210 protein-coding genes, 3 tRNA genes, 1 other RNA gene and 4 pseudogenes are annotated in these 211,641 nt (G+C 62.1%); 86 read left to right on the plus strand and 132 right to left on the minus strand.

Translation table 11 applies throughout. The annotated features are described in order from the left end of the window. Positions 1 to 49 precede the first annotated feature (49 nt). From AB7C87_RS16075 to AB7C87_RS16085, 3 genes are all read left to right on the plus strand, one after another. The gene (locus AB7C87_RS16075; RefSeq protein ID WP_369730505.1) at positions 50 to 460 is read left to right on the plus strand and encodes a cobalamin B12-binding domain-containing protein; all 411 of its coding nucleotides are present in this window, start codon (positions 50 to 52) and stop codon (positions 458 to 460) included. After that, positions 457 to 1,557 (plus strand): methylmalonyl Co-A mutase-associated GTPase MeaB, encoded by a 1,101-nt coding sequence (meaB, locus tag AB7C87_RS16080; RefSeq protein WP_369730506.1) that lies wholly within the window; start codon positions 457 to 459, stop codon positions 1,555 to 1,557. Before AB7C87_RS16075 ends, meaB begins: the two co-directional genes overlap by 4 nt. 174 nt (positions 1,558 to 1,731) lie before the next feature. Next, positions 1,732 to 2,676 (plus strand): alpha/beta fold hydrolase, encoded by a 945-nt coding sequence (locus AB7C87_RS16085; protein WP_369730507.1) that lies wholly within the window; start codon positions 1,732 to 1,734, stop codon positions 2,674 to 2,676. A gap of 107 nt (positions 2,677 to 2,783) precedes the next feature. Here the strand turns inward: AB7C87_RS16085 and AB7C87_RS16090 are convergent, their stop codons facing one another. Both AB7C87_RS16090 and AB7C87_RS16095 read right to left on the minus strand, forming a co-directional pair. After that, positions 2,784 to 3,176: a Zn-ribbon domain-containing OB-fold protein gene (locus AB7C87_RS16090; RefSeq protein WP_369730508.1), complete on the minus strand. Its 393-nt coding sequence runs from the start codon at positions 3,174 to 3,176 to the stop codon at positions 2,784 to 2,786. A gap of 55 nt (positions 3,177 to 3,231) precedes the next feature. After that, a complete protein-coding gene (locus AB7C87_RS16095) occupies positions 3,232 to 4,398 on the minus strand; it encodes a thiolase C-terminal domain-containing protein (RefSeq protein WP_369730509.1) in 1,167 nt (388 codons plus the stop codon). A gap of 156 nt (positions 4,399 to 4,554) precedes the next feature. On the opposite strand from AB7C87_RS16095, the gene AB7C87_RS16100 reads away from it, so the two are divergent. Beyond that, positions 4,555 to 5,622, plus strand: a complete 1,068-nt coding sequence (locus AB7C87_RS16100) for a M42 family metallopeptidase (RefSeq protein ID WP_369730510.1) — start codon at positions 4,555 to 4,557, stop codon at positions 5,620 to 5,622. Between the two features lie 48 nt (positions 5,623 to 5,670). Here AB7C87_RS16100 and AB7C87_RS16105 read toward each other — a convergent pair whose 3' ends face one another. The 7 genes from AB7C87_RS16105 to AB7C87_RS16135 all read right to left on the minus strand — a co-directional run bounded on the left by AB7C87_RS16105 (position 5,671) and on the right by AB7C87_RS16135 (position 10,528). Next, positions 5,671 to 6,285 carry a HemK2/MTQ2 family protein methyltransferase gene (locus AB7C87_RS16105; RefSeq protein ID WP_369730511.1) on the minus strand — a complete coding sequence of 205 codons (615 nt, stop codon included), beginning with the start codon at positions 6,283 to 6,285 and terminating at the stop codon, positions 5,671 to 5,673. After that, a complete protein-coding gene (locus AB7C87_RS16110; protein WP_369730512.1) occupies positions 6,278 to 7,501 on the minus strand; it encodes a mechanosensitive ion channel family protein in 1,224 nt (407 codons plus the stop codon). Before AB7C87_RS16110 ends, AB7C87_RS16105 begins: the two co-directional genes overlap by 8 nt. 89 nt (positions 7,502 to 7,590) lie before the next feature. Then, on the minus strand, positions 7,591 to 8,439 hold the full coding sequence (locus AB7C87_RS16115) for a 16S ribosomal RNA methyltransferase A (RefSeq protein WP_369730513.1): 849 nt from the start codon (positions 8,437 to 8,439) through the stop codon (positions 7,591 to 7,593). 87 nt (positions 8,440 to 8,526) lie between these two features. Beyond that, positions 8,527 to 9,003: a universal stress protein gene (locus AB7C87_RS16120; protein WP_369730514.1), complete on the minus strand. Its 477-nt coding sequence runs from the start codon at positions 9,001 to 9,003 to the stop codon at positions 8,527 to 8,529. Between the two features lie 108 nt (positions 9,004 to 9,111). Further along, entirely contained in the window at positions 9,112 to 9,693 is a 582-nt protein-coding gene (locus tag AB7C87_RS16125; RefSeq protein ID WP_369730515.1) for a DUF655 domain-containing protein, read from the minus strand. 163 nt (positions 9,694 to 9,856) lie between these two features. After that, positions 9,857 to 10,213 (minus strand): RNA polymerase Rpb4 family protein, encoded by a 357-nt coding sequence (locus AB7C87_RS16130; RefSeq protein ID WP_369730516.1) that lies wholly within the window; start codon positions 10,211 to 10,213, stop codon positions 9,857 to 9,859. 6 nt (positions 10,214 to 10,219) lie between these two features. After that, complete coding sequence (locus AB7C87_RS16135) at positions 10,220 to 10,528, minus strand: 50S ribosomal protein L21e (RefSeq protein ID WP_369730517.1); 309 nt, start codon at positions 10,526 to 10,528, stop codon at positions 10,220 to 10,222. Between the two features lie 88 nt (positions 10,529 to 10,616). Here AB7C87_RS16135 and AB7C87_RS16140 point away from each other — a divergent pair, with 88 nt between their 5' ends. Continuing rightward, the gene (locus AB7C87_RS16140) at positions 10,617 to 10,892 is read left to right on the plus strand and encodes a hypothetical protein (protein WP_369730518.1); all 276 of its coding nucleotides are present in this window, start codon (positions 10,617 to 10,619) and stop codon (positions 10,890 to 10,892) included. A gap of 178 nt (positions 10,893 to 11,070) precedes the next feature. On the opposite strand, the gene AB7C87_RS16145 is transcribed toward AB7C87_RS16140, so the two are convergent. Beyond that, positions 11,071 to 11,436, minus strand: coding sequence for a hypothetical protein (locus AB7C87_RS16145; protein WP_369730519.1), 366 nt, complete (start codon positions 11,434 to 11,436; stop codon positions 11,071 to 11,073). Between the two features lie 279 nt (positions 11,437 to 11,715). Further along, complete coding sequence (locus AB7C87_RS16150; protein ID WP_369730520.1) at positions 11,716 to 13,107, minus strand: selenium-binding protein SBP56-related protein; 1,392 nt, start codon at positions 13,105 to 13,107, stop codon at positions 11,716 to 11,718. A 253-nt stretch (positions 13,108 to 13,360) separates the two neighbouring features. Here AB7C87_RS16150 and AB7C87_RS16155 point away from each other — a divergent pair, with 253 nt between their 5' ends. After that, the gene (locus AB7C87_RS16155; RefSeq protein ID WP_369730521.1) at positions 13,361 to 14,524 is read left to right on the plus strand and encodes a cystathionine gamma-synthase; all 1,164 of its coding nucleotides are present in this window, start codon (positions 13,361 to 13,363) and stop codon (positions 14,522 to 14,524) included. Positions 14,525 to 14,545: 21 nt separating this feature from the next. Here the strand turns inward: AB7C87_RS16155 and AB7C87_RS16160 are convergent, their stop codons facing one another. Next, positions 14,546 to 15,538, minus strand: a complete 993-nt coding sequence (locus tag AB7C87_RS16160; RefSeq protein WP_369730522.1) for a hypothetical protein — start codon at positions 15,536 to 15,538, stop codon at positions 14,546 to 14,548. A 209-nt stretch (positions 15,539 to 15,747) separates the two neighbouring features. On the opposite strand from AB7C87_RS16160, the gene AB7C87_RS16165 reads away from it, so the two are divergent. Beyond that, entirely contained in the window at positions 15,748 to 16,437 is a 690-nt protein-coding gene (locus tag AB7C87_RS16165; protein ID WP_369730523.1) for an MBL fold metallo-hydrolase, read from the plus strand. A gap of 105 nt (positions 16,438 to 16,542) precedes the next feature. Here the strand turns inward: AB7C87_RS16165 and AB7C87_RS16170 are convergent, their stop codons facing one another. Continuing rightward, positions 16,543 to 17,673, minus strand: coding sequence for an RNA ligase (locus AB7C87_RS16170; RefSeq protein WP_369730524.1), 1,131 nt, complete (start codon positions 17,671 to 17,673; stop codon positions 16,543 to 16,545). A gap of 140 nt (positions 17,674 to 17,813) precedes the next feature. Here AB7C87_RS16170 and AB7C87_RS16175 point away from each other — a divergent pair, with 140 nt between their 5' ends. Together AB7C87_RS16175 and AB7C87_RS16180 are read left to right on the plus strand one after the other, a co-directional pair. Further along, on the plus strand, positions 17,814 to 18,248 hold the full coding sequence (locus tag AB7C87_RS16175) for a hypothetical protein (protein ID WP_369730525.1): 435 nt from the start codon (positions 17,814 to 17,816) through the stop codon (positions 18,246 to 18,248). A 368-nt stretch (positions 18,249 to 18,616) separates the two neighbouring features. Beyond that, complete coding sequence (locus tag AB7C87_RS16180; RefSeq protein WP_369730526.1) at positions 18,617 to 19,288, plus strand: RNA ligase partner protein; 672 nt, start codon at positions 18,617 to 18,619, stop codon at positions 19,286 to 19,288. A gap of 17 nt (positions 19,289 to 19,305) precedes the next feature. On the opposite strand, the gene AB7C87_RS16185 is transcribed toward AB7C87_RS16180, so the two are convergent. The 3 genes from AB7C87_RS16185 to AB7C87_RS16195 form a co-directional block, all read right to left on the minus strand. After that, a complete protein-coding gene (locus tag AB7C87_RS16185; RefSeq protein WP_369730528.1) occupies positions 19,306 to 20,586 on the minus strand; it encodes an MFS transporter in 1,281 nt (426 codons plus the stop codon). Between the two features lie 135 nt (positions 20,587 to 20,721). Then, the gene (locus AB7C87_RS16190) at positions 20,722 to 20,988 is read right to left on the minus strand and encodes an elongation factor 1-beta (RefSeq protein ID WP_369730529.1); all 267 of its coding nucleotides are present in this window, start codon (positions 20,986 to 20,988) and stop codon (positions 20,722 to 20,724) included. A 10-nt stretch (positions 20,989 to 20,998) separates the two neighbouring features. Next, entirely contained in the window at positions 20,999 to 21,178 is a 180-nt protein-coding gene (locus AB7C87_RS16195; RefSeq protein ID WP_369730530.1) for an HVO_2753 family zinc finger protein, read from the minus strand. A 505-nt stretch (positions 21,179 to 21,683) separates the two neighbouring features. On the opposite strand from AB7C87_RS16195, the gene nreA reads away from it, so the two are divergent. Together nreA and AB7C87_RS16205 are read left to right on the plus strand one after the other, a co-directional pair. Continuing rightward, on the plus strand, positions 21,684 to 22,991 hold the full coding sequence (nreA, locus tag AB7C87_RS16200) for a DNA repair protein NreA (RefSeq protein WP_369730531.1): 1,308 nt from the start codon (positions 21,684 to 21,686) through the stop codon (positions 22,989 to 22,991). A 102-nt stretch (positions 22,992 to 23,093) separates the two neighbouring features. Next, positions 23,094 to 23,291, plus strand: a complete 198-nt coding sequence (locus tag AB7C87_RS16205) for a hypothetical protein (protein ID WP_369730532.1) — start codon at positions 23,094 to 23,096, stop codon at positions 23,289 to 23,291. 191 nt (positions 23,292 to 23,482) lie between these two features. Here AB7C87_RS16205 and AB7C87_RS16210 read toward each other — a convergent pair whose 3' ends face one another. Together AB7C87_RS16210 and AB7C87_RS16215 are read right to left on the minus strand one after the other, a co-directional pair. Beyond that, positions 23,483 to 24,577 (minus strand): AI-2E family transporter, encoded by a 1,095-nt coding sequence (locus tag AB7C87_RS16210; RefSeq protein WP_369730533.1) that lies wholly within the window; start codon positions 24,575 to 24,577, stop codon positions 23,483 to 23,485. A gap of 341 nt (positions 24,578 to 24,918) precedes the next feature. Continuing rightward, positions 24,919 to 25,383, minus strand: a complete 465-nt coding sequence (locus tag AB7C87_RS16215) for a DUF302 domain-containing protein (RefSeq protein WP_369730534.1) — start codon at positions 25,381 to 25,383, stop codon at positions 24,919 to 24,921. Positions 25,384 to 25,536: 153 nt separating this feature from the next. On the opposite strand from AB7C87_RS16215, the gene AB7C87_RS16220 reads away from it, so the two are divergent. Then, complete coding sequence (locus tag AB7C87_RS16220) at positions 25,537 to 26,715, plus strand: sensor histidine kinase (protein WP_369730535.1); 1,179 nt, start codon at positions 25,537 to 25,539, stop codon at positions 26,713 to 26,715. Positions 26,716 to 26,875: 160 nt separating this feature from the next. Here AB7C87_RS16220 and AB7C87_RS16225 read toward each other — a convergent pair whose 3' ends face one another. The 5 genes from AB7C87_RS16225 to AB7C87_RS16245 all read right to left on the minus strand — a co-directional run bounded on the left by AB7C87_RS16225 (position 26,876) and on the right by AB7C87_RS16245 (position 31,455). Beyond that, entirely contained in the window at positions 26,876 to 27,574 is a 699-nt protein-coding gene (locus AB7C87_RS16225; protein WP_369730536.1) for a CPBP family glutamic-type intramembrane protease, read from the minus strand. Positions 27,575 to 27,580: 6 nt separating this feature from the next. After that, positions 27,581 to 27,865: a DUF5789 family protein gene (locus AB7C87_RS16230; protein ID WP_369730537.1), complete on the minus strand. Its 285-nt coding sequence runs from the start codon at positions 27,863 to 27,865 to the stop codon at positions 27,581 to 27,583. Between the two features lie 79 nt (positions 27,866 to 27,944). Beyond that, the gene (locus AB7C87_RS16235) at positions 27,945 to 29,123 is read right to left on the minus strand and encodes a pyridoxal phosphate-dependent aminotransferase (RefSeq protein ID WP_369730538.1); all 1,179 of its coding nucleotides are present in this window, start codon (positions 29,121 to 29,123) and stop codon (positions 27,945 to 27,947) included. 9 nt (positions 29,124 to 29,132) lie between these two features. Next, entirely contained in the window at positions 29,133 to 30,137 is a 1,005-nt protein-coding gene (speB, locus tag AB7C87_RS16240) for an agmatinase (RefSeq protein ID WP_369730539.1), read from the minus strand. After that, positions 30,130 to 31,455: an aspartate aminotransferase family protein gene (locus AB7C87_RS16245; protein ID WP_369730540.1), complete on the minus strand. Its 1,326-nt coding sequence runs from the start codon at positions 31,453 to 31,455 to the stop codon at positions 30,130 to 30,132. The genes speB and AB7C87_RS16245 overlap by 8 nt, the downstream gene beginning before the upstream one ends. A gap of 223 nt (positions 31,456 to 31,678) precedes the next feature. Here AB7C87_RS16245 and AB7C87_RS16250 point away from each other — a divergent pair, with 223 nt between their 5' ends. Then, positions 31,679 to 32,710, plus strand: a complete 1,032-nt coding sequence (locus AB7C87_RS16250) for an NrpR regulatory domain-containing protein (protein ID WP_369730541.1) — start codon at positions 31,679 to 31,681, stop codon at positions 32,708 to 32,710. On the opposite strand, the gene AB7C87_RS16255 is transcribed toward AB7C87_RS16250, so the two are convergent. The 6 genes from AB7C87_RS16255 to AB7C87_RS16280 all read right to left on the minus strand — a co-directional run bounded on the left by AB7C87_RS16255 (position 32,707) and on the right by AB7C87_RS16280 (position 40,167). Further along, the gene (locus tag AB7C87_RS16255) at positions 32,707 to 33,534 is read right to left on the minus strand and encodes a nitrilase-related carbon-nitrogen hydrolase (protein ID WP_369730542.1); all 828 of its coding nucleotides are present in this window, start codon (positions 33,532 to 33,534) and stop codon (positions 32,707 to 32,709) included. The genes AB7C87_RS16250 and AB7C87_RS16255 overlap by 4 nt on opposite strands. Then, positions 33,534 to 35,408 (minus strand): ABC transporter permease subunit, encoded by a 1,875-nt coding sequence (locus AB7C87_RS16260; protein ID WP_369730543.1) that lies wholly within the window; start codon positions 35,406 to 35,408, stop codon positions 33,534 to 33,536. The genes AB7C87_RS16255 and AB7C87_RS16260 overlap by 1 nt, the downstream gene beginning before the upstream one ends. Continuing rightward, positions 35,409 to 36,497, minus strand: a complete 1,089-nt coding sequence (locus AB7C87_RS16265; protein ID WP_369730544.1) for an ABC transporter ATP-binding protein — start codon at positions 36,495 to 36,497, stop codon at positions 35,409 to 35,411. 6 nt (positions 36,498 to 36,503) lie between these two features. After that, positions 36,504 to 37,598, minus strand: coding sequence for an ABC transporter substrate-binding protein (locus AB7C87_RS16270; protein ID WP_369730545.1), 1,095 nt, complete (start codon positions 37,596 to 37,598; stop codon positions 36,504 to 36,506). 147 nt (positions 37,599 to 37,745) lie between these two features. After that, positions 37,746 to 38,756: an NrpR regulatory domain-containing protein gene (locus AB7C87_RS16275; protein ID WP_369730546.1), complete on the minus strand. Its 1,011-nt coding sequence runs from the start codon at positions 38,754 to 38,756 to the stop codon at positions 37,746 to 37,748. Positions 38,757 to 38,763: 7 nt separating this feature from the next. Then, a complete protein-coding gene (locus AB7C87_RS16280) occupies positions 38,764 to 40,167 on the minus strand; it encodes an aspartate aminotransferase family protein (RefSeq protein WP_369730547.1) in 1,404 nt (467 codons plus the stop codon). Positions 40,168 to 40,401: 234 nt separating this feature from the next. On the opposite strand from AB7C87_RS16280, the gene AB7C87_RS16285 reads away from it, so the two are divergent. Both AB7C87_RS16285 and AB7C87_RS16290 read left to right on the plus strand, forming a co-directional pair. Further along, the gene (locus tag AB7C87_RS16285; protein WP_369730548.1) at positions 40,402 to 41,511 is read left to right on the plus strand and encodes an arginase family protein; all 1,110 of its coding nucleotides are present in this window, start codon (positions 40,402 to 40,404) and stop codon (positions 41,509 to 41,511) included. A gap of 132 nt (positions 41,512 to 41,643) precedes the next feature. Next, complete coding sequence (locus tag AB7C87_RS16290) at positions 41,644 to 42,660, plus strand: cell division protein CdpA domain-containing protein (protein WP_369730549.1); 1,017 nt, start codon at positions 41,644 to 41,646, stop codon at positions 42,658 to 42,660. A gap of 18 nt (positions 42,661 to 42,678) precedes the next feature. On the opposite strand, the gene AB7C87_RS16295 is transcribed toward AB7C87_RS16290, so the two are convergent. Further along, complete coding sequence (locus AB7C87_RS16295) at positions 42,679 to 43,176, minus strand: metal-dependent hydrolase (protein WP_369730550.1); 498 nt, start codon at positions 43,174 to 43,176, stop codon at positions 42,679 to 42,681. A gap of 76 nt (positions 43,177 to 43,252) precedes the next feature. Further along, positions 43,253 to 43,774, minus strand: coding sequence for a CinA family protein (locus tag AB7C87_RS16300; RefSeq protein WP_369730551.1), 522 nt, complete (start codon positions 43,772 to 43,774; stop codon positions 43,253 to 43,255). Positions 43,775 to 43,887: 113 nt separating this feature from the next. Between AB7C87_RS16300 and AB7C87_RS16305 the strand changes: the two genes are divergently transcribed. From AB7C87_RS16305 to AB7C87_RS16320, 4 genes are all read left to right on the plus strand, one after another. Further along, positions 43,888 to 45,237 (plus strand): outer membrane protein assembly factor BamB family protein, encoded by a 1,350-nt coding sequence (locus tag AB7C87_RS16305; RefSeq protein WP_369730552.1) that lies wholly within the window; start codon positions 43,888 to 43,890, stop codon positions 45,235 to 45,237. 91 nt (positions 45,238 to 45,328) lie between these two features. Next, positions 45,329 to 46,429 carry a pyridoxal phosphate-dependent aminotransferase gene (locus AB7C87_RS16310; RefSeq protein WP_369730553.1) on the plus strand — a complete coding sequence of 367 codons (1,101 nt, stop codon included), beginning with the start codon at positions 45,329 to 45,331 and terminating at the stop codon, positions 46,427 to 46,429. Positions 46,430 to 47,113: 684 nt separating this feature from the next. Continuing rightward, positions 47,114 to 48,277 (plus strand): ArsA family ATPase, encoded by a 1,164-nt coding sequence (locus AB7C87_RS16315; RefSeq protein ID WP_369730554.1) that lies wholly within the window; start codon positions 47,114 to 47,116, stop codon positions 48,275 to 48,277. A 181-nt stretch (positions 48,278 to 48,458) separates the two neighbouring features. Next, on the plus strand, positions 48,459 to 50,048 hold the full coding sequence (locus AB7C87_RS16320) for an MATE family efflux transporter (RefSeq protein ID WP_369730555.1): 1,590 nt from the start codon (positions 48,459 to 48,461) through the stop codon (positions 50,046 to 50,048). Between the two features lie 113 nt (positions 50,049 to 50,161). Here AB7C87_RS16320 and AB7C87_RS16325 read toward each other — a convergent pair whose 3' ends face one another. The 6 genes from AB7C87_RS16325 to AB7C87_RS16350 form a co-directional block, all read right to left on the minus strand. Continuing rightward, positions 50,162 to 50,734: a DUF8108 domain-containing protein gene (locus tag AB7C87_RS16325; RefSeq protein WP_369730556.1), complete on the minus strand. Its 573-nt coding sequence runs from the start codon at positions 50,732 to 50,734 to the stop codon at positions 50,162 to 50,164. Positions 50,735 to 50,890: 156 nt separating this feature from the next. Beyond that, entirely contained in the window at positions 50,891 to 51,811 is a 921-nt protein-coding gene (locus AB7C87_RS16330) for an SDR family oxidoreductase (protein WP_369730719.1), read from the minus strand. Between the two features lie 645 nt (positions 51,812 to 52,456). Continuing rightward, positions 52,457 to 53,728 carry a Fe-S cluster assembly protein SufD gene (gene sufD, locus AB7C87_RS16335; RefSeq protein ID WP_369730557.1) on the minus strand — a complete coding sequence of 424 codons (1,272 nt, stop codon included), beginning with the start codon at positions 53,726 to 53,728 and terminating at the stop codon, positions 52,457 to 52,459. A 1-nt stretch (position 53,729) separates the two neighbouring features. Next, positions 53,730 to 55,160, minus strand: a complete 1,431-nt coding sequence (gene sufB / locus AB7C87_RS16340) for a Fe-S cluster assembly protein SufB (protein WP_369730558.1) — start codon at positions 55,158 to 55,160, stop codon at positions 53,730 to 53,732. Between the two features lie 61 nt (positions 55,161 to 55,221). Next, positions 55,222 to 56,127, minus strand: a complete 906-nt coding sequence (locus tag AB7C87_RS16345) for an ABC transporter ATP-binding protein (RefSeq protein WP_369730559.1) — start codon at positions 56,125 to 56,127, stop codon at positions 55,222 to 55,224. A gap of 565 nt (positions 56,128 to 56,692) precedes the next feature. Further along, entirely contained in the window at positions 56,693 to 57,976 is a 1,284-nt protein-coding gene (locus AB7C87_RS16350; RefSeq protein WP_369730560.1) for a right-handed parallel beta-helix repeat-containing protein, read from the minus strand. 213 nt (positions 57,977 to 58,189) lie between these two features. On the opposite strand from AB7C87_RS16350, the gene AB7C87_RS16355 reads away from it, so the two are divergent. The 6 genes from AB7C87_RS16355 (at position 58,190) to AB7C87_RS16380 (ending at position 63,872) form a co-directional block, all read left to right on the plus strand. Beyond that, a complete protein-coding gene (locus tag AB7C87_RS16355) occupies positions 58,190 to 58,354 on the plus strand; it encodes an HVO_A0556 family zinc finger protein (protein WP_369730561.1) in 165 nt (54 codons plus the stop codon). Continuing rightward, positions 58,351 to 59,238, plus strand: a complete 888-nt coding sequence (locus AB7C87_RS16360; RefSeq protein ID WP_369730562.1) for a Rossmann-fold NAD(P)-binding domain-containing protein — start codon at positions 58,351 to 58,353, stop codon at positions 59,236 to 59,238. Before AB7C87_RS16355 ends, AB7C87_RS16360 begins: the two co-directional genes overlap by 4 nt. After that, complete coding sequence (locus AB7C87_RS16365) at positions 59,239 to 60,510, plus strand: glycosyltransferase (RefSeq protein ID WP_369730563.1); 1,272 nt, start codon at positions 59,239 to 59,241, stop codon at positions 60,508 to 60,510. A gap of 98 nt (positions 60,511 to 60,608) precedes the next feature. Beyond that, positions 60,609 to 61,541 (plus strand): NAD-dependent epimerase/dehydratase family protein, encoded by a 933-nt coding sequence (locus AB7C87_RS16370; protein ID WP_369730564.1) that lies wholly within the window; start codon positions 60,609 to 60,611, stop codon positions 61,539 to 61,541. 33 nt (positions 61,542 to 61,574) lie between these two features. Beyond that, positions 61,575 to 62,537: a nucleotidyltransferase family protein gene (locus AB7C87_RS16375; protein ID WP_369730565.1), complete on the plus strand. Its 963-nt coding sequence runs from the start codon at positions 61,575 to 61,577 to the stop codon at positions 62,535 to 62,537. 63 nt (positions 62,538 to 62,600) lie between these two features. Then, positions 62,601 to 63,872: a glycosyltransferase gene (locus AB7C87_RS16380; protein ID WP_369730566.1), complete on the plus strand. Its 1,272-nt coding sequence runs from the start codon at positions 62,601 to 62,603 to the stop codon at positions 63,870 to 63,872. A gap of 165 nt (positions 63,873 to 64,037) precedes the next feature. Here the strand turns inward: AB7C87_RS16380 and AB7C87_RS16385 are convergent, their stop codons facing one another. Then, positions 64,038 to 67,994 carry a DNA polymerase domain-containing protein gene (locus AB7C87_RS16385; protein ID WP_369730567.1) on the minus strand — a complete coding sequence of 1,319 codons (3,957 nt, stop codon included), beginning with the start codon at positions 67,992 to 67,994 and terminating at the stop codon, positions 64,038 to 64,040. 143 nt (positions 67,995 to 68,137) lie between these two features. On the opposite strand from AB7C87_RS16385, the gene AB7C87_RS16390 reads away from it, so the two are divergent. From AB7C87_RS16390 to AB7C87_RS16400, 3 genes are all read left to right on the plus strand, one after another. Then, entirely contained in the window at positions 68,138 to 68,323 is a 186-nt protein-coding gene (locus tag AB7C87_RS16390) for a DUF7331 family protein (protein ID WP_369730568.1), read from the plus strand. A 94-nt stretch (positions 68,324 to 68,417) separates the two neighbouring features. After that, the gene (locus tag AB7C87_RS16395) at positions 68,418 to 68,939 is read left to right on the plus strand and encodes a DUF7322 domain-containing protein (protein ID WP_369730569.1); all 522 of its coding nucleotides are present in this window, start codon (positions 68,418 to 68,420) and stop codon (positions 68,937 to 68,939) included. Then, entirely contained in the window at positions 68,936 to 69,406 is a 471-nt protein-coding gene (locus tag AB7C87_RS16400) for a DUF7346 family protein (protein ID WP_369730570.1), read from the plus strand. Before AB7C87_RS16395 ends, AB7C87_RS16400 begins: the two co-directional genes overlap by 4 nt. Before the next feature lie 23 nt (positions 69,407 to 69,429). Here AB7C87_RS16400 and rad50 read toward each other — a convergent pair whose 3' ends face one another. From rad50 to AB7C87_RS16420, 4 genes are all read right to left on the minus strand, one after another. Beyond that, positions 69,430 to 72,132, minus strand: a complete 2,703-nt coding sequence (gene rad50 / locus AB7C87_RS16405) for a DNA double-strand break repair ATPase Rad50 (RefSeq protein WP_369730571.1) — start codon at positions 72,130 to 72,132, stop codon at positions 69,430 to 69,432. Continuing rightward, complete coding sequence (gene mre11, locus AB7C87_RS16410) at positions 72,129 to 73,616, minus strand: DNA double-strand break repair protein Mre11 (RefSeq protein ID WP_369730572.1); 1,488 nt, start codon at positions 73,614 to 73,616, stop codon at positions 72,129 to 72,131. Before mre11 ends, rad50 begins: the two co-directional genes overlap by 4 nt. A gap of 67 nt (positions 73,617 to 73,683) precedes the next feature. After that, the gene (locus AB7C87_RS16415; protein ID WP_369730573.1) at positions 73,684 to 73,857 is read right to left on the minus strand and encodes a hypothetical protein; all 174 of its coding nucleotides are present in this window, start codon (positions 73,855 to 73,857) and stop codon (positions 73,684 to 73,686) included. Positions 73,858 to 73,928: 71 nt separating this feature from the next. After that, a complete protein-coding gene (locus AB7C87_RS16420; protein ID WP_369730574.1) occupies positions 73,929 to 74,942 on the minus strand; it encodes a hypothetical protein in 1,014 nt (337 codons plus the stop codon). Positions 74,943 to 75,153: 211 nt separating this feature from the next. On the opposite strand from AB7C87_RS16420, the gene AB7C87_RS16425 reads away from it, so the two are divergent. Further along, positions 75,154 to 75,888, plus strand: a complete 735-nt coding sequence (locus tag AB7C87_RS16425) for an aspartate/glutamate racemase family protein (protein ID WP_369730575.1) — start codon at positions 75,154 to 75,156, stop codon at positions 75,886 to 75,888. Positions 75,889 to 75,896: 8 nt separating this feature from the next. On the opposite strand, the gene AB7C87_RS16430 is transcribed toward AB7C87_RS16425, so the two are convergent. After that, the gene (locus AB7C87_RS16430; protein ID WP_369730576.1) at positions 75,897 to 76,163 is read right to left on the minus strand and encodes a MarR family transcriptional regulator; all 267 of its coding nucleotides are present in this window, start codon (positions 76,161 to 76,163) and stop codon (positions 75,897 to 75,899) included. Positions 76,164 to 76,288: 125 nt separating this feature from the next. Here AB7C87_RS16430 and pan1 point away from each other — a divergent pair, with 125 nt between their 5' ends. Then, on the plus strand, positions 76,289 to 77,506 hold the full coding sequence (gene pan1 / locus AB7C87_RS16435; RefSeq protein ID WP_369730577.1) for a proteasome-activating nucleotidase Pan1: 1,218 nt from the start codon (positions 76,289 to 76,291) through the stop codon (positions 77,504 to 77,506). Between the two features lie 93 nt (positions 77,507 to 77,599). Here the strand turns inward: pan1 and AB7C87_RS16440 are convergent, their stop codons facing one another. Then, positions 77,600 to 77,737, minus strand: coding sequence for a hypothetical protein (locus AB7C87_RS16440; protein WP_369730578.1), 138 nt, complete (start codon positions 77,735 to 77,737; stop codon positions 77,600 to 77,602). Positions 77,738 to 77,975: 238 nt separating this feature from the next. Here AB7C87_RS16440 and AB7C87_RS16445 point away from each other — a divergent pair, with 238 nt between their 5' ends. After that, positions 77,976 to 78,530 carry a GMP synthase subunit A gene (locus tag AB7C87_RS16445; protein WP_369730579.1) on the plus strand — a complete coding sequence of 185 codons (555 nt, stop codon included), beginning with the start codon at positions 77,976 to 77,978 and terminating at the stop codon, positions 78,528 to 78,530. Positions 78,531 to 78,608: 78 nt separating this feature from the next. Here the strand turns inward: AB7C87_RS16445 and AB7C87_RS16450 are convergent, their stop codons facing one another. Beyond that, on the minus strand, positions 78,609 to 79,154 hold the full coding sequence (locus AB7C87_RS16450; protein WP_369730580.1) for a hypothetical protein: 546 nt from the start codon (positions 79,152 to 79,154) through the stop codon (positions 78,609 to 78,611). Between the two features lie 143 nt (positions 79,155 to 79,297). Beyond that, complete coding sequence (locus tag AB7C87_RS16455) at positions 79,298 to 79,870, minus strand: SprT family zinc-dependent metalloprotease (protein ID WP_369730581.1); 573 nt, start codon at positions 79,868 to 79,870, stop codon at positions 79,298 to 79,300. A gap of 60 nt (positions 79,871 to 79,930) precedes the next feature. Between AB7C87_RS16455 and AB7C87_RS16460 the strand changes: the two genes are divergently transcribed. Next, complete coding sequence (locus tag AB7C87_RS16460) at positions 79,931 to 80,914, plus strand: phosphorylase family protein (protein WP_369730582.1); 984 nt, start codon at positions 79,931 to 79,933, stop codon at positions 80,912 to 80,914. Positions 80,915 to 81,030: 116 nt separating this feature from the next. Here AB7C87_RS16460 and AB7C87_RS16465 read toward each other — a convergent pair whose 3' ends face one another. Genes AB7C87_RS16465 through trpC form a run of 4 tightly spaced genes read right to left on the minus strand, consistent with a single transcriptional unit; the run spans position 81,031 to position 84,925 of the window. Continuing rightward, positions 81,031 to 81,828, minus strand: a complete 798-nt coding sequence (locus AB7C87_RS16465) for a 2-amino-3,7-dideoxy-D-threo-hept-6-ulosonate synthase (protein ID WP_369730583.1) — start codon at positions 81,826 to 81,828, stop codon at positions 81,031 to 81,033. 24 nt (positions 81,829 to 81,852) lie between these two features. Further along, a complete protein-coding gene (gene trpA / locus AB7C87_RS16470) occupies positions 81,853 to 82,815 on the minus strand; it encodes a tryptophan synthase subunit alpha (protein WP_369730584.1) in 963 nt (320 codons plus the stop codon). Then, positions 82,812 to 84,119, minus strand: a complete 1,308-nt coding sequence (trpB, locus tag AB7C87_RS16475; protein ID WP_369730585.1) for a tryptophan synthase subunit beta — start codon at positions 84,117 to 84,119, stop codon at positions 82,812 to 82,814. The genes trpA and trpB overlap by 4 nt, the downstream gene beginning before the upstream one ends. Beyond that, complete coding sequence (gene trpC / locus AB7C87_RS16480; protein WP_369730586.1) at positions 84,116 to 84,925, minus strand: indole-3-glycerol phosphate synthase; 810 nt, start codon at positions 84,923 to 84,925, stop codon at positions 84,116 to 84,118. The genes trpB and trpC overlap by 4 nt, the downstream gene beginning before the upstream one ends. Before the next feature lie 92 nt (positions 84,926 to 85,017). Here trpC and AB7C87_RS16485 point away from each other — a divergent pair, with 92 nt between their 5' ends. Next, positions 85,018 to 85,488 carry an MGMT family protein gene (locus AB7C87_RS16485; RefSeq protein ID WP_369730587.1) on the plus strand — a complete coding sequence of 157 codons (471 nt, stop codon included), beginning with the start codon at positions 85,018 to 85,020 and terminating at the stop codon, positions 85,486 to 85,488. Positions 85,489 to 85,633: 145 nt separating this feature from the next. Here AB7C87_RS16485 and AB7C87_RS16490 read toward each other — a convergent pair whose 3' ends face one another. Both AB7C87_RS16490 and AB7C87_RS16495 read right to left on the minus strand, forming a co-directional pair. After that, positions 85,634 to 86,542, minus strand: coding sequence for a phosphatase PAP2 family protein (locus tag AB7C87_RS16490; protein ID WP_369730588.1), 909 nt, complete (start codon positions 86,540 to 86,542; stop codon positions 85,634 to 85,636). Further along, on the minus strand, positions 86,542 to 88,326 hold the full coding sequence (locus tag AB7C87_RS16495) for an ABC transporter substrate-binding protein (RefSeq protein ID WP_369730589.1): 1,785 nt from the start codon (positions 88,324 to 88,326) through the stop codon (positions 86,542 to 86,544). Before AB7C87_RS16495 ends, AB7C87_RS16490 begins: the two co-directional genes overlap by 1 nt. Positions 88,327 to 88,654: 328 nt before the next feature. Between AB7C87_RS16495 and AB7C87_RS16500 the strand changes: the two genes are divergently transcribed. From AB7C87_RS16500 to yqeC, 5 genes are all read left to right on the plus strand, one after another. Continuing rightward, positions 88,655 to 88,933: a ribonuclease P protein component 4 gene (locus AB7C87_RS16500; RefSeq protein ID WP_369730590.1), complete on the plus strand. Its 279-nt coding sequence runs from the start codon at positions 88,655 to 88,657 to the stop codon at positions 88,931 to 88,933. 139 nt (positions 88,934 to 89,072) lie between these two features. Further along, complete coding sequence (locus AB7C87_RS16505) at positions 89,073 to 89,321, plus strand: YhbY family RNA-binding protein (RefSeq protein WP_369730591.1); 249 nt, start codon at positions 89,073 to 89,075, stop codon at positions 89,319 to 89,321. 140 nt (positions 89,322 to 89,461) lie between these two features. After that, entirely contained in the window at positions 89,462 to 89,692 is a 231-nt protein-coding gene (locus AB7C87_RS16510; RefSeq protein ID WP_369730592.1) for a hypothetical protein, read from the plus strand. Further along, on the plus strand, positions 89,689 to 90,531 hold the full coding sequence (locus tag AB7C87_RS16515) for a beta-keto acid cleavage family enzyme (protein ID WP_369730593.1): 843 nt from the start codon (positions 89,689 to 89,691) through the stop codon (positions 90,529 to 90,531). The genes AB7C87_RS16510 and AB7C87_RS16515 overlap by 4 nt, the downstream gene beginning before the upstream one ends. 121 nt (positions 90,532 to 90,652) lie before the next feature. Next, positions 90,653 to 91,423, plus strand: coding sequence for a selenium cofactor biosynthesis protein YqeC (gene yqeC, locus AB7C87_RS16520; RefSeq protein WP_369730594.1), 771 nt, complete (start codon positions 90,653 to 90,655; stop codon positions 91,421 to 91,423). A gap of 31 nt (positions 91,424 to 91,454) precedes the next feature. On the opposite strand, the gene mobA is transcribed toward yqeC, so the two are convergent. Beyond that, entirely contained in the window at positions 91,455 to 92,129 is a 675-nt protein-coding gene (gene mobA, locus AB7C87_RS16525) for a molybdenum cofactor guanylyltransferase (protein ID WP_369730595.1), read from the minus strand. 92 nt (positions 92,130 to 92,221) lie between these two features. Further along, complete coding sequence (locus tag AB7C87_RS16530; RefSeq protein ID WP_369730596.1) at positions 92,222 to 92,797, minus strand: hypothetical protein; 576 nt, start codon at positions 92,795 to 92,797, stop codon at positions 92,222 to 92,224. A 206-nt stretch (positions 92,798 to 93,003) separates the two neighbouring features. Between AB7C87_RS16530 and fdhF the strand changes: the two genes are divergently transcribed. From fdhF to AB7C87_RS16545, 3 genes are all read left to right on the plus strand, one after another. Further along, positions 93,004 to 95,148: a formate dehydrogenase subunit alpha gene (fdhF, locus tag AB7C87_RS16535; RefSeq protein WP_369730597.1), complete on the plus strand. Its 2,145-nt coding sequence runs from the start codon at positions 93,004 to 93,006 to the stop codon at positions 95,146 to 95,148. 58 nt (positions 95,149 to 95,206) lie between these two features. Next, positions 95,207 to 95,950, plus strand: a complete 744-nt coding sequence (gene udk, locus AB7C87_RS16540; protein WP_369730598.1) for a uridine kinase — start codon at positions 95,207 to 95,209, stop codon at positions 95,948 to 95,950. Positions 95,951 to 96,023: 73 nt separating this feature from the next. After that, a complete protein-coding gene (locus AB7C87_RS16545; protein ID WP_369730599.1) occupies positions 96,024 to 96,845 on the plus strand; it encodes a hypothetical protein in 822 nt (273 codons plus the stop codon). Positions 96,846 to 96,902: 57 nt separating this feature from the next. On the opposite strand, the gene AB7C87_RS16550 is transcribed toward AB7C87_RS16545, so the two are convergent. After that, entirely contained in the window at positions 96,903 to 97,067 is a 165-nt protein-coding gene (locus AB7C87_RS16550) for a hypothetical protein (RefSeq protein WP_369730600.1), read from the minus strand. A gap of 126 nt (positions 97,068 to 97,193) precedes the next feature. On the opposite strand from AB7C87_RS16550, the gene AB7C87_RS16555 reads away from it, so the two are divergent. The 4 genes from AB7C87_RS16555 (at position 97,194) to AB7C87_RS16570 (ending at position 102,152) form a co-directional block, all read left to right on the plus strand. Continuing rightward, positions 97,194 to 97,955 (plus strand): helix-turn-helix domain-containing protein, encoded by a 762-nt coding sequence (locus tag AB7C87_RS16555; protein ID WP_369730601.1) that lies wholly within the window; start codon positions 97,194 to 97,196, stop codon positions 97,953 to 97,955. 171 nt (positions 97,956 to 98,126) lie between these two features. Then, positions 98,127 to 100,616 carry a dihydropteroate synthase gene (gene folP, locus AB7C87_RS16560; RefSeq protein ID WP_369730602.1) on the plus strand — a complete coding sequence of 830 codons (2,490 nt, stop codon included), beginning with the start codon at positions 98,127 to 98,129 and terminating at the stop codon, positions 100,614 to 100,616. Between the two features lie 191 nt (positions 100,617 to 100,807). Beyond that, the gene (locus tag AB7C87_RS16565) at positions 100,808 to 101,410 is read left to right on the plus strand and encodes a TetR/AcrR family transcriptional regulator (protein ID WP_369730603.1); all 603 of its coding nucleotides are present in this window, start codon (positions 100,808 to 100,810) and stop codon (positions 101,408 to 101,410) included. Further along, entirely contained in the window at positions 101,400 to 102,152 is a 753-nt protein-coding gene (locus AB7C87_RS16570) for a CPBP family glutamic-type intramembrane protease (RefSeq protein ID WP_369730604.1), read from the plus strand. Before AB7C87_RS16565 ends, AB7C87_RS16570 begins: the two co-directional genes overlap by 11 nt. A 219-nt stretch (positions 102,153 to 102,371) precedes the next feature. Here AB7C87_RS16570 and ffs read toward each other — a convergent pair. The 3 genes from ffs to AB7C87_RS16585 all read right to left on the minus strand — a co-directional run bounded on the left by ffs (position 102,372) and on the right by AB7C87_RS16585 (position 105,277). Then, positions 102,372 to 102,683: signal recognition particle sRNA (gene ffs / locus AB7C87_RS16575), an RNA gene on the minus strand. Between the two features lie 131 nt (positions 102,684 to 102,814). Beyond that, positions 102,815 to 103,510, minus strand: a complete 696-nt coding sequence (locus AB7C87_RS16580; protein WP_369730605.1) for a DUF2270 domain-containing protein — start codon at positions 103,508 to 103,510, stop codon at positions 102,815 to 102,817. Positions 103,511 to 103,630: 120 nt separating this feature from the next. Continuing rightward, on the minus strand, positions 103,631 to 105,277 hold the full coding sequence (locus AB7C87_RS16585; protein WP_369730606.1) for a potassium channel family protein: 1,647 nt from the start codon (positions 105,275 to 105,277) through the stop codon (positions 103,631 to 103,633). A gap of 228 nt (positions 105,278 to 105,505) precedes the next feature. Between AB7C87_RS16585 and AB7C87_RS16590 the strand changes: the two genes are divergently transcribed. Then, complete coding sequence (locus tag AB7C87_RS16590) at positions 105,506 to 105,877, plus strand: DUF5798 family protein (RefSeq protein ID WP_369730607.1); 372 nt, start codon at positions 105,506 to 105,508, stop codon at positions 105,875 to 105,877. A 195-nt stretch (positions 105,878 to 106,072) separates the two neighbouring features. Further along, positions 106,073 to 107,053 carry a PLP-dependent cysteine synthase family protein gene (locus tag AB7C87_RS16595; RefSeq protein WP_369730608.1) on the plus strand — a complete coding sequence of 327 codons (981 nt, stop codon included), beginning with the start codon at positions 106,073 to 106,075 and terminating at the stop codon, positions 107,051 to 107,053. A gap of 110 nt (positions 107,054 to 107,163) precedes the next feature. On the opposite strand, the pseudogene AB7C87_RS16600 reads toward AB7C87_RS16595, so the two are convergent. The 5 genes and pseudogenes from AB7C87_RS16600 to AB7C87_RS16620 form a co-directional block, all read right to left on the minus strand. Continuing rightward, a pseudogene (locus AB7C87_RS16600) lies at positions 107,164 to 107,343 on the minus strand (hypothetical protein); the annotation flags it as partial. Between the two features lie 106 nt (positions 107,344 to 107,449). Next, on the minus strand, positions 107,450 to 107,860 hold the full coding sequence (locus tag AB7C87_RS16605) for a CoA-binding protein (protein ID WP_369730609.1): 411 nt from the start codon (positions 107,858 to 107,860) through the stop codon (positions 107,450 to 107,452). A gap of 47 nt (positions 107,861 to 107,907) precedes the next feature. Continuing rightward, positions 107,908 to 108,534 carry an RAD55 family ATPase gene (locus AB7C87_RS16610; protein ID WP_369730610.1) on the minus strand — a complete coding sequence of 209 codons (627 nt, stop codon included), beginning with the start codon at positions 108,532 to 108,534 and terminating at the stop codon, positions 107,908 to 107,910. Positions 108,535 to 108,855: 321 nt separating this feature from the next. Continuing rightward, a complete protein-coding gene (locus AB7C87_RS16615) occupies positions 108,856 to 109,704 on the minus strand; it encodes a geranylgeranylglycerol-phosphate geranylgeranyltransferase (RefSeq protein WP_369730611.1) in 849 nt (282 codons plus the stop codon). 105 nt (positions 109,705 to 109,809) lie between these two features. Next, a complete protein-coding gene (locus tag AB7C87_RS16620) occupies positions 109,810 to 109,992 on the minus strand; it encodes a DUF7511 domain-containing protein (RefSeq protein ID WP_369730612.1) in 183 nt (60 codons plus the stop codon). A 163-nt stretch (positions 109,993 to 110,155) separates the two neighbouring features. On the opposite strand from AB7C87_RS16620, the gene AB7C87_RS16625 reads away from it, so the two are divergent. From AB7C87_RS16625 to AB7C87_RS16640, 4 genes are all read left to right on the plus strand, one after another. Then, positions 110,156 to 110,230, plus strand: a tRNA-Arg gene (locus AB7C87_RS16625). 403 nt (positions 110,231 to 110,633) lie between these two features. Beyond that, entirely contained in the window at positions 110,634 to 111,113 is a 480-nt protein-coding gene (locus AB7C87_RS16630; RefSeq protein ID WP_369730614.1) for a histidine kinase, read from the plus strand. Positions 111,114 to 111,315: 202 nt separating this feature from the next. Further along, positions 111,316 to 112,122 carry a DUF8054 domain-containing protein gene (locus AB7C87_RS16635; protein WP_369730615.1) on the plus strand — a complete coding sequence of 269 codons (807 nt, stop codon included), beginning with the start codon at positions 111,316 to 111,318 and terminating at the stop codon, positions 112,120 to 112,122. Between the two features lie 186 nt (positions 112,123 to 112,308). After that, on the plus strand, positions 112,309 to 112,968 hold the full coding sequence (locus tag AB7C87_RS16640) for a hypothetical protein (RefSeq protein ID WP_369730616.1): 660 nt from the start codon (positions 112,309 to 112,311) through the stop codon (positions 112,966 to 112,968). 182 nt (positions 112,969 to 113,150) lie between these two features. Here AB7C87_RS16640 and AB7C87_RS16645 read toward each other — a convergent pair whose 3' ends face one another. From AB7C87_RS16645 to AB7C87_RS16680, 8 genes are all read right to left on the minus strand, one after another. Then, a complete protein-coding gene (locus AB7C87_RS16645) occupies positions 113,151 to 115,514 on the minus strand; it encodes a DUF6517 family protein (protein WP_369730617.1) in 2,364 nt (787 codons plus the stop codon). 262 nt (positions 115,515 to 115,776) lie between these two features. Further along, positions 115,777 to 116,412, minus strand: a complete 636-nt coding sequence (locus AB7C87_RS16650) for a MaoC family dehydratase (RefSeq protein WP_369730618.1) — start codon at positions 116,410 to 116,412, stop codon at positions 115,777 to 115,779. Between the two features lie 117 nt (positions 116,413 to 116,529). Next, a complete protein-coding gene (locus AB7C87_RS16655) occupies positions 116,530 to 117,381 on the minus strand; it encodes an alpha/beta fold hydrolase (protein ID WP_369730619.1) in 852 nt (283 codons plus the stop codon). Positions 117,382 to 117,413: 32 nt separating this feature from the next. After that, complete coding sequence (locus tag AB7C87_RS16660) at positions 117,414 to 118,571, minus strand: glycosyltransferase family 2 protein (protein WP_369730620.1); 1,158 nt, start codon at positions 118,569 to 118,571, stop codon at positions 117,414 to 117,416. Further along, positions 118,564 to 120,123, minus strand: a complete 1,560-nt coding sequence (locus tag AB7C87_RS16665) for a nucleotide sugar dehydrogenase (protein WP_369730621.1) — start codon at positions 120,121 to 120,123, stop codon at positions 118,564 to 118,566. The genes AB7C87_RS16660 and AB7C87_RS16665 overlap by 8 nt, the downstream gene beginning before the upstream one ends. Beyond that, positions 120,123 to 121,136 (minus strand): Gfo/Idh/MocA family oxidoreductase, encoded by a 1,014-nt coding sequence (locus AB7C87_RS16670; protein ID WP_369730623.1) that lies wholly within the window; start codon positions 121,134 to 121,136, stop codon positions 120,123 to 120,125. Before AB7C87_RS16670 ends, AB7C87_RS16665 begins: the two co-directional genes overlap by 1 nt. Further along, a complete protein-coding gene (locus tag AB7C87_RS16675; protein ID WP_369730624.1) occupies positions 121,133 to 122,269 on the minus strand; it encodes a DegT/DnrJ/EryC1/StrS family aminotransferase in 1,137 nt (378 codons plus the stop codon). The genes AB7C87_RS16670 and AB7C87_RS16675 overlap by 4 nt, the downstream gene beginning before the upstream one ends. Continuing rightward, on the minus strand, positions 122,266 to 122,847 hold the full coding sequence (locus AB7C87_RS16680) for an acyltransferase (protein ID WP_369730625.1): 582 nt from the start codon (positions 122,845 to 122,847) through the stop codon (positions 122,266 to 122,268). The genes AB7C87_RS16675 and AB7C87_RS16680 overlap by 4 nt, the downstream gene beginning before the upstream one ends. 625 nt (positions 122,848 to 123,472) lie before the next feature. On the opposite strand from AB7C87_RS16680, the gene AB7C87_RS16685 reads away from it, so the two are divergent. Then, a complete protein-coding gene (locus AB7C87_RS16685) occupies positions 123,473 to 124,003 on the plus strand; it encodes a DUF7344 domain-containing protein (protein WP_369730626.1) in 531 nt (176 codons plus the stop codon). A 320-nt stretch (positions 124,004 to 124,323) separates the two neighbouring features. Here the strand turns inward: AB7C87_RS16685 and AB7C87_RS16690 are convergent, their stop codons facing one another. From AB7C87_RS16690 to AB7C87_RS16700, 3 genes are all read right to left on the minus strand, one after another. Further along, positions 124,324 to 125,325, minus strand: a complete 1,002-nt coding sequence (locus AB7C87_RS16690; RefSeq protein ID WP_369730628.1) for a DUF1616 domain-containing protein — start codon at positions 125,323 to 125,325, stop codon at positions 124,324 to 124,326. A 269-nt stretch (positions 125,326 to 125,594) separates the two neighbouring features. Then, on the minus strand, positions 125,595 to 125,870 hold the full coding sequence (locus AB7C87_RS16695; RefSeq protein ID WP_369730630.1) for a PadR family transcriptional regulator: 276 nt from the start codon (positions 125,868 to 125,870) through the stop codon (positions 125,595 to 125,597). Between the two features lie 285 nt (positions 125,871 to 126,155). Then, on the minus strand, positions 126,156 to 126,488 hold the full coding sequence (locus tag AB7C87_RS16700) for a helix-turn-helix domain-containing protein (RefSeq protein WP_369730631.1): 333 nt from the start codon (positions 126,486 to 126,488) through the stop codon (positions 126,156 to 126,158). Positions 126,489 to 127,034: 546 nt separating this feature from the next. Here AB7C87_RS16700 and AB7C87_RS16705 point away from each other — a divergent pair. After that, positions 127,035 to 127,205 (plus strand): DUF7563 family protein, encoded by a 171-nt coding sequence (locus tag AB7C87_RS16705; protein ID WP_369730632.1) that lies wholly within the window; start codon positions 127,035 to 127,037, stop codon positions 127,203 to 127,205. Between the two features lie 185 nt (positions 127,206 to 127,390). Next, positions 127,391 to 127,894 (plus strand): DUF7344 domain-containing protein, encoded by a 504-nt coding sequence (locus tag AB7C87_RS16710; protein ID WP_369730634.1) that lies wholly within the window; start codon positions 127,391 to 127,393, stop codon positions 127,892 to 127,894. 435 nt (positions 127,895 to 128,329) lie between these two features. Here AB7C87_RS16710 and AB7C87_RS16715 read toward each other — a convergent pair whose 3' ends face one another. The 4 genes from AB7C87_RS16715 to AB7C87_RS16730 form a co-directional block, all read right to left on the minus strand. Further along, positions 128,330 to 130,879, minus strand: a complete 2,550-nt coding sequence (locus tag AB7C87_RS16715) for a DUF7282 domain-containing protein (RefSeq protein WP_369730635.1) — start codon at positions 130,877 to 130,879, stop codon at positions 128,330 to 128,332. 133 nt (positions 130,880 to 131,012) lie between these two features. Beyond that, complete coding sequence (locus tag AB7C87_RS16720; protein WP_369730636.1) at positions 131,013 to 131,507, minus strand: helix-turn-helix transcriptional regulator; 495 nt, start codon at positions 131,505 to 131,507, stop codon at positions 131,013 to 131,015. Between the two features lie 679 nt (positions 131,508 to 132,186). Then, positions 132,187 to 132,540 carry a hypothetical protein gene (locus AB7C87_RS16725; RefSeq protein WP_369730637.1) on the minus strand — a complete coding sequence of 118 codons (354 nt, stop codon included), beginning with the start codon at positions 132,538 to 132,540 and terminating at the stop codon, positions 132,187 to 132,189. Between the two features lie 195 nt (positions 132,541 to 132,735). Beyond that, a complete protein-coding gene (locus AB7C87_RS16730; protein ID WP_369730638.1) occupies positions 132,736 to 133,716 on the minus strand; it encodes an NAD-dependent epimerase/dehydratase family protein in 981 nt (326 codons plus the stop codon). Positions 133,717 to 133,973: 257 nt separating this feature from the next. Between AB7C87_RS16730 and AB7C87_RS16735 the strand changes: the two genes are divergently transcribed. The 3 genes from AB7C87_RS16735 to AB7C87_RS16745 all read left to right on the plus strand — a co-directional run bounded on the left by AB7C87_RS16735 (position 133,974) and on the right by AB7C87_RS16745 (position 137,866). Next, positions 133,974 to 135,341 (plus strand): dihydroorotase, encoded by a 1,368-nt coding sequence (locus AB7C87_RS16735; RefSeq protein ID WP_369730639.1) that lies wholly within the window; start codon positions 133,974 to 133,976, stop codon positions 135,339 to 135,341. 135 nt (positions 135,342 to 135,476) lie between these two features. Continuing rightward, positions 135,477 to 136,247 carry an ABC transporter ATP-binding protein gene (locus tag AB7C87_RS16740; RefSeq protein ID WP_369730640.1) on the plus strand — a complete coding sequence of 257 codons (771 nt, stop codon included), beginning with the start codon at positions 135,477 to 135,479 and terminating at the stop codon, positions 136,245 to 136,247. A 2-nt stretch (positions 136,248 to 136,249) separates the two neighbouring features. Beyond that, positions 136,250 to 137,866: a hypothetical protein gene (locus AB7C87_RS16745; RefSeq protein WP_369730641.1), complete on the plus strand. Its 1,617-nt coding sequence runs from the start codon at positions 136,250 to 136,252 to the stop codon at positions 137,864 to 137,866. Between the two features lie 57 nt (positions 137,867 to 137,923). Here AB7C87_RS16745 and AB7C87_RS16750 read toward each other — a convergent pair whose 3' ends face one another. The 4 genes from AB7C87_RS16750 to AB7C87_RS16765 all read right to left on the minus strand — a co-directional run bounded on the left by AB7C87_RS16750 (position 137,924) and on the right by AB7C87_RS16765 (position 143,492). After that, positions 137,924 to 138,994, minus strand: coding sequence for a quinone-dependent dihydroorotate dehydrogenase (locus tag AB7C87_RS16750; RefSeq protein ID WP_369730642.1), 1,071 nt, complete (start codon positions 138,992 to 138,994; stop codon positions 137,924 to 137,926). Between the two features lie 122 nt (positions 138,995 to 139,116). Beyond that, the gene (locus tag AB7C87_RS16755) at positions 139,117 to 140,331 is read right to left on the minus strand and encodes a hypothetical protein (RefSeq protein WP_369730643.1); all 1,215 of its coding nucleotides are present in this window, start codon (positions 140,329 to 140,331) and stop codon (positions 139,117 to 139,119) included. Positions 140,332 to 140,508: 177 nt separating this feature from the next. Then, the gene (glmS, locus tag AB7C87_RS16760) at positions 140,509 to 142,311 is read right to left on the minus strand and encodes a glutamine--fructose-6-phosphate transaminase (isomerizing) (protein ID WP_369730644.1); all 1,803 of its coding nucleotides are present in this window, start codon (positions 142,309 to 142,311) and stop codon (positions 140,509 to 140,511) included. After that, positions 142,311 to 143,492 (minus strand): sugar phosphate nucleotidyltransferase, encoded by a 1,182-nt coding sequence (locus AB7C87_RS16765; protein ID WP_369730645.1) that lies wholly within the window; start codon positions 143,490 to 143,492, stop codon positions 142,311 to 142,313. Before AB7C87_RS16765 ends, glmS begins: the two co-directional genes overlap by 1 nt. 354 nt (positions 143,493 to 143,846) lie before the next feature. Between AB7C87_RS16765 and AB7C87_RS16770 the strand changes: the two genes are divergently transcribed. From AB7C87_RS16770 to AB7C87_RS16785, 4 genes and pseudogenes are all read left to right on the plus strand, one after another. Continuing rightward, the gene (locus tag AB7C87_RS16770) at positions 143,847 to 144,287 is read left to right on the plus strand and encodes a DUF5788 family protein (protein ID WP_369730646.1); all 441 of its coding nucleotides are present in this window, start codon (positions 143,847 to 143,849) and stop codon (positions 144,285 to 144,287) included. Continuing rightward, on the plus strand, positions 144,287 to 146,038 hold the full coding sequence (gene polX, locus AB7C87_RS16775; protein WP_369730648.1) for a DNA polymerase/3'-5' exonuclease PolX: 1,752 nt from the start codon (positions 144,287 to 144,289) through the stop codon (positions 146,036 to 146,038). The genes AB7C87_RS16770 and polX overlap by 1 nt, the downstream gene beginning before the upstream one ends. Positions 146,039 to 146,069: 31 nt before the next feature. Beyond that, a pseudogene (locus AB7C87_RS16780) lies at positions 146,070 to 146,510 on the plus strand (Mut7-C RNAse domain-containing protein); the annotation flags it as partial. An 80-nt stretch (positions 146,511 to 146,590) separates the two neighbouring features. Then, on the plus strand, positions 146,591 to 146,746 hold the full coding sequence (locus AB7C87_RS16785) for a hypothetical protein (RefSeq protein WP_369730649.1): 156 nt from the start codon (positions 146,591 to 146,593) through the stop codon (positions 146,744 to 146,746). Here AB7C87_RS16785 and AB7C87_RS16790 read toward each other — a convergent pair. After that, a complete protein-coding gene (locus AB7C87_RS16790) occupies positions 146,740 to 147,504 on the minus strand; it encodes a PHP-associated domain-containing protein (protein ID WP_369730650.1) in 765 nt (254 codons plus the stop codon). The genes AB7C87_RS16785 and AB7C87_RS16790 overlap by 7 nt on opposite strands. 122 nt (positions 147,505 to 147,626) lie before the next feature. Here AB7C87_RS16790 and AB7C87_RS16795 point away from each other — a divergent pair, with 122 nt between their 5' ends. Beyond that, positions 147,627 to 147,914, plus strand: a complete 288-nt coding sequence (locus tag AB7C87_RS16795) for a DUF7565 family protein (RefSeq protein ID WP_369730651.1) — start codon at positions 147,627 to 147,629, stop codon at positions 147,912 to 147,914. A 105-nt stretch (positions 147,915 to 148,019) separates the two neighbouring features. Here the strand turns inward: AB7C87_RS16795 and AB7C87_RS16800 are convergent, their stop codons facing one another. Further along, positions 148,020 to 148,457 carry a transcription elongation factor Spt5 gene (locus tag AB7C87_RS16800; RefSeq protein ID WP_369730652.1) on the minus strand — a complete coding sequence of 146 codons (438 nt, stop codon included), beginning with the start codon at positions 148,455 to 148,457 and terminating at the stop codon, positions 148,020 to 148,022. Further along, complete coding sequence (locus AB7C87_RS16805) at positions 148,457 to 148,630, minus strand: protein translocase SEC61 complex subunit gamma (RefSeq protein WP_124196986.1); 174 nt, start codon at positions 148,628 to 148,630, stop codon at positions 148,457 to 148,459. The genes AB7C87_RS16800 and AB7C87_RS16805 overlap by 1 nt, the downstream gene beginning before the upstream one ends. Before the next feature lie 138 nt (positions 148,631 to 148,768). Between AB7C87_RS16805 and AB7C87_RS16810 the strand changes: the two genes are divergently transcribed. Then, complete coding sequence (locus tag AB7C87_RS16810; RefSeq protein WP_369730653.1) at positions 148,769 to 148,999, plus strand: hypothetical protein; 231 nt, start codon at positions 148,769 to 148,771, stop codon at positions 148,997 to 148,999. 5 nt (positions 149,000 to 149,004) lie between these two features. Here AB7C87_RS16810 and AB7C87_RS16815 read toward each other — a convergent pair. From AB7C87_RS16815 to AB7C87_RS16830, 4 genes and pseudogenes are all read right to left on the minus strand, one after another. Beyond that, positions 149,005 to 149,157, minus strand: a pseudogene (locus AB7C87_RS16815) (TIGR03557 family F420-dependent LLM class oxidoreductase); the annotation flags it as partial. A 2-nt stretch (positions 149,158 to 149,159) separates the two neighbouring features. After that, positions 149,160 to 150,293, minus strand: a complete 1,134-nt coding sequence (locus AB7C87_RS16820) for a S1C family serine protease (RefSeq protein WP_369730654.1) — start codon at positions 150,291 to 150,293, stop codon at positions 149,160 to 149,162. Between the two features lie 336 nt (positions 150,294 to 150,629). Beyond that, on the minus strand, positions 150,630 to 151,895 hold the full coding sequence (locus AB7C87_RS16825) for an alanyl-tRNA editing protein (RefSeq protein ID WP_369730655.1): 1,266 nt from the start codon (positions 151,893 to 151,895) through the stop codon (positions 150,630 to 150,632). Positions 151,896 to 152,066: 171 nt separating this feature from the next. Beyond that, the gene (locus tag AB7C87_RS16830) at positions 152,067 to 152,597 is read right to left on the minus strand and encodes a helix-turn-helix domain-containing protein (RefSeq protein ID WP_369730656.1); all 531 of its coding nucleotides are present in this window, start codon (positions 152,595 to 152,597) and stop codon (positions 152,067 to 152,069) included. A gap of 134 nt (positions 152,598 to 152,731) precedes the next feature. Here AB7C87_RS16830 and AB7C87_RS16835 point away from each other — a divergent pair. The 3 genes from AB7C87_RS16835 to AB7C87_RS16845 all read left to right on the plus strand — a co-directional run bounded on the left by AB7C87_RS16835 (position 152,732) and on the right by AB7C87_RS16845 (position 154,989). Then, a tRNA-Leu gene (locus tag AB7C87_RS16835) sits at positions 152,732 to 152,816 on the plus strand. 645 nt (positions 152,817 to 153,461) lie between these two features. Beyond that, positions 153,462 to 154,025, plus strand: a complete 564-nt coding sequence (locus tag AB7C87_RS16840) for a DUF420 domain-containing protein (RefSeq protein ID WP_369730657.1) — start codon at positions 153,462 to 153,464, stop codon at positions 154,023 to 154,025. A gap of 112 nt (positions 154,026 to 154,137) precedes the next feature. Next, the gene (locus tag AB7C87_RS16845) at positions 154,138 to 154,989 is read left to right on the plus strand and encodes a prolipoprotein diacylglyceryl transferase (protein WP_369730658.1); all 852 of its coding nucleotides are present in this window, start codon (positions 154,138 to 154,140) and stop codon (positions 154,987 to 154,989) included. Between the two features lie 99 nt (positions 154,990 to 155,088). Here the strand turns inward: AB7C87_RS16845 and AB7C87_RS16850 are convergent, their stop codons facing one another. Continuing rightward, positions 155,089 to 156,282, minus strand: coding sequence for a LolA family protein (locus AB7C87_RS16850; protein ID WP_369730659.1), 1,194 nt, complete (start codon positions 156,280 to 156,282; stop codon positions 155,089 to 155,091). 101 nt (positions 156,283 to 156,383) lie between these two features. After that, entirely contained in the window at positions 156,384 to 156,698 is a 315-nt protein-coding gene (locus AB7C87_RS16855; RefSeq protein ID WP_369730660.1) for a hypothetical protein, read from the minus strand. 120 nt (positions 156,699 to 156,818) lie between these two features. On the opposite strand from AB7C87_RS16855, the gene lrpA1 reads away from it, so the two are divergent. The 4 genes from lrpA1 to AB7C87_RS16875 all read left to right on the plus strand — a co-directional run bounded on the left by lrpA1 (position 156,819) and on the right by AB7C87_RS16875 (position 159,616). Then, positions 156,819 to 157,247, plus strand: a complete 429-nt coding sequence (gene lrpA1, locus AB7C87_RS16860; protein ID WP_369730661.1) for an HTH-type transcriptional regulator LrpA1 — start codon at positions 156,819 to 156,821, stop codon at positions 157,245 to 157,247. Positions 157,248 to 157,372: 125 nt separating this feature from the next. Further along, the gene (locus AB7C87_RS16865; protein ID WP_369730662.1) at positions 157,373 to 157,900 is read left to right on the plus strand and encodes an SRPBCC family protein; all 528 of its coding nucleotides are present in this window, start codon (positions 157,373 to 157,375) and stop codon (positions 157,898 to 157,900) included. A gap of 61 nt (positions 157,901 to 157,961) precedes the next feature. After that, positions 157,962 to 158,591: a nitrous oxide reductase accessory protein NosL gene (locus AB7C87_RS16870; RefSeq protein ID WP_369730663.1), complete on the plus strand. Its 630-nt coding sequence runs from the start codon at positions 157,962 to 157,964 to the stop codon at positions 158,589 to 158,591. A 116-nt stretch (positions 158,592 to 158,707) separates the two neighbouring features. Beyond that, a complete protein-coding gene (locus AB7C87_RS16875; RefSeq protein ID WP_369730664.1) occupies positions 158,708 to 159,616 on the plus strand; it encodes a DMT family transporter in 909 nt (302 codons plus the stop codon). 21 nt (positions 159,617 to 159,637) lie between these two features. On the opposite strand, the gene AB7C87_RS16880 is transcribed toward AB7C87_RS16875, so the two are convergent. After that, positions 159,638 to 160,477, minus strand: a complete 840-nt coding sequence (locus tag AB7C87_RS16880; RefSeq protein ID WP_369730665.1) for a helix-turn-helix domain-containing protein — start codon at positions 160,475 to 160,477, stop codon at positions 159,638 to 159,640. A gap of 116 nt (positions 160,478 to 160,593) precedes the next feature. On the opposite strand from AB7C87_RS16880, the pseudogene AB7C87_RS16885 reads away from it, so the two are divergent. Next, a pseudogene (locus tag AB7C87_RS16885) lies at positions 160,594 to 160,692 on the plus strand (cytochrome P450); the annotation flags it as partial. Between the two features lie 122 nt (positions 160,693 to 160,814). On the opposite strand, the gene AB7C87_RS16890 reads toward AB7C87_RS16885, so the two are convergent. Further along, positions 160,815 to 162,200, minus strand: a complete 1,386-nt coding sequence (locus AB7C87_RS16890) for a TiaS agmantine-binding domain-containing protein (protein ID WP_369730666.1) — start codon at positions 162,198 to 162,200, stop codon at positions 160,815 to 160,817. Positions 162,201 to 162,386: 186 nt separating this feature from the next. On the opposite strand from AB7C87_RS16890, the gene AB7C87_RS16895 reads away from it, so the two are divergent. Then, a complete protein-coding gene (locus AB7C87_RS16895; RefSeq protein ID WP_369730667.1) occupies positions 162,387 to 163,358 on the plus strand; it encodes a transcriptional regulator in 972 nt (323 codons plus the stop codon). Positions 163,359 to 163,416: 58 nt separating this feature from the next. Here the strand turns inward: AB7C87_RS16895 and AB7C87_RS16900 are convergent, their stop codons facing one another. Beyond that, on the minus strand, positions 163,417 to 163,662 hold the full coding sequence (locus AB7C87_RS16900; RefSeq protein WP_369730668.1) for a glutaredoxin family protein: 246 nt from the start codon (positions 163,660 to 163,662) through the stop codon (positions 163,417 to 163,419). Positions 163,663 to 163,815: 153 nt separating this feature from the next. Further along, positions 163,816 to 165,297: an NCS2 family permease gene (locus AB7C87_RS16905; protein ID WP_369730669.1), complete on the minus strand. Its 1,482-nt coding sequence runs from the start codon at positions 165,295 to 165,297 to the stop codon at positions 163,816 to 163,818. A gap of 246 nt (positions 165,298 to 165,543) precedes the next feature. On the opposite strand from AB7C87_RS16905, the gene AB7C87_RS16910 reads away from it, so the two are divergent. Further along, positions 165,544 to 165,954 carry an acyl-CoA thioesterase gene (locus AB7C87_RS16910; RefSeq protein WP_369730670.1) on the plus strand — a complete coding sequence of 137 codons (411 nt, stop codon included), beginning with the start codon at positions 165,544 to 165,546 and terminating at the stop codon, positions 165,952 to 165,954. 162 nt (positions 165,955 to 166,116) lie between these two features. Here AB7C87_RS16910 and AB7C87_RS16915 read toward each other — a convergent pair whose 3' ends face one another. From AB7C87_RS16915 to dcd, 3 genes are all read right to left on the minus strand, one after another. Beyond that, entirely contained in the window at positions 166,117 to 166,878 is a 762-nt protein-coding gene (locus tag AB7C87_RS16915; protein WP_369730671.1) for a class I SAM-dependent methyltransferase, read from the minus strand. A gap of 19 nt (positions 166,879 to 166,897) precedes the next feature. Next, a complete protein-coding gene (locus tag AB7C87_RS16920) occupies positions 166,898 to 167,797 on the minus strand; it encodes a thiamine-phosphate synthase family protein (RefSeq protein ID WP_369730672.1) in 900 nt (299 codons plus the stop codon). 113 nt (positions 167,798 to 167,910) lie between these two features. Beyond that, a complete protein-coding gene (gene dcd / locus AB7C87_RS16925; RefSeq protein ID WP_369730673.1) occupies positions 167,911 to 168,513 on the minus strand; it encodes a dCTP deaminase in 603 nt (200 codons plus the stop codon). Positions 168,514 to 168,638: 125 nt separating this feature from the next. On the opposite strand from dcd, the gene pth2 reads away from it, so the two are divergent. Next, a complete protein-coding gene (pth2, locus tag AB7C87_RS16930; RefSeq protein ID WP_369730674.1) occupies positions 168,639 to 168,977 on the plus strand; it encodes a peptidyl-tRNA hydrolase Pth2 in 339 nt (112 codons plus the stop codon). Positions 168,978 to 169,108: 131 nt separating this feature from the next. Here the strand turns inward: pth2 and AB7C87_RS16935 are convergent, their stop codons facing one another. Then, positions 169,109 to 169,465 (minus strand): DUF7344 domain-containing protein, encoded by a 357-nt coding sequence (locus AB7C87_RS16935; RefSeq protein WP_369730675.1) that lies wholly within the window; start codon positions 169,463 to 169,465, stop codon positions 169,109 to 169,111. A 164-nt stretch (positions 169,466 to 169,629) separates the two neighbouring features. After that, the gene (locus AB7C87_RS16940; RefSeq protein ID WP_369730676.1) at positions 169,630 to 169,830 is read right to left on the minus strand and encodes a hypothetical protein; all 201 of its coding nucleotides are present in this window, start codon (positions 169,828 to 169,830) and stop codon (positions 169,630 to 169,632) included. A 395-nt stretch (positions 169,831 to 170,225) separates the two neighbouring features. Between AB7C87_RS16940 and truD the strand changes: the two genes are divergently transcribed. After that, a complete protein-coding gene (truD, locus tag AB7C87_RS16945; protein ID WP_369730677.1) occupies positions 170,226 to 171,593 on the plus strand; it encodes a tRNA pseudouridine(13) synthase TruD in 1,368 nt (455 codons plus the stop codon). A 494-nt stretch (positions 171,594 to 172,087) separates the two neighbouring features. On the opposite strand, the gene AB7C87_RS16950 is transcribed toward truD, so the two are convergent. From AB7C87_RS16950 to AB7C87_RS16970, 5 genes are all read right to left on the minus strand, one after another. Continuing rightward, complete coding sequence (locus tag AB7C87_RS16950; RefSeq protein WP_369730678.1) at positions 172,088 to 174,466, minus strand: PAS domain-containing protein; 2,379 nt, start codon at positions 174,464 to 174,466, stop codon at positions 172,088 to 172,090. A 307-nt stretch (positions 174,467 to 174,773) separates the two neighbouring features. After that, positions 174,774 to 175,415, minus strand: coding sequence for a 30S ribosomal protein S3ae (locus tag AB7C87_RS16955; protein WP_369730679.1), 642 nt, complete (start codon positions 175,413 to 175,415; stop codon positions 174,774 to 174,776). Further along, entirely contained in the window at positions 175,412 to 175,741 is a 330-nt protein-coding gene (locus AB7C87_RS16960; RefSeq protein WP_369730680.1) for a KEOPS complex subunit Pcc1, read from the minus strand. Before AB7C87_RS16960 ends, AB7C87_RS16955 begins: the two co-directional genes overlap by 4 nt. After that, a complete protein-coding gene (locus AB7C87_RS16965; RefSeq protein WP_369730681.1) occupies positions 175,738 to 176,961 on the minus strand; it encodes an exonuclease in 1,224 nt (407 codons plus the stop codon). The genes AB7C87_RS16960 and AB7C87_RS16965 overlap by 4 nt, the downstream gene beginning before the upstream one ends. After that, the gene (locus AB7C87_RS16970; RefSeq protein ID WP_369730682.1) at positions 176,962 to 177,432 is read right to left on the minus strand and encodes a 30S ribosomal protein S15; all 471 of its coding nucleotides are present in this window, start codon (positions 177,430 to 177,432) and stop codon (positions 176,962 to 176,964) included. Between the two features lie 263 nt (positions 177,433 to 177,695). Between AB7C87_RS16970 and AB7C87_RS16975 the strand changes: the two genes are divergently transcribed. Further along, a tRNA-Ala gene (locus tag AB7C87_RS16975) sits at positions 177,696 to 177,767 on the plus strand. A 113-nt stretch (positions 177,768 to 177,880) separates the two neighbouring features. Here AB7C87_RS16975 and AB7C87_RS16980 read toward each other — a convergent pair. The 5 genes from AB7C87_RS16980 to AB7C87_RS17000 all read right to left on the minus strand — a co-directional run bounded on the left by AB7C87_RS16980 (position 177,881) and on the right by AB7C87_RS17000 (position 181,121). Next, on the minus strand, positions 177,881 to 178,888 hold the full coding sequence (locus AB7C87_RS16980; protein ID WP_369730683.1) for a tyrosine-type recombinase/integrase: 1,008 nt from the start codon (positions 178,886 to 178,888) through the stop codon (positions 177,881 to 177,883). Continuing rightward, positions 178,885 to 179,061, minus strand: coding sequence for a hypothetical protein (locus tag AB7C87_RS16985; protein ID WP_369730684.1), 177 nt, complete (start codon positions 179,059 to 179,061; stop codon positions 178,885 to 178,887). Before AB7C87_RS16985 ends, AB7C87_RS16980 begins: the two co-directional genes overlap by 4 nt. Before the next feature lie 158 nt (positions 179,062 to 179,219). Continuing rightward, entirely contained in the window at positions 179,220 to 179,540 is a 321-nt protein-coding gene (locus AB7C87_RS16990) for a hypothetical protein (protein ID WP_369730685.1), read from the minus strand. Between the two features lie 442 nt (positions 179,541 to 179,982). Beyond that, positions 179,983 to 180,699, minus strand: coding sequence for a hypothetical protein (locus tag AB7C87_RS16995; protein ID WP_369730686.1), 717 nt, complete (start codon positions 180,697 to 180,699; stop codon positions 179,983 to 179,985). Further along, positions 180,696 to 181,121, minus strand: a complete 426-nt coding sequence (locus tag AB7C87_RS17000; RefSeq protein WP_369730687.1) for a hypothetical protein — start codon at positions 181,119 to 181,121, stop codon at positions 180,696 to 180,698. The genes AB7C87_RS16995 and AB7C87_RS17000 overlap by 4 nt, the downstream gene beginning before the upstream one ends. A 211-nt stretch (positions 181,122 to 181,332) precedes the next feature. Between AB7C87_RS17000 and AB7C87_RS17005 the strand changes: the two genes are divergently transcribed. From AB7C87_RS17005 to AB7C87_RS24270, 3 genes are all read left to right on the plus strand, one after another. Continuing rightward, entirely contained in the window at positions 181,333 to 181,644 is a 312-nt protein-coding gene (locus tag AB7C87_RS17005; RefSeq protein WP_369730720.1) for a winged helix-turn-helix domain-containing protein, read from the plus strand. Positions 181,645 to 181,742: 98 nt separating this feature from the next. Further along, entirely contained in the window at positions 181,743 to 182,387 is a 645-nt protein-coding gene (locus AB7C87_RS17010; protein ID WP_369730688.1) for a hypothetical protein, read from the plus strand. A 30-nt stretch (positions 182,388 to 182,417) separates the two neighbouring features. Then, positions 182,418 to 182,684: a winged helix-turn-helix domain-containing protein gene (locus AB7C87_RS24270; RefSeq protein WP_502260629.1), complete on the plus strand. Its 267-nt coding sequence runs from the start codon at positions 182,418 to 182,420 to the stop codon at positions 182,682 to 182,684. Between the two features lie 221 nt (positions 182,685 to 182,905). On the opposite strand, the gene AB7C87_RS17015 is transcribed toward AB7C87_RS24270, so the two are convergent. The 5 genes from AB7C87_RS17015 to AB7C87_RS17035 all read right to left on the minus strand — a co-directional run bounded on the left by AB7C87_RS17015 (position 182,906) and on the right by AB7C87_RS17035 (position 187,116). After that, positions 182,906 to 183,418 carry a hypothetical protein gene (locus AB7C87_RS17015; RefSeq protein WP_369730689.1) on the minus strand — a complete coding sequence of 171 codons (513 nt, stop codon included), beginning with the start codon at positions 183,416 to 183,418 and terminating at the stop codon, positions 182,906 to 182,908. After that, positions 183,415 to 184,254, minus strand: coding sequence for a hypothetical protein (locus tag AB7C87_RS17020; RefSeq protein WP_369730690.1), 840 nt, complete (start codon positions 184,252 to 184,254; stop codon positions 183,415 to 183,417). The genes AB7C87_RS17015 and AB7C87_RS17020 overlap by 4 nt, the downstream gene beginning before the upstream one ends. A gap of 261 nt (positions 184,255 to 184,515) precedes the next feature. Further along, a complete protein-coding gene (locus AB7C87_RS17025; RefSeq protein WP_369730691.1) occupies positions 184,516 to 185,133 on the minus strand; it encodes an AN1-type zinc finger domain-containing protein in 618 nt (205 codons plus the stop codon). Between the two features lie 487 nt (positions 185,134 to 185,620). After that, positions 185,621 to 186,835: a hypothetical protein gene (locus AB7C87_RS17030; protein WP_369730692.1), complete on the minus strand. Its 1,215-nt coding sequence runs from the start codon at positions 186,833 to 186,835 to the stop codon at positions 185,621 to 185,623. 83 nt (positions 186,836 to 186,918) lie between these two features. Beyond that, a complete protein-coding gene (locus tag AB7C87_RS17035; RefSeq protein ID WP_369730693.1) occupies positions 186,919 to 187,116 on the minus strand; it encodes a DUF8053 family protein in 198 nt (65 codons plus the stop codon). A gap of 119 nt (positions 187,117 to 187,235) precedes the next feature. Between AB7C87_RS17035 and AB7C87_RS24225 the strand changes: the two genes are divergently transcribed. Together AB7C87_RS24225 and AB7C87_RS17040 are read left to right on the plus strand one after the other, a co-directional pair. After that, entirely contained in the window at positions 187,236 to 187,385 is a 150-nt protein-coding gene (locus AB7C87_RS24225; protein ID WP_440590512.1) for a DUF7563 family protein, read from the plus strand. Next, positions 187,382 to 187,747 (plus strand): hypothetical protein, encoded by a 366-nt coding sequence (locus AB7C87_RS17040; RefSeq protein ID WP_369730694.1) that lies wholly within the window; start codon positions 187,382 to 187,384, stop codon positions 187,745 to 187,747. The genes AB7C87_RS24225 and AB7C87_RS17040 overlap by 4 nt, the downstream gene beginning before the upstream one ends. Positions 187,748 to 187,757: 10 nt before the next feature. On the opposite strand, the gene AB7C87_RS17045 is transcribed toward AB7C87_RS17040, so the two are convergent. From AB7C87_RS17045 to AB7C87_RS17100, 12 genes are all read right to left on the minus strand, one after another. Next, positions 187,758 to 188,108 carry a hypothetical protein gene (locus tag AB7C87_RS17045; RefSeq protein WP_369730695.1) on the minus strand — a complete coding sequence of 117 codons (351 nt, stop codon included), beginning with the start codon at positions 188,106 to 188,108 and terminating at the stop codon, positions 187,758 to 187,760. After that, positions 188,105 to 188,473 (minus strand): hypothetical protein, encoded by a 369-nt coding sequence (locus AB7C87_RS17050; protein ID WP_369730696.1) that lies wholly within the window; start codon positions 188,471 to 188,473, stop codon positions 188,105 to 188,107. Before AB7C87_RS17050 ends, AB7C87_RS17045 begins: the two co-directional genes overlap by 4 nt. After that, entirely contained in the window at positions 188,473 to 191,484 is a 3,012-nt protein-coding gene (locus tag AB7C87_RS17055) for an outer membrane protein assembly factor BamB family protein (protein ID WP_369730697.1), read from the minus strand. The genes AB7C87_RS17050 and AB7C87_RS17055 overlap by 1 nt, the downstream gene beginning before the upstream one ends. Positions 191,485 to 191,567: 83 nt before the next feature. Further along, positions 191,568 to 191,813 (minus strand): hypothetical protein, encoded by a 246-nt coding sequence (locus AB7C87_RS17060; RefSeq protein ID WP_369730698.1) that lies wholly within the window; start codon positions 191,811 to 191,813, stop codon positions 191,568 to 191,570. Next, complete coding sequence (locus AB7C87_RS17065) at positions 191,810 to 192,082, minus strand: hypothetical protein (protein ID WP_369730699.1); 273 nt, start codon at positions 192,080 to 192,082, stop codon at positions 191,810 to 191,812. Before AB7C87_RS17065 ends, AB7C87_RS17060 begins: the two co-directional genes overlap by 4 nt. Continuing rightward, positions 192,079 to 193,272 carry a hypothetical protein gene (locus AB7C87_RS17070; RefSeq protein ID WP_369730700.1) on the minus strand — a complete coding sequence of 398 codons (1,194 nt, stop codon included), beginning with the start codon at positions 193,270 to 193,272 and terminating at the stop codon, positions 192,079 to 192,081. The genes AB7C87_RS17065 and AB7C87_RS17070 overlap by 4 nt, the downstream gene beginning before the upstream one ends. Positions 193,273 to 194,174: 902 nt before the next feature. Continuing rightward, positions 194,175 to 194,750, minus strand: a complete 576-nt coding sequence (locus AB7C87_RS17075) for a hypothetical protein (protein WP_369730701.1) — start codon at positions 194,748 to 194,750, stop codon at positions 194,175 to 194,177. A gap of 35 nt (positions 194,751 to 194,785) precedes the next feature. Next, positions 194,786 to 195,310: a hypothetical protein gene (locus AB7C87_RS17080; protein ID WP_369730702.1), complete on the minus strand. Its 525-nt coding sequence runs from the start codon at positions 195,308 to 195,310 to the stop codon at positions 194,786 to 194,788. Next, entirely contained in the window at positions 195,294 to 195,617 is a 324-nt protein-coding gene (locus AB7C87_RS17085) for a hypothetical protein (RefSeq protein ID WP_369730703.1), read from the minus strand. The genes AB7C87_RS17080 and AB7C87_RS17085 overlap by 17 nt, the downstream gene beginning before the upstream one ends. Next, a complete protein-coding gene (locus AB7C87_RS17090; protein ID WP_369730704.1) occupies positions 195,614 to 195,811 on the minus strand; it encodes a hypothetical protein in 198 nt (65 codons plus the stop codon). Before AB7C87_RS17090 ends, AB7C87_RS17085 begins: the two co-directional genes overlap by 4 nt. 71 nt (positions 195,812 to 195,882) lie before the next feature. After that, complete coding sequence (locus AB7C87_RS17095; protein ID WP_369730705.1) at positions 195,883 to 196,329, minus strand: hypothetical protein; 447 nt, start codon at positions 196,327 to 196,329, stop codon at positions 195,883 to 195,885. A 102-nt stretch (positions 196,330 to 196,431) separates the two neighbouring features. Beyond that, a complete protein-coding gene (locus AB7C87_RS17100; protein WP_369730706.1) occupies positions 196,432 to 196,881 on the minus strand; it encodes a hypothetical protein in 450 nt (149 codons plus the stop codon). Between the two features lie 155 nt (positions 196,882 to 197,036). Here AB7C87_RS17100 and AB7C87_RS17105 point away from each other — a divergent pair, with 155 nt between their 5' ends. From AB7C87_RS17105 to AB7C87_RS17125, 5 genes are all read left to right on the plus strand, one after another. Further along, complete coding sequence (locus AB7C87_RS17105; RefSeq protein ID WP_369730707.1) at positions 197,037 to 197,549, plus strand: hypothetical protein; 513 nt, start codon at positions 197,037 to 197,039, stop codon at positions 197,547 to 197,549. Next, positions 197,542 to 198,447, plus strand: coding sequence for a hypothetical protein (locus tag AB7C87_RS17110; RefSeq protein ID WP_369730708.1), 906 nt, complete (start codon positions 197,542 to 197,544; stop codon positions 198,445 to 198,447). The genes AB7C87_RS17105 and AB7C87_RS17110 overlap by 8 nt, the downstream gene beginning before the upstream one ends. A 294-nt stretch (positions 198,448 to 198,741) precedes the next feature. Then, on the plus strand, positions 198,742 to 200,016 hold the full coding sequence (locus tag AB7C87_RS17115) for a hypothetical protein (RefSeq protein ID WP_369730709.1): 1,275 nt from the start codon (positions 198,742 to 198,744) through the stop codon (positions 200,014 to 200,016). Between the two features lie 266 nt (positions 200,017 to 200,282). Beyond that, positions 200,283 to 203,246 carry an AAA family ATPase gene (locus tag AB7C87_RS17120; protein WP_369730710.1) on the plus strand — a complete coding sequence of 988 codons (2,964 nt, stop codon included), beginning with the start codon at positions 200,283 to 200,285 and terminating at the stop codon, positions 203,244 to 203,246. After that, complete coding sequence (locus AB7C87_RS17125; RefSeq protein WP_369730711.1) at positions 203,227 to 204,558, plus strand: hypothetical protein; 1,332 nt, start codon at positions 203,227 to 203,229, stop codon at positions 204,556 to 204,558. Before AB7C87_RS17120 ends, AB7C87_RS17125 begins: the two co-directional genes overlap by 20 nt. A 179-nt stretch (positions 204,559 to 204,737) precedes the next feature. Here the strand turns inward: AB7C87_RS17125 and AB7C87_RS17130 are convergent, their stop codons facing one another. The 5 genes from AB7C87_RS17130 to AB7C87_RS17150 all read right to left on the minus strand — a co-directional run bounded on the left by AB7C87_RS17130 (position 204,738) and on the right by AB7C87_RS17150 (position 211,302). Then, complete coding sequence (locus AB7C87_RS17130; RefSeq protein ID WP_369730712.1) at positions 204,738 to 204,992, minus strand: DUF7692 domain-containing protein; 255 nt, start codon at positions 204,990 to 204,992, stop codon at positions 204,738 to 204,740. Positions 204,993 to 205,700: 708 nt separating this feature from the next. Further along, complete coding sequence (locus tag AB7C87_RS17135) at positions 205,701 to 206,915, minus strand: dCTP deaminase domain-containing protein (RefSeq protein WP_369730713.1); 1,215 nt, start codon at positions 206,913 to 206,915, stop codon at positions 205,701 to 205,703. After that, positions 206,905 to 208,176 (minus strand): DNA methyltransferase, encoded by a 1,272-nt coding sequence (locus tag AB7C87_RS17140; RefSeq protein WP_369730714.1) that lies wholly within the window; start codon positions 208,174 to 208,176, stop codon positions 206,905 to 206,907. Before AB7C87_RS17140 ends, AB7C87_RS17135 begins: the two co-directional genes overlap by 11 nt. Next, a complete protein-coding gene (locus AB7C87_RS17145; RefSeq protein WP_369730715.1) occupies positions 208,169 to 209,821 on the minus strand; it encodes a hypothetical protein in 1,653 nt (550 codons plus the stop codon). Before AB7C87_RS17145 ends, AB7C87_RS17140 begins: the two co-directional genes overlap by 8 nt. Continuing rightward, a complete protein-coding gene (locus AB7C87_RS17150) occupies positions 209,818 to 211,302 on the minus strand; it encodes a hypothetical protein (RefSeq protein ID WP_369730716.1) in 1,485 nt (494 codons plus the stop codon). The genes AB7C87_RS17145 and AB7C87_RS17150 overlap by 4 nt, the downstream gene beginning before the upstream one ends. Between the last annotated feature and the right edge of the window lie 339 nt (positions 211,303 to 211,641).

Here is a 211,641-nt window from a genome sequence, read left to right on the forward strand (position 1 = left end):
GAACCCCGCATTCCGTTAGAGTCAAAGAGACGGCCACTGAACGGTACGTATGAGCAACGATCAGGGAGCGATTAGGTGCCTCGTCGCGAAGGTGGGACTCGACGGCCACGATCGGGGTGCACACGTCGTCGCACGCGCCTTTCGCGACGCCGGTTTCGAAGTGATCTACTCGGGTCTGCACAAGGCCCCCGACGAGATCGTCCAAGCCGCCGTTCAGGAGGACGTCGACGTCCTCGGTATCTCCATTCTCTCGGGCGCACACGACACGCTCGTCCCGAAAATCATGAACGGCTTAGAAGCGTACGGCGCCAAATCAGACACCCTGGTTCTGGTTGGTGGCGTCATTCCCGACGAAGATCGAGACGAACTCTACGACGAGGGCGTTGCGGCTATCTTCGGGCCGGGAACGTCGATCGAGGAAACCGTCGAGTTCGTCCGCGAGAACGCACCCGAACGATGAGTCCGGACGACGACGCGTTGCTCGAGGACCTCCTCGCAGGGAAGCACCGAGCACTGGCTCGCGTCATCTCGAAGATCGAGGACCGATCGCCCGGCTATCGGGACCTCGTCTCCGAACTGTACGCCCACACGGGAGGTGCCGACGTGGTTGGGATCACCGGAAGCCCCGGCGCCGGGAAATCGACGCTCGTCGACAAACTCGCCGAGACCTACCGCGAACGGGGTGAGACGGTTGGAATCGTCGCTATCGACCCCTCCTCGCCGTTTACCGGCGGAGCCGTCCTCGGCGATCGAATCCGGATGGCGTCGACGGTCGGCGACATGGACGTCTTCGTCCGCTCGATGAGTGCCCGCGGGACTCTCGGCGGGCTCTCGACTGCGACCGCCGACGCCGTCAAGGCGATGGACGCGTTCGGCAAGGACAAAATCGTCATCGAAACCGTCGGCGCGGGCCAAAACGAGATCGACGTCGTCCGCACTGCGGATACGGTCGCCGTCCTCGTCCCGCCCGGATCCGGCGACGAGATCCAGACGCTGAAAGCCGGCATCCTCGAGATCGCGGACGTCTTCGTCGTCAACAAAGCCGACCGCGACGGCGCCGACCGAACCGTCCAAGAACTGCGCGAGATGATCCAACTCGACGACGGCGGCCAGGGTCACGATGCCACCTCGTCGGGCCACCACGGTCCGGGAACTGGCGTCAGCCACGGAACAGACGCCGGCCACGGAACCGACGACGACTCGAGCGCCGGATCGAACGGAGCCCAAACGTGGACGCCACCGATCGTCGAGACCGTCGCAACGAGAGGAACGGGCGTCGACACGTTCGTCGACGAACTCGCCGCCCACCGAACACACCTCGTCGAATCGGGCGAACGCGCCACGAAACGCCGGAATCGATACGCCGAGGAGATCAGAACCCTGCTCAGAGAGGACGTCCACACGGTTCTCGAGGCCGAACTCGAGCGCGCTGGCGGCGTCGACGAACTCGCGGAGGCCGTCCGCCGCGGCGAGACGGATCCGTACAGGATCGCAGACGAACTTCTCGATCCGGTCGAGCGCTGTCTGGCGAAACTCGGGGAAGCGGATCGGAGCTAATACGGATTGTCGTTGCGTTTTACCGGTGGTCGCTCGGACGGGTTCGGCAATCACCGAGACGCAACGACACCAATCCGTACGAGTCGCCGCCCGTCCGAGAATGGGTAATGCCGTGAACGATCCGTTCGGCGTTCGACCGTACATCTAAGGGTGTTGCGGGAGAACAGCCGTCGTATGAGAGCCCGAACGATTCTTGGCGCGGCCGCGGGCGCCGTCGGCGCCGCCGTGGTCGGAAACCGCCTCCTCGCGAATCGCGCAGGCGACCTCGAGAACCCGCTTCCCGGGGTCGAGCGGACGTTTCGGTGGCGCGGGATCGAAGTGAGATACACCGTCGCGGGCGACCCCGACGACCAGGACATGCTCTTGCTCCACGGAATCCACGCCGGTGCGAGCAGCAACGAGTTCGAACCGATCTTCGAGCGCCTCGCCGAACACTACCACGTCGTCGCGGTCGATCTCCCTGGATTTGCCCGATCCGAGCGGCCGCCGCTGGTCTACTCGCCGACGCTGTACGCCGAGTTCGTCCGGGATTTCGCGGGAGACGTCACCGACGAGCCCGTCGTCGTCGCCTCCTCGCTGACCGGATCGTTCGCCGCCGATGCCGCGAGCGAAACCGACGTGACCGCGCTCGTGTTGATCTGTCCGACCGACGAGACCGCTCCGGAACGACCGTGGCTTCGCACGCTCGTTCGGACGCCGATCGTCGGCACGACGATCTACAACGTGCTCGCGAGCAAGCCGTCGATCCGCTACTTCTACGATCGGGATGGCTACTACGATTCCGGGTCGATCGACGAGGCGGAAGTCGCCTACGCCTGGAAAGGCGCCCACCAGCCCGGTTCCCGGTACGCACCCGCCTCGTTCGCCGCCGGAACGCTCGACCCCGACGCCGACCTCGCCACCGAACTGGCGGAACTCGAGGTTCCGACGACGCTCGTCTGGGGACGGGACGCCGAACTCGTTCCCCTGCGTGAGGGCCGGGAGCTCGCCGAGGCCGCAGACCTCGAGTTAGTCGTCATCGACTACGCGACGCAACTCCCCCACGCCGAACACCCCGACCAGTTCGTCGAGTATCTGAGCGCGGAGTTGACGAGCGCCGAGGCCGACGTCGACGACTAGTGACGTTTCCGGTCCGACTGACGGACAAAGCCGTGTGCGATCGATGTCGATTTCACTCACCGGTCGGCACTCGAGAGGATACTCGCCGCCGGAATCGCCGTTTCGGGTTACACCGCCTCGAGGCCGAGAACCCGTTCGTCGGTCGTCTCGGAGACCGTGACGACGAGTTCGACCTCGAGGCCGTTCTCGACGGCATCGGGATCGAGACCGATGATTTGGCCCGTGATCCGAACCGGACCGAAGTTTGCGATCGCCGTCGCGTACGGTGCATCATCCTCGAAGGCGGGCGTCGGCACGTGCGTGACGGTGAACGTTTCGACCTCGCCGGTCGCCGGGAGTTCGACGCGCGCTAACTCCGTCGAACCGCAGTCGGGACAGACCCGCCGAGGTGGCAACGATCCGTGGCCGTTTGGACACTCGAGGTAGAACGCGTCGTCCTCTTCGGCCGCGTCGAGCCACTCGTCGTAACCGGCGTCTTGCACACCGTTCTCGCCGCTCATGCGATCACCTCCAGAGCACGCACTGGCGTCATCGCACTCGTCTCTCTGCGTTCGCTCATGCGATCACCTCCAGTACGTGAACGGTTGCACTTGCGACCGTACCGCCCGCGTTGTGGGCGAGGCCGGTCGTCGCGTCCTCGACGTACTCGCTGTTTGGATGCTCGCCCGAGAGCAAGGTCGTGATCTCCGCGACCTGTGACGCGCCGGTCGCACCGACCGGGTGTCCCTTCGCCTTCAGACCACCCGAGAGGTTGATCGGCGTCTCGCCGTCCGCTGTCGTCCGGCCGTCTCGAGCGGCCGAGATCCCTTCACCGATCGCTTCGATGTCGAGGGCTTCGATCGCGAGCACCTCTGCGATGGTAAAGCAGTCGTGGACCTCCGCGAAGTCGACGTCGCTCGCGGCGACGCCGGCGTCGGCGTACGCTTCCTCGCCCGCCTTACGGGCCGCCGGCGAGCGCGCGAGGTGTTCGCGGTCGTGAAGCGCCAGTCGGTCGCCGCCCTGTCCGGTTCCGGTGATCGCGACCGGGGCGTCGAGGTCGTGTTCCTCCGCGTACGCCTCACTCGTAAGGACGAGCGCGGCGGCGCCGTCCGAGATCGGACAGGAGTCGTACAGGCCAAGTGGCGTCGACACCCACGGCGCCTCGAGGGCATCCTCGACGGTAATCGCGCTCCGGTACTGGGCCTTCTCGTTCGGCAGGGCGTTCTCGTGGTTTTTGACTGCGACGTGAGCTAAATCCTCTCGGCCGCCGCCAAACTCGGTGAAGTACGCCTTCGCCATCAACGCGTACGCACCGGGGAACGTCATTCCGGCGCGGACCTCCCAGAGGTCGTCGGCGGCGATCGCCAACGCCTCCGTCGCGCCCGCGGTCCCGAGGTTAGTCATCCGCTCGGCGCCGCCGACGAGGACGACGTCTGCTTCGCCGTTTCGGATCCGGTAGACGGCGTCCCTGATTGCGACGCCGCTCGAGGCACACGCCGACTCGTATCTGGTCGCCGGCGCGGTGACGCCCGCGGCTTCGGCCATCAGGGGGCCCTGATGGCCCTGGTGTTCCGCGAGTTCGCCCATGAAGTTTCCGTAGAGGACGGCTTCGACGTCGGACCTTGGGACGTCGCTATCTTCGAATGCCGCGATGCTCGCCTCGGCAAAGAGGTCACGTCCGGTCCGTTCGGGAACGTTGCCGAACGGGGTGATCCCCGTTCCCGCAACACGTACGTCACTCATGAACAGAGGTAACGTCCCGATCGGTTAATACTCCGTGGTTAATCTCTCCGCGGTTTTCGTGTACGAATGCGTCACCCGCTGAGACGCTTTGTTGCGGTGACTGTCGAGCGCTATCGGACCCGCGTGCTTATCATCGAACGACGGTCACGTCCAGGTATGGACTCACCGACATTCGATTTCGACGGTCTCGCGGAACTGACCGAAACGAGCGGCGTCCCGGGCTACGAGGATCGCATTCGTGAACTCGTCGTCGACCGCCTCGAGGAGAGCGTCGACCGCGTCCGGACCGACGCGATGGGTAACGTCGTCGGCACGCTCGAGGGAGTCACCGATTACTCCGTCGCCGTCGCCACCCACATGGACGAGATCGGCTTTATGGTTCGTCACGTCCGGGGAAAAGACGACGGCTTCGGTTTTCTCGAACTGGACGCACTCGGCGGCTGGGACGCCCGTGTGCTCAAAGCCCAACGGGTGACGATACACACCGAAGACGGCGATCTGCCGGGCGTCATTGGCTCGCCGCCCCCACACACGTTAGACGAGGAAGACCGAGAGAAGATACCCGACGTCGAGGACGTCTTCGTCGACGTCGGTCTCCCGACCGAGAAACTCGAGGAGCGCGTCTCGCCGGGCGACCTCGTCACGATGGATCAGACGACCGAGCGCGTCGGCGAGACGATCACCGGCAAGGCACTCGACGATCGGGTCTGCCTGTTCGCGATGCTCGAAGCCGCCGACCGACTCGAGACGCCCGATGCGACGATCCACTTCTGTGCGACCGTCCAGGAGGAAGTCGGCCTCCGCGGTGCTCGAGCGCTCGGCGTCGACGTCGATCCCGACCTCGCGATCGCACTCGACGTCACCGTCGCCAACGACGTCCCCGGCTTCGACGCGGGAGAACACGTCACGAAACTCGGAGAGGGAGCCGCGATCAAACTGAAAGATTCGAGCGTCATCACCAATCCGAAGGTCCACCGGCGGATGAAAGCCGTCGCCGAGGAAGAGGAGATCGACTACCAACTCGAGATCCTGCCCGCCGGCGGCACCGACACGGCGGGGTTCCAGCACACGGCGGGTGCGAAACCGGTCGGCGCGATCTCCGTTCCGACGCGGTATCTCCACACCGTCACCGAAGCCGCTCACGTCGACGACGTCGCCGCGACGATCGACCTCCTCGAGGCGTTCCTCGAGACCGAAGACGGCGAACACGACTACACACTGTAGGTCGTCGCCGGGGACATCTGGATCGTATCGGGATCGCCAGGCTCGCTCTCAGCGGAACAGCTCGAGTACGGTAAGCGTCTCGAACGGGAACGACTCGTCGGCGACGGCGGCCGCGCTAAAGCCCTCTTCGCCTGCGCGTTCGACGACCGCATCGACGCCGGTGAGACTGCTCACGAGCAGGTAGACCGCCCCCTCCGGCGCGAGCACGCGTCCGATGTCGGCGAGGAAGGGATCGATCACCGCGCGGCCGTCCTCACCCCCCGAGAGCGCACGCTCCATCCAGTCGTCCCACTCGTTTTCCGGCTCCGTCGGAAGGTACGGCGGGTTGAACAGGACGGCGTCGAACGCTCGGTCCGCAAACGGTGAGACGAGGTCCGCTCGGACCGCCTCGACGCCACCACCAGCCGCCTGGCGAACGGCGTGTGGGTTGATGTCAGCCGCGATCACCCGAGCCTCCGTCTCGTCGGCGACGCGCGCGGCGACGTAACCCGAGCCGGTCCCGACCTCGAGGACGAGCGGCCGCTCGCCGGTGTCGTCGTGGTCGTCGTCCCTGTTTCGTTCCTCCACAAGGCGCGAACAGGCCGCCTCCGCGAGCAGTTCCGAATCCTCCGCCGGCTGGTAGACGTCCGTCTCGAGGCCTCGTCTCGAGGCGAGATCAGTCATCGTTCCTCCCTTCGGTCATCCGATACTCCTCGCCTCGAGTCGCCTGCTCGGAAGCGGCCGCTCCGTCCGCCTCGTCCGTTCCCCCACCGGGCGTCGTCTCGCCGGTCCCGCCGGCGTTCCTGGGTGGGGCGCCGTCATCGACGCGAACGTCGGCCCCGGCCCGGCTCGAGAGCTCGCGCTGGGGGAACGGAATCCCGATTCCCTCACTGGCGAACTCGCGTTTGATTGCGTTGATCGCGGCGGTTCGTGCGCGCCATCGTCGCTTCGAACTCGGTCGATCGATCCAGAAGCGAACGCCCAGGACGACCGCCGAGTCGCCGAACTCCTTCGTGACGACTTGGGTACCCGGCGCGGAGAGTGTGTGTTCGAGGTCGCCCACGACCGTCTCGGCGATTTCGGCGGCTCGCTCGACGTCGTCCTCGTAGTCGACGCCGACGTCGATCTCGATCCGCAGTCGCCCACGTTTCGAGCGGTTCGTCACCATACTCGAGGAGATGACGTCGTTGGGGACCATGACGTATTCGCCGTCGAACGAGCGGATGCGGGTGTTGACGATCGAGATGTCGGTGACGATCCCCTCTCTGTCCTCGACTTCGATCCAGTCGCCGATCTCGAACGGTCGATCGAACATCAGGACGAAGCCGGCGAGGACGGTTCCGAGCGTCTGTCTGGCGGCCATACCGACGACGATTCCCAGAAACCCGGCCCCGACCAACAGCCCGCTCAGGTCGTCGATCCAGACGCCGAGAACGACGACGAGCGAGACCGACCAGATGATCACCTGTGCGATCCGGTGGCTGATCTCTCGTTGATGGGCAGTTACCGCCGAGGCCGATCCGAGCAGTTCGTCGATCACCCGCTTGACGAACCGCCTGAAGATGAGCGTCCCGACGATCAGGATGAACGAGACGATCGCTTTTGCGAGTATCTCGCCGCCGAGGTCGAGTTGTGCGTACCCCTCGCGGATCGTATCCGCCTGGTCCCAGACGCCGACGACCACGGTCAGCGTGAGCAGGAATGTCGTGGTGAGCACGGCCGTGGAGATAACGTCGCCGTACAACGGTTTGGAGCGCTCGCTGACCACCGACTGGAGTCGACTGTACGAGACCAAAACGATACACAGGACACCGACCGCCGCGACAGTCACCGCGAGTTTTAGCTCCACCGACTCGACGGCTTCTGCCAACCAATCGAGTACCGCCAGTACCTCGGACATGGTGAACGTTGCCTCTCGGCCTGTCGTCCGTCCAGCTTTGAGTATCCGTCGGTCGGGGCCGCCGGTCGGATCGTTGCGGTAGCCGACCGTTAGCCGTCGGTCGCGGGCTGACCGACCTCGAGTGCGATCCCGGCCAGTTCGGCGAACGCCGCCGGCGACATCGCGCCGGCGCGCTTTCGAAGGACGGCCTCGTCTGCCGCCTCGACGACCGCCTCGGGCTCCTCGAGGCCGGAGATGTGGGCCGTGTTCCGTATCGCGTTTCGGATCGTCTTCCGGCGCTGGGTGAACAGTGCCTTGACGAACCGCAGGAAGAACTCCTCGTCGTCGACCTCGTAGTCCGGCTCGCGGGGCTGTGCCCGGACGACCGCGCTTTGGACGGCCGGCGGCGGCGAGAACGCCTCTTTGGGTATCGACTCGACGATTTCGACGTCCGCGTAGTGTTGGGTCGACACCGACAGCCGCCCGTACGCCGAGGTACCGGGCTCGGCGACCATCCGCTCGGCGAACTCCTGTTGGTACATCAACACCATCGGCCGCTTTTCGGGGAGGAGCCGAAAGGATATCTCGCTCGAGACGCCATAGGGGAGATTCGAGACCGAGGCGGTGAATTCGGGCAACTCAACCGAGAGCGCGTCACCTTCGATCACCGTCAGCCGACCGTCGTCGATCTCCTCGGCGAACTCCTCGCGTAAAAATGCCACGAGGTCGCGATCACGTTCGACGACCGTTACCGCACCGTCGTCGCCCGTCTTCGCCAGCAATCGGTCGGTCAACGCACCGGTTCCACCGCCGATCTCGAGGAGGTGACCGACGTCCGCGTCGTCGGGTAGATAGGTCGGTAGCCGATCCAGTACCCGGTCGTCGACGAGAAAGTGCTGGTCGTGATCCGGATCGCCGCGAACACCCGCCCTTGCGAGCAATCGATCGGGGTCTCTCATTACCCGCGATTGAGCGCCAATCCGGGTAAACGCACCGTCTCCATCCGATTGGGAGCGAGAACAAAAAAAGCGATACCGAAGACCGTCTTAGACGGTTCCTTGTCGAACGTACGTCACCGGACAGGGTGCGTTGAGCATCACCTGCTGGGCGGTGCTCCCGAACACCGCCTTTCCGGTCGGCGACCGGCGACGACCGCCGACGACGACGTTGTCCGCGTCGACGTCCTCCGCGAGGGTGACGATTTCGTCGGCTCGGTCGCCGACGATACCGCGGATTTCGACGTCGACGTCCGCGGCCTCGAGTTCCTCGGCAATTTCGCCGACCGGTTCGGTCTCTCGTGCCAGTGACTCCGGCGGGACACCACCCTGCTCGAGATCGAGTCCCATCCGGTCGATGGCGTCGTGGTAGCTCTGGACTTCGTCCTCGTACTCGTCGGCCGAGATGACGTGTGCGAGGACGACCGTCGCGCCCGTCGGTTTGGCGATGTCGATCGTCTGTCTTGTCAGCTCTTCGAATCGCTCGCTGTCGCCGGAGCCGACCGCGAGTAGAACGGTTTCGATCATCACTCTCCGTTCAGTTGCAACGGGCTTAAATGTAATGTGGGATGAGATTCCGTCTCCCGTATCGTCCGGATATCACTCCGCTCGTACTGTCAGCTCCGTCTAGCAGTATCAGTCGTCCTGGCCGACGAACGTCTGGTATTTGAGGTCGTCGTCGCGAAGCTCCTCTAAGATGCGTTCGACGAGAATTTCGTCGGGGTCGTGGAGACCCGAGACGCGCTCGGAGAGCTCGTCGAAGCTCTCGAACGGTTTGCGCTTTCGTTCGTCGAGGATGCCGTTTCGGAGTTTCTTCCCGATCCCCGGCAAGAGGTTCAACTGGTGGAGCCGCAGGGTGATCGGCTGTGCCTCGTTGTAGAAGTCGACGAACCGCTCTTCGTTCTCCTCGACGACGTCCTGGACGACGTACTCGAGTTCCGAGCGGGATCCCGAAGAGAGATCCTCGTACTCGACGCGTTGACACTCGGTGACGACCTCACGTTCGTCGGCCGGCTCGATGACCACCTCGCTACCGATCGTCAACCGTTCGTCCTCGTCGAACGCCACTTGATAGAGTTCGAAGCTCTCGACGTCGATCGCGTACCCCGCCGGTGACTTCTCGTACTGGGGCCGTCCGTCGTCCGACAGACCGTGTGCGAGGTAATCCAACACGACCGCGCGCCGAACGTCCGTCCCGTCGCTGTCGGCTTCGCTCATTGTCAGGCGATACGGCGACGGCATACTTAAAGAGTCGGCTCGCTCTCATCTCCACACCCCGTGCAATCGATACCCAGTTGCGACGATCCGTGCCGACGGACCATCCCAGTCTCGGCGACCTGCGGCCGGCCTGTGGCTTACTGAATCGTGAGTGCCTTCCGTCTCAGGCGTACCTGGCAACGACGTTGAGAATTTCGTCGAGTTCGTCGCCGGACAGCGAGTACCGCTGTTGGGCGTAGACGGACCGCAGTTCGTCCCGATTGCGTGGCAGGAGGTTCGCGATCTTGTACGCCGTCGGCTCGTCGACCTTCTCGAGAGCCTGTAAGTCGTCGACCAGCTGTTGGGCCTCCGCCGGCTCGAGGACGGTAAAGCGATTCGCGTGTTCGATCGCTCGCGCGAGCTCGTAGGGGAGTTCGCGCTGTTCGTCCAGTGCGCGTTCGGCTTCGATGTCGGCGAGGAGCTCCTTGGTCTCCGAAACCGTAAGGAACTCCTCGTCGACGATCTCCTTGAAGATCGTCATCCGTTCTCAGACGCGGTCTTCGGAGCGCTCTTGGGCGCGCAGGTGTGCCGCAGTGACGATCAGGGTCTTCTCCTTGCCGCCGTCGTTGATCTGGACTTTGAACGCGTTCCCCTGCTTGCCGACGACCTCGCCGGTTCGACCGTCGAAGCGTGGGTGGAATCGGCCCTTGTGTACGCTCGGGTCGATCTTGAGGTGGACGTTCTCACCTTCTTCGTAGTCCTGAATCGCGCGCTGTGGGGGGGACGATCCTCGATCACGAGGGGCGTTCGAGAGCTTGTTCCGGGTTCCCTGCCGAGGTCCACTAGAGTTGGGCATAGTCGTACGCCTCTCTTACTTGGTGATGGTTATAAAACGCACGTTCCGTCCCCGCGGAGGTATCGGTCGGGATCGCTTCGATAGTCCGATGGTGTGGGCACGAGGACCGCTACTCGAGTGTGGGAACTGGCTCTCCGGATGCTCGTCTTCGCCGTCCGATCGACAGTTGCGGTTCGGTTACACTCGTAACGACGAGAGCGCCACCAACGCCCGCGAGAAGTGCTTTATCCGCCGGTTCTGGCAGAACGACGGCGACGTACTGCCCGGCGATCGCACCGAGGAGAAAGCCGAGGTTGATACCGACGACGCCCGCGATTCCCCGGCCTCGACTGATACGGTTTGCTGTAACGATTTACCGGTGTGACCGCAGGACAAGTCGCGGTCGCACCGGAAATGACTTACAGGAGATCGTATGAGGGGTGCGTACAGTCCAGCGACCGCGGCGGTTCGCCGACCGCGTGGAGCGCCAGGAGAACCAGTCCGACGACGCCGAGTGTGGCGTTTGAGACGTGCAGGCCCGCGACGAGAACTCCCTCGACGGTTCAGTGGAACAACAGGGTACCGAACGCGGCGTCCGCACAGCCAGCATGCGGTGAGAGTCCTCGGTTCCGACCGAACAACGCGATTACTCCGCCGACTATCAACCCGCCGGTTGCCATGGGCGGCTGGCGGCTTGTAACCGATAAGAGTGCCACGACGCCCAGAACGAACAGGAGGACGGCCATCCGTCTCTGCATCGACTCGTGTTCGGGATCGGCGGCGAGTTTCGATCGATACCGTCGAACGACGACGACGCCGACCGTGAGGCTCAGGATCGTCGAGGGCGTGACCGCCGCGACGAACAGAACTGATGTGTGGTGATTGTACGTACCTCCTTCCGTCCCGTGGCGCTGGCGACTGCCGGCCAAACAGCGAGGGTGGGAATCGCAACTGCGATCGAGATGCGGTCCGCTCTCATCGATTTCATCCCCCTCACACGTCCGATTTTTGGGTCATTCTCGAGGGAATTGGTTCGTTACTTCGCCCATCCGGTCCGCTCGGATTCCGGTCTTGACAGCGACGAACCGCACTCGGTTACCGGAGCAGTGCCGAGTCCGAGGCGAGCGCGGTGGCCACCGACCCCGTCGAATTCGAGCGGCGATACCCGGTACTCGGGCGCGCTCGTGCTACACTCGGGCGCGTGGTCGTTACATCCAGACGTCACTAGTGCAGTCGCCGTCGGGCCAGCGGATCTCGTGGGCGCGAGCGGGTCCCTCGGGTAACTCGCCGAAGTCGACGAGGAACTCATCGTCGAGAACCATCCTCCCTTTACGAGGGTCAACGTCGACTTTCAACATCACCGATCCCTCGATCCCTTCCTTGGGGAAGAACTGGTCGTCCCAGCTCGAGTACAGCGACGTCGTAAAGTAGAGTCGTTCGCCGTCCAGCGAGAGCTGGAGCATCTGCGGACCGGCGTTGATTGGGCGTCCTTTGACCGTCTGGCGGTCGCTGAAGAGGCCGCCGACGGAAACCGTATCGACAAGTCGCGGATTCGACGGATCCGAGACGTCGTACATGCGGACCTCGCCGTGGAGCCAGTTTGCGAAGAACAGGTACCGGTCGTCCATCGAGACCACGAGGTCCGTAATCAGGCCGGGAACCGGCATGTCCCAGTCGTCGTGTTCGCGCGATTCGACGTCGATGACCTTGTCGGCCTGCCACTCGTCGTCCTTGCGGTGGAGGTGGAACATGTTCGAGGAGAGTGCGGCACCGACGTAGGCGTGTTCGGACTCCGGGCTGTGGAGAAAGCGCACCTCGAGGGGGACCATGCCTTCCTCGCCGAGATCGATCGTCTGTTCGACCGTCCGGTCCTCCCAGTTCCAGACGTGGAGTCGCTGACCGTAGTTGCCGGCTTCGACGTCCTCGAGGTCGAATCCCGGCTGATACGTCTCCGGAGCGGCCCATTCCGAGGACACCATCACGTTGCGACGCGGTTGGTACCAGAAGTCGTAGTTCATTTCGATGTCGCCCGGTTCGTCCCACCGACCGACGACGTCGAAGTTCTCGTCGAGTAGAAGGAACCCGCCCGGAAGGTTCCCTTCCGCGTCGCCGAGCATGCTAATCATAACCTGCTCTCCTGGGATGCAGTGAACGGTGTGGGGTGCCGAAAGGTCGTGTTCGAAGACCTCCTCGGGTTCGATGACCGCCACGAGTTCCGGATTCTCGCGGTCGGCGGCGTCGATGACGTGAATCCGGGACGAGCGGTTTCCGGGAACGATGAGGTACCGTCGCTGTGCTTCCTCGATGTGACAGGACGACGAACACGCGTTCCAGCCGAAGTGGTGTAACTCGTCACCGATTTCCGGCATCTCGACTCGGTCGATAATTTCACAGTACGTCGGGGAGTCGGGGTCGACGTCGACGACGGTCAACAGATCGGGTGCGCTCACGTCAGTCCCGACGTAGAGCGCCGGAACGTACGCGATCGTCTCCGGGTTACTCTCTTCGATGGCGGCTTGTGGCGTCGCGTAACCGACGCCGCGTTCGTGAGTGTGATGGTCGTGGTCGGCGTGGTGGTCGTGATCTGGTTTCGAACTCATAGGGTAAGTTACGCGAAGAGAAACGATAAACAAATATTGTGGATGTCTATGTACATTATTTCGATCCTGTATTTTGACACCACCGTCGGTCCGTGCAACGAGTGGGGTTGATACCGACGGCGTCGCTCGAACCGGTGGGAACGCAGTCTCGCCCATAACGTGGCTTTCCGACCGGTGCGGTCACCGATTTCACGTATGAGGATTCGCGGGGGCGGTCGTCAGTGTAACCTGCCTCCAGCACGTCGGGACAGGTATGGACGATGACCAGTTCCGGATCGAAACGCGCTCGATCCACGCCGGCCAGGTGCCCGACGAACGGACGGGCGCGTTAATGACGCCCATTCACGCCAACTCGACGTACGAACAGGACGCCCCCGGCGACCACCGTGGCTACGAGTACTCCCGGACCGGCAACCCCACGCGGACCGACCTCGAGGAGAACCTCGCGGCCCTCGAGTCGGCCGACTACGGCCGCGCTTTCGCCAGCGGGATGGCCTCGATAAACACGGTCCTCAACTTGCTTTCAGCCGGCGACCACGTCGTGACCGGCAACGACGTCTACGGCGGCACCCACCGCATCTTCACCCAGGTCTACGAGGAGTACGACCTCGAGTTTTCGTTCGTGGATATGACCGACCTCGAGGCGATCGAGGACGCGTTCCGTTCCGAGACCGAACTGCTGTGGCTCGAGACGCCGACGAACCCGCTCATGTCGATCGTGGACGTCGAAGGTGCGGCCGAAATCGCACACGCGAACGACGCGCTCTGTGCGATCGACAACACGTTCGCGACGCCGTACCTCCAGCGCCCGCTCGAGTTAGGCGCCGATATCGTCTCGCACTCGCTGACGAAGTACCTGGGCGGTCACTCCGACGTCGTCGGCGGTGCGCTCCTGACGAACGACGCCGACCTCGACGAGCGTTTTGGCTTCTACCAGAACGCCGTCGGCGCGACGCCGGGTCCCTTCGAGTGCTTTCTCGTCCTGCGGGGAACGAAGACTCTCCCGGTGCGGATGGATCGCCACTGCGAGAACGCCCGCGCGCTCGCCGAGTCACTCGAGGGCCACCCCGACGTCGATCGGGTCTACTATCCGGGCCTCGAGAGCCACCCTGGCTACGAGATTGCCCGCGAGCAGATGGACGACTTCGGCGGCATGTTGAGCTTCGAACTCGACGCGAGCCTCGAGGAGGCGAGCGAGGTCGTCTCGAACACCGAGGTGTTCACCCTCGCCGAGAGCCTTGGCGGGGTCGAGAGTCTGATCGAACAGCCGGCGCCGATGACCCACGCCGCAATTCCGCGAGAGGAGCGACTCGAGGCCGGCCTCACCGACGGGCTGATTCGAGTCTCCGTGGGGATCGAACACGTCGACGATCTGATCGACGACCTCGAGTCGGCGATCGACGCCGCGCTCTCGTAACGGTCCGTCGGGGAAGACCGATCAGTTACCGCGGCGGGCAACGTGTGAGCGGAGTATCGTCTCGAATCCGTCGAGATAGGCGTCGACGTCGAGACTCGAGAGGTCGTCGTCGAATCGCTTTGCCTCCCGGTACTCGGAGCGCCAGCGCTCGAGAAGTGAGGCTTCGACCCCCGACTCCTCGATCGCACGAACGACCGGTTCGACGGTCGCCGCCGTCGGTTCCCGCTCGATTCGTGCGATGTCCTCGGACGAGACGATCCCGGTCTCGAGTGCGCGAGTCACGACGCCGGAACTGTAGTCCCGCTCGCCGAGTTCGCGCTTCCACGAGGAGATCCAGTTGCTGATCCGCGCCATCCGCTGTGTTCGCCAGCAGAGTCGGCGAAGCGGTGCGAGTTCACACTCGTCGAACGAGGGCGCGGCGGCGAGGTCGAGGTCCGCGTAGACGAACACCAGCATGTTGTGGACGTCGTACGCCCAGAGTTCGCGTTCCGTGCCGAGGGTCGGATATCGGTTGAGTAGGTAAGAGTACTCGATGGCCGAAAGCGACTGCTCGAGGTCGAACTGGAGCAGATCCGCGAACTCGTCGGCTCGAGGGAGCCCCTCGTAGACCGTACGAAATCCGTCCCAGAGGTCGATCGCGAACCGAACCCGATCACCGTCGACGTTCGGGTGGTCCGGGTTCGGACGCCTCCGTTCGAACGGGACCTTCGCCAACTCCTCGAACGTCGCCCGATCGCCGTAGCGTTCGGCGACGTCGTCGACCACCGTGATGTAGATCGACGCGAGGAGTTTCGCGTTCCGGACGCGTCGAACTCCCTCGGAATCGACGGCGGAGAGCGTTATTCCGGGAAACACCCGGTATAGCCACTGCCAGAGCTCCCTGTCCCTGTCGCCGACGATCCGTTCGTAGCGTTCGACGTGTGTTTCGACGCCCGCGGGAAACGTCTGCTCTCGGACGTTCGAGATCGGGTCTGGATCCGACTCGAGGGCCGAGAGCGAGTTTGTAGCGACCATTTCTCGTCCGAACAATTTGGCAACGTTCTTGTATTTAAACCTATGGGATGAGTGACACGATTGGGAGTGGCCCATCACCGCGATCCCCTGGCGGTAAACCGTATCCCATCACTGTCGGATCGATCGACACGCCGACGCCGCCTGTTCGGGTGCTCGAGTGCGTCTCGGTTCGGTGGATACTATACGAACTCGGCGCTGAACTATCGCGTATGCAGGACCGAGAGGATCCGGGTGTTCACGTCCTTTCGCTCTCCGTCGAACACGGGGGGCGTGAGTTTACCGTATCGCCGACGGCGGTCGAAACGGAACGCGGACTGGTGTTGATCGATGCCGGGCCACAGGGAGCGGTCGGTTCCCTCCACGTCCACCTCGAGAGCCTCGGCTACGAACTCGAGGACGTCTGGCTGGTCGTCCTCACTCACCACGACGCAGATCACGCGGGCGCGCTCGCGACCCTGCTCGAGCGGACTGACGCGGTCGTCGCGGCTCATCGGGCGGAAACGCCTTTCGTGACCGGCGAGCGCGATCCGTTGAAAGGGAGCGAGGACGACGACCGGTATCCGCCGGTGTCCGTCGACTTCGAACTCGCCGGTGGCGTTCGGATCCCGACGCTCGCCGGACCGATGGAAGTCCTCGAGACGCCCGGCCACACGCCCGGGCACGTCTCAATTTACTTTCCGGAGGGGGAACTCCTGGTCGCCGGCGATGCGCTCGTCGCGGACGGCGACGAGTCGCTTTCCGGTCCGAAACCCGAGTACACGCCCGAGATGGATCGCGCGCTCGAGTCGGTCGCCGACCTCGCGGAACTCGAGATCGAGCACACGATCTGTCACCACGGCGGCTACGCCGCGGCGGGGACGGACCGAATTCGGGAGATTCTCGATCGCGATCGGGAGTGACGAGAAGACGGGTCACGGGAGCTGAAGCGCATTAGAGACGGGAGCGAAGCCGGCTAAGAGAGGCGGTGAAGACGGGGGCGAAGCCGACGAAGCGACCCGGCCTCGTCACTCCTCGACGACGTGGCCCTCGAGGTAGTTCCGGATCTTGTCGTTGCTCGATGGGGTTCGTTTGCGAAATTCGACGATCCGGTCGCCGTTCTCGTGGCGATCCGACTCGATCTCGAGTTGGAGCCCGTCGGCCCGCAGGTGTTCGAAGAGCGCGTCGATCGCGTCGTCGCACGCGCGGACGGTGTGTCCCTCGCCGACCGTCCCGCCGTCGTCGACGCACTGGATGGCCTCGCGCATCGACAGCACGATCGCCTCGCCGAGGTCGTGAGCGCGTTCGCGAGCGACCTCGTCCGATTCGTCCCACTCGACGGACTGGAACGCTTCCCGGAGCAGGCGCCGGAACATGAACGGCTGTCCGTAATCGAACGGAAGCGAGAACGCGTACGCGAGGTCTCCCCGGTTCGCGGCCGACGTCGTATACTTCAGCTGTCGCGTCCCGCTCAGGGACTTCATCACGATTCCCTCGCGACCCTCGCGGTCCAGTCGATCGATGATTCGTCGGATCTCGGCCGTTTCGTCGACCTCGTAGGTGCCGAACGACCGAACCTGCGGGACGTCGAAGCGCTCGTATCGCTCGCGGCGTTCGCCCACCGGGAGCGGGGCACCCGTCTCGCGGTCGCGCCAGTCGAACGCCCGGAACGCGAGCGAGTCCACACCAGGATAGTCACAGGCCGTGTAGGGGTTCTCCGGACCGATAATCTCGCCACAGATCATCGCCCCGGGGTGTGTAGCGAACAGCGCCTCGAGGTCGGCGAGGTCGATCAGTCGCTCGAGCATCCGCGTGGTAAACGGACAGATCCGACCGCTCCGCGAGAACGCCAGGATCTCGCCGTCGATACAGGCCACGCGAACGTTGTAGCCGTTCAATTTCTCCTCGACGACGATCTTCTCCCCGTCGCCGAACGCCGTCGGGATGCCGGCCGAGAGCACCAGCGTTCGCGGGACTTTCGGAAACCCGCGGACGACGGTGCCCTCGAGTAAGACGGTCCCGCGCTCGACGCCGCGGCGGTAGTCCGGCACGTGGCGGTACTCCCGGCCTTCGTAGGTGCGGGACTCGAGGTGATCCTCGAGGCCGTCGAAGGCGGATTCGCCGATCCCGAGCAGTCTGTGATACTCGGTCGCACACATACGGGTCGCTACGCCGCCGGGATGGAAGAACCACACCCCAACCGCACGGTGATCCGACGGATTTCGACGGGTGGGTCCGTCGACGTTTCGGGGGCCGCCGAAACGGAATTCTCATCGGACTCGAGCGATAAGATTCGTCGATGCGAATCGAACTCCGCGTCTGCCAGCACTGTCTCGACGGCGACCACGCCGGCCACTACAAGACGTCGGTGCTCCAGGACATGGTCAACTGCGCCGAGCGGATCGAGGAGTACAAGGAGGTGCTCGATCTGGACGAGGTGCACATCCGGAAGGTTCGGGACGACGAACCCGGGAAGCCGGAAGCGTTGCCGGTCGTCGCCGCGACGATCCAGAACGACCAGATCGTCTTGAACGACACGCAACTCGTCGCCCAGGGACAAGACGGGACCATGCTCCTGTACGCCCACCCCGACGACATCCTGACCGTCCTCGCGGGCAACGTCGACGAGATCAGCAAGGCCGTCCACGAGGACGTCACCGTCGACCTCTCCGAACCGGGTGCGAAGATCGTTTCCGAGGCGAATCTCGGTGCAAATCGGAACCGCGGCGAGTGAGCGTGAAGCCGACAGCGGACATCGGTACCGCTGAGACGGATTTTGATGCAGATCGTCCAATATTATGCGGGTTGAATAGCCCGCTGGTAGAGGATAATGATGACAGCCAATCCGACGAGACTCGTCACTATTCCGGCCAGCAAGTAGAACACCCACACGTTCGTCGAAAAATAAAACCAGAGTGCGAAGAGGACAATTACTGCGCTGACTCCTTTCGCAATAAATCCGAGCGCATCATCGATAATTTCTACCAACCCATCCATGGTTCTTATCTACGGTATTAGCGGAATCTTTCCAGAGGCCGATAGTCGTTTCGTCTCACGAGGGATGGGCCGCAGTTATTTCTCGCTTCGAGTCCAAACTCGTCCATGAGCGAGGCGTTCAAACAGCGGTTCGTCCTCGACACGTCGCTGTTTCTCACCGAGGAGATCCGCCGCGACGGTGAATCGCTCGAGGAGACGCTTCACAGACTGCTCGAGTCGATCGCGAACGCCCGACTCAACCTGGGGATCTCCTGTTACGTGCCGCCGACGATCCACGACGAGTTGACGACGATGCTCGAGGCTCGTGGCGTCGACGAGGAGGTGTACGCGAAGCTCAACACGTGGGTAATCCGCAAACATCCCGACCGCTACGGCGTGTCGATCCCGGCGAACGTCGTCTACAGCTTCGTCGACGAGATGAGCGGTCGGGTCGACCGTGGCCTGCGGGTCTCCGAGCGGGCTGTCCGGCGAGCGGAGGGGGCCTCCGACGAGCCACTCGAGGGCCACGACCACATGACCGAGGTCGATGCCGTGGTCTCGGACCTACGCGAGAAGTACCGCGACGCGATGCGTACCGGCGTACTCGACTCGAGAGAGGACTTCGACCTCCTGATTCTGGCACGCGAACTCGAGGCCGGCGTCGTCACCGAAGACCGGGGGATCATCGACTGGACGGAGGACTTCGGCCTCCGGTACATCCGCGGTCGGGAGTTTCCGGACCTCTTGGAGCAGTACCTACAGGCGGTCGACCCGGAGTCCAAACGGACCCTCGAGTAGTCGACTCGGGGAGGCGGTTACCCTCCGGCCGCGGTCCGTCGATGCAAGACGAGCGAACAGCAAAACGCGACGACGACGGAACCGGCGAGCAATCCGAACGCGAGCCGGTAGCCGAACTCGGTGTAGGCGACGGTTCCCCCCACGGTATCGCCGGTCCGGTAGGCGTCGAGTACGACGCCGATCAGGGTCGGAAGCACGGTCGCGCCGACGAAGCCCGCGCCGTTGACCGTCGCCGTCGCGACCCCGCTTGCCCCTGCGGGATACCGTTCTTTGACGATCGACAGCGAGAGCATGACGGTCCCGAGTAAGAACCCACAGACGAAGTACGCGACGGCGACGACGGGAAGCGGCGGCCGACCGACCGCGGGAACGATCGAGAGCACGAGGACGAACAGCCCCAACCCGGCGACGAGCGGGAGCGTTCGCTGTCCGAGCCGATCCGAGATCCAGCCGACCGCCGGCGCGCCAACGAGCATTCCGATCGAGCCGAGTAGCGTAAAGTAGGATGCCGTCGTCACCTCGAGTTCGTAGACGACGACGAGGTAGGGCACGCCCCACAGTCCGATCAGCGTCAGGATCGTTCCGTTGCCCGCAAAGAAGATCATCGACAACAGCCACTGGTCGGGGTCGCGAGCGAGCCGCCGGAGGTATCGCCCCGTCTCGGCGAGCGTGATCGACGGCTGTTCGGGCACGCCCTCGATCGGCTCGAGGCCGGCGTCGGCCGGGGAGTTACGCGCCAGGACGTAGACGCCCGCGGAGCCGAGAAAGCCGACGATCGCGAGTCCGAAGACGGTCGGGCGCCAGCCGAACGAATCGACGGTGATCGCAAGCGGCGTGGTCGCGAGGATAGCACCGAGGCCGGCCACGCCGGCGGTCAGTCCCGTCATCGTCGCGAACTCGTCTGCCTGGTACCAGTTCGCACAAAACCGGAGGATGGAGACGAAGATGACGCCGCTTCCGAGACCGATCAGCGCTCGGGAGACGAGTGCGAGGGCGTAGCCGTCGCTCGCGGCGAAGCCGATCGCGCCGACGCTCAACACGACGCCGCCGATCGATCCGACGTGGCGCGGCCCGATTCGGTCTGCGAGCACGCCGGTCGGGATCTGGATCGCCGCGTAGATCAGGAAAAACGACGCGTGGAGCGTCCCGAGCTGAGCCGCCGTTGTTTCGAAATCCGCGGTCAGCCGCTCGGAGAGGACAGCCGTCGAGAGCCGGTGTAGGTTGACGAGCAAGAAGACGACCGCGAGCGCTCCCCACGCGAGCCACCGACGCTTTCGCGGGTCCGACAACGGGTTCACGCTCGAGTCGTTTCGCGGTCGTAAAAGTAAGGATTGTGTTCACTCCGGTCGACAGTCTGATCGATTGCTCGCGATCGGCTTCGAACTCGCGGCGCTCGAGGGTTTGAAAATCGGTTCGGGAAAAACGGATCCCGATCAGATACGGCCGACGTTTTCGACACCGACGCTCTCGACGCCCTCGACACCCGTAAAGTTCTCCTCGACGGTCTCGGTCCCGCCGGAGCCGTCGGGGACGATCACGGTGGGATAGAGCGCGACGAGGCCGAACGCGACCTCCTCTCGTTCGACACCGTTGATCTTCGCTCCCTCGGGAAGGGAACTCTCGAGGCGCTCCTGGAGCGCGTCGAGGTCGATCTCTGGGCTGCTCGGCATGACCTTGATTTTGGCGGCTACTTTTCCCATAGTAATCGTCTTACGGACCCGTGAACCCGCAGTCGGGACACTCGTAGAGATTGCTCTGCTTGCGACACTTTGCACAGCGATAGATCTGGGCTCCGCAGTCGGGGCACTTGAACGCGGCGGCGTTCGTGCCGGCGATGTTGATCCCACAGGAGACGCAGGATCGCGTTCCGCGGTCGTCGGTCGTACTCATACCCCTCCCTTTCCGCCCGTCGTTTTTAACCGTTGTCTTTTGCGAACTCGCGACGCCGGCAACGCGGACGGACTGGCGGGACCTCGAGAGGGCGGTTTCGGTCGACGTTGAGTGTTTTCTGAGTCAGAAAATACCCTTATGGATATTTTATGTCCCAGTCGAAAGTAGACGTGCGGCCCACCACGTCGGTGAACCGCCCGGTCGCCGATCGGGCCGTGCCTCTGACACTTCTGTTGGACGACGAGACAGTGTTTCGAACGTGATAGTAGCCACTGCACGTCATTGCACACCAGATCGCCAGACGGTTCGGCGATCAGTGTGTACATCGTTTCAGTTGTTACTATACTATATCGCCGAGAGAATCGGGCAGTGTGCGATCACCCGAACGATCGTTACGGCGATCCGGACGAACAGCCGCGTGTATCGACGCCCAGACGGGAGAACCGGACCGCTATTCGAAGCTGGAACTCAACATTCAAACGGACCCCCGCCTTAGATCGACCGAATGCGTCTCGGCGACTATATCGAGGAACTCGAGCCCGACGAGGAAGCCGAGCGACGGCGCCTCGCGAAGGAGAAATCCTACGCGATTACGGACCACTTGGAGGATTTCGAGCGCCGATTCGACGACGCGCTCTCGGGTGATACCCTCGTCGGCTCGACGTCGCCGTCGATCTTCGTCGGGCGGTCGAACTACCCCGACATTCCGATTGGGTTGCTCTCACCGGTCGGCGACGAGGACGACGCCGAGGAGTACGTCACGGACGGAACCTGGTACCGACAGGGGTACGCGATCGACGACGTGCTCCAGCGTCGAACCGGACTCCTGAACTCGAGCAAACGCGCGAACGTCGACTCGCCGGGGATCGCGAGCCGGTTGGCACCCTCCGTACACGACACCTGGGACGGCTTCGTCGGCGTCCAGCGGGAGGTTGCCATTGCGGACCGCCCGGTCGACCTCGAGATCGGCCTGGACGACACGCCCGACCTCGGACTCGAGACGGGGACGGACGTCGCGACGCCGCGGGGTCCGCGGGCGAACGCCCGGAACGCCGAACTCCGGGAGAACCCTTACGTGCCGCGGCCGGTGAAGAAGACCCTCGAGGACGACGACTGGCAGGCCCAGGGCGCGATGACCTACCTCTATCGGCGCGGATTCGACGTCTACGAGATCAACTCGATCCTCTCGGCGGGCGCGCTGGGCGAGGCGAAACAGCGTCGACTCGTCCCGACGCGCTGGTCGATCACGGCCGTCGACGACACCGTCGGTCAGTTCCTTCGGGGTCGCATCCGGAACGAGCCGAGCATCGACGAGGTACAGGTGTGGGCGAACGAGTACATGGGAAATCGGTACTGGGTGATCCTCGCGCCCGGGCGCTGGGAGTTCGAACTCGTCGAGATGAAAGCCCCGGGGAGCATCTGGAACCCTGACCCCCACGACGACGTCTGGATGGCGAGTGCGAGCGAGGGCTACGAGGGCCGGACGAGCTACGTCGAGGAGACCGCCGGCGCGTACTACGCCGCCCGGCTGGGCGTCCTCGAGCACCTCGAGTCGATCGGTCGGCAGGCGAAGTGTCTCGTCTTGCGTGAGGTGAGCGACGACTACTGGGCGCCGGTCGGCGTCTGGCAGGTCCGCGAGAGCGTTCGCAACGCGTTCGACGGAACGTACGGCGAGGCCGAAACCTTCCACGACGCCGTCTCGGAGGTCACGACCCGACTCCCGGTCTCACACGCCCGTCTGCGTCGAAAGTCGGAACTCGCCGCCGGATTACAGTCGAGTCTCGATGCTTTTACGGGCTCGAGAGAGCCGTGAACTGGACGACTTGCCGTTTCCAATCCGATCGGCGATTGCCCTCGGTCGGCCATCGGCACACTCGAGGAAAACGCCTTTAGCCGGTCGGCACCGAGCGAGCGTATGGCGCTCCCTCCCGATCTCCTCACGCTCTTGGCGGCGCTGTTTATGCTGTTTGGCGTTCCGTTGATCCTGTTCTCGATCGTCCTACTCTACACCGGCTACATCCGATACGACGCAGAACAGTATCTCGAGGAACTCGAGGCCGAAGCGGAGGAAGGTGAAGAGTCCGAGCGCGCCCGGGAGCCAAACGAGCAGTGAACCTCCCCCGGGTCAAGCCCCGAGGCACTCGGCCTGCTCCGGCTGTCGATCCGAGGGGTAACGGGCGTCAGTTCCTGAATGGCCGTGTTCTCCGCCAGCGGAGACGCCCCTCCGGGGGATGGGGCTGGTCGGTCCCTCGGTACAGCAAACCATCTCACAGGGATCGTTGTAACGACTTACAACGGTCCCCCTCAGTCGGTCGGGCTCGAGGCGGTCTCGCCGTCGAGTTTGTCCGGCGTCTCGGTCGGGTGGGTGGATTCGGCGGCGGCCGTGGTGAAGTCGTGGCGGCTGAAGACGTTCAGCCCCGCTTTGAACACCGCGAGCAGGACGGGGCCGAGGAAGAGTCCCATGATACCGAGCAGGTAGATCCCGCCGATGACGCCGACGATGACGACGGCCGGGTGGAGCCCCGAGTCCCGGTCGACGAAGATCGCCCGCAGGTAGTTGTCGACGATCGAGAGGACGGTGACGCCGTAGAGAAACAACGCGACGGCTGGAACGGGGCCACTGGTCATCGCGAGGTAGCCCACGGCGGGCGCCCAGACGAGCCAGACGCCGACGGCCGGCAGAAACGCGACGACGACCATGATGATCGTCCAGAATGCGACGTTCGGGACGCCCAGCAGGTACAGTCCGAGTCCACCCAGAACCCCTTCGACGATCGCGACGAGGACGTGACTCTTGATCACCGCCCAGGTGACGACGTTGATCTCCGCGAACAGCTCCTCGCGCACTTCTGTCTCGAGTGGGGCCACCTCACGGAGCCAGGCGACGAACGTCTCGCCGTCGGCAAGCAGGTAATACAGGAGGAAGACGAAAACGATCAATCCGAGCCCCATCTCGATGCTGGTGTTGACGAGACTCAGCAGTTCGAGCAACGCGATTTCGGCGGCGTTCGACAGCGACGAGTCGATCTCCGCGAGGACCGCCGACTCGAGCGCCTGAATCTGTTCGGCCTCGAGACCGAATTCGTCTCGGGCGATTTCGCGACTCCGTTCGACGAGGCTCGCCCCGTCGATATCGCCGAGAAAGGAGGCGACCGTCTGGAGGACGATCAGCGAGACGAGCAATAGTGGGACGACCGCTCCGACGACGGCGAGGAGCGTCAGTGCGAGTGCAGCCATCTTCGATCCCAGACGAGGTTCGAGGCGTTCGTACGCGGGGTAGAGCACGAACGCCAGAAGCGCCGCGGCCATCACGTACTGCAACAGCGGTGCGATCATCAGCGTCGCGATCGCTCCGAGGACGACGAGCAGGAGGGCGAAGAAGGCGGTCCGAACGTCCATGTCCCGTTATCTGACGGATGCTACGTAAACGTTGACATTTTCCCGAGCGAAGTCGACCGACGGTTGCGGGCGGACGCGACAAGACGAGGCGGTTTCGATCGTCTCGAGTTCGGTTCCAGACCGCGAGAGCCGGAAAACTGCCGTCGCGATCGTACTGGCGGAGAGAAGTTGGCGGGAAGTCGATCACGAAGTCGTGGTCGTCACCATCGAGGACAGCCGCAGTGGTGCGTGCAGACCCCGAATACCGTAACAACTGAAACGATGTACACACCGATCGCCGAACCGTCTGGCGATCGGGTGTGCATTGACGTTCAGTGGCTACTCTAGTTTGTCCGGCAGTGTTAGTCCGTCGTCTCGCCTTCGACCGAGTCGAGTCGGTCGAACGCGTCCTCGGTGAGATCGCCCGTGGTGTCGACGATCTCCTCCCAGGCCTCGTTGTCGGGTGCGATGCCGAGCAGACGGGCGATTTTCATGATCGAGACGTGGTAGACGCGCTGTCGACCCGGCTCCTCCTCCCAGACGATGACGTTACAGGGAAAGAGGCCGCCGATGCGCATGGTCTCGTCGAGGGCCCGGTTGGCGATCTCGGGGTTGCAGGCGCCGAGAACGTAGTAGGGGTCGCGGTCGGCGTCGACTTTCTCGTTCAGCAGTTCCGAGGGGGAGAACTCGACGGGGATACCGAAGCCGACGTCTTGACAGACCTCACGGACGTGTTCGACCGCCGCCTCGTGGCTCATCTCGAGAACCGCCTGTTTCTCGCCGAACTCGTCGGGATCGATCGTCTCGGGGTCGATCGGGAGCGTCATACGCGACCGTTAGTCGCCCTCGCGTTTATACTGTCGGACAGCGGGTAATGGGGAGAGCGGACGCGAATTCGCGACTCCGTCGTTCCCATCGCCCACACCGGTGTGGGCGACCAGGGCAAAACCGTTATGGATTGTGCGCCCGGAACTGATCCAATGAAATCAGGGCCCCGTTTTTCGTCCGCAGTCGATGCCAGGGCGTTGATTATGTCACTCGGGGCGCTGTACCTGTTGATCGCGATCGGAACCGCGGTCATCCGAACGTCTCACGACGAATCGATCGTCGCCGTATTCGTGGTCTTCTGTTTCGTCGGGACGCCGGGACTCGTCCTCCTCGCCGGTGGGTATCGACTGCCCCGGACCGACATCTCAGAGGAGTTTTTCGTCGTTATTTTCGGGCGAACCGTGGCCGGGATCGGGATCATGATCGGTATCCTCGCGCTCTATCACGTCCAACCCGATACGGGCCTCTCCGAGCCCGGACGGTCGATCCCGATACTGACGGGATTCAGCGCCGTCGCCGGATTCGTCGCCGGCGTCTCCGACGCCAGAGCGAAAACTCGAGCGGCCACACTCGAGCGCCAGAACAGACTGCTCGAACGAACGCAACGACACCTCGAAGAGTCAAACGAACGCCTCGAGCAGTTCGCGTACGCGGCATCACACGACCTCCAGGAACCGCTCCGGATGGTGTCGAGTTATCTCCACCTCCTCGACCGACGGTACGGCGACGACCTCGACGAGGATGGGGAGGAGTTCCTCGAGTACGCACTGGACGGATCGGAACGAATGACGGCGATGGTCGATGGATTGCTCGAGTTTTCACGCATCGAAACCGAGAGCGAACCGTTACGGCCGGTCGATCTCGGCGACGTGCTCGCCGGCGTTCGTGAAAATCTCGAGCTCCGTCTCGAGGAAACCGACGCAACCGTCGAGATCGCCGATCTTCCGCGCGTCGAAGGCGATCCGCGTCAGTTGCAACGACTCTTTCAGAACCTCCTGTCGAACGCGATCGAGTACAGTGGCGAGAGCCCGCCGCGAATCGCCGTCACCGCCGAACCCGACGGCGAGGGCTGGCTCGTCTCGGTCCGCGACGAAGGAATCGGGATCGACCCCGACGAGCAGGATCGTGTCTTCGAGGTGTTCGAGCGACTTCACGCCCGGGACGAACACGCGGGAACGGGGATCGGCCTCGCGATGTGTAAACGAATCGTCGAACGCCACGGCGGGGAGATTTGGGTGAAATCCGCACCCGGCGAGGGCGCCACGTTCTCCGTTACGTTGCCGGGGACGACCGATCGTCTCGAGTCCGAGGCGGACGGACCGGTCCGGTAACGAGAACTCCGTTACAGTACTCCGTATGAAACGATTTACACGCCGCTCACAGACAGCGTCCGGTCTCCGGGTCGATTATCGTCAGTGGGTATGCAGTGGCTTCGGTGGGTAGTATAGCCGGTTCGATCCGCGACGACCGAGAGTCGCGACGCCGCTCCGTTCACAGCGGAATCGGGAGCCACTCGAGGTATCGTAGCGCGGTCGTGGGATCGAACAGCGGATCGTGCAGGACGAGCCAGTCGAGCAAAACGAGCCCCGCACCGTGGGCGATCACCGACGGGAGGATGGAGTCGGATTTGTAGTCGACCGCGCCGAAGAGGACGTCGGTCGGACCCGACAGCAGGAACTCGATCGGCGGCTTCGAGGAGTGGTGGATCATGTAGACGACGGGGCTGATAAACACCGCCTTGAACCCAAGTTCCTTGACGCCGACACAGAGCAACCCGCGGTAGTACGTTTCGGTCGCGAGCGCGAGAACGAACAGCTGGATCGCGTGGGGGACGAACTCGCCGGGAGCGGCGGAGGTCTCCCAGATCGGGTAAAACGATCGAATCGTCGGAAGCGTCGAACCCACGAGGTAGAACGGAAGGACGAACATCGAGAGCAAGACGGCGTTCCTGATGGCGACGCGATTGATATTCCAGCCGATGTGTCGCCCGTGTGTGAGCCCCAACGCGAGCGGTCCACCGATCATCAGCACGGACTCGAAGACCACTCGTCGATCGAGTTCGCCGGGGACCGAGTGCATCCAGACGACCGTTAGAATCGCACCCGTTAGAAGCGATTTCTGGACCCAGGAGAGCCGATCGAACTGGTCGCGAACGACCTCGAGAACGCGTCGGTCGCTCTCGGTCGCCACGGCTGATTATTCGTCCGCGGTCGGAATCGGTCCGGTGGCGACGACCTCGCGGACGTGTGCTTCGAACTCCTGGTGGCGCTCGAAGTACGTCTCCTCGACCGCCTCGAGAATCGTCGATAGCTCCTGGGGACCGTCGGGCGTTCGGAGGACGCTGTCGCCCTCGAGGCGGTCGATTTCGCTTTTCTCCTTGGGCCAGGTCAGTCTCGAGGTGACCCGCGCGAGAGGCGCACCCTCGACGGGCGTGTGTTCTCCGAGTGAAACGGCGGGTTCCTCGTCCTCGTCGTCGCTCATGATCGGCGGTTCGCGAGCGCGTCGATTCAAGGTTTCGCTTCCGCCGAGTCGGTCGGAACCGTTCGAAGATCGTCCGGGGTTACCACCAGCGATTCTCGAGTAATCGATCGATCGCCTCGTCGATCGTCGACTCGTTGCGCGAGAACGTAAATCGGACCCAGTCGGTTTCGGCGTCGGGGTCGGTGTAGAAGCTACTGCCGGGGACGGGTGCGACGCCTGCTTCCCGGATCAGCCGATAACAGAACTCGAGGTCGGTCTCGTCGGTCGGGTAGCGGGTCATCACGTAGTAGGCGCCGTCGGGTTCGACGGGTTCGAGGCCGGCCTCGCGGAGGCCGGCACAGAGCTGGTCGCGGCGACGCTCGTAGGAGTCGGAGAGTTCCTCGTAGTACGACTCCGGCAGGGAGAGCGCCTCGACGCCGGCGCGCTGGAAGGGTGTCGGCGCGCAGATGCTCGTGTAGTCGTGGACCTTCCGGAGTTCCCTGGAGAGGTATTCGGGAGCGAGACAGAAGCCGACGCGCCAGCCGGTGACGCTGAACGTCTTCGACATGCCCGTACAGACGACGGTTCGCTCGGCGAGGTCACCGACCTCGACCGGGCTGACGTAGTCGTCGGTGTAGACGATGTGCTCGTAGATCTCGTCCGTGAGGACGATCAAGTCGTGCTCGAAAACGATCTCTTCGATCCGCTCGAGTTCCTCGCGAGTGAAGACCTTCCCGGTCGGGTTCATCGGCGTGTTGAGCACGAGGATGCGGGCGCGTTCGGCCGCCGCGGCCAGCGCGTCGTAATCGGGCTCGAGGCCGTCGGTCATGTCGAGCGGGACGGCGCTTGCGCCGGCAAACTGGCTCGCAGGGATGTAGCTCTCGTAGACGGGTTCGAAGTAGATCACCTCGTCGCCGGGGCCGGCGAGTGCGAGCATCGTCGACATGATCGCCTCGCTGGTCCCACTGGTGATCGTCACCTCCGTCTCGGGATCGTACTCCACTCCTTTCCACTCGGCGTAGCGCTCGGAGACGGCCTCCCGGAGTTCGGGTAAGCCCCAGGTGATGGTGTACTGACTGTCGGTGTCGATCGCTTCCTTCGCGGCCGCCTTGATCGACGGGGGCGTCTCGTCCTCGTCGGGAATGCCCTGTGAGAGGTTGATCGCGCCTCGATCGATCGCCTCACGAGTCATCTCCCGGATGACCGATTCGGCGACGCCGGTCGTCCGACCGGTGCCGACGACGCCGTCGGGAAGTCCGCCGTTGTGTGGTGTGTCCATGATCTGTGCTCACTCCGCGAACGCGCGCTCGAGCAACGTGACGAGGAGGTACGCCGCGAGGCGCTGTGTCCCTTCGGTCGAGTCGTACCGCGGCGCGACCTCCATCAGGTCGGCGCCGGAAACGGCGTCGTGTGCCCCCAGTATCTCCATCGTCTCGAGAGCCTGCTGGGCGGAGAGGCCGCCGGGGATCGGCGTACCGGTTCCCGGCGCGACGCTCGGGTCGACGGCGTCGATGTCGAAACTGACGTAGACGGCGTCGGTTCCGTCGGCCGCGGCTTCGACGGCGTCGGAGACGACGTCGCCAATCCCTCGCTTTTCGACCTCCCGCATCGTGTAGAGGTTGAGGCCGGTTTCGTCGGCGAACTCGAAGAAGTCCGGCGACTCGTAGCCGCGAATCGCGACCTGGCTGACGTTCTCGTAGTCGACGGACGGCGAGTCGGCGATCAACGCCGTACTCGAGCCGTGGAACTCGGTGCCGAAGACGGGGCTCTCGGAGACGGTGTCGGTGTGTGCGTCGATCTGGACGAAGCCGACGCTGTCGTAGCCGCCGCCTTCGGCGAAGCCACGAACCGAGGGGAACGTACAGTAGTGGTCGCCCCCGAGCAGGACGGGGAACGTCTGTGCGGCGAGTGCGGCGACGTGGGCCGTGATGCTCTCGGCGGTCGTCTCGTGGTCCATCGGGAAGACGGGGACGTCGCCGCAGTCGGCCACCGAGAGGTTACCGAAGTCGACGTTGTTTCCGGTCTGCATGTTCGTCAGCCCGCCCTTGTAATCCGAGATGTAGGCCCACCAGCCGCTGGCCTCCCGGATCGCCGCCGGCCCGTACCGCGCGCCGGGACGGTTGGAGACGGCCCCGTCGTAGGGGACGCCGACGACCGCCGCGTCGACGTCGTCGACGTCGTCGAACGCGCGTTCCTCGCCCTTGAGGAAGCGGTCGAATCCGGCGTAGGCGAGTTCGACGTCCGCGCCGGTCACCGACTCGCGAAACACCTCGGCTCGATCGCGCTCACGCATCCGTCTCGACCTCCGCCTCGAGCGCCGCTTCGAGCGACTCCACCGCTCGCTCGAGTTGTTCGCGAGAGATCGTCAGTGGCGGCTGGAACCGCAGGACGTTGCCGTAGTAGCCGCCGACGCCGATGACGATGCCGTCCGCTCGCAGCCGTTTGGAGACGGTCTTCGCGAGGTCGTCGGCCGGGGCGGCCGCGACGCCGAGGGGCCCCTCCCCGTCGGGGTCGACGAGTTCGATCCCTTGCATCAGGCCGAGGCCGCGGGTCTCGCCGACGACGTCGAACGACGCCTCGAGGGCCTCGAGTTCCTCGGCGAGCCACGCCCCCTGATCGCGCGCGTTCTCGACGATCCCGCCCTCGAGTTCGTCGATCGTCGCGAGTGCGGCGGCGCAGGCGACGGGGTTGCCGCCGAACGTCGAGAGGTGGTCGCCGGAGTCGAAGCTGTCGGCGATTTCGGCGGGCGCGGTGAACGCACCCAGCGGGAGCCCGTTCGCGATCCCCTTGGCCTGGGTCACGATATCGGGTTCGACGTCGAAGTGCTCGACGGCGAACAGTTCCCCGGTGCGACCGTACCCCGACTGGACCTCGTCTGCGATCAGGAGGCCGCCGTGGTCGTGGGCGATCTCCTGGACGCGCTCGAGCCACCCCGCCGGCGGAACGACGATTCCCCCTTCCCCCATCACCGGTTCGACGACGACCGCCGCGAGGTCGCCCGAGCTGTGGGTGCCGATAACGTGCTCGAGTCGGTCGGCGCACGCGGCCGTACACTCGCCGTCACAGGACGGACACCGATAGGCGTACGGCGCCGGTGCGTGGACCACGTCGTTGATCGTCGGCGCCATCTCCGCTTTGTACGCCTTGTTCCCTGTCAGCGCGAGACTGCCGAGCGTCCGGCCGTGAAACGCCATCTCGAGGGCGACGACCTCCGTGTTACCCGTGTGCTTGCGGGCGAGTTTGACCGCGCCCTCGACCGCTTCGGTTCCCGAGTTACAGAAGAAACTCTTCTCGAGGTCGCCGGGGGTGATCTCGGCGATCCGTTCGCCGAGGGCCGCGACCGGGCCGTTCGGATGAACGTACGAACAGCCGTGGACGAACTCCTCGAGTTGGTCCCGTGCGGCATCGACGACCGCGGGATTGTTGTGGCCAACGTTCGCCACCGAAATGCCCGAAAAAAGGTCGAGATACTCGTTTCCATCGAAGTCCTCGAGCGTACAACCCTCGGCTCGTTCGACGGGGACGTCGAGTTCTTTCCACACTGACATCACGTACTCGTCGTACCGTGACTCGACTTCCCGATTATCCGTGAACGTCGTATTGGGTGCCATTGTCACACAGTATGGCAATTTGTTGCCACCCTATGCGACGGTCTACAGGAAATAAAAGCTTACCCACGGGACGTCCCTCGCGGAGGCGAAACCGCGACGAGGTCTGCTGGTCCCACGGGCGGCTCGACGGGGAAGCGTTTCGGTGCCAGTTGCGCCGCGGGACGTTCGTCTCTCGCAACCGAACGCAAACATTAGTGTATCCCGTCGTCCATTGTTCGCCTGAATGCCCCCGGATCTCGATCGACGAACGTACGACATCCTCAGGCTGGTCGACCGTCACGGCCCGATCGGCAGCATTCAGCTCGTCGAACTGATGCAGGTACACGGCTACGATATCAAAGGCCGGACGATCAGGCTCACGCTGTCGGAACTCGACGACCTGGGATTAACCACGAAGGTTCCGGGGCGCGGTCGTCGACTCACCAAACAGGGTCGTCGCGAACTCGAGCAGGGCCACGTCAGCGGCCGCCTCGAGCAGATCCGTGCGCGAATCGCCCAGCTTACCAGTCGGGTGACGTACGATCCGACCGAAGACGCCGGCGTACTCATCGTCTCGGGAGCGTTCCTCGCGGAGGACGACGTCGACGACGCCCTCTCGGTGCTCGCCCGCCTCGACGCGCGTTCGTTCGGTCCGATCCCGGTGTCGTTCGCCGAAAGCGACGAGAACGAGCCCGGCGACTACCGACTGCTCGTCCCCTCGAGCATCTCCCTCGACGGCGTCTTGCTCACCCACGGAATCAACGCGACGCTTACGAACGCCGCCGTTCTCGAGTACGAACCCGCGGACGCTCGGGTGGACGACGGCGACGACGAAAGGGGCCGGATTGTCCGCCACGTCGACGTGATAAACGGGAAAGGATCGTCGATCGACGTCATCACGCTCCTGATCGAGGCCGACCGCAGCGACGTCACGAGCATTCTCGAGTCGTCGGAGACCGGATTTCTCCTCGGCGACGACCGGGAGTTCCCGATCAACCGGTTCGAGGAGGCCCGCGACCTCGCGGAGTCGACGAGGGATTCCCTCGGCGGCGTCCTCGACTTTCAGCGACCGCGCGAACGGACGCAACTTCAGGAAGGGAACACCGGGTGGTCGTTCGGATCGATCACGTACGCCGGAACCGGGGAACTGCTATTAACGGCGCTGTACGAGTACGACCTCACAACCTCGTGGGAGACGCTGTACGGAATGGTCTCTCGACACAAACTCGAGTCGGTGCAATCGATTGCTCGTTTGCCGGAGCCGACCGACAGTTAACAGTCGTAGACGTCCGGTCGGCGGTCTGCGAGTACGTCGTCGCGATCGGTCAGCGACTTATCGCGGGCCCGCGAGAGGTCGCAGTCGGCCTCGAGAACGTGCTCGCCCTCCTCAGGTGCCGGCCCGGCGAGCGGTCGGCCGTTCGGATCGAGGAGGACGCTCTGGCCTTCGAACGGAACGTTCCGTTCGACGCCGGCGCGGTCCGCACAGGCGACGAACACCCGGTTGGCGTTGGCGTGGGCGACCGCCTGGTGGACGCCCATCGTCCAGCCGGCGGGGCGGCTCTCCCTCGCCACACCGGGATCTGGAACCCAGTTCGTCGGCACGGCGATCAGATCGGCGCCGCGTCGCGCCTGCGTGATCGTCGCCTCGGGGAACCACAGATCGTTGCAGATCTGGACGCCCAGGCGGCCGAACGGCGCGTCGAACACCGGCAGTCGGTCGCCGGGCTCGAACCACCGTTTCTCCTCGTTCCAGAGATGTAGCTTCCGGAAGACCCCTTCCAGGCCCTCAGGCGAGACGACGAACGCGCTGTTGTAACACCGCCCGCTCGCACGCTCGGGAACGCCGCCGACGATCCAACTATCGGTTTCGGCGGCGACTGCCGCCCAGGCACGGGCGGTCTCGCCGTCCCGGGGTTCGGCCATCGATGCCACTTCCTCGGCGGACTCGAACACGTAGCCAGAGGTCGCGAGTTCCGGGAGGACGACGAGGTCGGCTTCCGGGTGCGAGCGAACGATCTCGAGCGTTCGGTCGCGGTTGTCGGAGACGGCACCGAACTCGGGAACCGTCTGGGCGACGACGACGCGGGTGTCCGATACCATCAGTCCCAGATCCCCCCGGAGAGCCGATCGATCGCCGTCATCACGACGACGGTGAGGCCGATGAAGACCACGCTTGCGGCCGCGATGGTCGGCGGATACGAGTACCGAAGCTGGTTGAAGATCTCGATCGGGATCGTCTCGACGAGGAACAACGAGAGGAGCCACGCGATGATGTACTCGTTGAGCGAGAGGATGAAGGCGAACAGCGCGCCGGAGATCACATTCGCGCGCAACAGCGGGTAGGTGATCGTCCGGATCGTCCGAACCGGAGACGCACCGAGGTTCATCGCGGCCTCCTCGTACGTTCGGTCGATCTCGCGAAGCCCCTGTGAGATCAGGATGAACGGGAACGGCGCATAGAAGATCCCGTGGGCGACGACGATGGCCGTGCGTGTCCCGGCGAAGCCAACCTCGAGAAAGAACACGAGGAAGGCGACGCCGATGATCACGGGTGGAACGAGGATCGGCAGGACGCCGAGTCCCCCGAGAACTGACTGCCAGCGGTAGTCGAACCGATCGAGGGCGAACGCGAGGCCGCCACCGATCGTCGTGCTGAGAATCGCCGCGCCGAGGGCGATCCCGAGGCTGTTCGCGAGCGCACCCATCCAGCTCAGATCGGTGAAGAACTCGACGTACCAGCGCACGGAGAAGCCTCCCGGCGGGAACGTCAGAAACTCCTCGGGCGTAACCGAGACCGCGACGATGATCGCGAGCGGAACGGCGATAAAGGCCATCGCCGCCGCGACGTACGCTCTGAACGTCACCCAGATGATCGACTCCCGGGTCGACGAGTCGATCGTCGTCACGAGCGAGTCGACGCTCCCTGCAATCCCGGCGCCAACCCGCGTGAGGCCGACGCTTGCGGCCGCGCCGACGACTGCGGACCGAATTCGCGCTCCGACGCCGGTTCCGGGGGAGGCGACCGGCTTTGGGCCCGCTGATCCGCCGTCGGTGGTGATCTCGTCGCTCCCGCTCAGACTCGCGGCGGTGACGTTCGTAAAGCGAACCATCACCCAGAGGAACGCGAGCACGACGACGATCAGCCCGATGCTCATCGCGGCGCCGAACGGGTAGTTGCTCTCGCTCATGATCTGTTGTTCGATCAACACCGGCAGGGTTCGTTCGGAGGAACTCCCCAGCAGTCGCGGCAAGACGTACGAACCGAGCGCGAGGATGAACACGAGCGCGGTTCCGCTCGCGATGCCGTTTTTCGACAGCGGATACGTCACCTTCCTGAACGTCCTCGCCGGCCCCGCGCCGAGGTTCTTCGAAGCCTCGAGCAGTTCGTCGTCGATGTTGCGGATGCTACTGTACAGCGTGAGGATCATGAACGGCAAGAAGACGTACACCATGCCGACCACCAGCCCCCAGTAGCCCGGGTAGAACGACCGAGGTTCAGAGAGGATTCCGACGGCGACGCCGAAGGAACTCAGAAAGCCGCCCGAAGCGAGGATGACCTGCCAGGCGTACGCCCGGATGACGTACGTCACCCACAGCGAGGAGATGATCGTAAGCAACAGCAGATCTCGGAGCCACGGCCGATTCATCCGCGCGAGGTAGTACGCGATCGGATAGCCGAGTGCCAGCGAGAGGACGGCGGTGACGAGCGAGAGTTCGATCGTCAGCCACGTCTGGCCGAGATAGAGACTGCTCGTGAGAAACCTGGCGTAGTTCTCGAGCGTAAAGCCCATCTCGTATTGCCCGCCGGGGATGTTTACCCAGAAGCTGAACACGACCAGCATGGACAGCGGGACGAGGAAGACGGCGACGAGCCAGAACAGCGGGTACGAGAGGACGTACCACTTCGCGTTCGCCTTCAGGCCCGCTCGGCCCGACTCGCCGGCACCGTCGTCCGTGGACGTCTCCGTCGCCATCTACGCCTCCACGAGCCGGCAGTCCTCGGCGGCGATAGCGACCGTCGTCCGGTCGCCGGGCTCGAGTTCGTCGAGCCCGCTCCGGCGGACGACGACGATCTCGCGACCGCCGTCGGTCTCGAGGCGGAACTCGACGCTGCTGCCGAGGTGTCGTTTGAACGTGACCGTTCCCTCGAAGACGTTGGTGTCGTCGACGCCGACGCCGCCGTCGGTGCTCGCACCCTCGAGGCGGAACCGCTCCGGCCGGACGACGACCGAGACGTCCGTTCCGGATCCGACGTCTCCCGGGTTCCTCGATCGGAGCGTCGCGTCGGGACAGTCGACGGTCGCGTAGCCGTCTTCGACGGACGCGACGGTGCCGTCGAAGATGTTGGCGGTGCCGAGGAAGTCGGCGACGAACCGCGAGTCCGGATCGTCGTAGACCTCCTCCGGCGGCCCGATCTGTTCGAAGCGACCGTCGTTCATCACGGCGAGACGGTCGGACATCGTCAGCGCCTCCTCCTGGTTGTGCGTGACGAACACCGTCGTGATGCCGATCTCCTGTTGGATCCGGCGCAACTCGACTTGCATCTGCTCGCGAAGCTTCTTGTCGAGGCTGGCGAGCGGTTCGTCGAGCAACAGCGCCTTCGGCTTCGGAGCGAGCGCTCGAGCCAGCGCGATCCGCTGTTGTTGGCCGCCCGAAAGCTGGTCGGGCGTCCGATCGCCGACGTCGGGGAGTTCGACCAACTCGAGCATCTCGGCGACGCGTGCGTCGATCTCCTCGTCGGTGTACTCGCCCGCCGCCTCCATCCCGTATGCGACGTTCTCGTCGATGGTCATGTGGGGGAACAACGCGAAGTCCTGAAAGACCATCCCGGTGTCGCGCTCGTAGGGCGGCGCGTCGGTAACGTTCTCGCCGTCGATTCCAACCGTCCCGTCGGTCGGCGTTTCGAAGCCGGCGATCATCCGTAACGTCGTCGTCTTTCCACAGCCCGACGGGCCGACGAGCGTGACGAACTCGCCGCTTTCGATGTCGATGTCGACGCCCTTGACGGCGAGGACACCGCCCGGATACCGCTTCGTCACGCCTTCGAGTGAGATTCCGCTCATTCTGGCTTAGCCGATGATGAACTCCTCCCAGCGTTCACTCACCCAGTCTTCGTCCTCGACGTAGAGTTCGTACTTGGGTGAGATTGCGGCGTCCGGTCCGGGGCCGGCGATCTGTTCGTACAACTCGCCGTCGATCTCGGAGTACTGTTCTTCGACCGTCGGACTCGTATACAGACTTTCCGCGAGGAGGTCCTGTACCTCGGGCTGGCTCGCATAATCGATGAACTGCCGTGCCTCCTCTTTGACCTCCGAGGTCTCGAGTGTAACCCAGAGTCCGGAGTCGAGGATCGACCCCTCTTCGACGAAGTTCGACTGGACAGGCGCGCCGTCGTCTTGCATGACGAGCGTGATGTCACTGTAGAGCATCCCCGCCGGCACTTCGCCGTCCCGAAGTCGCTGTTGGAACTCCGCTTCGTTCTCGTACCAGAAGTTCGCCTGGTCGGTTACGCCCTCGAGTTCCTCGAAGACCTCCATCACGCCGTCGCGGTCGTCGAGGATCTCCTGGCCGCCGAAGTGTAACTCTGCAGTGACCTCGAGTAAAAACGAGTTCGAGGCGTAGCCCAGCAATCCGAGCGTATCCTCGTACTCCTCGTCCCACAAGGCCTCCCACGTGTCGACTGGCTCTTCGATGACGTCCGTGTTCTGGACGAGATTGATGTACCACGACAGCGCGCCGACGCTCGAGATTCCGCCGTCGGCCTCGCCGACGAGGTCGTCGCTGATGTACTCGACGTTGTCGAAGTCGTCGTCGTCCCAGATGTGCCACAGATCGGAGTTCAGACCCTGCATGACGCCGGTCTGAGCCATGATGGCGACGTCGACGGGCGCTTCCCCCGCCCCAACGGCGTTTTCGTACTGGGTAAGCGCCTCCTCGGAGGTCGGCTGTGCTTCCGATTCGACCTCGAAATCGACCTCCTCTTCGAACGGTGCGAACAGCTCTTCGTCCATTACGTCCTGAAACACGCCGCCGTAGACGGCAACCGTTAGCGTGTCGTCTTCGAGGACGCCCGTACACCCTGCGAGCCCGGCGAGCGTGACCGCGCTTGCACCCGTTGCCGCTCGCTCGAGAAATTTCCGTCGTCCGTGTGTTGGTCCCGGCATACTATTGCCACCGTATCACACTATCTACGTTTCCAATACATAAACCTTCTCACCGAATTTCAGAACTTGTTTATATATTAATCGTAGTGTCCGATTCGAGGATAGATTGGACTACAATTGGAAAGAAAATCTGAAATATTTCCACTCCTAATTACTTTCGGTGGATAGACTGGAACGAGACCGGAGTCCTCGAAGCGTTTCCCACTCGAGCGCCAGATCAGCCTCTACACATGCCGAGATGACGCATTCGGCGCCCCCGGCGTAGGTGAGCGAGCCAAACGCCCAGCCCGGGTCGCCCCACGGAAACGGCCCTGATTCGCGCGGCCGACGAACGTCCAGCGTCCCGCCCAGCCCGTCGCGAGTCCCGACCGCGAGCTCGCGTGCCGTCTCGTAGTGGGCGAGCGGGAATTCCCTATTGTCGGCGACCAGCAATCCGGTCTTCCCGTCGAGCGCGCTCGTGACGTCGGTCCGGCGGGCCTCGATCAACAGGGAGACCAGATCGAGCGTCGCTCGCTCGTCACCGATTACGTCCGTGTATCGTCGGATCGCGCCACCGTGGGCCGCGGGGTCCGGGTCCTCGTAGGGAACGTCGTCGGGGTCGGGATGGTACTCGACGACCCCGATCGTATCGGGGTAGCTCTCGATGCCGTGAGAGAGGAAGACGCCGTCGATCGTCACGCTCGAGGCGGCGGCCACCTCCAGGCAGTCGGCGCCGTCACGTTCGATGGGTTCGATTCCGACGGCGACCGGGCCGAACGGCGAGTCGTCGATCCGCTCGAGCACCGCCTCGAGTTCGTCCCGCTTCGCTCGGGGAACGGTGACGGTACCCGCGATAACGTCGCCGGTATCGGTCGCAGGATCGTAAGTGACGCGGCTCGTCAGGTCGGCGAGCGTCTCGCGAACCTGCTCGACGCGACCGCGGACGCCACCGCGGTCGAGTTCCGCACGCCCGTCGGACGTCAGTCGTCGCCCCTTTCCGCCAACCTTCTCGGTCAGCCCGGCCTCGTCCAGGTCGGCGAGCGTGAGTCGAACCGCTCGCTCGGTGATCGAGTAGCCCCGCTCCCGGAGATGTTCCGTGAGGTGGACGCTACCGATCGGTTCGTGTTCGGCCAAGAGCCGAAGCACGTCGTACGTCCGCCGGTCGGGATCGTTCGTCATCGCCCGACTAGTGTTGGGCGTCGGATAAATGCGTGGCGAGATCCGCGAACGCATCGACGTGGGCGTCGACGTCTTCGGCGGTGTGCTGGACGCTCACCGTCCACTGCTGAGACGCGTCGTGTGGGTGGGGGAGAACGCCCCTGTTTACCATTCCGATCCAGTAGGCTTCGTGGAACTCCTCGTCGACGTGCGTCCAGTCGCGGAAGGTGCGGATCGGCTCCTCGGTGAAGTGAACCATCCCCTGGGAGCCGACGGCTTTCACCTGGGCCTCGAGACCCGTCTCCTCGATGACCTCACGGTAGCCCGCCGCGAGCCGATCGTTGTGGTCGGCGAGGCGGTCGTAGACCTCGTCGGTCAGAATCTCGCGGAGGGTGACGCCGACGGCGCGGAGAGCAAGCGGATTGCCGTTGTACGTTCCGTAGTGTGCCGCGCCGGTCGCGACGCCCTCGTTCAGGTCGTCGGCGATCAGCGACATGATCTCGCGTCGGCCGCCGAACGCGCCGACCGGGTAGCCGCCGCCGATCGCCTTCGCGAGTGCGACGATGTCGGGCTGGACGCCGTAGTACTCCGCGCCGCCGCCGGGCGCAAGTTTGACGCCGGTTTTCACCTCGTCGAAGATCAACACGACGTTGTACTCGTCGGCGAGTTCGCGCAACCGCTCGAGGAAGCCGTTTTCCGGTTCGACGAGTCCGAGGTTGAGACAGGCCGGTTCGACCAGGATGGCGGCGACTTCCGATGCGCGTTCGCCTAACAGCCGTTCGACGCTTTCCGCGTCGTTGTACTGGGCGAGCAGGACGTCGTCGGGAACCGACGATGGCACGCCCTGGGATTCGCGAACCGGGCGCGGATCGTGTGCCGGACCGGCCTGCTCGAGCGGTGGCATCTTGCTCACGAGCGCCGGATCGTGGGCGCCGTGATAGGCGCCTTCCATCCGGATCACTTTTTCGCGACCGGTGTACGCACGCGCGAGGCGGGTCGCGTGCATCACGGCCTCCGTTCCGCTGTTCGTAAAGCGGACCTGTTCGATCGCCTCCCACCGATCGATCAACGGGGTGGCCGCGAACTCGAGCAGTTGACTCGGGCGCGTATAGAGCGTTCCTCGTTCGATCTGGTCGGTCGCGGCTTCCGTCAGTTTCGGGTGGGTGTGGCCGACGAGCTGGGTTCCGTTGTTGAGCGCGAAATCGAGGTACTCGTTGCCGTCGACGTCGTGGATCGTCGTTCCCGCCACACGCTCAGCGTGAAACGGATACGGCTCGTACGCCCGGTACGTACTGCAGACGCCGGCCGGAACGACCTCCCGCAGATCGTCAGCCATCTCTTTCGAGTTCGGCGTCCGCTCACGGTAACGTTCGTACTCGCGGGCGAGTAGTTCGTCGGGCGACGCGTCGGGGCTCGAGTTCCTCTCGGTCATCACGGAACCCGGAAGTGTACTTCCGGTTATTTCCTCCATCGAGGCGGATCCGTAAATAGTTAACCCAGGCTACCGAAGCCCGACACAGCCGAACGGCAGTTGTTCCTTCGAGTGTCCGATGCCGCTCACTTCGACGTTAATCGAGCGGTCCCCGGCGAAAAACAGGGCGGAACTGCGGAATAGTACTTCCGCAATCGGTACTGCTAACTCGTCGGTCGTTCCTGTTCACGGACGATGGAAGTGACCGCACTCTGGAACGAGCGGTTCCTCGAGCACGAACCGCCCGCGGGGGAAGGTGAGGCGCCGTGGACGGGACGGCTCGCCGTCGAACAGCCCCATCCGGATCGGCCCGACCGCCTCCGAAACGTCCGTCACATCCTCAGACACGAACTCGAAGAACGCGTCCGATGGCGCGACGCGCCGGAAGCGACGGACGAACAGCTTCACCGCGTTCACGACCCGTCTCACGTGGAGCAATTGCGGACGGTCTGTGCGACGGGTGGCGGCCGGATCACCGGCGGAACCGGCGCCAACGAGGCGACGTACGCGGCCGCCAGATACGCCGCTGGAGGCGCCGCCGCGGCCGCCGACCACGCGATAGAGCGCGGACTCGAGGACGTCCCGTACGCGGCCATCAGACCGAGCGGACACCACGCCCAGCCGGCACAGTTCGACGGCTTCTGTTTTTTCAACAACGTCGCGGTGGCGGCCGAACAGGCGCTTACCCACGCAGGTGTCGATCGGGTCGCGATCCTCGATTGGGACGTCCACCACGGCAACGGCACCCAGGAGATCTTCTTCGAGCGTGCGGACGTCTTGACGATCAGCCTTCACAACGACCACGTCTCGTGGAATCCAGAGGCCCATCCACAAACGGGCGACGCGGACGAACACGGCGAGGGTGACGGCGTCGGCTACAACGTGAACGTTCCGCTCCCGCCGGGAACCGGCAACGGCGGCTACGAGGTGGCGTTCGACCGCCTCGTCGAACCGATCGTCACGCAGTACGATCCCGACCTCCTGCTGGTCAGCGCCGGTGGCGATCCCGGAACGGTCGACCCGCTGGGACGAAACGTCGTGACGAAAGCCGGCTTCGAGATGCTCGGTCGACGAGCGCGCCGAATCGCCGAAGCGTCCGCGAACGGGCGACTCGCCCTGATCCAGGAGGGCGGCTACCACCCCAGCCACCTCGCGTACGCGACGCTCGGAACGATCGAGGGCGTCCTCGGTATCGATTCCGCCATCGACGATCCGTTCGTCTGGCTCGAGGGCGACACCGATTCCGCCGTCGCCACGATCGACGACGTCGTCGATCACTACGACGCGTGGTGGGGCCTCGAGTAGCCCAGGGTGAGGTCTCGAGTAGCCCGGAGTGACGGAGCGCAGAGACGCGCCAGAGGACCGCTCCTCATTCCTCTCTGTGAGTTGACCTGTGTCTGACGTACCGTTTTGTGGAGGGAGGTCGAATGACCCCGCATGACAAGCCTGACGGACGTCTACGAGGGGAACGCACGGGGGGTAACCACCCCCCGGCGGTTGTACGCGGGAACGGCGCTCGTCCTGGTCGGTGCGCTCCTGGCCGTCACCGCCGTACTCCTGGCGGCGACCGACCTCTTCGGAGGGTTCGTCGGCTCGCTCGGGTGGGAGATGGGCGAAACGTACGCGTCGGTTCGCATCGCCGGATTGCTCGCCGGGCTCGGGGTTCCCGTCGCGCTCGTCGGTGTGTTCGTCGTCCTCCCCGCGAGTCGGCGAGTTCGAGCGGCGACCGCGATCAGCGCGAGCCTCTGTCTGTTCGGCGTCGCGCTGTTCTGGCACGCTTACCCCTACCACTGGCGCGGTGTCGGCGACGACCTCACCCTGCAGGTCTCGGCCGTCTACCTGCTCGGGCTGTTCACCGCCCTCTGGTGTCTGTTCACCGCCGTCGTCAACTTCAAGACCCGAAACGACCCCGGCGGCATGCTCGAGATGAACGTCACCCGCCGGAACCAGACGATCGTCGAAATGACAGAGGAAGAGCAATCCTCCGGCGGGCTCGGCGGTATCGGATTCTTGGGCGGAACGCCCGACGGCGAGGTCGAGACGCAGACGAACGCCGACCCGTCCGGTTCGAACCGCACGGCCGACTCGAGTTCGGGAACCGGTGACGGCGGGTCCGTGCTCTCGTTCGACGAGGGATCGTCACAGTCGGCTCGCTCGAGTTCGTCTTCGTCGGGACGATCCGCTGGTAGCGGCGTCGCTACCCCGACCCCGACCAGCGACGGCGGATCGACGACCGCCGACCTCTCTTCTCCGATGGACGCCGGAGGCGACGACGCCGAAATCGTCGACGCCCCCGCCGAACCCGACCCCGATCCGACCGACCGCTACTGTGGGAACTGCCGACACTTCGAGTACGTTCGGTCCTCCTCGGGGATGGTCCCCTACTGCGGGCGCCACGAGCGTGCGATGGACGACATGGACGCCTGCGAGGAGTGGGTTCCGAACAAGCGATAGCCCGATTCGGATTCGTTTTTAGACTCCGAGCGCCTGGCGACCGGCCTCGAATCCCCACCGAGGCACGTCGAAGACGATCGCCGCGGCGACCACCAGTTCCGCACCGGTCACGAGCACCGTCACGATCGTCGCGTACCGGCTACTGACCGGAACGCCGGTCGGCAGATCGTACTCCGTGGACAGAAGCGGGTAAAACAGCGCGATACCGCGCCTGCTCCCGGCCATGTCGAGGACGTAGTGGGTCAAAACGCCGATCCAGACGTACTCGAGGTTGCCGAAGTAAAACGGAAAGGCGAAGAACCCGATCAGCAACGGCAGGTTGTGAAGCGTCTTCCGGTGTTTGCCAAAGGCCGTGTCGATGTCCGGTACCATCGCGCCGAGCGTGACCGGCACGGCGATCGCCACCATCGTCTCGAGCGTCGCCGGCACCGCCGACAGGTCCGTCGCCGGCTCGAGGATGTACCCCAACCCGATGCTCAACAACACGGCGTTGAGCACGTGTCCCTTCTTGTTCATCCACCCCCTACTCGTGAACCGACCGACGAATACCTTTCTCTCGAGAGTGTTCGTCGAGCGGGACGTTCGGGCCGGGCTATGCTCGCTCGCGCTCGTCTACCGCCGCGAGCAGATCCTCGAGCGCCTGATCGACCGTCCGTGCACGAACCTCCGCGCGGTCGCCGTCGAACTCGTAGCGGGTGGCGGTCGCGAACGAGGACTCGCTTCCCCAGGGGCCGGCGTAGGCGACGCCGATATAGACGATGCCGACGGGGTTTTCCTCGGTCCCGCCGGTTGGACCCGCGATTCCGGTCGTGGAGACGCCCCAGGTGACGTCGGCGACGTCGCGGACGCCGCGGGCCATCTCGCGGGCGACCGACGCGGAGACGGCGCCATGTTCGTCGAGCGACTCGCGGCTGACTCCGAGGAATCGTCGCTTCGCGCCGTAGGCGTAGGCCGTCACGCCCGAATCGAAGTAGTCGCTCGCGCCGGGGACGGCGGTGATCGCGGCGCCGACCAACCCGCCGGTACAGGACTCCGCGACTGCGAGGGTGGCGTCCGTCTCCCGCAACGCGTCGGCGACCGCCATCGGGCGCTCGCGATCGATCTGGTCGTTCATCGCCAAAGCGAACGGGCGCCACCGTTGTCAATGGTCGGAATCGGTGCTCTGTTCGAATTTCTATCGAGAAGACTCCGATTGGATTTTATACCATTCCGAGTGACGTCTACGTGATGAGACGACGGGGCTTCCTCGAGTCGATGACCGCCGCCGGCGTCGGGCTCACCGCTGGCTGTCTGGACGCGGATTCGATCGATGAGGATCTCGACGTCGGATTCTTCTTCGCGGACGGTCCGACGATCGCCTGGGAGCACGCCGGTTCCGAAGACGTGGTTGCACTCGAGACGACCCCCGATCGGACGGTCGTCGCGACCGAACGCCAACTGCTCGCGCTCTCGCGGGCAGACGGCGACCCCGCCTGGGGCCACGACCTCCGAGGGATTTCGGCGCTCGTCTCCGATGACTCACGGTGGTACGTCTACGGAAACGGCGGCGTCCTCGCCGTCGATCGCTCGAGTGGGGACGAACTGTGGCGCGTCGGGGGGAGCTACCAGCGGCTGTTTCGGGCCGACTCCGCGGTCGTCTGTTATCGATCGAACGGTCGCGAGACGATCGGATTCGACCCCGAAACGGGGGACAAGCGGTGGACGTGGGAGGGAACGATGGTCCACACGTACACGCCGGAGTTCGGGCTCGTTCCGGGGGACGGCTACCGCGGTTTCGACCTGAACCAGGGAACCGTCGAGTGGTCGTATCGAGACGGCGACCGACACGTGCCGGTCGACGTGACCGACGGCACCGTCGTTCTATCGGTGAGGCCTCTCGGAGCGGCGTCACGGTCGCTCGTCGCCCTCGACCGGGAGACCGGAACCGAGACGTGGCGGTTCGGCGACGTGGACGCGCGGAGCTGGGCCGGGGGCGTAATCGACGGGACGCTGTACGCGGCGGCGGCGCCCGAAAACGGATCGAAGCGACTGTCCGCGATCGACCTCGAGTCCGGCCGGGATCGGTGGACGGTCACGCTCGACGAGGCGTTCGATATCGGGACGACGAGCCCGGAAACCGTCGTCGGCGACACCGTCATCGTGAGCACGCCCTGGGGCCAGGGACTGCCCACCACCTGTGCGGTCGATCGGTCGACGGGCACGCTCGAGTGGACCAGGGAGGACCACGGCCTCGTGAGTGTGAGCGGCGACGAACTCGTCTTCACGAACGACGACGGAGAATTTCTCGGGATTCGGCCGGACGGGAGCCTCGCCTGGGAGGGAAACATGCGGGTCGTCCCGAGAGTCAGTAGCCCGGCCACCGGGGAACTCGTCTACACGCCGCCGGAGATCGTCACGTTCGAGGATGCCTTCGCCGCGGCGTTCGTCGGGACGAACGGCCTCGAGTTGTGGGGCGAAACGCGGGGACGGCGGCGCTGGCGACACCAGTTCGAGGGGACGATCGACGGACTGTTCGCCGGCGGCGACGACCTCTATACACTCGTCGACGGGACGCTGGTCTCGATCCCGGTCGATTGATCTCTCGTCGTCGCGACGGACGGTCGATCAGCGGAGCGCATCCTGATCTACAGACGGAAAGAACGACGTATCACCGGAGACAGTACTACACATGGAGTACGAGACGCCGCTTTTCTTCCGGGTGATGAAGTACGCCTCGAGTGCCGAGGGAGACGTGATCGATATGGTGAGTGGCAACCCCGACTGGGAGCCGCCCCAGGCGCTCCGTGACGGCCTTTCCGAGTACGCCGACCTCGATCCCGAGGCGTTTCAGTACCCGCCGAGCGACGGCTTACTCGAACTTCGCGAGGAGATCGCCGCCCGTCGCGGCGTCGAGACGGAGCAGGTCGTCGTGACCAACGGCGCCGGCGAGGCGAACTACCTCGCGATGGCGCGAGCGCTCGAGCGCGACCAGGGTGAGGAAGTGATCCTGACCGATCCGGTCTACCCCTACTATCCGGGGAAGACGACGATGCTCGGCGGAACCCAGCGATTCGTCGCGACCGACGAGCGAGGCCAACTCGATCCGTCGGACGTCCGCGCGGCGGCGAGCGAGGAGACGGCCGCGATCGTCGTGAACTCGCCGAACAACCCGACGGGCGCGGTCTACTCCGCAGAAACGATCCGCGAACTCGTCGCGATCGCCGAGGAGTACGACGCCCTGCTAATAAGCGACGAGGTGTACGACCACTTCGATCTCTCGGGGACATTCGAGAGCGCGCTCGCGGTCGATTCGGATCACCGGATCGTCACGAACGCCTTTTCGAAGTCGCTGGCGATCACCGGCTTCCGCGTCGGCTACGCGATTTTTCCGCCCGAACTGGTCGGAAACGCCAGGAGCCGACACATGCTGGTCAACGTCGCCGGCAGTCGTCCCTCCCAGTACGCCGTCCTGTACGCGCTCCGAGAGACCGATCCCGATTACTACGAACGAAACCGCAAACTGCTCCGCGAGCGGGTCGACGCGTTCACCGACGCCCTCGAGACCGCCGGCGCCGAATACACGACGCCGGAGGGATCGTTCTACGTGATGGCGCGCTTTGAGGACTACCCCGGGACGCTCGAGAACGTCTTCGAGTTGATCGACGATGCCGGCGTCGCCGGCATGCCGGGCGAGGCGTTCGGCGACTCGCGCGCGGAGTGGCTCCGGTTCGCACTCGTCACGCCGCGTGTCGAGGAGGCCGCCGAGCGGCTTTCGACGCGGTTCGCTTGATACGGATTGCTGTACGGTTTACCGGAAACCCCCTGTGGATCGTGGTTTCGCCGGCACTGATCGACAGCAGTCCGTATGACAGAAATCGATCGGCGGCGGCCAGGCGATTCGCGGCGTGTGCCCAGTCGACTCTCGAGCGAGCGTCTCGAGCTATCTGAGCGATCCGGTCCAGCAACAGTCAGTACAAGCGAACAGTCCCGCGCCGTTTACCGTGGGTTCGCCACAGACTGGACACTCCATCGTCCCTGTCGTCCCCGCGGGGTAGTTCTCGTCGTCCGACCGGAGGACTCGCCGAGCGGTCGGTGTGGGGAGCGAAACGCCGGTAGTGGACGTTTCGTACGGGAACGGTTCGGTGGCACCTCGGTCGGCCAGTGTGGTCTTCTCGAGCGTCGATTCCGGGGCCGTTTTTCGAGTAGTCTGTAGTGACATTGTGGTGGGGTGTGATGTGGTAATCCGACGTTCAACGACGACTAGATCGGATCTCTCTACCGACCGAACGTCGATCTCGTATTTAATGATGTGGCTTAAACGATAATATGGCGATCGAATATATAATGGTGTTAAATGATGTCTGGAGTGACGGTGATTCGAACGCCCTCGAGTGGCTAGAGGGGTATACCGGGGGTGACCCTCGAGCCCGACCCGGACCGACGAATACACGTGTTGGGACGAGGTATCACGACCATGAGCGGAATCGACGTCGAACCGGTCGAGGAACGAGCGGACGAGGACGGCGGTGCACACACCATCGAGGTCACCCCGACTGACGACGTCGGCTCCGTCGACGACCGCGAGACGATCGAGGTCGAACCGTCCGACGACCCCCTCGAGGGACCGGAGTATATCCTCTACGGCGGGAAAGGCGGAGTCGGGAAGACGACGATGGCCGCGGCGACGGCCCTCGACAGCGCTCGTGGCGGCACTTCGACGCTCGTCGTCTCGACGGACCCGGCTCACTCGCTTTCCGATACGTTCGAGACCGACGTTCCTCCAGAGCCTGGTCGCATTCGGGAGGACGTCCCCCTCTACGGCGTCGAGATCGATCCCGAGGCGGCGATCGAAAGCGGGAAGGCGGCGTTCGGCGGGGCCGGGGGCGGTGAGGTCGGGGGCGGCGGGGGTCCCGAGATGCCCGGCGACATCGGCGGTCTGGGCGAGATGTTCGGCGAAGGAAACCCGATGGACGCCCTCTTCGGCGGTGCGATGCCCGGCGCCGACGAGGCGGCGGCGATGCAACTGCTTCTCGAGTACCTCGACGATCCCCGGTTCGAGCGGGTCGTCGTCGACACGGCACCGACGGGCCACACGCTCCGACTGCTTCAGTTGCCCGAACTCATGGACACGATGACGGGTCGTCTCCTCCAGTTTCGCCAACGGATCGGGGGAATGTTCGAGAACGTCAAGGGAATGTTCGGCGGCGAGGAGGTTCCCGACGAGGGTGGCCTCGAGGACCTGGAGGTGCTTCGCGAGCGAATCGAACGACTTCGAGCCGCACTCCAGGATCCGTCGCGGACGGATTTCCGGATCGTGATGGTCCCCGAGGAGATGAGCGTCCTCGAGTCCAAGCGACTCCGCACGCGCCTCGACGAGTTCGACATCCCGGTCGGTACCCTCGTCGTCAACCGCGTCATGGAACCGCTCTCGGACGTCACTGACGACGTCGAGGGAGAGTTCCTCCAGCCGAATCTCGACGACTGTGCGTTCTGTCAGCGACGGTGGGACGTCCAGCAATCGGCGCTCTCCGAAGCACAGGAGCTGTTCCGAGGAACTGTGGTCAAGCGCGTCCCGCTGTTCGCAGACGAGGTTCGTGGCAAAGGGATGCTCGAAGTCGTCGCCGCCTGTCTCCGGTAGCAGACGGAGCTATCGTTTCGAAAGGATTTTCTCGAGCGTGACTGACTATTCAGTCAGTGATTGCGGTTCCCGTCTTCGACCGGCCCACGACCGCCGAGCGAATTTCGTGTAGACTCTGTGCACTCGACGACTGCGAGCAACCGCGGTCGAACAGTGACGGATTCCTCGGCGACGCATACGCATGAGTTCCGACGATCCCACCTCCAACCCCGACGACGACTCCGACTCGAGCGACGGGTCCGAACGCACTGCGACGGGGGAGGGGGCGGACGGAGACGCGGACTCCGAGTTCGACGATTCGACCGAGTCGATCACCGAGGGGAGTCTCGTTCGGCCGCTGTTTCACCTCGCATGGCCGATCGTCGTAATTCAGCTGTTACAGGTCACCTACAACGTCGTCGACACGCTCTATCTCGGACGGCTCTCCGCGGACGCCGTCGGCGCGATCAGCCTCGCGTTCCCGCTCGTCTTCCTGTTGATCGCGATCGCCGGCGGCTTTACGACCGCGGGGGCGATCCTCGTCGCACAGTACATGGGCGCCGAGGGGGATCGATCAGCCGGACTAGTCGCCGGACAGACGGTCTCGTTCGTCGGATTGCTGTCGGTCGTGATCGCGATCGGCGGCTACTTTTATACCCGTCCTGCCCTCGAGATCCTGCCCAGCGACCCCGAGACGTCCGCGGCGGTCATTCCGCTGGCGGCCGACTACATGGAGATTTTCTTCCTCGGAATTCCGCTTATGTTCGGCTTCTTCGTCTTCTCCGCGTTGATGCGAGGCTACGGCGATACGCGGACGCCGATGCTGGTGATGGTCGTCTCCGTGATCGTCAACGTCGTCCTCGATCCGTTCTTGATCTTCGGCTTCCAGGACAACCCACTGTTCGGCTGGCTCGGCCTCCGAGCGCTCGAGGAGGCGCTGTTCTCGGCGACCGGCTTTACCGGCTGGGGGATCGAGGGGGCGGCGGTCGCAACGATCGTCTCGCGCGGCGTCGGGACCGGGATCGGGCTGTGGCTGCTGTTCGGGACGGCCGTCGGACCGACCACCCAGCTCGCCCACCTCAAGCCCGACTTCGAGTTCATCGAGGACATCGTTCGGCTGGGAACGCCGAGCATGATCGAACAGAGCACGAGCGCACTAGCGATGATCGCCTTGACCGCGATGGTCGTGACGTTCTCGCCGCCGGTCGTTGCGGCCTACGGTCTCGGCAACCGGCTCATCTCGCTCGTCTTCCTCCCGGCGATGGGGTTAGGCCGGGCGATCGACACGATGGTCGGACAGAACCTCGGTGCGGGCCGGGCCGATCGGGCGGCCAAATCGGCCTGGCTCGCCGCCTCGACCGGCGCTGGCGTCATGTTCGTCGTCGCAGTCGTCGCCGTGACGTTCACCGAACCGATCGTCGGCGTGTTTCTGGGGGACGTCCCCGACGCCCCGGCGACGATCGCCTACGGCGTCGAGTACGTTCGGATTCGCTCGGTCGAGTTCGCCTTCATCGGCGTCTCACAGGTGATGCTCGGGGCTTTCCGCGGCGCCGGTAACACGAAGATCGCGATGACGATCTCCGTGGTCACCCTGTGGGTTGGCCGCGTCGGAACCGTCTTCGTCCTCGTGTTCGGCCTCGGCTGGGGCGAGACCGGTATCTGGACCGGCATGGCCGTCGGGAACGTCCTTGGTGCGATCGTCGGCGTCGCCTGGTTCACTCGAGGAACGTGGAAGAGCACCTATATCGACGAATCGGACGCCGAACCAGTTGCGGAGGAACCGGCAGACTGAACTCGAAACCGAGGTTGTGACGCCACACTCGAGACACAAACGGTTCGGTGTACCGAGCTGGCGCGGGACCTGCGACCAGTTGGTTGGATGGGTGGAGGTGGGGAAAAAGGGGCTCACTCGCGCTCGAGGGATCGCTCTCGAGCGGGTGTGGGTTCGTCGCGTTCGCCGGCTTCGGCCGTTCCGAGGCGTTCGCCGGTTTTGGGTCGTTCCCCGAGAAACTCCTCGGTCGCACACTCGAGACAGTAGTGGTTGTAGCCGACGTCGGTCGTGTAGACGGGGACGCCAGCGATCGCGTACTCCTCACGGTACCGTCTGAGGAGGCCTTCCTCGATCCGACAGCCACAGGACACACAGCGTTCGGCACACTCCTCGTCCGCGCGGATGACGCGCTGATCGACGCTGTGGACTCGTCCGAACTTCGTTGGCGCGTGACGACGGTTCAGGCGACGGCGCATCCGCGGGTTGACGAACGCGCCGAGGGCGACGAAGACGAAGGCGACGATTAGCATCATCGTCGCGGCCACGGCCGTCGCACCTGAAAGGGCGAGTCCGCCGAAAATCAGGTTCAAGACGGCACTACCGGCGAGCAGGACGCCGAACCCGATCGAGGCCCACCCCGCAATACCGTAGAGCAGTGCCGAAACGTCGTCGGCGAGTTCGACGACGCCCGGTGTCGACTCTGACATGGACGGAGGTACCGCCGTCGAGAACAAATATTTTCCCACACTGACGTGATCGTCGACTCGAGCCGTTCCGGATTCGGACCAGTTTGGCGTCGACCGCGCCAGTTCGACCACCCAGCGCACTCGTAACGACGATTCCGCGGGACTCTCCCGAGCGAATTAGCTCAGCTTCCGGAGCAACGCGTATCCCGCATCGCGCAAGCTGTCCGGGAGATACCGGGCGTAGACGCCGAACTGACCCAGGGGGCCGACGGGATAGCGCGCCGGCGGTTCGGGGTGGGTCCCCGCCTCGAGGATCGCTCGCGCGACGTCTTCGGGCTGGGAGGCGAACGGTCCCCCGCTTCCGCCGCCGATCAGTTGCATGTCGTCGTACAGTTCGTACAGCGACTCGTAGGCCGGCGTCCGACCGGTCTCGGGGAGTTCGTCGTCGACCCGGTCCGAAAAGTTCGTCTCGACCGGACCTGGCTCGATCACGACGACGTCGATGCCGAACTCCTCGACTTCCGCCCGGAGCGAGTCGCTCATCGCCTCGAGTGCGTGTTTCGACCCCGAGTAGGCGCCCGATCCCGGGAACGAAACCCGCCCGGTGACGCTCGAGACGTTGACGATCCGTCCGTCACCCTGTGCGCGCATGTGCGCAAGCGCGGCGCGAGTGAGCCGGTGGGGGCCGTAGACGTTGACGTCGAACTGTCGGTGGAGGTCGGCCATCGTCACGTCCTCGATCGGCCCCATCTGCGCGTAGCCGGCGTTGTTGACGAGACAATCGATCGCGCCGCCGATCTCGACGGCTTGCTCGACGACGTCTATGACCTGATCGTGGTCGGTAACGTCGAGTTCGAGCGTCGTACACCCCTCCTCCTCGAGGTCCTCGATGTCCGCGACGTTCCGCGCTGTCGCGATTACCTGCCACTCCTCCTCGAGGAAGGTACGCGCAGTCGCGCGGCCGATGCCAGACGAACAGCCGGTGATCAACACGCAGTCCTTTCGAACGTACCGGTCGTCCGAGGGGGGCGTACGCGCCGTAGAGTAGCCGTCGCGCGAGTCGGATTCTGCGTCGTCCTCGCCGGGGCTGTCCCCGATTTCGTCGGATTCGGCGGCGCTCCCGTCGAGGCTGTCCTCGCTCCCGACCGATTCGTTCTCGCGTTCGTCAGCTTCGGCGTCTCGCCCAGCGGATTCGGTGTTGGGCGCGTCCGATTCGGCGTCGCTCGAGCCAGATTCGGGTGCGTCCCCCGCGGACTCGTCCGCAGAGGCGGACTCCGACTCGGTATCCGCTTTCGATTCCGACTCCTCGGTTCGATCGCTCTCGCCGGATTCCGACCGTTCGGCCCCATCGGACTCGCTTTCGGGTGCGCGTTCCGGCTCGTCACCGACCGAATCATCGGCCCCGTCGTCGGCCCGACCGTCGGCACCGTCGGCGTCGTCAGCGCTGGTCATACCTGATGCGTTCGTGAGACGATACCTAAGTATCGACGGTTTGTCGCGCTGAACGGACAGTCAGGAACGGTCACTCACACGGCCCTCGAGTCTCTCCCCCGTTCGGTCGATGAGCGGTTTCGTAAATTCGATTGCCTGATCGCTACGTTACTGAACCTGATCCTCCCGCTGATCGCGACGGCGAAGGCTATCTTCGGTGGAACGTGGGTGTATCCGCTCACACCAGATTTCCTCGTGTGGATCGAATCGTACGTAGAACGATAACAGAAGATAACCGGACCGGGAAGGCCGCTACTCTCGGTGTCGGAGTCGCGCGGCGACCAGCTCCTCGAGATCCTCCCGGAGTTCGTCGACGTCGACCTCTTCTAAGACGGGGACGAAAAAGCCCTCGACGAGCATGTTGCGCGCGTCTTGCGGCGAGACGCCTCGAGAGGTCATGTAGAACAGGTCTTCGTCGTCGATCTGACCGACCGTCGCCGAGTGGCTTGCCTCGGTGTCGTGGTTGTTGATGATCAGCTTCGGCGAGGCGTCAGCCTCGCTCTCGTCGGAGAGCATCAGCGTGTTCTCGCGCTGGTAGGAGCTGGTGTCCCAGGCGTCGCGGCCGACGTCCTGGACGCCCTCGTAGACCGAGCGAGCGACGTCGTCGGTGACGCCTCGGGTGACGAGATCGGCCGTCGTGTGCTCGGCGCGGTGCCAGACCTTCACGTCGAGGTCGAAGTGCTGGTCTTCGTGGCCGTAGAAGGCGCCGACGATCTGACTCTCGGAGCTGTCGCCGGTAAGTTCGGTCGACACTTCGGTCTTCGTCAGTTGCGTGCCGAAGTTCCCCTCGATCCAGTCGATCGTCGCGTAGGTATCCGTGACGCCGCGTTTGACGGTGAAGTTGTAGGCGTCCTCCGAGAGGTTCTGGAGACTGCCGTACTGGACGTAGCTGTTTTCGCCCGCGGCGATCTCGACGATCCCGCTGTAGTACGGCTCGTCCCCTGCTCGCGGCTCATCGCCACTGGCACTGTTCGAGGCGCTCCCCGCCTCGGGGCTCTCACCAGTGGACTGGCGCTCTAAGATCGTCACCGAACTCGACTCCTCGGTGACGACGAGCGTGTAGTTGAACAGCGACCGGGAGTTCTGTTCGGTTCGGATCGTCACGTCTTCGGCATCGACGCCCTCGGGGACGTAGACGACGGTCCCGGTGCTAAACAGCGCCGTCGAGAGCGCGGTCAGATAGTTCTCCTGTGGGTCGACGATGGAGCCGAAGTGTTCTCGGACGAGGTCCTCGTGTTCGTCCAGCGCCTCGTCCCACGGGAGCACGTCGACTTCGTCGGGGCCGACCTGATCCTTGTTTTCGGCGGCGTTCAGCGGATCCACGAGCGACTCGAAGTCGAGTTCGTGGAGATTCGTCCAGTCCCGACCCGGCGTCCGGATAACGTCGGGCATCCCGAGGTCGGATAGCGCCTCGAGTGCCTCGAGACGCGTCTCGACGAGCCACTCGGGCTCGTCGAGGTTTCCACTGATCTCGCGTACCTGTTCTTCCGTCAGATTGGCGTGTACCTGTGTACCTGCGCTCATATTATCCGAGACTCCCCTCCATCTCGAGTTCGATGAGGCGATTGAGTTCGACCGCGTACTCGATTGGCAGTTCCTCCGTGATCGGCTCGATGAAGCCGGCGACGATCATCTTCTTGGCGTCGTCGTCGTCCAGGCCGCGGCTCTGGAGGTAGAAGATGTCCTCGTCGCCGATCTTGCCGACGGTAGCCTCGTGGGCGACGTCGACTTTCGACTCTTCGATCTCCATGTACGGCATGGTGTCGGAGGTGGACTCGTTGTCGAACATCAGTGCGTCACACTCGACGGCGGTCGAAGAGTTCTCGGCGCCGTCGGCGATGTGGACGAGACCGCGGTAGTTGGTGCGGCCGCCGTCTTTGGAGATCGACTTGGATTCGATGGTCGAACTCGTCTCGGGCGCGTTGTGGTAGACCTTCGCGCCGGTGTCGATGTTCTGGCCCTCGCCCGCGAAGGCGATGGTGATGTGGGTGTCCGTCGCGCCGCGGCCCTTGAGGATCGTACACGGGTAGAGCATGGTCGCCTTCGAGCCCATCGAGCCCGAGACCCACTCCATGGTACCGTTGGCTTCGACGATGGCGCGCTTGGTGTTCAGGTTGAACGTGTTCTTCGACCAGTTCTGTACGGTCGAGTACTGAACGTGTGCGTCGTCGTCGACGAAGACCTCGACACAGCCCGAGTGAAGGTTATGCGAACCGTACTTCGGTGCGGAACAGCCCTCGATGTAGTGGACTTCCGAGCCCTCCTCGGCGACGATGAGCGTGTGCTCGAACTGGCCCATCCCTTCGGAGTTCATTCGGAAGTACGCCTGGACTGGCATCTCGACGGTGACGTCTTCGGGAACGTAGACGAACGATCCACCGGACCAGACGGCACCGTGGAGTGCGGCGAACTTGTTGTCGCTCGGTGGCACGCAGGTCGTCATGAAGTACTCCTTGACGAGCTCTGGGTGCTCTTTGACCGCGCGGTCCATGTTCATGAAGACTACGCCCTTTTCCTCCCACTGCTCTTGCATGTTCTGGTAGACGACCTCGGACTCGTACTGGGCACCGACGCCCGAGAGGGCGTTCTTCTCGGCTTCCGGAATGCCCAGTTTGTCGAAGGTGTCTTTGATCTCGTCGGGGAGTTCCGTCCAGTCGTCGACGCCTTCACGCTTGTCGACGTCCGGGCGGATGTAGGGGACGATCTCTTCGATATCGAGTTCGGTGAGATCCGGCTGGCCGGGCCAGTCCGTTGGCATCGGCATGTTGTGGTACTGCTTGAGCGCGCGGAGGCGTCGCTCGAGCATCCAGTCGGGTTCGTCCTTGTCCTCGGAGATCATGCGGATGACCTCCTCGGTCAGGCCCTTCTCGGATTTCACCGCGGCGTTCTGTTCTTTCTTGAACTCGAACCGGGCTTCGGTGTCGGTCTCTTTGAGGTGATCTTGTTCGGAACTCATAATGTGATTGTGTATGTGGTTACGGCTGTAGGGTTATTACCGTTGTTCTAGCTGAATTTGGTTACGCCGTGCCGTAGACCTCTTCGCGGACCCAGTCGTAGCCCTTGTCCTCGAGTTCCTCGGCGAGCTCGGCGCCGCCGCTTTTGGCGATCTGACCGTCGAGCATCACGTGGACGTGATCGGGTTCGACGTAGTCGAGGATGCGCTGGTAGTGGGTGATCTGGAGGATGCCGGTGCCTTGCTCGTCGCGAAGGGCGTTGATGCCGTTCGAGACGTCCTGGAGTCGGTCGATGTCGAGTCCCGAGTCGATCTCGTCGAGTACGGCCACGGAAGGCTCGAGGATGGCGGCCTGGAGCACTTCGTTCTGTTTTTTCTCCCCGCCGGAGAAGCCCGCATTGAGGTAGCGCCGGGCGAACTTCTCGTCCATGTCCAGTTGCTCCATCTTCTCCTGGAGGATCTCCTGGAACTCGGCGACACCGACTTCGCCGTCGTCCGCGGGACCTTCCATCGGCGAGGTCTCGAAGCCAGCGTCTTCCTCTTCTTCCTCTTCACCCTCGTCCTCGAAGAGTTCCTCGCGCTCTTCGATCTTGGCGTTGAGCGCCGTCCGAAGGAAGTTCGTCATCGTCACGCCCTCGATCTCGGCGGGATACTGGAACCCGAGGAAAACGCCGAGTGCGGCACGCTCGTTTGGCTCGAGATCCAGCAGGTTCCAGGTCCGTTGATCCTCGTCGATCTCGATCTCGTCACCGAACTCGTCGTCCTCGAGGTGAACCAGAACCGCCCCGTCGGTGACCTCGTAGGCGGGGTGTCCGGCGATGACCTTCGCGGTCGTCGACTTGCCGGAGCCGTTCGGCCCCATCAGGGCGTGGATCTCGCCCGATTCGACCTCGAGGTCGACGCCCTCGAGAATCTTCTCGTCGCCCTCCGCTACTTCCGCGTGCAGGTTGCGTAGTTCGAGACGTGCCATAGTACTCTGTCGTATGAACGGTGGGTCGTCCGACTCATAACGGTTTCGTATCCAATTGGATACGGTTTTGAATGAGGAATGTTGGTTCGATGCCAAGGATTTAAAATTGTTTAATTAGAAATAATATTTTCCATATGGAGAAAGATTTGGGGGTCGATCGCCACCATACCCCTCACAGTTACGCCGGCGCCTCGAACGAATCGAGTCCCTACAGTAGCCACTGCAGGTCTTGTACACCTGCTTGCCAGACGAAAAGCGCGGTTCGAGCGCGGTTCGGAGCGTGCGCGGTTCGGAGCGAGTGAAACGAGCGAGAACCGCGGAACGGCGAGCGGGGAACGAACGTGACCCGTGAGCGAGTGAAACGAGCGAGAACCGCGGAACGGCGAACGGGGAACGAATGTGACCCGTGAGCGAACGAAGTCGTTCGAACGACCGCTGGTCGTTCGTGATGACGAAAATCTTCGATTTTCGAACCATGAGCGAGAACCGCGGAATAGCGAGCGGGGAACCCAGTGACCCGTGAGCTCGGCGACCAGTGTGTAACCGTTTCAATTGTTACTAGAGCTCAGTCGTTTCGGGACGTCGTGTTTGTTACGGTCGACTCCGAATTCGTCGTCTCGATCGCCTCGCGGGCGGCACCGACGACGGTGTTGTCGACGATCGTCGTCGGTCCACTGCCATCACGTTCGTGGACTCCGTACGCCGTTTCGGATCGACAATGGATTCGGTTCCCGGTGATCCTCACGTCCCGGCTGAACCAGTCCCCGTCACCGCGAACGATGATTTCGGCCGTCGTGTCCTCGTCGGCGTTGTTGTGAATCAGCCGGTTCGACTCGAGGTCGACGTCGCGTGCCCGCCGGACGTTCACTCCTGCCCGGCCGTTGTCCCGAATCTCGTTGTCGACGACGCCGATCGATTCGCTCGTCGTTCCGCCCGCACCGAGTCTGATACCGTACCGATCGTTGGCAGAAACCTGGTTCCGTTCGACCGTTACGTCGTCGAACTCGTTTTGGACGACGATTCCGGTCCCGCCGTTTCGCGAGGCGTCGTTTCCGGTGACCGTCACCGTCGACCCGGGTTCGTTCGTCAGGTTGATCCCGTGTCGGTCGTTCTCGAGAGAGGTGTTGTTCTCGACGAGTCCGTCGACGACGCCAGCGACGGTGATTCCGTCGAGCCCGTTGTACATCGTCACGCACTCGGTAATGTGAATCCCCCGTGGCGGGATCGCCCCTGTCGGGTGGGGATCGATTCCGTAGCCGGGAAAGTGATGGCAGTAAAGCCGAGCGATCCGGACGTTCCGTGCGCCGTCGACGTAGACGCCGTACTCCTGGCCCCTGTTCGTTTCGCCGAGCGTCACGTGTTCTCGATTCCCGTCGAGTTCGAGATCGGTGACCGCGACGTTGTTCCCTTCGATGCGGACGAGCCCCGACGTATCCATCGACACTTCGTCCGCGAAACGAAGCGTCGTCTCAGTGGAGTGACAGCCACAGAGCCACGTGTTGGCCGGAACAGCGACGTTGTCGTCGATACCGTCCATCGTCCCCTCCTCGATTCGAACGACACCGGGCCGGTCACCGAGTTCCGACAGTGCCTCGACGAGCCCATCGTAGCCATCCGACGGGTCGACGACCTCGAGATCGTACTCGCTCACCTCACCGCACCCGCCGGTCTCGAGGGAATCGACGTCGAGATCCGAGTCGGACGCGTCCATTTCCGACACGTCAGATCGACCGCCCGCCGCCCGAAGCCAGTCGCCGACGCGCCCCCCGTATCGAACGCCCCCGAGACCGACCGCGGCCAGCCCAATACTCCACGCGAGCACTCGTCGGCGACTAGCATCGCTTCCCATGGTCGGCCGGTCTCCCGTCTGTATAATGAAGATACCGCTAGCAATCGCTATCGGCCGTTCCGAGGTGATCGCTTCCCCCTGGAGATATTTCGACCATCCACCAATATTAATCATACGTTATATTTCTAGAAGAAAATTTTAAATGTAATCCATTAGTTGTCGTATATTACACGAGTATTAGGCCTCGAGATGGCTAATTCGTGAGTGATACAGATGACACAAACACAGCAACTGATCGACGCTGACGTGACGGGGTCGCTCGAGGGACAGGACTGTCAGTTCTGTGCCGAGGGATCGGTTCGGAAGGGGACGTACAAGGAAAACGACGCGGCTGTCTGTGACAGCTGTGGGCTCCCGGTCGCACAGGTGTGGTCATGATCCTTGCGAGTTCACTCCGAATCGAGGTCGTCGGTGCTGGAACCGTCGGCGGAGCAACGGGCCGTGCACTCGACGACTGGGGCCACGACGTCGTCTTCAAGGACATTGACGAGGAGATCCTTGAAGAACTCGAAGACGAAGGCCGGAAGACGGCGCGTCCGGACGAAGAGATCGACACCGACCTAACACTCATCGCGGTGCCGACGCCGTACGACGAGGAGGACGACGAGATGAAGACGGCGGTCGTCGAGACCGCGTTCGAGACGGTCTCCGAACAGGATCCGTCCGTCGTCGCGGTTCGGAGTACGGTGCCGCCGGGAACGACCGAACGGCTCGCTTCCGAACACGACATCTCCGACTACGCGATGGTACCGGAGTTTCTGTTCGCCGACAGTGCACGACAGGACCTAGAGGAGATGGAATCGATCGTGATCGGAACGCGAAGTGACCTCGCTCGCGAGACGATCAAGTGTGCGTTCGGTCCACAGGTCTCGACGTTCATCGAACTCACACCGACGGGCGCCGAGTTTCTCAAGTTCGGAAGCAACATCTTCGGTGCGACGAAGATCTCGTTTGCGAACGAGATGTGGCGGCTCGTCCACGAACTTCGTGACGAACGCGTCGTCTCTTCGGACGTCGATCCGGACCAGATTCTTAGCGGTCTCCGCCAGATCACCCCCTGGACCGGAGCCGACATGGCCTTCGAGGGCGGGTGGCCATACGGCGGACACTGCCTCCCGAAGGACACTCGGGGCCTGCGCGCCTGGGCGGAAAACAACCACGGAGTCGCGGTCCCACAGCTGAGCGGAACGATCGAGGAAAACGAACTCCTCGAGACGTACGAGAAGAGTACCGAGGAGCCGGAACCGGTTCTAGCCGAGTAGATGGCGCTCAGTCCGCTCGCGTATCTACCGCTCGCGCTCGTTGGCATCTGGCGCTGGAGTGTGTGGGTCGCCAAAGTGATCGTCGCGCGTCAGTACGAGCCGTTCGACGACGAGATACCGGACGTCTCGGTCTCCGTCGTCGTCCCGGTGTACCGGGCGGACCCGGACGATTTCATGGAGACGGTCAGAACGTGGCTCGAGAGCGATCCTCACGAGATCATCGCGGTGATCGACGAAGGCGACGAGGAGATCATCCGACGATACTACGCGCTCGCGGAAGACCACGGTACCCTGACGTGCATCGTCACGCCGAAAAACGGAAAACGGCCCGCACTTCGTGATGGCGTCAAACGAGCGAGCGGCGATCTGATCGCGCTGGTCGACGACGACGTGAAGTGGCGCGAGGACACGATGGCTGAGTTTTGTAAGCCGTTTGCAGACCCCGACGTGGGGGCGGTCAGCCCGAAGCAGGTCGTCCAGGATCAGTCGACGCTTCCCCAGAAGCTCTACGAGGTCCAGATGCGGCTGCAGTTCGCGATCGACTACCCCGCGCTGTCGTGGGCGTCGCGCTCGCTGTCGTGCGTCTCCGGGCGCACCGCTGTCTATCGCCAGGAGGCGCTCGAGCCGGTCATCGACGGTCTCGTGTGTGAGACGTTCTTCGGGAAGGAGGTCATCTCCGGGGACGACAAGTTCCTGACGCGTGCCGTCCAGGCCGACGGCTGGGATGCGGTCTACCAGTCGACGAGCGTCATCGATATCGGCGCGGCGCCTGGGTTACGGACGTTTCTCAGCCAGACGGTCCGGTGGACGCGAAACACGATTCGCTCGGACCTCATGGCGATGTACGAGGGATGGGTGTTTCGCCGGAAGGGACTGGCCTACTACAATTTCGATCGGTTCGTCGCGACGTTCGCGATCATCATCGCACCGCTTTACTTTTCGGTTTCCGTCGCCGCAGGCGTCTACGCCGCGGCCCTCGTGATCTTTTGCTGGTGGATGCTCTCGCGGACTGTGAAGATGTATCCCTACATCACGATGTACTGGCGCGGATTCAGTCTCGTCCCGCTGTACACGTTTGGCTCGTTCGCGATGGCGCCGGTGTACCTGTACGCGCTGTTCAGCGCGAACACGCAGGGCTGGCTCACGCGCGGCGACGACAGTCGGTTCGGGTTCGACCAGCTTCGACGACGTCTCGTCACGTCACTGTCCGTGGGACTCGTCTTCGTGACGCTCGCGGCGTACGTGTTTCTGTTGCTCACGTTCAGGTACTAATGAGACACTATAATAATTTATAACGCCTATATCTAGTATAATTAGTATTTTTACTCTAGATTAAATTTAATACTCTAAAATTCAAATATAAGGCGGCTATGGAGAACAAGCGCGTACTCGTCACAGGCGGTGCCGGCTTCATCGGTTCGAACCTGGCAAATCACCTCGCTCGTCGGAACGACGTCGTCGTCGTCGACGACGAGTCCCTCGGAACGACGGACAACATCAGTGAATCCGTCGAGTTTCACTCCCGGTGTGTGACCGAAGACGGTCTCCCGACCGACGTCGACGTCGTCTTTCACCTGGCGGCGCTGTCCTCGTACGCGATGCACGAGGACGAACCCGTCAGGGGTACGAAAGTGAATGTCGAAGGATTCGTCAACACGGTCGAACAGGCCAGAAACGACGGCTGTGAAACGGTCGTCTACGCTTCGACGTCGTCGATCTACGGCAGTCAGACGGAGCCATCACCGGAGAGTATGCCCGTCTCCGTCAACACCGGCTACGAGGCATCGAAACTCGCCCGCGAACGGTACGGAGAGTACTTCGCCAACCACTACGACATGAACGTCGCCGGGATGCGGTTTTTCTCCGTTTACCAGGGGTACAACGGCGCCGAAGAACACAAAGGCGAGTACGCGAACGTCGTCGCCCAGTTCGCAGACGACATCGCCAACGGCGACTCGCCCGTCCTCTACGGTGACGGAACGCAGACCCGTGATTTCACTCACGTCGACGACATCGTTCGCGGTCTCGAGGCGGCCGCAGACCACCAACTGACCGGTGTATACAACCTCGGAACCGGTGAGGCGTACAGTTTCAACGAACTCGTCGAGATGATCAACGATCGTCTCGGCACCGATGCGACGCCCGAGTACGTCGAGAATCCGATTCCGACCGACGTCTACGTTCACGACACCTGTGCGGACGCAGAGCGAATTTTCGAGGAGACCGGCTGGGAACCCCAGATCGAGTTCGAAGACGGCCTCGACCGCGTCTGCGAGTCGTATCCGTCGGCGATTGCCCGGTAACTGCGCGGCGTAATTTACAACTGAGGAAAACCAATGGACGCAATCGTACTCGCGGGCGGATACGCCACGCGACTCTGGCCCGTCACGTACCACCGCCCGAAGATGTTCCTCCCCGTCGGCGAATCGACCGTCATCGACGACGTCCTGGCCCAGCTCGAGGCAGACGAGCGGATCGACGACGTTTACGTCTCGACGAACGAACGGTTCGCCGAGTCGTTCACCTCTCACCTCGAGTCCCAGGAGTACCGGAAGGCGACGGTGTCGATCGAACGGACGACCGAAGAGGACGAGAAGTTCGGCGTCGTCGGCGCGCTCGCCCAACTCGTCGATCGCGAGTCGCTGTCGAAGGATACGCTGATCATCGCCGGTGACAACCTCATCAGCTTCGAGGTGAGCGAGTTTGTCGACTTCTTTACCGATCGACGGGTGCCGACGATCGCCGCTTACGACGTCGGGACGAGAGACCGTGCGACCGCTTACGGCGTCGTCGAACTCGACGACGATCGTCGGGTTCGTTCCTTCGAGGAGAAACCCGACGATCCACCGAGTTCGCTGGTTTCGGTCGCCTGTTACGGCTTTCGAGCGGACGATCTCGAGCTCCTCGAGACGTACCTCTCCGGCCAGAACAACCCCGACGAACCCGGATGGTTCGTCCAGTGGCTCGTCGACCGCGGCCGCGTCGACGCGTTCACCTTCGACGGAGTCTGGTTCGACATCGGCACGCCGGAGAGCTATCTCGACGCGATTGCCTGGAAACTCGACGGAAACCAGCAGGTCCACCCCGATGCGGTCGTCGAAAACACTTCCATCGGACCGAACGTCCACATCATGGCGGACGCACGCGTCGAAGACTCGTTCGTTCGAGACTGTATCATCTTCCCGGAGACGTCGATCACCGACTGCGAACTCGAGCGAACGATCGTCGATACGAACGCACAGGTCGACGGCAAGTCACTGTCGAGTACGATGATCGGTCCACGGACGGTCCTCGACTAACCGAACAGCGTCGTTCGAGAACGGTCACGTGGTCCGTAAACCGCTCACATCTCTGCACAATCGATGGAACTGAATCCGATAACGTTTCTCCCGCTCGCGCTCGTTGGCATCTGGCGGTGGAGTGTCTGGGCCGGCAAGGCCCTCGTGGCACAGCGATACAACCCGTACGACGGCGAGGTCCCGGACCTGACAGTTTCCGTCGTCGTCCCGGTGTACCGGGCGGACCCGGACGATTTCATGGAGACGGTCAGAACGTGGCTCGAGAGCGATCCTCACGAGATCATCGCGGTGATCGACGAAGGCGACGAGGAGATTATCGAACGATACGGTGCGCTCGAGGCGGAGTACGACAACGTACTGGGATTCGTGACGTCAAAACCCGGAAAGCGACCGGCGCTTCAGGATGGCGTCCACTGGGCGAGTGGCGATCTGATCGCGCTGGTCGACGACGACGTGAAGTGGCGCGAGGACACGATGGCTGAGTTTTGTAAGCCGTTTGCAGACCCCGACGTCGGGGCGGTCAGCCCGAAGCAGGTCGTCCAGGATCAGTCGACGCTTCCACAGAAGCTCTACGAGGTCCAGATGCGACTGCAGTTCGCGATCGATTACCCCGCGCTGTCGAAGGTCTCACGGTCGCTGTCGTGCGTCTCCGGGCGCACCGCTGTCTATCGTCGAGAAGCGCTGGCACCGGCTATCGAGGAACTGACCGAGGAGACGTTCTTCGGGAAGGAGGTCATCTCCGGAGATGACAAGTTCTTGACACGTGCCGTCCAGGCCAACGGCTGGGATGCGGTCTACCAGTCGACGAGCGTCATCGATATCGGCGCGGCGCCCGGATTACGCACGTTTCTGAGTCAGACGGTCCGGTGGACGCGAAACACGATTCGCTCGGATCTCAAAGCGATGTACGAGGGATGGGTGTTCCGCCGGAAGGGACTGGCCTACTACAATTTCGATCGGTTCGTCGCGACGTTCGCGATCATCATCGCACCGCTTTACTTTTCGGTATCGCTCGCGGCCGGACTGTACGTGGCGGCCCTCGTGATCTTTTGCTGGTGGATGCTCTCGCGGACCGTGAAGATGTATCCCTACATCACGATGTACTGGCGCGGATTCAGTCTCGTCCCGCTGTACACGTTCGGTTCGTTCGCGATGGCGCCGGTGTACCTGTACGCGCTGTTCAGCGCGAACACGCAGGGCTGGCTCACGCGCGGCGACGACAGTCGGTTCGGGTTCGACGGGCTTCGCCGTCGGCTCATCACGTCGCTGTCACTGGCACTCGTCTTCGCGACCCTCGCCGGGTACGTTCTCTTGCTTCTTACGGTCCGGTACTGATACGGACTGCTGTCAGTCATTGACGGTGCAACCGCGGGTCGTCCTGTAGGCACACCGGTAAATCGTTACAACAGACCGTATGAGCGTCCAGTTTCGCTTTCTCCGGTCCGCGAACGGAGCAGGTTCGCCCTCGGAACACAATCGGAGTTCGGCCGTTCGATTGGACTACATGAAGCTGTCGAGGCCGGTCTGTTCCTGGCCCGATTTGACCTCCTCCCAGGAGACGCCGAGTGCCTCGAGAATGCGCTCGATCGGACCCTTGAGCGTCTTCTCGAGCATCGTCTCGTAATCCACCTCGAATTCCTCGGGGATCTGATCGTCGTACTCGAAACAGATCACGTCGGGATCGCGTTTGAACGCGCCATAGAGGAGGTCGCGCTGTGGGTCGAATCCCTCTTCGGCCTCCATCCGGCGGAAGAACGCGGGATCGATCCGGTCGAGGTAGAGGCGCTTCGGTTTGCTCCCTCGCTGGAAGTTGGTTCCCAACAGGAGGTTCGCGTACTTCGCGCCACGAACCTGGGCCGTGTCGGTGTCGTAGTTGTCGAGACGTTTGCCGATCCCGCCCGGGATGGCGATTTCCTCGAGGCTCACGTCGCCGGCGAGGACGTCCTGGATAACGCCGTTGACGTACTCCTTTGCCCCTTCGACGTCGCCGTCCTTGACGACCATCTCGATGACCTTGTGCTGGACTTCCTTGGTGATCGGAGCGATGTCCGAACGCTGGTACTCGAAGCCGACGATATCGATCGTGTCGACGTTCTTTCCCTCCTTCCAGGTGATGTGGCCGGCGTAGCGCTTTTTCTTGCCCGCTTGGAAGAACCGCCGGTAGAGCTTCTCGAACTCGATCTGGAAGCGATGGAACTCGGCGTTGAGTTCCTCGGTCGCGAAGTCGTCGTAGCGTCCGTTGATGTACTCCTCGATTTCGAACGATTGCTCGAGGGCATCGTCTTTGGAAACGCCGGATCCCAGCTCGAGCATGACGCTGTCGGTATCGCCGTAGGCGACGGTGTAGTCCAGTTCGTTCGCGGCCGTTTCGGTGAACTCGATTACGTCGCGACCAGTTGCGGTGATCGCGGAGGCCGCCTCCTTGTCGTAGAGGCGGAACTGTTCCCATCCAGAGACGCCGTACAGCGATTGACCGACGAATTGGAACTTTCCGTTCCGGCCTGCAAGCAGCGTGTGATTGTCCTCGACAGTAACGCAGTACACGCCGTTTTCAGCCGTACTTTGAGACGAACTTCGGTGCATCCGAAGCGTATTCTTCGAATCTTCAGTCACGTAGATTCGCCATGAACCGCTATCTCGGTTGTAGTTGGCCGTCAGACCGAGATGTGCACAGAGTCGGAGAACGTCGTCTCGAAGCCGCTCGCTCGAGGTCGTGTATCGCCAGGAGTTCGTCTGTCGATCACCGTCACCGTCGATAAGCACCTCGAGAAAACGACGCTTCTGCCGGCGACTACACTCGAAGACGAACTCGGGGATTCGTTTCTCGAAGCTGTCCTCGCCACAGTACGACGTAAGGAGATTCCCGAGTAGTTTCGACGTGACCGTATAGGAACGATTGTCAACGTAGTAGTCGAATCCCAATTCATCGAGCAGTTCACCGATCGTGGCGTGATGGTCGACGCCACCGTCAGCGATTGGCAGTTTATCTTGCGCCAGTTTCACCGTCGTTGCAGAGCCGCGGAACTTCTCGCCGAACTGCTTATCTTCGGAGGTGTAGACGTTCCCCTCGGTCACGAACCACGCGAGCAGGTCGAGGAAATCGTCTCCGTCGTACGTTCGAGGGATCCATTTCCGGCCGGATTCGCGGTGAATGAAGCTCGTTTCACAGACATCCTCGATATACGCCCGGTGTTCCTCGAACTCTTCGGCGGTGAAGACGTATCCTACCGTTCCGACATCGGCCTTGGGCACGCGACGCGGCGTCCAACCTAACTCTGCGGTGAACGTATGTCCGTGAACGGACGGTCGAACCCAGACCTCGAACTCACCGTCGATCAGTTTTGTGAGGTCAATTTCCTTGACTTGCTCACCATCCGGTCCCTCCCAGTCGTGAGGGAGCTCATAGTTCGTCGCTCGGTCGAGGTTTCCGGCCTCGACGAAACTGTACTCGTCTTCCGTGATCCCGTTCGTCTCGTTCTTGCGGACGAGCATCCGGTGGTTCGGCGTCACACGGAAGTCGATCTTGCTCGTCTCGATGTCGATCAAATCTCCCTCGTAGTCGGGATAGTCGTGCGTTTCGACGACAGGTTTGACCTCCAGTTCCTCCGTTTCGGGATCGAGCGAGTACACCTCGTCGCCGACCTCGAGAGCAGTGATTTCACGAACGCCGTCAGGAGTCATCACCTCCGTATCCGGCGTGAAGCAGTTCATGATAACCTTTACCGCGCCCTGCTGGCGGTCGTACTGCTCGTACTCGAGTGAGCCGGGTTCGTGCTCGTTTCGTAGTGCCTTTTTCTCCTCGCGTTCGGCGAGCAGTTCCTCGATCATCTGGCGGTTCACGCCGTCGGGTTCTTTCTGGAAGTGGGTTCCCGTCGGCGCTTCGTAGGTCTCGCCGTCGTACGCCTCGGGATCGACTTTCGTCTCCGGCGAGGCGTTGATCGTCACCATACACATCGGGTACAGCGACTTCAAGTCCAACACGGTGACGTTCTCCTTGACGCCCGTAATCGGTTCGAAGACTGCCCCACCCTCGTACTCCTCGCCTGCCTCTTGCTGGCCTTTCGAGGGCAGCGCGAACTGGCCGTAGGCCTGGTGGAGGACGTACATGTCGACCGCGTCGCCCGGCGTCGGCGCGTCCTCGAGTTTACAGCCGACGAACGAACGCACCTCGTCCCAAAACGGGATGATCGACTGCTGACGGTCGAGTTCGACGCAGAGTTCGACGTCTCGCAGGTTGTACTCGAGCAGTTGCGTCGGGTCGTCCTCCCAGAGATCGCCGATGTCGCCGGTGTAGCGCTCCTTTCCGACGCCGAGTTCGCTCTCGCCGACGGCGTCGAGGCGGTAGGAATCGAGTTCGGAGAACACCATTCGCTGGTAGCCATACAGCAGGTCGAAGACGACTCGACCTTTGATGTCGGGGCCGCCCCAGTTGCTCCGCCAGACCTCGTCGACCCGGGAGAGGCGATCGATCTCCAGATTGTAGTCGTGATGCGGACCTTGCAGTTCCTCGAGTCGGTCGAGGAAGTACGGCGCGTCGAAATCCTCAAAATTCCAGCCCGTTAGGACGTCTCCGTCGGTTTCTCGGACATAGTCGACGAACGCCTCGAGCATGGCTTCTTCCGCGTCGAAGGCCCGAACCTCGTGGTCGATGTCGCCCTCGATCGGATCGTAGTCGGTGATCTCGTCGGGAATGTCGCCGTTGCCCTCGTCGGCCGCACAGACCCACATAACGTACTCGTCTCGGTAGGAGTCGTGGCTCGTGAGACAGACGATCGGTTCCTCGCCGTCCTCGGGGAATCCGTGGCGATCCTCGACCTCGATGTCGAACGTCAGGACGCGCGGGTCGGCGGCGACGTCCGCGGGTTCGACTTCCTCGTGAGGGACGACGATCGAATCGTCGTCCGCACGGCGCTCGGGTACGCGAATGCCGCTACGGACGTCTTTGTCGATTAAGAATCGGTTTGGAAAGAGGATGTCCGCCTCGTAGTGTTCGAAGTCGTCGCGGATCTGGCCGACGTCTCGGGGCGTCTGACCGAAGATCTTCGTGAGTTTCTCCCCACGGATACTCTCGTAGGCCTCGCCGTTCTCGTCTTCCTCTTCGCTTCCCGTAATCCGGTCGTACTCCTCTTCCGGCGGGCGCTCGAGCGTACTCGTCGGCGCGTAAAAGTACGGCTCGAAGCCGACGACCTGTACGTGCTCGAGTTCCCCGTCGGGAGTTCGGCCGAAGACGTGCATGATCGGCCGCTCCTCGTCACCGTAGCCGGCGATCGTGTAGTCGACCTGCATCACGGCAATCTCGAGCGTTCCCTCGGATTTCGGGAGGGTTTCGGCGACGACGTCGATCACGTCGGCGGCGTTCGATCCACCGTTTCCCGCGACGGCGACTGCCTCCTCGTCCGGCCGATCGTCGGACTCCGCGGCAAACTCCGTGAGTCCGGTCTGGCCCGCCTCAGTCATGATATTCGACTTTGCAACCCCCGGATAAAAACCCCTGCAATCCGACCGGAGTCGGTCGCGTTTCGCGTCTCCGACTGTCGTCCGAACGTGATATTGCGGAGGCAAAAAGACATATAATATGGTAACACATAGCATAGAGTCAGGTGTCAGATGTGTCTTCCCTGAACGACGACGACGTGATGGATCGGAGCGAGCGACGAACCGTCCCCGAAGGGACCGCGACGATCGAGTCCTACGAGACCGAGAAGGGCGTCGTCTTCTACGACGCCGAGAACCCGCTGGCCTGGGTCGAGACCTCCCAGACGCTCACACTCGAGGAACTCGCCTGACGTGGTCTGAAATTCGCCGACTATCCGAACGGTATCGACAACCACATCAGGTGAAACGCGAATCCTTTTCCTCTTGGTTGCCCTCCGTTCGAACGTGATCGACGAGCGGTCCAAGAACGAACCCGACGAGTACGACCCGGAGGCCGAGTTTCGAGACCCGAACAGTGACTCGCTTACGATCCCACGCGTCGAGACCGAAGACGCCGGATCGACGCTCACCGAGGATCTGAAGGCGGATTTCGGCATCGGATCGGGGAACCCACACGAGCCGACGGTCGATACCTCCGACGTGCCGGCGGAACTCAAGCGGACGTTCTGGGCGATCGTTCTCGTCGTCAACGCGGCGGTCTTCGCCGTCTCACTCGGCATCATCTTTCTGATCTTTCACGGAATTTCGAACCACGCGATCGCGTTGTTGGTCGGTGGCGTTCTCCTGTTCGGGATGGCCCACCGTCGCTACAAGAACTATCGTGCCTCACAGGACGACTCAGATTCCGCCGTCGACCGGGACGAACCGAAGGCCGACGACGAAGATGAATCGGATCTGTCACGCTCCGAAACGACTTCAAGGGACGTCTCCGAAAGGGAGATACCGGACGAAACCGACCGATCATGAAAACCGTCCAGGACGATACCGGCAAACGGTACCTGTTGCTCAAACGATCCGAACACGCGAGTCTCGTCCGTGATCCACGAAACGGAAACGAGTGTTACGTCCAGAACGACCGCCTCGAGTCGGTCGACGAGGCTGGCGCGCTCGAAACCGCAGCACGAACCGTCTCCGAACCCGTCCGGACGTTTCTTTCGACCGTCCACGACGAGGAGACGCTTGGCTTGCTCCTCGAACTCGACGATCGCGGCCCGCTCCGAGTGAGAACGTTGCTCGACAGCTACGACCTCTGTGAGAGTGACCTCCACGGTCGACTCACGGTGTTGACGTCCGCCGATCTACTCGAAGAAGTCGAGGTCGGCGGCGAGCGCGGCTACCGTCTCACGGAACGGTGTGAGACCGCCCTCGAGTCGATTCTGACGTCGGAGAACGACCACGGCCAACGAGAGACGCGCGTCGAAGGCGAACTGTAACGCCCGCGGTTCACTTTCTCGGATTATTCCGGCGCGAGTAACGCCGCTTCCGGCGTCTCGCCACGCTCGAGTCGGGAGCGATTCGACGTGGCGTCTTTCTCGACGCGAACCAGCGAGTCGGCCGCGCCGACGAGTTCCTCGTCGTGACTGACGACGACGATCTGTTCGACCCCGAGCGTTCGCATCGATTCGACGAGCGCGATGAGTTGGGTAACGTGGCCCGAGTCGAGAAAGACGGTTGGCTCGTCGAGGATCAGCGGCGGCATCGGCGCGGCACCGTCGACCCCCTCGGCGAGCAGTCGATAGATCGCACACCGGAGACTCAGGTTGAACAGCGCCCGTTCGCCGCCCGATAGCTGTTCCGGATCGAGGCTCTCGCCGTCTTTCTGGTACACCGTTAGCCGGTAGTCGCCGTCGAGATCGATCGAGGCGTACGAGTCGTTCTGGTACACCAGTTCGAACGTCTCGTTGAGCAAGCGCTCGAGCGTCTCGACGTTTCGCTGGCGGAGTTCCGCCCGCAGATCGCCGTAGGTCGCCTGCAACGTCTCCGCTTCCTCGTAGAGCGACTCGAGTCGCCCGGCCCGGCGCTCGAGACGTTCGAGGCGATCGCGAAGTCGTTCGAGTTCCTCGAGTTCGTTCTCGACCGCCCCGATCGCGCTCTGAAGCTCGTCGCGTCGATTCCGTAACTCCGAGAGCTTCTCGTCTACCTTCTCGAGATACTGCTCGGCACTCTGCTTGTCCTCGCGGGCCGTCTCCACGCGACCCTCGTCGAACTCCGACTCGAGGTCACGTTTTCGGTCGCGCTTGCTCGAGAGCGTCTCGCGGCGTTCGTCGTTCAACGTTTGCCAGTCCTGGCGACGTTCCCGAAGGTTCTCGATCTCGGTTTCGAGATCGGCGCGCTCGTCGGCGATTTCCGAGATTCGACTGAGCGTCTCGAGGGACTCTTTGATCTCGCCGCGCTCGCCGTTGATCTCGCCGAGTTCGGCCCGTTTTTCCGCGACCTCCTCTTCGAGGGCGTCGGCCTCCTCGCGTTTCGCTTCGGCGTCGTCCTCGTAGTCGGCGACGTCGTCGAGCAGTTGCTCGCGCTGGTCGCGTCGATCCGCGAGCGTCCCGCGCTTCTCGGCGAGCAGCTGTTCGACGTTGTCCCGGTTCTCCTCGAGGCGGTCGATCCGGTTCTCGGCTTCGCGCAGTGTCTCGGCGCGGTCGATCCGCTCGTCGAGATCGTCGCGCTCGGCCTCGAGTTCCTCGAGACGCTCCTCGAGTGTCTCGCGTTCCTCACGCTTGTCGTCGAGCACGTCGACGTGGGGCGAGTCCTCGACTGGCTGGCCGCACTCGGGACACTTCCCCTCCTCGAGCAGTCGTTCACCCTCTTCGATGGCGTTCTCGACGGTCCGAATCTCGGCGGTGACGTCGCCGATCTCGTCGGCCAACTCCTCGCGCTCGCCCTCGAGTTCCTCGAGGTGGTCTGGGGCCTCGCCGAACTCGATCGGAGCGTCCACAAACTCCTGGCGGACGGCGTCGATCTCCTCTTCGAGTTCGTCGAGTTTTACCTCGCGGTCGTCGATCGCTTCCTCGTCGGCTTCGAGTTTCGCGGCGAATTCGGCGGCCTCCTCGTGGGCGTTCTCGACTCGTTCGTCGAGCGTCTCCGCTTCCTCGCGGAGGCGGTCGCGTTTTTCGGTGTTCGTCTGGATCGCGACCTTGACCTCCTCGAGAGCGTCCCGAAGCTCCTCGCCCCGGTTCTCGAGTTCGCCGATGCGGGCGTCGACCGTCTCGTCGCCGACGCCTTCGGGACCGCCTTGGGCTGTGAGATCGAGATCGGCGTCCGCGAGGAGGTCGGTACGTTCGTCCGCGAGCGCTTCGCGTTCGGCCTCGAGTTCTCGAATCCGGTCTCTCGCCTCCTCGCGCTCTCGCTCGGTCTCGGAAACCTTCGAGCTGAGATCGTCGATCTCCGCCTCGAGTTGGGCGATCTCCTCTTGGGTTTCAGTGTGGCGCTCGAGGACGTCCTCGGCGGTCTCGAGCGTAGATTGGGCCTGTTCTCGTTGGGTTTCGAAGCGGTCGATCTCCTCGACGACCTCGGCACGGTTGGATTCGAGGCCGTTCAAGCGTTCGTGGAGGTCCTTCTTTTCTTTCCGTTCGACCTGCCCGCGAAGGTCCTCTAAGACTTCCCGCTGGCCGTCCAGCACGGTCTTGACGCCGAGTCGGGCGTCACTCGCCCGCTCGCGGTACTCCTCGAGCGCGCCGAGTTGGAGGAGTTCGTCGATCATGTCCTGGCGCTCACTCGGCGAGGCGTGAATGAGTTTGTTGACCTCGCCCTGGCGGACGTACGCGCAGTTGACGAACGCGTCTGCGTCCATCCGCAGGAGCTCCGTCACCCGCCGGCGAACGTCTCTGGCACCCTCGATCGGTCCCGCGGGCGTCTCGAGGACGCACTTCGTGGTCGTCGCCCGATCGCCCCGAAGCGAGAGGCGGCGTTCGACGTGGAACTCCCGACCGTCGTGGGTGAACCACACCTCGATTTCGGCGTCGTCCTCGCCGATCGTGATGACGTCGTCGAGCGTTCGATCGTCGAGGGCCTTCGAGCCGTACAGCGCGAAGAAGACCGCCTCGAGCAACGTCGACTTGCCGCTTCCGTTGACGCCGTGGACGACGGTGACGCCGTCCTCGAGTCGGAGGTCGGCCTCGCCGTAGCACTTGAAATTCTCCAGGCGGACCCGGTCGACTCTCACGCGAAATCACCCAGGGATGCGTCGGCCGGTTCGTCGACTGGCTTCGTCTCCTCGGAGTTCTCGGTCGGCGCCGTGTCGTCTGGATCGGCCGCCGGGTCGTCTGGGTCGGCCGCCGGGTCGTCTGGGTCGGCTGTGTCGGCGTCCTCGGTCCTCTCTAGATCGTGTGTTTCGGCGGTGGCAGTCGACTCGGCAGTATCGTTCCCCGACGAGGCATCGGCGTCCGTCTCAGCGCCGCCGTCCGCCTCGTCGGTGGTGGCCTCCCGGTCGGCATCGTCGCTCGTCTGAGCGGTGGTCACATCCTCGTCCTCAGCCTCCGAGAGGTGGTCGGCGACCGTCGTCACCGTCTCCGGATCGCGGTCGGGTGCGGGTTCGAACGCGGCGTCGTCGTCCTCGAGCAGGTCCCGGACCCGCCGTTCGACCGTCTCGCGGACGTTCGAGTCGGGCAGTTCGTCCTCGCGGACGGTCCGATCGATCTCGAGTGCGGCGTCGCTCAGTCCGAGGTCGCGGACCCGCTCGCGGACGGCGTCGTCCGGGTCGGCGAAGCTGACCGAGACCTCCTCGTCCTCGTCGGGGAGGTCCCGGCGGTCGTTGACGCGCGCGACGAGCGCCCCGCGGTCGCTCGCCAGTTCTTCGATCGCCGCGGGTGCGATCGGGTGGCCTTCGCCCTCGATCGTGACGACGACGACCGCGTCCGCGAGGTCGTGCTGGCGGACGCGCTCTTGGACGCGGTCGACACCCTCTCCCTCCTCGAGTTCAACGTCGACGAAGACGAACTCGCGGGTCGAGGTGAGTCCGCGGCGGCTGATCGCGACCGTCTCCTCGTATTCGACGATGTTGTACCCCCGATCCTCGCGCTCGCTGGCGCTCGCGCGCTCGGTCGATCCGCAGTAGGTGACCCAGGTGTCGAGCACCTCCGCGGTGTCGGGTGCGTGGTTGTCCCCGAGCAAGACGGCGTCGAAGTCGACGGTCGATTCCGAGAGCAGTCGTTCGGTATCCCAGTCGGCGTGTGCGAACGGCTCGAAGAGGCCGTGGCTCACGAGCGTCGCGTGATCAGCGTCCTCGGGGACGGGCGCGAACTCGTAGGAGAGGTCGTCCCGGCGCGACCGCGGGACGAAGTCGAGCCCGTAGAAGGCGGCGTCGCCGACCATCGTCGGCTCGGCGCCGAGTCTGGTCGCGAGCCCGAGGTCGGCAAAGAGGTCGAGCCACTGGGCGTCGCGTTTCCCTTCGTGATTGCCGACGACGGCCAGAAACGGAACGTCTGCGTCGGCGAGCGTCCGAAGCACGTCGACGGTTCCCTGGAGGTCGATCAGCCCCGGCCGGCGGTCGTGAAAGAGGTCGCCCGCGTGAACCACGGCGTCGACGTCGTCTTCGACCGCGTCCTCGACGACGGCCCGGAAGGCCTCGAGGAAGTCCCGTCGTCGCTCGGGTGCGTTGTACTGTTGGTACCCGATGTGGGTGTCGCCCGTATGTATCACCCGTGTCATCTATCCCGTCATTGGAGGGTCGCCCCTATAGGGATTCCGCGACCGGAGCGAAAGTGGAGCGCAATCATCACGACCTCGGCGATTCGTCGTGATCGTCCCACCGAAAATACACGAGATAGAAGCCGACAGCGAGACTGACGACGATGCTCGCGACCTGTACGGGAAACAGCCGTGGATCCGGCGGCGTCACGGCGGCGACGACCATTCCGAACGGCGCGAACACCAGCGTTGAGACGGCCATCCACTTCAGAAAGAGCTTTGCAGACATATGTGATCTATTTGAATCTGTGCTAATTCTGCTTACACATAGTGCTATCTAACTTCGCAATTTAAGCCATTTATTTCCAGGCCGTCTTTTCCATGATCCCATCCTGCATTACACACCGTCCAAGAAGTGCCAGCAGAGAATGCCGCCGTATCTATTCGAAATCCTAAGCGGTATTCTGATCCACTACCTGCTGTTGTAAGCAGTTCCTCATCCCCAGATCGGGTTTGATTATCTGAATAACCAACACCTGCTGCATTAGGCTCTAATTCAACCAGATTTTTCGATACTGCCACTTCATCATTTGATAAATCATACAGTACTGCACTAATGATTACCCCTCCAGAACCTGCGGCGATGGCAAAACCGGAATACGATGACCAATCAAATGTAACCTCAATAATATCATCGCCTGATGCATCTAGCTCAATATCTGACCAAAGATCAACACCAGCCCTAGTCCAACCAGCAGCAACTGTTTCAGTCCAAGCATCGCCTGATGGGTCTGACGTCCGTTTCCTTGATCCTGCTTTTGATCCTGGTGCTCCAGCACCACCTTGCCACGTATTTCCTTCGTCAAGTGATCCAAAGTTCTCTGAATCTCCGACGTATGTTGGATCAGAATCGTAGCCACCGAAATCAGGACTAGTCCATGGAGTTGACCAATGAAGACTGATTTCACCACCATCGTTCGATTTACTGACACTAGTCCGTGTGAAATCTTCTTGGAATTGTTCCCGGTTATCGACTATTGTTTTAACGGTTTTACCACTATACGTGATATAATATTCTTCATTGGATATTATTTCATAATGCAGTTCTTTGACTGTCTTATCTTCAAATTCAACAGAGACAAGATATTCTGAATTATTTTCCTTAGATATTGTTATATCCTGAACATTTCCATGTTTTTCCATCCATGATGATTTAAGATCCCTGATAAACTGTTCGCCGGACTGATTTTCAGTACCGCTTGATACAGATGCGCTACTAGATCCAACGAGTAGTGTTGATCCGCCAATACCTCCGGCAAGTGCCTGGATCAGATTTCTTCGACCCATATCTTCTGGTAATGGGTGGTGGTTTTTATATTTGTCTAACCATTACTTATAAAATATAGTCTATATAATATTTAATAATTATTACCAATGGTGTCTTAACTTGATGTGAGGAACTCGTCCCTGTCTGTTTTGCCTACTTCGAAAATAAGGTAATCGGTCGACGGACGGTATCGAACCGACCTTTATTACGAATCGTATTCAACGGGTATCAATGAGCGACGAGCAGGGCTCCGTAACGGAGCCGCGGACGGTCGGCGTCCTGGGCGGGATGAGCAGTCAGTCGACGATCGAGTACTACCGTCTACTCGACGAGGGGGTAAACGACGCACTGGGCGGTCACAACGCCGCGAACGTCCTCATCAGGAGCGTCAACTTCGCGGAGATCGTTCGGTGCATCCGCGACGAGCGTTGGGATGATGCGGGCGAACGCCTCGCGGCGGCGGCGCGGGAACTCGAGGCGGGTGGCGCCGCGTTCGTCGTCCTCGCGACGAACACGATGCACAGGGTTGCACCCCACATCGTTCGGGAGCTTTCGATCCCGTTCGTCCACATCGTCGACGTCACGGCGGACGCGATCCACGATGCTGGCGTCGGGACGGTCGGCGTCCTCGGAACGCAGGCGACGATGGAGGGAGCGTTCTACCGTGACCGGTTCGCTGACCACGGTATCGACGTCGTCGTTCCGGAGCGGAGATCCAGGGAGGACGTGGACGAGATCATCTTCGAGGAACTCACGCACGGGCACATCCGAGCGCAATCTCGCCAACGGTATCTCGAGGTGATCGACGATCTCGTCGGGGCGGGCGCGGAGGGAATCGTCCTGGGATGTACGGAGATCACCGAACTGCTCGAGCAAGCGGATCGACCAGGGATGCCGTTTTTCGATACGACGCGATTGCACGTCGAACGCGCCGTCGAGCGGAGCCTCGAAACCGACAACCGGTAGACGAGCGGTTACTCAATATCGAGCGTGTAGAGGCGCTTTCGCGCGTCGGAGAAGGAAAATCGGGAGTCGATTACGTTCTCCTCGTCGAGACGGTTCAGTGCGTATCGAACCGTCCGCGAGGGGAGGAGGGTCTCGTCGGCGATCTGCTGTTGGGTCATCGTCTCGTTGTATTCTAAGACCTTCGCGACGAGTTTGGCGCTGGGCGGGAGATCGCGGACGTCTTCCCACGTCCCGCGTTGTTCTGATTCCTGTCGAAACGTCTCTGAAGCACTCATCGTATACCCCATTCCGAATACGAGGTGATAATATTTTCTGTTTCGTTTAATGCTCGAGAGTTATCATTCACGACGAATCGTTTCTACCCGAAGCCTCTTATGAACCAACACCCAAAGCTTGGGTGATGACCGACACTGTGGACGACGTCGACCTCCCATACGACGAGGACGAGGCGTCCCAACAGGAGAAGATCCAGGCGCTCGAGGAACGGCTGGAGATCCTCGAGGCGCAAAACGAGGAGATGCGAGACAAACTCCTCGACGCGAACGCCGAGAACAACAAGTACCAGCAGAAACTCGAGCGACTCACACACGAGAACAAGAAACTGAAACAGTCCCCGCTGTTCGTCGCCACGATCCAGGAGATCACGGACGAAGGCGTCATCATCAAACAACACGGGAACAATCAGGAGGCGCTGACCGAAGTCACCGACGAGATGCGCGACGAACTCGAGCCCGACGCACGCGTCGCGGTCAACAACTCGCTCTCTATCGTCAAATCCCTCTCGAACGAGACCGACGTGCGCGCACGGGTGATGGAAGTCACCGAGAGTCCGGACGTCAGCTACGAGGACATCGGCGGCCTCGAAGACCAGATGCAAGAGGTCCGCGAAACCGTCGAGATGCCACTGGAGAACCCCGACATGTTCGACGACGTCGGGATCGATCCGCCGAGTGGTGTCCTCCTCTATGGTCCGCCGGGGACGGGCAAGACGATGCTCGCGAAGGCCGTCGCGAACCAGACCGACGCCACCTTCATCAAGATGGCCGGCTCCGAACTCGTCCACAAGTTCATTGGCGAGGGGGCGAAGCTGGTTCGTGACCTGTTCAAGGTCGCCCGCGAACACGAACCCGCGGTGATCTTCATCGACGAAATCGACGCCATCGCCGCCAAGCGAACGGAGTCGAAGACCTCCGGCGACGCCGAGGTCCAGCGGACGATGATGCAACTGTTAAGCGAGATGGACGGTTTCGAGGAACGCGGCGAGATCCGCATTATCGCGGCTACGAACCGCTTCGACATGCTCGACCGCGCGATCTTGCGCCCCGGTCGATTCGATCGTCTCATCGAAGTGCCTAAACCGAACCAGGAAGGCCGCGAGATCATCTTCGAGATTCACACCCGCGGCATGAACGTCGCCGGCGACGTCGAGTTCGGCGAACTCGCGACCGAAGCGGAGGAGGCCTCCGGCGCCGACATCAAGGCGATCTGTACCGAAGCCGGGATGTTCGCCATCCGTGACGATCGGACCGAAATCCGGATGGACGACTTCCGCGACGCCTGGGAGAAGATCCAGGCCGACTCGGACGCATCCGACGAAGTCTCCAAGACGTTCGCATAAGAGTTCTCGTTTTCCGCTTCGAATCACGCGTTTTCGCGCTCGTTCGCACTCGAGTCGCGTTTTCACTGCCTTCGTATCAAGCAATATCCGTACTCAAAGCGCCGCGAACGCGAGCCACGGGAGGACGAACAGCGCGAGCGTCAGTACGGCGAGAATCAGGAGGTAGCCGACACCCGTTCCAGCGGCCGCGATCCACGACGGGTGATCGAATGCGTTGCGATCGATTGCCATACGAATCGGTGTGCACTCGAGAGAATAAACGTACCGGTGCCAGACATCGAGGGGGTGATCGATTCCCGGGATCGACGGTGGAACGGCCGAACCGTCACGACCGACTGCTCGAGTCGATCGATCACGCCAGTCCGTGTCACACCTCTTCGAATCGGTCAACCACTCGAGTGGTCCGCGAGCCGCGAGTTCGGATCGGTTTTCGGACCGTTTTTACCGGCTGACTGGCTAGGACCCGCCAATGACGAAGATCGTCGTGGTCGACAACCACGGACAGTTTACGCACCTGGAGCGTCGGGCGCTTCGCGATCTCGGCGTCGAGACGGCGTTGATCGACAACGAGACGCCACCTGCGGAGGTCGATGCCGACGGCGTCGTCCTCTCCGGTGGGCCCGACATGGATCGCATCGGCAGGTCGACGGAGTACCTCGAAGGGGACGTCCCCGTGTTGGGAATCTGTCTCGGAATGCAACTGATCGCCGAGGAACTCGGCGGCCGCGTCGGCGGCGGCGAGTACGGCGGGTACGCCGACGTCACCGTCGACGTCGTCGACGAGGACGACCCGCTTACGGGCTCGCTCCACCCCGAGACGCGCGTCTGGGCGAGTCACGCCGACGAGGTGAAAGCGCTTCCCGACGGGTTCGAGTTGACCGCGAAAAGCGACGTCTGCGACGTCGAAGCCATGAGCGACACCGACCGCGACCTCTACGGCGTCCAGTGGCACCCCGAAGTCGCCCACACCGAGGAGGGCGATGAGATCTTCCGGAACTTCCTCGAGATCTGCGAGTCGAACTGAGCGTCTGCGAACCTGTTTCCCTTTTCTGAACCCGATACGAACCCGATACGAACCCGATACGAACTCGTTACGAACTCGTTACCGTTCTCGGGCTGCCAGGAGATCCGTATGAACGACGGCCCGATACTGGCTATCGGTCGCCGCCTCGAGGCGCTCGAGCAACGCCGTCACGTGCGAAACCGACTCTGGAAGCTCGAAGGCGTCATCGAAGTCCTGGTCGCGGCGCCGACAGAGGCCGACGAACGAGACGAGCGCCGGACGCGTTCCGGGAAGCACGTAGACGACCCCGAGGTCCGCATCGTCCTCGAACTGGTCGAGCCAGTGGTCGATCACCGGTTCGGCCACGCGACGCGGCCGCCGTCGTTCGTCTGCGAGCTCCTCCGCGTCGATGTCGTGGTCCTCGAGTACCGAATCGAGGGCCGCCTGTACCTCGTCGACGTTCTCCTCGAACGACGGCGCGTCGGCTTCGGCCGCGAGCAACGCGTCGAAGGCCTCGAGTTCCTCGCGCCTGACGGCGACGGGGTAGACGAACTCGTGAGTCTCCTTCGGGAGCGTGTACGACTTCCCCTCGACTCCCTGCTCGCCGGGGCCCGAGTTCCCAAGCATCAGGTCGAGTATTCCCATGCCTACAACAGGCTCGCTGAGCCGAATAAGTGTTCCGCGGACGGCTCGAACGTCGAGAGGTGGTACCCGTCGGTCGTCAGTAGACGAGAGCCGGTGGCCCTCCGAGGTGGACTCGTGGTTATCGAGTCCGAGTCGCTCGTCGGCTACCACTCCTCGCCGAGTGCCGACTTCGCGCCCCCGTAGCCGCTCGAGGTCGTCCACGTCCGGCCGCTGTCGGCGTGTTCGACCTCGTACGATCCGCCGCAAGCGCCACACCGGTACCGATCGGGAGCGGTCACCGGCTTCGAGGCGCGGTGGCGCGTCGCCGTCCACTCGCAGTCGGCCTCGAGACACCGGAGGACGTACCGCGGTTCGGCGAACGATCGGCAGTGACGCGGCGCCTCGAGCGCCGCGGCCTTCTCGTGAAATCGCGGACCGTGACCCGACTCGCCGAAGCGCTGAAACTCCCAGGCGTGAACGAGTTCGTGTCTGACGACCGCCGCGAACTCCGTCCAGTCGTAGCGCTCGTAGGCGCGGCGCGTGAGGACGATCGTCGCCACCTCCCGTCGTGCGTTCCACCGACAGGCGCCGGCACGGCGTTTCGCACGCGCCGAGACCTCCCACTCGAGGGCCGACAGATCGATCTCGAGATCCTGCTCGTCGACGACCTCGCGGGCATGAATGCGCGCCCGAGCCAGGATTTCGTCGTCGATCGTGAGCGCGTCGCCGTCGGTCACGGGCCGACCGAGGGAGCGCCGTTCCGAAATCCTTTCCGTTTTCCCGACGAGGAGGCGTTCATGAGCGACGATCGGATCGCCTGCGGTGGCTCGACCGATGCCGACGTCGACTCCCACGGGAGCCGACCGAAACCACGATCACTCGAGGCCGACGAGACGGTGCGACCGACGGCGCTCGTCCTCCCCGCGGTCGCCGAGGACCCTCTCGACGAACGCGAGCCCTGGCTCGAGTCCCACGATCTCGAGGCCGCCTACGAGATCGCGGGGATCAGGACGCCCCTGTATCTCACTGCCGATGGGGTCGCGATCACGACGACCGGGATCGGCAAGACCGCCGCGGCCACGACCACGACCGCGTTGCTCTCGAACCCGGCCGTCGACCTCGAGTCGGCGTACGTCGTCTCCTGTGGAATCGCCGGCGCATCACCGGGGACGGCCGCACTCGGCTCCGTCGCGATCGCCGACGCCGTCGTCGACTGGGATCGAAAACACCGCTGGGATCGGGGAGAGGCGTCGGGAGACGACGCGTCCCGCTCGATCGACCTCCTCGCCTATCGACCGCGTGATTACGTCTCCCACCTCGACGACCGAGTCGTCGAGACGGGCCTCCGCGGCGCCCGATCAGTTCCGCTGATCGAGAACGACGAAGCGCTTACGTACCAGCAACGATACCCCGACGCGCCCGAGACCGGACCGATCGTCGGCGTGGGGACGACCGTCACGGGCGACGAGTTCTGGCACGGCGAACGCTACGCACGGGAGGTCGACCACCTCTGTGAGCGCTACGGCGTCGCCCCCTACGTCACGACGCAGATGGAAGACGCCGCGACGGCGACTGCCCTCGAGCGGTTCGGCCTGCTCGAGCGCTACCTGAGCGTGCGTGCGATCGCGAACTACGACCGCCCGTCGCCCGAGGAGTCGGTCGAGGAGAGCTTCGACGGGAACGAAGCGAGTCTGGCGCTCGCGATCGAAAACGCCGCCCGCGCCGGTGGCGGTGTCGTAGATGCCCTCGTCTCGAGCGATCCGCTCGGAGTCGGTCCCTGATACGGTTTACTGTACGCCATTTCCGGCGCACCCGAGTCCCGTGGGGCGGGTACGCCGGTACATCGGTACAGCAATCCGTATGACGTCTTTCGGCGACGAAACTCTGCCCTCGAGCGCTACGCCTCGAGTGCCAGTCCCGCTCGTTCGAGGGCCTCGTCGGCGGAGAGATCGTCGTGGATCACGCCGGCGACCGCGCGCGTGATCGCCTCGGGGTTTTCGTGCTGGAAGATCGACCGACCCATCGAGACGCCGGCGCCGCCGGCGTCCATCACGCCGCGGACCATCTCGACCGTCTCGCGGTCGGTACCTTTCGAGCCGCCGGCGATGACGACGGGAAGTCTGGTTGACTGGACGACGTGTTGGAAACTGTCGGCGTCGCCGCTGTAGCCGGTCTTGACGACGTCGGCACCGAGTTCCTCGGCGAGTCGGACCGCGTGGCCGAGCGATTCGGGGTCCGTGGAGTCGACGCCGGGACCGCGGGCGTAGGCCATCGCGAGTACCGGCAGACCGAATCGGCTGGCGTCGTCGGTTATCTCCGCGAGCTGGCTGATCTGGTTGGGTTCGTGATCAGAGCCGACGTTGATGTGGAAGGAGACGGCATCGGCGCCGGCGCGAATCGCTTCCTCGACGGTGCCGGTCAGGCGCTTGTCGTTTTCGTCCGGGCCGATCGTCGTCGAGGCGTTCAGGTGAACGATGTAGCCCTTCCCGTTTTTGTTCTCGTGGACGCGCGGGGCAATTCCCTTCTGGGTGAGCACGGCATCCGCCCCGCCGCGCGTGATCGCGTCGATCGTCGATTCGATTCTCTTGAGTCCCTGGACCGCGCCCATCGTGATGCCGTGGTCCATCGGGACGATAACGTACGATCCGTCTGTGCCGATTCGGTCGAGTCGTGCCTGGGTACCTGTCGTAGTCATTGCGGGTGTGTAACAAGCTTGCAGTTATGGCTGTTCTGGTTCCGGTACGTCTTCCGCGAGGTCGTCCCCGTCCGCGCCGCGGACCGCGCCCGCCTTGAGTTCGCGGGCTTTCGCCTCGAGGGCGGCGGCCGCCGGCGTGTCGCCGTCGGAACCGCCTTCGGCGACGATATCGACCAGTGCACTGCCGACGATAACGCCGTCGGCGCCGGCTTCGACGATCTCGGCAGCGTGATCGCCTTCGCTGACGCCGAAGCCGACCGCCTTCGGGACACCGTTGGACTCCACTCGAGGAGCTTCGGAATGCGGATCCGAGACGTCGTACTCGGCCAAACGCGCGAGGCTGTCGTGGGTCGCACCGGAGACGTCCGTGCGAGCGCCGGTGGTTCCGAGTCGGGCCTGGACGTACGCAAAGCCCGACACCTGGGACATAATTCGCTCGAGGCGTTCGCCCTCGGTCGTCGGCGCGACGATGAAGACGAGATCGAGGCCGTACTCGTCACAGGCGTCCCGAAGCGGGTCCGCCTCCTCGGCGGGGAGGTCCGGGACGATGATCCCCGACAGGTCCGCGTCCGCCGCGCGCTCGACGAACGGTCCGACGCTCGGTCCGGGCCGCGGAGAAGATCCGTCGGTTTCCGGCGTACCTGCCGTATCTGCCGTCTCGTACTGGAGAATCATGTTGTAGTACGTCATCACCAGAAGCGGCGCGTCGGTCTCGAGGCCGTCGACCAGTTCGAAAAAGCCCTCGGGCGTGGTTCCGGCCTCGAGCGCGCGGTTGATCGAGGCCTGGATCGTCGGCCCCTCCGCGATCGGCTCCGAGAACGGAAGGCCGAGTTCGATCAGGTCCGCGCCGCCGCGGTCGAGCGCCTCCACGTACTCCGCGGTCGCCTCGAGGGAGGGGTCGCCCGCACAGACGTAGGTGATGAGCGCGGGATGGTTGTCGCGGATGGCGGCTTCGACGTCGCTTTCGGTCGGGAGATCGTCGGTCATCGATCGAACACCTCCACGTCCGGTGCCGCCTCGAGATCGCGTTTCTCGGTCTCCTCGAGCACCGTCTCGAGGTCCTTGTCACCGCGCCCGGAGAGGTTGACGACGACGACGTCGCCCAGTTCCTCGTGGGCGTTTTCTACGTAGCCGAGTGCGTGACTCGACTCGAGTGCGGGGATGATTCCCTCGAGCCTGGAGAGTCGGTGGAACCCCTCGAGTGCGTCCTCGTCGCCGACGCTTCTCGGCGTCACGCGCCCGGTCTCGACGAGGTGTGAGAGTTCGGGGCCGACGCCAGCGTAGTCCAGTCCTGCGCTAACGCTGTGTGACTCCATGATCTGGCCGTCTCCGCTCTGAAGGAGCTTCGTCATCGCGCCGTGGAGGACGCCGTCGGTGCCCGTCGAGAGCGTCGCGGAGTTGGGCGCGAGTCCGTTCTCCTCGTCGATCTCGAGGCTCGAGCCGCCGGCCTCGACGGCGACGAGGTCGACGTGCTCCCCGCTCGAGTCGTCCACGGACCGTGGGTCCGCGCTGTCCGGCACGAACGCGTGGAACGCGCCCATCGTGTTCGAACCGCCGCCGGCGCAGGCGACGACGCTGTCGGGCAGTCGCCCCGCCTGCTCGCGGATCTGTTCGCGGGTCTCTTGTCCGATGACGGCCTGGAAATCCCGGACCATCTTGGGGAACGGGTGGGGACCGACGACGCTCCCGATGACGTAGTGGGTCGTCTCGACGGTGGTCGCCCAGTCGCGCATCGTCTCGTTGATCGCCTCCTTCAGCGTTCCGCTCCCGGCGTCGACCGGGTTTACCTCGGCGCCGTTCATCCGCATCCGGTAGACGTTCGGGCGCTGTCGGTTGACGTCGGTCCGGCCCATGTAGATCTCACAGGGCATCTCGAGGTGTGCGGCGGCCATCGCGGTCGCCGTCCCGTGCTGTCCGGCGCCGGTTTCGGCGATGATCCGCTCTTTGCCCATGTACTTCGCGAGTAACACCTGGCCGAGGGCGTTGTTGAGTTTGTGTGCGCCGCCGTGGACGAGATCCTCGCGTTTGAGGTAGATCTCTCGGCCGTAGCGTTCGCTCAGTCGATCCGCGCGCTGGAGCGGCGTCGGCCGACCGCCGAACTCCCGCATTCGCTCGCGAAACTCGTCCATGAAGCCGTCCTCGTTCTCGAGGACGTATCGCTCGTAGGCGTCCTCGAGTTCGAGGATTGCTGGCATCAGCGCCTCGGGGACGTATCGTCCGCCGTACTCGCCGAACGTGGCTGTGCTATCGCGTCTGTCGTCTTCGTCGTGGTCTCGGTCGCTCGTGCTCATGTCTGGGTGGCTGTCTCACTCGCGTCGTCCTCGGCTCGAGTCAGTCGTCGCGTGTTCTCGCGGATGTCGGTTTCGCCCGCGCCGTGGTCCATGATCGCGCTCCCGACGAGCAAGGCGTCGGCACCCGCCGCCCGCATCCGGCGAACGTCGGCCGGCGTCGAGACGCCGCTTTCGGCGATCAGCGTGACCTCGTCGGGTGCGCGGGGTGCGACCGACTCGAACGTCCCGAGGTCGACCTCGAGACGCCCCAAGTCGCGGTTGTTCACGCCGACGATTTCGGCGCCCGCCGCGAGCGCCGTCTCGAGTTCGTCGGCGTCGTGAACCTCGACGAGCGCCTGGAACCCGCGCTCCCGAGCGGCCGCGACGAGTCCCTCGAGATCGTCGACGAACCGCGCGATCAACAGGAAGAGGTCGGCCGCGACGACATCCATACCTGCCTCCGAGAGGACGAAATCCTTCCGGAGAACGGGAACGTCGACGGCGTCGCGGATGTGGGTCAGGGCCTCGGGCGAACCGCCGAAGTGCGTCGGCTCGGTCAGTACCGAAATCGCCGCCGCCCCGCCGTCGACCATCGCCTCGGCCAGTTCGACCGGATCGTCGGTCCGCGTCCCGTCGGCGGTCGGACTGGTCGGCTTTACCTCCGCGATCACCGGAACCCGACCGTCGGCCTCCGCCTGCGCGATCGCGTCCGAGAACGATCGTGCGTCGACGGAAATCCTGTCGCGATCACGGGCGTCGTCGGCCCGCTCCCGGGCGGCCTCGAGAATCGACTCCACCGCGGGGGCGAGCGCCGTGTCGGAGTTCATTGTTGTACATCGACGTACGCATATGTACAAAAGACTTGCGCCATCGATCTCGACCGGCGAATATTCAAGTCCCATCCGGCTAGGTACTATCTATGGACGACGCCGACGCCGGAATCTACACGCGGGAGTCGTCGTACTTAGACCGGTACGTGCAGGTCGGTGCGGCGAGCGGGCGAGTCATCAGCGTCTCGTTTCCCGAGGTGCCGGACGAGGAGGCCACCGACGACGACCACCCGGTTCTCGAGCACATCTTCGAGTACCTCGACGGACTCGAGCCGATCTCGTTCGAGAACGTACAGGTCGGGCTCACGGTCCCGACCGACCAGCGCGCTGTCTTAGAACAGGTACAGGGGATACCGTACGGCGATCAAGTCACCGTCGAGAGCCTCGTCCGGATGACGCCGGATCTCGACCCCGACGACGAGAACGACGTTATTCTCGCGAGGACGGCGCTGGCCGAGAATCCGGCGCCACTTTTGATCCCCGACCACCGCATTCGCGACGGTCCGAGTGCCGCACCGCCACAGGTCGAACAGAAGTTCCGATCGCTCGAGGAGCTGTAGTCGTCGCCTCGTCGACGCTGTAGTCGCCGCCCCACCGAAGCTGTGAACTGACGCGCCGAGTCTGATCGGTGCCCAGAGTCGATTTCGGTTGCGAGCGCCGCGACACCGGGGGTCACTCCGGTCGTACCTGCGACACTTCTCGGAATCATTCCCGGTTGCGAGCGCCGTGACTCCCGGAGCGTTCGTTCGTTCGGTCCTCTGTTGGCCCGGGTCGCTCTTCGGCGTCGGAGACGATCGGGACGCGTCCGTTCAGTCGCTCCGAAAGCGACCACCGACCGACGAACTGGCCTGCGAGCGCGACGCTCGCGTAAGCCAGCGCGATGCCGGCGAGGACGTCGATCAGCCAGTGTATTCCGAGATACATCGTCGAGACGGCGACGGAGACGGCGAGGACCGCCGCGACGACGAACCACTTCGGGTAAACCGTTCGCGTTCGGTAGGCCAGAAACGCGACGGTCGCCGCGAGCGAGGTGTGCAACGACGGGAAGACGTTCGTGTTCCGGTTGACCTGCCGGGTCAGATGTTGGTACTGCGGATACGTATCGTACAGAAGCGCCTCGACGAGTTCGGGCATCAGATTTCGCGGCCCGTAGGCGATCACGAAGACGTAAAGCACCAGTCCGAGGGTGTAGTTCAACGTGTAAGCAGTCAACAACTCGCGAAGCGGCCTCGTATTCGAGAGCGCGAAGTACGCCACCACCGGGAAGACGAGCAAGAAGACGTAGCCGTAGATGTAGACGAACGAAAAGTACGCCGTCAGCGTCGGCGTCGCCTGGGACTGGAGCCAGATGATGAACTGCCCCTCAAGGTCGTAGATCGGCCACGTCAGGTTCCAGCCGATCATCCACGACAGCTCCGGGACGAGGTGTCTCGCGACGCTGTTTCCGAGCAAGACGACCGCGAGGACGATGGTGATCGGGGTGGCCGCCCGAATTCGGCTCCGCCACTCCTTGCGCGTATCGCGAAGGCGATACCGTCCGACGAAGACCGCGATAGAGACGAGCGTCAACAGGGCGACGACCGCGACCAGTTGCATGAGCACGCGCACCAACATCAGCGTCTCACCCGGAGGTGCTCGCCGTCGTGTTGAAACCCTGCCTCCTCGAATGCGGCCGCCGCGGCCGAGACGTCGACTTCGCCGTCGGTCCCCAGAAACGGCGTTTCGGGATCTTCGCCGTTCCACGCGAGCGATTCGGGAATCCACTCCGCCCTGACCGGGGCGGCGGTCGGTCGCGCGTATCCGTCGAAGACGTCCTCGACCAGCCACGCTTTGTCGATCAACCCCGCGACGACTCGTCGAAACCGCGGGTTACTGAACGGCGCTTTGCGCGCGTTGAACCCGAGGTGGTAGAAACGCCGCGACGGCGACTCGAGTACGCCGACGTCATCGGGAGTCGACTCGAGCACGCCGTCGACGACGTAGCTCTCGAGCGGCCGGTTCGTGACGTCCGCGTCGTTTGCGTTGACCACCTCGATGGCGGACGTGCTCCGCGGATCGATCGCGATCCGGAGACGTTCGATGGTCGGCTCGGGCAGGGAGACGTCTTCCCGGCGCGTAAAGTGGTCGGCGAAGCGCTCGAGCGTGACGTGTTCGCGTTCGACGACGTCGACGAACGCGAACGGGCCGCTTCCGATCGCCGGGACGTTCCCCGTCACGAGCGCCTCAGTCGTTCCCTCCGCAACTTGTACCCCGCTCGCGGTCGCCGGAGTTGCCCGGGGCCGCCAGACGTGTTCCGGGAGGATCGGAACGGTCAGCGCGGGTTCGGCCGCGGGTTCGCCAACCCCGAACGAGAACTCGAGGCGGTGGTCGTCGATCACGCGGATGCCGTCGACCGCCGCGACGCGTCCGCGAAACAGCGGGGCGGGAGCCGGAACGTTCGCCTCGCCCAGGGTCGTATCCTCGAGGAACCGATAGGTGAACGCCACGTCTTCGACGGTGAGCGCTTCGCCGTCGTGAAACGTCACGTCCTCACGCAGGTCGACGGTCATCGCGCCGTCTTCCCACGTCCAGTCGTCGGCCAGCCAGCCCGCGATTCCGTCCTCGTTCGGCAGCGCGACGGCGAGGGAATCGTAGAGAAGCTCGGTGATCGTTTCGGCGTCCCGGTACTCCACCGATAGCGGGTTGAGGTTCTCCGACAACCGGGCGTCGGTGTGGACGAGTCGGAGGGTTTCGATATCGTCGTCCGTCGGCTCGAGGCCGAGGTACGCAAGCGCCGTCGGCGCGAGGTCGTCGTCCCAGCCGTCGAATCGATCCGTCCGCGCGAGTCGATACTCCTGTGGGACACAGATCGGGACGAACGGCTGTTCGGCGGCGAACGCCTCGAGTGTCGTCGCCACAGCCGTTTCGCGGTCTTCTTCGTCAGCGGATCGCTGTACCTCGAGAATCTCGTCGAACGCGAGGTTCGCGAACCCGAACGGGTTCTGCCAGCCGGCTTCGTCGACGTACCGCGAGTGGAGGCTCTCGTAGAGATAGTCCGGATCGCCGCCGGGGTGGTTGGCGACGTAGACGTCGAAATCGTGGTTGATCAGGACCGTTCGCAGAAACTCCTCTTGGGCTTTCATCTCGATCGAGACGTCCATTCCGGCGGTCTCGAACGATTCGCGGAGGGTTCGAGCGAGCTGGATACTCTCTCTGTCGCTGTCGGCCGGGACGGTGGTGATCGAAAGCGAGAGTTGGTCGATACCGTCGCGGTTGACCGTGCTCCGAAACTGACGGATACAGCCGCTGGTCGCGACGGTCGCACCCGCCGTCGCCGCGAGCATCGCTCGACGGCCGAAAGCGGTATCCGACCCGTTGGGGGCAGAATCCGAACCGCTATACTGTGGAGTTCCGGTCATCCGGTGTCGGTGGATGTTGGCCAGTAGCTGTATAACAGTATTTCGCCGGCGAAGAGGCGACGTCCGCTGGAGGGTGGCCGATCATTGCTCGTATACAACTGACCTGCGTATAACAGTATTTCCGTATCACGCACGCTGTGACGTTCCGTACATCCCGACACCACGTGGGCGATCCTCGTTGAGATTCGGAGGCGGCGTCGTACGGATTGTTGTCGTTCGTTACCGATGATCGCTCGGACGGGGTCGGCAATCGTCGGTGCAATCCGCAAACAATCCGTATCAGATGTGCGAACGTAACACCAATACGTCGACCGACGAAAGGGATTGCATGGACGTCGCGGCCGAACGTATCGACCGACTCCACGACCTCGCTCGAGCGGCGGCCACGGACGGAGACGACGACCGAGCACGGTACTACGTTCGGCTCGCACGCCGCGTAGCCGAACGAAATCGGCTCGAGCTTCCTCGAACGTTTCGCCGGTTTAGCTGTGACTCGTGTGATGCGTACCTGCGGCCGGGAACGAACGCTCGCGTCAGACTTCGAAACGGCCACGTCGTCGTTACCTGTGACTGTGGTGCCCACGCGCGGTACCCGTACAATGACTGACGGAATTCTGTCAGGAATGGGTCGTTCCAACGACGACGATAGTTCCGACGGGACAGCGACCTGTTTTGCGGTCGTGCTGGTCGACCTCGCAATACCGATTCGAGAAGATTCAAATCACTCCATACCCTCAACCGGGGGTATGGACCGAGAAGAACGCAAACGACGCGCACACGATCTCGACGTGACCGTCTGGGTGGGGAAAAGCGGAATCGAATCGGTCGTCGACGAACTCGACGATCAGCTCTCGAATCGGGATCTCGTGAAGGTAAAACTCCTTCGAGCCGCCAGAGCCGGCGACTCCACCGACGAAAAAGCGGACGATCTGGCCGATCGGGTCGGCGCCGAGCTGGTCGAAACGAGAGGGCACACGGCAGTATTCTACCGGTGACGAGCGGCTTCGTTTCGCTCCCGTAGAGCGATTTCCCGAAACGTGGGGTGATTTCTCCGACCGCGCCAGATCACTCGTCGTCTCCGATACGGCCGCCTTTCCCAGCGAATCGTTAACACCCCACCCGACGTACTCGTCGTATGGTCTGTCCGTATCTTGCGTATCGAGACCGGGCCGACGACGCGCGCTTCGACGAGGCTCGCGCGTACTGTACGGCGGCTGATCGCTTCGTCCAGGCGATGCGCGCCGACGTCTGTAACGACCGCTACGGCCTCGCACACGACGAACACTGCGAGATATACCTCGAACATGCCGACGACGGCGAAAGCGAAGCGGACGGCGAAGTCGACCGGGCTGGAGGGAACTCGTGAGCTACGAGGCGTTTCTCGCGAACGAGCCGGTGATCGTTACCGCGGCGCTGACCGGCGGCGTCCACGGCAAGGAGGCGAACCCGAACATCCCCGAGACACCCGAGGAGATCGGTCGCGCGGCGGCCGAGGTCGAGGAGGCCGGCGCGTCGGTCGTCCACCTCCACGCCCGACGACCGAACGGCGAGCGGTCGTTCGAAACCGAACGCTTCCAGGAGGTAGACGACGCCGTACGACGTCACGCCGACGACGTGATCGTCCAGCACTCGACGGGCGGAACCGGAGCGCCGGCGGACGTTCGTCACCTCGCGTTGAGAACGGACCCGCCACCGGAGATGGCCTCGCTCGACATGGGGCCGCTCAACCGATACGATCACCTGACCGGCGAGAACACCCGCGCGCTGGTCGACTCGCTCCACGCCGAGATGGTCGAGCGGGGGATCAAACCCGAACTCGAGGTGTTCAACGACGGTCACTTGAACGAAGTGTACGGACTGCTCGAGCGGCGCGAACTGGCCGATCCCGTCTACGCGACGCTCATCTTCGGCCCCGGGACGCTCAGCAGACCGAGGCCGCGAAACCTCCTGAACGCGATCGACTCGCTCCCCGACGGGGCGACGTTCAACACGATCGGGTTCGGCCGCCACCAGCTCCCGTTCGCGACGCTCGGGATCCTCTTTGGCGGCCACGTTCGCGTCGGTCTCGAGGACAACGTCTACTACCGCCGCGGAGAACTCGCCGAGAGCAACGCTCAGCTCGTCGAACGGGTGGTTCGGGTCGCAGACGAACTCGGGCGGGAGATCGCATCGCCATCCCAGGCCCGAGACATCCTCGGACTCTGAGGGCCAAACCGGTTATCGTCGCTACTGAAACGAGTGACACATCGGTCAAAATGCCGTCCTGCGATCGGGTATGCAGTGACTGTCAGGAGCTACTATAGTCCTCCGCAGTAGTAGCGGTTGCATGGACGTTCTCGAGGCCCTCGAGGCCGAAACGGGGCTCGTCGCCGTCGTCGGCGCGGGCGGGAAGAAGACGACGCTGTACGCGCTCGCGACGCGTGCCTCGACCGAGGGGACGCGGGCGGTCGTCACCGCGACGGTGCGGATCCCAATCTTCGACCGCCAGGTCGAACGGGTCGTCGTGACCGACGATCCGATCGCGACCGTCGAGCGGTGGGGTGGGGACGGCGCGGAAGTCGACGGCTGGCCGATCGGCGTCGTTCCGGCAACCGAAGGCGAGGACCGATACGTCGGCTACGAGCCGGACGGTATCGACGACCTCGCACAGCGCGGGCTGGCGGATCTCGTCCTCGTCAAAGCCGACGGCGCGCGGACCCGAGAACTCAAAGCACCCGCCGACCACGAGCCCCGGATTCCCCGGACCGCCGACACCGTCGTCCCGATCGCGAGCGTCGACGCCGCGGGCTCACCGCTCTCGGCCGACGCAGTCCATCGCCCGGAGCGAGTTGCGGCGATCACCGACCGAGAAATCGGCGACCCGATCCGGCCGATCGACGTCGCTCGAGTCCTCGCGAGCGAGCGAGGCGGTCTCGCGAACGTCCCCGACGGGGCGACGGTCGTCCCGCTTCTCAACAAGGTCGACGACGCCGCGGCCACAACGGTCGCCCGTGAGATCGGGACGGCGGTGCTCGACCTTACACCGCGCGTTTCGCGTGTCGTCCTCGCTCGGATGATCGCCGACGATCCGGTGGTCGACGTCCTCGAGTTCGAGTAGCGGGGGTCGTAGCGTCGGCAAACACCGTTCGTTAGTTCGACCTGCCTCCAGCGGCGATGCGTTCGGCCGCCGCCTCGAGTTCCTCGCGGGTGTTGACGTTCTCGAACGTCTCGAGGGCCGCATACTCGCGAATTTCTGGCTCCTCGAGGACGGCGTAGTCGAGATCGGCGATCGCCTCGACGATCCGACGTTCGTCCCGCTCGAGGGCGCGTTCGCAAGCCTCGGCCGTCGCGTCGGACCGGTAGACCGCCTGCGTCGGCTGGAACCACTCGTCTACGCGCACAACGGCGGCGTCGTGGCCTACCGCGCGGTCGAACAGGTGCGTGAGAAGATCCGGATCGACGAACGGCATGTCGCAGGCGACGACGGCAGCGTACTCGCCACTCGCCGCGCGAAGTCCGGCCGCGATGCCTGCGACCGGGCCCTGGTCTGGGACGGGATCGACGGCGAAGCAGATCGCGTGGTCGCGGTCGGTATCCGTCGAGTGGGTGCCGGGCTCGAGGGCGTCACGGATCGCGGATACCTGTTCTGCCCGGCAGTTGACGACGAGGTCGTCGACGAGGGGGCGAACTCGGTCGGCGACCCGCCGAATCATCGGCGTTCCCGCGAGGTTGGCGACGGCCTTGTCGGCCTCTCCGAATCGCGTCGAGTGACCGCCCGCGAGGACGACGGCGGACCGCTCCGGGAGTTTGGATTCCGCGGTCATACCCGCCAGTTAGTCGGGCCGGCTCAAAAGGGTCCGGGCGGGACGGGCGAACCGACGATCGGTCCGGCGGGCGCCAAACGGCCAGAACGTGCTCACACGGGGTCACGGTGGCCGACGTCACCGAGCCGGAACAGTGCCGTATACAGCGTCCACGGATCGCAGTCGAAGCGGTCGGCGAGTTCGTGACACCGCTCGAGGTACGTTTCGTACGCCGGAATCGACGGCGGATCGGGATAGACTCGCTCGAGTTCGCCGGCCGCCTCGAGCGTCGACCACGTCCGCGGACCGACGACGACGTACTCCTCAGGAGCGACGAACGCGAGGAACGCGGAGGCGACCGGAACGTCGACACCCTCGAGACACGTCAGCGACTCGACTCCCGCCGCGGCGTCGTCCGCGTGTACCGCGTCGCCGACGGCGGCTCTGACCGCGTCGAACTCGTTGTTCCAGAATCGGTCCTCCGCGTCGCGTCGCTCGTCGTCGGGATACTCGCCGAGAAAGCGCCGGTAGTACCACCGGACGACCCAGGCGGCGTCTCGTCGGCCGTACTCGCCCGACGCGAACGCACCGGGGAGCGTCTCGACGTTTTCCGCCTCGACGACGGCCAGCGGTGCGTGCTCCCGATACGCTCGAGCCTCGGCCTCGACGATCGAACGCGTGAGTTCCATCGCGGTGGTGTTCGTCGTGGTCGATGTTAGCAGTTCGGCCGACTCGGGACCGGTGAAACGCCAGGACTGCGTGTGACTGTGGTCTCGAGCGGCAGCCGGCCTCGAACTCGACCGACGAAATCGGCCCCGCCTGTGAGAGAAACACTCATGCACACTGGAGTTGTGAATGAACGCGACGCGGTCCGATTTCGAGAGATACGCTACGCATGTCCAGTGATCAACAGAAAACCGTCGAGACGATCTGTCCCTACTGCGGCGTCGGCTGTGGCATCACGGTCCAACAGGGCGACCAGCCGGGGGACGTGCGATTTCTCCCCTGGGGCGATGCGCCGGTCAACGAGGGACGCATCTGTATCAAAGGCGGCGCGGCGACCGAAGTCGTCGACCACGAGGATCGACTCACGGATCCCCTGCTTCGGGAAGACGGCGAGTTCCGCGAGGCCACCTGGGAGGAGGCCTACGAGTACGTCGTGAGCGAACTCGAGCGGATCCGCGAGGAGTACGAACCGGACGCGATGGGCTTTTTCGGCTCCTCGAAGACGATGAACGAGGAGAACTACCTCCTTCAGAAACTCGCCCGCCGCTACGGGACGAACAACGTCGACAACTGCACCCGGATGTGTCACGCCTCGACGGTCTGGGCGCTCCGGACGAGCCTCGGCGCGGGCGCGATGACCAACAGCATGGCCGATCTGCGCGAGGCGTGTGATCTGTTCTGGATCCAGGGGGCGAACCCGGGCGAACAACACCCCATCGCGAACAGCCAGTACTTCCGGCAGGCCGTCCTCGACGGCGCAACCGTCATCCAGGTCGACCCCCACGCGAACAAGACCACGCGCTCGTTCGGGATCGACGACACCGATCGCCACCAGCACCTCCAGTTGAACCCCGGCACCGACATTCCGCTTCTCAACGTCGTCCTGAAAACCATCCTCGAGCACCACGAGGATCACCCTGAAGACGGCTGGATCGACGAGGCGTTCGTCGCCGAGCGCACGGAAGGGTTCGACCATCTGGTGAAAACACTCGAGGAGTTCGACAAAGCGGCGGCCGCCGACGAGTGTGGCCTCGAGCTCGAGGCGATCGAGTTGGTCGCCGAGAAGTACGCCGAGGCCGACAACGCCGCCATCTTCACCGGGATGGGGATGAGCCAGCACCGCTGTGGGGTCGACAACGTCCAAAACGAGATCAACCTCGCGCTGATAACGGGTAACCTCGGCCGACCCGGAACGGGCGTCAACCCGCTTCGGGGACAGAACAACGTCCAGGGGACCTGTGACGTCGGCGCGATGCCGAACGTCTTGCCGGGCTACCAGCTGGTCGACGACGACGAGGCCCGCGAACGCGTCGAGGACGTCTGGGGGTTCGAGGTTCCCGACGAACCCGGCCTGACCAACGTCGAGATCTCCCACCGATTCGGCGACACCGTCCACGGACTCTACGTCATGGGCGAGAATCCGGTGATGAGCGAACCCGACGCGAACCGCGTCGTCGAACGGATTCAGGATCTCGAGTTTCTCGTCGTCCAGGACATCTTCCTGACCGAAACCGCCGAGTACGCGGACGTGATCCTGCCGGCGACGACGTGGGCCGAACGCGACGGAACAGTCACGAACACCGACCGGCGCGTCCAGCGGATGCGCGGCGTCGAGAAAGTCCACGAGAACACCAAACACGACCTCGAGATCCTCTCGGAGATTGGTACCCGACTGTTCGACGGCGGGGATTCGGGTTCCACGGAGAGCCGGACGGTTCCCGTCGGCGGCTTCGCGTTCGACGACCCCGAATCCGTCTTCGAGGAGCTCCGGGAGGTCTGTCCCATCTACCACGGCATGAGCTACGACGCGCTCGGGACGGAGGGGCTTCACTGGCCCTGTTACGTCCCCGGCGACGAGGGTGACCCCTACCTCTACGCCGAGGAGTTCGACACCGAGAGTGGGCTGGGTCACATCGAAGGCGTCAGTCACACGCCGCCGGCAGAGACGCCCGACGACGAGTACCCGCTGATCCTGACGACCGCGCGGGTCGAGGAACACTACAACACCGGAACGATGAGCCGCCGATCGCCGACGCTCGAGCGACAGGTTCCCGAGAATTTCGTGGATATCCACCCCGTCGACGCCGAGCGCTACGGCGTCGAGGACGGCGACGAGGTCACCCTCAGATCCCGGCGCGGGGAGATCGAGGTCGTCGCACAGGTCACCGAGGACACGAAGGAAGGCGTCGTCTGGACGACGCCACACTTCGCGGCCGCATCCGCGAACCGGCTCACGAACGACGTACTCGACGACAGAGCGAAGATTCCGGAGTACAAGGCCGCCGCGGCCGAGATCGAAGTCGATCTCGAGTGAGCGAACCGACCGACTCGGTATCACGGGATTGATTATCGACCGGTTCGAGATGCGGACGATGAGTATTCCGTCGTTCGTCATCGGCATCGCGGGCGGGACGGGCGCCGGGAAGACGACCGTCGCCCACGACGTCGCCGAGGCCGTCGGCGAACCGCTCACTCGCATTCCACTCGACAACTACTACGAAGACCTCTCACACCTCGAGTACGAGGAACGAGCGACGGTCAACTACGATCATCCGTCGGCGTTCGAGTGGGAGCTCCTCCGCGAGCAACTCGACGCGCTGTTGACGGGCCAGTCGATCGAGATGCCCCAGTACGACTTCGAGGAGCACGTTCGGACGGACGAGTACGTTCTCGTCGAGCCCACGGAGGTGATCGTCCTCGAGGGGATTCTGTCGCTATACGACGAGGAGATCCTCGACATGCTCGATCTCCGGGTGTACGTGATGACCGACGCCGACGTCCGCATCCTGCGTCGGATCGAACGCGACGTCGTCGACCGCGGCCGGGATCTCGAGGGCGTGATCGAGCAGTACCTCGAGACGGTCAAACCGATGCACGAGCGCTTCGTCGCGCCGACGAAGAAGAACGCGGACGTTATCATCCCCGAGGGATCGAACCGGATCGCCGTCGACCTCCTCATCGACAAGATCGAGGCCGAACGCGGAAGCTCGGAGTTCGAGGAGTTCGACCCGGATCGCGAGTCGGAGCTCGAAGGGGTCGATCCGGATCGTGACTCGAGTCTCGAGGAAATCGAAACGGAGCACAGTTCGTCAGCGGACTCCGGATCGCTCGAGTGAGCGCGTTCGATCCACACTGGCCGATCGAACAGGTGGAAAAAAGTACATGTCGGTGGATGCCGACGAGTCGACTATGGCTCGCCCCTCCGCGACGACCGTCGCGATCGGTGCGCTCGGCGGTCTCGCAAACGTCGTCGCCGTCCTCACACTCTACGCCCGCGCGGGATATCCCACGCTCGAGTCGGCCTCGAGCGTCGCGGTGCTCGCGTTGACCGCCTTCGCCGTCGGATTCCTGGCGTTATCCGTCTCGGCACACACTCGTCTCCTCGCTCCCGTGGTCGGGTTCCTGGTCGTCCTCATCGGAACCGTCTCCCTGGAGTTGACGACGCCGAACCCGGAGTGGAGCACGCTCGACGGATACGTGATCGTCGACGGGCCGACGCACGTCGCAAGCTACGCGAACGCGTGGTACGTCTGGCTCTCGTTATTTCTGGTCGCCGGCGGTCTCGAGTTCGCGATCAGACGCGGCTACGGCGTCGGCGACGACCGACTCCGAAATCTCCCCCAGCTCCCGCTCTCGAGGCCGATGCTGGCGTCGTCCGTGCTTGGCCTCGGATCGGTCGTCGGCGTGTCGACCACGCTGTTGGTCCTCCGGGCCGGTATTCGCCCGTCGGTCACCGCCATCGCAGTTCTGGCGTTTGCGACCGTCGTCGCAGTCGTCCCGCTGGCCGCGCTCTACGCTCGCGGAATCGTCTCGCCGGCGATCCTGTTCGTACTGCTCGTACCCTATTTCCTGACGGTCGAAGTCTTCGCGACGACCGACAGCCCGATCCACATCCTCCTGTTCGGCCCGTACGCGCTCGTCCTCGCCGCCGCGTGGGCGCTCGAGTCGGCTGTTAGGTCACGCGTTCGCGGGTGGGACGGCGGTCGGTTCGCCGATCGAGGGGCGGCGTGAACGCTCGCGCCGGCACCCAGCGGAACGAACCGGATCGTCCGCATCCGCTGGCGTCGATCACCAACTGACGAGGGCACCATCGCAGGCCGAACAGCGGTGAAAACTCGCTTCGCCCATCTGCCCGAGATACTCGAGCGCCTCGGGCGGGTGTTTGCAGTCGCCCGCTCCGCCGATAGTCGTTCGCCGTCCCGATCCGTCGGAATAATTCTCCCCGGTTGCCATGGCCTCTCCGAGCGCCGGGGGAGATATCAGGAGACGTCCTGCTATGACCGGCGAGTCGGTCGTCGGGCGACCGGGCCGTACCGAACAGGCGGTGAACTTACCCTCGGTACCGTCCTACCACACCGCGTGAAATCGTTCGAACAATTCAGGGAGACCGACGCGTTGCGACTCTCCCTCGAGGTGTGGCACCCCGGTTGCTGGGTGCTCGAGACGACCGACGCCGCCGACGTCGGATTGCTCAGTTACGGCTGTTTTCGCCGGCCAAACGGCGATACCACGACGGTGTTTACCCTCTACGGCGACACGACAGCCGCGCTCGAGGAGGGGATGGTCGAGATCGAACGGTCAGACGCGGTCTACGACGTCGCTGAGATGTCCTACAACCGACGCAGGAACGTCTCCCGGCCGGGGAACGCGATCCGCGAACTGCTCGTCGATCACGACGCGACGACCCAGATCAGCCACGAGTTCACCGATCGAGGGTTCGTGCCCGCCAGACCGGTCGACGCGCGAGAGAACACCGAGTACTGGACGGTCCTCACCCGCCACGACCGCGAGCACGTCGACGTCCTCTTCGAGGCGATCCGTCGCTCGAGCGGCGCGGAGATCACGGTAACGGGCCTGACACACGCGAGTCGAGTGGAGCGGGAGAGTCCATTACCCCTCGATCAACTTTCCGGTCGCCAGCGCCAGGTGTTTCGCCTCGCTCAGAAACGAGGCTACTACGAACACCCCCGGCGGGCGGACGCGGCGGACCTGGCCGACGAACTCGAGGTGAGCACCTCGACCGTCCACGAGCACCTCCGGAAGGCCGAGGCGTCGTTGCTCGATCCCGGCACCGACCTGCTGACTCGAGACTCAGCCGACGGACCGACCGCCAGCCGTTGACCGCCGGCCGTCGAGTTTCGTCGCGTCCCACTCGAGAGGACTGGAAAGACGAACGACTCGCGACCGACGCGGTGGGAGAACCGTCGGACTGTGCGCCGAAACCGTCTCGTAAGCGTTGGCCGAAGGACTCGAGTTCGACACCCTAAAGCGAGCGGACTCTGTGGTTCGAGTATGGAGTATCACGAGGCGGTTGACTTCCTCTTCGGTCTACGGCGATTTCGCCCGAAGCCGGGGACGGAGTCGACGGCGCGGCTCCTTTCACACCTCGGTGATCCACACGAGTCGATCGAGTTCGTCCAGATCGCCGGCTCCAACGGGAAGGGGAGTACGGCCCGGATGGTCGAACGCACGCTCCGCGAGGCCGGACTCTCGGTCGGACTCTACACGTCTCCGCACCTGACGGACGTCAGAGAGCGCGTCCGGGTCGACGGGAGGAAGATCCCTCGATCGGCGGTCACCGAGTACGTCGAGGCCGTCCGCGATTACGTGAGAGAACGAGCCAGCGACGGCGAGTCGCCGACGTTCTTCGAGACGATGACCGGACTCGCGTTGTGGCGGTTCGGCCGACAGGAGGTCGACGTCGCGGTCCTCGAGGTGGGAATCGGCGGCAAGTACGACGCGACGAGCGTCGTCGATCCGATCGCGAGTGCGGTAACGAGCGTCACCTTAGAGCATACGGGCATCATCGGGGACACCGAGGAGGCGATCGCTCGGGACAAAGCACACGTCGCCCCCACCGACGCCCCGCTGGTCACCGGCGTCACCGGATCGGCGCTCGAGGCGGTCCGCGAGGTCGCTGGCGACGTGATCACGGTTGGCACGACCGACGACGGTGGCGTTGGAGACGACGGCGAAGCGGCGGACGTTCGGGTAACGTACGAGGGTCGAACGAACCACACCGAGGCCGCCGTCTCGGTCGAGGGAGATGGGTGGGGACTCGAGACGAACGTTCCGCTCCCGGGGAAACACCAGGCCGAAAACGCCGGGATCGCGGCCGTTCTCGCACGACAGGTCGCCGACGTGAGCGTGGGGGACCTCGAACGGGGCCTGCGAAACGCCCACTGGCCGGGTCGATTCGAGGTAATGGGAACCGATCCGCTGGTGGTCCTCGACGGCGCGCACAACCCCGGCGCCTGCGAGCAACTGGCCGAGACGCTCGCCACGTACGAGTACGACGACCTCGTGGTCGTCTTCGGCGCGATGCACGACAAAGACCACCGCGAGATGGCGGCCGCGTTACCGACCCCCGATACGGTGATCGCGACGGAGCCGGAACTCGAGCGCGCAGAGGAGAGTGGAGTGCTGGCGGAGGTGTTCGCTGACGCCGCCACTCCGGACGTACGGACGAATCCGTCCGTTCCCGACGCGCTCACGGCCGCCCTGGACGAATCCGATCCGGACGACTGCGTGCTCGTCACCGGCTCGCTGTTCGCGGTCGCGGAGGCGCGCTCGCGGTGGTCCGCGGTGAGCGTTCCGAAGCGAATCCGAAATCGGGAAGACGCCCGCGACGCCCTCGAGCGGGCGAACGTCGACGCGTTCGACGTCGACCGAGCCGAACGAAGTGCGCTCCACCGGGTCGTCGAAACCAACCTGCAGGCCGGCCAGGCGAACCGACTGCGAGAAGAACTCCTCCGTCTCGGTGGCGAGTGCGTCCTCACCGGCGGCGACCGAAACGACGAGCGCGTCGACGCCGTCCTGATGGGGACGCTCGCACAGTTTACCGGCCTCGTCGAGACCCTCGAGTCTCGGCCGGCTGGACGCGGCGACGGCGTTCGTCCGATCGCGCGGGACCTCCGGGAAACCCTCGATATCGGGTCGGCGGGCGTCGAGACGGATCCGCGCTACCCGTGGCACGACCGCACCGCGGTGATGGGGATCGTGAACGTTACCCCCGACAGTTTTCACGACGGCGGCGAGTACGACTCGATCGATGACGCCGTCTCGCGCGCCGAGGCGATGATCGACGCCGGCGTCGACGTGATCGACGTCGGCGGCGAGTCGACGCGCCCGGGTGCCAAACCGGTTGCGTCCGACGAAGAGATCGACCGCGTCGTTCCGGTCGTCGAACGACTCTCCGATCTCGACGTTGCGATCTCGATCGATACCCGGAAGGCGGCGGTTGCGGACGCCGCACTCGAGGCCGGCGGGGACGTCGTCAACGACGTGTCGGGTCTCGAGGACCCCGAGATGCGCTTCGTCGTCGCGGACCACGACGCGGGACTGGTCGTGATGCACAGCATCGACGCGCCGGTCGTTCCGGACCGCGAGGTCGTCTACGACGACGTCGTCGAGGACGTGATCGACCAGCTCTCAGAGCGGATCCTGCTCGCCGAGAAAGCCGGAATCGACCGCGATCGGATCGTCGTCGATCCCGGTATCGGGTTCGGCAAGTCCGCTCGAGAGAGCTTCGAGATGCTCGGCCGACTCGAGGAATTTCGCGCACTGGGCTGTCCGATCCTCGTCGGCCACTCGCACAAATCGATGTTCGCCCACGTTGGCTGTGACGCAGGCGAGCGACTCGAGGCGACCGTCGCGGCGAGTGCACTCGCCACGGACCGCGGTGCGGACATCGTTCGGGTACACGATGGCCCGGAGAACGTCGCCGCGGTCAGAACGGCGCTGGCGACGCGGAATCCGGACCGGTTCGAGTGGGAGTCGTAGTCTCGGTCGACCGGCACGTTTCGTCACGGGCCGTCCAATTCTGCGTCGATAGGGAACCTCCGTCGATAGTCAATCGTCCGCGAAGCCGCTCGAAATCTGTGTGTTCGCCATCGATATTCTCGCGTCGTGACCCGTTAGCGCCGATGAGAAAAATGTAAATGTTCTGCCCGATTAGTTAGCACTAACTAAGTATGGGTGAGACGCGAACGAACATCCTCGAGACGGCGCGGACGATCCTCGTCGAAGAGGGGTACGATTCACTCACGGCCCGTCGAATCGGGCAGGAACTCGAGATGACCGACGCCGGCGTCCACTACCACTTCGAGACGAAAGTCGATCTGGTCGTTGGCCTGATCGAGTTCCTCGAAGCGGAGTTCCGCGAGCGCCTCGAGGATCACGACGGCGATCCCGAAACACAACTCGCGGCGATCGTGGCCGACCAGTTCGAGCAAGCCGAGGCGCTTCGCGAACTGACCGCACCTCCGGGATTCCAGCTGTTGACGGTGGCGTCAGCCGGGAACGAGGAACTTCGACTCGCGCTCGTCTCCTACCTCGAGGCGTACGTCGATCACGTCACGGCGGTGCTTCGCGACGGAATCGAGGTCGGCGTTTTCGAAACCGACGACCCCGAGCGGGTCGCGGTCTTCCTCGCGTCGATGACGGACGCCGCGGCCGGCCGGGCCGCGCTCGGACTCCCGCTCGAGGCGCTTCGCGAGAGCGTCGTCGAGTACGTCCTGGCCGACGTCTACGTCGACGAACCGCCGACGCTCGAGGTGCGTTCCGATGGGTCCTGACGGGACGACGTCGGACTCGCCCGGGGCCGGGGGATCAGTTGCCGGCGATCGACTAGAGCGTGTTCGCCCGATCGCAGTCGTCATCGCTCTTGTCGCCGGTGCGTACGTTGCGCAGATCGGATTCGCCCGTTCCGGCATCGACGTTACGGGGCCGCTCCCTTCGCTGGGGTGGTACCTGGTGTCCATCGCGGCGCCGTTCGCTGTGGCGTCCGTCGCGTACTTCGCGTATCGGGGATCGATTACCGTCCCGATTCGGCGACCGACGCGGACGGAGGCGGCGACCGTCGTCGGTGGAATCGTCGCGGCGTATCTCGTGTACACGGTGTACGTGATCGTCGTGACGACGGTCGCGCCGTCGTTCGCTCACTTCGGTGGCGAAGCGGAGTCTCCGATGGACGGAATCTCGTCGGTCGCGATCGGTCTGGTGTACGTCCTCGTGTTTTCGATCGTCACCGTGTTCCTCGAGGAACTGTTCTTCCGGGGCGTTCTCCAGGGCTACCTGCAGAATTCGATCGGCCCGCTCGTCGCGATCGGCGTCGCGTCGGTGTGTTTCGCGTGGTTCCACGTCTACTTCCTGTCGTTCGCCAGTCCCGCGTTCGTCGGCGGGATGGTTTACTACACCGCGATGGGTACCGTCTTCGGTGTCGTCTACGAACGGACGCGGAATCTCACGGTTCCGTTTCTCGTCCACGCCGGGTTCAATGCGGGACCGTTCCTAATCGTGTTCGCGACGATGATTTGAGGGCTCATACGGATTGCTGTAACGATTTACCGGCGCAACCGCGACACGGGCGGCGGTTGCGCCGGAAATGACTTACAGTAAACCGTATCAGACCTCGAGCGTTCGCGGCTCGATAGACTGTCCCTGGCCTCTACTGTTCACGGCTTGAACGGCTGTCCGTACTCGAGCATCCCTGCAGACGAACCCGTCGCTGGGTGTCGAAAGTCCGTATGAAGTATGAGTGTGGAGGCCACGATTGCCCGGCGTTCCGACCGGGGGAATCCCGGTTGCCTTCTCCACCCCGCGACCCGTCGAGCGACAGGTGTCCGGCGGTCCACTGCTCGCTTCCGCGCCTGATGGGCTGTCGCCGACTAACCACGACGGGACGTCCCTGCGGACGGCCACCGTGGACCGCTGTCCCCGACGGACGAGGCTTCCATGTTGGCTCCCGGGGCCCCGATCGGTCTGACCGGACGCCCGCGGCGTTCGGTCCCCGCTGATGACCATAGCGCGGGTAACGAGCAGGGCCAAACTGCCCGACCTATCCATCCCATCGTAGGCGGTTGGAACTTAAGGGCCTTTCGCTCCCCCAATCGACCGACAGCGCCCGAATACTCACCCTCGTTCCCAGCCGTATCGGCTCTCGAGATCGAACGAGCGGGGATCGAGACAGCCGCCCGTGATCACTCGAGGTCGCCGTGTTCCGCCTCGCCCGACTCGCCGCGCTCTTTCGCCGACAGCGGCACGGCGAGAACGACGAGCGCCAGATAGAAGACGGCGACCGCGGTGACGACGACCGTTCCACTGACGCCGGGCAATCCGGCGCTCTCGAGGAACGGTTCGTCAGGATTGAACGCCCAGACGTGGAACACCCAGCCGAGCAGAACGCCAGTCATCAGCGGTAGATAGACCCGCCTGAGACGGTGGCTGAACGCGCCGCGATAGCTGATCTTCGGCACTGGATCGCGGTAATCCTCGCTGAGGTCCGCCCGCCAGGTGTCGTGTTCGATACCCTCGGAAGGGTCGAGCGCGTTCGCAAAGAGGTTCTCTTGAAGGACTCGAACGCGCGATCGCCAGATGTCGTAATCGCGAAACCGACGCGCTTCGATGAACAGGAAGACGGTCCCCATGATCGCGCCGGCGAGGATAACGGCGTGTGAGACGTCCCCCGAGAACGCGTAGGCGACGATCGCCGCCATCACCGTGACGGCCCAGTTAGTCGTCGTATCGAGACGGCTGCGCCACTCGACGGTTCGCTCCATCTCGCCTCTGTAGAGGTGTGCCGCGACGGAGCCGAGGCCGGTGCTCTGATCGACCATCTCGCGGCCGATCTCCCGTTCTTCGGCCGCCTCCGGATCGAACTCCGGCTCCTCGGCCATACGCGTTCGTAGGACGCGTGCGCGTATCTTCCTTGCCACCGTCCGGAACACGCGACTGTCTCCCGATCGAACCAGCGCGCGGTCGACGCCAGTGATCACTCGAGCTCATCACGCATCCGATCAGTCCGTCCGGTCTCCCTCGCCGAACCGTTCTCGAAACCGACCGATCCGGTGGTCGGTCCCCGCGACGAGCAACCGATCGTCGCCTCGAAAGGCCGTCTCGTCGATATCGGTCTCCAGATCCCCTCCGCGCTCGAGTGCCACGACGGAACAGCCGGATTCCCGGCGGATTTCGGCCGTCGACAGCTCCGAACCGACGAGTTCGGGTGCGTCGACTTCGACCAGATGTAATCGATCCTCGAGCGTCATGACTTCGTGTTCGAAGATCCGCATCGTGAGCATGCGTCCGGCCACGTTGGGCAGGGCGAGGACGTAATCCGCACCCGCGGCTCGCATCGCGTCCACGCTCGTTCCGGTAACCGCGCCGGCGACGATCTCGACGTCCGGTGCGATGGCACGAGCGGCCAGCGTCGAGAGAATCGCGGCGTCGTCGGCTTCGAGCGCGACGATCACCGTCTCGGCCTCGTCGACCCCGGCCTCGAGTAGCGTCTCTTCGTCGGTCGAATCTCCGACGACGTCGATCGACTCGCCCGAGCTGGGCCCGACGGAGACGGTGTCCACGCCGGCTCGCTCGAGCGTCCCGCGTGCCGTCGTCGCGACCAGCCCTTCGCCGAGGATCACGACCGGGCCACTCGCCGTAGTGTACCGGACGCCGGACGTGCCGATTCGGTCCGCGACCGCCTCGAGTTCCGCCTCGGCTCCGGCGACGAGCACCGACGTATTCTCGTCGGCCGTAACGTCCTCGGAAAGCGTCGTGAGAAAATCACCTCGGACCCACGCCCCGAGCACCGTCGCTCCGGTCCGCTCGAGTCGGTGAGCGTCGGCGATCGGTTCGCCGAAGAGGTCCGAACCCGGCGGGACGGGGAACTCGTGGATGTCGAGTTTCGAACCCAGTTCGATCGCCTCGAGATCGGGGCTGATGACGTCTCGAATCCGATCCCCGAGCGCCTTGCCGAGCCTGTGTCTCGGCGAGAGAACCTCGTCGACGCCGGCGTACCGAAAGTACCTCGCGTCGCCGGGATCCGCGACGAGTGCGAGCACCGTCGCCTCGGGATCGCGGGCTTCGATCGTGAGCGTCGTCCTGACGGGGTCGCGTTCCGTCGCGTCGATGACGACGGCCAACGCGTCGTCGAGACCGACCGCCTCGAGCGTGCTCTCGGAGCCGGGATCGCCGTAGAGAACCCTGAAACCCGCCTGGTGAAGATTCTGAGCGCGGTCGTCGTCTCCCTCGAGGATCACGTACGGCGTCCCGTCGGCCTCGAGTTCGCCGACGAGGGTATCACAGAGGTCCGTGTAGCCGACGACGATCACGTGCTCTTCGAGGTGGTCGATCTCCGTCGGCGGCGCCGGTTCGACGAGCGTCTCGAGCCACGGGACGACGAACTGTGGGATAGCGACCACGATGTAGGCGATCCCCGTCACCTGAATCAAAAGCACCAGCGCGGTCATCTGGAGCGTCTCCCATGGCGCGTCCTGGCCGTATCCCGTGGTCGTCATCGACTGGACGACGATCTCGAGCGCTTGATACCAGGTGCGTGACTCTCCCTCGTAGGTCGCCATTCCCCACCGATACGCGAGCGTGTAGATGCCGATCAACAAGAACAGCGAGCCCACGTACACCGCGATACGCCGCGTCAGTTTTACCACGGCCGCTCACCTGCGATTTGCCCGCGGTGTAGCCCGGTCGTCGGTCGTATCCCGGACATACTGACCCTATCCCCGCCCCGAACTATCGTTCTTGGCGGTGGGTCTGCCGCCGGGTAGCCCTCCGCGCGTATCCGACATCCATCGCGAACGCTCGATCACGATCGCTCTCGGAGCAAAAGACATCGCTCGAGGAAAAGGCCCATTAGCCGTCCGAGACATCTATCGGGCATGGGACTCGGCAGCACCGCAAAGAAGATCCAGGGACTCTCGGATCGGGCCGAAGCGATGTACAAGCAGGTACAGCAACTCCAGCAACGGATCATCGGACTGGAAGAGGAGATGGACGACACCCACGAGACGGTCAAACGCCTCGACCACCAGCTTACCGAACAGCGCGCGTTACTGGTCGCCATCGCCGAGGAACAGGGCCTCGACGGTGAACAGATCCTCGCCGAAGCCGCGATCGACGAGGCCGAACTCGAGGCCGAATCAGGGGATGACGACGACGCGGACGACGCCGAGAGCGCCGCCGCCATCACCGAAGCCGAGGACGAAACCGGGGAGAAACCGGACGAGGGAACGCCCACCTCGGCGGAGTAACGCCGGGATCGGTACCGATACTCGAGGTGCCGATCACGATCGACACTCGTGGCGGTCGCCACGTCGATGACTCCGCCGTCGAGCGACGAACGTCCGTTTCGACGTCGCGGCCGATCCGATCGCACCGAGCGTCGCCTTCCCGCCGACCGACCACAACAGCAAGAGCTAACAATAGTGGCAACATTTGCCAGCACGATGACGACCCACGAGCGACCGTTGGATTCGGTACTCGAGACGATCGGTCGGACGCCCCTCGTCCGGGTTCACGACGGTCCCGACGACATCCGAATCTACGCGAAACTCGAGTCGTTCAACCCGGGTGCGAGCGTCAAAGACCGGATCGGCCGGTACATGTTAGAGCGGATGCTCGAACGCGACGAAATCCCTGCGGGCGGCACCGTCATCGAACCGACCGCGGGCAACACGGGGATCGGCCTCGCGATCGCGGCCCAGCAACTCGGACTCGACGCCATCTTCGTCGTCCCCGAACGATTCAGCGTCGAAAAACAACAGCTGATGGACGCACTGGGCGCCGAAATCATCAACACCCCCACAGACGCCGGAATGGGCGGTGCCATCGACCGCGCCCACGAACTAGCCGAGGAACTCGACGACGCCGTCGTCCCCCAACAGTTCTCGAACCCGCTCAACACCGAGGCCCACTACGCGACCACCGCACCCGAGATCTACGACGCACTCGAGGGCGAGGTGGGCGCGGTCGTCGCCGGCTGTGGCACCGCGGGGACGCTCATGGGGCTCGCCCGTTACGCCCTCGAACACGACGACGAAACCCACGTCGGCGCCGTCGAACCCGAGGGATCGCTCTACGGCGAACTTCTCGACGAAGAGCGCACGGAAGGCGAGTACAAGATGGAGGGCATCGGTACCCACGACACCGACACCAACGAACTGTTCGATCCCACTCTCGTCGACGCCGTCTACGCGGTTTCCGACCGGGACGCACACGACGAACTCCGACGACTCGCCCGCGAGGAAGGCCACCTCGTCGCCTCGAGTGCCGCCGCCGCGAGCGTCGCGGCGAAACGCGTCGCCCGGTCGATCGCCGACGGCGATCTCGAGACGCCACACGAGACGGTCGTCACCGTCTTCCCCGACTCGAGCGAGCGCTACCTCTCGAAGGGAATCTACCGATCGTTCGACGCGTGGAGTTCCTGACGGCGATGGCCGTCCCGACAGATCAGACGCTACTCACCTGAGCCAGTGGAGTCCAGTGGGGGTTCGACCGGCGCCTGTGTCGTCGTGTCGTCGATTCCAGTCCCGGATTCGGACGCCGAAAGCGCCCGCGCATCACGAACGTCGAAAACGTCGTCGCGTTCGACCTCCCAGACTCGCAAAACGAGGTGGGCCTTGCAGTAGTACTCGACCGCCTCCATCCCGGTATTCCGGTTCTCGAGGACGAGTTGATACGTCCCGTCGTTCGAACAGCTCTCGAACCGGTCACACATGCGTATCGATACCACGTACTCCGCTGTCGGGTAAGTCTCTGTCGGTGAACCGGTTCGACCGCAACAGCCACACCGCCGCCAGCGACGCGTTTCACATAGCGGCTTCTCAAGTGACGAGTCGACCGTGTTCGACCTTCATGCACCGATCCTGGACGACCGTCCGACCGTCGTCTTCGGCGCGTTCGGCCGCATCGTCGTCGCGAATCCCCAACTGGGTCCAGATGACCTGTACGTCCTCACGCTCGAGCGCATCGTCGACGATTTCGCCGACTTCCTCGCTCGGCCGGAAGATACAGACGACGTTGATCTCCGCTTCGACGTCCGCGAGCGTGTCCGGGACCGCCCGCCCGAAAATCTCGTCTGCAAACGGGTTGACCGGAATTACGTCGTATCCCTGTCGGCGAAGATACGCCGGAACGTCGTGGGCCGCCTTCCCCGGTGTACTCGAACAGCCGACGACGGCGATAGTCTCGGCGGACAGGACGTCTCGAAGTGCTTCGTCGGATTCGATCGTCATACGATGCGGTACGTAACCCAGAAAGAAGTCTCCGCCGGTCGGACTCCTCAGGTGGAAAGCCCTGCTGTCGTAACCTGTGGCTCGTCACCGTCGCCTTCTTCGACCTCGATGATGCCGTCGAACAGCTGTTTGAGCGTGTTCATCGTCTGGTCGTCGTGGGCGGTCGAGTCGATGACGTAGACGCCCAGTGCGTCCGCACTCTGGATCCGGCCCGTGAACACGTGGAGGAACCGAAATACCGTCTGGAGATCCGAGTACATGAGCAACGTCGACACTGAATGCATCAACACTCGATTTTCGGTCACGCCCCGATCCTCATAGAACTTCTGGAGAAACTCCGAGAGCTTGATCCCGATTCCCGTCATATCGATCGGCGACGAGGTATACTTGATCCGCGGGTCGTCGTCGACCGTTCCCATCCCTCGCTGTTTCGTCACGCAGTCGACGACACCGATGTTGGCGTTTTCCGTCTCGAGCGTGTCCGTAAACTCCTCGAGCACCTTCTGTGCACTGTCTTTGGTCGTGACGACGATCGACCCGTCGCCACGATTCGCACCGCTTTTCAGGATGTCGAACGCGATTCGACGCTTCCCGGTCATGGGTGGGCCCGCGATGAGAACGTTCGTCCCCGGATCGATTTCGGTCTCAGGAACGACATCTACGAGGTCATACATACCAATCACTCACATCCACACACAGTCGCGCCGACGGGCGAGGCACACCGTCGTCTATGCTCACGTCTGGTAAGAAAATATCGTATCCTGCTTATAGTATTTTTGATTAGCGGACTGTTATACTCGGTAATTCCGACACCTGTCGGCGTTCGCACCGATGGTAACAATTTAAACGACTCACACACTGATCGCACAGCGTAGGGTCGTCTTCGCTCGCCGTTTCCGTTCGAGTAACGCGAGAGCCGCGGCTCCGTCTGGCGATCAGATGTACGATGACGTGGGGTGGCTACTATCATCGATCGCCCCCCTCACCGAACAGAATCAGCCCGCACCGAACGCGAGAACGGCCCGGCCGACGACGAACGCGAGCGCCGCGAGAAACGTGCCGTACTTGAGCGTCGACTGACCGACCGAGGGGTCGTCGAAGCTCCGGACGGCCGCATACAGCATGATCGCGTCCGCAGGAATCACGAGAATCAGATACGCGATTCCAAAGTAGCCGAGCAGATACGGGGCCGGACTGGCGAGGATTCCAACGACGAGCAACGCCGCCGCCAACTGGAGCGCTCGACGCTCCCCGATCGCGATCGGAAGCGTGTTCAATCCCTCCTCGCGATCCCCCTCGAGATCTTCGACGTCCTTGATCACCTCCCTCGTCAGCGTCGCGATCGCCGCGAGCACGAACAGGACGACCGCCGGCTCGATGCGGCCGACCGCGGCCGCACCGAAGAGGAACGTACTCCCGACGAGATACGCGACGAGTGCGTTCCCGAGCCCGGGAAGCCCCTTGAAAAGCTCCGTGTACGCGACGAGCGCAACGAGGTTGATCGTGGCGATCGCGACCGCCTGCCACGGAAGCATCAACGCGAGCGCCACCGCACCAGCGAAGAGGACGACGCTGAAGCCGAGTGCAGTCCGTGGGCGGACGGCTCCGCGCGGAATCGCTCGCTCCGGTCGATTGATCTGATCGATCTCTCGATCGAAATAGTCGTTGATCGCGTTTCCAGCCCCCACGGCCAACCCGGTCGCGACGACCGCAGTCCACACCTCGAACGTCGCGAGATTCCCGCCGGCGACGAACGCACCGATGAACGTCAACGCACTCGCCGCGATCACGTTCACCGGGCGGGTCAACTCGAGCATCCCACGTATCGTCTCGCCCGCTGTCATCGACCGGGAATGCTCAGCGCTGGCGGATAAACGGTACGATCGCTGGCGGGTAGGGAGACCACCGCGAAAAATACGCAACCGACCGAACCAACTCCCGACGGCGAGTTAGCGCCACTCCTCGAGATCGCAGAGGGCATCGCCGTCGATCGAGAGCCACTTGCTCACCCGTTCGTCGCCTGAGGCGTCGACCGGCACGACGGTCCAGACCTCCTCGTCGTCGGTGAGCAACTCGAGCTGTGCGCCGCCGGACTGGCCGTCCGCTGGAACGGGTGCGTCGTTCACCGTCATGGTGTGCCCGAAGGAAGGTGCCCGAATACAAAGACCCTTCCCCGTCATTTTCAGCGGCTGGGAATCGACCGCTCGAGGGCGCCCGCTCGACGGTGTGTCTCCGGGTGACGAAAGAGGGTAAAATCGAGTGACTTATACGGAGTCGCCGGAAACGAACTGGTGAGGGCGCTTAGCTCAGTCTGGACAGAGTGCTTGGCTTCGGACCAAGTTGTCGCGGGTTCAAATCCTGCAGCGCCCATGTTTTCACGACAAACGGACGTGAGAAGTGAAAACTGGACCGCGAAGGATTTGAATCAGGGAGCGGCTTCGCCGCGACCGTAGTTCAAATCCTGCAACGACCGTTGTCATCTGTTTGGATCTAAACTAAGTCTTCCTGTAGTCGAGAACGACTAGGAAGCGGCCCGGATCTCCCTCGAGGTGATCTGAATCCGCGTATCGCGCTCTCGTCGATCCGGTGCTCACCAGTGAGGAAGTCTCGCCCAGAACATGGCCGACGAAATGAGACACAACTTCGGTACCGGGGCGGGCTATCGACTGACTCGAGAGATCCGCTGACCAGACGATCAAAGTGATGCCGTGGGTGTGCATCCCATGCGCCAGACCGGCATACCGCTACTACGGATACTCGCGTATCCAACCGTATGGCATCCGAAGCAGCCACGCAAACGGAGACTGGGATCGGAGTGAAACTCGCGGCTTGGCAGGCGGGACTCGTCGGCGGCATCGTCGGCGGCGTCGTCTTCGGCATCATGATGACGATGCAGATGCCGATGATCATCGAGAGCGCGATCCCCGGCATGTACGGACTCGGTCCGGAAGCGCTCGCGGTCGGGTGGGTCATCCACCTCGGACACTCCGCGGTGCTCGGGATCGTGTTCGCCGTGTTGGTGGGAATGGACGGGGTTCGCGACCGGCTGGACTCACCGCTCAAAATCGGCGTCGCGGGCCTCGTCTACGGGGTCGTCCTCTGGGTGATTCTGGCGTCGTTCGTGATGCCCGCCTGGGTCGGCGCGATGACGGGTATGGCCCCGCCAGTCCCGGACTGGAACGTAGAGAGCCTGATGGGCCACGCCGTTTACGGCGTCATCCTCGGCGTCGTCTGTGGCGCCCTCTCGAGGTAGCCTCGGTCGGTGAATCGAGCGCCAGTTCGGGGACGGAACGGGAGTAGACTGACTCGAGCGGACGACGGCGATCGTTGCCAGTCGGCCATCGTGTGGGCCGTCTCGGTTTCTCTTTGTGCGATCGGTTCACGGTGTCGTTTCTCCACCATGAGGTGGATCCGCGGGGGAAACCGATTCATACAATGACGTTGATAGGCAAAATATGACCGTCGTTCGTTCGCTCCGAAATACGGAGTACACCGGCGAAAATCGATGCGTTCCCTGCACTGTCGTGAACGCCTTGATCGCCCTCGGTGTGAGCACGCTGATCGGGACGACGCTTGCGTGGGCGTGGACGGCCGCCGTGGGCGTTTTCGCGAGCGCATTGGTCCTCGGACTCTCGTCGTGTGTTATCTGGCTTCGGGGGTATCTCGTGCCGGGAACGCCGACGTTGACGAAGCGGTATCTGCCGCGGCGAGTGCTGTCGTGGTTCGGGAAGGACCCGCTCGAGGACGTCGCGGTGCCCGACGAGATCGATACCGAACAGACGTTGCTCGAGTCGGGCGTTCTCGAACCCTGTGCTGAGATCGACGACCTCTGTCTGACCGCGGCGTTCGACCGGGAGTGGCGGACGGAACTCGAGGCAGTCGAGGAGGAGCCGGACCCGGCGGCGTTGCTCGATCAACTGGGGATCGAGTCCGACGACGTCGAGGTCGAGCGCTACGACGACGCGGTCGCCGTCAAACGCGACGGACGACGAATCGGCCAGTGGCCCTCGGCGACGGCCCTCCGGTTGGATACTGCCGCGTCCGGTCCGATCGCCGATCGGGTCCCCTACTGGCGTAAGCTCCAGCCAACCTCCCGTAGCGAACTCGTCGCTGGCGTCCGGATCTTTCTCGAGGAGTGTCCGGACGGCGGACCGGTCGAGTTTGCCACGGAGACCCGCGAGTCCTGTTGTTCGAGCTACGAGGTCGTTTCCGTCGTCTGTACCGAAAGCGGGGACCGACTGCTCGAGCAGCCGGTCCGGTGACCTGATCCAACAACCCGGACCGCGTGACGGCCGTTACCGGTCGGTGGTGAGGATCGTTCGCGACGTCTGAAACGCAACTCCACCCGGGAGCGCACTGCAATCCGCTCGAGAGCAAAACCAGTGCGGAGAGAACCGATCCGACGGCGGATGGAGAAGGAGTTTATGTGCTAACACAAACATTCGGATATGAACCGACGGACGATCCTCTCGAACACAGGTATTTCGGCGGCGATGGTCGCTGTATCCGGTTGTACGGGGCTACTAGAGGACGACGACCCTTCCTCGGGAACTGACGGCGAAGCGACGGGGGATTCGTCGACCGAAGACCACGGGGAGCGGACTGATGATTCGTCTTCCGAAGAGACCGGGGAAACGATTGACCACTCGAGCGGAGAGAATACCGGCGCCGAGAACGGTGGTCCGCTTCCGGATGAACACAGAACGCTCCGCTGTCCCGTCTCGGACGAGGATGACAGCACGGAATCGGTGCCGTCGATCGATGTCGACGCGGACACTGAAGACGAAATCGTCGACGCCGTCAGTGAACTCGAGCGGTCGTACCTCGAGCGGACGGACACGAATTCGAACCTTCGGGGCGCGTCAGTATGGCCTCGGGACGTCGAACGTCACGACGAGGATGCGGTCGTCGGCATCGTCTTCGTCAGCCGGCTTACGTACGGAAACGACGGCGACGAGGAAGATCAATGGGTTGGCACGAGCGGCGACATCGACTCCGCCTATCTGGTGACAAACGAGAGAATCTATCGAAAGGAACTGCACGATCCGAACGTGGAGTACTCGGCGTTCGATTACGATCTGGACGGCTGGGTGACGTTCGAGTGTTGATGGGGCGTTGTGTCAATTTCGATGGTGAATAAATATCCCGCACGGCCGGTGTATCGACGGTCTCGAGCGTCCTCGCCACTGCTCGAGATGGACAGCGTGGGATGGGCTGGTCGGGTAGTGTGATCAGCGATGGCTACCGGCCGACGGGGTGTCTGCGCCCGAGCTTCGATCCACTTCCGGTCTCACTCGTGTTCGACTGTCCCGAATAGTTCGAGGGTTGTTTCGGTACCGGCCTCGAAGTCGCCCTCGTTCACGTACCCATCCTCGCCGACGAACACTCGGCCAACCTGATCGACCTCCTCGGTCGAGCTGACGGCCGTAACGACCACGTCGTCGCCGATTTCGAGCCTGCCGACGTGGACGACCGCAAACTCGGCATCCTCGCGGGAGCCGGTCACCCCCACGAACGTCTCGACGGGGGTGTCTTCGCCCAGGAGCCGACCCACCTCCGAGTTCACGTTTTCCGGCCCCTCGACCCAGCCGTCCTCGACGCCGTCGAGGCCGAGCCGGCCGACGAACGACCGCATCTCCTCGTCGGTCAGTAGTTCTGCCGGCGACGCGTTCGCAACCGGGTTGAGCGTCTGGCCCATCACTGCCGCCTTCGGGGTGGCAAGCGCGCCGACGGCGGTGGACTCGAATATCGGCCAGGGAGCGGACGGCGCGGCCGAATCCGATCCGGCTGCCTCCCAACTTCCCTTGGGGAGGAAGAAGCCACCCTGCTCGAGCAGTTCTAGCCGCCCGTTATCGATGTCGTGGAGTTCCTCGAGCCCACCGGTGCCCTCGACGAACGCCGCGTCGCTCGTAATGAATTCGGCCCAGTCGCTCCAGCCTTGGGGGTACCAATCGCTCCAGCCAGCCGGATACCAGTCGCTCCAGTCGGCCGGGTACCAGTCGCTCCAACCAGATGGAACGTACCTGTTACCCGGGATCATTACCACTCCCTGTTCGAGTAGTTCTGGCTGTGGGTCTTCCCAATCCTGTGGGGGCATCAACCCACTGTTCTCGAGGAGTCGGCCGACCTGTTCCTCGGAGACGCCGCGTTCGAGCGCCACCTTTAGAGCCTCCAACGAAACGGCCTCGAAGTCCCCGTCGACGATTCCCTCCGTGGGGAGGTCCGTCGCCGACGCGAAGGTGTGGACATCGTCGTGGACGGCGTGGTGAAGTTCACCGAGATCCAGCTCGTCCCAATTATCACCCGGAAAAAAGACGTCTGTGGCTGTCGGAGTGAGCTCCGACACCGGATACTCACCGGTCTCCAGCGTTCCGTCGTCACCGAGCAACGCATCGCCGGGGAGCATCAGCCGACCGACCTCGAGCACCTCGTCGATGGCGTCGTCGGGGTTCGTTCCCGCCAACTCTTCGCCCGGGATCGTCACCAGTATTTCCTCGCCCCCGACGTTCCGCGTCGTCCAAATTGCCCCCCCTACCTGGTCGTCTCCAGCTTCCTCGTAGGAGCCAGCCGGAATCAGAACGCCGCCAGCTTCCAGAAGGTCGAGCCGACCGACCTCGATCTCGTGATGGTCCTCGAGTCCACCGGTGCCCTCGACAAACGCTGCGTCCTCGTCAAACGTGTCACCGGGGAACCAGTGGTCACCGGGGAACCAGTGGTCACCGGGGAACCAGTGGTCACCGGGGAACCAGTGGTCACCGGGGAACCAGGAGTCGCCGGGGATCATCACCACGCCCTGTTCGAGGAGTTCCGGCTCTTCGTCGACGACAAGCCCAGGTTCTGGATACATGACGACGCCGTTTCCGACGAGCCTCCCGACCTGTTCCTCGGAGACCCCGCGTTCGAGTGCTTCCTCCAGCGCTTCGAACGGGACGGCCTCGATCTCCTCGTCCAATAACCCTCGTTTGGGCAGGAGCATCCCTTCGTGGGGCGGCATAACGTCGTCCTCGATGGCGGAGCGAAGTTCGCCGAGGTCGCCTTCATCGTAGCCCCCATCGATTTCGGAGAACAAGACGACTCCCGCATGTTCTCCTTCCCCCTGAAAACCAAGGCCAAAACCGCCTGGAATCGATTCGGGGTCGAACTCACCGTCTTCCACCAGCAGGTCGCCGGGGACCATCAGCCGACCGACGTCGAGTGCCTCGTCGATGGCGTCGTCGGGATTCGTTCCCAGCAACTCTTCGCCCGGAATCGTCACCAGCACCTCCTCGGCCGCGACGTCCCGCGTCGTCCGAATCTGGGTCTCACCTCCGGTCTCCCCCGTCGCCTCGTATCCGACGACGTGGCTCGTCATCTCCGCGCGGACGTCTTCACCGCCGATCGTTCGTTCCTCCTCGACGACGATCTCGTCTTCCTCGACCCCCTCTAAGCCGAACCGCTCGAGACTGTCCGGTGGAACGGCAACCGGATCGGCCTCGAACGTATGTTCGGTCAGGTCCGTCAGTTCGGCACACCCTGCGAGCCCGGCGAGACCCGTTCCCGCAAGTCCTGCAAGCAGACGGCGACGGTTCACTGTCGTCCCCACCGTGTGTCGCTGGCCGCGTTCTGCCGCACTGTTCTCGATCGGTTCGTCACAGCCCCTCTCGTTTCCCGACATGAAATAAAATCATCATTAGGCCGTAATAAGATCAAGGTGAGTTACAGGTAATCGTGTGAATTACCCAGGAGTAGGGACTCTACCGTCAGATTTCCCCAACCACGGGACGAGGTCCGATCGTATTCACGGGTCCGCTACTAACACCTTCTATAAAATACGGCACATCCAGATACGTCGGTATTTCCGGCTTCGGACGGTTGGTAACCCGACCAGTACCGAAGAGCGTGAAATCGGTTCGACGACCTCCACGGCCACCTGTGCGTTACTCCTCGAGTTCCTCGATCATGACGATGGCTTCGCCGTCGATCACCGTTCGATCGTCATCGGCGGAGACCGTCGTCTCGATCCGGTACCGGTTTTCACCGAGGGCTTCGATGATTTCGCAGTCGGCGGTGACGGTGTCGCCGATCTCGACCGGTGCGTGGAACTCGAGATCCTGCGAGAGGTAGATTGTCAACCCCGGGAATCGGGCCAGGGCGGCGCTGATGGTGCCCGCGACGAGCGTTCCGTGAGCGATCCGCCCGTCGAATCTGGTGTCGTGGGCAAACTCCTCGTCGAGGTGGAGTCGGTTCGTGTCGCCGGTGGCCGTCGCGAACGCGGAGACGTCACCGTCCTCGATCGACTTGCTGAAGCGAACGAAGTCACCGATGCCGAGGTCGTCGTACTCGTCGGTGGAGCGCTCGGCGAACCAGCTTTCGTCGCCGAAAGAGAGCTCGGCGATCGACGAGTCCTCGGGGGTGGATTCGTCGCCGGTGTCGGCACGACTCGAGGTGCCAAGCCCCATCGCCGCCAGCAACGCGTTGTTTGCCTCCAGATAACTGTTCACGACGTGTTTCGACACGGTCGACCACTGTGGGCCGACGTCGGTCGTCTCGGAGTCGGAAGGATTGCTACTCATGCGTTCTCGAGGTCGCGGTGTGTCAGTCGGATGACCACTCGTTGGAGTTCGATGCCTGTCGTCTTGATATCGTCGCCAAAACACGTTGGTGGGGTCGAGGGACCTGCGCTGATCTCGTTACGCCGCGGTCGACTCTGATCCGATTCCGGCGTCGAGTTCCGACAGGAACGCCTCGCTCTCCGCGTTGAACGCCGCGGGCCGGTCCTGATTGACGAGGTGGCCGGCGTCGTCGACGACGATTCGACGGCCGCGGTCGACCATCGTCGCGATCCGTCGGCCCTGACGCGCGACGATCGGTGCTTCTCGGTCGCCGTGCATAACGAGCGTCGGGGTTTTCACGTTCGACAGATCCGGCGGGTCGTACCGGTAGAGCGCGTCGAAGACCTTCCGAAACTCCGTGGGTGAGACGTCACCCACTGCCTCGAGGGCCTCGGCTCTGACCGCCGGATCGACGGTTAGCCAGCGCCCGCCGGTCGTGGCTCGAATCGAGCCGAGCATCGACCGGAACGTCGCCGTCGGTCCCAGCGTAGACAGCGTCGTCGTGAGCGCTGGCGTCGGCGAGAGGAACGGTTTCATCGCCGGTGGGACGGCCATCGACGGCATCGATCTGAGTGCACCGGCGAGGATCGCCCCCGTGGCGCGATCGGGGTGACGGGCGAGGTACTCCTGGACGACCATCGACCCGAGCGAGAGGCCACAGAGAACGGGACGCTCGAGATCGAGTTCGGCACACACCGCCTCGAGGTCGTCGGCGAACAGTTCGATCGAGTAGCGCCCGACGTCGGTCGATCCAGTGTAACCGTGGCCGCGGACGTCGACCGTGACGATTCGGTACTCGTCGGCGAAGTGTTCGACCTGTGATCGCCAGGTCCTGCCGTTTAGCCACCCACCGTGAACGAAGACGAGGGGAGGCCCCTCACCGGTCGTCTCGTACCAAATCGTCCCGTCCTCGAGCGCGAGTTCTGCCATCGTCGGTCGTCCGCGCCGCGCCCATAAAACGGTTAGTCCATCGACTGGGATGGCTGGAGTGGCGACTCGGTATCCGTCGTTTCGGCCGCCTCGTCTTCGGCCGCACCGTCCTCGTCCGCCTCGTCTTCTGTCGCGATGTCCTCGTCCACGCCGTCGGTCGCCTCGACGGTGGCTGGCCCGTCGCGTCGATCGTAGCGTGTCACCTCGAGTGAGTCGCTCTCCTCGGCGTCCATCGAGATGGCAATACCGAGGGAGACGAGTCCGATCAGGAAAGCGACGACCGCGACGAGTGCGCCGGTGAATCCGTCGGATCCGCGAAGGGATCGCTTGAGCGAGCCGAGCAAGCCGAGCGCGCCTGCTGCAAGCCCCGAGGAGCCTGCGCCGTAGAAGACGACCGCCGGATGAAATCCCTCGAGGACGTAGCGGCGTTTGAGTCGCAAGAGGAAACTCCGGAGCAACAGTAACGAGACGTAGCGTACGAACGGCACGTAACGGATGCTACTCTCCTCGTCGCCGTAGACCGCCGACATCGAAACGTCGGCGACGCGACAGCCCTCGAGGTTCAGGTGAGTGAGGATGTGGTTGAGAAAGCCGTACTGGTCGGTGATCGACTCGAGATCAAGGCGTTCGATCGTCTCTCGAGAGATAGCGGTGTAGCCATTTTGGGGGTCGCCCACCGTCCAGTATCCCGAGGCGAACTTCGAGAGGCCGGTGAGCATCGCGTTTCCGGCGAACCGAAACGTCGACATCCCTTCGCGGTCCTCACGGCGAAGCAGTCGGTTCCCCTTGGCGTAGTCGGCTTCGCCGGTGGCGACGGGATCGACGATCCGATCGAGGATGGCGGGATCCATCTGACCGTCGCCGTTCATGACGGCGACGACGTCCATCTCATCGGCCGCCGCGCGCTCGTAGCCCGTCTTGACGGCCGCGCCGTATCCGCGATTTTCCTCGTGGCGAATCGGCACGACTCTGCGGGCGTCGCCGCCGTCGGTGATCGCCCGTTCGGGTTCGGCGGTCGCGTTGATCCGTGTGGCGACGCGCTGGATGACCTCCCAACTTCCGTCCGGCGAGGCGTCGTCGACGGCGTAGATCCGGTCGACGAAGTCGGGGACGGTCTCGATAACGCGGCCGACGAACGCCTCCTCGTCGTAGGCCGTGACGACCACGGCGACCGACGTTCCGTTATACATCGCCACCACCGTCCGTTCGCCGGGCGTCGGCGGCTGGCTCCTCTGGCGGCGGGTTTGCGGGCGAATCGTCCGGCTCTCCACGCTCCGATCCGTCGACCGAGGCCGCCCCGTCTATCCGAGCGCTCGCCGGCCGATGGCCGTCTCGAGAGCCGCCGAGTGTGTAGATCCGACGTCCGACCTCGGAACGCTTGAGGGCGTCTCGCGTATCGACGACGACGGTCTGATCGAGCGACGCCCACGAGATTCGGTCGAACGCCTCGTGTGGTGTCACGAGCACGGCGGCGTCGAACCGGGACACCTCGTCGGTCGTTGGTCGTTCCTCGAGGGAAGTAACGTCAACCGCCTGAACACCGTACTCGGCGGGGTCGACGAGCGGATCGGCGGCGGCCACGTTCGCGCCGCGCTCTTCGAGTTCGGCGACGACGTCGAGTGCGGGCGAGGCCCGCGTCTCTTCGACGTCGGCGCGATACGTCAATCCGAGGACGAGGATCGACGACTCGGCGAGGTCGATCCCCCCAGACTCGAGTTCCGTCGTGAGCCTGTCGACGACGAGTGCAGGCATGCCGTCGTTGACCGCTCGAGCGGTCTCGGTCAGCGCAAGGGGCGTCTCGAGCCACGAGAGCAGGAAGTACGGATAGTAGGGGATACAGTGGCCGCCGACGCCGGGACCGGGGTCGTGGAGCTGACACATCGGCAGGTCGTTCGCGGTGGCAAACGCCTCGCGGGCCGAGATGTCGAGTTCGTCCGCGAGGGCGCCGAGTTCGTTCGCGAGCCCGATGTTGACGTCCCGGTAGACCCCTTCGAACACCTTCACGGCCTCGGCGGTCGTGGCATCGGAGACCTGACGGACGTCGTTCGACGAGAGTTCGTCGTACACGACGGCGGCGGCCCGGGTGCTCTCGTCATCGACGCCGCCCACGACCTTCGGGTACTCCCCCCGAATGTCCCGGAGGGCCGTGCCGGAGGAGGTTCGCTCCGGACAGAATGCTAGTCCGAACTCGTCGGGCGCGAGGCCGCTTTCCGCCGACAGGTGAGGGCGGAGGACGTCACGACACGCCCCAGGAGGAAGGGTCGATTCGGCGACGACGAGATCTCCAGGAGCCAGACCCGAGGCGATATCGTCGGCGACCGATTCGACCGTCGAGAGATCCGGCTCGCGGTCGTCAGTCAGGAGCGTCGGGACGATGACGACGTGGATCCGGGCGCGCTCGGCAGCGGCCGGGCCGTCGGTCGTCGCCTCGAGTCGGCCGTTCTCGACTTGCTCGGCGACGAGGTCGTCGAGCCCGGATTCGCCGACGACGTGGCTCTGGCCCGCGTTGACCGTCTCGACGACGGACGGGTCGACGTCGACGCCGATCACGTTCCCCGTCGTCTCGGCGTAGACGCCCGCGAGCGGGAGGCCCATCTTCCCGAGACCGTAGACGGCGACGGGGACGCGGCCGGTCGTCAACCGTTCTCGCTGGCGGGATTCGGGGACCGTGGCGTCGTACAGGCCGACACCGTCGGCGTCGGCGATGACGTCGGAACCGGAATCGGAATCGGATCCGGCCATCAGATCTCCACCTCGCGTTCGCGCTCCAGTCGTCTCGGCGATTCCTCCCCCGAGACGAGTGCGTCGATCCGCTGGACGGTCTCGAGAGCCGAGATACCGTCCTCCGCCGTCACGGTCGGCTCTGCCTCCTCGCGGACCGTCTCGACGAAGGATTCGAGCTCGTGCCGAAGCGGCTCGCCGTTGTCGACTCGCGGTCGTTCGACGACGCTCTCGTGGCGGTACCGGCGCTTGCCGTCGTCGACGAGGTACTCGGGATACGAATCGCGGTGGATCAGAACGGACTGCTCGAGGTAGTCGACCTCGACGAGACACTCGCGGGCGGTGACGGTGAGTTTTCTCACCTTCTTTTGGGTGACCCGACTCGCCGTCACCGTCGCGACGACGTCGCCGTAGCCCATCGTCGCAGTGGCGTATCGCCCGTCCTCCGTACCCATCGCCGAGATCGATTCGGGGTCGTCCTCGAGCAACGAGGCGACGATGTCGACGTCGTGGACCATTAGATCGAAGACGACGTTCCCCGGCGCCGCCCGATCGATCGGCGGGCCGAGTCGCTCCGCCTCGAGCGAGATCACGTCGAGATCGTCGATCAGATCGCCCACGGTCTGGACGGCCGGATTGAACCGTTCGATGTGGCCGACCTGGAGGACGAGCCCGGCGTTTCGGGCGAGTTTGGCCATCGTTCGGCCCTGCTCGACGGTCTCCGCGATCGGCTTCTCGACCAGCACGTGTACGCCCGCCTCGAGACACCGCGAGACCGTCTCGTAGTGTGCGTGGGTCGGAACCGCGACTGTGACGGCGTCACAGCGCTCGAGGAGCGATCCGATCTCGAGCGACTCGGTCCCGTACTCTGCGGCGACCCGTCTCGCCACGTCGATGTCGTGGTCGGTGACGCCGACGAGGTCGGCGGTCCGTAGTTCGCTGAAGACGCGTGCGTGATTCTCCCCCATCGCTCCGACGCCGACGACGCCCACCCGAACCGGTCTGGGCGACGTCTTCGTTCGTTCCGTACTCATTGGTTATCGAAATGGTCGTAGATTGCTTCGACGACGGCACGTCGCTCGCGATCCGTGAGGCCGGGATGGACCGGCAACGAGAGTACGGTCTCCGCGGCCCGATCGGCTCGCGGAAGCTCGGCCGCGGCCGTACTGACCGTCTCGTATGCCGGCTGTCGGTGGATCGGCGTCTCGTAGTAGATCGCCGCGTCGACGTTTCTGGCCGCGAGTCCGTCGGCGAGTGCGTCCCGGTCGTCAGTTCGAATCGTATACTGGTGATAGACGTGTCTGTACCCGTCGGGCTCCGTCGGCGTCTCGAGCGGGAGATCAGCCAACCGGTCGTCGTAGTACGCCGCGTTCTCCTGGCGGCGCTCGTTGAACGCGGGCAACCGCTCGAGCTGGCTCCGACCGATCGCCGCGGCGAGCGCCGTCATCCGGTAGTTGTGCCCGAGCCGGACGTGGTCGTAGTTGCCCGTTCCGTTCTCTGCTCGGCCGTGGTTGACGTAGCTCGCAACTCGCTCGGCGACGTCCTCGCGATCGGTGGTGACGATGCCGCCCTCGCCGGTCGTCATGTTCTTCGTCGGGTAAAACGAGAAGCAGGCGGCGTCGCCGAAGCCGCCGACCCGGTCGCCGTCCACCGCCGCACCGTGGGCCTGACAGGCGTCCTCGAGGACGAAGAGGTCGTGCTCGTCAGCGAGTTTGCCGAGAGCCGAGACGTCGGCGGCGAGTCCGTAGAGGTGGACCGGCAGGAGGCCGACGACGTCGTCACGTTCGTCGAGGACGCGTTCGACGTCGTCGGGATCGAGCGTGTACGTCTCGAGATCGACGTCCGCGAACACGGGCGTCCCGCCGGCCAGTCGGATCGCGTTGGCGCTCGCGACGAACGAGAACGGCGACGTGATCACGGCGTCGCCGTCCTCGACACCCAGGGCCTCGAGGGCGGCGTGGAGCGCCGTCGTCCCGTTCGACGTCGCGACGGCGTGGTCGGTCCGACAGTAGGCGCCGAATTCCGATTCGAACGCCCGCACTTCCGGGCCGTCGGCGAGTGCGCCATCCTCGAGTGCCGATTCGATCCGTTCTACCACGGCGGCGTCGATCGAGGGGTCCGCGATCCGAATCGGTCCGTCGCGTTCGGCGTCGGTCGTTTCGCTCATGCGATCTGGTTGGGCCCCTCGAGTGGCCCCGGTAACGACTGCGTTTCGGCGGGCGATCCGACGGCGAGCGTGTTCGCTGGGACGTCGGACGTGACGACTGCGCCGGCCGCGACGAACGCGTTTTCGCCGACCGTGACGCCGGGCAACAGCGTCGCGTTCGCCCCGACCGAGGCGCCGTCGCGGATCGTCGGTCCCTCGAGACTCGCGTCGCTTCGAACGGGATACTCGTCGTTCGTGAGAACGGCTCCGGGGCCGACGAAGACGTTGTCCCCGATCGTGGTCTGTGTCGGCACGTAGACGTTCGTCTGGAGGCTCACGTGCGAGCCGATCGTCGTCTTCCCGTCGATCACCGTCTTGGTGCCGACGAGCACGTCGTCGCCGATTCGGGTTCCCTCGCGAACCAGGACGTCGTGGCCCGTCGAAAAGCCGTCGCCGATCGTCACGTCGCCGTAGACGATCGATCCGGATCGAATCGTCGCGTCTCGTCCGATCCGGGTCGGTTCGTCGAACTCGCCGTAGCCGACCGTCGCACCCTCGTCGATCGTACAGTCGTCGCCCCGGACGAGTTCGCCCGTCACGATTCACCTCCGTCAGTTCCCGAGCGTCTCGAGGGAGGCATCTTCCGCGCTCGAACTCGTGGTCGTCGTCGTCGGTGTCGCTGTGTCATCGGTAGCTCGATACCCGGGTGGGAATCGTCCTGATACAGCCGGTAACGAGGTTTTGTTATCCCCGGCTTGACGGGTCCGTAGCCACGAACTACAGCCTCGGTGATGGCCGCGATCGGATCGAAAGCGACCGTCCACACGCGCCGAACCGTCGGTTTCGGTGATCGTCGGGTCTCGAACCTGATCGGATCACGCGAATCGATCGGGACGTCGTGTGCGCTCCGATGAACGCGTTCGGGTGAACAAACTGAGAAAAACCGCGACACGGAACGGCGAATGGAGTCGATCTCGAACTGAACGATGTGAGTGATATCTTCCGACCATCGTTCCCGGTGATGGACCCACCGGTCGTCGCCATCGATCCGTCGCGACCGTCCGAAAAACGTTGGATTAGCCGTCAGTCACGCCCGCTAACCGGTACAATTCGATTATCGGGAGGGTAGCCGTGTGATAGTAAAGGGAACGGGTGTGACACGTGTTCTTGTGAGGTATCCGACCACACCCGATCGATGCTCGACTCGGGAACGCGAGGGCATCCATGGCTGAGCACGACCTCTCCCAGGCCGAGTTGTTCGACGTGTTCAGCAACGCCCGTCGCCGACGGACGGTCCAGTTCCTGAAACGACAGGGCGGTTCCTGCGACCTCACGGCACTCGTCGAACGGGTCGCGGCCTGGGAAAACGACGCACCGCCGGAAGAGATCACGCGAACCCAGCGTCGCCGGGTGTACATCTCGCTGTACCAGACGCACCTGCCGATGCTCGAAGACCACGGGATCGTCGACTGGGATCCGGATGCCCACCGGATCGAACTCCTCCCCAGCGAAGAGGTGTTCGAACCCTACCTCGATCGAAACCTCGGAAGCGAACGCGAGTGGCATCGTCTCTACCTCGCGGTAGCCACGGTAGGCGTGTCCGTGTTCGCACTCGCGTGGGTCGCAATCGGTACGTCCGCAGTCGCGGCGCTCGTCGCGATCGCGGTCTGCATCGTCGTCCTCGCGCTCTCGCTCGTACAGCACGTCTCGCGACGGCCCGACCGGCAGTTCCCGTTCGGTCGTGCGAGCCGATAACAGCCAGTTCTCGTCGCCCTCCCCACACCCGATCAGGACGGTCCCCACGCCTCGCGCTCACTCGAGACGGTTCTCGATCGCTCGTTCACACACGACGGCCACGAGTCATCAGAGGGTGGAGAAATTCGCCGAGCTAGACTGCTGTTGGCCGTCTTCGCCACAGGAACTCGTCACGGATCCCATCCCGGAATTCGTTACGACAGACTGGACGAATACGGAGAACTGACTGAGTGGCCTTCGACGTCTCGATCGCGGCTCGAGGTCGGTTGTCGGTCTCGTCGACGGGTGGCCGGCTCGATCGGGGTCGCCGTCCGTTTCTCTCAGCCGTCACCGGCTGATCCGTCGTCAGTGACCGTCACCCAGAAGTACGTCTCTTCGTCGGCGTTCTCGTTCGTCGGGACGGCCGGGGAATCGCCCTCGTACAGCAGGACACTGATCCGAACGGTCTCTCCGGGACCGGCGGTCGGCGTAATCTGGCGTTGACTGGTCACGGTCGAACCGTCCGAGACGTCCGCGTCGATCTCCTGTAGCTCGGTTCGATCGACCACGAACTCGTCCTCGAGGCTCTGCTGTTGGACGACGACCGTGTACGCCGTGCGTTCGCCCTCCTGATTTTCGATCGAAATCGTGAGGGGGACCGACTCTCCGGGCTCGACCTCGCTGGGAAGGTCTCCGGCGACCAGTTCGCCGTCCTCGGTCTCCGTGTAGAGGCCGAGTTCGGTGAACCCGCCAGCGGATGCGGGAAGCAAGAATCCGACGATCAACGCGCCAATAACGGTCGCGATCGCAACGGTGAGCAGTATCGACGAGGCCGTCACCACAGCATCGTCCTCGCGTCGAATGGATAGCACGCTGGTTACCGGTGAAACGGTAAACCGATCGGATTCGGGGGTTCGAAGGCGACGAACGGCACCCAGTTGTGCGAAACCGACGCTGAACACCGCGAGAGCGGCCGCCAGTGGTTCGGTTTCGAGTCCCCACTCGGTGAACGGGAGTGCCAGAACGACGAGCGGGACGATCGTCAACGACAGGGCGAACGCGAGACCGAGACGTTCGGCGGTGTCGATCCCACGCGGGTTGGCGTTCACCCCAGGGGCTTCGCTGGCGGGTCGTTTTGCGGCCGGAAACAGCACCGACACCAGCGCGTACCCCGGGAAGAACAGCGCGAGCGGAACGGCCAGGAACAACGCCGCGAGGCTCCCGGTAGAGAGGGACGTCACGGCGACGTAAGAGAGTGCGGCGAGGATAGAAACGACCGCGAGATCGACCGGGTAGGAGAGTACGTACTCCAGTCGAGTTCGTGTGTAGCTTCGAAAGCTCATCGGCCGAACACCGCGTTCGTTTCGGCGTCCCTTCGACCGACTATCGACGATATCCGTACCATTCTCGGTATCGTTTTTCGACACACCGCTGTTTTGTTATGGCCGAGTTATCCAATCTGGCGTCGACGCAGAAAACGGACGACAATACCGGGTCACGACCGGGGTGAGTGCACGACCGGCGAGCCGATGTGTGTAATTCCGGAGACGTCTCTGGCACTGCCAGGACGGTTCCGTGATCGCGAGAGAGCGCCGATCCTCCTCGAGTACCGTCAGAATTCGACGTACTGCTCTTCCCACTCGCGGCGCTCGTCGATACGGTGGCGCCCGTCGTCGGTGATCGCGTAGTAGTTCGTGCGCCTGTCGAGTTGTCCCTTTTCGACCAGCTCCTTGTTGACCAGCGTATCGAGATTCGGGTACAGCCGCCCGTGATTGATCTCGGAACTGTAGTACTTCTCGACTTCGTCCTTGACGGTTTGGCCCGACGGTCGATCTGCGCCCGCGATGACGTACAGCAGGTCTCGCTGAAAGCCGGTCAGATCGTGCATTGCTCAATCACAGTGACCGTTCCAGTGAGTAGATATTTGTTATCCGTATCATACAGGCCTGTGGGGGCATCTTTCAGGAACTGTTCGGAGAACTAAAGTGTGCGTTCTCGAGAACGTCTCGGTTTCGTGAACGTCGGTTAGCCAGACGGAAGTGGCGTCGTCGAAATCGGTAGCGACCCGTCCACGGTGCGTCGTTCCCGTTCCAAGATCCTGATTCTCAGTTCGCTGGACGACCGTCGCCCGTCATCCAGGTACGTCGATCACGGGAGTCCCACGACCAAACGTTCAATCGTCGGTGCGTGACAGGGAGACTCGTATTCCGCCGGCACCGATTCTCACGTCGAGTTGATCGACCGTCGCCTCGTAGGCCGTCGTATGAGAACCGTCCTCCTCGAACCGGATACACTCGGCGAGGAGATCGCTCTCGAGCAGGTTGTTTATCCGCCTGTACACCGTCGCGGACGAGCTTTCGGTCCGCTCCGTCAGTTCCTTTGCCGTCTTCGGCCCGTCGCTCGTGGCAACCAGGATCGTCCGTGCACACGTATCGCCGAGGACGTCGAGCTGTGCTGCGGGGTCGACGGACGCTTCTGTCTGTGTATTACTCGCTTTCGTTGACATCGTCACTACTCCGTTGGAAGGGCTCGTTCTGTTCTCCCTCTGATGAGAGGGGATCCGATACGGGTCGCCCGGACCGTCGTGAGGCCGCGTTCGGTGACACCATAGCGTTCCAGCGACACGATCGGTAGGCGATAGTGGTATTTTATAACGATGTACCTTCTCGATCGAAGGTCTCTCGTTCTCTCGTGAAATTTCGTATTTTGACTGCGAAATACGGTATTTCGACCCTCGAATTTGGCGGGCAACACCCGATTTGCAGGGCAAATACGACGCAACTTATCTGAACTCGCGTTGAGATCGAACGAGGCTCGATTCCAGAAACCGCCGATAAACCGGTCGAAACCGCCGAAATCGGACAGAAACCGGACGTTTCTCACCCCGTTAGGGCCCCCGGTCGGTGAACGGTCTACGTCATTTATTCGCGTCTGACCCCCTGAATCCGATGATGCCCGGACGAGTACTATCACGCCGAACCTGAAACCAATCGAAATCGTCCGAGTAACTCAACCCCCACCAATGAAATCCACACGACACAACTGGCGGCCAATGGAATCGTCGACGGCAGGCGCACGCTGTCGAAACTGTGGCACGCACGTCACACAACAGTTCGCGCGCGTCTTCGGTGACAACGGTGACGTCGTCCACGGCTGTCCGTCCTGTACGACGTATCGGGAGATGCAATCCGGCGGACACCTCCCCAGTGACGAGCCTCGATAGCTCGTCCCAGGCGTCCTGTGACGTTTCTGTGCGAAGACAGTGGTACGGACACGACTAACTTTCAAAATATACGGTTAGTAAAAAATACCAGAGCTTAAAGTCGGTGGTTGGTGAAACGGACGTACGTGTATGAAGGTCGATGACGGACAGTCTGTCGAGTACGCGATTCCCATTTCCTCTTGACGATGTCTGTCCAGACGAGTAGATCGGATTCGCTCGCGGAAAGCGAAGTCTTTCACATTCTGGGTAACGACCGCCGCCGAGCGATCGTTCAACTCCTCGCGGAGGAGTCGGGTCAGGTCGACGTGTCGGACGTCGCGTCCGATATCGCGGCGAACGAGTCGGATGCGTCGTCCGTTCCGAACAATTTGTACAAGAGCGTCTACGTCTCCTTACAGCAGACTCACCTCCCGCAACTCGAGGAAGACGGCGTCATCGAGTACGACTCGGACGCCAAGACGATCGAACCCGGCGCTAACTTCGTCGCCGTGCTCACCTACATCAACGGACACGGGGACGATCGGTCACCGACCCTGCAGTTTCACCTCGCGGTCTGCGTGCTTGGTCTGCTCCTGATCGCACTCGCCGGCCTCGAGCTCCCTGTCGTCTCGGGTCTGGATCCGGTGTTCTCGAGCGTGTTGGTGTTGCTCGCAGTGGCCGCCAGTAGTCTCTATCGGTTGTTGAGTTGATCCTCGCCCGGGCCCGGTCGGTGTTTCCTCTCGATCGAGTGTGATCGCGGCCGGATTCGCCGACTCGAGTGGCTGGCGTCGTAGTCGTTTTCGTATCAGGTGACGACTGCAACGATTGATACGGTTTGCTGTAACGATTTGCCGGTGTGACCGCACGACGGGGTCGCGGTCGCACCGGAAATGGCTTACAGTAGACCGTATGACACACTGATCGCCGATCGGTCAGTCAGTTCGTGTATAATACGAGTCGTGGATAACGTGAGTGGCTACTATCGCTGACACTGTTTGGACACCGATCTCACAGCTATCCCACGGTGTTGTACACTGATCTCAACGACCACGATAGCTCTGACGCGATCGGTTACCACGAGAAGAGACGGCCACAGTACCGACGAGAAAATCCGCATGCGCTCCGTCCGTTGGACTAGTGGCTGATCAGGCCGGGACGTTGATCATCGGCTCGGCGACGCCATCGTCGTCCCCGTCATCGACGTGTTCGTCGTCCGCAGGCTGTTCGTCGTGTTCGCCGTCGACGGTGACGACTGCGTCGTCGGTCACCGGTTCACCGGCGAACTCGTACGGGCCGTCGACGGTGCCGTCGGATTCGACGAAGTCGAACTCCTGGTCATCGTTGGTGTCGCGGTGGGGCATCGCGATCAACGTTTCGTCCTCCTCGAGTGGCTCGTCGAGCGTTATCTCGACGTTCTCGTGAGTCCCTTCCTCGAGGTACTCCGAGGCGCCGATAACGCTTCCGACGACGTTTCCGACGAGAAGGCTACTGTCGTGGATCGCCACGAATCCGCCGCTGGCCATCGTGACCTCGTCGACGACGACGGTCTGTCCGTCGGATGCCTGGTCTTCGAACGTCACCTGTGCTGGCTGTGGTTCTTCCTCAACCGGTTCCTCGTCGACTGGTTCCTCGTCGACTGGTTCCTCGTCGACTGGTTCTTCGTCAACCGGTTCCTCGTCGACCGGTTCTTCGTCAACCGGTTCCTCGTCGACCGGTTCTTCGTCAACCGGTTCCTCGTCGACCGGTTCTTCGTCAACCGGTTCCTCGTCGACTGGTTCCTCGTCGACTGGTTCCTCGTCGACCGGTTCTTCGTCAACCGGTTCCTCGTCGACCGGTTCCTCGTCGACCGGTTCTTCGTCAACCGGTTCTTCGTCAACCGGTTCTTCCTCAACCGGTTCTTCCTCAACCGGTTCTTCCTCAACCGGTTCTTCCTCGACCTCGTCGGTGAGTTCGAGGGTCGCCACCTCACCGAACTCGTCGGTGAGTACCATGTGGATGTACTCTCCAGCCTCGAGACCCTCGGTTTCGACGTCGAAGACGACGTCTTCAGTCTCACCGGCGTCGAGCGTTACTTCCTGTGCCTCGACGAGGTCGCCCTCGAGTCGGAACTGAACGTCTTGTGTCGCTTCGTCGTCACCGGGATTGGTGACCGTGGCCGTAACGGTGATCGTCTCACCGACTTCCGCGGTCTCCGGTGCGTCGAGTGCATCGACGGTGAACGATTCGGTCGGCTCTTCTTCAACGGGCTCCTCGTCGACCGGTTCTTCTTCGACCGGCTCTTCGGGTTCTTCAGGCTCCTCCTCGACCGGTTCTTCCTCAACGGGTTCTTCAGGTTCTTCAGGTTCCTCCTCGATCGGTTCTTCCTCAACAGGTTCTTCCTCGACCGGTTCCTCTAAGACGGGTTCGTCCGGAATTTCGATCAGAAGGAAGACGTTCGCCTGTTCGATCGTCACCTCGAGTCGCAGATCTTCGTGCGTTTCTTCCTCGTAGCCGTCGTCATCGATGCCGTTGTCGTCGACGTCGTTGTCGTCATCGATGCCGTTGTCGTCGACGTCGTTGTCGTCATCGATGCCGTTGTCGTCGTTCAGGACATCGTCATCTTCCTCGACATCGTTCTCGAGGTCCTCGTCGTCAGCCGGCATCTCCTCGTCCGGCACGTCGTCGAGGTGATGGACGACGAAGATCGTCGCCTGTTCGATCGTCACTTGATGCTCGTCGTCCTCGAGATCGTTGTCGTCGACGCCGTTATCGTTGTCTTCATCGAGATCGTTGTCGTCGACGCCGTTGTCATCGTCGTGCTCGTCGTCGAGTCCGTCGACGACGACGAAGATCGACGCCTGATCGACGGTGACGTCCATCTCGTCCTCGTCGTCGTTCGCTAGGTCGTTGTCTTCCTCGAGGTCGTCGTCGGCCTCATCCTGCAGGGAATCGGCCTCGAGCACGACGAAGGCGGTTGCTTGGTCGATCGAAACCTCGGTGTGGTCGTCGAGGCCATCGTCGTTGTCGTCGACGTCGTTGTCGTCATCGAGGCCATCATCGACGTCGTTGTCGTCATCGAGACCATCGTCGACGTCGTTGTCGTCATCGAGACCATCGTCGTTGTCATCGTCGACGTCGTTCTCGTCGTCTTCAAGCCCGTTTTCGTCGTCGACACCGTTGTCATCGTCCTCGGTGTCTTCTCCGATCGTCGTAACGGTCGCTTGTTCGATTGTGACGTCGAGGCTGACGTCGCTCATTCCGACTGCGGCGTACTCTCCGTAGTCGTCTTCGTCGTTGTAGTCGTCTTCGTCGTTGTCGTCGTAATCGTCTTCGTACTCGTCGTCGACATCGTTGTCATCGACGCCGTTGTCGTTGTCGTCGTAATCGTCTTCGTACTCGTCGTCGACATCGTTGTCATCGACGCCGTTGTCGTCGTCGTCGATGCCATTGTCATTGTCGTCGATGTCGTCGTCGAGTTCGTCCTCATCGGGGATATCCCCGACGTCGTGTACGACGTATATGTCCGCGTGTTCGATCGTCACTGTCCACGATACGTCCTCCATGTCGAGGTCGTTCTCTTCCTCGATCAGTTCTTCGTCACCGGCGTCAGTGTCGTGCTCGTCGAGCGCCGCAGGCGCTCCCACGGCCATCGCCCCCGTCGAGCCGACCATCATCAGCGCAGTGAGTACTACGAGTAGCTTCTTGCGTGCGTTCATAGTTGCCGTGAAGGCACCGGTTCAACGCGGCGTTAGCGCATAAACCGGCGCATCGATTTCGCCGAGAAACAGATCACTATGCGACATGCCGTCGAATTGTCGCTGGGAAAAGAGCGATTAGCGGCGTCGCGGATCACTCGTTTTTTGGCTGTTCGGGCGACTTCGAAGCGGTCGGCTCGTGATCCGGCAAGCAGACGAGATTCTCCCGCCCCAGACGCAGTTTCGTTATCTGACCGTCCTCCTCGAGTTCTGCCAACAGTCGGCTAACCTTCGCTTTGGACCAGTCGACTGAGTCGACGATCTTCGATTGCTTCATCCGCCCGCCGTTCTCACTGACGAGTTGCTGAACTCTCTCCTGATCGGTCACGAACTCCTCACGCGCGGCCTCACCCACGCCTGCAAACGATCGTCGATTCTCGATGTGATTCCGGAGGACGAGTGCCCCCCCGAATACCGCGAGTGCCACGATCCCGACGAGCGCCGCGAGGTGTGATTGACCACCGACCACGAGCGGGACGAGTGAACCGAACGCGAGACACTGTCCGGTCTCGAGTCCGTAGAGAACGGAATCAAACGGCGTCGTTGTGAGCGGATCTGAAGGTATCCGGCTACTGAAGTGAGCAGTCATGACGTCTGAACGTGTTCGAATGCAGTCACTCGATACGGTACGATCGATGGCAACCACCTAAGTATTTTTTATTGATCATATAGTATTTTGTTTTATCTGTATATCATTTCCAATCAACTGTTCGAAGATCCGATGAGTAGCGTCGTGGAGAGTACTCACCGTCCATCCGATGCATCGTCTCTCGAAAGCGTTCTCATACTATCCGGATAAACTCGGCCAGACGTTCGGTACAACTAGCTCGAATTCTCGCCGTGTTCACGCGGTAAGAGTCGATTTTCCTGATCGTCGGTACCGAGGTCGCCATCGTACGGGCCAGTCGATCCTCGATCGCGAAACGACTGCCAGCTCGCCTCGAGCGAGACGGACTGCTATCCGTTATCGTAACAGCTGCAACGATCGATACACTGATCGCCGAGCTCACGGGTCACTGCGTTCCCCGCTCGCTACTCCGCAGTTCTCCCTGGTGGTTCGAAAACCGAAGATTTTCATCATCACGACCGGTGGTCGTTCGAACGACTTCGCTCGTTTCCGAACCACGCTTCCGTCTGGCGATCAGGTGCGCGACGACGTACAGTGGTTACTATCGCTCCGGGAGATTCAGTGACGGATCACAGTTGTGTGGTGTATCGAGATGAGAGTCTGTACGGAGAGCGTTGGGATCTCGAGAGGGGGTTGGGATCTACACACCAGGGACGCCAACGGCATCGAACCCGGTCACGCCGACCAACGCGAGCACGTACAGGACGACGAGTACCGAGAGCCAGGCGACGATGGTGATCGCGGCCGCATCGACCCAGCCGCCGGGGTATCGGGCGTTGACCACTGCGAGGTACGCGACGAATACGAGAAGTGGCCCAAGCAACGGGATCCATCCGAAGAAGAACCCGACGATGCCCCAGACGATCGCTCCGATCAGTGCGGTGATGATCGCGTACGTGTAGTCTTCAGCATCGACGATCAGTTTCGCTCCGACGAAGATCCCAAGCGCGCCGATCAGGAGGCTGACGACGAATACGATGAGGCTGTCGATCATACTTCTGGATACGGAGCCCGAATACCGATAGTTATCTCTCACCTACAGGGACCTGTACGGGACTTCAACGGATCGAACGTCGATCGATTCCCGAACCGAAGCCGACGGCTTCGAGCGAAATACGTCAGTGTCTCCGTAACGGTTGACGGAACTTATCTACGATCACTCGACCCACGGATCGAAGTCGAGCAGGACTCACCGCTGATCCGATGGGCTGTCGACGACCGGTCTGTCGGAGTCGATCGAAACGCCCAGATCGGTTTCGTTTACGAGCGCTCGAATCCCCGTCTCCAGGCCGATACGCGCCTCGAATCCGAGTTCGCGGCGCGCCTTCGAGACGTCGGCACGGCTGTGTCTGATATCACCTGGCCGCGGATCGCGGTGAACGATCGTCGAGGACGAGCCGACCACGGTCCGAACGGTCTCCGCGAGCGTCCGGATCGACGTTCGCTCACCGGTCCCGACGTTGTACGCGCCACCCACTATCTCCGTCGTCGCCGCCCGGAGGTTCGCCCGAACGACGTCGCTGACGTGGACGAAGTCACGAGTCTGTGAGCCGTCACCCTCGACGGTGATCGGCTCTCCCGCACGCGCTTGCTCGAGAAACGTCGCGATGACCCCGCTGTAAGGCCCCTGCTGACGGGGTCCGTAGACGTTGAAGTAGCGCAACGTCACCGTCGGTAAATCGTACAGATCGGCGTAGAGGCGCGCGTATTGGTCGAGCGCGAGTTTCTGGACGCCGTAGGGAGAGGTCGGATCCATCGACGCGGACTCGGTTACCGGGAGTTCGTCCGGATGTCCGTAGGTCGCGGCGCTCGAGGCGACGACGACGCGCGCGTCCTCGTGACGCGCTCGCTCGAGGAGTTTGAGGCTCGCCTCGAGGTTGGTCTCGTGACTGTGGCGCGGATCGTCGACGCTCTCGGTGACGCTGACGATGGCCGCCTGGTGGAAGACGAGGTCGACGCCGTCCATCGCCGGCTCGAGGACGTCTTCGTCGCCGACGTCACCCTCGATCACCGTGACGTCGTCGGGAACGTACTCCCGATGGCCGTTCGAGAAGTCGTCGAGGACGCGAACCTCGTTGTTCGGCCGGAGGGCGTCGACGAGGTGACTGCCGACGAACCCCGCACCGCCGGTTACGAGCACCGTGTTATCGCGAATCGCTGGCGATCCCATTACCGGCTGGAGCACCCGGCCTCCGTTTAGTATGGAAGTCCTACTGCGCTGTAACCGCCACCTACTCGGCGTCAGCGGGTGACGAACGGACGAACCGAGCGACGCCGATACGGTTTACTGTCGATCATTTCCGGTGAAACTGCGACCTGGGCGGCGCTCTCACCGGGTAATCGCTTCAGCAATCCGTATGAAGCGTTCGACCGCCGCTCGAGGAGCCAACAGAAGCTATATGCGCGCCCCTCGGCAACGCCACGGCAATGACCGTCGATCTCGTCGTGCGAAACTGTACCGTCGTCACACCCGACGGCCGCTCACCCGACTCGGGAATCGCGGTCGAGGACGGAACGATCGTCGCCGTCGCCCGGAGCGGCCGACTTCCCGACGGCGACCAGGTCCTCGACGGCGGCGGCGCGGTGCTAGTCCCCGGAATCGTGGACTGTCACATCCACAACCGGGAACCCGGCCTCGAGTACAAAGAGGACTGGGAGTCCGCGACGCGGGCCGCGGCCGCCGGCGGCGTGACGACCGTCGTCGGCATGCCGAACACCGATCCCGTTATCGACAGCCCGGAGCATCTGGAGTTGAAGTTCGAGCGCGGCGAGGCGAGCGCACACGTCGACTTCCAGAGCTACGCCGTCGTGACCTCCGAGAACCTCGAGTCGATCCCCGACATCGACGAGGCCGGCGCGCTCGGGTTCAAGATCTTTCTCGGTTCGACGGTTGGCGACGTCCCGCCGCCGAGCGACGGCGAGATCCTCGAGGCGATGGAGCGGATCCGTGAGACTGGCAAACGACTGGGCTTCCACGAGGAAAACGGCGAGATCGTCGATCACTACACCGAGCGGTTTCGTGCCGCGGGGCGGAACGAACCCATCGATCACGCCCATTCGAGGCCCGTGATCGCCGAACGAGAGGCGGTCGAACGCGCCATCACGTTCGCCGAGGAAACGGGCGCGAAGATCCACATGTTCCACGTCTCGTCGGGATCGGCCGCGAAGGCGGTCGCCCGCGGCAAGGGCCGCGGCGTCGACGTCACCGCGGAGACGACGCCACACTACCTCTGGTTCACCGAAGACGTTCTGCGCGAGAAGGGAAACGTCGCCCGCATTCAGCCGCCGATTCGGGACGCCGACGAGCACGAACACCTCTGGCGCGTCGGCATCGACGAGGGCGCGATCGACTGCATCGCGACGGACCACGCCCCTCACACCGACGAGGAGAAACTGGTCGAGGACCCGTTCGGAAACACCTGGGACGCGATCTCGGGATTCGTCGGCCTCGAGACGGAGGTGCCGGCGATGCTCACCTTCGTCGACGAGGGCCGATTCACGCTCGAGGAGTGGGTCAGCCGCCACTCGCGGCGTCCGGCCCAGATCTGGGGGATGTATCCGCAGAAGGGATCGCTCCGGATCGGCACGGATGCGGACTTCACGATCGTCGACACCGATCTGGAGTGGACGCTCGAGGACCGCGAGGAGTTACACTCGAAGACCCGCGTGACGCCGTTCGAAGGCGAATCCTTTACCGGAAAAGCGGTCGCGACGGTCGTCCGCGGCGAGGTCGTCTACGAGGACGGCGACGTCGTCGGAGAGTCGGGATACGGGACTCGAGTCGACGTCGACTAACCTGGCGCCCCTCTGCGCGGTGCTTCTGATAGGCGGTTTCGCTCCTGATAGGCAGTTTCGTTCCTGATAGGCGATTTCGCTCGGTGTCGGATAACCAAACATTAGTGTGGATCGGTCCCGAACCGGGAGACACGAATGCCCTCCTCTCCGCTCGCGATCGAGGCTGACGGATTGACCAAGCGCTTCGGGAGCGACGTCGCCGTCGACGGCGTCGATCTCACAGTCGACCGCGGAACGGTCTACGGCTTTCTCGGCCCGAACGGGGCCGGGAAGACGACGACGATGCGGATGCTGACTACGTTGACGCGGCCGACCTCGGGCGAGGCGTGGATCGTCGGAAACCCAGTCACCGATCGCGACGCCGTCCGCGGATCGATCGGCTACCTTCCCGAGGAACCGCCAGTCTTCGAGGAGCTCAGCGGGTGGGAACAACTCGAGTACGCCGCGCGGCTTCGGGACATTCCCGCCGAGCGGGCGAACGCCCGGATCGACGCCTGGCTCGAGCGTTTCGGGCTGGCCGACGACGCCGGCAAGCGGATCGACGACTACTCGAAAGGAATGCGACAGAAGGTCGGCCTCGTCCAGGCGCTGTTGCACGAACCGGAGGTCGTCTTTCTGGACGAGCCGACGAGCGGGCTCGACCCGCGTGCCGCCCGGACTGTCATCGACGCCATCGCGGAGATGGCCGACGAGGGTCACACGATCTTCCTCTCGACGCACATCCTCCCCGTCGTCGAGGAACTCGCCGACACCGTCGGCGTCCTCTCTGACGGCCACATCGTCACGGAGGGAAGCCCAGAAGCGCTGACCGCCCAGATCGAAAGCGAGGCGGACTCGACGCTCGAGGACGTGTTCCTCTCGGTGACGACCGACCACGGCTCCCGCCAGGCGCGACCGGCCGAGTGACCATGACGTCGTTGAATCACGTCCACGCCATCGGTCGAACCGAGCTGCGACGCCAGTGGCGTGCCCTCCAGGAGAACCCGACACAGCTCATCGGGTTCCTGTTCGCCGGGATCTTCTTCGTCCCGATGGCACTCGCCGGCCTGGTCGGCGCGTTCTTCTTCGGTCACAGCATCGCGTCGGGCTCGCTCGAGTCGCCGCGGTCGTGGGGTCGGCTCGTTCTCGTCTACGCTTGGGTGTTCGCCGCCGGCTTCGGCGGCTATCGGGCCTACTCGACGGCGCTTCGACCCGATCGCCTCGACGGCATGCTGACGACCGTCTCCCACCGGGAGTTTCTCGGCGGGCTCGTTTACTCCGAACTGCTTCTCTGGGGAATCCCGACGGTCGTCTACAGCGCCCTCGCGTCGATCGCCTTCGCCGCCGGCTCTCGCTCTCTGTGGGCGATACCGTTTTCGTTCGGTGCGCTCGTCCTGGCGCTTTCGACCGCGCTCGCGGCCGGACAGCTCGTCGCCCTCGTCGTCCGGAACGCCGGCGTTCGGTCGAAACTGCTGAGTCGTCTCCGGACAGTCGTGTTCATCCTGATCGGTCTCGTCTACTTGGCGGTCATCTTCACGCAGAACTTCGCGGCCGTGCTCGATCCGCTGTTGTGGGCGCTCGAGCCGACGCCGGTCGGCTGGTACGGCGATCTGGCGCTTCTCGGGACGGCATCGGACGTCTCGGTCGGCCGGGCGGCTGGCGCCGTCGTCTCGAGTGCCGTCGTCTTGGCCGTCGCCGCGTTCGTTCTCCCGCGACTCGCCGAGTTGCTCTGGTACGCCGACGGGGTCCACGTCGAACACGAGGTGGAGTCGACGGCTGGATCGTCCGCGACGGGGCAGTCCCGTCTCGCCGCGATCCTCCCGCGATCGGCCGTCGGAGTCGTCTGGACCGACTGGAAGCGGGCGAAACGGGCGCCGATCACGCTCTCGTTCGTTCTCTATCCGTTAATTTTCCTGATCAACCCGATTCTGACGGTCGTCCGAACGGGAGCGGTCGGGAGTTCGTTCCCGCTGTGGATCGCCCTCTGTAGCGCCTGGATCGCCGGGGTTCTCTTCTCGTTGAACGCCCTCGGAAACGAGGGCGCGGTGCTTCCGACGACGCTGTTGAGTCGAGAACCCGGCCGGGCGGTCGTCCTCGGACACGCCTTCGCCGGCGCGGCACTCGTCGCACCGATCGCGGTCCCTGCGACGTTCGTCCTCTCGCTTTTGAGCCCACAATCGATCGGAACGACGCTTTCGTTGACCCTCGGAACCGTCGTCCTCGTCGCGTCTGCCGGGCTGATCGCCTCCGGAATCGGCGCGTCCATCCCCAAGTTCGAGGCGGTCAACGTCTCCCGGAGCACCCGCGCGGTCGTTCCGAGCGTCGTCGCGTTCGGGGTGTTCTCTCTCGTTCTCTCCGTGGTCGCCGTCCCGTTGCTCGCCGGCCATAGCGCGCTCGTCGGCGGTTGGATCGCATCACTCCTCGGCACGTCACATGCCCTCGTCGCGGCCGCAAGCACGGTCGTGACCGTCGCCATCGCGCTCCCGGCGAGCGCGCTCTCGGCTCGCCACGCGGTTCGTACCGTCGAGTCGTATCACTTCGATTGATCGCTCGAGAGCCCCCTTCGGGACTCCCGGCGCGCCCGGGGCGAGTCGCTTCCGAGGTCACTCGAGGTCCGCGCCGACGGCCTCCTCGACCGACGAGAAGCCGTCGCGCTCGAGCAGATCGACCAGCCCCCGGTTGATCCGTTTCGCGGTCGATGGTCCCTCGTAGACGAAGCCGGTGTAAAGCTGGACGAGCGACGCGCCGGCGCGGATCTTCTCGTAGGCGCGTTCGGCCGAGTCGACGCCGCCGACGCCGACGATCGGCAACTCGCCGTCGGTGTACGCCGCGAGGGTTCGGACGAGTTCGGTGGATTGATCCACGAGCGGGGCACCGCTCAGCCCACCCCACTCCTCGCGATTCGGGGACTCGAGTCCCTCGCGTTCGGTCGTCGTGTTCGTCGCGACGATGCCGTCGACGTCGAACTCGCGGACGATATCGACGAGTTCGAGGACGGACTCCTCGGGGGAGTCCGGCCCGATCTTCACCAGGATCGGCTTTCCGGCCTCGTTTTCCGCCTCGAGCGTCTCGAAGATCGTCCGCAGGTGATCGGGCGAGGACTCGTCGAACGACTCGGGCGTGTTCGGACAGGAGACGTTGATGACGACGTAGTCGGCAAAAGGCGAGAGACGGTCGAACACCCGCCGGTAGTCTTCGATCGCTTCGTCCTCGCTCGAGGTGTTCATCTTGCCGACGTTGACGCCGAGGGGGACGTCCGGGACGCCGTCACGCTCGAGGCGGGATTTGACCGCCTCCATTCCGTGGCCGTTAAACCCCATTCGGTTGACCATCGCCCGGTCTTCTGCGAGGCGGAACAGCCGCGGTCGATCGTTGCCAGCCTGGGCGTACGGCGTCACCGTCCCGATCTCGACGGAGCCAAAGCCGACACATGCGAGGGCGTGAGTCACCTCGGCGTTCTTGTCGAAGCCGGCCGCGACGCCGACGGGGTTCGGAAACCGGGTTCCGAAGGCGTCGACCTCGAGTGCCGGGTGGTCGTACCGGTAGGCGTAAGAAACCGCGGCGCGGGTCGGATACGTCGACTGGATCGCCCTGAGCGTCTGTTTCCCGAGTGCGTGGGCGCGCTCGGGTGGAAGCCTGAACGCGAGCGGACGGACCCGCGAGTACAGCGTCATTGCGAGGAGGTGTGAACGCATCGAAGGTAAACGTCTCGAAGCGCGTCGACGCTGTCCTCACGTCGCCGCGGTCGCGTCACCGTCGCCTCGAGGCTGGACTCTCGAGGCGACCGATCCCCCGTTTACCGTTCCTGGCGGTCGCCCGCACTCCCGACCGGCGCCTCGTCGTCCGTACCGAACGGATCCGAGCTATCTCCACCCTCGAGCCCGCGAAGCCGCTCGAGGCGATCGTTGATCGACGGCGCCAGGTGGACGTGTTCGCCGATCCGGGTCCGCCGGCGCGGGAGTTCGAGTCGGGTCGCGGTCCGCTCGACGGCGTCGGCGATCTGTTCGGGATCCAGCGCCCGCGCCGCGCGTTCGTCGGCGTCGTACATCCCTGCCCGAACCCACCTGTCGAGGCCCCACAGCAGGCCGACGACGCCGGCAACGACGGCGATTATCGGCTCCAATCCGACGGTCGGGGAGACGAGCGGAACCGCGAGCACAACGCCGCCCACGAGCGCCTGCAATCGGACGATCTCCGCGAGGAGGCGCCGGTCGTGGACGCCCGACTCGAGGCGGGCCGCCTGAATTGCGAGGAGTCCCTCGGCCAGGGGTTCGTCCTCGAGCAGTTCCGCGGCGACGACAAGCCGCCGACGGCGGGGAAGCCCGACCGAGAGCACCCCGAGATCGGTCCAGTCGGAGTTCTCGTAGACGAGGATCGGGACGTCGACCGGTGGTGCGTCCGCGAACAGCGTCTCGAGGCGGCGTTGCTCGTCCTCGCTCGGCTCCCGGAGGGTCCCCGACTGGCCGAGCGAGTGTGGTTCGACCCACTCGGAGCCGAGGACGAAGACGGCGAGACCGACGAGCGCGCCGCCGAGGACGCCGAGCGTGACGACGAGCGCGTAGATCGTCGCGACCACCGCCGAGAGGAGGGCGATGCCGAGCGCCAGGTACTGTGCCCGTCTGCGGATTCTGGTGCGGATCGAGTACGCCGATCGATCCTCGTGGACCGCGACGTTGCCGAGATCTGTTCCGACGGTTGCGATCCATAGTCCGACGGGGAACGGAAGCCAGGCGACGATCGTCACCGCGACGTTCGGAAGCGCATCGAGGGCGGACAGTCGAGTGATCGCTCCGGGGACGTCGATGAGCACGTAGGCGGCGGTGGCGACGAGCCAGACCGCGCCGACGACGACGTACTGATAGCGATCGGTGTCGGTCGTAAACGTCGTCGCACGAAGCAATCGGACCAGCAACGTTCCGAGGATCGCGAGCGTGATCGCGAACAGAAACCACTGTTCGACCGGGATCGAAGGGGTGCTGGCGGCAGGGGTGATCGTCTCGAACGAACTCATCGGGTCGATCTGAACGTCGCGTCTCCGTCTCCCAAAGCGACCGGGATCGACCTCTCGGTGCTTCGGAACACCTGTACAGTCGTCCGTATCCGCCGGTCGACGGATAGCTATTGCGGATCGGTGCGGCCGGAATCGATCGACGGCGGTTGTGCCGGAACAAGCCGATCGCAGACCACCTTACTCGACGGTGACGCTCTTGGCCAGGTTTCGGGGCTTGTCTATCGGTCGGTCGAGTTCGTACGCCATCCAGTAGGCGAGTAGCTGTAACTGGACGTTCGTCACCACCGGAACGAGGCTTGGGTGGGTCTCGGGAACCTCGAGAAGGAAGTCCGCGAGGTGAGCGACGTCGTCGGGTGAATCGGTGACGACGACGACCGGCGCACCGCGGGATTCGACCTCCCTGACGTTGCCGATCGTCTTCTCGACGACCTCGTCGGTTCCCGTCACCAGCGCGACGACCGGCGTTCGCTCGGTCACCAGCGCGAGCGGACCGTGTTTCAGTTCGCCCGCCGGGAACCCCTCGGCGTGTGCGTAGGTAATCTCCTTCATCTTGAGCGCCCCTTCGAGGGCGACCGGCCACTGGTAGCTCCGGCCGATGAAGAAGTAGGCGTCGGCGTCGACGATCTCCTCGGCGATTTCGCGTGCGTTGGACGTATCGAGTACCCGTTGAATGTCCGCCGGCAGATCCCGAAGCCCGCCGAGAAACGGGTTTGGTCGACGGCCGTCGAGGACGCTCGAGAGTATCGCTAGCGTGGCCTGCTGGCTCGCGAACGATTTCGTGGCGGCGACGCTGATCTCCGGACCGGCGCGGATGTAGACCGTGGCGTCACACTCGCGTGCCGCCGAACTGCCGACGACGTTCGTCACGGCGAGTGTGGTCGCGCCGACCCGGTTTGCGCCCCTGAGCGCGCCGAGGGTGTCCGCGGTTTCGCCGCTTTGAGTGACGCCGACGACGAGCGTGCCGTCCTCGATGGGGACGCGATCGACGTCGTACTTGCTCGCGACGAACGTCTGTGCGGGAATGCCGCGTTCGCGAAGTAACGTCGCGCCGTACTGGGTCGCGTAGTACGAGGTGCCACACGCGACGAACTGAACGCGGTCGGTTTCCTCGACGATCGAGGCGGGGAGATCCGGCAAGGTGACCGATCCGTCGAGTTCCGAGATTCGGCCTCTCGTACTCTGGCGGATCGACTGCGGTTGTTCGTATATCTCCTTTATCATATAGTGGTCGTAGCCGCTCTTCCCGGCGTCTTCGGGGTCCCAGTCGATCGTGTCGACGGCCGGTTCGATTCGCTCTCCACCACTGTCCGTAATCTCGACGTCCGTCGGCGTCAGCCGGGTGAACTGACCGTCCTCGAGGTAGATTACGCGATCAGTGTGCTCGATGAACGCGGGCACGTCGCTCGCGAGGTAGTTGGCCTCGCTCCCCAGACCGAGGACCAGCGGGGAGTGGCGACGCGTCGCGTAGATCTCGCTCGAGCCGAGAAAGACCGCCGCGAGCGCGTAACTGCCCTCGAGGCGCTCGACTGCGCGTTCGAAGGCCTTCGCCGGTGGATCGCCCCCGTCGAGAAACCGTTCGATCAGGTGCGGGACGACCTCGGTGTCGGTGTCGCTCTCGAAAGTGTGTCCCGCATCGATCAGCTCCGCCTTGAGGGACTCGTCGTTCGAGATGATTCCGTTGTGGACCACCGCAACTCGGTCGGAACAGCCCGTATGCGGGTGGGCGTTCGCGTCCGTCGGCGGTCCGTGGGTACTCCATCGTGTGTGTCCGATACCGGCCGATCCCGCCATCGTCTCCCCGTCGAGGGCCGCCTCGAGCGCCGAGAGCTCACCGGCTCGCTTGGAGACGTTCATCGTCCCGTCGACGACCGCGATTCCTGCCGAATCGTAGCCGCGGTACTCGAGACTCGAGAGCCCCCCCAACAGGACGTTTCGCGTCGTATTGGGATCGGTACCGACGTAGCCGATGATCCCACACATTAGCGACCGACCTCGATGACGTCCCTGTTACAGCCGTCGACGATCGATCCGCTCCGAACGGTGGCATCGGCGCCGACGACCGCACCGGGCGCGTACGTCGACCCACCGCGGTCGTCGACGCGATCCCCGAGGAGGGCACCCAGCTGTCGGTCCTCGTGAATTCGGTTTTCGACGCGAACGTCCGCGGGACCGCCAGGTGCGACCGTCCCGGCGCCGATGCGAACGCCGCGGCCGATCACGCAGTCGACCAACGTCGCGTTGGGGCCGACCCGAACGTCGGTATCGACGAGGGAGCGTTCGACGACGGCGTTCGATTCGACGGTCGTGTTCGTCCCGAGACAGGTGTAGGGTCCGACGACCGCACCCGGACCGATCTCGCAATCGCCGCCGGTGACGATCGGCGTCCTGATCTCCGCGGACTCGTGAACGCTCGTCGACTCCGGGATTCGCGGCACCTCGGTCCGTTCACCGTTCGAGACGATCGTCTGGGAGACACCCAGCAGATCCCACGGATAGTTTGCCTCCGCCCAGAACCCGTCGGATTCGACGCCGCGGACGACGTTGCCGTTCTCGACGAGATGTTCGATCGCATCGACGAGCAGGTGCTCACCGGCTCGAGGCGTCGTTCGACGGATCGCGTCGAACACCCCGCTTTCGAAGCCGTAGACGCCGGCGTTGAGTCGATAGTCCCGGTCGTCCCGTGGCGCTTCGACGATCTCGGTGACGGAGTCGTCGTCGGTGATGACGCCTCCGTACTCCCCGACGTCGACTCGGCGGATCAACCCCAGGGTGGCGATCGAATCGCTCCCCTCGTGTGCGTCGAGGACGTCGCGAACTAGCCGGCGATCGATCACCTGATCGCCGTTGACGACGAGAAACGAGTCGTCGACGGACGGCTCGGCCGCCAGTACGGCGTGGCCCGTTCCGAGCTGTTTCTCCTGGGCGGCGTACGTGATGGGGACGTCCCGGTAACTGTGGCCGAAATACGACTGGACGTCCGTTCGTTTGTATCCTACGACGAGGACGATCGACGTGACCCCACCGTCGACCAGCGCGTCCAGCGTGTGCTCGAGAATCGGTCGAACCCCGACCGACAACATCGGCTTCGGCCGGTGGCGCGTAAGCGGTCGTAGTCGTTTTCCTTCCCCGGCCGCGAGGACGACGGCGGTACGTTCGGGCATTCGTCGGTATCGGCCACTCGGACGTATTTAATTCTTACAACGACATGGAGAGTGGGATTTATTTGTTGATGTGGTGGAATAACTGCGTAAAAACATTTAGAACCACATTTGTGTGAAAGAGTTTGTGTATATGCCGTGTTTGTGCCATCTGTGATGGTCGGATTCGAGACGTCCTCGAACGTCGCAGACGGGCCGGCGACCGAGCGCGTTGTAGTATCGTAGCCACTGAACGTCATTCCGCACCTGATCGCCAGACGTGTCGGCGATCAGTGTGTCAATCGTTACAGTTGTGACGATAGGCCACCGCGACACACCACGACCACACTTTTGCCCGATTGGCTCCAACGAACGGTCGTGCAAGAGTACGAGCGCAAACAGCTGCTCGAGCGCGTCGAACGCGACGGTGCGACCGTCGGCGCGGAGATTCCGGAGACGATCGCCGTCCAGGGCGAAGAGATCGACCTCCGGACGTTCGTCTTCGAGATCAAACGCCGCGAGACGGTTCCCGCGGGCGAACGTGATCGCGTCGAGCAGGCCAAGCGCAACCTCCGACGCGAGCGAAGCGACCGACTCGAGCGGATCGAAGACGGCGACATCAGCCGCGCGGAGGGCGAGGAACTCGCCCGGAACGTTATCGGAATCGACCGCGCGCTAAACGCCTTAGAGAGCCTCGGTCCGACCGACTTAGAGCGCGAACAGCAGGCCAAGCAGGCCGCCGATACGAAGCGCTGGATGTCGTTTCTCAAGAAGGCGCTTGGACGTGAGGACGACGCCAGCGCCCGGAGGGGACGCTGATGGCGACCAACGCAGAGATCGCCGGCCGGTTCGAGGAGTTCGCCGACCTCCTCGAGGCCGACGACGTCGAGTACAAGCCCCGGGCGTACCGCCGTGCCGCGGAGAACGTCCGGGCACACCCCTCACCAATCGCTAACTACGTCGTCGAGGGCGACCGCGAGACGATCGAAGAAATCGACGGCGTCGGCGACGCCATCGCCTCGAAGATCGTCGAGTACGTCGAAACCGGCGAGATCGAGGAGCTCGAGCAACTCCGCGCCGACCTCCCGATCGACGTCGCCGACATCACTCGCGTCGAGGGCGTCGGGCCGAAAACCGCCGGCACGCTCTATCGCGAACTCGGAATCGAAACCCTCGACGACCTCGAGTCGGCGGCCGAAGCCGGCGAGATCCAGGAGGTCAAGGGATTCGGTCCCAAAACGGAGGAGAACATCCGCGAGAACCTCGAGTTCGCCCGCCAGATCGGCCAGCGGTATCTCCTCGGTGAGGGGCGTCCACTCGCCGACGACGTCCTCGCTTTTCTCGAATCCCTCGAGGCGATCGAGCGGTGTGAGGTAGCGGGATCGATCCGGCGGTGGCGCGAGACGATCGGCGACGTCGACGTGCTGGTCGGCACGGAGTCGGGCGAGGCAGTCGTCGACGCGTTCGTCGACTGGGACTCCGTCGACGGCGAGATCGAGTCGGGCCCCGAGAAGGCCAGCGTCCGCGTCGGTGAGATCCGCGTCGATCTGCGGGTCGTCGTCCCCGAGGAGTTCGGCTCCGCGTTGCAGTACTTTACGGGGAGTAAAGACCACAACGTCAGGCTCCGAAACTACGCGATCGACCGCGGGATGAAGTTAAACGAGTACGGCGCATTCGACGTCTCCGGCGTCCCCGACGAGGAGGCGGGCCAGCGCGTCGGGGACCGTGTTGCCGGCGAAACCGAGGAGGGGATGTACGACGCCCTCGGCCTCCCGTGGATTCCGCCAGAACTCCGGGAAGACCGCGGCGAGATCGACGCCGCCGAGGCCGGAGAGCTCCCGAACCTGCTCACCCGCGAAGACGTCCGCGGCGACCTCCACACGCACACCGAGTGGTCCGACGGCAACACCTCGATCGAGGCGATGGTCGCTGAAGCCGAGCGTCGGGGCTACGACTACTACGCCGTCGCCGACCACGCCGAAGGCCCCGGCGTCGTCGGCGGGATGGGGCTCTCCGAGACCGAGATCGTAGAGCAGGTCGAGGCGGTCCGCGAGGTCGACGCGGCGAGCGATATCGCGGTGCTCGCGGGGATCGAGGCGAACGTCGACGCCGAGGGCGATATCGGCCTCTCGAGTGAAGTCGTCGACGCCCTCGACGTCGTCGTCGCCTCACCTCACAGCGCGCTCGATCAGGACGCCGAGACGGCTACCGAGCGGCTCGTTCGGGCCGTCGGTGACCCGGCCGTCGACGTCCTCGGTCACCCGAGCGGCCGACTGCTCAACGAGCGTTCCGGACTCGAGTTCGACGCGACGGCCCTCGCGCGGGCCGCGGCCGACCACGAGACGGCCCTGGAGATCAACAGCAATCCGAGACGACTCGATCTCTGGGGGAGCGCCGTCCAGGCCGCAATCGAGGAGGGCGCACCGATCGCGGTCAACACGGACGCCCACCAGCCCGCGACCCTCGAGTACGTACGCTGGGGCGTTCATACTGCGCGCCGGGGCTGGGCCGAGCCCGCGGACGTGATCAACACCTGGGATATCGCGGAGCTCCGGGGCTTCCTCGAGTGACTCCTCTGCATGTCCGCCCGATTTTGACCCCGTGCGACTTCTCCTCGACGTCATGTGCGGTGGCCTCCCCGCCTACCTGCGGATGTGTACCCACGATACGGCGTACGCCGTCGAGAGGGGGCTCGAATCCGACGACGATCTGCTCGTGATTGCCCGCGAGGAAGACCGAACGATCGTCACGCGGGACGTCGCGCTTTCGAACCGCGCAGACCGATCGATTCTGCTCGAGTCCCGAGACGTCGAGAGCCAACTCGCCGAACTCGCGGCCGCCGGGGTCGAGCTGACACTCCCCGAAGAACCCGAGCGTTGCGGTCGGTGTAACGGGCCACTCGCGTCTATCGATGGATCGGTGTCGACGCCGGCGTACGCCCCCGACCCCGCAGAGACGGCAGTTTGGCGGTGTCGGGCCTGCGGCCAGCACTTCTGGCGCGGGAGCCACTGGGACCGGGTCGAGAAAACGCTCTCGAGCATCGATACTCGATACTGTACAGTCGCGGATCCGTTTCTGACCGGCCCCGAATCGTTTCACGTTTCGACGTGGAAGCAGGATCGATGTCCGACGACGACCACCATCTCGACCGAGCCGGAAAACAAGCGGCGTACATCGCCAACGAGTGGAGCGACGACCCCGCGATTATGCAGACGCAGGCGCTTTGTTACGTCGGCGCCCAACTCGAGCGAATTGCCGACGCCCTCGAGGATCAGTAGACGGCGACGTCGTCGAACCGCCCATCGTAGGCGATATGTCTCGGGTGGGTTGGCTCGAGACCAGACAAAAAGAGGCGATCGGCTTTCTTCCAGGTATTTTCGTAACAGAGGTGTGCGAGTTCGCGCGCCGTCGTTCGCGCCCGTTCCAGACCGTTTTCGTAGACGATCCGTCGGGCGGCCCCTTCCTCGAGGGCATCCAGCAGGTCCGCTTCGGTGTCGATCGCCACCTGGAAGGCTGTGGAGGCGGCTCCGACGGTGTTGTGGAGGTGCGCGTACGACGACGTAAACGGCGGAATGTCGAGGTCGTCCGCGAGTTCGCGCGCCTGACGGTTGTGCCACGGGAGGTGTTTCGGGTTGAAGATCTCTACCGCATCGATCGTTTCGGCGTAGTGGCGAACGTCCGACCGCGTTAGACTCACCGTCGCGAACTCCGGATGGGGAGCGAGCACCGCCGCCCCCTGGCGTTCGAACTCCGCCATGGCCGCCTCGAGCGGGATGAAATCCGGAACGGGCTCCTCAAGTCCGAGCGCGAGGACGTGCTTTCGCTCGTGCCAGGAGCCGGTAAACACCTCACGGCCGGGAACGACCAGCAACTCGTCGCTCGAGTAGGCGGCGGCACGCTCTCTGATGTCGGGAAGACGGGTGAAGTGCGGCGCGTAGACGATAGCGTCGAGACCGACGCGCTTGGCTCGCTCGACGATTGCGTCGTCGAGTACCTTGACGTGACAGTCAACGCGGGTGACTCCTCCGTCGTTCACGAGCGTCTCTTTCGGGACGGCCGAGTTATGGATTCTGATTCGGCTACGGCCGGTTGGGCCCCGAACCGGTCACGGACACTGCGAAAAAACCAAGAGGTCTGACAATCGATTACGAGCATTCAATGGCCTGGGAATGCGGAATCGACGGCTGTGGTGCGGTGTTCGAGGACGTCGAGTCGGCAGTAATCCATCAGGCGACCGACCACGAGCGCCCGGAGTGTAAAGTGTGCGGAACGATCGTGCCGGACGGCTACCTCGCGCTCCGCCACACGTTCAACGAACACAGCCGCGCGGAGTACGTTCGCGCATACGGTGCGGACTCCGAAGACGTCCGCAAGCGGGAGGAACTCGTCGAGGAAATCGAGGACGTCGCGGACATGGAACTGATCGCGAACGAACTGACGCGATAACGCCGTTTTGGTCGACCTCCTCGGATAGCAACTGCCCCCCACGGCGCCGTTATCGTTCTATTCTCGGCGTCAGTCGATCTCGTTCGTTCCGAGGGAACCGACTCGCTACCGCTCGTCGGAATCTAGGACACGAATCTGATCGCCCCGAACCGTCACAGGGATCGGAACGGTCGCCTCGTACAGTTCGACCGTCACCTGATCTTTGCCTTCGTCGATGCGCTGGACCTGGGCCTTCTCGCCTTTGAATGGCCCCGCGATGAGCTCGACGATGTCGCCCTCGGCGATCCCTTCGACGTCCGGCTTCGGCGAGAGGAAGTGCTCGACCTCCGAGATGTCCGACTTGCCGGGAACGATGCTTCGTGCGTGGGGGATATCCTCGAGTACGCGCTCTAAGACGGCGTTACCGTCGGCTTCGACCATCACGTACGACGTCAGCGAGTCGGGCGCGAGCGCGGCGTGAATCTCGGCCTCCTCGCGGTTGATGATCATGTCCGCGACGGTTTGCTCCTGGCTGGCTGTCGTCTTGACCGCGTAGATTCCCATCAGATACCACCGGTCAACAGTAGCATGATCCCGCCGATGATGAATCCGATAAATCCGACGAGTAGGATGCCTGCACCGGCGATTTTCGATACCTGAAGGAACTCCTCAGTCGTGGGTGTCGTCGCCATTTTCAACACCCGAACGTACGAGGTGAGGTCGTACGGAACGTCCATATATGTCTATTCACAGCCCGGCACCTTTTATCTGTCTTTCGTGTCCGGCCGATCGTCGATCGTCGCGATCGGCCGATATCGGCCGAGGGTTGCAGTCGACGGCCTGTTCGCCAAAGCCCTCGACGACGAAGGCCCAGTATGGCCGAAGACGACACCGACCGTGCGGACGAGTACGAGGCCGAACGGGAAGCAGAGATCGACGACGAACTCGAGCGGATCGATCGTGACCCCGACGAGGTCGACGACGGGGATAGCGACCTCGGAACGCAAAACGCTCCGCGAGAGGAGGCCGAGGATCTCGATGACCTCGACGAAGCAGAAGGCATCGAGGATATCGATCCGGAGGAAGAAGACGAGTCCGAAAGCTAACGACGCTACTCCACCGCCGGTACCACCTCCTCGTAGAACTCGACGAATTCGGCCTGGTTCGAGCCGATCTGGTGAATCGTGACGCGGTCGAAGCTGGCGTCGACGAACTCCTGTACCGTCTCGACGTGTTCCTCGGGGTCGGCGCCGTGCGTGATCATCTTCAGGGCACGTCGACGTCGGGTCGCGAGGCGAGTGTCAACTCGACGGTTCCTCGCTCGCCGTCGCGTACGACTTCTATCTCGACCGTTTCGCCGGGCGACGTCTCGAGTGCGAGCGTCGAGGAGAGCAGATCCTGATTCGGGATCTCTCGGTCACCGATTGCCATGATCACGTCGCCGCCCGTACGGACGAGTTCGCCGTCGATGGTCGTCGTATCGGTCGCCGGCTCGAGAACGCCGTCGGCGGGCGCGTCCGGCACGACCTCGGTCACCAGAACGCCGCCGGCCTCCTCGAGGTCGTTCGCCTCGGCGACCTGTGGGCCGACGGGGTCGACGCCGACGCCCATGTACGGGTGTTCGTACTCGCCCTCGCTCACCAGCGAAGGGACCACCCGATCCGCGAGGAGCGCCGAGATAGCGAACCCGATCGTCTGACCGGCACCCGCGAAGACGACGCCCAGAACGTCCCCCTCGAGGCTGATTAGCGGGCCACCGCTGTTGCCCGGATTGACCGGCGCGTCGGTTTGAATCGCAGCAGGGATGGCAAACCCCGTCGGACTCGGAAGCGATCGGTCGGTGCCGCTGACGATCCCCTGTGAGATCGACGCGTCGAGTCCGAGCGGGTTTCCGAGTGCGAGTACCTCCTGACCGATCTCCGGTTCGGCTTCGGACAACGAGAGCCCCGAGACGACGTCGGGAACGTCGTCGACGCTCACGACGGCGAGGTCGCTGTGGACGTCCGAACCGACGACCGTTCCGGTTCGCCACGTCTCGTCGGTGAACTGCAACTCGGCTTCGTCGACGCCGCCGGCGACGTGGTGATTCGTGAGAACGTCCCCACTCTCGAGAACGAATCCCGAACCGATCCCGCCGGGTGCGCCTTCCTCTCCGGGGATGGTCACGAGAACGACGTCACCGATGGCCTCCTCGTAGAGACTCGTGTACCCCGTTTCGTCGGTCGGCTGGTCGTCCTGTCCCGTTATCCGCGAGGCCGTCGCCCCCGTGGGCCGGTTTCCGCTCGCGCTCGTCGAATCCGCCGCCGCACCCGCCGACTCCCCCGCGGCGATTAGCGTGAGGAGTCCGGAACTTACGGACAGAAACCGGCGGCGGCTATGCTGGGATCGGTCTGGTGACATGCCGTGTGCCACCCCGACGAGAACAATAAAACACCTACCACGCGTGCTAGCGGTTCTGGAACTACCGGTCGACTGCTATCGATCGCATCCGCCGAGAGTATTCGCCGTTCCGAATAGAAACATTTAGTTATTTCCAGTGGCGATAACTCGTTGGTGCGGGTCATGCCTATTCGACCCCGCATTCAGCCGGATCGCTATCAGACACTGCCGGCACGAACCCGGACCGTTCGCGGTCGTCCCGGCGCGTCGGGACGGTAATCCGGCTCACTCCTCGAGGCTTGAGGCCCTCGAGGTCCGAGGTGTAGTCGATACACCCCGGTTTTCGACGGAAGTTCCCTACCGTAGCGAGTCATATAGCTCGTCGACCGACGCATCGAACCCGCCGCCCTGGGCGAGCGTCTCCGACCCGCCACCGCCGCCGCCGAACGACGCCGTGAGTTCGTCGAGGAGATCGGTCGCCGACCTCGAGCCGGCTCGTCCGACGACGGCGAACGGCGCGCCGGATTCGCCGATGGCGACGATCACGTCGTCCCCCTCGGAGTTCTCTCGAGCGTCGATTCGGCTCCGGACGACGTCGCCGACGAGTTCCGTGTCCGCATCGTCGACCGTCGCGACGCGCCAGTGTTCGCCCTCGCGTTCGAACGACTCGCCGCCCTCGAGTCGGGCGGAAACGAGTTTGCTCTCCGCGTGCCGAAGTCGCTCCTCGAGGTCGTCCCGGCGGCCGGTCAGACGCACGAGTTCGCTCGAGACGTCTTCGATTCCCGTCCCGAGGGCTCGTTTGGCGTCGAAGACGGCTCGTTTCTCCGCCGTGCGACGATCGATCGCACGGGGCCCGACCGCGAGTTCGATCCGGGTCAGCCCTTCGCCGGGGTTCGATCGACCGAGGACGGTCACGGGTCCGATCTCGCGGGTGTTTCTGACGTGCGTTCCGCCACAGGCGGCGACGTCCCAGGGCTCCGCTCGAGAGCCGGTTTTCGTGGTTCTGATCGCGGTCCCGTTTCCGGCGCCCGCGTCGTCTTCGCCGATGGTAACGAGCCGGACGCGCCCTTTCCGGAACGCGCCGTCTTCGGTCGCCTCGTTGAACGCGACGTCCTCGCGCTCGCGAGCCTCGGTCACGGGGACGTCCTCCCAGGAGACCGGCCGCGACTCCCAGACAGCTCGGTTGATCAGTTCGTCGAGTTCGATCAGAACGTCGTCGTCGATCTCCGTGCTCGTCTCGAGGTCGACCCGGACCTTTCGCTCGCCGATGTCGAACCCGCCGTAGCCGAGGTCGTCGAGTATCCGCCGGCCGGCCCCGTAGAGGACGTGACTGGCCGTGTGGGCGCGCATACAGTACATCCGAAACGACCAGTCGACCGAACACAGGACCCGGTGTCCCGCCTTGAACGTCGGCTCGGACTCGAGGACGTGTACCTGTTCGCCGTCGAGGAGTTGGACGTCGGCGACGTCGACGTCACCGACCGTCCCCCGGTCGGCCGGTTGGCCCCCGCTTTCTGCATAGAAGTAGCTTCGCTCGAGCCAGACCTGTCGGCCATCGACCGCCGTCACCTCGGTTTCGAATCGCGTGGCGTACGGTTCCGCCGCCGCCAGTTGCCCACTCATCGGTTTGACTCCGCGGTCCGGAACTAAAAGTCTGCTCGCCGCCGGTTCGGACTGGCGTCCAACTGCCCGCTGGTGCCCAACAGTCCCCTCGTACGGATTCCTGTCGATCAGTTCCGCTGAGACCGTCGCCCAGGTTGCGGTCTCACCGGTACATCGCGACAGTAATCCGTATCACTCCGAGAGCGTTACGTCGAGGCGTTCCTCGAGGGCGGCGATGACGCCGCCGCCGATTCCGGCCTGGGTCGCTCGGCCTTGCTCGACTGCGAGCAAGTCCTTCTCGCGGATGCCGAGTTCGTCCGCGAGTTCCTCGCGCTGGAGACCCGCGTCTCGCCGGGCGTCGACCACCGTCTCGCCGTACTCGGAGACGAGATAGGGGAGGGGGTCGTCGTCGTAGTTCGTCCCCTCTTTCTCCCAGTGTTCGGAGTCGCCGTCCCAGACCGGGTTGGCCTTCGCGACGTTCTGTGCGGCCTTTTGCTTTCGGCTCGGTCCGTCGCTCGAGGAGCCGCCCGTCGATCCCGACGCGCTACTCGATCCGCGTTTTCTCCCTTTGGTCGGTGTATCGTCGTGGGGCGCACAGTCCGGACAGACCTCGAGTTCGGCGCCGGCGACCGACGCGAGTCGAAGTGAGTCGCTCTCCGCTCCACAGAGTTCGCAGTTCGTCCCGCCGCCGCCGGAGGACGAACCGGTCGAGTACTTAGCCATGGTACCCTTTGGCAACTGTCGCATTTCAAATCTCCGCTCGGCCGGTTCCGTGTGACCTGGCCGCAGGCGTGGACTCAAAGGAAAGGGCTTTTATAATCACGCTGGATACCTTCGAGTGCAGACAGAGAACGCGAGCGTGGGTAGCCAAGCCAGGCCAACGGCGCAGCGTTGAGGGCGCTGTCCCGTAGGGGTCCGCCGGTTCGAATCCGGTCCCACGCATCGCATGGGTGGACGTCGTCCACCAATAGCGAGGCGAGCGCGGAACCTTCGGTTCCGCGAGCCGTTGAACGGGTGCTTTGCACCCGTGAAACACGGTGTAACCGCCGAGCACAACGATGCAGGTGATTTCCCTTCGAGGACATCACCCACGCATAATCCTTCGGAACCTAACACTCGGGACCGGCCGGACTTGAGAACGGGCGCTATCCCGTCGGGGTCCGCCGGTGAGCGATCGGTTCCTCCGATCGCGAACCCTGCAAGGAACGCGCAGCGACGTCAGGAGCGAGCATTTCTTGCATCGGTTCGAATCCGGTCCCACGCATCGCATGGGTGGACGTCGTCCACCAATAGCGAGGCGAGCGCGGAACCTTCGGTTCCGCGAGCCGTTGAACGGGTGCTTTGCACCCGTGAAACACGGTGTAACCGCCGAGCACAACGATGCAGGTGATTTCCCTTCGAGGACATCACCCACGCATAATCCTTCGGAACCTAACACTCGAGACCGGCCGGACTCGAGAACGGGCGCTATCCCGTCGGGGTCCGCCGGTGAGCGATCGGTTCCTCCGATCGCGAATCGGGGTGCGGTTTCTCGCGTCCTCGAGGGTCGACAGAAACCACTTTCCCGTCTCGAGCGAACGACGACGTATGGAATACGTTCCTCGAGAGCGCGTCCGCCCGATCGCGGCGGCGCTGAGCGTCGTCTCGCTCGCGGTCGTCTTCGCGGCGGCCGGGGGTCGGGTCCCGCAGTCGGCAGTTCCGGGTGCGCCGGAATGGGTCTTGACGGCGATTCCACACGTCAACGTGGTCATCAGTGCGACGGCGATCGTCACGATCGGGGTCGGGTGGCGGGCGATCCGGCGAGGTAACGTCGCGAGACATCGGGCCGCGATGGTGGCCTCCTTCGGGCTGTTCGTGACGTTTCTCACGCTGTATCTCTACCGACTCGTCGCGGCCGGGGGCCCACAGCCGTTTCCTGGCCCCGATTCGATCTACCAGTTCGTCTACCTGCCGGTCCTCGCCATCCACATCCTCCTCGCGGTCGTCTGTATTCCTCTTCTCTACTACGCGTTGTTGCTCGCGTTCGCGTATCCGATCGAGGAACTCCGTCGGACGAATCACGCTCGAGTGGGGCGTTTCGCCGCCGGCCTGTGGCTGATCTCGTTTTCGCTCGGAATCGTCGTCTACGGCCTCTTACACGTATCGTACTGAGTTTCGTTCGAGGCCGATCGCAGTTTGGCGCATTCGGCTTCGTCTGCCAGTCGAAGTTTGAACCGTCTGGACGATGGACGAGTTACGCGAGCACGATCGCTCGGTGTACTCGATGACTGAGGAACACGATTACGACGTGATGGGAGACGTTTCGTCCGACGACGAACCACCGGTCACAGCCGACGGGGCCGCAGAAAGCGTCCGTTCGACCGTGACGGAAGGGGTGAACACGGGGGCGATTCCGCTGGCCAGCGGCGGCGTGTTGGTGTTGTCCGCGCTTCGCTCGGCGCTTCGCGGACAGCTTCGCGCGATTCCGAAGGGGCTCGTCGGCGTCGCGCTCGTCCGCCACGGCGTTCGGCGCCGCCGTTCGACCGGCCGGACGGAGGAACTGGACGACGGAGACGGCGTGAGTGGTGAGCGCTGGGAGTCCGAACCGTCGTCCGAGGCGGCGGCCGCCTCGGAGCGACCCGACTCGGGCCGGGAGGGGCGACTCGAGCCGAGTGACGACGACGAACCCGAGGAGTCGCGGATCGAGTTCGTCGACGACGGGGATATCTCGGAGCCACGCTCGAGGCCCGGAGCCGGCGACGAGGAGCCCCACGATCCGCGCCGAACCGTCGACGACGGACCGGTCGAGATCGACGTCTCGGATTCGGCGACGGCCGACGAGGCGGGCGAAGCGACGGGTCCGGATCCGGAGCAGGCCCAGCCGGCCCGGACCGAAGCGACGGAGCCAGAGACGACCCCCGAGGAGGATTCCTCGGAGCGTTCGGTCGATCACGACGAGACGGACGCCGCGGACTCGAGCGGTGGCAGTGGCGTGGTGGACGAGGGCCCCGAAGACGACGTGGCGGGCGGCCAGGCGTCGACCGACGGGGTGAGCAACCGGGAACCGACTGGCGACAGATCGGATGCGGAGGCGAGCGGTGACGACGAGAGCGGATCGAACGACGACGGCTCGTGATACTGTCCGGTCGTGTGAGCAGACGCTTGCCCGGCGTGCATCCGTTGGCCTCGAAAACGAACCCGGTCAACGTCCGACGTCGAGACCCCACGCGGCCAGCTACGAACAACCGTCCGGGATCGATTCCGCCAGGTCGACCGCCGCGTCGTCCCCGAACGCGTCGTCGACGAACACGGAGTAGTACAGGTTCTCGCACGACCACTGGAGTTCCGTTCCCTCGTCGGTCGTCGCGATCGATCCCGTCGCGGTTCCGATCTCGATCGACTCGCCGCCGGTGGCGAACGTTCGGGGGCCATCGCTCGTGGTCACTGACGTCGTTCCGTCCCCACCGCGGTAGAACACCGATACTTGCGTCCGGTTCTCGTCGGGGAACTCGTAGCGGCTCACACCGTCGAGTTCGACCCCGTCGGGAACCGCGTCGGGTTCGGGCTCTGCGACGGCGAAGGGAACGGTCTCGTCTGCTTCGCCGACCGATTCGAACTCCTCGATCGATGGGAGAACGATCTCCTCGAACTCGTCAGCTTCGCTACCGTCGTTGCTCTCGTCGTTCGCCTCGTCCGATACCGACGACGGATCGAACTCGAACAGGTCGTCCTCGAGACCGGGTTCGATCTCGAGGTCGGTGTACGTCGTCTCGAGTTCGGCACTTTCGCCGACGACGCGGTGGCTAACCGGGAACAGCGTCTCCCGATCGAGCCAGACCTCGATCCGTTCGGTGTGTCGGTCCGCGACGTCGCGGTCGCTCGTCTCGAGGGGAACGGTGTACTCGGTGTCCCCGACGAGGACGTCGATCGACCGCTCGATCGTCTCGTTTTCCGGCGGGTCGAACGCGAGTCGATACGTCTCGCGGCCGCCGAAAGTGGTCTCCTCGACGTCGGTGAGGGCGTACGAGTCGTCCGTGAGATACCGTTCTTGCTGTCCGTACAGCCCCTCGAGTGCCGACGGCGAGTTGGGATCGATCTCGACGTAGCTCACCGAATCGGTCTCGGGGTCGTGGTGCCACCGTCGGTCGCCGTCGGTGACGATCAGGTGGCCGTCTCCAGTCTCGATCCGTGAGGTACCCTCCTCACGGAGCCAAACCTCCTCTTCGTACTCCGTCGTCTCGCCGTCGACGACGGTCCGAACCTCGAGCGTGGCGCTGACCTCGGTCGGGGCTTCGTCGCTCTCGAAGCGATCGGCGATCTCCTCACCAGTAACGCCATCGCCGGGGAGTGCGACACAGCCCGCCGCCAGGAGGGCGACGACGAGGACGACGATCGGGAGCGACCGACGGTGGAGGGGACTCGAGGGCATCACACAGGAGACTGACGTGAACGACCAAATAGTCGACGAATCTTCGCAGGCGTCGGCCGAACGCCCGCGAAACCGGTACGATCGCGGTTTCGACGAACGGGCTACTCCTGATAGCCGAAACCGCCGGCGAAGAGCTTGGAGACGTAGCTCAGTACGAGCAACGAGACGACGAGTCCGCCGAGTGCGTACGGTCGAAATCCGTAGTAGATCTCCTGGATGCCGTAGAGTACGACGAGAGCGCCCATCAACAACGCGGTACCGCCTGCCCACCGCGAGACGTACGCCGGATCGACGGACTCGTCGTAGTTGGCGTGGAGGTCGGCCCGGCCGCGAAAGGCGATCAGATAGCCCAGATACAAAATGAGGAGCCCACAGCCGAACCAGACCAGTCCGCTGACGACGTTGAAATCGACCATCCTCTTCGCGGACGTGGGGAAAGCGGTCGAATAAGTCCAGCGATCGACGTCGCTCCCGACGAGGAAGCCAACGTTTTCGTATACAAAAGATATTTTCCCGTCGGAGCAAAACGGAGTAGTATGAGCACGCAGGCGACGGAAGACCGGATCCTCCAGGTACTCGAGGAGGACGCCCAGGCATCCTACGCCGAGATCGCCGATCGGGCGGACGTCTCGAAGCCGACGGTTCGAAAGTACATCAAGCAACTCGAAGCAGAGGGAGTCATCGTCGGCTACTCCGCGGACGTCGACCCGAAGAAACTCTCGAGTCAGACTATCGCACTCGTCGGTCTCGACGTCGCGAGCGAGCGCTACGTCGAGGCGACGAAGTCGCTGAAAGATTTAGACGAGATCGAGGCGCTGTACAGCTCGAGTGGCGACCACATGCTGATGGCGGAAGTTCGTGCCGAGGACGGCGACGCCCTGGGCGAGTTCATCTCCGCGGAGATGCTCGAGATCGACGGCGTGACGGCCGCACACCCCTCGTTCTTACAGGAGCGGTTGAAGTAGTTCGGAGGACACACAACCGTCGCCAGCCTCCCGCTCGTCCGTCCGTGTCGAGGTTCCGCGTTCGCTACCGACGACCACCGGATCGAAGGCATCGGTGTTTTGTCGGTCATTCACGAAGAGACGGTATGGCGACCTACGAACGACGGACGACCATCGACGCACCTCTCGCGGACGTCTGGGAGTTTTCAGCGGACGTTTCCGGACTCGAGGCGGTGACGCCCAACTGGCTGGGACTTCGCGTCGAATCGGTGATCGGCTCGGACGGCAATCTCGACCCGGACGGACTCGAGGTGGGGACGGAGATTTCGCTGTCGATGCGGCCGTTCGGCGTCGGTCCGCGTCAGTACTGGACCTCTCTCATCACCGAGGTCGAACGTCGAGAAGGGGTGGCGTATTTTCGCGACGAGATGGTCCATGGCCCCTTCGATCGATGGGTGCACACCCACTCGTTTTTCGCCGACGGCGACCGGACGATCCTCCGAGATCACGTCGCGTACGAACTCCCGCTTGGCCCCCTCGCCGAGCCCGCATCGCCGTTCTCTCTGCTCGGTTTCGAGGCGATGTTCCGGGAGCGCCACCGGGCGACGAAAGCGAGACTCGAGGGGCGCTTACGCCCGCGGGATTCGACCGGTGAGGCGAACAAGGGGACGTGATACGCTCCCATTCGATGTGTGAACCACGTCCGTTTTGGTGTCGGAACCGCTACGAGAGTGTATGAGTGGATACGGGGGCGATCTCCCTACGCGGCGACGAGTTCTCGCCTCTCTCGGGACCGGAACGGCCGCCGGCCTCGCCGGCTGTTTCGGCGACGCAAACGGCGACGGCGGGGAGGGTGGTGACGACACCGGCGACGGCACCGACGAGGCCGACGAGGACCATCAGTACGCGACGAATCTCGCCCATCCTGGCGACGAACCGATCGAGTTCGAGGGCCTTCGCTGTCCGGTCTGTAACATGCAGCCCGCGGATTATCCTAGCTGGCAGAGCCAACTGGGCCACGAGGACGGAACGGGTGCGGCGTTCGACACGCCGGGCTGTCTGTTCGCGTACTACGCCGCACCGCCCACGGAGTCGCCCGTCGAGGGAGCGTGGGTGACGGACTTCGAGACGGGTGATCTGATCGACGCGACGGCCGCCCACTACGTGATCGTTACAGACGAGAACGCGGTCACTGGCGAGGTTATGGGGCTCAATCCCCGACCGTTCGCCGACCGCGAGGACGCCGTTGCCTACCTCGAGGAGTGGGACGCCGAATCGCTGACGGAGGACGATATTATCGGGCTCGCGGACGTCGACCGTGACGTCGCCGCCATCTACCGTGGAAACCGGCTTCCCGACGAGTAGCTTTCTTCGCGCCGGTTGAGGCGACAACTGGGTTCGGACGAACTGTTCTCCGATGGATATCGACGGTCAGCGCCGCTTCGAAAACTGTTTCCTCCCCGGAGCGAGTGCTCTCCGACGTGAACGGCTGGGACCTCGAGGGACCGACGACGCCGTACGCCGCACTCGCCGCAGCGGTGTTCGCGGCGAGCACGAGCGCTATTTTGGTTCGCTGGAGTCACGCGCCGTCGTCGGTCGCGGCGTTCTACCGAGTGCTGTTTACGACGGTCCTGCTCGCTCCGATCGCGCTCGTGTGGTATCGCGAGGAGTTTCGTCGACTCTCCTGGCGCGACGGCGGTTTCGCGGTCGTCGCCGGCGTCGCCCTCGCGGTTCACTTCGCGGCCTGGTTCGAGAGTCTAAATCACACGAGCGTCGCCGCGAGCGTCACGCTGGTCCAGACCCAACCGATCTTCGTCGCGCTCGGGGCCGCGCTCGTCCTCGGCGAGCGGGTCTCGCGAGAGACCGTCGTCGGCATCTCTATCGCGCTCGTCGGCGCGGCGATCATGTCCCTGGGTGGCGCCGGTGAGGCACCCATCTCCGACGCGACGGCGTTCGGCAACGCGCTCGCGATCCTCGGAGCTGTCACCGTCGCCGGGTACGTCCTGGCGGGTCGTTCGATCCGCCAACGGGTGTCGTTGTTCCCCTACGTCACCGTCGTCTACACCGCCTGCGCGGCGACGCTGTTCGTCCTCGTCGGCGCGCAGGGTCACGAGTACGTCGCCTACCCGGCCCGCGAGTGGGTACTCTTTCTCGGCATGGCCGTCGGCCCCGGTGTCTTCGGTCACACCGTCATCAACTGGGTCCTCAAACACCTCGAGTCGGTCGTCGTCAGCGTCGCCTGGCTTGGCGAACCGGTCGGCGCGACGCTACTCGCACTCGCGTTGCTCGCGGAGGTTCCCGACGCGATCACGGTGGTCGGCGGCGTCGTCGTCCTCGGCGGAATCTACGTGACGACGATCGAACGAGAACGGCGTCGTGTCGGCGGATGAACGTCGCGTCATCGCCCGACGTCAACGTGATCCGGTCCTCATACCCTCGGCCGAATTCTCGAACAGTTCGCTCACGAGCCGCCTCTCCGCCTTGCGGAGATGTTCGCCGACTGTGCTCGGTGCGCACTCGAGTCGATCGGCGATCTGCTCGTGGCTCGTCTCGCTCGGCTGGTCGTAGTAGCCAAGTTCGTAGGCCGCCGCGAGCACCTCGCGCTGGCGTTCGGTTAGCGATCGTCCCCGATGAAGGCTCTCCCGGTAGGTGCCGACTTCGAGCACCGTCGCCTCGAGCGACGACGGGAGTGTCTCGAAGGCGCTCGAGAGATCCGACTGCGTTCCGACGACGGTGAGTTCGACGCTGTCGGGGTGAAACGTCACCGGGAGCAAGACGACGAGGCTATCGCTGGTGAACCGTTCGCGGATCTCGCCGACCCCCGGCGGCGCTCGAAACCGGACGTACGCGTAGACGACGCCCGTCTCGGCACTTGCGATCTCCCACTCGAGGACGCCCGGATCCGACTCGAGAACCCGGCGAACCGTCCCCTCGTTTGCTTCGATCGAGAGCGTGTACGTCGGCGTGTCGGTATCCGCCACGCCGCCAGCCAGGAGGTGTACGGTGCCGACCCCCTCGCACCCCGCGAGATCCGCGATCGGCGTGTCGTACTGTTCGGTACCGATTGTGGGGGCCTGCTGTTCGTCCCCGACTCCGGAGGCGGAGCGGCCGCCGCCGGAGCGATCGTCGGTATCGCCGCGCTCGTCTCTCCGACCGCCGGGCTCATCTCTCCGGCCGCCGGACTCATCTCCCGGAGTGCGTTCCGCTGACTCGGGCGTGGATGGCCGCAGTCGGGCACGAACGTAGTTCATGCGCGTCCGATAGGACCCACATTTATTTAGAAATGGCCGGTCTAGACCGGCAGTAACGCCGCTCGAGTTCCGGCCCGGTCGGTGGATCGCGGAGGTGCGCGAATCGCTTCCGGTACGCGTATTTCCCGTTCGGCGGCGGCGAACGACAGTGTATCGGCCGGCGATTCGCCCTGCTCGAGCCTCGGCTCGTCCTCGGCCGAATCCGCCGATCCGTACGGGTCGAGGAAACGGCACTTTCGCCGACACCAGCGTTGACGTCGCGTCCCGGGGGACCCCGTCTGGGTGTGGGTTCGGCGGTGAGCGGCCGCTTCCGAGAGGGGAAAGATCGAATCCTCACTCACCGTTCGGCATGCGTCTGCGCGTCGAACCCGCCGCGGACGAGGGGCTTTGCGATGTGTCGGCGGGCACACGGCGGCACCTCGTACCACCCTTCCTCGAGGTCGCGCTCGAGCGGGATCTCTGTTTTTCCTGGCGCGTCAGTGTTGCACTCGCGACACCGGTAGCCCTGATTCCGGCCGGCGCTCTCCATCGTCCGCCCGCAATCGGAGCACGTAGGCGTCACCCGCTCGGTCCGCACGAGTTCGCGGACGGCGAACTTCTCGAGTTTGAGCGTGCCGTCCGACACCTCGCCGCAGGCGGTGATCCGGTCGCCGGCCCGGAGCGCCCGGACGTGATCTCGGAAGCGCTTGGTCGGTTCGAAGGCGGCACACTCGAGAGTGGGCGCGTCGTCGGTCCCAACGGTTCCGGTGCCGTCGCTCTCGACGCCTCCCGCGCCGTCACCATCGGTGTCGTCGTCGGAGACCGGCGGCTCTGTCTCGAGCGGGAAGAAGACGTGTCCGCCGCGACGGGTTTCGGGATCGCTCGCGACGTGACCCGCGAGTCGGTAGGCGCGGCCGTCGCGAACGTCGGCGATCGTTCCGTCCCGGAGGTGGACGTCGGTTCCCTGGTTGGTGACGAACAGGCGCCTCGAGGCGACGGGTTCGCTCTCGATTTCCGTGGCGACGCGCCGGACGGTCTCGGGGTCGTCGCCGCGGATGCCGTAGAGGATCGGTCCGGGCGTGTGCGGGACGCAGACGGTCTCACCTTCGCCCCGATCGACGGTGTCCCAGGCCTCGGGATAGCCGCGATCGGCCGCCGCGAAAACGCTCTCGACGTCGACGTCGCGGGTCGTTCCCCACGTTCCTCGTTCGCGGTAGGCGATCAGTTCGGAGGTCCACTCCTCGAGTTCGCGCCAGCTTCCGATGGCGGCGAGCGCGCCGATGCGCCCGCGGCCGTCGCCGGCGTGCCAGGACCGATAATCGTGGCGGTCGACGAGCGCCGCCGCGTCGTCTATCTCGAGGTGGTCGCGGATCGCTCGGCGCGCGAACTGACCGACGTCTTCGGGAATCGCCGCGGGCTCGGCGGGGTGGTCGGCGACGACGAGTCCCGGGTTCGTTCGGTCGTCGGCGGTCTCGGCGAGCGACTCGAGTTCGGCGCGTGCGACCTCGAACGCCCGGTCGAGGTCGCAATCGGTGTGGATCGCGAGCGCGGCGTTCCCGCGAGTTTTGTACTCGACCGCGGGGTTGAGCCTGACGAGGAGGATCCGGCGAACGGTGTCGGTCACGTCTTCGGACGCATCGTCCGCCGCCACCTGAGACAGCCGCTCGGCGATCCGTGCGGCGGCGTACGTCGTACACATTCCGCGTTCTCGCGAGTCGGTATCGTCCAGTCCGACGACGGTCATCGTCGGTGGTTAGACCGCGAGGACGTAACGCCTTTCGCAACGAAGCGTCGGGTTCCGCGGATCGAACGACTCCCTCGGGACGGAACTCATATATAAGCGTACTGTCGACTCGAGACCAAAATTGCGACACAGCATCCGGGTATCCGGGGGAAACACTGATGTATGAGGAATCGCTTACATCACCCTATGTCTCGCTCCGCACTGGTCGGAAACGTAACCGCGATGCTAGAGGACGCTGGGTTCGTGGTGAGCGACCGGTGTGCGATCCGTCCGAAGAGTTTCGACGTCGCCGCGCGTCGCGGCGAGGATCTCATCCTCGTAAAGATCCTGGGGAACATCGACGCGTTCAACGAGGCGACCGGCCACGAGATGCGCCGACTCGGTACCTACCTCCAGGCGACGCCGTTAGTCATCGGCCTGCGCAGTCGCGACGAGGACCTGAAACCGGACGTGGTATACTTTCGCCACGGCGTCCCCGTCTTCAGCCCCGATACGGCCTACAACCTCTTCATCGAGAACGTTCCGCCGCTGATCTACGCGGCACCGGGCGGGCTCTACGTCAACATCGACGGCGACCTCCTCGCCGACGAACGCGAGGACCGCGACTGGAGTCTCGGCCGACTCGCGAACGAACTCGGCGTCTCCCGGCGGACCGTCTCGAAGTACGAAGACGGTATGAACGCCTCCGTCGAGATTGCCATGGCGCTTCAGGAACTGTTCGACGCGCCGCTGACTAATCCCGTCGACGTCCTCGAGGGGGCCGACGACGTCCACGAGACCGAGGCCACCCCTGACGATCCGGAGGCCGATCCGGACGATGAACAGGTCGTCACCGTCCTCACCCGAGCCGGATACCGCGTTCACCCGACGGTCAGATCGCCGTTCAAAGCCGTCAGCCGGGACGAAGAGGACGTCGGCGAGGAGGTTCTCCTCACCGGTCACTCTGAGTTCACAAAGACCGCCGAAAAACGCGCCCGGATCATGAGTTCGATCAGTCGGGTCACCCGAACGCAGTCGGTGTACGTCGTCGACCGCGCGAAACGCGACTCCGTCGACGGCACCGCACTCGTCGAGCGCGAGGAACTCGAGCAGTTCCGTCACGCCGACGATCTCCGGGACGTCATCCGGGAACGAGCCGAGCGCGAAGAAGCGGCCTGAGGTCGCTCCCGTTCGGCGTTTTTTGTCGCCTCGATCGAAGCGAGTCGATGCCAATCGATCAGGCGTACGTCCGCTCTAGATACTCGACGATATCGTCGCTTTCGGGCATTCCCTCGACGTCGGTTGCTTCGTCGGTGATGACCGGGACGCCGGTTTGTCCGCTTACGCGCTCGACTTCCGTCCGGTCGTCGTGTGACCGCGGGACCTCGATCACGTCGTACTCGAGTTCGAGTTCGTCGAGTTTCGAGCGGACTTTCGCACAGTACGGACAACCGGGAAGTTCGTACATCGTGATATCTGCCATGGGACGTGGTAACCGGTTGAAACCTAAGAGAGCGTCGGTCGACACTCAGATTGCCGGCATCGACGAGATGCGACACATCGAAAATTGGGTGTGTGAACTGATCGGGTTTTGGATCGATGTGCTGTCGATCGAAGGGAGTGAAACGCCTCGAGATCAGAAGACGACCATTCCGGCCTCGACGGCGAAGTAGACGACGAAATACGCGACGAACGCACCGGCGAGTATCCACTGGCCGAGCGAGACGTCTCGAGCGTCGCCGATCGCGGCTTTGACCAGCGGATAGCTGATGATACCCGCGGCGAGTCCGTTCGCGATAGACGTGGTCAGCGGCATTACCGTGATCGTCAGGCCGGCACTGATCGCCCACGCGGGGTCCTGCCAGTCGATGTCGGCGACGCCCTGGAGCATGATGATGCCGACGACGACCAGCGCGACGTACGTCGCGTACTGCGGAATCGCCTGTACGATCGGGACGATGAGCAACGCGAGGAAGAACAACACGCCGACGATCAACGCGGTGAATCCGGTGCGGCCGCCCTCTTCGATCCCGGTCGAGGATTCGATGTAGGTCGTGACGGTCGAAGTGCCGATCATCGCACCGACGGTCGTCCCGACAGCGTCGGCCATCAGCGGCTTCTCGACGTCGGGGAGGTCACCCTCCTCGTCGAGGAAGCCGGCGATCTGGGAGACGCCGATGAGCGTCCCCGCGGTGTCGAAGAAGTCGACGAAGAAGAACGTGAACACGACCAGGACGAAGATGATCGGATCGTCGGCGATCATGCCGAGTCCCTCGACGAAGCCCCAGAACAGCGGCGTGAAGTCGTACTGGACGGAGAGGAGCATCGAGAGGATCCCGTCGTTCGTCGCCTGCTCGTAGGACCCCGGGGGCGTGAGGACGCCCGGTGTGACGGTTCCGGCGATCGTGAGCCCCCAGCCCGCGATCGCGGTCGTCACGATACCGATGACGATCGATCCGCGAACGCCGCGTGCGTACAACAGCAACGTCAGGAACAGACCGGCGAGCGAGAGCGCCGCGACGGGGCTCTCGAGGACGTTACCGAGCGTGACGAGCGTCGCGTCGTAGGGGACGACGACCTGCATCTCCTGCAATCCGAGAAACAGCAAGAAGACACCGATACCGGCCCCCACCGCGAACTTCACGGGTTCGGGGAACAGTTCGATGATATACTTTCGTGCACCAACCGCGGTCAGCGCGATGAAGATTATTCCCTCGACGAAGACGGCGGCGAGTGCGAGTTGCCACGGGACACCGAGAATAACGACGACGGTGAACGTAAAGAAGGCGTTCAACCCCATTCCCGGCGCAAGCCCGAACGGCCGGTTGGCGTACAGCGCCATCACCAGTATCGCGACGATCGAAGCGAGAATGGTGACGACGGTGAGCATCTGGACGACCTCGGCCCCGGTGTAGGCCACCCCGTTTATTACGGTTTCGTCCGTGAACTCCCCGGTTTCGTGGTCGAAGAGGATCGCATCGCTCAAAATGGCCGGATTGACGACGATGATGTACGCCATCGCCAGAAACGTCGTCACCCCCGCGATCGCCTCCCGTCCGTAATTTGTGCTGTGCTCGTCGAACTCGAAGTAATTCGCGATCGGATCGGAAGCCCCCATGTTGGACGCTCGAGCATAGATAGAGCGGAGAGTTAAAAGTTTTCGTCCCGCTCTCGGTTTCGGTATACAAATACGTGAATATATCGTCGTCTGTGAAGCTCTCACTCGCGGAACGTCGACCGATCGACCCCATTCTCCTCGAACGGCCGGGGAGAGCCGGTCGCCACCGACGGTTCGGTTCGACGCCGAAACTGACTGGGCACGGAACCGGAGCGTACTTTTGTCGCAGTTCCGTTCACCGACACGATGACCGAGGAGTTCACCCTCGAGGTTCCCGTCAGATACCGTGACCTCGACCCGTTCGATCACGTCAATCACGCCGTCTACGCGAGTTACCTCGAGGCCGCACGCGTCGCATACGCCGACGAGGTGTTCGGCCTCGCCGAAGACGAGATTTCGTTCGTGATCGCGAATCTCGAGATCTCCTATCGCCGGCCGATCACGCTCGGTGACGAACCGATCGTCGCGCTCTGGGTCACCGAGATGGGCGAATCGAGCTGTACGATGACCTACGAGATCCGCGTCGACGGCGACGTCGTCTCGACCGCGGAGACCGTCATGGTGTACGTCGATCCCGAGACGAAACGCTCCGCGCCGTATCCCGAGGACGTTCGAAAGCGAATCGTCGAGTACGAGGGTCTCGAGTCCGCCGACTGAGACTGGCCGTTATCGACTGAGACTGGCCGTTATCACGATTTACCAGCGCGGGCGGGAAATCGCGTTCGTTCCAAATCCGTCTACCGGCAGTCCGCCCGAATCGGTCTCCCGTCTCTGTCCCCCGAAACCAGGTCCTCCCCGACGCCGCAATCCGACCGTACGCTATCGGAGTCGCCCGCCGGTGAGTCGAACAACGCCGAAAACGTGCGTTTCGTCGGCGAGAGCGACCGATCGCTCCCGGAGGCGGGTGTGGGCGGTGTCGATCTTCTCGTCGAGTCGTAAATGTGGTTCGTTCTCGTACCGGAGTTTCGCCGTGGGCGGCGTCGAGAGAACGACGATCGCCCTGAAGACGGCGTTGACCGGCGGCGCGTACCACGCCTCGCTCCGGGCGGCGTTGGCGAGGACGACGTGACCGCCCGGGGAGACGAGGTTGCACCAGTCGTCGACCGAGCCCGCGGGATCCTCGAGCATACCGACGACGAACGTCGCGAGAATCGCGTCGATCGCTCCCGACTCGACGCCGACGGCCTCGAGGTCGGTCGCGCCGGAATCGTCCCCCGACGTATCCTCACCCCTTCGTTTGGGCTCGAGCGCAAGCGGTGGTCTCGTCGCGTCGGCCCGGACGACGTGGACGTTGTCGTAGGCGGCGGTCGCCTCCCGAGCCCGCTCGAGGACGGGCCCGGTGAAGTCGATCCCCACCACCGTTCCCTCGGGGCCGACGCGCTCGCGCAGATACGGCAGGTTCGCGCCGGTCCCACAGCCCATCTCGACGACGGTGTCGCCGGGCTCGAGCTGGCAGGCCGCGGCCACTCGCCGGCGGAGACGTGGGATCCCCGGCGCTCGACGGGCGATCACGTCGTAGAGGGATGCCCAGCGCCCGTAGAACTCCTGTGCTCCTTCCGAGGTCATCGATTCGAGGCTCATTGGTAGCGGGATCTCCGTCTCAAGAGAGCGATCTGACGTCGTCTGCGACCGACTCCGCATCGGCCCCGAGGACGTAGATCAGCGGTTCGATCCCCATCCCGCCGGTCTGATAGAGCACCGTCGCATCGGGTTCGGCGTCGACTGCGGCGGCGACGCTCGAGCCGATGTCCTCCGACTCGTCGAACTCGGCGGCGACGTGGCCCAGTTCCTCCAGTTCTCCGAGGAGTGTCGGGTCGTAGGTAACGTTGATCGCCGCCGAGACCTCCGCGCCGCGGTCTCTCGCGGCGAGTAACACCGTCGCAACGTGTTCCGAGACGCCGAACTCGGGGCTCGCGGGAACCGTCGTCTGTCCTTTGACGTCGAAGATCCGACCCGGGACGCCGGCGACGTCGTCGACACCTTCGGGGTCCGGCGTGCAGGCGACCAGATTCGAACCGACCGCAGGGATCAACGCCGTAAAGCCGCTCGCGTTCTCCAGAATGCGCAGGCCCCGTCGGAGCGACGAGAGGACGCGCTCGCTCGTTCGAAGCTCGTTCTCCGGGTCGTGAACCCGAAAGCTCGAGTCGTGTTCTGCGAGCTGGGGGACGGCCTCCTCGTGGAGCTGTGCGAGCAGGTCACCGCCGCCTTCGAGCTCCCGGACGAGGACTTCGATCTCGATCAGCGCCCGAACGGGCGTGACGTCACCCGCCGCAAGTCCGTCAGCGAGTTCCTCGACGAGTGTTTCGACCCGTTCGTCCGACGCCACGCGGTCGTTTGTCGTCACGTCGCCGTGGGCGTACTTCGAAACGGCGCTCTGGCTGATCCCGAGCATCTCGGCGACTCCGCTTTGGGTGAGTCCCCGCTCGCGCAACGCCGCGGCCAGCATCGAGCGCACCGTCGGCAGGAACTCGTCGACGACGATCTCTTCGACGAATTGCATCTCTTATCGATACCTACGGCCTCCCCGGGAATAACTTGTGGGTCCCGTCGGCCTCTCCGCCGAAACGGACTCTCAGGCCGGCCCGCGACGCTGATCGCACTCGAGTCGACGAGTTACTCCTCGCGCTCGAGTTGGTCGCCGCCGAACTCGTCGTCGCTCTGGATGCGCGAGGCTTGCGGACCGTCCTGATCCTGGTACTTCGAGCCGCGCTCGCTGCCGTAGGGGCGCTCGGCGGCCGTCTTGAGTTCCGTGAAGGTGAGCTGAGAAATTCGCATACCCGGCGTCAGGGCGACCGGCGCCGTCCCGAGATTCGATAGTTCGAGGGTTATCTGGCCCCGATACCCCGGATCGCACAGCCCTGCGGTAGCGTGGACCACGACGGCGAGGCGCCCAAGCGACGACCGTCCCTCGACGTGGGCGATCAGGTCCGGCGGAATCTCGACCCGCTCGTACGTCGTCCCCAGCACGAAATCGCCCGGATGCAAGATGAAGTCGTCGCCGTCTTCGACGACCGTCTCGGTGACGTACTCGTCGACTTCCCGTTCCGAGTTCGGGTGGATACAGGGGATGTTCGTCCGCTGGAACTCGAGGAACTCTCGACCCAGCCGGAGGTCGACGCTCGCCGGCTGAATCTGCAACTCGAGGTCGTCTATGGGTTCGACGACGAGGTCGCCGTCCTCGAGACGGCCCAAGATATCCGTGTCGGAGAGGATCATAGACGGTCAGTGGCACTACCGTTCGTAAAGTCTACCGAATTGTCCCGACGATGGGGTGAGAATCGGACGGTCGCCTGCGCGGGCGGATCACCGAGATTATACTCGGCGACCACGTCACGTCGGTCATGAAACAGGCCATCGTCGCCCGTACCGACGTCGGGATGGGACAGGGAAAACTCGCCGCACAGGTCGCACACGCGTCGCTCTCGGCCTACGAGAAGGCCGACAGTCAACTTCGAGATCAGTGGAAACGCGGCGGACAGAAGAAAGTCGTCCTGAAAGGTAAAAGCGAGCGCCAACTGCACGAACTCGCCGCGATCGCCGACAGCGAGGGGATTCCAAACGCCGTCGTCCGCGACGCTGGACACACCCAACTCGAGCCCGGAACCGTGACCGCGCTCGCGGTCGGCCCGGCGGCGGACGATCGGATCGACCGCGTCACGGGCGATCTCTCTCTGTTTTGATTTCGGCGAGAAGTCTCGAGGGGACGCGACGACCCTGCTCTGTCCCGGGCGGGCGATCTCCTGTCTCGCTACCGGACGATCTCTTGTCTCACCATCGGACGATGGAGTAGCACACGGCCTGAGACCGTCGATTACGCGTCAGTTTGCTCCACAAGTTGGAGATACGGCGTGACGACACACCGTTCGACCGCGAGTTCGACGAGTTCGTCGGACTCGTCGTAGCGAACGAGCCCGAGTCCGGTCAGGCGTGGCAGGTGATTGTGGTAGAGGTCGGTCAGAATACGCTCGTATCGGTCGTAGGAGGGATCTCTCTCCCTGAGTGCGATGTACTCAGCGAGATCCCCGATCGGAATCGCCGCCGGCTTCTGCGTGAGATACGCGAGCGCGTACTGCCGGCGCTCCGCCGAAAAGACGGCGAACAGGTCCGTGGCATCGAACTGCGGTGTGCCGGTCTCTCCACCGTTGGGATTACGTGTTTGAGGCTTCATGCTGTCTCCGTACTTCACCTACACGGCTCCCGTCTACCGACGACTCTCACGTTCCGACTTCAGCAGAGTACAGTCTTGGCTAGACCGCAACCAATATAGCCTTTGTTGTTCGTCATTCCGGGGGAAAATAACTGTTCGGAACGTGTGATTGTCACGGCCTCGTGTTACTCCTCGAGAAATCGCGGTTCGAATCCCGAATTCCCTTGCGATGGGCGCTTTTCGACCGTCACGACCCAGTCGGGTGCGTCCGAAACGGGAGTCTCGATCAACCACGCCGCCTCGATGCTGGCACCTCGAGCGAACGCCGTGGTTACGAGCTGTTCGAGCTCCGCTTCGAAGGCGTTCGTCGCGTTAGCCCGGTTCATCCGAGTAGGGTTCGAATCCATGATAGCACAAGTAGATCAAGGCCGGCTCGATCTCCTGTCGCCCGGAAGTCAGCAGCGATAATAACCGTGTCGGCGCGACGAAGTCGGCCGAAGCTGTCGCCTGATACGGATTACTGTACCGATGTATCGGCGGTGAGTCAAACCGTGTGAGACGAGTCTCGGTGGAGGAGTGCAGCGAGTCCACCGTTGCAACCGCCGCCCCGGTCGCGGGCGCGCCGGAGATGATACTGTCAGTAAATCGTATGAGACGGGCGTTTGCATCCGTCGGCGATCCAACGCTGGCCGACCTATGAACGAACCCGAAACGCACCGGAACGATCGCGCTCGCCCCAAACCGCCGACTCTTTGCGCCGGCGGTGCGAAGCGTCCGACGAATGCGTCCGGCACACCCCACAGAGCAGGCCGTCGGCATGACCTACTACGCCAGTGACGCCGACGGCGTCGGCGGCCGCCTGCGCGAGGACGACGAACAGTTCCGGGTGCGCGAACTCGAGCGATTCGAAACGGAGCCGGTCGACGCCCCGACCGACGCCTACCCCCACCTCGTCTTCCGGGCGACGCTTCGGGGTTGGGATACGAACGACTTCGCCGCCCGACTCTCCGACGCACTCGGCGTCTCCCGCGAACGGGTCGACTGGGCCGGGACGAAGGACAAGTACGCCGTCACGACGCAGTTGTTCTCGGTCTACGGCGCCGATCCCGAGGAGTTACCCGATGTCGACGGCGCCGACCTGGAGACTCTCGGCCGCGCGGGGCGCGGTCTCGAGTTCGGTGACCTCGCCGGAAACGCCTTCGAAATCGTCGTCACTGACCCCGAGCGACCGGCGAATGCGTCGGCGATCACGGACGAGCTACGCGACTTCGGTGGGCTCGAGACGGACGGTGACGACCGAGGGGATTCTACCCCCGACCGATCGATCGGCGTTCCCAACTTCTTCGGCCAGCAACGGTTCGGGAGCCGCCGGCCGGTCACCCACGAGGTCGGCCTCGAGATCGTTCGCGGCGACTGGGATGGAGCGGTGATGGCCTACCTCGGGAACCCGACCGACGCCGAACCCGACGGGACGCGAGAGGCCCGGCGATTCGTCCAGGAGACGCGGGACTGGCACGAGGCCCTCGAACGATTTCCGAACCGTCTGCGCTACGAGCGGTCGATGCTCCACGAACTCGCCGAGTGCGACGGCGAGCCCGAATCGGGCGATTTCAGGGCCGCCCTCGAGCGCGTCCCCTCGAATCTCCAGCGGCTGTTCGTCCACGCCGCCCAGTCGTACGCGTTCAACCTGATGTTGAGCGAGCGACTCGAGCGCGGCCTGGCGTTCGACCGGCCCGTCGCCGGCGACGTCGTCTGCTTTTCGGATACGGACGCACCCGACGGCCTCGAACTCCCCGATACCGATCGGCTCCAGCCCGTCGACGACCGACGCGTGAACTCGGTGACCCGACACTGCAAACGCGGGCGTGCGTTCGTGACCGCCCCGCTCGTCGGCACCGACACCGACCTCGCCGACGGCGAACAAGGCGAGATCGAGCGCGCCGTACTCGACGATCTCGACCTCGAACCCGACGACTTCGACCTTCCAGGCGAGTTCCACTCGAGTGGCACGCGCCGTGCGATCCTCGTCCGGACGACGCTCGAGTTCGACGACGACCCGCTGACGCTCTCGTTTTCCTTGCCGAAGGGATCGTACGCGACCGTCGTCGCCCGGGAGTACCTGAAGGTCGATCCCGTCGATCTCGGATAACACCATTCGCACGATCTGCTGTCCCCAGTTTCGGCGCAATCGCGACTCAAACGGCGGTTGTGCTGGAACACCGGCCCAGCAAACCGTCTCAGTCCTCGAACGTTCTTCATCGAACCAGTCGTCTTCGAAGCTTCGCCCGTGATCGGTGGGACTCGTCTCTCGACACAGTCGGCTATCCGATGGTGTCAGAAGGTGATGTCTTTATACGAAACAATCACGAGGATACACCGGGGACGCCAGATAGGATCTCCTCGCCTACCTGATCCGCCACTGCATGACGATAGCCAGAAGCCGACGCTAACTCGACGAACTGTATGACGCGATCGAAGACGCCGGCCACGCGATCGTCGACGCCTACGGGCTCACTGTCTCGGCCACCGAGAATTCGGCAATCGTCGCGTGGTTCGGGTTCCGCCTCGACGATGCTCCCGAACGAAACTGTGCCTCACCCGGTCACCAAAGGAGGAACTGATCGATGCAGTCGTTCTGAACTCTCATGCCGGTGAGGACGACTCCCCCGAGCGAGCCCGATCGAGTTCGATCACCACGATACTCCCTCGGGGATCGTTCCCCTCGAACGTGAGCCGGCCGCCGGATTTCCGAACGACCCAGTAGACGAACCAGAGACCGAGCCCGCTCCCGTGGTAGAGGTCGTCTTCGGACCTGACCTCATCGAGAATGTTGCGTTCCATCTCGGGAATTCCGGGACCGTCGTCCGCGACGCGAATTCGAACCGTCTCATCGACGTCGACTGAAACCGTAACGCTCGCTTGCTCCCGATCGGTGTGATGGATCGCGTTCTCGATCAGTTCAGCGACCGCGTCGCCGATTCGGTCCGTGGTGGTCGCAACCGCTTGATCTGGTGTGTCTACGGTCACATTTGCATCCGGATCCGCGTCGCCGACGGCCGTGACCGTGTTCTCGACAGCCGAGGCAACGTCGATCGGTTTCTGGCGATCCGGTTCGAGGAGTACCGTCGTCATCTTCCGTCCCTTCGTCGCGGTCTCGAGTAGCTCGGTCGTGTTCTCGAGGATGGCCGTTGCGTGGGATCCGACGTCGTCGGAGCTATTTTCCCGAATTATCTCCGCGTGCCCGTTGACCGCGTTCAGTCCATTCCGCAGGTTGTGCCGGAGGACGCGATCCAGCGTGTTCAGTTGCTGTTCCTGTTCGATCCGTTCGGTGACGTCCGTCTGGATCGAAACGAACCCGGTCACGGTGGGGTCGCCGTCGGTGCCGCTACTATCATCAGTACCGTTACCCCCATCCCCAGCCTCGGCGTCCCCGTCCGTAATCGGGGCGATCGTCTGGTGAGCGTGGTACGTCTCGCCCGATTTGCGCTGGTTGACGATCTGTTCGTCCCACCGTTTGCCCGCGAGGATCGTCTCCCACTGTTCCCGGTAGTACCGCTCGTCCATCCGCCCGGAGTTCAAAATCGCCGGCGTCTCGCCGGCGGCCTCGCTCGCCGCGTAGCCCGTGATCTCCTCGAAGGCGGGGTTGACGTACTCGATCGTTCCCTCTCGATCAGTCAAGAAGATCGCGTGACCAGCCGATTCGATCGCCTTGCGAAACTGATCGAGTTTTCGCTCCCTGCGCTTTCGTTCCGAAATGTCGCGACTGACGGCCAGGATCCGCTCCTCTCCGTCGATCTCGATCTTGTTCATCCAGACCTCGACGGGGAACGTCGATCCGTCCTTTCGCCTGTGTCGCCCCATCATTTCCCGATGCGAGCCAACGTCCATCTCCCGCCACAGTCGTTCGAGTTTTACCCGCGATGCCTCCGTCTCGAACTCGGTAACGTGCATCGAGAGCACCTCTTCTCGATCGTAGCCGAGATTCTCGAGGTGTTTCTCGTTGACGTCGATCACGTTCCCGCCGACGTCGTGAACGATGATCACGTCCGGTGATTCGTCGAACAGCACCTCGAGCCGTTCCCGGTCTCGCTCTCGCTCTCGCTCGCGAGCCTTCCTGTCGGTGACGTCGTGAATCGTCCCACAGATCGGCGAGTTGGAGTCGGCGTCGATATCGCCCACCGACCGAGACTCGGCTTTAGCGCGAACCCAGCGAGTGTCGCCGTCGTCGGTCACGATTCGCACGACGACGTCGTACGGTTCGCCGTCTTCGATCGCCCTCTCGAGGGCCACTCTGACCGTCGACCGATCCTCCGGGTGAAATCCCTCGAGCGCTTCCTCGAGGTCGGGTTGGGTGACCGAGTCGTCGTCGATCGACCGGTCGAACAACTCGAACACGTGGTCGCTCCACCAGAGCGACTCCGACTCGACGTCGTACACCCAAATGCCGACGTCGACGAGTTCCTGGAGCGTCTCGAACAGGTGTGCTCGTCGCTCGACCCCCTCGAGACGCGGCCAACTACCGCCTGATTCGTACGCTGTCTGGCCGATCGACGCCGAGCGGTCGTCCGACGCCACTCCCGCGGCTGTCCCGTCATCCGCGTGGCCCGAATCGTCGTCGGCGACTTCGTCACGGTCCAAGCATCGATTCTTCCCGGTACTGCGAACGTCGAACCACCGGACGAGCAAGTCCTCGTCGCGGCCGACGCGTGTCGTTCGGACGCTCACCCGCTCACGAGCGCCACCACACTCGACCGAAAGCGGCGACCCGTCCGCCAGTCGTTCGACCTCTCCTTCACTTGCGAGTGCACGTCGGTACGCCTTACGCTCCTCGGCCGGGTGAACAGAGAGCAACGATCGGTCGGTCAGTTCTGCCGCCGATCGGTCGAACAGGGCCTCCGCAGCCTCGTTTGCCCAGACGATCCGTCGATCCGTCACCGTCGCGACTAGACACGGTTGATCCGTGGTCTCGAGAAGGAAACGCGCCGAAAGCGACGAGACCGATCTAGCATTATTATCAACCATTAGAGTTGTTCCCCCACCATATTCAGCACATAATTCTGGTCGTAAATCGGTTCTCGTGTCATATCACGCGACAAAACGCACATTTAGTTACAATATCTTACAATTTAGGTGCAGCACGGATGAATGTTCTGGCCAGAGTTACGACCGCGACAGACCTCACCGTCGCAACCGGACGACGGCCGTACAACTCACGACGGCACAGTTCAACACGTCGCGTGGTCAAGGTCGCACGAAAAATCGGAGTACACACCAGGTGGTGCCACACTCGATCGAAACCGATGGACCGATGTGGGACTACCGGTCGAACTCAGTTCTCTGCTGCGACGTCTCCTTCGTCGACGTCGACCGAGGTCGCCTCTTCCTCCGCGACTTCGTCGGGGTGGGCCTCGAGCGTCGCCTTCTGGATCTCGACGCGTCGAAGCGGGTAGATCGTCTTCGATTCACCGTAGATTGCAGAGGAGAGTCGACCCTCGACGACGCTCGAGATGAGTTCCTCGAACGTTCGCTCCGCGGCGGCCTCTTCGACCATCTCGACCATCTGTTCGCGGATGGCTCGCTCCTGGCTCGCGTCGGCCTTTTTCGTCGTAAACGCGACCGGCTGGATCTGGACGCGGTAGTCGTCCGTCGTGAGGACGGTGACGTAGGCCTCGATCTTCGAGGCGCCGCGTCGGACCAGCGAGCGCAGGTAGTCGCGGGTCAGCGAGTGCGCTTTGAATTCGGTGTACGCCGAGTCGCTCCCGACGTCGGTCACCTTGAACGTGAGCTTCGTGTTGTTCTCGCTGGCGTTGTTGTTCAACTCGCCGAGCGTCGTCTCGATCGTTCGGTCGTAGACTTTTTCCGGTTCGTCAGCGGGTGTCTCACCGAGTTCCTGGCGGTCGAACTGCTCGGGTGCCAGAATGGTGTACCACCGCTTTTCTTGTTTCGCACGTGAAACTGATCGTTCACTCATTGTGTATCGTGTTCGTGATTACTGTCGGACGCCTCCCGCGTCCGTCGGTCGTTCGCTCTGTCCTCGGAATCGTCCCCAGATCGGTCGTCCCGCGTCTCTCGTCCGTACTCGACGACCTCCATCGCCACCTCGAGGTTGACCGCGTAGTCGTCGACCGTCGAGTGCAATCCGCCGGTCGTCTCGCGCTCGATTCGGGTGACGATCGCATCGTCGTCGCCCGTTCGGTCGACGCCCGTATCCATCTCGTCGGTGTTGTCCGGACACAGTGTCCGGGCGAGGAGTTCGGACTCGTCGTGTCTCGTTCGAATCGTCGCTCGCCGACTCATAGCACACCCCGTACCGTCTCGATGACCGTCGAATCGTCCACCGACGCGTCGTATCGCAGATAGCCTCGGCGACGTCCGACGTCGTACTCGACGCTCGGTTCGTCCCCTTCTCTCGATTCACTCGAGTCAGGTGTCGCGTCCGCGAGATCGCGGGCGACGCGTTCGACGGTCGCCGCGATCGACTCGCGGCCGTGGGTCGCGATCGCGGCCTCTCCGGAACCGATCGCGAGCACCGCGGGCTCCGGAGCACGGTAGGCGGCGACGATCCGGGCGACCGTCTCGACCGGCCCGTCGTCGATGCCGACGACGGACAGGCCGTCGTACCGGCCGGTCGACGCCGCCGCGAGCGCACGATGTGCGCTTCGACCGTGTTCGCGCCAGGCCGCGAGTGTCGGCTCGCGGGCGTCGTGGCCCATCGCGAGCGCGGCACCCGTCCCCGGCTCGGACCGCGCGATCGCCTCGAGGACGTCGGCGTAGCCGCCGACCGTCTCGAACGGCCCCTCCGGCGTCGCGTACGGCCGCAGGATCCGTTCGACCGACTCAGCGGCTGTCGCGACCGCTCCCTCGGCGCCAACCGCGTCGAGGGCGACGAGCGAGCCGATCGCCCGCCGGTCGTCGCCGTCGAGATCGGCGACCGAATCGACCGCCACGTCGACGGCCTCAAGCGCCGCTCGGGCCGCGTCCGGATCGCCCGACCACGGCGCCGAGAGGCGCGTCGAGTGTGCGATGCCGTCGACTGGATCACGGGTCGGAACCGCGACGCCCGGTCGGCGATCGACCAGTCCGCGTTCCCGTGCGGTCTCGAGGATCCACTCGCTCTCGCCCGCGCCGGGATCGACCCCGGCGGACACCAGTCCGGCGAGCGCCAGCACTGGGTCGGGCTCGGTGTCGAGATTGCACACCAGATCGACGGCCGCAAGTGTCGCGGGGCGATCCGGCGCGCCGAGTCGCGGAACGTCCGCGTCAACCGCACCGACGGCAAGCGTCAGATCTCGAGCGCTGGCGGATTCGTCCGCCATCGTTCGGACTCGCCGGGTTCGTTCGGTGACGGTCCCGGTGACCGTCACCTGAAACGGCGTTCCACGTCCAGCGAGCGCTCTCGCGACGAGCCCGCTCGCCGCCAGCGCGTCACCGTCCGCTCGTGTGACGAGCTGAACGAAGTTCGCACTCTCGACGTCGAAAGCGGCGGATGCGTCCGTGGAACGACCGTCTGTGGACATCTAGTTCTCGTCTATGAGTTCCTTCGCGACGTCGTAGGAGTACGAGAAGTCCGGCTCGAGTTCGTCGCCGCGGTAGTAGTCGACGAGACGTCGAACCTTCGACTCGGTGTTCTGTAGGGCGCGTTTGTTCTGGTAGTCCTGTGGATTCGCTCGGACGTGTTCGCGCAGACGCACTGCACGTTCCATCAGGTTACGCAGGTCCTCGGGAACGTCCGCTCTCGCGTCGTTCTCCTCGAGGATCTCGGTAATCTTCTTCCCGGTCGCCAACTTGGCGTCCGGGACGGGCGTTCCCGTTACGCCCTCGTCGCGAAGCTTGATCCCGATCTGACTCGGATCGTGACCCTGCTCCGCCAGTTCGACGACCCGCTGTTCTACCTTCTCTGGGTCGACGTCGCTCCACTCCGGTGGTTCGTCTGCCGCCGGCTTGTCCGAACCGGACGAGCCGCGACGGCGCGTGTGCATTCGTGCCATTTTCGAGGATAGGAACCGCACTGACCGCTCGAAACGTGCGACAGCCGACTCCCGGCTATCGGTGCACTTCCGCAATCCCAAGCCGTCCGAAAGAGCGGACGACGAGTCGGATTTGCGGCCGTGCGCTTCCCACAGACCGGTACCGTCGGCCCGGACTAAAGCGTTGCCATGTCCATCGATGTGCCACCCTGTGGTTCCGTGGCGCGGCTCGAGCGTTTCGAGGGGTTTATTTATTCGCCCGGAAAAGTGGAGAGTGCGAACGAGGGCTCGTAGATCAGAGGTAGATCACTCCCTTGGCATGGGAGAGGCCCCGGGTTCAAATCCCGGCGAGTCCATGAGCAAAAAAGGTTTTCAGGGCCGCTAACGCCCGAAATCCGTTCCCTCGGGGTTTTCTGATGTCACTGTTCGAGTCGATGCGTTCTCCGCGCTGATCGTACGTCATGTTCGGTTACAAGTCTGCGATGAATTTTCGTCGCTGTTCCATCTTCTCACGGTCTGTGCGTCGGTCGTAGTGGTGATCGAGGATTTCCGAGGAGACGTCGCACCGATCGCTGACGATCTCCTCGGGGACGTCCTCGCGGAGCTGGTAGGTGATCGAGCCGCGCCGGATGGTGTGCGGTGAGAGGCTACTCGGACACTCGGAGTAGTGGCCGTAGAACCGAGCCTCGCAGTCCTCCGGATCGCGATCGTGGGGACAGTCGTCGTACAGACACGGCTGGGTCAGCTGGTAGACCGTCGAACGGATCTGACCGGAACTGAGCCGTCCGCGGTCGCTCGTGATGAGCGGCTCGCGGCCGTGCTCGTCGACGACGTCGTGGCGATGAAATCGGATGTACTCGTCGACGACGTCGCAGTAGTAGTCGTCGAGCGCGAGCGGGCGCTCGGCCGGTTCCTTGTTCTTCAGCGGCGTCTCCATCTTGGGACGGTGGCGTAACCAGACGCACTGATCGTCCGGCTCGTAGTCGTCCAGGTCGATCGCCCGGAGCCCGCCCAGGCGAATCCCCGTGTGCCAGAGGATCGCGACGATGACGTGCTCGCGGCTCGCCCGCTTGTATCGCTCGAGGTAGCTCAGAATCGCGTGTGCGCGGTCTTGGTCGAGCATGGCGTCCCGCGCTTCCTCACCGCGGTCGACCTCGGGGAGCTTCACCCGCTCGCGCATTCCCTGTTCGACCGCGTCGATCGACGCGCAGAACTCGAGGAAGACGCGAAGCGTGGCGAGCTGGCCGCGGAGCGTGACGAGGTTGACGTCCTGCTGTCGCCAGACGCGGAATCGGTGGAGGTCCCGGCCGGTGAGGTCGTTGAGGTTCTCGAGGTCGGCCTCCTCGCACCACTCGACGAAGGAATCGAGGCGGTACTTGTGGTTCTGCAGCGTCTTCTTGCTCACCTCGAGTTCTCGGTGTGCGACATAGAGGTCGACGGCTTCGCGGGGCGAAATCGGCTCGAGGTCGTCGCTCATGGTTCACCCCGTTCGTCGTTTTCCGCCTCCGCTTTCGCGAGTTGATCGACAATCTCGTGGAGCGTTCCGTGCTTCTCCTCATCGCTCAGGTACTCCCAGTCTTCGATGGTTCGCATCGCCATCCGGCGCGCTTCGCCGACGTGGTCAGTATTCGTCGTGCAGTTACCGTTCATGGACCTCCTCCATGTGTTGGTCGTACTCCTCGTGCGTCTCTCCGGAGAAATCGCAAAGAACACAGTCGGTAGGGAAAGCCGCAAACTGCCAAGTGTCCCGCCCGCGCTGATCGCTTTCTGTAGTTACCCCCGGCGATCGTGCGGGCGACTGGCCGTTCTCACTCATGGAGACCTCCGTCGTCGATGATCAGGTCCTCGAGGTCGCCGTTGTCGGCCCCGTTCTCCTCGTCGGCCAGGCCGTCGGTGAACGTCTCGACCTCGCCGCGGAAGAGTCGGAAGAACTCTCGCGTGCTTTCCTCGGAACGAACCTGCGAGTGCTGTTTCGTGATCGAGGCGACCATCGACTCGAAGATCTGATCTTCGTCCTCGAGTACGTCGATGCCGTCGGAGAGTCGTCGGTAGGCGAGCATCTTCTGGAACCCGCGCGTGTTGACGACGGCCTCGATCTCTTCGTCGGAGAGTTCCGAGAGTTCGATCACTCGCCGCCACCTCCGTTTCGGTTATTTCCAACCGAAAGAGATGACACATCCGAATGTGAAAAGCAACCCATGCGTACTGATGGTGATGCTGAGATGCACGCAACGCGGAAGATCCGAACCGACGGTAGCTCTGTTGTCGTTACAATCCCGAAAGCAGCTCTAGAACGATCGGGACTGGAGGTCGGCGAGAACACGATGGTTAGTAGCATCGAAGACGGTCCTGTTATACTGTTACCGTGGGGTGAAGACGATATTCGATCATTGATGAGCTCGGACGAATGACGATCTGTTGAACCGCTTTCCACGGAGCGATTTTCTTTCTCGAGTTCCCAAAGCTCCTTCACAGAACGTGCTGCCAATTCCTCGTAGACTGCCGCAACAGCATCAGTAGCTCGTTCATTGAGACGTTCTCGCTGTTGATCCGTGAGGTCATCCGCGTTAATCATTCGCCACCACCTCCGTCGGTGACCGCGACCTGGATCCCGCACGCCTCCGCGCGGCGGTAGATGCTCTCCTCGAGCATCGCTTTGGCCTCGGGTGTCAGCGTGTAGCGGTTCGTCCGACCGTCGAGTTCGCTGCGCTCGAGAAGGCTGGCGTCGATCAAGACATCGAGGTTATTGTATAGTCTGCTGTGTAGCACCTCCTTACGATCCTCTTCGAGTCGTTCCTTGATCGCGAGCCCGTAGGGGTCCTCACCGATCGATTCGATGATAGCAATCGTTTCGAGCAGATCCCGCTGGAATCCAGTGAGATCGATCCAGTCGGTTCCGCCGTCGGCCATAATCTCCGGATCGTCGGCGATCTCGACGTTCACCTGACTCAGCGGAAACGGAGTGTCTGCGATGGTGGACACCTCGAAGCCGTGTTCCTCGAGCGTCTCCTCGACGTGTGCGACGTCGATGTCTTCGACGACGAAGTGGCCGAAGAACGCCTCGAAGCCGGTGACGATGCTCTCGGGGTCGCCGCCGTCGATCTCCTCGACGGCTTCGCGGAGTTCGTCGACGCCGATCCCGCCGTCGGCCACCATCTCGGGTTCTGCGTCGTAGCCCTTCGCCAGCTCGTCCGCACAGTCGCGACAGACATAGCCGTCGGGCGTGATTACCTCCTTCAGCCCATCGCACCCGGGCGTGTCGCAGGTATAGAGTTCGCGGTCCCTCATCGGCTCACCCCCTGCGCGCGGCGGGTAACCGCGTGGTCGTCGATCGCCGTATGGATCGCCGTCGGCGATCGGAATCCTTCACCGTGGATCGCGTCGAGCGTGTTGATGACCTCCGCGAGCGCGGCGTTCTGGTGGCGGAGTTCTCCAACGATCGCCTCGAGCGCGTCAGCCTGCCGTTCCGCCGGCGGTCGTTCTTCTCCGCCGTCGGTTGCGGCCCGAAGTCGACGCGGTGTGTTCGCAATCTCGTCCGAGACGCCGCCGTCTCCTTGAGCGCGAGCGCAGCGCTCACAAGCAGGTTCGCCGAGACGTGCGTCGTAGCCGTCCGCTCGAGCGCCGCAGGCGCAGCGAGCGTCAGACCTATTTGCTGGTGATACCTCTTGCCGTGCGTGGGGTTTCGGCCCCACAGTAGTTCCAAGGTTCATGCTCTGATCCACGGAGCTACCTTCTGGGCGGCGTTGCCGCGCCGCCCGTCTTCACGTACCAACAAGAGTCATCTTCAGCCGACTTAGTAGCTCCGCGATTCTAACTATAGTCCCATATTGCATAAGTGCAATGGTTGACCAATTAGGGTCAAAGTTCTATTTAGTAAGAAGATCCTGAGAGGTAGGTACGACCATGTCTAATTGGGAAGCAATGAGACAATCGGGAACCTGGATGACCATCTGGGATGATCGGATACTCGAGATCATTCGTGATGAAGGTGCAAAGCCTGTTGGTGAATTAGCAAAAGCGGACGCCGTTCGTATTTCTCATTCTTCTGTTTCGCGCCGTTGCCAGAAACTTGCGGATCACGGTCTACTACTGCCGATTGGAAATGGAGTGTACGATATCACGGACGAAGGTGAAGCGTATCTCGATGAGGAATACGACGCTGAAAACGAGGTCTACCTGACCGACAGCGATTCGGTGAACCCGTCTGTTCCGACCGAAACAACTGAAACGTGAATTCGCCCTAGCTATACGATAGCACACCATTTTCTCGTCGAATCCGGCGTTAGATATGGCCGATAGCTACATTTGATAGAAAATAAGACTGTACATGAATGCAAGAGGATCTCTCTAATATTCAGGTCGATGCTCGATGTCAGAACCTCACGCGTGTTATCGAGCAGTTCGTTCACGAACTGAACGTGCAGGCAGGCAAGAAGCACGCAACGGCAGTTATTTCTAGAACCGAAGTTTTCGACGGCAGTAAACTCGGGCAGAAACCAGAACGGTTCATAGAAATCGAACTGATCGATCCAGTCCTACGGGTACTCGGGTACGAGCCGCTGTTTCAACCAACCGGCTTCAACGGACTCGAAGGACAATATCCTGACTTCACCGCTCGAAACCTCGAAATCACAAATCTCGGCGAAGTCAAGAAACCAGGCGCAATTCGAAACGCGCGAAAAGAGTCGTACACGTACATCACGGATGCAACCGATCGGCCCATTCTCGGTATCGCGACTGACGGCCTCGTTTGGATCCTCCACACCGGATCTGAGCCCGGTGAATTACCGACTTGCACAGCTCAAGTCGACATTCAGGAGATTTTCGACAAGGTCCGTCTCGAGCAATGCTACGATCGGGCCGATCGCAGATCGCGTATCGAACTCCGTGGACTCGCGCAAGAGTTCGTGAGAAAATTCAGTCGAGATAGCGTCGTGAAACACGTCGTAGAGACCCAATCAACAGAGACGAAGTAAGAGATGGCAGACCGAAAACCTGCTCGCTGGATGTGCACACTCGATGAACGGATTCTCGAGCACTTAGCAGAAGATTCGTGGTCCTCCCCGAGGCACATGGCCCGAGTAATGCGATTCGATGCTTCCCGTCGCCGGATCGAAGAACGCTGTCAGATGCTTTCGCAGGTCGGTTTGATTGCCCCTCTTTTCGAAGATAGCACTATGTACGAGATTACGAGCGAGGGTCAGGAATATTTGGCAGGCGATCTCGATGTTGAGCATCGGCCCTGGCCGTCAGCTCGGGTGCTACGCGGATGATTCGGGCAAACTGGCCTGTTGAAACCTCTGATTTTGATGCGATTCTCGCGCTGAATAAAGAGCATGAAAACAGCACAGGGAAGACGTTACTTCGTGCACCCGACTTTGTATTGTTGATCACCGGTTTCCGAGTCCGTGAGTCAGTCGAATTCGACTTCAAGTAGGAGATGCTCCGGAACAGCAACGGACTGTTCCTTTGTGACAGTCACCAGCTAGAGCGGCTATACTCGTATTTTGACCAACTCCGCCACCGACGCAATAACAACTGAGAAGACAATCAGATAGTAGACGGTGAAAGAGTACACAGCTGCTCCCAATAGTTCGAAATTCAGAGTGTGACCTATCAGTTGCACATCTATCGTGTAGAGACTAAACCTAGGGAAGAGCTGAAATACTCCTGTGAGTATGATGGTGATGATCCCGATACCGAGAGTGTGAATCGAGATATGGAGGGACTTCTGATAGTACTTCCTGAGCTGCTCACTGTGGTTTGTCTCGCTCGCAAGATAGTGCTCAGATGAGTTCCCCAACATAACTACGGCGTTAATTGTGAATCCAAACAGGATGGCGGTCAAGGTCAAGATAGGAAGCTCTGTAGCTCTTGTGCTGGTGGATAACCAAACACCGGCGATAACGCTCGTCAAGAGATAAATCGCCATCCTAGTCTTGGGGTACCGGAGTTCGTTGAGATAGCCGTCTATCTGTAACGTGGTCCGGATCAGGTTGAGAATCATTCAGTTAGTTTGGCAAACGCTTCGCTGACAGAGGCCTTCCCGGTTGCACTGGTCTCGACAGTCTCTCTGATTGCACGATTACGCCCTTTCCCAATTTTGACCGTGCCGTCTTTAGTACCCTTAATTCGGATCGTCGAAATGAGGTCAGACTGAATCAATTCCTCGAACATCTCGACGTTGTCCAGCCACTCATGGCGGTTAATATCCAGAGTGATTCTGTGTGACCGTGAGATCCGCATGACGGACATGAGCTTATTCATCACATCAACGTTCCCGAACCCATCCTCTTGCCGAATATCGCCGTCCTCAGGTGGCTTGAACAAAGATGCGGTCAGATCGTAGTCATCCTCAAAATCCAACTCTGTCTTCCCGATTGTTGCCGAGTCTTGAATTGATTGGATCGCCTCCGCAGAAAAATGCGGTACGATGTCGAACCCTTTACTCGCGGCAGAAAAGTAGGAGCCAAAGTCTTTCTCAACGACGGCCTGTAGCTCACCATCGACTTTTTTCATTCCAACAAGACCCTTCACAAAGGCTTCCTCTTGCTCTGACAAGATTTCTTGAATCGTCACTTCACCGCCCTCTTGCTCAAACTGGTGGAGCGCACTTCGAGGGTTGGCCTGTTTATAAATGTCTGCAGTCACAGTACCCGTGCTTTTTTTGTAGTTTACGTTATCGACCAAGAGACTAATCGTCTCGTTCTCCATCACACGTTCGAGATTCATCGTCTCAAGACGATTGACGGCCCAGGCGAGATCCTTGTCTACCCCCTTTTCAAACCCATCCAGAGTGGTATTATCGTCCAGAGAGGTTACAGTGTAGACGAGGAATTTCATTGTCGAATTAAGTTACGCGAGTAATAATAATCTTTCTACATTATGACTCGAGCCAGCCATCGAGTAGAGGGTTCACCGCCCCATTTCAGCTTATCCGACCTATGAGGTAGGAATATCAGTTTTCGTCAATGACTCCATAGATACTCAGTTCTGACCGATAACTTCCCTTCGCAAATCAGTCTCATCTCGTGCCACATTCGCGCCTTATATTCAGTCCCTATAACCGATCATCAGTCATGGACTTCAACAGAGCCGGTAAATTCAACCAACAACCAGATTTCCGGCCGCCCAAACCCCAATGACGAGGAACACAGCGAACAGCATCAATACGATCTCCGTTGTGTGCTCGTCAAAGAATCCCAATGTAGACGGTTGATTTGGTTCTGATCTCTTCCGATTCGTTTCTGGTCGCTTGAGCTCACCAGTTGGCTTCACATCTGGGCTTCTCGAGTCGATAGTCTTCTCCTTTCGACGACATTCCAGGCAGAGGTTTTTGTTAGACGGGACTCGGTTTGAGCACTTATCGCAGTACTTCTTCTCTGTTTTCTCGTGCACACCTTGTGATTTGGCAATATTCCCTACCCGCCGGCATGAGTGACAGAGATCTTGACCCTCAGAAACAGGGGTGTTACAATTCAAACACTGTTGCTCAGAAACTTCTCTATCCTCCGATCTCACTCCACCTGTTGTTTCCTTTGTGCTTTTGAGGTTATCATCTACAGTACGGAAATCAGGACCGTGAGTTCGAGCAACCGCTAGAGAAATACAGTCATGGCGTTCTGGAAGTCGATGCTGAACACAAAACTTCCCACCGCAGTAGTTGCAGGTATATATGAGACTCTCCGTTTTTCCGCAGGATTCAATCTCACACTGCCCCATTGTCTGCTATCTAATTTGCAGTGCTAATAACATTTTAGGAGAAATATTAGAGATCACTTGCGAAGGGGAAGAATAGCCAATAGGCGATTTCGACGTTGAACAGCGGCCGTGGCCGTCAGATCAACTTCTTCGTGAGTGTGTCCCCTCTATTTCCAGCCGAAAGTTTTCTAAACAAAGCTGTATTCCACTCCAAAAAATGAACTACATTCGATTGCCTCAGGATTGGGATTCACAAGATTGCATACTCGTTGCCGATGCTCTCGTTCGATACGCCCGCTGGGACTGTGACGGTGATCGCGAAGAGCGAGCGATTGAACTTGCCCACGAAGTCGCTGCGAGCGAAGGTCTGACGCTCGGAGATGCACTACTCCAGGCAAGTAACCCAGCAGGCGACAGTTGAAGCTTTGTATCCGAATTATCGATCCGGTCCGCCTCTTTCACGACACTAAATTCAAAACCACAACACAATTCTGTGTTGTTTTATATCTTATTTATATTTGGATTTAATAGATTTAGATATGTCTTCAAAGTCTGTATGCTGATAGAACCGCTCAGGAGGTCGATCAGGAACTGACTGGCAGTCTAATTTATACTCCTCACCATCAATTATCGCGGTTGATTGAACTACTGTACCAAATTCTGTAATTCTTTCCTCGTCACTAGCTTTGTATGTAACCTTCTCTCCTGCATTTCCTTCGTCAAAGGTAGCTATTTTCTCACCAGAAACATAGATGTTCACTTGGTCAGCACAACCCAATTCGCATTTAAGAGTCACCATAAATCGCAGCGGATCTTTTGTCACTGGGAATGGTGGGCCTGATACTTGTACAGAGGGGTTGTCATCATCTGGTTCCAGAATGTCTTCAACCTCACTATTAATCCGATTTAGCTTTGAATTTCTTTTTTGCCGTTCTGCCATCATCTTGAACCGTGACGCCACCATTCTTTTATGAGGATTATGAAAGGCTCTTGTAAGAGATATTCCTTCAGACGCATCTAATGTGGTTGACAATATCGTTTCTGAGTTCTCTTCCCCTAAGGGGTTTGTATAGATGACATCAAGTTCCCATTCGATTAGTGAAATCTGGGTACTACTGAGCTTATTTACTGCACAAGTAAACGGAGAATGCGTATCAGAAAATGTTGTTTCTGACATCATCTCAATTCCAACATAAGTTAGAAATGTACCTGATTCTCCTGGCTCAAGATCCGCCATTTGTAGTTCTACCTTCTCATCTTTTATTCGATAAAGAGGCGCACGATACGGGTTAAGATTGTAGGTCGGACTAATACACTTTGCTCTAGATTCTAATCTGAGATCGCTCGCATATCCTTTTCCTATATTCTTTATTTCCATATATATTTGATCGAATTCACCTTCGTCCCATTCTTTCCGACGTATGTGTGGAGAATATTCTAATGATTTTAGGTTTTTCTGATCCTCTTGGATGTTTGCTTGCTGAATTTGGATCTCTGTTTGCTCCTCTTGGATTGACTTTTGTTGGTCATACATGATGACTAGAATTGCATATAGAGTGCTTGTTGCAATCACCCCTATGACTTCAATAAGCTGAGCGTCAGTGAAAAAATATGCAAATACACTGACTACCCCTAATACAATCGCAAACACAAAAACGAATACAGTTACACTTGATGATGAACGATATTTCTTGATCACATCCTTGATTAAAGATTTATCCATCAAGTAGCTTATTGGTATTTTGCACGTTCTTTTCACTCTATTCAAATATTCTATAGAGAATATTCACTTGGCAAAAGTATTCCCTATCCATTACAAACCGGATAGTCGTCAGGATCAATGACCGCTACTTCCCACGTCTTTTCGTCCGTCTGCGTCACCCGAACCGGCTGATCTTTCACGTTGCCGTCCTCGTCCACCAAGCCAAGCGCCCGAAGCTCGCTCTTCGGAAGCACGACACCGCCCGACGTACGACCAACTTGAACCAACTTGTGGATCGGCATGAGTTCAAATACTTGCCCGACTCTGCTTAACTATTGGTCTCACCAGTACGAGACTATGATATTCCATTCTCCTTTCTCGACGCACGTGGTCTCGAGCAACGGGGGTCGACAGTCCGGATATGAAACGGTGTCTCTCGTGTGGCGCACCGGTATCGCGGCGGTTCTGCCGCGTGTTCGGGGATAACCAGGGGAACGTTCACGAGTGTCCGGCGTGTTCCGGTCGCTCGCCGGATTCACATATCCAACGGACGGCACCGCCGCAACTGTGATTCAACGCCCAGCCTCGTTGGTAGTCGGCTGCCTCCGACTCGTTTCTGTAATCGCGCTGTTTCCGTGGGTACTCCTTCACGAACTGGCTCACTATCTGGCCGCATTCCCGTGGAGCGGCGATGCGACCCTTTCGGTGTACCCACCTCGCGTATCGATCTCGTTCACGAACCCGAATCGGCTCATCGACCTCTGGGTCGGGCTCGCCCCCACGGTCGTTGGCTACGCAGTCGCGTTCGTCACGATCGTCGGATTGGGATGGTATCCCGTCGTAACCAATCCCGTCGATCTGTATCTGGTGTTGGGCTGGATCGTCTTTGCGACGCCAAGTCCGCGCGACGTCACTGCGTTCTATCGAGAATAGGCCGTCCCCGTCATCGTAACCCTCCGGTACGCATCCACCAGGCCGAGAACAGCGCGACGGCCATCCCGATGATGATCAAGTCCTCGAGGAGCCCGACGAGCTGCCACGGTAACACCGTCACCAGCAGCGCCGAGAGCAGAATCGAGACGACGACCGGGAGCGAGATGTCGCCCGACCAGATCCACAGCATCGCGAAGACGCCGGCGATCAGCACCACGGCAAACACAGGACCGAGCGTGTCCAGGTACGGCGAGAGCATCAACTCGATGATTTCACCCTGCACCAGCCCCTCGAGACCTTCCGTTCTCTCCGGGAGGTCGCTCGGATCCGATCCAGGGACGTCGTCGTACTCGTCGCTCATCGGATTCGATCACCTCGAGCAAACTCGACGAGTGCGAACCCGACGACGACGTACACAGGCGCAGCGATGAACGTCGCTGCGGCCCGCGGAAGGCCCAGGTTGTGCAACACCTGGGGTAAGAAGAAAATCATCCCCGCAACGTCGCGAAGGATGCTCATCGCCCCGTAGGTCAACGCCAATAGACCCTCATCGGACCGGTCCTCGTCGTCGGGAGCGACGTCCCGCAGCTCTTCTTCGGTCTCGTTGACGCGCTCCTCGACACCGACTTCGGTCTCGCCGATGACAGCGGAGAAGCCGATCGCCGACACGAACGCCGTGCTGGCCGCGAGACAGACGATGAACACGGCCAGCGCGCGGGTGCTCATCACGTCCGATCACCTACGTAGAACAGCACCGAGATGACGAACGCGACGACGACCGCCGGCCACGGGATCGGGAACCACCCCATCACAGCCAGCAGGCCGGCGAACGAGGAAACGATCACCGCGCCCATCGAAGACAGCCGTCCGCCGACGATCCCCGCGACGACGACGATCGCCATCGCGGAGATACCGGCCATCGCCATCGGGCCGAGCAGCGGCTCGACGTCCATATCCGTCGGTCCGACGACTCGAGTCAGGTGGATAGTCTCGCCGTCTCGAGTCGCGATCGCCTCGACTTCGTACGTGCGATCACCATCGAGTTCGACTTGGGTCCGGTACTCCCCGAGGAACGAGGGGTGTGTATCACTGAACACCGTCTGTCCGGTCTCGTAGTCGCTGACGGTGATCTGAAGCGGCCGGGTGAGTCCGTCGTCGTCGATCCAGCGGATATCCAGGTCGCCGGTGTCCTCGTCGAACCGGGCGTCGAACTCGTAGCCATCCTCGACCGGCACCGGCCACGACAACTGGCCGATTTCGAGCGGGACGACCTCCGACTCGCTCGCGGTGAATCCGCCGAGGCTACGAACGCCACCGTCGTCACTGACGGCTTCGAGCTGGTAGCGTTCGTTCCGGTTCATGACGACGTCGACGCGGTTGATCGGGCCGAACGTCTCGCTGTGTGCCAAGCGCGTCTCGTTTTCGACGCGCTGGCTCACCCGTAGCGTCGTGTCCTCCGGTGGGAAATCCCCGGTGTGATCGGTGAGTTCGAACCGGACGAGGACCTTGTCCTCGTCTTCTTCGTGGTCGGGAGTGTCTTCGGGGTCGTCCTCGTCAGGTGGCGGGTTCGGTTCCCAGTCTGGCCCGCGTTCCAGATAGACGGTTTCCCCGCCGACGGTCGAGCGAAGCTCAACAACGCGCGGGTAGTAGTCCATCGCGGTGATGTCGAACCGGACGGTTTCGTCGTGAGCCTCGAGGTTGCTGATGTCGAAGACGCCGTCGGTCAGGTTGGTCGTGTAGCTCCGACCGGGTGCCGTGACGTCGACTTTGACCGTTCGATCGTCAACTAACTCGCCACTCGTCGCGTCTCGGATCTCGAGATCGCCAGCAACGCCGAACGAGAAGATCCGCGAGTAGACGACGTGACCCAGTTCACTTTCGGCAACCACGTACCACTCGAGGGATTCGTCGGTCACCGGCCAACTCGTCGAGGCAGTCCCGTTGCTCTCGAGGGTATCCGAGCCGATCAGCTCGTCGACTTCGGGGTCGCCCGTGTCGTAGCGATAGAATTCGACGGTAACGTCGTCGTCGGGGAAGTTCGGGTTGTCGATGTCGATCGACAACTCGACGTCTCCCGAGACGGTTTCACCGTCGGGCGATGCGCTGGAGTCGTAGACGATCGGCGGATCGTCCCGAATCTCGAACGTGTTGATGTCGGTCTGTGAATCGTTCGTCGAGAGGTATGGATCCGAAGCGACGGCATACCACTCGTAGACGCCCTGCTCGTTCGCGTCGAACCACGGTGTCGAGGCCGTCGCCGATCCGCCGCTCTCGTTGACGAACACCAGATCGTCACCGATGAACTCGTCGTCGCCGTCGTAGAACTCGACGTGGACGTGCGAACTCGGGAAGTCCGGATCGGTGACCGTCACCTCGAGTTCGGTACCAGCCGAGACGCCGGGAATGTCGAAGTCGTCGGACGGCGTGGGATTCGACAACTCCGGATCGGACATCGGGACGAACATCCAGGTGTGATCACCTTCCGACGGGAAAGCCGATGTTTCGTCCCAGCGGCGTTCTCCACCGACGTAGACGCGCGTGTCGTAGAACCCGACGTCGTCGTCGGTCGTTATCTCAGTGGTCGCCCACCGACCCTGTTCGTTGGTTTCCATCGAGTCGATGAGTTCCGTTCCGTCTTCGCTCCAGATTTCGACGGTAGCGTTCGGAACCGCCGTGCGGTTCTCACCGTCGATCGGTCCGGGGATGGTTTCACCCTGTGGCAAGTCGACGACCTGGCCTTCGATCCCGGTCGGCTCGTACGTTGGAGTCGTCGATATCGATCGGACGTTTCGATCTAACGCGCTGTTGCTCCAGAACACTTCACCGGTATCGGCATCCGCTCCAACGATCGTATTCCCAGTTCCGATCTCTTCTGCGTACAAGTTATCCCCTGTCTGACCAAACGCCATCGCGTTGGGTCCGATCGAGTACGTCTTCTGTAGGGTGCCGCTATTCTTGTCGAGAACGTACGTGTTGTCACCGTCGCCGACGAACAGCTCGTCGCTCCCCGGCCGGTGCTTCATCGCGTTTGGGGGGCTATCTACCTCCGTGAACGCCCACTGCAAATCCCTGGTATCCCGATCGAAGGCGCTGACATTGTTGTCGTGTCTTGAAGAGGTGTAGATCCCCTCGCTATCGACGTGGAGACCCAACCCACTGCCTGAGTCGAGGTCTTTGATCCAGTGTGGCTCGCCAGACGTCTGGTCAACGTGGACGATTTGTCCGGCGGGCGTTCCGCGCGTTCCGCCGATGATCGCGTACAATTCCCCTTGGGTCATCGCGAGTTCCTCTGGAGATTGATCGTACGGATCGCTTACCCAGTTCAGAGACTGGTCGCCTTTGTCGATCGAGAGGATTCTTGTTCCCTCTCCTGACAGCCCACCGGTCCCTGCGAAGAGTTCGCCGTCGGCCGCGTACAGACTGATCACCTGCGGATACTCTGCACCGTCCCACTCGAACGTCCACTGCTCCTCACCGGTTGTCGCGTCGAAAGCGACAATTTGGCCGCTTTGATCACCTGCATAGACCGTCTCACCGTCCTGTGAAACGGCGCTTGCGGGTACTGGATCGCCACTGATCGAATCAGACCAAAGCGTTTCGCCCGTTTCACCATCGATTGCCGCGACAGATCCGTCACCACCAGTACCAAAGACGACCTCTATCTCGTCGTCGTTTTCCTCTGCAACGGCTACCCCGTCAGTTGCGGTGAAGCCGGTCAATACCAGTGGCCCACTCATCACGCTCACGACGAGCAGTAGTAAGATCGCTATCGGTCGGACGTAACCGACAGAGACCGGCGGTACCGGGACACCGCGAACGCTCATCGAACCACCGCCTCGCGGAGGAACGTGTAGGCGATCGCCCAGAGCGTGAACCCGAAGCCGAGCCCGATCGGCATCCAGATCAGAATCGCATCGGTGACAAGCGATACCGGCACGAAGTCGTTCCCCATCGCCTCGAGTGCGGGGAACAACTCACCGACGAGCTGGCCGGCCATCCAGGTAACGGAAAAGAGGATGACGAAAACGACCATCACGAGAATCCAGGCCAGCGCAGGATGGCTCACGCAGGACCACCCCGTTCGGCGACGGCACGAACGATCCCCCAAGCGATCAGCGATCCGAGCGCCATCGTCGGGATGAACAACCAGAACCGTCGGAGCCAGTGCATCGTGTAGTCGACGCGGTCGGCCGAGTACGCGGGCGTGTCACCGGCTTCGGCCATCACGTGCTGAACGAAGACGTCGAGGACCACCCACAGAAAGCCGATCAACAGCAATCCGGACACGATCATGATCACCGCCCAGGCGATCGCGTACTCGACCGTCTCGCTCATCGCGGACCACCCAACAGCTCGGAGAGTCGATCGACTGGATTGTCGTCGACCGGTTCAGCGCCACGGTCGTCATAGCCGGCGATCTCGGCTGGCCCCCACATCGGGTTCAGCCACTCGCCGAAACCGGGATCGGCCGGTTCGTCCGGGTACCACTCGTCTTCATCGTCTTCGAACTCGAACCTCGGGACTCGAGGCGGCCGACGTGATCCCCCATCTGGCGGCGGGGTCCCCGGCGGGACTGGCGTGTCCGGTGCTGGTCCGCCACCTTCCCCGGGTGGAGGCGATCCCGGTCCGATCAGGCCGGGATCAGGCATCGCGGGCGGCATCTGGTCTTGTTGGGCCTGCCCGATATCCTGCATCTGATCGACGGCCATATCGGCCGAGACGTCCTGAACTGGCTGAACTCCAGTCTCGACACCGACACCGACGTCCGGGCCGACTGCCACGTCTTCCGCTGGATCGATCGCCTCGTGATCGATCGGCGCGGCACCAAGCATCTCGGAGAGATTAGACTCGATGCCGGCGACTGCCGGACCATACATCACGTCATCGTGGAGATCTCTATCACGGTCGGTCGGCGCGACGGCGGTGTCTTCCCACTGGCCCGGCTCGAGGTCATCGCCCTCGAGATCCTGGCGCTGAGCCTGTTCCAACCGACCGCGCTCGCCAGCAACCAAACCAGCCGAACCGGCCATCGCCGCACCCGGCCCGAATCCTGTGGCCGAACCGTCCATCGCGGTCCGAAGGTCCGTCTCCGGCGTTTGCTGTCGAACGGTCTCGACGCCTCGAGCATCGACGTCGGGCGTTTCTCGGCCGAGTTGTGCCGCGAGTTGTGTCTCTCGCGGGGATAGATCCGAATCGGCCTGCGACCGCGGACGAGTCTGCCCAGCGACCGGACCGCTTTGGTCAGTCGCTGGCTCTCGCGAAACCGTTCGGGTGTCGGGACGTGAGACGGTCCGCCCCTCCGGACGTGAGACGGTCGTCGGCTCCCGCCCCGGTTCCTGTCGTCGGCCCGCTTCGATCTGTTCGTCGATCACTCGTTGGCGTCCTCGCTGCTCGGCCGCGCGAATCTCGTGACCGCGTTCCATCCGCCCGAGCATTTCGTCGATGTTCTCGGGGAGAAGGTCGTCCGACCGTTCTCGAGTTCCGGTCGTCCGATCGCGCTGTCTTCCGCTAAACGTCAAATCCATCTGAGCGCGGTCGTCGAGTCCGAATTGGGTTGGCGCATCGGTCCGCCCTGAGGTCGTTTGTGGTCCAGTCGGAGAGCGGCCACGTGCAGCACTTCCGACTCCGCGTGCCACCCCACCGATACCTAACCCTGCGCCAGCCCCACCGATCACCGTCCCAAATGCTTGCATCGGCCGTTCTCGAGCGGCAGAGGCGGCCATCCCTCCCATCGCAGTGGCATGTTCGCCGACGACACCGGCACGTCTCACGGGTTCGGATGGACCATCAGCTACGCCCGCGGCTGTCCATCCAGCGGCTTCGGCCGTTCCAGCCGCCGAATCAGCTAACCCAGCCGGGTTTATTCCCCGGCCCACACCCGAGGCGAATTGCTCTCCTATTTCGTCACGAGGGTCACGTCCTTCGGGAAACGACCTGCCTTGAGGAGGGCTATCTTCGGTGACTTCGTCAGTAACCCCTTCTGCGAGACTCGTCGCAAGCCGTGGGTAGTGTCTTGGTTGGATGAGGGCCTGGCCCCCGGTCCGTCCAACGTCGCGCCCAATAGAATCCGCGACCAGGTCGGCATGTTCATCCCACTGCTCGGCAGCATGTTGGAGTCTCGGCCGAACTCGGCCACCGGTCACCGGTAGCGAGATCTCGTCACTCTGAAGCTCTGCGTCACCGACTCGCTCGGAAACGGTTGCCGGAGCCTGTCCGACACGCTCGACGCCGCCTCGTACACGTTCGCCGGCTTCCTCGAGATTGCCACGCGCTCGATCTGTGACGTCATCGGCGCGGTCGGCCACCTCGTCGACACCGGAGCGGGCTCGATCGGTGGCGTCGTCGACGCGATCGCGAGCGCGATCCCCGGCACCGAACGCGGCCCGGTATCCCGAACGGAGTGCGTCACTGAGCCGGTCTCGAGCCATCAGAACCACCCGGTGAGAAGTGGACCGATCATCAACGAAACCGGCGAGCCGCCGTCGCTACCCATGCTGAAGTAGACCAGCAGACCGCCGACGATGATACCGAGCAACAGGGTGCCGATAACCAGCGCGTAGCTGGGCATCGAACTCTCCTCTTTCGCGAAAAGGTAGCCTCGTTGCTCGGCTTTCACCAGATCCTCGGGATCGTACTTGTGGGGGCTGGCCTTCATCACGTTCCCGAGCTTGACGCCGGCCGCCTCGACCGGCACCTCGACCTCGGTATCCGGATCGGCGTCTTCGACTGTCCCGCCGTCAGTAACACGATGGACCTCTTTCGAGGCTCGAGCGTTCGCGACGCTGGCGACGCCGCCGAGACGGCGATAGGCAAGCGCCAGCCCACCACCACAGAACGATCCGACGCCGCCCTCGCCGTCGAGTTTGAACTTGTGCTTGTCGCCACCCCATTCGCAGGTGATGGCGTTCAGTTCGGGATCGTACTGACCTCCGTAGAGGGTGTAATGGTTGTCGTCGTCTTCGACCAGGACGGCGGTCCCGATCGTCGACATCGCGCGGTTCATGTGCCATCGTGCAAGCTTCTCTCTCAGGTTCATGGTTAGCCGAAAATCTTCTCTTTGAGCGACCTCCCGCTCGAATTCTCGCTTTTCGAGACCGACAGTACGCCGTCGAACTTGTCCTGTTGCCAGCCACCCTCACCGCGGGTCATCCGCGAGACGATCCGCCGAAGATAGCTCTGAAGCAGGTACAGATCGTCAGCGCCGACGGGCTTCTTCTGATCACCGAGGAGTTTCTCGCGAATCTCGCCCTGAATCGCCGACTGATCCGGTGGATGTGACTTCCGAAAGAGGTCCATCCGGTTTAGCACCAGGAGTTCCTCGTTCTCGGCGTGGCCGGCGGGGTACTTCGCGAGCGGGTAGTCCTTCGAAAAGTCCGTCTCGAGCCAGGATTCCCAGCGCTCGTGGATCTTGTCGGCCTCGACGATCGTGTCAACGTACTCGCTGTCTTTCGAGCCCAGCGACTCGGGTTTCGCTCGAGCGCGACGAGCGACGCCGTTGGTCGGGCTTCGGCCGCTTGCCTGTGCGTTCGATGCGGCTCCGGAGCGGTCAGTATTCGTAGTCATGAGTGTCGGGTTCGTGATCGCGGTCGGTCGGGTCGCCGTCCGTCGGAACGCGGTCGGCGATGACTAGGATAATCCAGTACAGCATTCCGACGACGCCGAACAGGCCGATCGCCGTGATTCCGGGCTCGCCGACCGTCTCGAGTGAGTCGCCGGTCGCGACCTGGACGGACGTCGCGGAGAACGCGACACCGAGCCAGCACAGAAACGAAAGCCCGCCAAACAGCAACTCGGCTTCGCGACGGACAACGGACACGTACGCCGCACCGAGTCCCGCCCAGAATAGCGAGAGGAAGACCGGCCAGATCATCGGCCGCCGCCTCCGTACGTACTGTCTCGAGCGGCGATTGCGACCGAGACGACGAAGACGACGAACAGCAACAGAATCAGCGCCCCGAACAACGGTGCCGAGATCGTCTCGAGCGTGCCGAACAGGGCTTGCTCGACGTCGGTTGCCTCACCGTCTCCGGCGTAAAACCCGGCGGCGGCGATGGTCGTAGTCACTCCTAGAACAGCGACGAGTGTCAGCGAGGCGAGTGTCCCGGTGGTCTTCATAAAAAATCAGCAGTGGTGGGTTAGCGTCCCCGTCTGGCGATCCCGCCACCGTTGCCCATGAAGCCGCCGAACGACCCCATGAGCAGTGCGACGACGCCGGCGACGATCGGCACGACGAGCGAAATCGCCGCCAGTCCGAGCGCCGTCGCGAGCGGCGAGGTGATGTCCGACTGATCCATGAACCCTTCTTCGGGCATGATCTCGACGAAGTCGGTGATGATCACCCCCGCCAGCGTGAGGAGAATCCCGCCGATGAGGACGGTCATGATGCCGTTGATCAGCACGTTGTCGAAGTGCTGGTCAGAGAACTCTTCGGCGTGTTCGTTCGCCGCGACGGCCGCCTCTGCCGGGCCGGAAATTCGTCCGACAGTCGCGACGTCCGCGATTCGTTCTTTGAAGCTCTGTTCCGCTTCGGGTTGTGCCACCTCGATGGAAATCTCGGCGGGCGTCTGGCTTGATACAGCCATGCTCGCCGTGTGCTCAAATAGATCTAATTAACTTTTTTCGACCAACAGAAATCATTTCCAAAATGAGGATGTGACCGATTGAGAACAGAAGTGAAATATCAATCAGCAGAACTCCTCAAGGACCCATGGATCAACTTCTTCCTGCGCTACCATCTCACACGACCAATTAATCGGTGGATGGAAAGTAGCATCGTGGTGCATATCATGCCACACTTCCACACGTTCAATTACAGCCGAACCATGTGCAGTATCTAGGTCATTGAGGTGGCAATTAGCAACAAACTCGTGTGGATACTGTGGATAGCTTACTTCAAATTCTCTAACCTCGGCCCCATCATGGCCATTGTATCGAACAAAATAGCGGACGGTGTTGTGTGCCGATTGGTGTCCGGCGTCAACCTCGACACGGGCACAGTCATAAAACGTACATTCGATATTATTTTCCTCGGTGGTATAGGGCCTATCTTGTGCCTGTACGGTTGTTGCTCCAACGGCACCACTACCGAGAGCCAGCAGTACGGTACGCCGTGAAATTGGACTTCTACCCACCATGTGAACCTCTCCCACAGTATAGAACAAATAACCCCTAGTCATAGAATCGATCAATCAAATATCATTGAATCTATGATGTTGTGACCGGTGGGATCGTATCCGTAAGTGATGTCTTTACCGAAAATATAAGACGGGGAATTTGACAGCAACGTCCCATGCAGAGTGCCGATAACGGCGCGATGGTTGTACAGGACGTCCAACAGGCCGCTCGAGAAGCCCGGTTTGCGCTCCGAAATTTCAACGAAACACTGGCGCGACAGCACGAAGAGGACGCTCTCGAGGCCGCAAAAACGACCCTCCACGTCGCGGTGGTCCACTACTGGATTTCGCTCCGACCGTGGGCGGCGACGTCGGATTACTACTGGGATCAAGTACAGATCTACAAAAACGAAGACGGCTGGGTGAAGGGGATGAAGAATCTCGACCCGTGGATTTACTCGGTTGAGACGGTCGAAATCAACCAAGAGGACGCAGTTGAAGGCGAGTCAACAGAGACGAAAGAGGTCGCTCGGACGATGCCCCCGCAGATCGCCGCACGGGCGATCTTAGTGTTAGATCAACTGTTCCGAGATTCGCCGTTCGCCCCTGGTCAGCAAACTGCCCCAGAACGCGAAAAACTCGACCAGCGAGCCGTTCAGCAGGATATTCTGGAGACAAGTGATGAGTAGCGAGACCTTCGATCCGACGGTCGATCCCGAGGTGGCGGGACCGCTTCAAGCACCCGAACCGACGATCTCGACCGACGGACTTCGGACCGAGGGCGCAGTTCGCGAACTCCCTGTCGAGGACTTCGAACGGTCTCAGTCGACGTTCGACATTCACGAGTTCATCGAACGGCGGCGGGCGAACGATCGGGACGTCCGAATCATCTGGACCGGGCGAAACTCCGGTGTCGGGCTCGGGAAAACGCAAGGCGCGCTTTCGGTGGCGAAAGCGCACTATCCGGAGTTCGATGCCGAGGAACACGCGACGCTCGACTCACGAGAGGCGATTCATCTGCTCCGAACAGCGCCGATGGGTGCGGCGTTGCTTCTCGACGAGATCGGACAGATCGCTGACGCACGCCGAACACAGCAAACCGAGTCGGTCGAACTCACGCAGTTGCTTCAGATGTGTCGGTATCGCCAGTATCTGCTTCAGGCGACGCTCCCGAGCGTTCGTGCGCTGGATATCCGACTGCTCGACATGGCAGACCTGCGCGTCCACGTTACCGAGCAGGGCCAGGCCAAGGTCTTCCGGTACGACATTCCGGACTCCGATCCGACGGGTGAGATGATCCCCAAGATTCTCCAGTATCTCGAGTGGGATCCGATCGACGAGGATCCAGATTACCAGATCCTCAACGAGATGAAAGAAGAGGTGTACGAGGGAATGGGTGAGTCGTCGTTTATCCATCGCGACGAACACGAACAGATCGTCAAAGAGACTGAAGAAGATGCTGAACGGGAAACGCGAAACGAGATACTGACCAACATCTACGAGCGGACCGAACTCACGCAGAAGGACATCGGCAACGCAATCGGCCTCTCGAGGCGACGGGTTGGCGAGATTGTCAATGGCGAGTGAGTGGCGACGACCAAAACCGACAGACTGCGTTTGATTTTCGTGTTTTTGTGAGACCGCAATAGAGAGAATGTCGCCACTCGTCGAGAACAAAACCGCAAGACGGCACAAAGGTCGACAGTCGAGGGATGGCGGCGGCGACGATGCCCAGTATACTATACTATGATGTAGACCGGTTGGGATCGGGTTTCGGTTCCTTGGGGGGTCCATTCGCGTCTGTACGTCGCGCTCGGCCGTTCCCGCCGACGCTCGAGTGAGAGCAACAGTTTTCACATCGGGTTTGACACACCGCTACCAATGCCACAGGACAGTAATGGCGGTGGCTGGTTCGACGATCGTCCCCAACAGGCGACGCTCGACGTCGGCGACGCCGCCCAACGAACAGCGAGACGAGCTGAACGCGGCGGCGAGATTGCCGGCTCCGAGGCCTTTGTCAACGTCGGTGAGGCAACGATCGATCCCGGCGAACAGACAGCACTCGTCGAGACCTCCGAGACGATCGAGGGGCAGGCCGATCTGTTCGGTGACGACGCAACCGTCGTCGAAACTCCCGACTGGACCGAACCGCCCGTCGAGGCTGAACCGGTCCCCCTTGAGGAGAACATCGCGGCGGCGGAGCAAGCCGGTGTCCTCGAGCCGCTTGGACCGAACGGTGACGCCGAGCACGCCCCGGCCGACGTCTTCGAGCCCGATCCGATCGAAATCGAGTTTCACTCGCTCGATGCGGCGAATGCGATCCGCGATCGGTATCCGAATGCGCTCGACGACTCCGACAGCCGTCGAACGAAGACGGTCCGCGTGTGGGGCAACGCGCCCGACGACGTCGTCGACGCGATCGCGCTCGAGGCGGCGGAGAGTCGAGCGCACCGCGCCGATCAGTTCGGTCAGGTCGAACTCACTCGAGCCGAGCGCGCCCAGCTCGAGAATCGTCGCGACTGGGACGGCCGGATGCTCTTTCACGCGCAGTCAGCGAAGGCGGTCCTCCAGGGCTCCGGAGTCGACGACTGGATCGCCTACTACGATCCGCAACTCACGGTCGACGAACATCGCTCGATCGCCGAACAGGCCCGTCGCGACGAACGTGGCGCGCGGATGGACGAACACGCGCGAGAAGGTGCGTTCGAAGCGATGGCCGCCGGTGCCGTTGGTGCGCCGGTTCAGCAACGGCAACGTGCGTCCGATGCAGTGATCGAACTCTGCATGGAGATTAGCGACGAACACGATCCCGAGGTGTTCCGTGCGATTCTGGCCGGCGAGGATCCAGGCGTCTCGAGCGCTCGAATCCGACGGGCAAAGGAGACGATCGAGGATATCCGTGCGGAGTTCGGCCACGAGTTCGTCGAGCGAGCTGCTGAGGAGTGTCACCGCGAGCGGCGGCCAGCGCCTGAACCGCTCGAGCCGGTACGCTTCGAGCGTGACATCCGAACCGGATGGTTCACGCCGCCGGACCCACGCCCTGACCCAGTGATCGGTGTCGATCGATCAGCTGCGACGGGAAAGTTCGTAACCCAGGAACGCGAGCCTGCAGGTGTTGGGCGCGGTGAGGATTCTGGTCGCTTCTGGCCCTTTTGATACGCAGTGAGAGAGTCATGAAAATCTTCTCAAGATTGTTTCACGTTTCGGCCAACCAGATGAGTGTAAATTAACTCCTGTCTCTTGAATTTTATTAGAGATGAGAATTAGAATAAATTGTGCTGGAAGAAGACGTGTATCTTGAGTGAACCTGAGGTCAGGTTAAACATCCATGTATAGTCGATATAGTTCATGGGAGTCAACGACTTTCGGGGTTTCTCCATCGATGGGTAGCTTCTTACCTGTACCATCCAACTGACCTGTTAATGCCTGACCATTATGATGATGCTACTCTCGACGTCGAAAAGGAACGGTGGTACTGCACCTACTTTTTGGTCAATCAGTACAATCGAGTCAAAGATTGGGAAGTAACCAAGGACGCTCACGATCACACTGCCGAGATTACAAGGGACCTGATGCGGGCGCTTCTCGAAGCACAGAAGTTCAACGATGAGGAATTAACGGCACTCAAATCAGTCATTCAGCTTTCAGGCACAATCGGTATTGAAAAAACTATCGAACGTATCCGTGACACCGAAATTGAATCTCCCAAAGTGGAGACCGTCATCGAGGGGATTCGGGATAGCGAGGGGTGCGGGATCGTCGGCGGAACCGCTTATCCCGCGAGTGTGCCGGACGACGAAACGGAAGTGGTGCTCCTGGAGTCATTCGAAACACTACTTGTAGATTCGGCTACGAACGAGGAGCGGGACGAAGCGGTTAGGACGGTACTTGATCTCGATCTTCAGAACGTGGGCCTCGGCACGCTATCGCCAATATTCTCCCTGCTTCACCCGGAACGGTATCCGATTGTCAACGACCAGATCACCAGCACCCTGGAGGTTTGTCTCGCTATCGATATACCCGAGGACTCAACGCGATACTTCGATGCCATTGAAATCCTCGAGGATGTGCGGAGTGACTTCGGATTCCGTGACCATTACCGACATCTGGATAACTTCTGCTACTGGGCAAACGGCGACACGGACACGACCGACTGGTATGAAGCAAATGATATTCCGAACCGAACAGTGTGGCAACTCAACGCCGGCCATCAGTCGGATGGTGGCCCAGATTCCCTTTGGCCCGCTTGGAAAGAACATGGTGTTTGTTCGATTAGCTGGGACGTCGGCGACCTCTCAGAACTGTCGATGGCTGAGCTTACGGATCGATCGTCCGAATATGACAAAGAGCGTGTGGAGAACTACCTGAAGCGCTTTCACAATGAACTCTCCGCCGGCGAGATCATTGTCGCGAAGGATGGTGGGGAGATGCTCGGGATCGGCGTACTCGGCGCGGACGGTTACTGGTACGATCAAACATATCTCGACGAACGCATCGACGGCGTGTCGGTAAGCCATCCACACTATCGATCCGTCGAATGGATTGTCGTTCCGTCCGGGGATCATCCGCGCACTCAACAGTGGAATACGGGGACTGGTCTCTCCCCTCGACCAACGCTTGATCGAACGAACGCGTTCGAGGAACTCCGTTGTGCGCTCGCAAATCGTGAACAGAACCTGGGGAACGACCTGATTAAGCTCGACCGCCGGAGTCTGGCCATCCGTAACGGAGACGATAGCCCTAAAAAAGACTGGATTAACGAGGAACCAATCTCTCGGGTTGCAGACTACTACTGGGTTAAACAGAATCACAACCCCGATGAAATTGAGGATGAGTATCTTGAGGCGGAACTTGACCAGTATTGGGCCCATGATCTACGGAAGTTGGAACCAGGGGATACGATCATCCACTACAGAGAAGGAGAGTTAATCGGATCATCGACTGTTACGACACCAGCGTATCGCCGGGTCGAAGACGACACCGAATTCCAACGGGTCGATGTCGACTTCGATTCCTTCGAGTCTCCCGTCAGCTTTGCTTCGATCTTCGAGCAATTGCTCGAAGAAGACTATCGATTCGAGCGACACAACCCGGTGAATCCGCAGGGGGTGAATCAGGATTACTTATTTCCTCTTCCTGATCGCGCTGGTCGGTATTTGGTCGAACAAGGCAGCACACGTGTAGACGATGACCGACTCGAGGATCTGCTTTCTAACCCGCTATTTGCTCCCAGCATCCCCCAGGACCTTTATTACCCACCAGAGCAGGCGTCACAGTTAACTGCACAGATGCGTGCGGCGATAAACTCAGGTAAACATATCATTTTCACCGGTCCGCCGGGAACCGGGAAATCCGAACTTGCTGAAGCTATCTGCGAGCACGCGGTCACGAATGGAGCCGTCGACGACTGGATATTTACAACGGCAACATCCGAATGGACCGCATACGATACAGTCGGCGGATATATGCCCATACAGGATGGGTCAGTCGATGGCCTTGAGTTCTCCCCGGGACAGTTCTTACACTGTTTTCGCTCGCGTGAGGACGACATCGTGAATCGTTGGCTAGTGATCGACGAACTCAATCGCTCGGACATCGATAAGGCGTTCGGTCAGCTTTTTTCGGTGCTGACAGGCGACTCCGTCGAACTACCGTATGACGGATCCGGAGACGAAAAGGAGCCGATCCGTGTCGAATGGGTTGACGACGGTGTCGATGCGGACAAGCGTTCGCGTATCGCGAGGAATCCGAACCGTTACCCGATGACACCGTCTTGGCGGCTTATTGGGACGATGAACACCGCCGACAAGGCGTCGCTGTACGAGATGTCCTACGCGTTTATGCGCCGATTCGCATACATTCACGTCGGGATTCCGCGCGCACGAACGAATGAGGGTTACGCGAATCAATGGTTGTTCGATCCCAAATACGAATCTGATCAGGATCCGAGCAACTACGCTACGGCGTGGCTCGCGGCGGCCGACGCCGACAAATCGGGAAGCCTTCAGGAGACGCTTGAGGAGGTTGCAGCACCGCTGGCGGTTCTATGGGCGAACCTATCTGAGAAACGACCAGTCGGGCCCGCTATACTCCACGACATCGTCACCTATGTCGATGCCTACGATATCGAGGGGAGTTCGACCGGTGCGGCGCTCACCGACGCGATTATCGCGCTTGTGCTGCCACAGCTCGAAGGAATGCGACCTGACGAGCGAGATGTACTTCTCCGTGGACTCGACACTTCGCGTGAACGGCTATTGGATCCCAACGGCGACGAGGAATCAATCGCTGCTGGCCAGGCACCAGGACTAGAAACAGAGCGCCTGTACCGAACAGCAGAAGACATGTTCGGCATCGATCTGACCGATGAACAAGACAAGTCGTAGCAACCTCGCAGAGACGGTTCAGCGCGATCTGGTCGCGTATCTTGGAAGTGGGCGACCAATCAATCAGCGGGCAGTGACCGAGCAGCTAGACGCAACCGGCCTCTCGATCAGCGATTTTGATCGTCTTAAAAGAATCCACTTCACCCTCTCAGAACCAGTTCGGGACTACCTCGATGAACTGCCAGAACGACTACGTCGGGTTCGAACCGCGAACAACGTCGAACGCGAGCAAGTTCACGGCGAGGTTCGAGGAGGGGTGGACTGGGGTCAGACGTACCGTGCACGCTACGCGGAGAACCCTGACGATCGTTCGAGCTTCATTACGCGATCAACGTACACCGAGTACCAGCTTCCGGAGAACATCCTCCTGAAGACGCTTTTGAGCATACTCGCAGAGACGGTTAGAACGGATCTCGCGGCCATCGACCAATCGTGGCGACGTGACGTGTGGTCGGACACCGATGTAAAGGCGTTCGTTCGACGTATTTCGCGGAATATCCACTTGAGTCGGATCGATGCCGATGAAGATACGCCCGTCGATGCGACACACCTCGAGGCTGCCCGCCGATCCAGACAGCCACTATACTACGAGGCCTACGACCTCTATCAGCAGTACGACAGACTCCGAAATAACGAATTTGATGATCCGCATGTCCGAGAGGTCCTATTCGAGACGCTATTCGTTCCCGACACTCCAACGCTCTTCGAGCTTGCCTGCGTTTTCAGGCTACTTCGATCCTTGGAAGAGGAATACGATGTGACTCTTCACCCGATCGAAGGCGAGAGCGGCGCGATTGCGGAACTTCGGAACGAACGCTGGCAGGTCGAGATGTTTCATGATGAGACGGGACCACTGACTTTCAACGAGATGTTGCCGGAGGATCCGACCGACGAGTATCTCCGTAAGTATGGGCGAGTCCTTGATCGCCACAGGGACTTTCTGGGGCGTGAAAGCCGTCGTCCCCTCTATCGAGGCAGACCAGACCTCGTAATAATCGTCCGTAAACGGGAGGAGAAGAGAGAGACACCTAGGAAGATCGTACTCGGTGAGTTCAAGCACTCGTCAAGTCAGAGCGTGTTATCGAACGCTGTCCAAGAAATCTTCGAGTATCTCGAATACGCGCGTCCTAGTAGGTCAGCGTCTCACCGATGGGATACGGATGGATATGTAGTGGATGATGACTCGGTAGACTTCGAGGGACTCGTAATAACTGATGGGAACCAACCTGAGGACCCGCAAGATGACGTCGTACATCTGGAATATAGGTCGATCACAGAGTCAGTCGAGTCAGGGCATATTCTTGATCTGTAATCGATAATGGTGCCAGATTAGATTGATTTAAACAACTCTCATGGTGTGACATGGTGAGTGAGGTGACTTTTAGCGAATTTTCTGTCCTTATTGAAACCCCCAGTTGATGTTTAATTCCTACAGTACTGTTGTCGGTTAGTCACAAAAATGCAAACCGTCTCATGAGGTCCTCATTTGCACTAATCCGTATTGACACCGATTTCAGTATTAACCTCGAATGTGACAGCCCTCGTCGAAAGTGTCTCGGCAATCTCTCGACGTTGCTCGAGTGTGAGATCGTCGCGAGCGAGCACTTTACGAGCGGCTTCGACGAACTGAGGAATATCGTCGCAGGCACTCACCACGGCTGTCGTCCGGTTGCAGTCGTAGAAGTCGGCCGCTCGTTCGATCACATCTCGCCGGTAGGCGTAATCGCCGTCAGTTCGAATTCGCATACTCGTACACACGACCCCCGATATCCTAGTTTTTTCGACTCACTCAACCCCCACTATTGGACCAAAATCGGCTGTAAGTGTCGATCAGTCAGAGAAATGCGGTGGTTTGAACGAATTTCCGACTCGAGATATGCACACCGAATCACGCGGTTCGTGTGCATATTCGAGGATCGGATTCTGTCGACGTACAACCCCTGGGGGGGAGCCGTACATTGAGGTCTGCTTTCTCAGAGCCCATGTATACCTCAAGTAGGTCTCGTGACAGATACAGATTTGGACTCAGTGCTAATGCTTCCAGTATATATTTGAGGCATCCAATATCGATACCACGCACTCTCGAGATATCGTTAACGCGGAGGAATAGCAATAGTATTATGTATAAAACGACATATCCTTGTTAGTCAAATGACCCTAATTTCTGAATTAATTACGCAGGTGCCTATTCTTGCGCTAGTTATCATAATTCTTGGAATCCTCACTCTCAACCAATTTCTCTGGCATAGACGACAACTCCAAATAATTCAGAAGACAGACTATCGGCGGCCCGGCACTAAACCACCGTCTCAGATACCTCAGTCAATCGGTATTGGTTTAGTGATATTTGCAATTGGATTGGGAGGTATGGTTGAGGTACATATTATTCAGAATTCTGGCGGGAGTATAATATTATTATTAGCAGGCGGTGCTTTAGCAGGGTATTCTTTGTTACTACAATCCACTACTGGAAAAGAGTGCCACCAGAATAGCAATCAGTGCGAGGATGAATGAGATGAATCCAAGGGCAATAGTGATATTTCTAGTAAATACTACCTGCTGGAGTTTCTCACGCTCTTCCTTCATCTGATCTATTTCCTCTTTCAACTGCGAAATTGCGCCTTGCATCCTCAAATCCGGTAAATAATCTTGAATATGTTCCTTCCCCTGGTAGGACCCCTCATATGGATCAGTTGGGGCGAGGAGTTTTCGGGTTTCTAATGTAGCATATTTGTCTCCACGACCCAATTGAACTTTTCCGTCAGATGTGTTAAATAGAAGACAGAACAATCGACCCTCAAAACCAGGATCGATCTGAGGTCCATTTGACAATATAACTCCTTGACAGAATAGACCAACTGTTAGATCAAATCGACCAGCGATATCTCGAGGAAAAGAGACGGTTTCTTTACTCATTACAATTGCATAATCGTAAGGTTCGATAGTGATATATGGGTCATAAGTATCGAGTTGTTGTATTTCTCCACTATGATAGTATTCATCCCCCACACTCAGGTCATAGGAAGCATGAGATACTGAATCCATATCAGCATTCTTTTTTATCAATGTGCCACAGTTAATCAAACTCTCAATATATTCTCGTGGAAGGATGCCAGAGCGGTCACAATACTTCCATAAAATTCTGATAGTATCAATGGTATCGTCGATTTTTCGATTCTGAAGTTGGTAAATAAATTTTCTTTTAAATTTGCGGTCGCCGTCACGTCTCCTGGACTCTTCTGCATCGACATCCCCATCCCTATTTTCTAATCTCGAGTTGAGTTCCTCGTCAGAAGAGTCGATAAAGATCGAGAGAAACCGTTCTTCTTCAATATATTCATTTTCAATTATACATTCAACGGCTGATTCAGCAGTGATTACAAGGATTGGATTATCACCACTATTTAAAACAGAATTATACTCTGATTTTCTAATACCATAGTACTCATTTCGGTATTCTGCCCAGATAAGTAGTTCATCATCTTCCTTTAACTTTTCATAATCAGATTTGTCAATATATTCATAGCGACCGTTTCGGTCATCAGATCTCTTATCCCGCGTAGTGACTGACTGAACAATCTGGAAATCATAATGATCACTCAGCTTGTTAGATACTGTAGACTTGCCTACTCCAGAGGGACCAGAGAGGATGATAGATTCAGCTTTCATCGTTTTTCCTGAATAAACTGATACGCTCTTGATTCAGGGAGGTCCACTTGATATTGTGTGAGCGTCTATTAGAAGGAATCACCCGCATGTAATCTTCAATACGAGACATTTCATTTCGGTTTTCGATATCAGTCAGTACTTTTGAGACGATTTCCTTCCGTTCATCTTCGTCATCGTCTATTTCAGGCAATACATAGCAAAGGTACCCACCTTCAGCCACTTTGCTCACAATGTTTTCGTTTGCTTCGTACATCATCTCTAAATACTCTCTATTAGATGATCCCCGGCTTCTTTTTCTGCGAGCACCGATTTCAGTATTCATATCGTTGTTGAATCGATCGCTTAGACCAACTTTTTCACCCAACCAATAGTAAGACAATCTCTGGGCAGCGACATAATCGGTCATCTCTGGGTACGGTGGAGACGTAACCACTAAATCAACGCTTTCGTCAACAATATCAGTAAACTCTCGTACATCTGTGTGGAAGATAGTCTGCGAGTCCCGAATACTTGAATATATTTCATCATAGTAATCGCCTGCGGTCGCAAGGTGATCATCAATGTCTCGAAGAAGAACCTGTAACTTACTGCTCACCCCAGAGAGCGCGCGTTTGTCCATAATTTGCTCCTCTTTCGGATGCATATTATCTGCGACACAACCCCATCCTCGATTCTGACTACAATGCGACTTCAGGGCATCCGAGATAGCAATTCTCAGAGCCGCCTTTTCGAATCGGTTTTCATTTGCAGCCTCTAGTTGGAAGAGGAAACAGAATTTCTGGAAATCGGGTTCAGAGTACCAGGGACGGAGTTCATCGAGGAGAATTTCATCGGAAACCTCGGTCGAATAATCTACCCCATCCGAGTATTCGTCGAACTTCTCTTCCAGACTATGAAGGACTTTCTGATGATCGCAGTCCGGGTCGAACAACGTTGAGAGGTTCTCTGTATAATCTACAGCCACTTTACAGATATCTGTCCCAATTGGCTTTCGATTAAGTGATAATGCTTGGAAGTATGTAGTCCCGATCCCACTAAAAGGGTCGTAGACAGTTGCACCTGGAGAGGTTAAAATCTCAATCAGAGTGAACGGTATTTCGGGGACAAATGTCGCGGGGTACCAGTGATATTTCCTAGCATTAAACGGCTTTAGCTCCGTCTCTGATAGAGCGGGACCAGGATGGAAACTCCAATCAATATTGGAGAGAGCTGCTTTCGCTTGTTTCACATCATCAACAACAGATTCCGACCCATTACTCATCCTTAGATTCACCATATGTTTCAAGCGTCATTACTTTTATCCCAGTGTTGATTTCATCGGCTAGAGATTGAACGAATTCAGTTATCTGTGTTTCCAATCGCACTCGTTTTTCCCGTGGTAGCTCTTCGATATCGTGTATAGTGAGATTATTATTGGCGGCGAATACACCAATTAGTACCCTCTGACTCGAGTCTCCAACCTCTTTTGCTTCTCCGGTGGGGAGCTGGAGGTTTACCGTTCGTCGAGTTTTATCAACATCTCGAATAGGATGGAATCTGGTCTGAATTCTTAAACTCCAAAGATCGTCGGGTAATTTTGCGGAAAGTTCCCGCGACTTCTCTAATCGCCAATCGAGATTGTTAAATTTGTCAAATAGTCGATCTAAACTCTCAAGTTCGCCAGTTATGGAAAGGATGGAGAGACAACCGTATAACTCTCCAACCATTAACCTTGAAATCGTATCTTGGATGGAATAAGACTCGACGCCAATTCGGTACACTTTGAGCATGTCGCCCTCCCTCTCTAATAAAAATTGTCTGTTGGACTCCAGAAGGGCATATCCACGCTCATGCTTCTCGATCTCCACACTTTCATTTAAGGATATCTTATTATCTTCAAAAGAATTGGTGACGAATTCTGGAACACTTTTTGGAATTCCACTCAAACCTTCGTCCTGGAATTCAAACTGGTAAATAGGTAAATCATCCTTCTCATAATTAGGACGTTGTCTGAGAGAATCTATAAGTTCTCGATCGACTTTATTCCAGGTCAGAGTGTAATCTTGACGCTTAGCGAATGCAACAGTCTCTGTGAGCATACATTTACCAGAGAACTCCCCGGGATTCAGTAACAGATATTTATATAACTTCTCACGTACTTTCCACCATTTCTTGACAAGATGAATCTTTTCTGATGGGACTACTTTTTTACCATCTTCAATATAAAGGGCCTTGGCTAATTGAAGGGGGGTTTCTGTGTCATTAGTGAGACCAATATGGTATGCTAGTCTGAACACGTTGTCAATATTGTCCAAATCCATATCGGAACTAATTAGTGGACCGAGCTTCCCATCCCCATTGATCAATGATCCGACATCTTCCAAAGCCTCGTTAGTGAGGAGTGTATTGAGTTTTGGCGTCCTGCCAACGTAGACTGGATCGGTACTGGCCATGTTATATTCATAACTTGAATCGGCCTCATCTCCTTCCTCCGGCTCGATAGGTTCCGTAATACCAGGACGAATTGCCGCAAAGAAATCACCCTCGTGCTTGAAGCCCTCTTTTTCCTCTATATATTGAACTGAGTGGCCGAACGCAGAGGTCTTAAAATCATGAAACAACGCGCCCACTAAAAAATTCCTTTTCTGTTCCGGTGTTATTTTATCGAGTGCGGGCCAGTTCTTCAAGCATTCTTTCGCCAAGTAATATGTCCCAAGAGCGTGTTCGAAACGATCAATATTCGCCCCACCAGGTAAAAATAGGGAATTAATATTACAAAGCCGTACCTCTCGTAATCTCTGTAGTTCTGGACTGGTATAATAATCCCAAAAATCTTCGTTGATCTCGCTCTCCCAGGGCCAATCATCTAATCGGATTTGACCGTAGAGCGTGTCATATGAATACCGGGAGTTATTGGTGATCTTCATTGGAGTTTTTCGGCTATTGATTCCGCACAAAGTAACCCAGAACTAAATGCTTGTAGGATACCTCGAAATTGGCCTGTCCCTTCACCAATTATATACATACTATCACTGACCTCAAAATTCCGATTTACCTCGAACTCAAAACCTGGATAGTAAAGCCCGGGCGCATAAACGTTCACTTCGGAATGACGCTTCTCGGGAATCACTTCATCCACAAACTTAATAACATTTTGGCGAAGTTCCTCCGCGTATTTCTCCGGGAACAGGTTGTTAATATCCCCTGGCTTCCAGTAGTTGATGGAAGATTCGTCACGTGTCATGATATCTTTGTTCGCGTTTCCAACATATGAGGTATAGCTTTCTCTGATTGGAATTCCACTCGTTGCCTCTAAATAGTTTTCTCGAATCACGGAATATATGCGATCATTGTCCTTTGAAGAAGGGAGCCTCAACCTGAGTCCAAGATTCGTAAAGTCTGTTAGATTCGTTCGGTCAACATGGCCGTCTAGAAGCGACATACTATCATGAAAATAAGGTGCTAATTGACCCCCTTTACAGACGCAAAAAGTCCTACAGTTTCCGCGGTGTAACTTAAGGTCCTTATGACCCTGATCTATTTCCGGAAACACATCCCTGGGGAACTCAAGTCGAACGCCCATCTCGAGTTTACTAGGCTTCGTCTGAATATCGAACTGACGTTGTAAGTTTTCAAGTAGGACATCACCAGAAAGACCGACACCAAGGATTATATTGTTACAAACGCATTTCTCTTCTTCCCCTCTGCTGTTAGTAGTATAAAGCGTAAAATGATCTTCAGTTTCTTCGATTCGCACAACTTTAGTATTGAAATGAAATGAGGTTCTAGCAGACTCAAGGTCTTTACACATTTCACAATATGCCTGTCGGATTTTCTCCTCTGATTCAATCATGACATGGGCGTCATAATAATTCAGATCAAAGCCATTATCTTCGAATCGTAATCGGTGGGCCTCAATCTCTTCAGGTGAAATGGTAGGTTCCGCAATGGCGAGATAATCATTGAAAAATGCAAGAGCTTCTGTAATTGTTCTTTCAACATCATTTGTATCCTCCGTTATGTCAATTAGTGAATCTCCTGCGGGTAATGTGCTTAATTTTCCTCCAGAGAGTAGGGACGAACCGCCAAATCCGGTTAAAATATGGCAACCAGTACGCCTAATACAGCCTGCATCATTCAATACTGCACAGTTCTTCTCTTCTGGGCGTGGCCCGAGGTCAAAACAAGCGATATCAAAGTCCGTATCCTGTTCTAATAATCGATGAACCACACCAATTCCAGCGGGTCCAAGACCGACAATCGCTACGTCCGTCTGTTGAGGGGTCATGGACGTTCTCATTTCTGAACGTATATCCTTCTTACTTAACTCTTTTTCGAGAAAATACGTTGACGCAATTGCTTCAATATTATATACAGTGGTCTCCTTCCTTCTTAGTTTCTGCGCCAAAGGCTATTCCGAAGACACCATTATTTCGCCTGGTTCAACTGGAGATCTGCTGCACGGAGGTGGGAGCGGGGTGGTGTAATTTTTTGGTTCTGTCCCCTTGGGGACACCCCCCAAGGGGGCGTTCGCGCGCAGCGCGAACCGACCCCGCATGCGGTCCGGCGCGATCGCGCCGGAGAGCCCCCGCTCGAGGAGCGAACTACAACCAAAATTGAACAGTAACGATTACAGTACAACCTGGTTTGTCGAAATGAACCGTCAGAACAGTGTTGCCACTACCGAGGCTGGTTCAGCGATCGGCGACAGCGCCGACGTATCCGGTCTCGGTTCCGCCGCCTGGCG

The sequence above is a fragment of the Natrarchaeobius versutus genome (assembly GCF_041205745.1).
GTDB lineage: Archaea > Halobacteriota > Halobacteria > Halobacteriales > Natrialbaceae > Natrarchaeobius > Natrarchaeobius versutus.

Excerpts from the sequence above, each read along its gene's own strand:
- AB7C87_RS16075 (WP_369730505.1), top strand. The coding sequence starts at position 50 with ATGAGCAACGATCAGGGAGCGATTAGGTGCCTCGTCGCGAAGGTGGGA.
- meaB (WP_369730506.1), top strand. The coding sequence starts at position 457 with ATGAGTCCGGACGACGACGCGTTGCTCGAGGACCTCCTCGCAGGGAAG.
- AB7C87_RS16085 (WP_369730507.1), top strand. The coding sequence starts at position 1,732 with ATGAGAGCCCGAACGATTCTTGGCGCGGCCGCGGGCGCCGTCGGCGCC.
- AB7C87_RS16090 (WP_369730508.1), bottom strand. The coding sequence starts at position 3,176 with ATGAGCGGCGAGAACGGTGTGCAAGACGCCGGTTACGACGAGTGGCTC.
- AB7C87_RS16095 (WP_369730509.1), bottom strand. The coding sequence starts at position 4,398 with ATGAGTGACGTACGTGTTGCGGGAACGGGGATCACCCCGTTCGGCAAC.
- AB7C87_RS16100 (WP_369730510.1), top strand. The coding sequence starts at position 4,555 with ATGGACTCACCGACATTCGATTTCGACGGTCTCGCGGAACTGACCGAA.
- AB7C87_RS16105 (WP_369730511.1), bottom strand. The coding sequence starts at position 6,285 with ATGACTGATCTCGCCTCGAGACGAGGCCTCGAGACGGACGTCTACCAG.
- AB7C87_RS16110 (WP_369730512.1), bottom strand. The coding sequence starts at position 7,501 with ATGTCCGAGGTACTGGCGGTACTCGATTGGTTGGCAGAAGCCGTCGAG.
- AB7C87_RS16115 (WP_369730513.1), bottom strand. The coding sequence starts at position 8,439 with ATGAGAGACCCCGATCGATTGCTCGCAAGGGCGGGTGTTCGCGGCGAT.
- AB7C87_RS16120 (WP_369730514.1), bottom strand. The coding sequence starts at position 9,003 with ATGATCGAAACCGTTCTACTCGCGGTCGGCTCCGGCGACAGCGAGCGA.
- AB7C87_RS16125 (WP_369730515.1), bottom strand. The coding sequence starts at position 9,693 with ATGAGCGAAGCCGACAGCGACGGGACGGACGTTCGGCGCGCGGTCGTG.
- AB7C87_RS16130 (WP_369730516.1), bottom strand. The coding sequence starts at position 10,213 with ATGACGATCTTCAAGGAGATCGTCGACGAGGAGTTCCTTACGGTTTCG.
- AB7C87_RS16135 (WP_369730517.1), bottom strand. The coding sequence starts at position 10,528 with ATGCCCAACTCTAGTGGACCTCGGCAGGGAACCCGGAACAAGCTCTCG.
- AB7C87_RS16140 (WP_369730518.1), top strand. The coding sequence starts at position 10,617 with ATGGTGTGGGCACGAGGACCGCTACTCGAGTGTGGGAACTGGCTCTCC.
- AB7C87_RS16150 (WP_369730520.1), bottom strand. The coding sequence starts at position 13,107 with ATGAGTTCGAAACCAGATCACGACCACCACGCCGACCACGACCATCAC.
- AB7C87_RS16155 (WP_369730521.1), top strand. The coding sequence starts at position 13,361 with ATGGACGATGACCAGTTCCGGATCGAAACGCGCTCGATCCACGCCGGC.
- AB7C87_RS16160 (WP_369730522.1), bottom strand. The coding sequence starts at position 15,538 with ATGGTCGCTACAAACTCGCTCTCGGCCCTCGAGTCGGATCCAGACCCG.
- AB7C87_RS16165 (WP_369730523.1), top strand. The coding sequence starts at position 15,748 with ATGCAGGACCGAGAGGATCCGGGTGTTCACGTCCTTTCGCTCTCCGTC.
- AB7C87_RS16170 (WP_369730524.1), bottom strand. The coding sequence starts at position 17,673 with ATGTGTGCGACCGAGTATCACAGACTGCTCGGGATCGGCGAATCCGCC.
- AB7C87_RS16175 (WP_369730525.1), top strand. The coding sequence starts at position 17,814 with ATGCGAATCGAACTCCGCGTCTGCCAGCACTGTCTCGACGGCGACCAC.
- AB7C87_RS16180 (WP_369730526.1), top strand. The coding sequence starts at position 18,617 with ATGAGCGAGGCGTTCAAACAGCGGTTCGTCCTCGACACGTCGCTGTTT.
- AB7C87_RS16190 (WP_369730529.1), bottom strand. The coding sequence starts at position 20,988 with ATGGGAAAAGTAGCCGCCAAAATCAAGGTCATGCCGAGCAGCCCAGAG.
- AB7C87_RS16195 (WP_369730530.1), bottom strand. The coding sequence starts at position 21,178 with ATGAGTACGACCGACGACCGCGGAACGCGATCCTGCGTCTCCTGTGGG.
- nreA (WP_369730531.1), top strand. The coding sequence starts at position 21,684 with ATGCGTCTCGGCGACTATATCGAGGAACTCGAGCCCGACGAGGAAGCC.
- AB7C87_RS16205 (WP_369730532.1), top strand. The coding sequence starts at position 23,094 with ATGGCGCTCCCTCCCGATCTCCTCACGCTCTTGGCGGCGCTGTTTATG.
- AB7C87_RS16210 (WP_369730533.1), bottom strand. The coding sequence starts at position 24,577 with ATGGACGTTCGGACCGCCTTCTTCGCCCTCCTGCTCGTCGTCCTCGGA.
- AB7C87_RS16215 (WP_369730534.1), bottom strand. The coding sequence starts at position 25,383 with ATGACGCTCCCGATCGACCCCGAGACGATCGATCCCGACGAGTTCGGC.
- AB7C87_RS16220 (WP_369730535.1), top strand. The coding sequence starts at position 25,537 with ATGAAATCAGGGCCCCGTTTTTCGTCCGCAGTCGATGCCAGGGCGTTG.
- AB7C87_RS16230 (WP_369730537.1), bottom strand. The coding sequence starts at position 27,865 with ATGAGCGACGACGAGGACGAGGAACCCGCCGTTTCACTCGGAGAACAC.
- AB7C87_RS16235 (WP_369730538.1), bottom strand. The coding sequence starts at position 29,123 with ATGGACACACCACACAACGGCGGACTTCCCGACGGCGTCGTCGGCACC.
- speB (WP_369730539.1), bottom strand. The coding sequence starts at position 30,137 with ATGCGTGAGCGCGATCGAGCCGAGGTGTTTCGCGAGTCGGTGACCGGC.
- AB7C87_RS16245 (WP_369730540.1), bottom strand. The coding sequence starts at position 31,455 with ATGGCACCCAATACGACGTTCACGGATAATCGGGAAGTCGAGTCACGG.
- AB7C87_RS16250 (WP_369730541.1), top strand. The coding sequence starts at position 31,679 with ATGCCCCCGGATCTCGATCGACGAACGTACGACATCCTCAGGCTGGTC.
- AB7C87_RS16255 (WP_369730542.1), bottom strand. The coding sequence starts at position 33,534 with ATGGTATCGGACACCCGCGTCGTCGTCGCCCAGACGGTTCCCGAGTTC.
- AB7C87_RS16260 (WP_369730543.1), bottom strand. The coding sequence starts at position 35,408 with ATGGCGACGGAGACGTCCACGGACGACGGTGCCGGCGAGTCGGGCCGA.
- AB7C87_RS16265 (WP_369730544.1), bottom strand. The coding sequence starts at position 36,497 with ATGAGCGGAATCTCACTCGAAGGCGTGACGAAGCGGTATCCGGGCGGT.
- AB7C87_RS16270 (WP_369730545.1), bottom strand. The coding sequence starts at position 37,598 with ATGCCGGGACCAACACACGGACGACGGAAATTTCTCGAGCGAGCGGCA.
- AB7C87_RS16275 (WP_369730546.1), bottom strand. The coding sequence starts at position 38,756 with ATGACGAACGATCCCGACCGGCGGACGTACGACGTGCTTCGGCTCTTG.
- AB7C87_RS16280 (WP_369730547.1), bottom strand. The coding sequence starts at position 40,167 with ATGACCGAGAGGAACTCGAGCCCCGACGCGTCGCCCGACGAACTACTC.
- AB7C87_RS16285 (WP_369730548.1), top strand. The coding sequence starts at position 40,402 with ATGGAAGTGACCGCACTCTGGAACGAGCGGTTCCTCGAGCACGAACCG.
- AB7C87_RS16290 (WP_369730549.1), top strand. The coding sequence starts at position 41,644 with ATGACAAGCCTGACGGACGTCTACGAGGGGAACGCACGGGGGGTAACC.
- AB7C87_RS16295 (WP_369730550.1), bottom strand. The coding sequence starts at position 43,176 with ATGAACAAGAAGGGACACGTGCTCAACGCCGTGTTGTTGAGCATCGGG.
- AB7C87_RS16300 (WP_369730551.1), bottom strand. The coding sequence starts at position 43,774 with ATGAACGACCAGATCGATCGCGAGCGCCCGATGGCGGTCGCCGACGCG.
- AB7C87_RS16305 (WP_369730552.1), top strand. The coding sequence starts at position 43,888 with ATGAGACGACGGGGCTTCCTCGAGTCGATGACCGCCGCCGGCGTCGGG.
- AB7C87_RS16310 (WP_369730553.1), top strand. The coding sequence starts at position 45,329 with ATGGAGTACGAGACGCCGCTTTTCTTCCGGGTGATGAAGTACGCCTCG.
- AB7C87_RS16315 (WP_369730554.1), top strand. The coding sequence starts at position 47,114 with ATGAGCGGAATCGACGTCGAACCGGTCGAGGAACGAGCGGACGAGGAC.
- AB7C87_RS16320 (WP_369730555.1), top strand. The coding sequence starts at position 48,459 with ATGAGTTCCGACGATCCCACCTCCAACCCCGACGACGACTCCGACTCG.
- AB7C87_RS16325 (WP_369730556.1), bottom strand. The coding sequence starts at position 50,734 with ATGTCAGAGTCGACACCGGGCGTCGTCGAACTCGCCGACGACGTTTCG.
- sufD (WP_369730557.1), bottom strand. The coding sequence starts at position 53,728 with ATGAGCGCAGGTACACAGGTACACGCCAATCTGACGGAAGAACAGGTA.
- sufB (WP_369730558.1), bottom strand. The coding sequence starts at position 55,160 with ATGAGTTCCGAACAAGATCACCTCAAAGAGACCGACACCGAAGCCCGG.
- AB7C87_RS16345 (WP_369730559.1), bottom strand. The coding sequence starts at position 56,127 with ATGGCACGTCTCGAACTACGCAACCTGCACGCGGAAGTAGCGGAGGGC.
- AB7C87_RS16350 (WP_369730560.1), bottom strand. The coding sequence starts at position 57,976 with ATGGGAAGCGATGCTAGTCGCCGACGAGTGCTCGCGTGGAGTATTGGG.
- AB7C87_RS16355 (WP_369730561.1), top strand. The coding sequence starts at position 58,190 with ATGACACAAACACAGCAACTGATCGACGCTGACGTGACGGGGTCGCTC.
- AB7C87_RS16360 (WP_369730562.1), top strand. The coding sequence starts at position 58,351 with ATGATCCTTGCGAGTTCACTCCGAATCGAGGTCGTCGGTGCTGGAACC.
- AB7C87_RS16365 (WP_369730563.1), top strand. The coding sequence starts at position 59,239 with ATGGCGCTCAGTCCGCTCGCGTATCTACCGCTCGCGCTCGTTGGCATC.
- AB7C87_RS16370 (WP_369730564.1), top strand. The coding sequence starts at position 60,609 with ATGGAGAACAAGCGCGTACTCGTCACAGGCGGTGCCGGCTTCATCGGT.
- AB7C87_RS16375 (WP_369730565.1), top strand. The coding sequence starts at position 61,575 with ATGGACGCAATCGTACTCGCGGGCGGATACGCCACGCGACTCTGGCCC.
- AB7C87_RS16380 (WP_369730566.1), top strand. The coding sequence starts at position 62,601 with ATGGAACTGAATCCGATAACGTTTCTCCCGCTCGCGCTCGTTGGCATC.
- AB7C87_RS16385 (WP_369730567.1), bottom strand. The coding sequence starts at position 67,994 with ATGACTGAGGCGGGCCAGACCGGACTCACGGAGTTTGCCGCGGAGTCC.
- AB7C87_RS16400 (WP_369730570.1), top strand. The coding sequence starts at position 68,936 with ATGAAAACCGTCCAGGACGATACCGGCAAACGGTACCTGTTGCTCAAA.
- mre11 (WP_369730572.1), bottom strand. The coding sequence starts at position 73,616 with ATGACACGGGTGATACATACGGGCGACACCCACATCGGGTACCAACAG.
- AB7C87_RS16415 (WP_369730573.1), bottom strand. The coding sequence starts at position 73,857 with ATGGCCGTCTCAACGCTGGTGTTCGCGCCGTTCGGAATGGTCGTCGCC.
- AB7C87_RS16420 (WP_369730574.1), bottom strand. The coding sequence starts at position 74,942 with ATGGGTCGAAGAAATCTGATCCAGGCACTTGCCGGAGGTATTGGCGGA.
- AB7C87_RS16425 (WP_369730575.1), top strand. The coding sequence starts at position 75,154 with ATGAGCGACGAGCAGGGCTCCGTAACGGAGCCGCGGACGGTCGGCGTC.
- AB7C87_RS16430 (WP_369730576.1), bottom strand. The coding sequence starts at position 76,163 with ATGAGTGCTTCAGAGACGTTTCGACAGGAATCAGAACAACGCGGGACG.
- pan1 (WP_369730577.1), top strand. The coding sequence starts at position 76,289 with ATGACCGACACTGTGGACGACGTCGACCTCCCATACGACGAGGACGAG.
- AB7C87_RS16440 (WP_369730578.1), bottom strand. The coding sequence starts at position 77,737 with ATGGCAATCGATCGCAACGCATTCGATCACCCGTCGTGGATCGCGGCC.
- AB7C87_RS16445 (WP_369730579.1), top strand. The coding sequence starts at position 77,976 with ATGACGAAGATCGTCGTGGTCGACAACCACGGACAGTTTACGCACCTG.
- AB7C87_RS16450 (WP_369730580.1), bottom strand. The coding sequence starts at position 79,154 with ATGGGAATACTCGACCTGATGCTTGGGAACTCGGGCCCCGGCGAGCAG.
- AB7C87_RS16460 (WP_369730582.1), top strand. The coding sequence starts at position 79,931 with ATGAGCGACGATCGGATCGCCTGCGGTGGCTCGACCGATGCCGACGTC.
- AB7C87_RS16465 (WP_369730583.1), bottom strand. The coding sequence starts at position 81,828 with ATGACTACGACAGGTACCCAGGCACGACTCGACCGAATCGGCACAGAC.
- trpA (WP_369730584.1), bottom strand. The coding sequence starts at position 82,815 with ATGACCGACGATCTCCCGACCGAAAGCGACGTCGAAGCCGCCATCCGC.
- trpB (WP_369730585.1), bottom strand. The coding sequence starts at position 84,119 with ATGAGCACGAGCGACCGAGACCACGACGAAGACGACAGACGCGATAGC.
- trpC (WP_369730586.1), bottom strand. The coding sequence starts at position 84,925 with ATGAACTCCGACACGGCGCTCGCCCCCGCGGTGGAGTCGATTCTCGAG.
- AB7C87_RS16485 (WP_369730587.1), top strand. The coding sequence starts at position 85,018 with ATGGACGACGCCGACGCCGGAATCTACACGCGGGAGTCGTCGTACTTA.
- AB7C87_RS16490 (WP_369730588.1), bottom strand. The coding sequence starts at position 86,542 with ATGTTGGTGCGCGTGCTCATGCAACTGGTCGCGGTCGTCGCCCTGTTG.
- AB7C87_RS16495 (WP_369730589.1), bottom strand. The coding sequence starts at position 88,326 with ATGACCGGAACTCCACAGTATAGCGGTTCGGATTCTGCCCCCAACGGG.
- AB7C87_RS16500 (WP_369730590.1), top strand. The coding sequence starts at position 88,655 with ATGGACGTCGCGGCCGAACGTATCGACCGACTCCACGACCTCGCTCGA.
- AB7C87_RS16505 (WP_369730591.1), top strand. The coding sequence starts at position 89,073 with ATGGACCGAGAAGAACGCAAACGACGCGCACACGATCTCGACGTGACC.
- AB7C87_RS16510 (WP_369730592.1), top strand. The coding sequence starts at position 89,462 with ATGGTCTGTCCGTATCTTGCGTATCGAGACCGGGCCGACGACGCGCGC.
- yqeC (WP_369730594.1), top strand. The coding sequence starts at position 90,653 with ATGGACGTTCTCGAGGCCCTCGAGGCCGAAACGGGGCTCGTCGCCGTC.
- mobA (WP_369730595.1), bottom strand. The coding sequence starts at position 92,129 with ATGACCGCGGAATCCAAACTCCCGGAGCGGTCCGCCGTCGTCCTCGCG.
- AB7C87_RS16530 (WP_369730596.1), bottom strand. The coding sequence starts at position 92,797 with ATGGAACTCACGCGTTCGATCGTCGAGGCCGAGGCTCGAGCGTATCGG.
- fdhF (WP_369730597.1), top strand. The coding sequence starts at position 93,004 with ATGTCCAGTGATCAACAGAAAACCGTCGAGACGATCTGTCCCTACTGC.
- udk (WP_369730598.1), top strand. The coding sequence starts at position 95,207 with ATGAGTATTCCGTCGTTCGTCATCGGCATCGCGGGCGGGACGGGCGCC.
- AB7C87_RS16545 (WP_369730599.1), top strand. The coding sequence starts at position 96,024 with ATGGCTCGCCCCTCCGCGACGACCGTCGCGATCGGTGCGCTCGGCGGT.
- AB7C87_RS16550 (WP_369730600.1), bottom strand. The coding sequence starts at position 97,067 with ATGGCAACCGGGGAGAATTATTCCGACGGATCGGGACGGCGAACGACT.
- folP (WP_369730602.1), top strand. The coding sequence starts at position 98,127 with ATGGAGTATCACGAGGCGGTTGACTTCCTCTTCGGTCTACGGCGATTT.
- AB7C87_RS16565 (WP_369730603.1), top strand. The coding sequence starts at position 100,808 with ATGGGTGAGACGCGAACGAACATCCTCGAGACGGCGCGGACGATCCTC.
- AB7C87_RS16570 (WP_369730604.1), top strand. The coding sequence starts at position 101,400 with ATGGGTCCTGACGGGACGACGTCGGACTCGCCCGGGGCCGGGGGATCA.
- AB7C87_RS16580 (WP_369730605.1), bottom strand. The coding sequence starts at position 103,510 with ATGGCCGAGGAGCCGGAGTTCGATCCGGAGGCGGCCGAAGAACGGGAG.
- AB7C87_RS16590 (WP_369730607.1), top strand. The coding sequence starts at position 105,506 with ATGGGACTCGGCAGCACCGCAAAGAAGATCCAGGGACTCTCGGATCGG.
- AB7C87_RS16595 (WP_369730608.1), top strand. The coding sequence starts at position 106,073 with ATGACGACCCACGAGCGACCGTTGGATTCGGTACTCGAGACGATCGGT.
- AB7C87_RS16605 (WP_369730609.1), bottom strand. The coding sequence starts at position 107,860 with ATGACGATCGAATCCGACGAAGCACTTCGAGACGTCCTGTCCGCCGAG.
- AB7C87_RS16610 (WP_369730610.1), bottom strand. The coding sequence starts at position 108,534 with ATGTATGACCTCGTAGATGTCGTTCCTGAGACCGAAATCGATCCGGGG.
- AB7C87_RS16615 (WP_369730611.1), bottom strand. The coding sequence starts at position 109,704 with ATGACAGCGGGCGAGACGATACGTGGGATGCTCGAGTTGACCCGCCCG.
- AB7C87_RS16620 (WP_369730612.1), bottom strand. The coding sequence starts at position 109,992 with ATGACGGTGAACGACGCACCCGTTCCAGCGGACGGCCAGTCCGGCGGC.
- AB7C87_RS16630 (WP_369730614.1), top strand. The coding sequence starts at position 110,634 with ATGGCATCCGAAGCAGCCACGCAAACGGAGACTGGGATCGGAGTGAAA.
- AB7C87_RS16635 (WP_369730615.1), top strand. The coding sequence starts at position 111,316 with ATGACCGTCGTTCGTTCGCTCCGAAATACGGAGTACACCGGCGAAAAT.
- AB7C87_RS16640 (WP_369730616.1), top strand. The coding sequence starts at position 112,309 with ATGAACCGACGGACGATCCTCTCGAACACAGGTATTTCGGCGGCGATG.
- AB7C87_RS16645 (WP_369730617.1), bottom strand. The coding sequence starts at position 115,514 with ATGTCGGGAAACGAGAGGGGCTGTGACGAACCGATCGAGAACAGTGCG.
- AB7C87_RS16650 (WP_369730618.1), bottom strand. The coding sequence starts at position 116,412 with ATGAGTAGCAATCCTTCCGACTCCGAGACGACCGACGTCGGCCCACAG.
- AB7C87_RS16655 (WP_369730619.1), bottom strand. The coding sequence starts at position 117,381 with ATGGCAGAACTCGCGCTCGAGGACGGGACGATTTGGTACGAGACGACC.
- AB7C87_RS16660 (WP_369730620.1), bottom strand. The coding sequence starts at position 118,571 with ATGTATAACGGAACGTCGGTCGCCGTGGTCGTCACGGCCTACGACGAG.
- AB7C87_RS16665 (WP_369730621.1), bottom strand. The coding sequence starts at position 120,123 with ATGGCCGGATCCGATTCCGATTCCGGTTCCGACGTCATCGCCGACGCC.
- AB7C87_RS16670 (WP_369730623.1), bottom strand. The coding sequence starts at position 121,136 with ATGAGTACGGAACGAACGAAGACGTCGCCCAGACCGGTTCGGGTGGGC.
- AB7C87_RS16675 (WP_369730624.1), bottom strand. The coding sequence starts at position 122,269 with ATGAGCGAAACGACCGACGCCGAACGCGACGGACCGATTCGGATCGCG.
- AB7C87_RS16685 (WP_369730626.1), top strand. The coding sequence starts at position 123,473 with ATGGCTGAGCACGACCTCTCCCAGGCCGAGTTGTTCGACGTGTTCAGC.
- AB7C87_RS16690 (WP_369730628.1), bottom strand. The coding sequence starts at position 125,325 with ATGAGCTTTCGAAGCTACACACGAACTCGACTGGAGTACGTACTCTCC.
- AB7C87_RS16695 (WP_369730630.1), bottom strand. The coding sequence starts at position 125,870 with ATGCACGATCTGACCGGCTTTCAGCGAGACCTGCTGTACGTCATCGCG.
- AB7C87_RS16700 (WP_369730631.1), bottom strand. The coding sequence starts at position 126,488 with ATGTCAACGAAAGCGAGTAATACACAGACAGAAGCGTCCGTCGACCCC.
- AB7C87_RS16705 (WP_369730632.1), top strand. The coding sequence starts at position 127,035 with ATGGAATCGTCGACGGCAGGCGCACGCTGTCGAAACTGTGGCACGCAC.
- AB7C87_RS16710 (WP_369730634.1), top strand. The coding sequence starts at position 127,391 with ATGTCTGTCCAGACGAGTAGATCGGATTCGCTCGCGGAAAGCGAAGTC.
- AB7C87_RS16715 (WP_369730635.1), bottom strand. The coding sequence starts at position 130,879 with ATGAACGCACGCAAGAAGCTACTCGTAGTACTCACTGCGCTGATGATG.
- AB7C87_RS16720 (WP_369730636.1), bottom strand. The coding sequence starts at position 131,507 with ATGACTGCTCACTTCAGTAGCCGGATACCTTCAGATCCGCTCACAACG.
- AB7C87_RS16725 (WP_369730637.1), bottom strand. The coding sequence starts at position 132,540 with ATGATCGACAGCCTCATCGTATTCGTCGTCAGCCTCCTGATCGGCGCG.
- AB7C87_RS16730 (WP_369730638.1), bottom strand. The coding sequence starts at position 133,716 with ATGGGATCGCCAGCGATTCGCGATAACACGGTGCTCGTAACCGGCGGT.
- AB7C87_RS16735 (WP_369730639.1), top strand. The coding sequence starts at position 133,974 with ATGACCGTCGATCTCGTCGTGCGAAACTGTACCGTCGTCACACCCGAC.
- AB7C87_RS16740 (WP_369730640.1), top strand. The coding sequence starts at position 135,477 with ATGCCCTCCTCTCCGCTCGCGATCGAGGCTGACGGATTGACCAAGCGC.
- AB7C87_RS16745 (WP_369730641.1), top strand. The coding sequence starts at position 136,250 with ATGACGTCGTTGAATCACGTCCACGCCATCGGTCGAACCGAGCTGCGA.
- AB7C87_RS16750 (WP_369730642.1), bottom strand. The coding sequence starts at position 138,994 with ATGACGCTGTACTCGCGGGTCCGTCCGCTCGCGTTCAGGCTTCCACCC.
- AB7C87_RS16755 (WP_369730643.1), bottom strand. The coding sequence starts at position 140,331 with ATGAGTTCGTTCGAGACGATCACCCCTGCCGCCAGCACCCCTTCGATC.
- glmS (WP_369730644.1), bottom strand. The coding sequence starts at position 142,311 with ATGTGTGGGATCATCGGCTACGTCGGTACCGATCCCAATACGACGCGA.
- AB7C87_RS16765 (WP_369730645.1), bottom strand. The coding sequence starts at position 143,492 with ATGCCCGAACGTACCGCCGTCGTCCTCGCGGCCGGGGAAGGAAAACGA.
- polX (WP_369730648.1), top strand. The coding sequence starts at position 144,287 with ATGGCGACCAACGCAGAGATCGCCGGCCGGTTCGAGGAGTTCGCCGAC.
- AB7C87_RS16785 (WP_369730649.1), top strand. The coding sequence starts at position 146,591 with ATGTCCGACGACGACCACCATCTCGACCGAGCCGGAAAACAAGCGGCG.
- AB7C87_RS16795 (WP_369730651.1), top strand. The coding sequence starts at position 147,627 with ATGGCCTGGGAATGCGGAATCGACGGCTGTGGTGCGGTGTTCGAGGAC.
- AB7C87_RS16800 (WP_369730652.1), bottom strand. The coding sequence starts at position 148,457 with ATGGGAATCTACGCGGTCAAGACGACAGCCAGCCAGGAGCAAACCGTC.
- AB7C87_RS16805 (WP_124196986.1), bottom strand. The coding sequence starts at position 148,630 with ATGGACGTTCCGTACGACCTCACCTCGTACGTTCGGGTGTTGAAAATG.
- AB7C87_RS16810 (WP_369730653.1), top strand. The coding sequence starts at position 148,769 with ATGGCCGAAGACGACACCGACCGTGCGGACGAGTACGAGGCCGAACGG.
- AB7C87_RS16820 (WP_369730654.1), bottom strand. The coding sequence starts at position 150,293 with ATGTCACCAGACCGATCCCAGCATAGCCGCCGCCGGTTTCTGTCCGTA.
- AB7C87_RS16825 (WP_369730655.1), bottom strand. The coding sequence starts at position 151,895 with ATGAGTGGGCAACTGGCGGCGGCGGAACCGTACGCCACGCGATTCGAA.
- AB7C87_RS16830 (WP_369730656.1), bottom strand. The coding sequence starts at position 152,597 with ATGGCTAAGTACTCGACCGGTTCGTCCTCCGGCGGCGGCGGGACGAAC.
- AB7C87_RS16840 (WP_369730657.1), top strand. The coding sequence starts at position 153,462 with ATGGAATACGTTCCTCGAGAGCGCGTCCGCCCGATCGCGGCGGCGCTG.
- AB7C87_RS16845 (WP_369730658.1), top strand. The coding sequence starts at position 154,138 with ATGACTGAGGAACACGATTACGACGTGATGGGAGACGTTTCGTCCGAC.
- AB7C87_RS16850 (WP_369730659.1), bottom strand. The coding sequence starts at position 156,282 with ATGCCCTCGAGTCCCCTCCACCGTCGGTCGCTCCCGATCGTCGTCCTC.
- AB7C87_RS16855 (WP_369730660.1), bottom strand. The coding sequence starts at position 156,698 with ATGGTCGATTTCAACGTCGTCAGCGGACTGGTCTGGTTCGGCTGTGGG.
- lrpA1 (WP_369730661.1), top strand. The coding sequence starts at position 156,819 with ATGAGCACGCAGGCGACGGAAGACCGGATCCTCCAGGTACTCGAGGAG.
- AB7C87_RS16865 (WP_369730662.1), top strand. The coding sequence starts at position 157,373 with ATGGCGACCTACGAACGACGGACGACCATCGACGCACCTCTCGCGGAC.
- AB7C87_RS16870 (WP_369730663.1), top strand. The coding sequence starts at position 157,962 with ATGAGTGGATACGGGGGCGATCTCCCTACGCGGCGACGAGTTCTCGCC.
- AB7C87_RS16880 (WP_369730665.1), bottom strand. The coding sequence starts at position 160,477 with ATGAACTACGTTCGTGCCCGACTGCGGCCATCCACGCCCGAGTCAGCG.
- AB7C87_RS16890 (WP_369730666.1), bottom strand. The coding sequence starts at position 162,200 with ATGACCGTCGTCGGACTGGACGATACCGACTCGCGAGAACGCGGAATG.
- AB7C87_RS16895 (WP_369730667.1), top strand. The coding sequence starts at position 162,387 with ATGTCTCGCTCCGCACTGGTCGGAAACGTAACCGCGATGCTAGAGGAC.
- AB7C87_RS16900 (WP_369730668.1), bottom strand. The coding sequence starts at position 163,662 with ATGGCAGATATCACGATGTACGAACTTCCCGGTTGTCCGTACTGTGCG.
- AB7C87_RS16905 (WP_369730669.1), bottom strand. The coding sequence starts at position 165,297 with ATGGGGGCTTCCGATCCGATCGCGAATTACTTCGAGTTCGACGAGCAC.
- AB7C87_RS16910 (WP_369730670.1), top strand. The coding sequence starts at position 165,544 with ATGACCGAGGAGTTCACCCTCGAGGTTCCCGTCAGATACCGTGACCTC.
- AB7C87_RS16915 (WP_369730671.1), bottom strand. The coding sequence starts at position 166,878 with ATGAGCCTCGAATCGATGACCTCGGAAGGAGCACAGGAGTTCTACGGG.
- AB7C87_RS16920 (WP_369730672.1), bottom strand. The coding sequence starts at position 167,797 with ATGCAATTCGTCGAAGAGATCGTCGTCGACGAGTTCCTGCCGACGGTG.
- dcd (WP_369730673.1), bottom strand. The coding sequence starts at position 168,513 with ATGATCCTCTCCGACACGGATATCTTGGGCCGTCTCGAGGACGGCGAC.
- pth2 (WP_369730674.1), top strand. The coding sequence starts at position 168,639 with ATGAAACAGGCCATCGTCGCCCGTACCGACGTCGGGATGGGACAGGGA.
- AB7C87_RS16935 (WP_369730675.1), bottom strand. The coding sequence starts at position 169,465 with ATGAAGCCTCAAACACGTAATCCCAACGGTGGAGAGACCGGCACACCG.
- AB7C87_RS16940 (WP_369730676.1), bottom strand. The coding sequence starts at position 169,830 with ATGAACCGGGCTAACGCGACGAACGCCTTCGAAGCGGAGCTCGAACAG.
- truD (WP_369730677.1), top strand. The coding sequence starts at position 170,226 with ATGCGTCCGGCACACCCCACAGAGCAGGCCGTCGGCATGACCTACTAC.
- AB7C87_RS16950 (WP_369730678.1), bottom strand. The coding sequence starts at position 174,466 with ATGGTTGATAATAATGCTAGATCGGTCTCGTCGCTTTCGGCGCGTTTC.
- AB7C87_RS16955 (WP_369730679.1), bottom strand. The coding sequence starts at position 175,415 with ATGAGTGAACGATCAGTTTCACGTGCGAAACAAGAAAAGCGGTGGTAC.
- AB7C87_RS16960 (WP_369730680.1), bottom strand. The coding sequence starts at position 175,741 with ATGAGTCGGCGAGCGACGATTCGAACGAGACACGACGAGTCCGAACTC.
- AB7C87_RS16965 (WP_369730681.1), bottom strand. The coding sequence starts at position 176,961 with ATGTCCACAGACGGTCGTTCCACGGACGCATCCGCCGCTTTCGACGTC.
- AB7C87_RS16970 (WP_369730682.1), bottom strand. The coding sequence starts at position 177,432 with ATGGCACGAATGCACACGCGCCGTCGCGGCTCGTCCGGTTCGGACAAG.
- AB7C87_RS16980 (WP_369730683.1), bottom strand. The coding sequence starts at position 178,888 with ATGAGCGACGACCTCGAGCCGATTTCGCCCCGCGAAGCCGTCGACCTC.
- AB7C87_RS16985 (WP_369730684.1), bottom strand. The coding sequence starts at position 179,061 with ATGAACGGTAACTGCACGACGAATACTGACCACGTCGGCGAAGCGCGC.
- AB7C87_RS16995 (WP_369730686.1), bottom strand. The coding sequence starts at position 180,699 with ATGAGGGACCGCGAACTCTATACCTGCGACACGCCCGGGTGCGATGGG.
- AB7C87_RS17000 (WP_369730687.1), bottom strand. The coding sequence starts at position 181,121 with ATGAACCTTGGAACTACTGTGGGGCCGAAACCCCACGCACGGCAAGAG.
- AB7C87_RS17005 (WP_369730720.1), top strand. The coding sequence starts at position 181,333 with ATGAGACAATCGGGAACCTGGATGACCATCTGGGATGATCGGATACTC.
- AB7C87_RS17010 (WP_369730688.1), top strand. The coding sequence starts at position 181,743 with ATGCAAGAGGATCTCTCTAATATTCAGGTCGATGCTCGATGTCAGAAC.
- AB7C87_RS24270 (WP_502260629.1), top strand. The coding sequence starts at position 182,418 with ATGTGCACACTCGATGAACGGATTCTCGAGCACTTAGCAGAAGATTCG.
- AB7C87_RS17015 (WP_369730689.1), bottom strand. The coding sequence starts at position 183,418 with ATGATTCTCAACCTGATCCGGACCACGTTACAGATAGACGGCTATCTC.
- AB7C87_RS17020 (WP_369730690.1), bottom strand. The coding sequence starts at position 184,254 with ATGAAATTCCTCGTCTACACTGTAACCTCTCTGGACGATAATACCACT.
- AB7C87_RS17025 (WP_369730691.1), bottom strand. The coding sequence starts at position 185,133 with ATGGGGCAGTGTGAGATTGAATCCTGCGGAAAAACGGAGAGTCTCATA.
- AB7C87_RS17030 (WP_369730692.1), bottom strand. The coding sequence starts at position 186,835 with ATGGATAAATCTTTAATCAAGGATGTGATCAAGAAATATCGTTCATCA.
- AB7C87_RS17035 (WP_369730693.1), bottom strand. The coding sequence starts at position 187,116 with ATGCCGATCCACAAGTTGGTTCAAGTTGGTCGTACGTCGGGCGGTGTC.
- AB7C87_RS24225 (WP_440590512.1), top strand. The coding sequence starts at position 187,236 with ATGAAACGGTGTCTCTCGTGTGGCGCACCGGTATCGCGGCGGTTCTGC.
- AB7C87_RS17045 (WP_369730695.1), bottom strand. The coding sequence starts at position 188,108 with ATGAGCGACGAGTACGACGACGTCCCTGGATCGGATCCGAGCGACCTC.
- AB7C87_RS17050 (WP_369730696.1), bottom strand. The coding sequence starts at position 188,473 with ATGAGCACCCGCGCGCTGGCCGTGTTCATCGTCTGTCTCGCGGCCAGC.
- AB7C87_RS17055 (WP_369730697.1), bottom strand. The coding sequence starts at position 191,484 with ATGAGTGGGCCACTGGTATTGACCGGCTTCACCGCAACTGACGGGGTA.
- AB7C87_RS17065 (WP_369730699.1), bottom strand. The coding sequence starts at position 192,082 with ATGAGCGAGACGGTCGAGTACGCGATCGCCTGGGCGGTGATCATGATC.
- AB7C87_RS17070 (WP_369730700.1), bottom strand. The coding sequence starts at position 193,272 with ATGGATTTGACGTTTAGCGGAAGACAGCGCGATCGGACGACCGGAACT.
- AB7C87_RS17075 (WP_369730701.1), bottom strand. The coding sequence starts at position 194,750 with ATGAACCGCGCGATGTCGACGATCGGGACCGCCGTCCTGGTCGAAGAC.
- AB7C87_RS17080 (WP_369730702.1), bottom strand. The coding sequence starts at position 195,310 with ATGACTACGAATACTGACCGCTCCGGAGCCGCATCGAACGCACAGGCA.
- AB7C87_RS17085 (WP_369730703.1), bottom strand. The coding sequence starts at position 195,617 with ATGATCTGGCCGGTCTTCCTCTCGCTATTCTGGGCGGGACTCGGTGCG.
- AB7C87_RS17095 (WP_369730705.1), bottom strand. The coding sequence starts at position 196,329 with ATGGCTGTATCAAGCCAGACGCCCGCCGAGATTTCCATCGAGGTGGCA.
- AB7C87_RS17100 (WP_369730706.1), bottom strand. The coding sequence starts at position 196,881 with ATGGTGGGTAGAAGTCCAATTTCACGGCGTACCGTACTGCTGGCTCTC.
- AB7C87_RS17105 (WP_369730707.1), top strand. The coding sequence starts at position 197,037 with ATGCAGAGTGCCGATAACGGCGCGATGGTTGTACAGGACGTCCAACAG.
- AB7C87_RS17110 (WP_369730708.1), top strand. The coding sequence starts at position 197,542 with ATGAGTAGCGAGACCTTCGATCCGACGGTCGATCCCGAGGTGGCGGGA.
- AB7C87_RS17115 (WP_369730709.1), top strand. The coding sequence starts at position 198,742 with ATGCCACAGGACAGTAATGGCGGTGGCTGGTTCGACGATCGTCCCCAA.
- AB7C87_RS17120 (WP_369730710.1), top strand. The coding sequence starts at position 200,283 with ATGCCTGACCATTATGATGATGCTACTCTCGACGTCGAAAAGGAACGG.
- AB7C87_RS17125 (WP_369730711.1), top strand. The coding sequence starts at position 203,227 with ATGAACAAGACAAGTCGTAGCAACCTCGCAGAGACGGTTCAGCGCGAT.
- AB7C87_RS17130 (WP_369730712.1), bottom strand. The coding sequence starts at position 204,992 with ATGCGAATTCGAACTGACGGCGATTACGCCTACCGGCGAGATGTGATC.
- AB7C87_RS17135 (WP_369730713.1), bottom strand. The coding sequence starts at position 206,915 with ATGAAAGCTGAATCTATCATCCTCTCTGGTCCCTCTGGAGTAGGCAAG.
- AB7C87_RS17140 (WP_369730714.1), bottom strand. The coding sequence starts at position 208,176 with ATGAGTAATGGGTCGGAATCTGTTGTTGATGATGTGAAACAAGCGAAA.
- AB7C87_RS17145 (WP_369730715.1), bottom strand. The coding sequence starts at position 209,821 with ATGAAGATCACCAATAACTCCCGGTATTCATATGACACGCTCTACGGT.